This is a genomic window from Streptosporangium sp. NPDC000239, assembly GCF_040300765.1.
GTDB lineage: Bacteria > Actinomycetota > Actinomycetes > Streptosporangiales > Streptosporangiaceae > Streptosporangium.
This window is the reverse complement of sequence record NZ_JBEPEI010000003.1, coordinates 170,784-401,469: the sequence shown is the minus strand read 5'-3', so window position 1 is coordinate 401,469 and position 230,686 is coordinate 170,784. Positions and strand designations below refer to the sequence as shown.

General features: G+C 69.6%; 200 protein-coding genes, 4 tRNA genes, 5 pseudogenes and 1 riboswitch (1 of these 210 running past the window's edge). Of the genes and pseudogenes, 101 read left to right on the top strand and 108 right to left on the bottom strand.

All coding sequences use genetic code 11. The features are described 5' to 3' along the window. The first annotated feature begins 126 nt into the window (after positions 1–126). Positions 127–366, top strand: coding sequence for a helix-turn-helix domain-containing protein (locus tag ABT340_RS10980; RefSeq protein ID WP_352010516.1), 240 nt, complete (start codon positions 127–129; stop codon positions 364–366). 388 nt (positions 367–754) lie between these two features. Here ABT340_RS10980 and lat read toward each other — a convergent pair whose 3' ends face one another. Beyond that, on the bottom strand, positions 755–2,056 hold the full coding sequence (gene lat / locus ABT340_RS10975; RefSeq protein ID WP_352010515.1) for an L-lysine 6-transaminase: 1,302 nt from the start codon (positions 2,054–2,056) through the stop codon (positions 755–757). A 113-nt stretch (positions 2,057–2,169) separates the two neighbouring features. After that, the gene (locus tag ABT340_RS10970) at positions 2,170–2,736 is read right to left on the bottom strand and encodes an HdeD family acid-resistance protein (RefSeq protein WP_352010514.1); all 567 of its coding nucleotides are present in this window, start codon (positions 2,734–2,736) and stop codon (positions 2,170–2,172) included. A 116-nt stretch (positions 2,737–2,852) separates the two neighbouring features. Between ABT340_RS10970 and ABT340_RS10965 the strand changes: the two genes are divergently transcribed. Beyond that, positions 2,853–4,058 (top strand): M20 metallopeptidase family protein, encoded by a 1,206-nt coding sequence (locus ABT340_RS10965; RefSeq protein WP_352010513.1) that lies wholly within the window; start codon positions 2,853–2,855, stop codon positions 4,056–4,058. Positions 4,059–4,106: 48 nt separating this feature from the next. Here the strand turns inward: ABT340_RS10965 and ABT340_RS10960 are convergent, their stop codons facing one another. Genes ABT340_RS10960 through ABT340_RS10950 form a run of 3 tightly spaced genes read right to left on the bottom strand, consistent with a single transcriptional unit; the run spans position 4,107 to position 6,804 of the window. Next, complete coding sequence (locus ABT340_RS10960) at positions 4,107–4,487, bottom strand: PPOX class F420-dependent oxidoreductase (RefSeq protein ID WP_352010512.1); 381 nt, start codon at positions 4,485–4,487, stop codon at positions 4,107–4,109. Positions 4,488–4,497: 10 nt separating this feature from the next. Next, positions 4,498–5,172 carry a PAQR family membrane homeostasis protein TrhA gene (gene trhA / locus ABT340_RS10955; protein WP_352010511.1) on the bottom strand — a complete coding sequence of 225 codons (675 nt, stop codon included), beginning with the start codon at positions 5,170–5,172 and terminating at the stop codon, positions 4,498–4,500. A 54-nt stretch (positions 5,173–5,226) separates the two neighbouring features. Continuing rightward, positions 5,227–6,804, bottom strand: a complete 1,578-nt coding sequence (locus ABT340_RS10950) for a penicillin-binding transpeptidase domain-containing protein (protein WP_352010510.1) — start codon at positions 6,802–6,804, stop codon at positions 5,227–5,229. A gap of 89 nt (positions 6,805–6,893) precedes the next feature. On the opposite strand from ABT340_RS10950, the gene ABT340_RS10945 reads away from it, so the two are divergent. Then, the gene (locus tag ABT340_RS10945) at positions 6,894–7,715 is read left to right on the top strand and encodes a spermidine synthase (RefSeq protein ID WP_352010509.1); all 822 of its coding nucleotides are present in this window, start codon (positions 6,894–6,896) and stop codon (positions 7,713–7,715) included. Positions 7,716–7,746: 31 nt separating this feature from the next. Here the strand turns inward: ABT340_RS10945 and ABT340_RS10940 are convergent, their stop codons facing one another. Continuing rightward, entirely contained in the window at positions 7,747–9,510 is a 1,764-nt protein-coding gene (locus ABT340_RS10940) for a sensor histidine kinase (protein WP_352010508.1), read from the bottom strand. Positions 9,511–9,695: 185 nt separating this feature from the next. Between ABT340_RS10940 and ABT340_RS10935 the strand changes: the two genes are divergently transcribed. After that, complete coding sequence (locus ABT340_RS10935) at positions 9,696–11,078, top strand: serine hydrolase (RefSeq protein WP_352010507.1); 1,383 nt, start codon at positions 9,696–9,698, stop codon at positions 11,076–11,078. Between the two features lie 19 nt (positions 11,079–11,097). Here ABT340_RS10935 and ABT340_RS10930 read toward each other — a convergent pair whose 3' ends face one another. Then, positions 11,098–11,832: an SDR family NAD(P)-dependent oxidoreductase gene (locus ABT340_RS10930; RefSeq protein WP_352010506.1), complete on the bottom strand. Its 735-nt coding sequence runs from the start codon at positions 11,830–11,832 to the stop codon at positions 11,098–11,100. Positions 11,833–12,019: 187 nt separating this feature from the next. Between ABT340_RS10930 and ABT340_RS10925 the strand changes: the two genes are divergently transcribed. Further along, complete coding sequence (locus ABT340_RS10925; protein ID WP_352010505.1) at positions 12,020–12,604, top strand: TetR family transcriptional regulator; 585 nt, start codon at positions 12,020–12,022, stop codon at positions 12,602–12,604. Positions 12,605–12,613: 9 nt separating this feature from the next. On the opposite strand, the gene ABT340_RS10920 is transcribed toward ABT340_RS10925, so the two are convergent. From ABT340_RS10920 to ABT340_RS10880, 9 genes are all read right to left on the bottom strand, one after another. Continuing rightward, complete coding sequence (locus ABT340_RS10920; RefSeq protein WP_352010504.1) at positions 12,614–14,227, bottom strand: amylo-alpha-1,6-glucosidase; 1,614 nt, start codon at positions 14,225–14,227, stop codon at positions 12,614–12,616. Further along, the gene (locus tag ABT340_RS10915) at positions 14,227–15,081 is read right to left on the bottom strand and encodes a carbohydrate ABC transporter permease (protein ID WP_352010503.1); all 855 of its coding nucleotides are present in this window, start codon (positions 15,079–15,081) and stop codon (positions 14,227–14,229) included. The genes ABT340_RS10920 and ABT340_RS10915 overlap by 1 nt, the downstream gene beginning before the upstream one ends. 13 nt (positions 15,082–15,094) lie before the next feature. Next, complete coding sequence (locus ABT340_RS10910) at positions 15,095–16,036, bottom strand: carbohydrate ABC transporter permease (protein WP_352010502.1); 942 nt, start codon at positions 16,034–16,036, stop codon at positions 15,095–15,097. 2 nt (positions 16,037–16,038) lie between these two features. Continuing rightward, positions 16,039–17,355 carry an ABC transporter substrate-binding protein gene (locus tag ABT340_RS10905; protein WP_352010501.1) on the bottom strand — a complete coding sequence of 439 codons (1,317 nt, stop codon included), beginning with the start codon at positions 17,353–17,355 and terminating at the stop codon, positions 16,039–16,041. Positions 17,356–17,457: 102 nt separating this feature from the next. After that, complete coding sequence (locus ABT340_RS10900; protein WP_352010500.1) at positions 17,458–18,225, bottom strand: SDR family NAD(P)-dependent oxidoreductase; 768 nt, start codon at positions 18,223–18,225, stop codon at positions 17,458–17,460. Further along, the gene (locus tag ABT340_RS10895) at positions 18,222–19,370 is read right to left on the bottom strand and encodes an ATP-NAD kinase family protein (protein WP_352010499.1); all 1,149 of its coding nucleotides are present in this window, start codon (positions 19,368–19,370) and stop codon (positions 18,222–18,224) included. Before ABT340_RS10895 ends, ABT340_RS10900 begins: the two co-directional genes overlap by 4 nt. Further along, positions 19,367–20,926 (bottom strand): aminomethyl-transferring glycine dehydrogenase subunit GcvPB, encoded by a 1,560-nt coding sequence (gene gcvPB, locus ABT340_RS10890; protein WP_352010498.1) that lies wholly within the window; start codon positions 20,924–20,926, stop codon positions 19,367–19,369. The genes ABT340_RS10895 and gcvPB overlap by 4 nt, the downstream gene beginning before the upstream one ends. Beyond that, on the bottom strand, positions 20,923–22,254 hold the full coding sequence (gene gcvPA, locus ABT340_RS10885; protein WP_352010497.1) for an aminomethyl-transferring glycine dehydrogenase subunit GcvPA: 1,332 nt from the start codon (positions 22,252–22,254) through the stop codon (positions 20,923–20,925). The genes gcvPB and gcvPA overlap by 4 nt, the downstream gene beginning before the upstream one ends. Continuing rightward, positions 22,251–24,302 (bottom strand): beta-galactosidase, encoded by a 2,052-nt coding sequence (locus ABT340_RS10880; RefSeq protein WP_352010496.1) that lies wholly within the window; start codon positions 24,300–24,302, stop codon positions 22,251–22,253. The genes gcvPA and ABT340_RS10880 overlap by 4 nt, the downstream gene beginning before the upstream one ends. A 110-nt stretch (positions 24,303–24,412) precedes the next feature. Between ABT340_RS10880 and ABT340_RS10875 the strand changes: the two genes are divergently transcribed. Further along, a complete protein-coding gene (locus tag ABT340_RS10875) occupies positions 24,413–25,060 on the top strand; it encodes a GntR family transcriptional regulator (RefSeq protein ID WP_352010495.1) in 648 nt (215 codons plus the stop codon). 138 nt (positions 25,061–25,198) lie between these two features. Further along, positions 25,199–25,420, top strand: a complete 222-nt coding sequence (locus tag ABT340_RS10870) for a hypothetical protein (protein WP_352010494.1) — start codon at positions 25,199–25,201, stop codon at positions 25,418–25,420. A gap of 55 nt (positions 25,421–25,475) precedes the next feature. Here the strand turns inward: ABT340_RS10870 and ABT340_RS10865 are convergent, their stop codons facing one another. The 4 genes from ABT340_RS10865 to ngcE form a co-directional block, all read right to left on the bottom strand. Further along, positions 25,476–25,766, bottom strand: coding sequence for a 4a-hydroxytetrahydrobiopterin dehydratase (locus ABT340_RS10865; protein WP_352010493.1), 291 nt, complete (start codon positions 25,764–25,766; stop codon positions 25,476–25,478). Positions 25,767–25,883: 117 nt separating this feature from the next. After that, positions 25,884–26,762: a carbohydrate ABC transporter permease gene (locus ABT340_RS10860; protein ID WP_352010492.1), complete on the bottom strand. Its 879-nt coding sequence runs from the start codon at positions 26,760–26,762 to the stop codon at positions 25,884–25,886. Continuing rightward, a complete protein-coding gene (locus ABT340_RS10855; RefSeq protein ID WP_352010491.1) occupies positions 26,762–27,673 on the bottom strand; it encodes a carbohydrate ABC transporter permease in 912 nt (303 codons plus the stop codon). The genes ABT340_RS10860 and ABT340_RS10855 overlap by 1 nt, the downstream gene beginning before the upstream one ends. 6 nt (positions 27,674–27,679) lie before the next feature. Continuing rightward, positions 27,680–29,137 carry an N-acetylglucosamine/diacetylchitobiose ABC transporter substrate-binding protein gene (gene ngcE / locus ABT340_RS10850; RefSeq protein ID WP_352010490.1) on the bottom strand — a complete coding sequence of 486 codons (1,458 nt, stop codon included), beginning with the start codon at positions 29,135–29,137 and terminating at the stop codon, positions 27,680–27,682. Between the two features lie 330 nt (positions 29,138–29,467). Here ngcE and ABT340_RS10845 point away from each other — a divergent pair, with 330 nt between their 5' ends. From ABT340_RS10845 to ABT340_RS10830, 4 genes are all read left to right on the top strand, one after another. Then, positions 29,468–30,112: a class II aldolase/adducin family protein gene (locus tag ABT340_RS10845; protein ID WP_352010489.1), complete on the top strand. Its 645-nt coding sequence runs from the start codon at positions 29,468–29,470 to the stop codon at positions 30,110–30,112. Positions 30,113–30,170: 58 nt separating this feature from the next. Beyond that, entirely contained in the window at positions 30,171–31,397 is a 1,227-nt protein-coding gene (locus tag ABT340_RS10840) for a DUF4032 domain-containing protein (protein WP_352010488.1), read from the top strand. Between the two features lie 152 nt (positions 31,398–31,549). Next, positions 31,550–32,131: a hypothetical protein gene (locus ABT340_RS10835; RefSeq protein WP_352010487.1), complete on the top strand. Its 582-nt coding sequence runs from the start codon at positions 31,550–31,552 to the stop codon at positions 32,129–32,131. A 70-nt stretch (positions 32,132–32,201) separates the two neighbouring features. Next, positions 32,202–32,585 carry a roadblock/LC7 domain-containing protein gene (locus ABT340_RS10830; protein ID WP_352010486.1) on the top strand — a complete coding sequence of 128 codons (384 nt, stop codon included), beginning with the start codon at positions 32,202–32,204 and terminating at the stop codon, positions 32,583–32,585. Positions 32,586–32,879: 294 nt separating this feature from the next. On the opposite strand, the gene ABT340_RS10825 is transcribed toward ABT340_RS10830, so the two are convergent. Further along, positions 32,880–33,509 carry a hypothetical protein gene (locus ABT340_RS10825; protein WP_352010485.1) on the bottom strand — a complete coding sequence of 210 codons (630 nt, stop codon included), beginning with the start codon at positions 33,507–33,509 and terminating at the stop codon, positions 32,880–32,882. Positions 33,510–33,754: 245 nt separating this feature from the next. Then, positions 33,755–33,905, bottom strand: a riboswitch (cyclic di-AMP (ydaO/yuaA leader). A gap of 266 nt (positions 33,906–34,171) precedes the next feature. On the opposite strand from ABT340_RS10825, the gene ABT340_RS10820 reads away from it, so the two are divergent. The 4 genes from ABT340_RS10820 to ABT340_RS10805 all read left to right on the top strand — a co-directional run bounded on the left by ABT340_RS10820 (position 34,172) and on the right by ABT340_RS10805 (position 39,241). Next, positions 34,172–35,092, top strand: a complete 921-nt coding sequence (locus tag ABT340_RS10820; RefSeq protein WP_352010484.1) for a lytic polysaccharide monooxygenase — start codon at positions 34,172–34,174, stop codon at positions 35,090–35,092. 127 nt (positions 35,093–35,219) lie between these two features. Further along, positions 35,220–37,205: an ATP-binding protein gene (locus ABT340_RS10815; RefSeq protein ID WP_352010483.1), complete on the top strand. Its 1,986-nt coding sequence runs from the start codon at positions 35,220–35,222 to the stop codon at positions 37,203–37,205. After that, positions 37,202–37,855, top strand: a complete 654-nt coding sequence (locus tag ABT340_RS10810; protein ID WP_352010482.1) for a response regulator — start codon at positions 37,202–37,204, stop codon at positions 37,853–37,855. The genes ABT340_RS10815 and ABT340_RS10810 overlap by 4 nt, the downstream gene beginning before the upstream one ends. 78 nt (positions 37,856–37,933) lie before the next feature. Further along, positions 37,934–39,241 (top strand): alpha/beta fold hydrolase, encoded by a 1,308-nt coding sequence (locus ABT340_RS10805; protein ID WP_352010481.1) that lies wholly within the window; start codon positions 37,934–37,936, stop codon positions 39,239–39,241. 18 nt (positions 39,242–39,259) lie between these two features. Here ABT340_RS10805 and ABT340_RS10800 read toward each other — a convergent pair whose 3' ends face one another. The 5 genes from ABT340_RS10800 to ABT340_RS10780 form a co-directional block, all read right to left on the bottom strand. Continuing rightward, positions 39,260–40,087 carry a DUF4253 domain-containing protein gene (locus ABT340_RS10800; protein ID WP_352010735.1) on the bottom strand — a complete coding sequence of 276 codons (828 nt, stop codon included), beginning with the start codon at positions 40,085–40,087 and terminating at the stop codon, positions 39,260–39,262. A gap of 181 nt (positions 40,088–40,268) precedes the next feature. Beyond that, positions 40,269–41,843 (bottom strand): beta-N-acetylhexosaminidase, encoded by a 1,575-nt coding sequence (locus ABT340_RS10795; RefSeq protein WP_352010480.1) that lies wholly within the window; start codon positions 41,841–41,843, stop codon positions 40,269–40,271. Beyond that, a complete protein-coding gene (locus ABT340_RS10790) occupies positions 41,840–42,679 on the bottom strand; it encodes a carbohydrate ABC transporter permease (protein ID WP_352010479.1) in 840 nt (279 codons plus the stop codon). The genes ABT340_RS10795 and ABT340_RS10790 overlap by 4 nt, the downstream gene beginning before the upstream one ends. Beyond that, entirely contained in the window at positions 42,676–43,635 is a 960-nt protein-coding gene (locus tag ABT340_RS10785; RefSeq protein ID WP_352010478.1) for a carbohydrate ABC transporter permease, read from the bottom strand. The genes ABT340_RS10790 and ABT340_RS10785 overlap by 4 nt, the downstream gene beginning before the upstream one ends. Beyond that, positions 43,632–44,894: an extracellular solute-binding protein gene (locus ABT340_RS10780; RefSeq protein WP_352010477.1), complete on the bottom strand. Its 1,263-nt coding sequence runs from the start codon at positions 44,892–44,894 to the stop codon at positions 43,632–43,634. The genes ABT340_RS10785 and ABT340_RS10780 overlap by 4 nt, the downstream gene beginning before the upstream one ends. Before the next feature lie 156 nt (positions 44,895–45,050). On the opposite strand from ABT340_RS10780, the gene ABT340_RS10775 reads away from it, so the two are divergent. From ABT340_RS10775 to ABT340_RS10765, 3 genes are all read left to right on the top strand, one after another. Further along, positions 45,051–45,857, top strand: a complete 807-nt coding sequence (locus ABT340_RS10775) for an IclR family transcriptional regulator (protein WP_352010476.1) — start codon at positions 45,051–45,053, stop codon at positions 45,855–45,857. A gap of 103 nt (positions 45,858–45,960) precedes the next feature. Next, positions 45,961–46,905: a sugar kinase gene (locus ABT340_RS10770; protein ID WP_352010475.1), complete on the top strand. Its 945-nt coding sequence runs from the start codon at positions 45,961–45,963 to the stop codon at positions 46,903–46,905. A gap of 84 nt (positions 46,906–46,989) precedes the next feature. After that, the gene (locus ABT340_RS10765; protein WP_352010474.1) at positions 46,990–47,628 is read left to right on the top strand and encodes a maleylpyruvate isomerase N-terminal domain-containing protein; all 639 of its coding nucleotides are present in this window, start codon (positions 46,990–46,992) and stop codon (positions 47,626–47,628) included. 165 nt (positions 47,629–47,793) lie between these two features. On the opposite strand, the gene bla is transcribed toward ABT340_RS10765, so the two are convergent. Both bla and ABT340_RS10755 read right to left on the bottom strand, forming a co-directional pair. After that, a complete protein-coding gene (gene bla, locus ABT340_RS10760) occupies positions 47,794–48,771 on the bottom strand; it encodes a class A beta-lactamase (protein ID WP_352010473.1) in 978 nt (325 codons plus the stop codon). Between the two features lie 80 nt (positions 48,772–48,851). Next, on the bottom strand, positions 48,852–50,660 hold the full coding sequence (locus tag ABT340_RS10755) for a glycoside hydrolase family 15 protein (RefSeq protein ID WP_352010472.1): 1,809 nt from the start codon (positions 50,658–50,660) through the stop codon (positions 48,852–48,854). A 261-nt stretch (positions 50,661–50,921) separates the two neighbouring features. Between ABT340_RS10755 and ABT340_RS10750 the strand changes: the two genes are divergently transcribed. The 3 genes from ABT340_RS10750 to ABT340_RS10740 all read left to right on the top strand — a co-directional run bounded on the left by ABT340_RS10750 (position 50,922) and on the right by ABT340_RS10740 (position 54,400). Next, the gene (locus ABT340_RS10750) at positions 50,922–51,653 is read left to right on the top strand and encodes a hypothetical protein (RefSeq protein ID WP_352010471.1); all 732 of its coding nucleotides are present in this window, start codon (positions 50,922–50,924) and stop codon (positions 51,651–51,653) included. 2 nt (positions 51,654–51,655) lie between these two features. Further along, complete coding sequence (locus tag ABT340_RS10745; protein ID WP_352010470.1) at positions 51,656–53,803, top strand: hypothetical protein; 2,148 nt, start codon at positions 51,656–51,658, stop codon at positions 53,801–53,803. 144 nt (positions 53,804–53,947) lie between these two features. After that, the gene (locus ABT340_RS10740; RefSeq protein ID WP_352010469.1) at positions 53,948–54,400 is read left to right on the top strand and encodes a pyridoxamine 5'-phosphate oxidase family protein; all 453 of its coding nucleotides are present in this window, start codon (positions 53,948–53,950) and stop codon (positions 54,398–54,400) included. Positions 54,401–54,521: 121 nt separating this feature from the next. On the opposite strand, the gene ABT340_RS10735 is transcribed toward ABT340_RS10740, so the two are convergent. From ABT340_RS10735 to ABT340_RS10715, 5 genes are all read right to left on the bottom strand, one after another. Next, a complete protein-coding gene (locus ABT340_RS10735) occupies positions 54,522–54,974 on the bottom strand; it encodes a DUF5946 family protein (protein ID WP_352010468.1) in 453 nt (150 codons plus the stop codon). Continuing rightward, complete coding sequence (locus tag ABT340_RS10730; RefSeq protein WP_352010467.1) at positions 54,971–55,351, bottom strand: hypothetical protein; 381 nt, start codon at positions 55,349–55,351, stop codon at positions 54,971–54,973. Before ABT340_RS10730 ends, ABT340_RS10735 begins: the two co-directional genes overlap by 4 nt. A gap of 312 nt (positions 55,352–55,663) precedes the next feature. Beyond that, positions 55,664–55,737 (bottom strand) — tRNA-Lys (locus ABT340_RS10725). Between the two features lie 121 nt (positions 55,738–55,858). Next, positions 55,859–56,620, bottom strand: a complete 762-nt coding sequence (locus ABT340_RS10720; RefSeq protein ID WP_352010466.1) for a nuclease-related domain-containing protein — start codon at positions 56,618–56,620, stop codon at positions 55,859–55,861. A 158-nt stretch (positions 56,621–56,778) separates the two neighbouring features. After that, on the bottom strand, positions 56,779–57,588 hold the full coding sequence (locus tag ABT340_RS10715; RefSeq protein WP_352010465.1) for an SDR family NAD(P)-dependent oxidoreductase: 810 nt from the start codon (positions 57,586–57,588) through the stop codon (positions 56,779–56,781). A gap of 115 nt (positions 57,589–57,703) precedes the next feature. Here ABT340_RS10715 and ABT340_RS10710 point away from each other — a divergent pair, with 115 nt between their 5' ends. The 3 genes from ABT340_RS10710 to ABT340_RS10700 all read left to right on the top strand — a co-directional run bounded on the left by ABT340_RS10710 (position 57,704) and on the right by ABT340_RS10700 (position 59,271). Then, positions 57,704–58,357: a TetR/AcrR family transcriptional regulator gene (locus tag ABT340_RS10710; protein WP_352010464.1), complete on the top strand. Its 654-nt coding sequence runs from the start codon at positions 57,704–57,706 to the stop codon at positions 58,355–58,357. Positions 58,358–58,366: 9 nt separating this feature from the next. After that, entirely contained in the window at positions 58,367–58,957 is a 591-nt protein-coding gene (locus tag ABT340_RS10705) for a GNAT family N-acetyltransferase (RefSeq protein WP_352010463.1), read from the top strand. Positions 58,958–59,188: 231 nt separating this feature from the next. Then, positions 59,189–59,271: transfer RNA gene (locus ABT340_RS10700), tRNA-OTHER, on the top strand. A gap of 3 nt (positions 59,272–59,274) precedes the next feature. Here the strand turns inward: ABT340_RS10700 and ABT340_RS10695 are convergent. Next, positions 59,275–59,856 carry a TetR/AcrR family transcriptional regulator gene (locus ABT340_RS10695; protein ID WP_352010462.1) on the bottom strand — a complete coding sequence of 194 codons (582 nt, stop codon included), beginning with the start codon at positions 59,854–59,856 and terminating at the stop codon, positions 59,275–59,277. An 89-nt stretch (positions 59,857–59,945) separates the two neighbouring features. Between ABT340_RS10695 and ABT340_RS10690 the strand changes: the two genes are divergently transcribed. Further along, the gene (locus ABT340_RS10690) at positions 59,946–61,079 is read left to right on the top strand and encodes an FAD-dependent monooxygenase (protein ID WP_352010461.1); all 1,134 of its coding nucleotides are present in this window, start codon (positions 59,946–59,948) and stop codon (positions 61,077–61,079) included. Here ABT340_RS10690 and ABT340_RS10685 read toward each other — a convergent pair. Further along, a complete protein-coding gene (locus tag ABT340_RS10685) occupies positions 61,076–61,939 on the bottom strand; it encodes a DMT family transporter (RefSeq protein WP_352010460.1) in 864 nt (287 codons plus the stop codon). The two genes, ABT340_RS10690 and ABT340_RS10685, sit on opposite strands and share 4 nt — an antisense overlap. A 252-nt stretch (positions 61,940–62,191) precedes the next feature. Beyond that, a complete protein-coding gene (locus ABT340_RS10680) occupies positions 62,192–62,551 on the bottom strand; it encodes a VOC family protein (RefSeq protein ID WP_352010459.1) in 360 nt (119 codons plus the stop codon). A gap of 169 nt (positions 62,552–62,720) precedes the next feature. Between ABT340_RS10680 and secA2 the strand changes: the two genes are divergently transcribed. After that, positions 62,721–64,931: an accessory Sec system translocase SecA2 gene (gene secA2, locus ABT340_RS10675; protein WP_502992475.1), complete on the top strand. Its 2,211-nt coding sequence runs from the start codon at positions 62,721–62,723 to the stop codon at positions 64,929–64,931. A 65-nt stretch (positions 64,932–64,996) separates the two neighbouring features. Then, positions 64,997–65,800 (top strand): helix-turn-helix domain-containing protein, encoded by an 804-nt coding sequence (locus ABT340_RS10670; protein ID WP_352010458.1) that lies wholly within the window; start codon positions 64,997–64,999, stop codon positions 65,798–65,800. 62 nt (positions 65,801–65,862) lie between these two features. Here the strand turns inward: ABT340_RS10670 and ABT340_RS10665 are convergent, their stop codons facing one another. Continuing rightward, positions 65,863–66,345, bottom strand: coding sequence for a metallophosphoesterase family protein (locus ABT340_RS10665; RefSeq protein WP_352010457.1), 483 nt, complete (start codon positions 66,343–66,345; stop codon positions 65,863–65,865). An 82-nt stretch (positions 66,346–66,427) separates the two neighbouring features. Here ABT340_RS10665 and ABT340_RS10660 point away from each other — a divergent pair. Further along, positions 66,428–66,550, top strand: a pseudogene (locus tag ABT340_RS10660) (hypothetical protein); the annotation flags it as partial. On the opposite strand, the gene ABT340_RS10655 reads toward ABT340_RS10660, so the two are convergent. From ABT340_RS10655 to ABT340_RS10605, 11 genes are all read right to left on the bottom strand, one after another. Next, entirely contained in the window at positions 66,514–67,602 is a 1,089-nt protein-coding gene (locus tag ABT340_RS10655; protein ID WP_352010456.1) for a glycosyltransferase family 2 protein, read from the bottom strand. The pseudogene ABT340_RS10660 and the gene ABT340_RS10655 overlap by 37 nt on opposite strands. After that, entirely contained in the window at positions 67,599–68,591 is a 993-nt protein-coding gene (locus ABT340_RS10650; protein ID WP_352010455.1) for an iron-containing redox enzyme family protein, read from the bottom strand. Before ABT340_RS10650 ends, ABT340_RS10655 begins: the two co-directional genes overlap by 4 nt. Next, complete coding sequence (locus ABT340_RS10645) at positions 68,591–69,334, bottom strand: class I SAM-dependent DNA methyltransferase (RefSeq protein WP_352010454.1); 744 nt, start codon at positions 69,332–69,334, stop codon at positions 68,591–68,593. Before ABT340_RS10645 ends, ABT340_RS10650 begins: the two co-directional genes overlap by 1 nt. 111 nt (positions 69,335–69,445) lie before the next feature. Continuing rightward, complete coding sequence (locus ABT340_RS10640) at positions 69,446–71,722, bottom strand: catalase (RefSeq protein ID WP_352010453.1); 2,277 nt, start codon at positions 71,720–71,722, stop codon at positions 69,446–69,448. Positions 71,723–71,918: 196 nt separating this feature from the next. Further along, positions 71,919–72,821: an aliphatic sulfonate ABC transporter substrate-binding protein gene (locus ABT340_RS10635; RefSeq protein WP_352010452.1), complete on the bottom strand. Its 903-nt coding sequence runs from the start codon at positions 72,819–72,821 to the stop codon at positions 71,919–71,921. Further along, positions 72,818–73,969 (bottom strand): LLM class flavin-dependent oxidoreductase, encoded by a 1,152-nt coding sequence (locus ABT340_RS10630; RefSeq protein WP_352010451.1) that lies wholly within the window; start codon positions 73,967–73,969, stop codon positions 72,818–72,820. Before ABT340_RS10630 ends, ABT340_RS10635 begins: the two co-directional genes overlap by 4 nt. Then, a complete protein-coding gene (locus tag ABT340_RS10625; RefSeq protein WP_352010450.1) occupies positions 73,959–74,927 on the bottom strand; it encodes an LLM class flavin-dependent oxidoreductase in 969 nt (322 codons plus the stop codon). The genes ABT340_RS10630 and ABT340_RS10625 overlap by 11 nt, the downstream gene beginning before the upstream one ends. Further along, the gene (locus ABT340_RS10620) at positions 74,924–76,012 is read right to left on the bottom strand and encodes an ABC transporter substrate-binding protein (RefSeq protein ID WP_352010449.1); all 1,089 of its coding nucleotides are present in this window, start codon (positions 76,010–76,012) and stop codon (positions 74,924–74,926) included. Before ABT340_RS10620 ends, ABT340_RS10625 begins: the two co-directional genes overlap by 4 nt. Positions 76,013–76,041: 29 nt before the next feature. Next, positions 76,042–76,746, bottom strand: coding sequence for an ABC transporter ATP-binding protein (locus tag ABT340_RS10615; protein ID WP_352010448.1), 705 nt, complete (start codon positions 76,744–76,746; stop codon positions 76,042–76,044). Continuing rightward, complete coding sequence (locus ABT340_RS10610; RefSeq protein WP_352010447.1) at positions 76,743–77,585, bottom strand: ABC transporter permease; 843 nt, start codon at positions 77,583–77,585, stop codon at positions 76,743–76,745. The genes ABT340_RS10615 and ABT340_RS10610 overlap by 4 nt, the downstream gene beginning before the upstream one ends. Further along, positions 77,582–78,628 carry an ABC transporter substrate-binding protein gene (locus ABT340_RS10605; RefSeq protein WP_352010446.1) on the bottom strand — a complete coding sequence of 349 codons (1,047 nt, stop codon included), beginning with the start codon at positions 78,626–78,628 and terminating at the stop codon, positions 77,582–77,584. The genes ABT340_RS10610 and ABT340_RS10605 overlap by 4 nt, the downstream gene beginning before the upstream one ends. A gap of 450 nt (positions 78,629–79,078) precedes the next feature. Between ABT340_RS10605 and ABT340_RS10600 the strand changes: the two genes are divergently transcribed. From ABT340_RS10600 to ABT340_RS10565, 8 genes are all read left to right on the top strand, one after another. After that, positions 79,079–80,161 (top strand): ADP-ribosylglycohydrolase family protein, encoded by a 1,083-nt coding sequence (locus tag ABT340_RS10600; RefSeq protein ID WP_352010445.1) that lies wholly within the window; start codon positions 79,079–79,081, stop codon positions 80,159–80,161. A 151-nt stretch (positions 80,162–80,312) separates the two neighbouring features. Beyond that, positions 80,313–80,582: a hypothetical protein gene (locus ABT340_RS10595; RefSeq protein ID WP_352010444.1), complete on the top strand. Its 270-nt coding sequence runs from the start codon at positions 80,313–80,315 to the stop codon at positions 80,580–80,582. Next, the gene (locus tag ABT340_RS10590; RefSeq protein WP_352010443.1) at positions 80,575–81,186 is read left to right on the top strand and encodes a DUF6879 family protein; all 612 of its coding nucleotides are present in this window, start codon (positions 80,575–80,577) and stop codon (positions 81,184–81,186) included. Before ABT340_RS10595 ends, ABT340_RS10590 begins: the two co-directional genes overlap by 8 nt. Next, positions 81,186–81,974: a DUF6082 family protein gene (locus ABT340_RS10585; protein ID WP_352010442.1), complete on the top strand. Its 789-nt coding sequence runs from the start codon at positions 81,186–81,188 to the stop codon at positions 81,972–81,974. Before ABT340_RS10590 ends, ABT340_RS10585 begins: the two co-directional genes overlap by 1 nt. Before the next feature lie 180 nt (positions 81,975–82,154). Further along, the gene (locus tag ABT340_RS10580) at positions 82,155–83,588 is read left to right on the top strand and encodes a hypothetical protein (RefSeq protein WP_352010441.1); all 1,434 of its coding nucleotides are present in this window, start codon (positions 82,155–82,157) and stop codon (positions 83,586–83,588) included. Then, the gene (locus tag ABT340_RS10575; RefSeq protein WP_352010440.1) at positions 83,585–84,448 is read left to right on the top strand and encodes a hypothetical protein; all 864 of its coding nucleotides are present in this window, start codon (positions 83,585–83,587) and stop codon (positions 84,446–84,448) included. The genes ABT340_RS10580 and ABT340_RS10575 overlap by 4 nt, the downstream gene beginning before the upstream one ends. Then, positions 84,449–84,730 carry a hypothetical protein gene (locus ABT340_RS10570; RefSeq protein ID WP_352010439.1) on the top strand — a complete coding sequence of 94 codons (282 nt, stop codon included), beginning with the start codon at positions 84,449–84,451 and terminating at the stop codon, positions 84,728–84,730. A 45-nt stretch (positions 84,731–84,775) separates the two neighbouring features. Beyond that, positions 84,776–85,126 (top strand): hypothetical protein, encoded by a 351-nt coding sequence (locus tag ABT340_RS10565; RefSeq protein ID WP_352010438.1) that lies wholly within the window; start codon positions 84,776–84,778, stop codon positions 85,124–85,126. A gap of 114 nt (positions 85,127–85,240) precedes the next feature. Here ABT340_RS10565 and ABT340_RS10560 read toward each other — a convergent pair whose 3' ends face one another. Then, a complete protein-coding gene (locus tag ABT340_RS10560) occupies positions 85,241–86,005 on the bottom strand; it encodes an SDR family oxidoreductase (protein ID WP_352010437.1) in 765 nt (254 codons plus the stop codon). Positions 86,006–86,117: 112 nt separating this feature from the next. Here ABT340_RS10560 and ABT340_RS10555 point away from each other — a divergent pair, with 112 nt between their 5' ends. Continuing rightward, complete coding sequence (locus tag ABT340_RS10555; protein ID WP_352010436.1) at positions 86,118–86,978, top strand: helix-turn-helix transcriptional regulator; 861 nt, start codon at positions 86,118–86,120, stop codon at positions 86,976–86,978. Between the two features lie 74 nt (positions 86,979–87,052). Next, positions 87,053–87,469 carry a PPOX class F420-dependent oxidoreductase gene (locus ABT340_RS10550; protein WP_352010435.1) on the top strand — a complete coding sequence of 139 codons (417 nt, stop codon included), beginning with the start codon at positions 87,053–87,055 and terminating at the stop codon, positions 87,467–87,469. 195 nt (positions 87,470–87,664) lie between these two features. Here ABT340_RS10550 and ABT340_RS10545 read toward each other — a convergent pair whose 3' ends face one another. From ABT340_RS10545 to drmA, 6 genes are all read right to left on the bottom strand, one after another. Beyond that, positions 87,665–89,929 (bottom strand): GmrSD restriction endonuclease domain-containing protein, encoded by a 2,265-nt coding sequence (locus ABT340_RS10545; protein ID WP_352010434.1) that lies wholly within the window; start codon positions 89,927–89,929, stop codon positions 87,665–87,667. Between the two features lie 73 nt (positions 89,930–90,002). After that, on the bottom strand, positions 90,003–92,099 hold the full coding sequence (locus ABT340_RS10540; protein ID WP_352010433.1) for a UvrD-helicase domain-containing protein: 2,097 nt from the start codon (positions 92,097–92,099) through the stop codon (positions 90,003–90,005). Between the two features lie 128 nt (positions 92,100–92,227). Further along, positions 92,228–93,730 (bottom strand): serine/threonine-protein kinase, encoded by a 1,503-nt coding sequence (locus ABT340_RS10535; RefSeq protein ID WP_352010432.1) that lies wholly within the window; start codon positions 93,728–93,730, stop codon positions 92,228–92,230. 188 nt (positions 93,731–93,918) lie between these two features. Continuing rightward, positions 93,919–94,683, bottom strand: a complete 765-nt coding sequence (gene drmC / locus ABT340_RS10530; protein ID WP_352010431.1) for a DISARM system phospholipase D-like protein DrmC — start codon at positions 94,681–94,683, stop codon at positions 93,919–93,921. After that, on the bottom strand, positions 94,680–96,581 hold the full coding sequence (gene drmB / locus ABT340_RS10525) for a DrmB family protein (RefSeq protein WP_352010430.1): 1,902 nt from the start codon (positions 96,579–96,581) through the stop codon (positions 94,680–94,682). The genes drmC and drmB overlap by 4 nt, the downstream gene beginning before the upstream one ends. Then, entirely contained in the window at positions 96,581–100,489 is a 3,909-nt protein-coding gene (drmA, locus tag ABT340_RS10520; RefSeq protein ID WP_352010429.1) for a DISARM system helicase DrmA, read from the bottom strand. Before drmA ends, drmB begins: the two co-directional genes overlap by 1 nt. Before the next feature lie 335 nt (positions 100,490–100,824). Between drmA and ABT340_RS10515 the strand changes: the two genes are divergently transcribed. From ABT340_RS10515 to ABT340_RS10500, 4 genes are all read left to right on the top strand, one after another. After that, entirely contained in the window at positions 100,825–101,568 is a 744-nt protein-coding gene (locus tag ABT340_RS10515; protein WP_352010428.1) for a CBS domain-containing protein, read from the top strand. A gap of 183 nt (positions 101,569–101,751) precedes the next feature. Continuing rightward, a complete protein-coding gene (locus tag ABT340_RS10510; protein ID WP_352010427.1) occupies positions 101,752–103,644 on the top strand; it encodes a DNA/RNA helicase domain-containing protein in 1,893 nt (630 codons plus the stop codon). 639 nt (positions 103,645–104,283) lie between these two features. Further along, complete coding sequence (locus ABT340_RS10505; RefSeq protein WP_352010426.1) at positions 104,284–104,967, top strand: hypothetical protein; 684 nt, start codon at positions 104,284–104,286, stop codon at positions 104,965–104,967. Between the two features lie 154 nt (positions 104,968–105,121). Beyond that, positions 105,122–106,000: a serine/threonine-protein kinase gene (locus ABT340_RS10500; RefSeq protein WP_352010425.1), complete on the top strand. Its 879-nt coding sequence runs from the start codon at positions 105,122–105,124 to the stop codon at positions 105,998–106,000. Between the two features lie 19 nt (positions 106,001–106,019). On the opposite strand, the gene ABT340_RS10495 is transcribed toward ABT340_RS10500, so the two are convergent. The 3 genes from ABT340_RS10495 to ABT340_RS10485 form a co-directional block, all read right to left on the bottom strand. After that, a complete protein-coding gene (locus tag ABT340_RS10495) occupies positions 106,020–106,817 on the bottom strand; it encodes a serine/threonine-protein kinase (protein WP_352010424.1) in 798 nt (265 codons plus the stop codon). 724 nt (positions 106,818–107,541) lie between these two features. After that, complete coding sequence (locus ABT340_RS10490; RefSeq protein ID WP_352010423.1) at positions 107,542–107,991, bottom strand: PIN-like domain-containing protein; 450 nt, start codon at positions 107,989–107,991, stop codon at positions 107,542–107,544. Continuing rightward, complete coding sequence (locus tag ABT340_RS10485; protein ID WP_352010422.1) at positions 107,972–108,631, bottom strand: DUF433 domain-containing protein; 660 nt, start codon at positions 108,629–108,631, stop codon at positions 107,972–107,974. The genes ABT340_RS10490 and ABT340_RS10485 overlap by 20 nt, the downstream gene beginning before the upstream one ends. Before the next feature lie 740 nt (positions 108,632–109,371). Between ABT340_RS10485 and ABT340_RS10480 the strand changes: the two genes are divergently transcribed. The 6 genes and pseudogenes from ABT340_RS10480 (at position 109,372) to ABT340_RS10455 (ending at position 115,567) form a co-directional block, all read left to right on the top strand. Beyond that, a complete protein-coding gene (locus tag ABT340_RS10480) occupies positions 109,372–110,724 on the top strand; it encodes a hypothetical protein (protein WP_352010421.1) in 1,353 nt (450 codons plus the stop codon). Positions 110,725–110,832: 108 nt separating this feature from the next. Next, a pseudogene (locus ABT340_RS42440) lies at positions 110,833–110,967 on the top strand (IS630 family transposase); the annotation flags it as partial. Between the two features lie 622 nt (positions 110,968–111,589). Continuing rightward, a complete protein-coding gene (locus ABT340_RS10470; RefSeq protein ID WP_352010419.1) occupies positions 111,590–112,240 on the top strand; it encodes a hypothetical protein in 651 nt (216 codons plus the stop codon). 19 nt (positions 112,241–112,259) lie between these two features. Next, positions 112,260–113,003, top strand: coding sequence for a hypothetical protein (locus ABT340_RS10465; RefSeq protein WP_352010418.1), 744 nt, complete (start codon positions 112,260–112,262; stop codon positions 113,001–113,003). 252 nt (positions 113,004–113,255) lie between these two features. Further along, positions 113,256–113,459, top strand: a pseudogene (locus ABT340_RS10460) (IS5/IS1182 family transposase); the annotation flags it as partial. 122 nt (positions 113,460–113,581) lie between these two features. Then, positions 113,582–115,567, top strand: a complete 1,986-nt coding sequence (locus ABT340_RS10455) for a DUF6571 family protein (protein WP_352010417.1) — start codon at positions 113,582–113,584, stop codon at positions 115,565–115,567. Between the two features lies 1 nt (position 115,568). Here the strand turns inward: ABT340_RS10455 and ABT340_RS10450 are convergent, their stop codons facing one another. Further along, positions 115,569–116,012: a hypothetical protein gene (locus tag ABT340_RS10450; RefSeq protein WP_352010416.1), complete on the bottom strand. Its 444-nt coding sequence runs from the start codon at positions 116,010–116,012 to the stop codon at positions 115,569–115,571. A gap of 87 nt (positions 116,013–116,099) precedes the next feature. Between ABT340_RS10450 and ABT340_RS10445 the strand changes: the two genes are divergently transcribed. After that, positions 116,100–116,378, top strand: a complete 279-nt coding sequence (locus ABT340_RS10445; RefSeq protein ID WP_352010415.1) for a hypothetical protein — start codon at positions 116,100–116,102, stop codon at positions 116,376–116,378. A 318-nt stretch (positions 116,379–116,696) separates the two neighbouring features. On the opposite strand, the gene ABT340_RS10440 is transcribed toward ABT340_RS10445, so the two are convergent. Next, positions 116,697–117,011 carry a DUF397 domain-containing protein gene (locus ABT340_RS10440; protein ID WP_352010414.1) on the bottom strand — a complete coding sequence of 105 codons (315 nt, stop codon included), beginning with the start codon at positions 117,009–117,011 and terminating at the stop codon, positions 116,697–116,699. Between the two features lie 19 nt (positions 117,012–117,030). Further along, positions 117,031–117,888 carry a helix-turn-helix domain-containing protein gene (locus ABT340_RS10435; RefSeq protein WP_352010413.1) on the bottom strand — a complete coding sequence of 286 codons (858 nt, stop codon included), beginning with the start codon at positions 117,886–117,888 and terminating at the stop codon, positions 117,031–117,033. Between the two features lie 502 nt (positions 117,889–118,390). Between ABT340_RS10435 and ABT340_RS10430 the strand changes: the two genes are divergently transcribed. Both ABT340_RS10430 and ABT340_RS10425 read left to right on the top strand, forming a co-directional pair. Beyond that, entirely contained in the window at positions 118,391–118,834 is a 444-nt protein-coding gene (locus ABT340_RS10430) for an ATP-binding protein (protein WP_352010412.1), read from the top strand. Between the two features lie 6 nt (positions 118,835–118,840). Next, positions 118,841–119,134 (top strand): hypothetical protein, encoded by a 294-nt coding sequence (locus tag ABT340_RS10425; protein ID WP_352010411.1) that lies wholly within the window; start codon positions 118,841–118,843, stop codon positions 119,132–119,134. A 110-nt stretch (positions 119,135–119,244) separates the two neighbouring features. Here the strand turns inward: ABT340_RS10425 and ABT340_RS10420 are convergent, their stop codons facing one another. Both ABT340_RS10420 and drmD read right to left on the bottom strand, forming a co-directional pair. Continuing rightward, the gene (locus tag ABT340_RS10420; protein ID WP_352010410.1) at positions 119,245–123,366 is read right to left on the bottom strand and encodes an Eco57I restriction-modification methylase domain-containing protein; all 4,122 of its coding nucleotides are present in this window, start codon (positions 123,364–123,366) and stop codon (positions 119,245–119,247) included. After that, complete coding sequence (gene drmD / locus ABT340_RS10415) at positions 123,363–126,503, bottom strand: DISARM system SNF2-like helicase DrmD (RefSeq protein ID WP_352010409.1); 3,141 nt, start codon at positions 126,501–126,503, stop codon at positions 123,363–123,365. The genes ABT340_RS10420 and drmD overlap by 4 nt, the downstream gene beginning before the upstream one ends. Positions 126,504–126,878: 375 nt before the next feature. Between drmD and ABT340_RS10410 the strand changes: the two genes are divergently transcribed. Both ABT340_RS10410 and ABT340_RS10405 read left to right on the top strand, forming a co-directional pair. After that, on the top strand, positions 126,879–129,593 hold the full coding sequence (locus ABT340_RS10410) for a HelD family protein (RefSeq protein WP_352010408.1): 2,715 nt from the start codon (positions 126,879–126,881) through the stop codon (positions 129,591–129,593). Positions 129,594–129,709: 116 nt separating this feature from the next. Then, a complete protein-coding gene (locus ABT340_RS10405; protein WP_352010407.1) occupies positions 129,710–131,839 on the top strand; it encodes an N-6 DNA methylase in 2,130 nt (709 codons plus the stop codon). Positions 131,840–131,998: 159 nt separating this feature from the next. Here ABT340_RS10405 and ABT340_RS10400 read toward each other — a convergent pair whose 3' ends face one another. Further along, complete coding sequence (locus ABT340_RS10400) at positions 131,999–133,501, bottom strand: serine/threonine-protein kinase (protein WP_352010406.1); 1,503 nt, start codon at positions 133,499–133,501, stop codon at positions 131,999–132,001. A gap of 199 nt (positions 133,502–133,700) precedes the next feature. On the opposite strand from ABT340_RS10400, the gene ABT340_RS10395 reads away from it, so the two are divergent. The 11 genes from ABT340_RS10395 to ABT340_RS10345 all read left to right on the top strand — a co-directional run bounded on the left by ABT340_RS10395 (position 133,701) and on the right by ABT340_RS10345 (position 155,407). Beyond that, positions 133,701–135,401, top strand: coding sequence for a PD-(D/E)XK nuclease family protein (locus ABT340_RS10395; RefSeq protein ID WP_352010405.1), 1,701 nt, complete (start codon positions 133,701–133,703; stop codon positions 135,399–135,401). Between the two features lie 61 nt (positions 135,402–135,462). Next, complete coding sequence (locus tag ABT340_RS10390) at positions 135,463–136,647, top strand: pPIWI_RE_Y domain-containing protein (RefSeq protein ID WP_352010404.1); 1,185 nt, start codon at positions 135,463–135,465, stop codon at positions 136,645–136,647. Beyond that, positions 136,640–140,308 carry a pPIWI_RE_Z domain-containing protein gene (locus ABT340_RS10385; RefSeq protein WP_352010403.1) on the top strand — a complete coding sequence of 1,223 codons (3,669 nt, stop codon included), beginning with the start codon at positions 136,640–136,642 and terminating at the stop codon, positions 140,306–140,308. The genes ABT340_RS10390 and ABT340_RS10385 overlap by 8 nt, the downstream gene beginning before the upstream one ends. A 24-nt stretch (positions 140,309–140,332) precedes the next feature. After that, positions 140,333–143,389 carry a pPIWI_RE module domain-containing protein gene (locus ABT340_RS10380; protein WP_352010402.1) on the top strand — a complete coding sequence of 1,019 codons (3,057 nt, stop codon included), beginning with the start codon at positions 140,333–140,335 and terminating at the stop codon, positions 143,387–143,389. Between the two features lie 206 nt (positions 143,390–143,595). Continuing rightward, on the top strand, positions 143,596–148,092 hold the full coding sequence (locus ABT340_RS10375; RefSeq protein ID WP_352010401.1) for a PDDEXK-like endonuclease domain-containing protein: 4,497 nt from the start codon (positions 143,596–143,598) through the stop codon (positions 148,090–148,092). Between the two features lie 27 nt (positions 148,093–148,119). Further along, complete coding sequence (locus tag ABT340_RS10370; protein ID WP_352010400.1) at positions 148,120–148,263, top strand: Lsr2 family DNA-binding protein; 144 nt, start codon at positions 148,120–148,122, stop codon at positions 148,261–148,263. A 210-nt stretch (positions 148,264–148,473) separates the two neighbouring features. Next, entirely contained in the window at positions 148,474–149,241 is a 768-nt protein-coding gene (locus ABT340_RS10365; protein ID WP_352010399.1) for a DeoR/GlpR family DNA-binding transcription regulator, read from the top strand. A 538-nt stretch (positions 149,242–149,779) separates the two neighbouring features. Further along, positions 149,780–151,330: an amino acid permease gene (locus ABT340_RS10360; protein ID WP_352010398.1), complete on the top strand. Its 1,551-nt coding sequence runs from the start codon at positions 149,780–149,782 to the stop codon at positions 151,328–151,330. Further along, the gene (locus ABT340_RS10355; protein ID WP_352010397.1) at positions 151,327–152,769 is read left to right on the top strand and encodes an FGGY family carbohydrate kinase; all 1,443 of its coding nucleotides are present in this window, start codon (positions 151,327–151,329) and stop codon (positions 152,767–152,769) included. Before ABT340_RS10360 ends, ABT340_RS10355 begins: the two co-directional genes overlap by 4 nt. After that, complete coding sequence (locus ABT340_RS10350; RefSeq protein WP_352010396.1) at positions 152,766–154,151, top strand: NAD(P)/FAD-dependent oxidoreductase; 1,386 nt, start codon at positions 152,766–152,768, stop codon at positions 154,149–154,151. Before ABT340_RS10355 ends, ABT340_RS10350 begins: the two co-directional genes overlap by 4 nt. Continuing rightward, on the top strand, positions 154,148–155,407 hold the full coding sequence (locus ABT340_RS10345) for an NAD(P)/FAD-dependent oxidoreductase (RefSeq protein WP_352010395.1): 1,260 nt from the start codon (positions 154,148–154,150) through the stop codon (positions 155,405–155,407). Before ABT340_RS10350 ends, ABT340_RS10345 begins: the two co-directional genes overlap by 4 nt. On the opposite strand, the gene ABT340_RS10340 is transcribed toward ABT340_RS10345, so the two are convergent. Beyond that, complete coding sequence (locus tag ABT340_RS10340) at positions 155,391–156,578, bottom strand: amidohydrolase family protein (RefSeq protein WP_352010394.1); 1,188 nt, start codon at positions 156,576–156,578, stop codon at positions 155,391–155,393. The genes ABT340_RS10345 and ABT340_RS10340 overlap by 17 nt on opposite strands. A gap of 728 nt (positions 156,579–157,306) precedes the next feature. Here ABT340_RS10340 and ABT340_RS10335 point away from each other — a divergent pair. Further along, on the top strand, positions 157,307–157,960 hold the full coding sequence (locus tag ABT340_RS10335; RefSeq protein ID WP_352010393.1) for a hypothetical protein: 654 nt from the start codon (positions 157,307–157,309) through the stop codon (positions 157,958–157,960). Between the two features lie 34 nt (positions 157,961–157,994). Further along, on the top strand, positions 157,995–159,395 hold the full coding sequence (gene lpdA, locus ABT340_RS10330) for a dihydrolipoyl dehydrogenase (protein ID WP_352010392.1): 1,401 nt from the start codon (positions 157,995–157,997) through the stop codon (positions 159,393–159,395). 20 nt (positions 159,396–159,415) lie between these two features. On the opposite strand, the gene ABT340_RS10325 is transcribed toward lpdA, so the two are convergent. Further along, positions 159,416–160,510 (bottom strand): hypothetical protein, encoded by a 1,095-nt coding sequence (locus ABT340_RS10325; RefSeq protein WP_352010391.1) that lies wholly within the window; start codon positions 160,508–160,510, stop codon positions 159,416–159,418. A gap of 264 nt (positions 160,511–160,774) precedes the next feature. Next, the gene (locus ABT340_RS10320; RefSeq protein WP_352010390.1) at positions 160,775–161,152 is read right to left on the bottom strand and encodes an STAS domain-containing protein; all 378 of its coding nucleotides are present in this window, start codon (positions 161,150–161,152) and stop codon (positions 160,775–160,777) included. A gap of 258 nt (positions 161,153–161,410) precedes the next feature. Here ABT340_RS10320 and ABT340_RS10315 point away from each other — a divergent pair, with 258 nt between their 5' ends. Both ABT340_RS10315 and ABT340_RS10310 read left to right on the top strand, forming a co-directional pair. Then, positions 161,411–161,782 (top strand): hypothetical protein, encoded by a 372-nt coding sequence (locus ABT340_RS10315; protein ID WP_352010389.1) that lies wholly within the window; start codon positions 161,411–161,413, stop codon positions 161,780–161,782. A gap of 150 nt (positions 161,783–161,932) precedes the next feature. Next, complete coding sequence (locus ABT340_RS10310; protein WP_352010388.1) at positions 161,933–163,843, top strand: CASTOR/POLLUX-related putative ion channel; 1,911 nt, start codon at positions 161,933–161,935, stop codon at positions 163,841–163,843. A gap of 12 nt (positions 163,844–163,855) precedes the next feature. Here the strand turns inward: ABT340_RS10310 and ABT340_RS10305 are convergent, their stop codons facing one another. Next, positions 163,856–164,074 carry a DUF2277 domain-containing protein gene (locus ABT340_RS10305; protein ID WP_352010387.1) on the bottom strand — a complete coding sequence of 73 codons (219 nt, stop codon included), beginning with the start codon at positions 164,072–164,074 and terminating at the stop codon, positions 163,856–163,858. Positions 164,075–164,388: 314 nt separating this feature from the next. Further along, entirely contained in the window at positions 164,389–165,375 is a 987-nt protein-coding gene (locus tag ABT340_RS10300) for a hypothetical protein (RefSeq protein WP_352010386.1), read from the bottom strand. 925 nt (positions 165,376–166,300) lie between these two features. On the opposite strand from ABT340_RS10300, the gene ABT340_RS10295 reads away from it, so the two are divergent. From ABT340_RS10295 to ABT340_RS10280, 4 genes are all read left to right on the top strand, one after another. Then, positions 166,301–167,578, top strand: a complete 1,278-nt coding sequence (locus ABT340_RS10295; protein ID WP_352010385.1) for a glycosyltransferase family 2 protein — start codon at positions 166,301–166,303, stop codon at positions 167,576–167,578. Positions 167,579–167,613: 35 nt separating this feature from the next. Continuing rightward, positions 167,614–167,928 (top strand): hypothetical protein, encoded by a 315-nt coding sequence (locus ABT340_RS10290; RefSeq protein ID WP_352010384.1) that lies wholly within the window; start codon positions 167,614–167,616, stop codon positions 167,926–167,928. Between the two features lie 4 nt (positions 167,929–167,932). Continuing rightward, positions 167,933–168,535 carry a hypothetical protein gene (locus ABT340_RS10285; protein WP_352010383.1) on the top strand — a complete coding sequence of 201 codons (603 nt, stop codon included), beginning with the start codon at positions 167,933–167,935 and terminating at the stop codon, positions 168,533–168,535. A gap of 184 nt (positions 168,536–168,719) precedes the next feature. Next, complete coding sequence (locus ABT340_RS10280; protein ID WP_352010382.1) at positions 168,720–169,055, top strand: hypothetical protein; 336 nt, start codon at positions 168,720–168,722, stop codon at positions 169,053–169,055. A gap of 9 nt (positions 169,056–169,064) precedes the next feature. On the opposite strand, the gene ABT340_RS10275 is transcribed toward ABT340_RS10280, so the two are convergent. Further along, positions 169,065–169,589, bottom strand: a complete 525-nt coding sequence (locus ABT340_RS10275; RefSeq protein ID WP_352010381.1) for a GNAT family N-acetyltransferase — start codon at positions 169,587–169,589, stop codon at positions 169,065–169,067. Positions 169,590–169,664: 75 nt separating this feature from the next. Continuing rightward, a tRNA-Lys gene (locus ABT340_RS10270) sits at positions 169,665–169,738 on the bottom strand. A 222-nt stretch (positions 169,739–169,960) separates the two neighbouring features. Here ABT340_RS10270 and ABT340_RS10265 point away from each other — a divergent pair. Then, positions 169,961–170,329: a PRC-barrel domain-containing protein gene (locus ABT340_RS10265; RefSeq protein ID WP_352010380.1), complete on the top strand. Its 369-nt coding sequence runs from the start codon at positions 169,961–169,963 to the stop codon at positions 170,327–170,329. Positions 170,330–170,503: 174 nt separating this feature from the next. Here ABT340_RS10265 and ABT340_RS10260 read toward each other — a convergent pair whose 3' ends face one another. Beyond that, positions 170,504–171,100 carry a nucleotidyltransferase family protein gene (locus tag ABT340_RS10260; protein ID WP_352010379.1) on the bottom strand — a complete coding sequence of 199 codons (597 nt, stop codon included), beginning with the start codon at positions 171,098–171,100 and terminating at the stop codon, positions 170,504–170,506. A gap of 172 nt (positions 171,101–171,272) precedes the next feature. Here ABT340_RS10260 and ABT340_RS10255 point away from each other — a divergent pair, with 172 nt between their 5' ends. Together ABT340_RS10255 and ABT340_RS10250 are read left to right on the top strand one after the other, a co-directional pair. Further along, a complete protein-coding gene (locus tag ABT340_RS10255; protein ID WP_352010378.1) occupies positions 171,273–171,773 on the top strand; it encodes a DUF6328 family protein in 501 nt (166 codons plus the stop codon). A 25-nt stretch (positions 171,774–171,798) separates the two neighbouring features. Continuing rightward, a complete protein-coding gene (locus ABT340_RS10250; RefSeq protein WP_184719841.1) occupies positions 171,799–171,948 on the top strand; it encodes a GPGG-motif small membrane protein in 150 nt (49 codons plus the stop codon). A 104-nt stretch (positions 171,949–172,052) separates the two neighbouring features. On the opposite strand, the gene ABT340_RS10245 is transcribed toward ABT340_RS10250, so the two are convergent. Beyond that, on the bottom strand, positions 172,053–172,766 hold the full coding sequence (locus tag ABT340_RS10245) for a metallophosphoesterase family protein (protein WP_352010377.1): 714 nt from the start codon (positions 172,764–172,766) through the stop codon (positions 172,053–172,055). Further along, positions 172,763–173,008 carry a BON domain-containing protein gene (locus ABT340_RS10240; protein ID WP_352010376.1) on the bottom strand — a complete coding sequence of 82 codons (246 nt, stop codon included), beginning with the start codon at positions 173,006–173,008 and terminating at the stop codon, positions 172,763–172,765. The genes ABT340_RS10245 and ABT340_RS10240 overlap by 4 nt, the downstream gene beginning before the upstream one ends. Before the next feature lie 134 nt (positions 173,009–173,142). Between ABT340_RS10240 and ABT340_RS10235 the strand changes: the two genes are divergently transcribed. Further along, on the top strand, positions 173,143–174,150 hold the full coding sequence (locus ABT340_RS10235; protein WP_352010375.1) for an SDR family oxidoreductase: 1,008 nt from the start codon (positions 173,143–173,145) through the stop codon (positions 174,148–174,150). A gap of 34 nt (positions 174,151–174,184) precedes the next feature. Here ABT340_RS10235 and ABT340_RS10230 read toward each other — a convergent pair whose 3' ends face one another. Beyond that, positions 174,185–175,669 carry an alpha/beta hydrolase family protein gene (locus ABT340_RS10230; RefSeq protein WP_352010374.1) on the bottom strand — a complete coding sequence of 495 codons (1,485 nt, stop codon included), beginning with the start codon at positions 175,667–175,669 and terminating at the stop codon, positions 174,185–174,187. A gap of 78 nt (positions 175,670–175,747) precedes the next feature. Here ABT340_RS10230 and ABT340_RS10225 point away from each other — a divergent pair, with 78 nt between their 5' ends. Beyond that, positions 175,748–176,308 carry an ArsR/SmtB family transcription factor gene (locus ABT340_RS10225; RefSeq protein WP_352010373.1) on the top strand — a complete coding sequence of 187 codons (561 nt, stop codon included), beginning with the start codon at positions 175,748–175,750 and terminating at the stop codon, positions 176,306–176,308. A 7-nt stretch (positions 176,309–176,315) separates the two neighbouring features. Here the strand turns inward: ABT340_RS10225 and ABT340_RS10220 are convergent, their stop codons facing one another. The 11 genes from ABT340_RS10220 to ABT340_RS10170 form a co-directional block, all read right to left on the bottom strand. Further along, complete coding sequence (locus ABT340_RS10220; RefSeq protein WP_352010372.1) at positions 176,316–176,762, bottom strand: helix-turn-helix domain-containing protein; 447 nt, start codon at positions 176,760–176,762, stop codon at positions 176,316–176,318. 77 nt (positions 176,763–176,839) lie between these two features. Beyond that, complete coding sequence (locus ABT340_RS10215; protein WP_352010371.1) at positions 176,840–177,091, bottom strand: DUF4235 domain-containing protein; 252 nt, start codon at positions 177,089–177,091, stop codon at positions 176,840–176,842. Positions 177,092–177,161: 70 nt separating this feature from the next. Beyond that, entirely contained in the window at positions 177,162–177,425 is a 264-nt protein-coding gene (locus tag ABT340_RS10210; protein WP_352010370.1) for a DUF6458 family protein, read from the bottom strand. Positions 177,426–177,521: 96 nt separating this feature from the next. Beyond that, complete coding sequence (locus ABT340_RS10205) at positions 177,522–178,370, bottom strand: MetQ/NlpA family ABC transporter substrate-binding protein (RefSeq protein WP_352010369.1); 849 nt, start codon at positions 178,368–178,370, stop codon at positions 177,522–177,524. Between the two features lie 100 nt (positions 178,371–178,470). Next, complete coding sequence (locus ABT340_RS10200) at positions 178,471–179,070, bottom strand: DUF305 domain-containing protein (protein ID WP_352010368.1); 600 nt, start codon at positions 179,068–179,070, stop codon at positions 178,471–178,473. A gap of 81 nt (positions 179,071–179,151) precedes the next feature. Further along, positions 179,152–180,030: a lytic polysaccharide monooxygenase auxiliary activity family 9 protein gene (locus ABT340_RS10195; protein WP_352010367.1), complete on the bottom strand. Its 879-nt coding sequence runs from the start codon at positions 180,028–180,030 to the stop codon at positions 179,152–179,154. Positions 180,031–180,149: 119 nt separating this feature from the next. After that, positions 180,150–181,061, bottom strand: a complete 912-nt coding sequence (locus tag ABT340_RS10190) for an NADP-dependent oxidoreductase (RefSeq protein ID WP_352010366.1) — start codon at positions 181,059–181,061, stop codon at positions 180,150–180,152. Positions 181,062–181,137: 76 nt separating this feature from the next. Beyond that, positions 181,138–181,959, bottom strand: coding sequence for a PIG-L family deacetylase (locus tag ABT340_RS10185; protein WP_352010365.1), 822 nt, complete (start codon positions 181,957–181,959; stop codon positions 181,138–181,140). 113 nt (positions 181,960–182,072) lie between these two features. Further along, positions 182,073–183,836: an acetyl/propionyl/methylcrotonyl-CoA carboxylase subunit alpha gene (locus ABT340_RS10180; protein ID WP_352010364.1), complete on the bottom strand. Its 1,764-nt coding sequence runs from the start codon at positions 183,834–183,836 to the stop codon at positions 182,073–182,075. A gap of 4 nt (positions 183,837–183,840) precedes the next feature. Next, positions 183,841–184,089 carry an acyl-CoA carboxylase epsilon subunit gene (locus ABT340_RS10175; protein WP_352010363.1) on the bottom strand — a complete coding sequence of 83 codons (249 nt, stop codon included), beginning with the start codon at positions 184,087–184,089 and terminating at the stop codon, positions 183,841–183,843. 11 nt (positions 184,090–184,100) lie between these two features. Continuing rightward, positions 184,101–185,645, bottom strand: coding sequence for an acyl-CoA carboxylase subunit beta (locus tag ABT340_RS10170; protein ID WP_502992487.1), 1,545 nt, complete (start codon positions 185,643–185,645; stop codon positions 184,101–184,103). A gap of 245 nt (positions 185,646–185,890) precedes the next feature. On the opposite strand from ABT340_RS10170, the gene ABT340_RS10165 reads away from it, so the two are divergent. Next, the gene (locus tag ABT340_RS10165; RefSeq protein ID WP_352010361.1) at positions 185,891–186,895 is read left to right on the top strand and encodes a TIGR03617 family F420-dependent LLM class oxidoreductase; all 1,005 of its coding nucleotides are present in this window, start codon (positions 185,891–185,893) and stop codon (positions 186,893–186,895) included. A gap of 147 nt (positions 186,896–187,042) precedes the next feature. Here ABT340_RS10165 and ABT340_RS10160 read toward each other — a convergent pair whose 3' ends face one another. Genes ABT340_RS10160 through ABT340_RS10140 form a run of 5 tightly spaced genes read right to left on the bottom strand, consistent with a single transcriptional unit; the run spans position 187,043 to position 191,525 of the window. Next, positions 187,043–188,665: an outer membrane protein assembly factor BamB family protein gene (locus tag ABT340_RS10160; RefSeq protein WP_352010360.1), complete on the bottom strand. Its 1,623-nt coding sequence runs from the start codon at positions 188,663–188,665 to the stop codon at positions 187,043–187,045. Continuing rightward, positions 188,662–189,183 carry an ester cyclase gene (locus ABT340_RS10155; protein ID WP_352010359.1) on the bottom strand — a complete coding sequence of 174 codons (522 nt, stop codon included), beginning with the start codon at positions 189,181–189,183 and terminating at the stop codon, positions 188,662–188,664. The genes ABT340_RS10160 and ABT340_RS10155 overlap by 4 nt, the downstream gene beginning before the upstream one ends. Positions 189,184–189,222: 39 nt before the next feature. After that, positions 189,223–189,927, bottom strand: coding sequence for a 3-oxoacyl-ACP reductase FabG (gene fabG, locus ABT340_RS10150; protein WP_352010358.1), 705 nt, complete (start codon positions 189,925–189,927; stop codon positions 189,223–189,225). A gap of 6 nt (positions 189,928–189,933) precedes the next feature. Beyond that, positions 189,934–190,575 (bottom strand): HAD family hydrolase, encoded by a 642-nt coding sequence (locus ABT340_RS10145; RefSeq protein ID WP_352010357.1) that lies wholly within the window; start codon positions 190,573–190,575, stop codon positions 189,934–189,936. Further along, positions 190,572–191,525: an AfsA-related hotdog domain-containing protein gene (locus tag ABT340_RS10140; RefSeq protein ID WP_352010356.1), complete on the bottom strand. Its 954-nt coding sequence runs from the start codon at positions 191,523–191,525 to the stop codon at positions 190,572–190,574. Before ABT340_RS10140 ends, ABT340_RS10145 begins: the two co-directional genes overlap by 4 nt. Positions 191,526–191,710: 185 nt before the next feature. On the opposite strand from ABT340_RS10140, the gene ABT340_RS10135 reads away from it, so the two are divergent. From ABT340_RS10135 to ABT340_RS10115, 5 genes are read left to right on the top strand one after another with little or no spacing between them, the layout of a single operon-like run. Then, entirely contained in the window at positions 191,711–191,971 is a 261-nt protein-coding gene (locus tag ABT340_RS10135; protein WP_184719879.1) for an acyl carrier protein, read from the top strand. Then, positions 191,964–193,181 carry a beta-ketoacyl-[acyl-carrier-protein] synthase family protein gene (locus ABT340_RS10130; protein ID WP_352010355.1) on the top strand — a complete coding sequence of 406 codons (1,218 nt, stop codon included), beginning with the start codon at positions 191,964–191,966 and terminating at the stop codon, positions 193,179–193,181. The genes ABT340_RS10135 and ABT340_RS10130 overlap by 8 nt, the downstream gene beginning before the upstream one ends. Continuing rightward, the gene (locus tag ABT340_RS10125) at positions 193,178–194,302 is read left to right on the top strand and encodes a beta-ketoacyl synthase N-terminal-like domain-containing protein (protein ID WP_352010354.1); all 1,125 of its coding nucleotides are present in this window, start codon (positions 193,178–193,180) and stop codon (positions 194,300–194,302) included. The genes ABT340_RS10130 and ABT340_RS10125 overlap by 4 nt, the downstream gene beginning before the upstream one ends. Next, positions 194,293–194,757 (top strand): FAS1-like dehydratase domain-containing protein, encoded by a 465-nt coding sequence (locus ABT340_RS10120; protein ID WP_352010353.1) that lies wholly within the window; start codon positions 194,293–194,295, stop codon positions 194,755–194,757. Before ABT340_RS10125 ends, ABT340_RS10120 begins: the two co-directional genes overlap by 10 nt. Beyond that, complete coding sequence (locus tag ABT340_RS10115) at positions 194,754–195,203, top strand: MaoC/PaaZ C-terminal domain-containing protein (RefSeq protein WP_352010352.1); 450 nt, start codon at positions 194,754–194,756, stop codon at positions 195,201–195,203. The genes ABT340_RS10120 and ABT340_RS10115 overlap by 4 nt, the downstream gene beginning before the upstream one ends. A 45-nt stretch (positions 195,204–195,248) precedes the next feature. Here ABT340_RS10115 and ABT340_RS10110 read toward each other — a convergent pair whose 3' ends face one another. After that, a complete protein-coding gene (locus ABT340_RS10110) occupies positions 195,249–196,007 on the bottom strand; it encodes an AfsR/SARP family transcriptional regulator (RefSeq protein ID WP_352010351.1) in 759 nt (252 codons plus the stop codon). 199 nt (positions 196,008–196,206) lie between these two features. Here ABT340_RS10110 and ABT340_RS10105 point away from each other — a divergent pair, with 199 nt between their 5' ends. The 3 genes from ABT340_RS10105 to ABT340_RS10095 are packed head-to-tail and all read left to right on the top strand — an operon-like array spanning position 196,207 to position 198,084. Next, complete coding sequence (locus ABT340_RS10105) at positions 196,207–196,611, top strand: FAS1-like dehydratase domain-containing protein (RefSeq protein ID WP_352010350.1); 405 nt, start codon at positions 196,207–196,209, stop codon at positions 196,609–196,611. Next, positions 196,604–197,032 (top strand): MaoC/PaaZ C-terminal domain-containing protein, encoded by a 429-nt coding sequence (locus ABT340_RS10100; RefSeq protein WP_352010349.1) that lies wholly within the window; start codon positions 196,604–196,606, stop codon positions 197,030–197,032. The genes ABT340_RS10105 and ABT340_RS10100 overlap by 8 nt, the downstream gene beginning before the upstream one ends. Positions 197,033–197,058: 26 nt before the next feature. Beyond that, positions 197,059–198,084, top strand: coding sequence for a lactonase family protein (locus ABT340_RS10095; protein ID WP_352010348.1), 1,026 nt, complete (start codon positions 197,059–197,061; stop codon positions 198,082–198,084). A 79-nt stretch (positions 198,085–198,163) separates the two neighbouring features. Here the strand turns inward: ABT340_RS10095 and ABT340_RS10090 are convergent, their stop codons facing one another. Next, a complete protein-coding gene (locus ABT340_RS10090; protein WP_352010347.1) occupies positions 198,164–198,799 on the bottom strand; it encodes a MerR family transcriptional regulator in 636 nt (211 codons plus the stop codon). A 116-nt stretch (positions 198,800–198,915) separates the two neighbouring features. After that, entirely contained in the window at positions 198,916–200,337 is a 1,422-nt protein-coding gene (locus ABT340_RS10085; RefSeq protein WP_352010346.1) for an MFS transporter, read from the bottom strand. A gap of 122 nt (positions 200,338–200,459) precedes the next feature. On the opposite strand from ABT340_RS10085, the gene ABT340_RS10080 reads away from it, so the two are divergent. The 6 genes from ABT340_RS10080 (at position 200,460) to ABT340_RS10055 (ending at position 207,244) form a co-directional block, all read left to right on the top strand. Next, a complete protein-coding gene (locus tag ABT340_RS10080; RefSeq protein WP_352010345.1) occupies positions 200,460–202,619 on the top strand; it encodes an MMPL family transporter in 2,160 nt (719 codons plus the stop codon). 12 nt (positions 202,620–202,631) lie between these two features. After that, positions 202,632–203,660 (top strand): aldo/keto reductase, encoded by a 1,029-nt coding sequence (locus ABT340_RS10075; RefSeq protein WP_352010733.1) that lies wholly within the window; start codon positions 202,632–202,634, stop codon positions 203,658–203,660. Positions 203,661–204,182: 522 nt separating this feature from the next. Next, on the top strand, positions 204,183–205,160 hold the full coding sequence (locus tag ABT340_RS10070) for a sensor histidine kinase (RefSeq protein WP_352010344.1): 978 nt from the start codon (positions 204,183–204,185) through the stop codon (positions 205,158–205,160). Beyond that, complete coding sequence (locus ABT340_RS10065) at positions 205,079–205,798, top strand: response regulator (protein WP_352010343.1); 720 nt, start codon at positions 205,079–205,081, stop codon at positions 205,796–205,798. Before ABT340_RS10070 ends, ABT340_RS10065 begins: the two co-directional genes overlap by 82 nt. A 22-nt stretch (positions 205,799–205,820) precedes the next feature. Then, complete coding sequence (locus ABT340_RS10060) at positions 205,821–206,789, top strand: hypothetical protein (RefSeq protein WP_352010342.1); 969 nt, start codon at positions 205,821–205,823, stop codon at positions 206,787–206,789. Further along, entirely contained in the window at positions 206,786–207,244 is a 459-nt protein-coding gene (locus ABT340_RS10055; protein ID WP_352010341.1) for an ABA4-like family protein, read from the top strand. The genes ABT340_RS10060 and ABT340_RS10055 overlap by 4 nt, the downstream gene beginning before the upstream one ends. 64 nt (positions 207,245–207,308) lie before the next feature. Here ABT340_RS10055 and ABT340_RS10050 read toward each other — a convergent pair. From ABT340_RS10050 to ABT340_RS10025, 6 genes and pseudogenes are all read right to left on the bottom strand, one after another. Further along, positions 207,309–207,392 (bottom strand): annotated as a pseudogene (locus tag ABT340_RS10050). Positions 207,393–207,453: 61 nt separating this feature from the next. Continuing rightward, on the bottom strand, positions 207,454–210,087 hold the full coding sequence (locus tag ABT340_RS10045) for a hypothetical protein (RefSeq protein WP_352010340.1): 2,634 nt from the start codon (positions 210,085–210,087) through the stop codon (positions 207,454–207,456). Further along, the gene (locus ABT340_RS10040; RefSeq protein WP_352010339.1) at positions 210,084–211,610 is read right to left on the bottom strand and encodes a hypothetical protein; all 1,527 of its coding nucleotides are present in this window, start codon (positions 211,608–211,610) and stop codon (positions 210,084–210,086) included. The genes ABT340_RS10045 and ABT340_RS10040 overlap by 4 nt, the downstream gene beginning before the upstream one ends. Before the next feature lie 210 nt (positions 211,611–211,820). Continuing rightward, a tRNA-Lys gene (locus ABT340_RS10035) sits at positions 211,821–211,894 on the bottom strand. Positions 211,895–212,293: 399 nt separating this feature from the next. Further along, complete coding sequence (locus ABT340_RS10030) at positions 212,294–212,692, bottom strand: OsmC family protein (RefSeq protein ID WP_352010338.1); 399 nt, start codon at positions 212,690–212,692, stop codon at positions 212,294–212,296. A 76-nt stretch (positions 212,693–212,768) separates the two neighbouring features. Further along, positions 212,769–213,053 (bottom strand): hypothetical protein, encoded by a 285-nt coding sequence (locus ABT340_RS10025; RefSeq protein WP_352010337.1) that lies wholly within the window; start codon positions 213,051–213,053, stop codon positions 212,769–212,771. Positions 213,054–213,249: 196 nt separating this feature from the next. Here ABT340_RS10025 and ABT340_RS10020 point away from each other — a divergent pair, with 196 nt between their 5' ends. Further along, the gene (locus ABT340_RS10020) at positions 213,250–213,618 is read left to right on the top strand and encodes a phage holin family protein (RefSeq protein WP_352010336.1); all 369 of its coding nucleotides are present in this window, start codon (positions 213,250–213,252) and stop codon (positions 213,616–213,618) included. Between the two features lie 141 nt (positions 213,619–213,759). On the opposite strand, the pseudogene ABT340_RS10015 reads toward ABT340_RS10020, so the two are convergent. Further along, a pseudogene (locus tag ABT340_RS10015) lies at positions 213,760–214,356 on the bottom strand (RNA-guided endonuclease InsQ/TnpB family protein); the annotation flags it as partial. Between the two features lie 393 nt (positions 214,357–214,749). On the opposite strand from ABT340_RS10015, the gene ABT340_RS10010 reads away from it, so the two are divergent. Continuing rightward, positions 214,750–216,120 carry a carbohydrate-binding protein gene (locus ABT340_RS10010; protein WP_352010335.1) on the top strand — a complete coding sequence of 457 codons (1,371 nt, stop codon included), beginning with the start codon at positions 214,750–214,752 and terminating at the stop codon, positions 216,118–216,120. A 156-nt stretch (positions 216,121–216,276) separates the two neighbouring features. On the opposite strand, the gene ABT340_RS10005 is transcribed toward ABT340_RS10010, so the two are convergent. Continuing rightward, positions 216,277–217,257, bottom strand: a complete 981-nt coding sequence (locus ABT340_RS10005) for a LacI family DNA-binding transcriptional regulator (RefSeq protein ID WP_352010334.1) — start codon at positions 217,255–217,257, stop codon at positions 216,277–216,279. A 230-nt stretch (positions 217,258–217,487) separates the two neighbouring features. Here ABT340_RS10005 and ABT340_RS10000 point away from each other — a divergent pair, with 230 nt between their 5' ends. Both ABT340_RS10000 and ABT340_RS09995 read left to right on the top strand, forming a co-directional pair. Further along, positions 217,488–218,378 carry an amidohydrolase family protein gene (locus ABT340_RS10000; RefSeq protein ID WP_352010333.1) on the top strand — a complete coding sequence of 297 codons (891 nt, stop codon included), beginning with the start codon at positions 217,488–217,490 and terminating at the stop codon, positions 218,376–218,378. Positions 218,379–218,430: 52 nt separating this feature from the next. Then, entirely contained in the window at positions 218,431–218,955 is a 525-nt protein-coding gene (locus ABT340_RS09995; RefSeq protein WP_352010332.1) for a cysteine dioxygenase, read from the top strand. Positions 218,956–219,034: 79 nt separating this feature from the next. On the opposite strand, the gene ABT340_RS09990 is transcribed toward ABT340_RS09995, so the two are convergent. Together ABT340_RS09990 and ABT340_RS09985 are read right to left on the bottom strand one after the other, a co-directional pair. Continuing rightward, on the bottom strand, positions 219,035–220,132 hold the full coding sequence (locus ABT340_RS09990; protein ID WP_352010331.1) for a glycerophosphodiester phosphodiesterase: 1,098 nt from the start codon (positions 220,130–220,132) through the stop codon (positions 219,035–219,037). A gap of 495 nt (positions 220,133–220,627) precedes the next feature. Continuing rightward, a complete protein-coding gene (locus ABT340_RS09985) occupies positions 220,628–222,088 on the bottom strand; it encodes a benzaldehyde dehydrogenase (RefSeq protein WP_352010330.1) in 1,461 nt (486 codons plus the stop codon). A gap of 147 nt (positions 222,089–222,235) precedes the next feature. Between ABT340_RS09985 and ABT340_RS09980 the strand changes: the two genes are divergently transcribed. Next, the gene (locus ABT340_RS09980; protein ID WP_352010329.1) at positions 222,236–222,943 is read left to right on the top strand and encodes an HAD family hydrolase; all 708 of its coding nucleotides are present in this window, start codon (positions 222,236–222,238) and stop codon (positions 222,941–222,943) included. On the opposite strand, the gene ABT340_RS09975 is transcribed toward ABT340_RS09980, so the two are convergent. Beyond that, positions 222,935–223,057 carry a hypothetical protein gene (locus ABT340_RS09975; protein ID WP_352010328.1) on the bottom strand — a complete coding sequence of 41 codons (123 nt, stop codon included), beginning with the start codon at positions 223,055–223,057 and terminating at the stop codon, positions 222,935–222,937. The two genes, ABT340_RS09980 and ABT340_RS09975, sit on opposite strands and share 9 nt — an antisense overlap. Positions 223,058–223,200: 143 nt before the next feature. Here ABT340_RS09975 and pcaB point away from each other — a divergent pair, with 143 nt between their 5' ends. The 3 genes from pcaB to ABT340_RS09960 all read left to right on the top strand — a co-directional run bounded on the left by pcaB (position 223,201) and on the right by ABT340_RS09960 (position 226,350). Continuing rightward, positions 223,201–224,550: a 3-carboxy-cis,cis-muconate cycloisomerase gene (pcaB, locus tag ABT340_RS09970; protein WP_352010327.1), complete on the top strand. Its 1,350-nt coding sequence runs from the start codon at positions 223,201–223,203 to the stop codon at positions 224,548–224,550. A gap of 84 nt (positions 224,551–224,634) precedes the next feature. Then, positions 224,635–225,654 (top strand): LacI family DNA-binding transcriptional regulator, encoded by a 1,020-nt coding sequence (locus ABT340_RS09965; RefSeq protein WP_502992465.1) that lies wholly within the window; start codon positions 224,635–224,637, stop codon positions 225,652–225,654. A gap of 135 nt (positions 225,655–225,789) precedes the next feature. Then, positions 225,790–226,350, top strand: a complete 561-nt coding sequence (locus ABT340_RS09960; protein WP_352010326.1) for an RICIN domain-containing protein — start codon at positions 225,790–225,792, stop codon at positions 226,348–226,350. Positions 226,351–226,355: 5 nt separating this feature from the next. On the opposite strand, the gene ABT340_RS09955 is transcribed toward ABT340_RS09960, so the two are convergent. Then, positions 226,356–227,558, bottom strand: coding sequence for an MFS transporter (locus ABT340_RS09955; RefSeq protein ID WP_352010325.1), 1,203 nt, complete (start codon positions 227,556–227,558; stop codon positions 226,356–226,358). Positions 227,559–227,623: 65 nt separating this feature from the next. On the opposite strand from ABT340_RS09955, the gene ABT340_RS09950 reads away from it, so the two are divergent. Further along, on the top strand, positions 227,624–228,604 hold the full coding sequence (locus ABT340_RS09950; RefSeq protein WP_352010324.1) for an ArsR/SmtB family transcription factor: 981 nt from the start codon (positions 227,624–227,626) through the stop codon (positions 228,602–228,604). A 323-nt stretch (positions 228,605–228,927) separates the two neighbouring features. Here the strand turns inward: ABT340_RS09950 and ABT340_RS09945 are convergent, their stop codons facing one another. Both ABT340_RS09945 and ABT340_RS09940 read right to left on the bottom strand, forming a co-directional pair. After that, positions 228,928–229,704, bottom strand: a complete 777-nt coding sequence (locus tag ABT340_RS09945; protein WP_352010323.1) for an AMP-binding protein — start codon at positions 229,702–229,704, stop codon at positions 228,928–228,930. A 662-nt stretch (positions 229,705–230,366) separates the two neighbouring features. After that, positions 230,367–230,686 carry the 3' portion of an ATP-binding protein gene (locus ABT340_RS09940; RefSeq protein WP_352010322.1) on the bottom strand. 2,161 nt of this gene lie beyond the right edge of the window, so the window shows 320 of its 2,481 coding nt (coding positions 2,162–2,481); its start codon lies off the right edge, out of view; its stop codon occupies positions 230,367–230,369.

Genomic DNA, 230,686 nt, shown 5'->3' with positions numbered 1-230,686 from the left:
CTGCGTTTTTCATCACTCCGGACTTGTCCACCAAAGACGGATGTCGCGGGTTATGCTCGCTGCTATCGCTACGCCGTTAGACGGGGGGTTTCGGCGACCTGAACGTGTTGCTGCAACGGAGGCCGTATGAGAGTCGACGACGCACCGTTCGACGCCGAACCCACAGTCGCGGCGAGCTTGAGCAGGCGTGAGACCGAGGTCATGGAGCTGATCGCCACCGGCTGCTCCAACTCGCAGATCGCCCAGCACCTGTTCCTCAGCGAGAAGACGGTGAAGAACCACGTCAACCGGATCTACGCCAAACTCGGCGCCGACTCCCGGATGACGGCCATAGGACTGTGGCGCAGCCGTACCCCCCAGGACTAGACAGCGCTGTGTCTCTTTGCGACGCCTGGCGGCGTCGCGGGCTTGGGCGCCCTGAGCCGACGCTTTCCCTCGTCGCTCATCCGCTTCGCTCCTTCGCTCCTCAGTCCAAGCGTCGGCGCGCCCAAGCCGGACACTCCTCACGCACGGCACCGGTAAGGCCCAAGCCGAAACTCCTCACGCTTGGGGCCGAGGGGCCGGTCCGACCTTTTCGACGCCCGGAGTGAGGGTTTGATCTTGTGCTTTCCGGCGCCGTGCGTGAGGGGTTTCGGCTTGGGCGCGTCGGTGTCTGGACTGAGGAGTGAGGGAGCGCAGCGGACGAACGACGAGGGAAGACACCGACCCGGGGCGCCCAAGCCCGCGACGCCGAAGGCGTCGCAAAGAGACACCGTCACGCGGAGAGGCGAAGGTCCTGGGAGGCCTCCAGGGCTCTGGTGAGGGCGTTCGTGCCCTCGGCGAGTTCCTCGGCGGTCACCGAGAGGGCGGGGCGCAGCCGTACCGACTGGTCGCCGCAGGGCAGGACCAGCACGCCCTCCTCGCGCCTGAGCCTGGCGACCAGGCGGTCGCGGGCGGTGGTGTCCGGCAGGTCGAAGGCGCACATGAGGCCGCGACCCCTGGCGTTGCGGACCAGGCCGGGGAAGCGGGCCTGGATCTTCTGCAGCGAGGTGAGCAGGTCCTGACCGAGTTCGCCCGCGCGGGTGATCAGGTCGTCGCGTTCGATGATCTCCAGCATCCTGCGGGAACGGACCATGTCGACCAGGCCGCCACCCCAGGTCGAGTTGATCCGGCCGCTGACGCGGAACACGTTGTCGGGCACCTGGTCGACCCTGCGGCCGGCCATGATCCCGCCGACCTGGATCTTCTTGGCGAAGGCCACGATGTCGGGGCGCAGGCCGAGTTGCTGGTGCGCCCACGGGGTCCCGGTGACCCCGGCGCCCGTCTGTACCTCGTCCATGACGAACAGGGCGTCGTACTCGTGGCACATGCGTTCCATGGCCTGCAGGAACTCGGGGCGCATGTGGTTGTCGCCGCCCTCGCCCTGGATGGGCTCGGCGATGAAGCAGGCGATGTCGTGCGGGTGGCGTTCGAAGGCGGCCCGCGCCTGGGCCAGTGCCCGCGTCTCGGCCGCCTCGACGTTCCCGAAGTGGATGGCGGGCACCTCGATCCTGGGCCAGTCGAACATCGGGAAGCGGTCGGTCTTGACCGGGTCGGTGTTGGTCAGGGAGAGGGTGTAGCCGCTGCGGCCGTGGAAGGCGCGGGTGAGGTGGAGCACCCTGGTGCCGAGGCTCCTGGGACGGCCCGCCGCCTCGTTGCGCCGGCTCTTCCAGTCGAAGGCGCACTTCAGCGCGTTCTCCACGGCCAGGGCCCCGCCTTCGACGAAGAACAGGTGCGGGAGTTCCGGGTCGCCGAGCACGCGGTCGAACGTCTCGACGAAGTCGGCGAGGTGGCCGGTGTAGAGGTCGGAGTTGGCGGGTTTGTTGGCGGCGATCCTGCCGAGCAGGGCCAGGAACTCGGGGTCGTCGTCGAAGGGGTTCAGGCCCAGCGGCGCCGAGGCGAAGAAGGTGTAGAAGTCCAGGTAGCGGCGATCCGTCCGGGCGTCGACGAGCCGGGAGCCCTTGCTCCGGTCGAGGTCGAGGACCAGCCGGTAGCCGTCCACGAGCAGATGTCGAGCGAGGCGGTCGTGCACGTCCATGTCCCCTCCACAGGTCTCCCCCATAGCGATTCGAAGGGATTATTCCCCGTAAATGACACTTCTATATGGAGACATTACGCGGAGAAGCTGATTTTTCGGGAGATTGTCCTGGATCACACGACGCGAGGGGTGCCCGAAGGCCCTCGCCACCGGGAGGCGAGCCCCTTGATCCGGAAGGACAGCGCCACCAGGGCGATGCCGTACAGGATGGCCATGATGCCGATGAGCCAGACGAGGGCCAGCGCGCCAGGAGCCGGCCGGATGAACAGCAGGACGCCGAACAGCACCGAGAGCGCGCCGCTGATGACGAACATCCATTCGTTCGCCGCGGTCCCGCGCAGCCTGATCCCCGCCACGATCTCCAGGACGCCGGTGACGACGGCCCAGGCCGCGATGAAGAACAGCAGGACCAGGGCCGTGATGCCCGGCCAGACGAAGACCGCGACGCCCGTCAGGATGCTGACGACGCCGTAGAAGATCATCCATCCCCGGGAACCGAGGCCCGCTCCCCTGCCCGCGCCGAACAGGGCGAAGACACCGTCCACGATGGCGTAGGCGCCGAAGACGACGACCAGGGCGAGGACGGTGATGGCGGGCCAGATCAGCGCCAGCACGCCGAACAGGATCGCGCAGACACCACGGACCAGATACACCCACCAGGTGCGTGCCAGCTCTTCCATGTGACCTCCCCGTTCCTCGGGGATTCCTATCCGGCAACAGGACAAGACGAGACCACCGGCCGGTTAAATCGGGTTATCGTGCGATCAATTCGTCGAGCCGCCAGAAGGAATGATCGATGTCGTTTCGTGAATCCGCCGCCGACATGCGGGACGAGCTGGTCCGCCTCAGGCACTCCCTGCACCGGGAGCCCGAGCTGGGCCTCGACCTGCCGCGCACCCAGGAGAAGGTGCTGGAGGCGATCTCCGGTCTCCCTCTGGAGGTACGGCTCGGCGAACGGCTCAGCTCCGTCACCGCGGTGCTGCGCGGAGCCCTTCCCGGCCCGACCGTCCTGCTGCGGGGTGACATGGACGCCCTGCCGGTCTCCGAACGCCCCGGGGCGGGCGGGGTGACGGCCTCGCGGTTCGAGGGCAGGATGCACGCCTGCGGTCACGACCTGCACACCACCATGCTGGCCGGGGCCGCGCACCTGCTGTCCGCGGGGCGCGACCGGCTCGCCGGGAACGTGGTCTTCATGTTCCAGCCCGGCGAGGAGGGGCACGACGGGGCCAAACTCATGATCGAGGAGGGAACGCTCGACGCGGCGGGCGAACGTCCTGTCGCGGCCTACGCCCTGCACGTGACCAGCGCGATGCTTCCGCAGGGGACGTTCCTCACCAAGGGTGGCCCGATGATGTCGGCCATCGACGAGCTGACGGTGACCGTGCGCGGCGCGGGCGGTCACGGCTCGACGCCGCACCGCGCCAAGGACCCCGTCCCCGCCGCGTGCGAGATGGTCCTGGCGCTGCAGTCCATGGTGACGCGGAGCTTCGACGTCTTCGACCCGGTGGTGGTCACCGTCGGCAGCTTCCACGCGGGCACGGTCAGCAACGTGATTCCCGAGGAGGCCCGCTTCGCGGTGACGATCAGGTCGTTCTCCCCGTCCGCGCGGGAGCGGCTCCAGGAACGGACGGTCACCCTGGTCAGGGGCATCGCCGCGGCCCACGGGCTGGACGTCGAGGCCGACTACCAGGGGATCTATCCGGTCACGGTCAACGACGCCGGCGAGGCCCGCTTCGTCGCCGAGACCGTCAGGGAGGTCTACGGCGAGCAGCGCTTCCGGCAGGCGGCGAACCCGTTCACCGGCTCCGAGGACTTCTCCTACGTCTGCGACCAGATCCCCTCGGTGTTCGTCGCGCTCGGCGCGTGCCCGGCCGACCGTGATCCGGAGCGGGCCGCCTACAACCACGCCCCGGACGCGGAGTTCGACGACGCGGTGCTGCCCGACGGGGCCGCGCTCTACGCCGAACTCGCGGCGCGCCGCCTGGCCGGTGCCACGGCCTGAGCAGCGGCTCAAACAGTGGCCTGGACCGGTCGCCTTCTTGTGACCGGTTCAGGCCTCGCCGACGATCCGGACACCGACCGTGCCGTGCTCGCCCCTGCGGAACCTGCTGACGATCATCAGGACCCTGGCGAACAGGCCGTACTTCCGCAGGATCAGCCGGCGCACCCGCTCGGTCTCCTCCGCGGGCAGCACCGAGGCCCGTCCCTCGACCTGCTCGCCCCGCGTGTTGCCCCGCACGTCGCAGGCCGCCAGGACGACGCGCGGATCGGCGTTCAGGCGTCTGACCTTGCCCGAGGAGGCGACCGTCCAGACGACCAGCCCCTCGCCGTCCGGCGCGACCCACACGGGGGTGGGCACCGCGGCCCCGTTCCTCCTGAAGGTCGTCACGGAGACATAGCGCTCGGCCGCGAGCTCCTTGATCGTCGTCATGTACGGCACCCTACGCCGCCGTGTAGACCACCAGGAAGACCGCGGCGTACTGCACGAGGTAGGCGGCGACGGTGAGGGCGTGGAAGACCTCGTGGAAGCCGAACCAGCGGGGCGAGGGGTCGGGGCGGCGTGTGCCGTACACGACTCCGCCCGCGGTGTAGAGCAGGCCGCCGGTCAGGACGAGGGCGACCGCGACGGCCCCGGCGCCCGCGAGCAGCTGGGGGAGGACGAGGGCGGCCGTCCAGCCGAGGGCGATGTAGAGCGCCGTGGACAGCCAGCGGGGGGCCGAGGTCCACAGCACCTTGAACAGCACGCCCGCGAGGGCTCCCGTCCAGACCACGGCCAGGACCGCGGTCCTGGCCGGGCCGTCGAGGGCGAGCATCGCGAAGGGCGTGTGGGTGCCCGCGATGATCAGGAAGATGTTGGCGTGGTCGAGGCGGCGCAGCACCCCGGCCAGGCGCGGGGAGAGGGTGCTCCGGTGGTAGGTGGCCGAGACGCCGAAGAGCAGGCCGGAGGTGACGGCGTAGACGGCCGCCGCCAGCCGGGCCTGGAGGGTCGGCCCCAGGGCGACGAGAACGAATCCGGCGATGAGGGAGACGGGCAGGGCTCCGGCGTGCAACCAGCCCCGCAGGCGGGGCTTGGCGGCCCCGGGGAGAGCGAGGCCCTCGGCGGTGGTCGTGACCATGAACCTACGCTAGCGTAGGTTACGTCTCCGTAGGTTGTGATCTGCCCGACATCGTCACAGGGCTCTGAGGAACCTGGCCGCGACGGGGACCGCCGCCTCCCCGCCGTTCTCGACGAGGACGGCGAAGGCCAGGTCGCCCCGGTAGCCGACGAACCAGGCGTGTTCCCGCCCGTCCGCCGCCCGCGCGGTGCCCGCCTTGCCCGCCGTACCCGGAGGGAGGCCGCGGGTTCCGTCGGCGGACACGGCGCCGTCGGAGGTCCCGGTGGTGTCGGCGACGGCCGCCCGCATCATGGACCGCAGGGCGGTGACCGTGGCCTCCGGTAACGAGGCCCGCCGGGAGACCTGCCGCACCCGCGACGACCGGCTGGGGACCAGCACCGGCCCGTGCCAGGAACCGTCCTGTACGGCCGCCGCGACCAGCGCCATGCACAGCGGGCTCGCCACGACCGAGCCCTGCCCGATGGCGTCCGAGGCCAGTTCGTCGACGTCGCCGGGCGGCGTGATCCTGCCACAGGACTCGCCGAGGCCGGGCACCTCCGCGTTGAAGCCGAACAGCTCGGCCGCCCGCACCAGGCCCCGGCCGTTCGAGGGCAGGTGGGCCGCCGCCTGCTCGACGAAGGCCGTGTCGCACGACAGCGCGAAGGCCGTCGTCAGGGTGACCGCCTCCGAGGCCGGGTGGTCGGCGGCGTTGCGGAAGATCCTGCCCTTGGGGGGCGTGTAGGTCCGCGGGCAGCCGACCCGTGTCGCCGGGGTGAGCCCCTCGGAGAGCAGGGCGGTCGCGGTGACCACCTTGAACGCGGGGCCGGGGGGATACAGTCCGCGGAAGGCGCTCTGCCCGCCGTTGCCCTCGCCCAGCCGGTCGGCCACCGCCAGGACCTCCCCGGTGCCTGGCCGTACCGCGACGATGGCGGCGGGGTGGCCGACACCGTCGAGCGCCCGCGCCGCGGCGGCCTGGACGGGGCGGGACAGGCTCGTCCTGAGCTTTTTGACGTGCGGCGGCCGGAAGACGGCCAGTTCCCTCTTGCTCCCGTCCGCCGCCGTCGCCTCAAGGGCGTAGCCGGTGGTCTCCTCGGCTCCCGCGCCGAACAGCCCGCGGTAGCCCTCCGCCCCGCTGTCTTGCGGCAGCGGCGCCCCCGAACCGGTGACCGGTTCGGTCTCCGGCGCGGGGATCTCCTTGAAGGCGATCCTGCCGCCGCCCGCCAGCGCCGGGTGGAGCGTCTCCGGCAGCCACACCACCCTCCAGCGGCCCTCACGCAGGACCATCCGCAGCGTCGACTCGAACGGCCAGTCGCCGAGGTTCCTGACCTTCCTGACGCCGTGGAAGGGTAACTCCGCGTGCAGGCCGTCCCCGCGCACCAGCGTGCCCGGGACGAGTCTCACCGACTCGATGTCCAGGTCCTGGGCGAAGTCCAGATGCCGCTGGGCGAAGTCGGCGGGCGGCGAGACGACCATCCGGCCCATCTCGCTGAGGTCGCCGTCCTGCCAGGAGGCCAGGTAGGCGCGGCCCGTCTCCTCGGGCCCCGGGCCCACGGCGCGCACCTGCGCGCCGGTCGGCCGCAGCAGCACGTAGACGCCCGCGCCGATCATGATGAGCACGACGGCGACGAGCACGAGGACCGGTCGAGTACGCATACGGTTTCTCCCAGATGTGTCCTCTCGGTTGTACAGGAACAGAAGTGGAAAGTGGGGCAAAAGTGATCAGGCGGAAACCGGAGGGGCCGATGCCCGGCCGCTATCCGGTGAGCTTCGGCGAGGTCGACCTGCTGGAGGACCTGGACAGGCCCTCGGGGTGGGTCGTCTCCAAGGAGGGCGTGCCCCAGTCCTACGTCGACCTGGAGGACCCCACCTACCTCGACTTCGAGTACGTCCAGCTGATGGCCGTCGTGGTCGACCTGCTTCCCGAGGGACCTCTCGACGCCGTGCACGTGGGAGGTTGCGCGTGCACCCTGCCCCGCTACGTGGCGGCGACCAGGCCCGGGTCCCGGCAGATCGTCGTGGAGCCGGACGCCGGTCTGGTCCAGCTGGTCAGGGACCAGCTCAGGCTCAAGTCGGTGCCCCGGCTCAAGGTCAGGATCCTCGACGGCCGTACGGCCACCGCCGCCCTGCCCGACGCCTCGGCCGACCTGCTCGTGCTCGACGCGTTCAGCGGCGCCACGATGCCGCTCGACCTGGCGAGCGTCGAGTACATGGCCGAGGTCGCGCGCGTCCTGCGGCCCGCGGGGACGCTGGTCGTCAACGTCGCCGACGGCAAGGGGCTCGCCTTCGCGCGCAGGGTGCTGGCCACGATCGGCGGTTCCTTCGGCCATGTCGCCCTGCTCGGTGAGCCCGGCATCATGCGGGGGCGGCGTTTCGGCAACCTCATCGTCGCCGCCTCCCGCGTCGCGCTGCCGTACGCCGACCTGACCCGCAGGGCCGCGAGCGGCCTGACCGTGGCCCGCTGCCTGTCCGGGGAGGAGCTGACCAGGTTCGTCGCCGGGGCGAGGCCGTTGCGTGACGGCGACCCGGTGGTCGTGCCGGTGCCGCCGCCCGAGGTCTTCGGCTGAGACCGTCGGCCGGGGCCTTCGGCCGGAGAACTCAGGCGGGCACCCAGGCCCGTACCGCCGTGCCCTCCCCCGGGGCGCTGGCCAGCCTCAGCCCACCGCCGAGGGCGTTCATCCGGTCCGCGAGCGCGGCCAGTCCCCCGCGGTCCGCCGTGGCCGGTTCGAACCCTCTGCCGTCGTCGGAGACCACGGCCTGCAGCCTCCCCTCCTCCAGCGACAGCCGTACCTCGATCCTGGAGGCGGAGGCGTGTTTGAGCGCGTTGGCGATGGACTCGCTCACCGTGAAGTACAGCGCGCCCTCGACCTCGTCGGGGAAGCGGCGCGCGCGCAGCCCGGGGTCCGCGATCACCGTGGTGGTCGTCGGCAGCCGTGAGCAGCGCTCCTCGACCGCCTCGACCAGCCCGCCCTGGCTGAGCACGGACGGATGGATGCCCGCCGCCAGCTCCCGCAGGTCGGTCAGGGTCTGCCTGGCCTCCTCGCGCAGCAGGGTCATGGTCCGCGCGTCCCCACCCGTCGCCCGCGCCAGCTCCAGGCCCGCGATCAGCGCGACGAGCTGCTGCTGCACCCCGTCGTGGATGTTGCGCTCGATCCGCCGCCGCTCGGCCTCCTGGGCGTTGACCAGCCTGGCGGCCAGCCCCACGCTCTGGATCGCCAGGCCGACCGGCACCGCCAGCGCCCCGAGCAGCCTGCGGTCCTCCGAGGTCAGCCGCCCCACCGTCTTCGGGCCGCACACGATGCGCCCGAGCCCGGCGGGAACCGTGAGCGCGGCCTCGCCGTCCTCCTCGCCCGCGACGACCCGCGTGCCGTCCGCCAGCTCCACGGCCGCCCAGCTGGTCTCCAGCCCCGCCCGTACGGCCCCCGCCAGCCTGCCCAGTTGCTCGACCGGCTCGGTCTCCTCAAGCGACGGGCCGAGTTCGGTCAGCAGCTCGTCGACCGTCGGTCTGAGGTCGAAGACCAGGAAGATCCGGTGTCCCCTGATGCCGATCCTGATGTCGAGGAGCTGGTGCCTGAACACGGTCATGGTGATCACGATGGGCAGCGCGGCGATGGAGGTGAACAACCCCAGCCCCAGGCCGGCGCCGTAATCGCTGGGCCCGAAGAACGTGATCAGCAGGAACCCGCCCAGGGTGCCCGTGAGCCCGGCGATCATCCAGCGGAGCACGCGGCGCCCCGCGACGTCGGCACGCCACCAGCGCAGTACCAGGGAGACCAGCACGGCCAGCGCGACCAGGTAGACCACCCCCTGCCCCACCGCGCCCGCCAGGGCGGCGACCAGGCCGGGTGTGCCCTTGAGACCGATCGGGTTGCCCCTGGCGAAAATGGACTCGTAGACCGCGTCCGCGCCCAGCAGAAGACCCGCCCAGTGGACCGTGATCGCCACCGCCGCGATCCACGCCCCGACCCGCCAGCGGGGTGAGGGCAGGCGGCCGTCGGGGAAGAGCAGCGGGACGAAGACCCAGGTCAGCCCGTAGAAGACGGTGAAGAGCGAGCTCAGCACGACGGCGACGACGGCCAGTGGTCCCCGCAGCGTGGGGTCACTGATCAGCAGGCCCGCCCCGAACGCGCCGAGCCCCAGGCAGTCGGCGGCGACGAGCAGCAGCCAGCCGTAGACGTTGTCCGGCCGTCTGGCCGCGATGAGCCAGCCGACCGTGGGCGTGATCAGGCATACGGCGACGAACGCCCACACGCTCAGCGGCACGGGGAAGCCGGTCTCCAGCACCCCGCCGGCGACGATGCCGCCCGCGGCCACGGCGGCCATCGCCCCGGCGAGGGCGGCGGGCGGAATCACACGGGTCATGACCGCAGCCTGCCGCCCGGGACGGGGCGCCGTCCATGAGGTTGTCCACACATCCGATGCAGTCTGCCTCACCTCGGGAAACGGAGGACGGCCGGGTGTTCCCGCAGGTCCCGCCGTCCCTACCTTCGAATCGAGGCCGCCGAGGGTGCGGCCGGAAGAACCCGCCTCCCACCAAGGAGATCCTCGTGAGACCGCCGTTCAGATCGACGCGCATGCTCGCCCTCGCCCTCGCCGCGACCGTCGTTCCGGTGAGCACCGTGGCCGCCGGAGGGCAGAGCGTGGCCGCCACCTCTTCCGTAACCCTTTCCGAGACCGCTCTGACGGTCGCCGCCGCCCCCCGGATCCCGGACACCCCGGCGGGCAGGCAGCTGACCTGGCTCCTCGACGCGCTGTCCCGCACCCCCCTGCCCGAGAGCGAGCTGCGGGAGCACTTCGCGGCCGGCTTCCTGCAGGAGGTCCCCCCCGACGAGATCAACAAGTTCGTCGCCGCACTCAAGGGGCTGACGCTGCAGACCCTGAACGAGGCCGACCCCACGTCGCTGTACGGCACGGCGAAGCTCGGCGGCGAGGACTACGTCGTCACGCTCTCCGTGGACGACGACGGGAAGATCAACAGCCTGCGGGTCCAACAGCCGCAGCCCCTGCCGCCCGGCCCGAAGAACTGGCGGGAGCTGGACGCCCGGATGCGTTCGGTCGCACCGAACGTCGGCTTCCTCGCCGCCGAGATCGACTCCCGGGGACGGTGCCAGGTCGTGCACGGCGTGAACGTGGACAAGCCCAGGCCGCTCGGCTCGATCTTCAAGCTCTACGTGCTGGGCGCGGTGGCCGAGAAGGTCCGCGACGGCAAGCTCAGCTGGGACACCGAGCTCACGATCAAGCCGGAGTGGAAGAGCCCCAGCGAGGGCGGCCTGTGGGAGCGCCCGGACAACAGCAAGGTCACCGTGCGCGAGGCCGCCAAGCTGATGATCTCGATCAGCGACAACACCGCGGCCGACATCCTCATCCACACCGTCGGCCGCAGGGCCGTCGAGGCCAAGGTCCGCCAGTGGTCCGACCACCCCAAGCCGAACATCCCCTTCCTGACCACCAGGGAGCTCTTCCTGCTCAAGGGGATCGACCACCCCCGGCAGGCCAGGACCTACCTGGGCCTCAGCACCGCCAAGAAGCGGAAGTACCTGCGTGACGTCGTCGCCAAGCAGGACGGCTCCGGCATGAAGCCGTGGACCACGCCCCGCGAGGTCGACACGATCGAGTGGTTCGGCTCCCCGCGTGACATCTGCCGCGCCTACGTGGGCCTGAGCAGGCTGAACTCCAAGACCCTGAACGAGACGCTGTCCGGCTTCGACGGCCTGGGCCTCGACGCCAAGAAGTGGCCGACCGTCTGGTTCAAGGGCGGCTCGGAGCCCGGCCTGCTGGACCTGGCCTACCTCGGGCGTTCGGCCTCGGGGAAGACCTACGTCGTCACCGCGCTGGCCTACGACAAGAGGAAGGCCCTCCCCGAGGAGCGGGTCGCCCCCCAGATGGTCTCCCTCGTCAAGGGCTCCTTCTCCCTGGTCGGGTCCAGGTAGCCCGTCGCCGGGACCGCGGTCAGGCCGTGGTCCCGGCGTCCACGGTGACGGAGGTTCCGGTGATGTTGCGCGCGCCGGGCCCGGCCAGGTGCGCCACGGTCGCGGCGATGTCGTCGGGGTCGCAGTAGCGGCCGAGCGCCGTGTAGGAGCGCTCCTCCTCCGCGTCCGGCCCGTCCGCCGGGTTCATGTCGGTGTCGGTCGAGCCGGGGTGGACGAGGTTGACGGTGATGCCCCGGGGCCCGAGGTCACGGGCCAGTCCCTTGGTGAACCCGATGAGCGCGGACTTGCTCATCGAGTACAGCGTCCAGCCGGGCGAGGTCACCCGCTCGACCAGGCTGCTGCCGATGCTGATGATCCGCCCGCCGTCCCCCATGTGCCGGACCGCCGCCTGGGCCAGCAGGAACGACGCCCTCGCGTGGACGGCCAGCGTCCGGTCCACCTCCTCCAGGGTGAAGTCCTCGATCGGGCCGTAGGGGGCGATCCCGGCGTTGTTCACCAGGATGTCCAGCCCGCCCAGTGTGGAGACGGTGCGCTCGACCGCCTCCGCCAGCGCCGTCGCGTCGGTCGCCTCGGCGGGTACGGCGAGGCCCCGGCCACCGGCCGCCTCGATCTCCCGCACCACCTCCCGCGCCTTCTCCCCGGCGCGGGCGTAGGTGATCGCGACGTCCGCGCCCTCGGCCGCCAGCCTGCGTGCGATCGCCGCACCGATGCCGCGGCTGCCTCCGGTGACGAGCGCCACCCGTCCGTTGAGCATGACGTTGCCCCCTCAATACGGAATTGATTCCGTTTCAGACACTAGGCGGAATCGATTCCGGATCGCAAGTCGATAGGGTTGGGGGGTGCCTCGGAGCCGACGACCTCAAGCAGCGGACCCCCCAGCCGGGGATCCCCCGGCCGCGGATGCTTCAACCGCGGACACCCCGTCCGCGGGCGGCTCGGCCGTGGGCGAGCCGGTCACGGGTGACCGGCCGGGCGACAGGCGCGCGGACGCGGCGCGCAACCGTGCGAAGATCCTCGCCGCCGCGGAGGAGATCGTGGCGACCCGGGGCGTCGAGGCACTGGCGATGGCGGACGTGGCCGCCGCGGCGGGTGTCGGCGTCGGCACGCTCTACCGCCGCTTCGGCGACAGGTCCGGCCTCGCCCATGCGCTCATCGACCGGCGGGAGCGGGAGTTCCAGACGACCTATCTGAGCGGCCCGCCCCCGCTCGGTCCCGGCGCGCCCGCCGCCGAACGGATCCGCGCCTTCCTGCGCGCGCTGGCCCGCCGTACGGTCGACCAGCTCGACCTGCTGCTCGTGGCGGAGACCACCGGACCGTTCGCCCGCTTCGGCGGGGCCTACCACGCCTACCACCGCCACCTGGCGATCCTGATCGCCGACGCCCGGCCCGACCGCGACCCGTCCTTCCTGGCCGACGCCCTGCTCGCCCCGCTGGCCGCGAACCTGCTCGCCTACCGGCGAGACCTCACCCTTGACGGCGTCCAGGCTGGACTCGACGACCTCCTGACCGGCGTCCTGCCGGAGTAGCCGCGGCCTTCACGTCGCCGAGGTGCCGTGGGTGGTGGCCAGGTCGAGGAAGAGGGCGCTGGACCAGCCGAAGCCCTGGGTGGCCCGGCAGGCCCGGCCGCCGGTGAGGGGGTTCCAGTACTCGTACAGGCCGCCGCCGTCGTTCACCATCCGCAGCGTCCGTACGGCCAGCTCGTCGGCGGCCTCGGCGAAGCCGGAGCGGCGCAGCCCCTCGACGAGCAGGTGGTTGACGTTGAGCCACACCGGCCCGCGCCACATCGCGTCGGGGTCGAAGTCCGGGTCGTCGAAGGCGACCGTCGGCACCGGGCGTTCGGCCCAGAAGCTCGGCGAGAGCAGGTCGGCGAGGAGCCTCTCCGCGATCGCCTCGGGCAGGCGGCCGGTGAACAGCGGCATCAGCTCAAGCGGGGTACGGCAGGCCACCTCGACCTCCCGGGAGGTCTTGGCCAGGGTGGTGAAGCGCTCGCCGTTCCAGCGCCTGGCGACGAGCAGTTCGACGTGCCCGGCGGCCCGCTCCCGCCACCCGGCCGCCTCCGCCGTACGGCCGAGCGCCTCGGCGATGTCGCCGAGCCGGTCCGCCTGCAGGGCGAGGTAGGAGTTGAGGTCGGGGGGTTCGGCCCTGGGGCCGTGGTCCCAGATCGGGCTGTCGTCCAGGCCGGACGAGTAGGGGTGGAGATACTCGGCCAGCCCGTCCCCGTCGGGGTCGGAGACGGTCAGCCACCACTCGTGGGAGCGGGCGATCGGCTCGTAGACCTCGGCGAGGAAGCCCGGGTCAGGCGCCACCTCGTGGATCTTCCAGACGGCCCAGGCAAGCAGCGGTGGTTTGGTGACCGGCACGACGCCGCCGATCGGCTGCCCGGCCTCACCCGGCTCCGGCCCGCCGACCGCCGTACCGACGTGCTGGGCCAGGCGGGCGTGGTCGGAGCGGGGCAGGTCGGTGGTCTCGGCAAGCACGCCCAGGTCGTGCACCACGTCGGGGACGAGCCCGTCGGGGCGCTGGTGACCGAGCAGGATGCGGATCTGGTCACGGGCCAGTTCGGGGGCGCCGTGGCGCAGGCCGACCGCGTGGAAGCAGGCGTCCCAGTTCCAGACGCCGACGTAGCCGAACTTGGAGGGGACGACGCCCAGCCTGCCCCGCGCCTGAGCGATGGGCAGCAGGTTCACCCCGAGCGTCCACCACGCCTGTTCGGCCCGTTCCCGCAGGTCATCGGGTACGGCGGGCATCCGCCCGAACCACTCCCGCCACCGTGACGCGGCCCGTTCGAGCAGGGTGGGGCCGTCGAGTGTGGAGGCTCCGGTCAGGACCAGCGTCCCCTCGACCGCTCCCCCGCCGCCGTCCCAGACGGCCCGTGCGCCGGAGCCGGTCAGCACCAGCGTCTCCGCGTCGGCGAACACCAGCTCGACGCCGCCCTCGAAGGTGAGCCGGTCGGCGTGGGCCCCCCGTACGGGCAGTTCGACGGCGCCGGAGAACAGCCGCAGGCCGGTCAGCACGGTCGTGTCCGCCAGCCGGGTCTCGTACTCGGCGCGGGCGATCCACAGGGAGCCGTCGTCGGCGGGCATCACCAGCAGCCGGGAGCCCCGGTCGGTGAAGGGGGTCCGCCCCAGGTCGCGTAGCTCGAACGTCATCAGCGTCCTCCCAGGCCGGACATGGCCATGCTGTTGAGGATGCGCCGCTGGCCGATCAGGAAGGCGATCATCATCGGGACGACCGAGATGGCCGAGGCGGCGAGGGTGAGCCCGTACTCGGTCGCGCCGTGCTGTCCGGCGAACTGGCTGACCAGCAGCGGGACGGTGGCCAGCTCGGGCGAGTTCAGGAAGATGAGCGGGAAGAAGAAGCTGTTCCAGCTCGCGAGGAAGACGATGATGCCGAGCGCGCCCATGCCGGGCCTGACGTTGGGCAGCACGATCCGCCAGAAGATCGTCCAGCGGCCCGCCCCGTCGAGACGGGCGGCCTCCTCAAGCTCGATCGGGACCGCCCTGATGAACTGGCGCAGCAGGAAGACCGCGAACGGGTTGACGTAGCCGGGCACGATCAGCGCCAGGTGGGAGTCGATCCAGCCGAGCTTGGAGAGCATCAGGTACAGCGGCACGATCGTCACCTGCGCCGGCACCATCTGGGTCGCCAGGAAGAGCCCGAACAGCAGCCCCGAGCCCCTGAAGCGGATCCTGGCGAAGGCGTAGGCGGCCATCGCCGAGGTCAGCAGGGTCAGCGCCACGTTGAGGACCGCGATGTAGAAGCTGTTCCAGTAGGCCTGGGCGAAGGGCAGCGCGCCGAAGGCGTCGGGGTAGTTCTGCGCCCGCCAGGGGTTGGGCAGCCAGTCCAGGGGCGAGTTGAGCATCTGGTGCGTGCCCTTGAACGACGTCAGCAGCATCCAGACGAACGGGAACAGCATGACGAGCCCGCCGACGGCGAGTGCGACGTGCAGGGCGATCCCGCCCAGGCGGCGGGGCAGGGAGACACCCGTGGGGATCACGGACATGGACGTCCCCCTTTCACGAGTCGTAGTGGACGAAGCGCCGCTGCACTCCGAACTGGACGAGGGTGACCAGCAGCGTCAGCGCGAGCAGGATCAGCGCGGCGGCGCTGCTCATCCCGAACTCGAACCGTTTGAAGCCCAGGTCGTAGACCTGGTAGACGATCGTGCGGGCGCCGTCGTTGTGGTCGGGGTCGACCAGCACGTAGATCTGGTCGAACGCCTGGAAGGAGCTGATCACCGCGACCACGGTCGAGAAGAAGAGGGTCGGGGAGATCATGGGCAGGGTCACCGAGCGGAAGACCCTGATCGGCCCTGCCCCGTCGATGCGGGCGGCCTCGGTCAGCGAGGGCGGGATGGTCTGCAGCCCGGCCAGGAAGATCACCACGTTGAGGCCGAGTGAGGACCAGATGGTCACGACCGCGATGGCGACGATCACCCAGTTCGGGTCTTCGAGCCAGTCGGGCGGCGTGATCCCGAACCAGTCCTGGACGGTCCTGTTCAGCACGCCGTAGTCGCCTCCGGCCAGGATGATCTGCCACATCACCGCGACCGCCACCGAGCTGGTGACGACCGGCATGAAGTAGACGACCCGGTAGAGGGTCTTGCCCCTGACGTGGTTGAGCGCGACGGCGATGAGCAGCGCGAGGCCGAGACCGAACGGGACGGTCAGGAAGGCGAGTTCGACGGTGTTCCAGACGGCCGTGCCGAAGGCGGGGTCGGACAGCTGCGCGGCGAAGTTGTCGAAGCCGACCCAGGACTTCTCGCCGAGCCCGTCCCACTTCATGAAGGCGAGCACGACGGCGAAGCCGAGGGGAAGGACCAGGAAGGCGAGCAGGCCGACGACCTGCGGGGCGAGGAAGAACGCGGCCCACCAGCCGTCCCGGCTCCGCACGCGCGCCGCCGCGCGCGCGGAGCCGGGTTTCGCGGTGGAGCGCGTCTCGGTGACGACGCCTGCCACCGCTAGCCGATCTTGCCGTCGACGAGTGCCTGCAGCTCGGTCATGCCCTGCTCGAAGGGGACCTTGCCCGTCCAGACCTTCAGCAGGTGGTCGTTGATGTCCTTGGTGAGGCCGGGGATCGCCACCTCCTCCGGGTAGTTGGCGAAGCCGGTGTCGCGGACGTCGAGGAAGGTCTGGGCGTGCGCGGGGTAGTCGCCTTCGAGCACGACCTGCTCGGCCCCCTTCACGGACGGTACGGCGCCGCCGCCCTTGAGCCGCAGGAGCTGGCCCTCCTTGCTGACGAACTCGCTCAGGAAGGTGAAGGCCTCCTTGGGGTTGGCGGAGTCCTTGTTCAGCGACAGGTAGGAGGCGGCGACCGCGCCGGGCATCGGCTGGCCCGTCTCGGACGGGAACGGCACGATGTCGTAGTTGGGCAGGTCACCGCCCTTGCGCAGGGAGTCGATCATCCAGCGTCCGCCCGCGTAGAAGCCCGCGGTCCCCTTGAGGAACTGGGTGCTGGCGCCGTTGCTCGCGGGCAGCACGTCGGCCGAAAGGAAGGTCTTGTCGGCGTAGCCCTTGGCGAGGGTCTCCAGGGCCTGGCGGGACTTGGGGTCGGTGGTGGCGACGAACTTCCCGCCGTCCCAGACCTTGCCGCCGAAGCCGCCGATGACGCTGTAGGTGGAGCCGTACCAGTTCCAGAAGATGGACCCGGCCTTGCCCGCCGCCTTGAGCTTGGCGTTCATCTCCAGGTACTTGGCCATGGTCCACTTGCCCGCGGCGTTGAGCTCGGCGGGGTCCTCGGTGATGCCGGCGTCCTTGAGGGCCTTCTTGCCGTACCAGAGGACCTCGGGGTTGGTGTCGTTGGGGACGCCGTAGATCTGGCCGTCCTTCCTGGCGCCGCCGTAGATGCCCTCGAAGAAGTCCTCCGGCTTGCTCTTGCTGTCGGGGCCGGCGAGCTTGTCGTTGAGCGGGGCGAGCACCCCGGCGGCGACGAACTTGCCCACGTTGTCGTCGCCGACGAAGAAGACGTCGGGGGCGGTCTTCGAGGTGAGCTGGGTCAGCAGCTTGGGGTGGTAGTCCTCGTACTTGGGGACGGTCTCCATCTTCAGCACGATGTTCGGGTGGCGCTTCATGAAGTCGTCGTTGAAGCCCTTGAAGAGGGCGACGTCCTCGGCCGAGCCCCAGGTCGACCATCTGATGGTGACCTTCCCTCCCTCCGCGGCGCCGCCGGTCGCGGCCCCGCCGCCACCACCGCCGCCGCTGCCGCTGCACGCCGCGGTCGCGGCGGTCGCGACGAGGGCCGCCGCGGCCAGGAACTTCTTGGACGGGGAAAAGGACACGGTGTGCCTCCTGGAGCTTTCCTTGCGGGGGGTGGGGGTGCTTTTCTCACGAAAAATCAGGCTTTGTGGGCGATCAGGCCTCGCGAAGGGACCTGCGGAAGGTCACGCGAGGCCGCCACCGTCGACGACCAGCGCCGCGCCGGTGACGTAGCTGGCGGCGTCGCTCGCCAGGAACAGGACGGCCTGGGCGATCTCGTCGGGGGTTCCCGCGCGGCCCATCGGGCGGTCGGCGGCGTCGGCGGCGAAGGCCGTCCAGTCCTCGGACAGCTGCCTGGCCTCCTCACGGAGCATCGGGGTGTCGGTGTCGCCGGGGTTGACGGAGTTGACGCGGATTCCGGCCTTGGCGTGGTCGATGGCCAGGGCGCGGGTCATGTTGACCACGGCGGCCTTGGAGGCGCAGTAGGACAGGGCGTCGCCGCCGCCCTTGAGGCCCCAGCCCGAGCCGGTGTTGACGATCGAGCCGCCGTCCCTCATCGCGGGGATGGCGTGCTTGCACATGAGGAAGACCGAGCGGACGTTGACCGCCATGACGCGGTCCCACTCGTCGGCGGTCAGTTCGAGCGCGGTGGCGCGGCGGATGATCCCGGCGTTGTTGAACACCACGTGCAGCCCGCCGAAGGTCTCGACGGCGGTCCGTACGGCCCGCTCGCAGTCGGCCTCGGCGGCCACGTCCGTCTCGACGGCGACGGCCCTGCCACCCGCGGCCTCGATCTCGCGCGCGACCCGCTCCGCGCCCTGGCCGTCGATGTCGGCCACGACGACGGCCGCGCCCTGGCGGCCGAACAGCAGCGCGGTGGCCGCGCCGATGCCGGACGCGCCGCCGGTGACGATGGCGACCTTGCCGCTCAGCGCGTTGGTCATGATGGTCATCGGAACTCCTCGGTGGCGGATCGAATCCGGTACAGCGCGCTCTCGCGGTGCCCGGTGATGACGGGGACGTAGCCCTCGACGAGGGCGTCCGTCGCGGGGTCTCCGGTGTCGGCCAGCAGCGGTCGTCCGCCGAGCCCGGCGAGCTTGCGCTGGGTCGCCAGGACGACGAGCCCGCCGGAGGCCATGACCTTTCTCAGTACGGCCGGGCTGATCTGCTGGTTTCCCCGGCCGAGCACGAATCCCTGCCCCCCGATCACCGAGACGACGGCGTGGGTCTCCCGCCCGTCCACGAGGTCGAGGAGCTGCCCTTCTGTCACGTCGGCGGCGACCAGCGCGCCGTCCTGGACCACGTCCACGCCCAGCAGGGTGGTGGCCAGGCCGAGCCGCCCGCCGACGGCCATGGTGGTGGCGCCGGGGCCCAGGACGTAGCGGACGCCGGGCCGCATGCGGGCGACGACCTCGGCCGCGACGGCCTCCGTCGTACCCGGGGAGGCGGCCGATCCCAGCTTGCGGCCGGACAGACGTTCCCTGGCCGCGGGCACGCGCAGGACCCCGTACAGCCTGGGGCCGACCTCGCCCCGCCGGTAGGCGTCCTCGTCGAGGTCGACGACCTCGGCCTCGGCCGTTTCGCGGGCGTCGGCGAACTCGGCGGCCATGGCCCCCGCGGTGGCCGGGCTGAGGGCGAAGCAGCCGGAGTAGACCTTCACCCCGGCCGGGACGCCCAGCACCGGGCACGACGGCGCCCCGTCGAGCACGTCCCGCGCGGTGCCGTCTCCTCCGGCGAACAGCAGCAGGTCGACCGCCTCCCGCATGGCCTCGACGGCCGCCGTGGTGTCCCGGCCCCCGGAGGGGGCGCCGGGAACGAACCGCACCAGCCGGGGGTCGGCTCCCGCGGCCCGCGCGCTGTCCTCCCCCATCGGCCCCGCGACGGTCAGGATCGGCGTGCCGGGCCGCCTGGCCAGCAGCGCCCGTACGGCCTGCGCCGCCCGCTCCCCCGCCTTCGGGGAGGAGCCCCTGGCCAGCGCGAGCCGCTGGGCCCGCTCGCCGTCGCTGCCCTTGAGCCCGGCCGGGCCGCCGATCCCGGCGACCGGGTTGACGAGCAGGCCGACCGTGAAGCCGGGGGCGCCGGGCCGTACGGACGTCATGTCAGATGCTTGCGGGTGTAGGCGCGCCAGGTCGGCGACCACTGCTTGGGGTCGTCGAGCGAGGCGGGGTCGATCTTGTGGATCGTCTGGTTGTAGGGGGCTCCCTTGACGAACTCCGGGTCGCGGCGGGCCTCGTCGGCGACGTGGGCGAGGATCGCGGCGTACTCGTCGAGGTCCTCCTTGGAGTAGGACTCGGTGGGTTCGAGGGTGAAGGGCTCGGGGACCAGGAAGGGGTGGTGGCTGGTCCAGTAGTGCACGCCGAAGTCGGCGGCGCGCACGCCGATCTCCTCCGAGTGCACGCCCGTCTCCTCGAACAGCCCCTGCCAGGAGTAGCGGACCTGTTCGAGGCGGTTCCTGTCCCAGTGAGCGCCCGCGCCGGGAATGTCCAGCACCTTGCGCATGAGGTAGTTGTTGTTGAGCACCGCGGTCTCGGCGACCTCGCGCAGCCCGTCGGCGCCCAGCGCCATGATCCAGGCGTAGGCGCGCACCACGTTGGGGGTGACTCCCAGGAAGGGCCGCATCTTGCCGACGGACAGCGGCCGGTCGTCGTCGAGACGGTAGCCCTCGCCGTCGAACTCGACGGTCGGGGACGGCAGGAAGGGCGCCAGCGCCTCGGAGACGCAGCTGGCCCCCGCCGCCGGGCCACCGCAGGCGTGCGGGGTCGAGAAGGTCTTGTGCAGGTTGAAGTGGCACAGGTCGAACCCGGCGTCGGCCGCGCGGGTGACGCCCAGCAGCCCGTTGGCGTTGGCCTGGTCGTAGCAGGCCAGGCCACCGGCCTCGTGCACGATCCTGACGAACTCCTCGATACGCGGGTTGAAGATGCCCGTGTCCTCGGGGTTGGTGATCAGCAGGGCCGCGGTCCTGGGCCCGGCGGCGGCGCGCAGCGCCTCGATGTCCGGGTAGCCGTTCTCGTCGGGCAGCAGCGTGATGACCTCGTACCCGGCGGCCTTGGCGCAGGCGGCGTTCGACGGGTGGGAGAACATCGTGGTGATGACCTGGTCGCGCTGTTCCGCCTCGCCCCGGGAGGCATGGTAGGCGCGGATCATCGCGACGTTGGCGTAGATCGCGGCCGACCCTGAGGCGGGCTGGAGCGAGACCCGGTGCATGCCGGAGATCTCGGCGAGCATCCGTTCGAGGCGCCAGTAGATCTCCAGGACGCCCTGCACGGTGTCCTCCGGCTGGATGGGGTGCAGCTCGGCGATCCTGGGGTCGTTGACGAACCGGTCGTTGACCTTGGGGCTGTACTTCATCGTGCAGGTCCCCTGGCCCACGGCGATGGCCTGGTCGACGCCCAGGTTCTCCTGGGAGAGCCTGACGTAGTGCCGCAGCACGTGCAGCTGCGACATCTCCGGCAGCCTCGGCGGCTCGGCGCGCCGTACCGAGGCGGGCAGCTCGACCGCGGGCACCCCGGCGGCCGGTACGGCCACGCCCCTGCGTCCCGGCCGTGACTGCTCGAAGATGATCGGCTCGTCCCAGCGGGCCTGGTGGAAGCGGCGCAGCGGCGGCTTCGGCGCGACCGGCAGCTCGGCGAACGGCTCTCCCGCGTGCCCACTCATGCCAGCCCCTCCCGTACGGCTGCCGCCAGCCGGTCGATGTCGTCCTTCGAGTGCAGTTCGGTCACGCAGACCAGCAGCGTGTGGTCGTCCAGACGGACGCCGCCGAGGATGCCGTGCTCCCGGAGCACGGCCAGGAGCGCGTCGCAGGACGGCACCTCGATCGTGAACTCGCGGAAGTGCACGGAGCCGGAGTGCGGCACCGTGGCCCCGGCCTCCGCCAGGCGGTCCATGGCGTAGCGGGTGCGGGCCAGGATGGTCTCGCCGATCTCGCGCATGCCCTGCGGGCCCATCAGCGCGAGGTAGACGCCCGCGGTGATGCCCCACAGGGCGGCCGCGGTGCCCACCCACTCCTTGCCCTCCTCGCGCAGGGCGAAGGAGGTCCGGTCGTAGAAGACGTCGCCGAAGCCGTACTCGCCGGGGACCGTGGTCGGCGCGATGCCGAACAGGCGCGAGGGGAACTCCGCGACCAGGCGCTCCTCGTCGCGGGTCGCGATGTATCCCGCCTGGCCGCCGCCGTAGTTCTGGTGCATGCCGAGCGACTGGATGTCGCCGCAGGCGATGTCGGCGCCGTAGGAGGCGGGCGGGGCGAGCACGCCCAGCGAGATCGGGTCGGCGGAGACGACCAGGAGGGCGCCCGCCGCGTGCGCGAGGTCGGCCAGCTCCCGGCCCCTGGTCTCCACGACGCCGTAGACGTTGGGGGTCTCCAGGTAGATCGCGGCGTAGGTCTCGTCGATCTCGACCTCGCCGATCTCACCGTCCGGCCCGACGGGGGCGACGACCAGGTCGATGTCGTGGCCGAGGAAGTCGCGCAGCTTGCTCATCCTGTCGGCGGAGACGGCTCCGCTGACCAGCGCCCTGGACCGACCCGTGTAGCGGGCCGCCATCCTGATCGCGGTCCCGGCCGCCTGGTGGCCGTCGTAGGTGGGGACGTTGACGACGTCCATCTCCAGCAGCTCGGCCATCATGCTGACGTACTCGAAGATCGCCTGGAAACGCCCGTGGTCCTCGTACGGCTCGCCCGCGTAGGCGGTGAGGAACTCGCTCCTGCCGTTGACCTCGTCGCAGACGGCCGGCACGTGGTGCGGGTAGCAGCCGTGCCCCAGGAAGCTGAGCACCTGGGTGGTGTCGACGTTGCGCGCCAGCAGGGCGCGCATGTGGGCGACCAGCTCCTGTTCCGAGGCCAGCGGCGCGGGCAGGTCGAGCGGCCTGCGCAGGCGCAGCCCCTCCGGGATGTCCGCGTAGAGGTCCTCGACGCTCGCGGCGCCGACGGCGGCGAGCATCTCGGCCCGTACGCCGGGCTCGGCGTTCGGGATGTAGGGGTGTGTCACCGTTCTCCTTCGTTCGTCAGCGGGCTCTCCGTGTCCGTACGGCGGGCGCCGGAGTTCGCCAGGCGCAGCACGACGGCGTCGCGGCCCGGGATCTCGATCGGGCCCGCGAGGTCACGGCCGGTGAGCAGGTCGGTTCCCGGCTCGGCGAGGTCCACCTTCACCGGGTCTGTCGTGTGGTTGAGCAGGAAGAGGTGGTCGCCTCTGCGGGTGGCCTCGACGCCCTCGGGCACCACGGCCACCGGCTCGACTCCCGCGGCGGCCAGGACCTCCGTCAGGACCGGGGTGACGTCCTCAGGCAGGCAACCGAGGTAGACGGCCTTGCCGCGCCTGGTGATCGCGGCCTGTCCGTCCAGGTCGCCGCCCTCGTAGCGGGCGAGCACCTCGGTGCCCCCGAAGGCGTCCCCGAGGGTGTCCCCGGAGGCGTCCTCGACGCGCAGCCACTCGGCCCAGGTCCGCGCCGGTACGACCCGCCCGGCCAGCCGCAGGGGTTGGACCGTTCCCTCGGGCAGCGGCCAGAACTCGTCGACCGTCACACCGAGCAGGGCGCGCAGCGGGCCGGGGGCGCCGCCCTCGTGGACCTGGTCGTCGGAGTCGACGACGCCGCTGAACGGGCCGACGACGAGGTGGCCGGGGAAGGCTTCGAGCCAGGCGGCCTGTTCCCCGGTGCACATGTAGAGGTTGGGGGCGATCACCACGCGGTAGCCGGACAGGTCGCCCAGCGGCGGGACCAGGTCGACCGCGACGCCCGCGGCGTGCAGCGGTCCGTACCACGCCTGCAGGAGCTCCTTGAGCCTGAGCCGGTTGGACGGCATCGACTCCGGCGCCTCAAGACCCCACCAGCTGTCCCAGCCGAGGACCAGGGCGACGTGCGCCGTGGTCGGGGTTCCGGCGACCTCGGCGAGCCGTTTGAGGTCGGCGCCGAGGGCGAGGGTGTCCCGCCAGCCCCGGGAGGCGACGCCGCCGTGCGGCAGCAGCGCCGAGTGGAACTTCTCCGGCCCGTACTTCGCCTGCCGCCACTGGAAGAACATGGCGCCGTCGGCGCCGTGCGCCACGGCCTGCAGGCTGTGCAGGCGCATCATCCCCGGCGGCTTGGGCGCGTTGACCTCGCGCCAGCTCACCGCGCTCGCGGCCTGTTCGAGCAGGATCCACGGCTGCCGCCGCAGCGAGCGCATGAGGTCGTAGCTGAGCGCGACGGTCACGTGCGAGGTGGGGTCGGCGGGGTCGGGGTAGGCGTCGTCGCTGACGACGTCCTCGGCCCCGGCCCACTTCCAGTAGTCCAGGCCGTGCAGGACGCTCATGAAGTTGGTGGTCACCGGGATCTCCGGGGTGACCTCCCGCAGCACCTCCCGCTCCAGTTCGAAGCATTCGAGCAGCGCGTCGGAGCAGAAGCGGCGCCAGTCGAGCAGTTGCGCGGGGTTGACCGGCCCCGGCGCCTTCCTGGGCGGGTTGACCTGGTCGAACGCGGTGTAGTGCTGCCCCCAGCAGGAGGTGCCCCAGGCGGCGTTGAGGCCGTCGACCGATCCGTGGCGTTCGCGCAGCCAGCGGCGGAAGTGCCTGGCCGACTCCTCACAGAAGCATTCGAGCGTGTGGTCGGCGTACTCGTTGCTGATGTGCCACATGGCCAGCGCCGGGTGGTCGCCGTAGCGTTCGGCCATGGCGCGGGCCAGCCGTACGGTCGCGGTGCGGAAGACCGGGGAGCTCGGGCAGTAGCTCTGCCGGGAGCCGAAGTCGAGGCGGGTGCCGGTGGCGTCCACGGGGAGCACCTGCGGGTACTCGCGGACCAGCCAGGGCGGCGGGGTCGCGGTCGCGGTGGCCAGGTCGGCGGCGACGCCGTTGGCGTGGAGCAGGTCCATGACGCGGTCGAGCCAGCCGAAGTCGTACTCGCCGGGGCGGGGTTCCAAGCGTGACCAGGAGAAGACCGCGACGGTCGCCATGTTCACCCCCGCCTCGGCCATCAGCCGGACGTCCTCGTCCCAGACGTGCTCCGGCCACTGTTCGGGGTTGTAGTCCCCGCCGAACAGCAGACCGGAAACCCTGGTCAGGCCCACCCGAAACTCCAATCTGTGCCATGTACTATTTTGTATGCAGAATTCATAGTGCAGTATTTTGTACTGCGTCAAGTGGTAGGTTTCGGTCAAGATCAATCCCGAGGAGAGCCATGCCGATCGAGCGGCGCCCCCTCCGCGAACAGATCCGCGACGAGCTCATGCTCAGGCTCGACCGAGGGGACTTCGCGGCCGGAACGGACATCAACGAGGCCGCGCTGGCCGCCGAACTGGGCGTCAGCCGTACGCCGCTGCGCGAGGCGCTGATCACGCTCGCCGGCGAGGGCGTGCTGGAGAGCAACCAGGGCAGGGGTTTTCGGTTCGCCCCGGTGAGCCGTAAGGAGTTCCGCGAGCTGTGCGCCATCGTGGCGGCCCTTGAGGCGCTGGCGCTGGACAGCTCCGACCCCGCCTACCTCGGACGGACCGCCCCCGAACTGCTCAGGCTCGCCCAGGGGTTCTCCGACGACGTCGCCGAACAGCAGGACATCGAACGGCACGACGACGAGTGGCACGACCTGCTGCTCGGCGGCTGCGGCAACGAGCGGCTGCTCGACCTGATCACCAGCGTCAAGGCGGGGATGCGCCGCTACTCACACCTGGTCGCCGGGGAGAGCACCCCGATGGAACGCGCCGCCGAGGAGCACTGCCGGATCGCCGAGTGCCTGATCGCCGGCGACCTCGAAGGGGCCGCCACGGCCCTGCGGGACAACTGGGTCAACGGCATGGAGCGGATGATGTCCCGCATCCCCGAGACGCCCTGAGAGCCGCTCGCAGGAAAGCGCCTCTCAGTCTCCCGGAGAGCGCCTCTCACTACCGGCCCACCTGACGCGAACCCATCATGGGATGCGACAGGCAAGCACGAAGGTGGTGACAGAGTGCGGTCCTCTGTGGAAGAACCCGTGAAAGAGACGGACGTCGAGCGCGTCCTCGGACGCTACGCCGGAACGTGGTCCATCTGGCGCAGCGACACCGGCCGGTGGTACGCGACCCGGCTGACCAGGGCCCTTTCCAGGGTCCAGCTGGACGCGAACCTCTCCATGACCGTCCACGCGGACGACGCCGAGGCGCTGGACGAGCTTCTCACGGAGCAGGAACGGATGGCCTCCGCCGCCCCGTCATGAGCCGCCGCGGGGACGGCGCGGCCCCCGCGGCCCGACATCCCGCGCCCCCCGCGGCTCAGCTGTACGGCGTGGCGATCTCGTCGATCCGGGCGGCGAGGGTGAGGTCCAGGTCGGTCAGGCCGCCCGCGTCGTGGGTGGACAGCGCCAGGTGGAGAGTGCGCCAGCGGATGTCGATGTCGGGATGGTGGTTCATCCGCTCGGCCTCCACGGCGACCTCGTCCACGATGCGGATGGCCGAGGGGAAGTCCTTCGCGGTGATCGTCCGGCGGATCTCGTCACCCTCGCGCCGCCAGCCGGGCAGGTCGGCCAGTCTCCGGTCGATCGCGGAGTCGTCAAGCAGGTCCATCGGTCCAGGAGATCACGCCGGTCGTCACGACGCCAAGCCCGCACGGCGCCTCGGCGCGCCGGGAGAACGCCGAAGGCGTGTCCCGCGGAGAGGTCCGCGGGACACGCCTGTTGTTCGTTACTTGACGGCGCCCGAGGTCAGACCCGACTGGATCTGCCGCTGGAAGATGATGTAAACGATCATGACGGGGATGATCGCCATGCTCAGCGCGGCGAACAGGCCCGGCCAGTCGGCCTCGTAGCCCGCGTTCGTCGAGATGTTCGCCACGCCCTGGGTGATCAGCCACTTGTCCTCGACGTTGCCGGAAAGCAACACGATCGGCAGGAGGTACTGGTTCCACTGGCCCAGGATGTTGAAGATCGTGATGCTGATCAGGCCGGGCTTGGCCATCGGCACCATGATCTGGAAGAACGTCCTGGTGTGCGAACAGCCGTCCATCATCGCCGCCTCGGCCACCGAGGTGGGCAGCGTCTTGAAGAACGCCGACAGGAAGAACACCGTGAAGGGCAGCGAGTAGGCGACGTAGACCAGGATCACCCCGAAGTGGGTGTCGATCAGTCCGAGCTGGCGCACCACGAAGAACAGCGGCACCAGCGCGAGGAAGACCGGGAAGGTCATGCCCGAGACGAACAGGAAGTAGATCGCCCGGTTGCCGGGGAAGCTGTAGCGCGCCAGCACGTAGGCCGCCATCGAGCCGAGCAGCATGGTCAGCGCCGTACTGCAGGCCACCACGAAAATGGTGTTGATCATGTACTGGCCGATGTGGGCCTTCTGGAAGGCCCTTCCCCAGGCGTCCCAGTGGTAGGACGAGGGAAGCGTGATGGGGTCGCCGAAGATCTCGGTGTTGGTCTTGAAGGACCCCAGGAACGTCCACAGGATCGGGCCGATGATCAGGATCGCCCAGATGAGCAGCGCCACGTGGGACAGCGCGCCGAAGGCCCCGAGGGGGTTGCGCCTGCGCCGCGGCCTGCCGTGGGAGGCGGGCTTGGAAACCATCAGAACTCGATCCTCTCGCGCCTGGTCACGCGCAGGGTGAGCGCCGCGAACGTGATGGTCATGAAGAAGAGCACCACGCCCATCGCCGACGCGTAGCCGAACTTGAAGAAGTTGAACGCGTTCCGCCAGATCTCCAGCGGCAGGACCGTGGTCGAGTTGTCCGGACCACCCCGGTCGACCGAGAGCACCTGCACCAAGGCGAAGGCGTCGAAGGCCGCGATGCCCAGGTAGACCCAGGCGACCTGCATGGTGTCCCACAGCAGCGGAAGCGTGATCTTGAAGAAGAGCGTGGTGCGGTTCGCGCCGTCAAGCTCGGCGGCCTCGAAGACGTCCTTGGGGATGGAGGACATCCCCGCGGAGAACAGCACCACGTAGAAGCCGACCGCCTGCCAGACCATCACGCCGATGATCGACCACAGCGCCAGGTCGGGGGCGATCAGCCAGCCGACCGGGTCGATGCCGACCAGGTTGAGCAGGCCGTTGATGACACCGCTCTCGTCGGGACGGTAGATCGCCTGGAAGAGCACACCGACGATGGCCACCGCCAGGACCTGGGGCAGGAAGAAGATCACACGATAGACCTTCGAACCCCAGATCCCGCTCATCTTGCCGCCCCGCCGCCCTCCGCTCAGGTTGAGCAGGAAGGAGAAGAACAGGGCGATCACGATGGTGACCAGCGGCATGACAAGCAACAGAACACCATGGTGACGCACCGCGGCCCAGAAGGCGTCATCGTCCAGCAGCCGGGTGTAGTTCTCCAGGCCGATGAACTGAGGGGTCGCCGTGATGCCCTTCCAGTTGGTCAACGAGATGTAGAAAGCCTGTAGGTACGGGCTGATCACGAAGACCACGTAGAGGATCACCGGCGCGGCGAGAAAGCCGAAGATGAACCGGTACCTGCCATGCCGCATGGGGGACTACACCGTCCGCTTCTGCTTGGTGATCGAAGAGTCGGACTTCGACTTGTCGGCGGCCTTCTGCATCTTGTCGCAGAACTCGTCGGCGGAGATACGACCGAACATGAGGGCGTTGGTCTGCTTGCGCAGCTCGGTCTCCAGCTCCTTGTACCAGTTCTCGAAGGCGCTGAAGGTGACGATGTTCTGGCCCGCGGCGGTCTGCGCGGCGCTGAGGCTCGCGTTACCGGGCGACAGGTCCAGGCCGTCGGCGGCACCGGTCACGACGGTGATGTTGCCGGACTTCTCGGTGAAGCCGCGCGCGCCCTCCTTGGAGAGCATGATGCGCAGGTACTCAAGGCCGCCCTTGGGGTTCTTGGCCTTGGCTGGGACGATGTAGGCCTCGCCGGCGGCGGCGCGGATGGCCTCGAAGGGCATCTTGTCCGCGGCGGTGACGCTGGGGGTGGGCGTCAGGGCGTACTTGAACCCCTCGGGGGTCTGGCTCTTCTGCTCGTTCTCCAGCCAGGAGCCCGACGGGTAGAGGGCGACCTTGCCCTGGTTCTGGCGGGTCTGCACCTCGGTGTGGATCAGGCCCTCGAAGGACTTGTCCATGTACTTGCCGATCTCGGCCCAGGCGGCGGCGGCCTGCTTGACCGAGTCGCGCTTCCAGACGCCGTCCTCAAGGTTGTCGATGTCGATCAGGACCTGGTTGCCCTCGATCTTCGCGGCGGAGATGAGGATCATCCAGTACGCGTAGTAGGAGGCGTTCTTGCCCGCGTAGGCGAACGGGGTGATGCCCGCGGCCTTGATCTTCTCGCAGAGGGCCTTGAACTCGTCGAAGGTCTTCGGCGCGGTCCAGCCGTTCTTCTCGAACAGGGCCGAGTCGTACCACAGGCCGTAGGCCGAGAACACGTAGTTCATCAGGAACGGCTTGTTGTCGATGAGACCCGACTCGATGGTGCCCGGGGCGACGGTGTCGCGCACCTTCTTGGCGGGGTCGTCCATCGAGGGGGCGTCCCACAGCTCGGTGAGGTCCAGGAGCTGGCCCTCCTGCTGCAGGGCGCCGGTGTCCATGAGGTCGGTGCCGGAGTTGGCGATGACGTCGGGCACCTCGCCGCTGGCGAAGCGCGGCTGCAGGGTCTGCGCGATCTGCTGGGTGGCGACGTGCTTGACGGTGGCCTGCGGGAAGGCCTTCTTGTACATCGGCTCGTGGACGTCGGTGGCGTAGCTGTCGCCGAGACCGCCCTTGAAGATGACGACTTCGAGGGGGGCGTTGGCGGCGACACCGAACGGGTTGGCCGGGGAGACCGCACCGCCCGAGGAGGGGGCCGCGGAGGTGGTGGCGGCGGGAGCGTTGCTGCCCCCGGTCGCGCACGCGCTGAGCAGTCCTGCGGCGGGGCCTGCGACGAGGGCGGTCAGGCCGATCCGGCGGAGCATCTGCCGCCGGGTGATATCTCCGGGCGTACCGGCCGAGTAGGACATTGTAACCCTCCTGGGCGGGGGATCAATTAGGAAAGTTTCCTAAACGTTTGCCTGAAGGTACGTAGCCCCGGACTACAGCGTCAAGGGTTCGCAGCCGGTCTAGACCGAGCCGTGATGTCTCTGCGACAAATCCGGTAGCAACGAGACAGCAAAGCAATCCTGACCTTGGCAGATTTGCACACAGTACCCGATACTTCGCACATCGCCATTGACTCGCGACATGCGTGTGGGTAAAGAATCTAGGTCCTGAAGCAACCCTTTGGGAAGAGCCGGTCTAGACCAGATAATGACGGTTTGCCGCATACCGCCGCAAGACCCTACTTTTGGGGCATGTTGCTGGCGGAGCAGCGTCGGCTGCTGTGTGAACACGGTCGCCGGATCGTGGAGACCGGGCTCGTTCTCGGGACGTCGGGCAATCTCAGCGTCCGTCTCGGCGACCTGGTCGCGGTGACCCCGGGCGGTCTGGCCCTGGACCGGCTCGAACCCGAGGCCTGCCCGGTCGTCGGCGTCGGGGGCGACCTCGTCGAGGGAGACCTGTCGCCCTCCTCCGAGACCCCCATGCACCTGGCGATCTACGCGGCGACGGGGACGACGGCCGTGGTGCACACCCACTCGACCTTCGCCACCGTGGTCTCGGCGGTCATGACCGAGCTGCCTCCGGTCCACTACAACACGACACTGCTCGGTGGCGTGGTCAAGGTGGCGGACTACGCCACGTACGGCACCGCCGAGCTGGCCGGGAACGTCATGACCGCCCTCGGCGACCGGCAGGCGGTACTGCTGGCCAACCACGGCGGGGTGACCCTCGGCGACGACCTCCCGCAGGCCTTCGAGGCGGCCAGGCTGCTCGAATGGCTCTGCGAGGTCTACGTGCGGGCCAGGGCCCTCGGCGAGCCGAGGACGCTCACCGGGGACCAGCTCTCCGCCGTCGTACGGCGCCGCCGGGCTCCCGCCTTCCCCCTCGGCGAGGACTGACCCTCCCGCGAGCCTCCCACCAGGCCCCCCGCGGGGACGACGTCCCCGCCCTGTCGACGTGAGGATCGACGCGATGCCCCTGCAGCTCACCGGCACCCCGAGCGACCCGGACCTGATCCGGCTGCCCTGGGACATCCCTCTTGAGAACTGGCCCGACCACCATCTGGTCGCCCTGCCCCGGGGTATCTCCCGGCACGTGGTGCGCTTCGCCAGGCTCTCCGGGAAGGTCTACGCGATCAAGGAGATCAGCGAGCACTACGCCAAACGCGAGTACCGCCTGCTGTGGGACCTGAACCGGCTTGACGCCCCGGCGGTCGAGCCGGTCGCCGTGGTGACCGGCAGGACCGACGCCGACGGTGAGCCGCTCGACTCCGCGCTGGTCACCGAGCACCTGCAGTTCTCCCTGCCCTACCGCGCGGTCATGTCGGGCACCATCCGCCCCGAGACGCTCACCCGGCTGCTCGACGCGCTGGCCGTACTGCTGGTGCGGCTGCACTTGACCGGTTTCTACTGGGGTGACTGCTCGCTGTCGAACGTGCTGTTCCGCAGGGACGCCGACTCCTTCGCCGCCTACCTGGTCGACGCGGAGACCGGGGAGCTGCACCCCATGATCAGCGAGGGGCAGCGGCTGCACGACATCGACGTCGCGCACGTCAACCTGTTCGGCGAGATGCTCGACCTGCAGGCGGGCGAGCTGCTGCACTCCTCGATCGACCCCGAGGAGGTCGCCGACTCGGTCTGCGCGCGCTACCACAGGCTCTGGGGCGAGCTCACCTCCGACGAGATCATCGAGGAGGTGGACTGGCACCGGATCGACCAGCGGATCCGCAAGCTGAACGACCTCGGTTTCGACGTCGCCGAGATGATGGTCCGCCGCAAGGCGGGCACGGGACGGCTGGTCGTGCGCCCCAAGGTGGTCGACGCGGGACACCACCAGCACAGGCTGTTCAGGCTCACCGGTCTGGACGTCGAGGAGAACCAGGCCAGGCGGCTGCTCAACGACCTCGACGCCTTCCGGGTCGCGCGCGGCCTGCGCCACGAGGACGAGGCGGTCGTGGCCCACCGGTGGCTGGCCGAGGTGTTCCAGCCGACGATCGAGGCCGTACCGGCGAACATGCGGCGCAAACTGGAGCCGGCCCAGCTCTTCCACGAGGTGCTCGACCACCGCTGGTTCATCTCCGAGAAAGCCGGGCAGGACGTCGGACTGCCCGCCTCGACCGAGTCATATGTGAAGAATGTTCTTGTCCACAAACCCGACGAGAAAGCCCTCCTCCCCGACGAGTAGTAAACGTTCCCCCCGTCGGTTGACAAACCTTCTACCGCCCGGCGGAATTCTTTTCCTCGCCATATCTGACTTTTCATGAATAGCTCCGGGTTCGGAGAGGTTTCCCTACGCTGACCGGGCGGCGTTGTGGAGTCGTTGGCGAGGGGGACCCCGTGCTCGGAATCGAAGGCTGCCTGGCCGAGGCCATGGCCATCCCCGGTGCGCTGGACGCGGTGCTGATCGACCAGACCGGCGGGACGGCCGTGGCGGGCGGCGGCGCGGCCCGCGAAACCGGCGCGGGCAGGGCCGTCGCGGGGCTCGGCGAGACCTTACGGGCGATGCTCGACGGCCTCGCCGTGAGCCTCCCCGGCGAGCCCACTGGAATCCGTGAAGTGATCATAACCACCGACGACGGATACCATTTACTAAAACCATTGGAAACGGTGTTCGACGGCCTGCTCGTGATTTATGTCCGTCTTGATGTACATCACGCTGATCTGGCCCTGGCGCGGCATCGTCTCCAGTCCCTGTCGGGTCACCTGACCGCCCGTGCCGGGGGTCTCACCGCCCCGCCGTTCCCGCGTGAGGAACGGCACCGGTCCGGCCCGCGAGGGTGCTTCGACACGGCCGGGCCACCGTGCCCGCCCGCGACGGGACCTCCCGCCGGGGCTCCCGGGGGGACCGTGACGGCGGGCGACCCCGCCGACGTCGACCTGCTCATCCGGCTGAGGAACGCGCTGAGGGCACTTGCCTGAGCCCGGTCCGACGCCTTCGAGGACGCCCGTGAAACCGCGGACGCTGAAGCGGACCAGAAGGAGGGTGCCGGTGGAAATCCGCGACGAGGTACGCCAGGAGATGACCCGGCTACGTGAGCGGACACCCGATGTGGACGGAAGCGTCGTGTGCGGCGCGGACGGCCTGACGATAGCCAGTGACCTGGACGGCGGTTTCGCCGAGCAGACCGGCGCCCTCTCCTCGGCGCTGCTGGCCCTCAGCCGCCGGATGGCGGACATGACGGGCAGGGGAACCTTCGAGGAGACGCTGGTCTCCGCGGCCGGCGGCCACGCGCTCCTCTACACCGCGGGCCCGAAGATCGTCCTCACGATCCTCGCCCGCCCGGGGTCCAACCTCGGATTGCTGCGGCTTGAGGGACGCAGGACGGCGGAGAACCTGGCCGCCATCACCTCCCGCGCCCGGACGCCCCGGTGACCGGAGCGGCGAGGACGACCGCGAGGGACCACGCGACGCCGAGGAGAGACGGAGGGTCCGGCCCGCGGGCCGTACGGCACGGCCGGTGAACGCGGAACGAGGGCGGGCACCTGTGCGGGGTGCCCGCCCTCGTCCTTCCTGAGGGGGTCTCGGACTCCGAGGGGGATCGGAGGAGGGGTCCCGGGAGAGGAGCGGGACCTTCGGGGATCTCAGGAAGCGGGGATCCGAAGGGGGTCGGGGGTCTTCGGGGCCGGGGGATATTTCAGGGGGTTGGGGGATATTTCGCGATGAGGGTTACGGCCGCGGCGCGTCGGCCAGGGCGGTCTGCGGCGGCGTGGCCGGGTTGTGGTCCATGAGCTTCCAGGCTCCGCTGGAGAAGGCCACGGGGTAGTTCTTCTTGCCGACGCCGTCGCCCCACTTGGTGATGACGTACTCGACCTTGATGTGCCCCTGGCCGTCGACACCGTCCACGCCCAGCGTGTCGGAGTTGAAGCTGCCACCGGTCAGGTCGGCGAAGGTCTTGGCGTCGAGGTCGATCATGACGCCGCTGCTCGACGGCACGCCGGGGCCGCGGTCGCCGACGAAGAACTTGGCCTTCTTGCCGTTGTAGAGGACGTAGCCCTCGGTGAACAGCGGCCAGCTCGGGCTGGCGATCATGCCCTTCTGCATGGGCTTGCCGCTCGCGGGCAGACCGGTGTCACCGGCGCGGCCGGAGGAGTCGTCCCAGAAGTAGGAGGCCTTGGTCGAGCCCTTGAGCAGGACGGGCTCAGCGGCGGCCGGGGCGGTGGCGGAGGTGGCGGTGGTTCCGGTGCCGGTGTCGGCTGCGGCGGGCAGCGCGGAGACGACACCCGCGGAGGTCAGGACGCTCGCGCTCAGAAGGGTGGCGGCGAGCAGACGATGGCGCAGGGCAGCGGAGAAACGCATGAAGACAGGGCTCTTTCACGAGGGAACAGGACAGCCGCTCGTGCCGGGCCGAAGACGTTCGGCGATCAGTGGGGCACGGGGCGTGAGCGCTCACAGGGAAGAGAGGCCGCACCAGGAAACAGGCGGGCGTACACGGAGCGCGGTGCGGGGCGGGGGTGCCGCGGTCAGGCGCGGCGGAAGTCTCAGTCGATCCGCGCGAAGGCGGTGCGTGCCGGTGGGTAGGCGACGACGTGATCCATGAGGGGATCTCCTCTCCATCTCGTCTACCGGGTTAGCTGACGGGTTCGGGCGGTGGAGTTGCCCTACCGCCGCGTTGTCGCGGCGGATTCACCCCAAAAGGTGGGTCCCCGGCTCCCGTCGCCCTCGGGAGGCTTCGGGATTCGACGTCGACCGACCGCTCCTTCTCGTGAGGGGCAAGTCACCGGTCGAGAACAACTAGGACACTACCCACCACAAACGGACAAAGCAAAGCAAAAGCCATGAAAACCCCAGAAGATCTACCTTCAACCCCCAAGAAAGGGACATTGGCCAGGTCTTGACCCCACTCCGCCCATGGCGTTAAGTTCAGTGAAACTGTTAGGAAACTTACCTAATAATTAACCCGTAATCATGGGCCTGACCTGCACGTTCTCCGCCCTTATACCCCCCAGGAGAAGCCTTTCATGAACAATCGGAAGCTTGGTGCGATCGCCGCCGCGGCGGCCGTACCCGTCCTGCTCTCGACGGTCATGGCCGGTTCGGCGTCCGCCCATGGATCGATGGGAACACCCGTCAGCCGGGTCTACGCCTGCTATCTGGAGAACCCGGAGTCGCCCGACACCCCGGCCTGCAAGGCCGCCGTCGGCAAATGGGACACCCAGCCGCTCTACGACTGGGACGAGTTGAACATCGGCACCGCCAACGGAAAGCACAGGGAGATCATCCCTGACGGGCAGCTGTGCAGCGCCGGACGCGCCAAGTACCGGGCCTACGACGCGGCCCGCACCGACTGGCCCTCCACGGCCATGCCGACCGGCGGCGGCGCCTACACCTTCCGCTACCCCTACACCGCCGACCACCCCGGCACCTTCGAGATCTACATCACGAAGGACGGCTTCGACCCGCTCCAGCCGCTGAAGTGGTCGGACCTGGACTCCACCCTGCTGGCGAAGGTCAGGAACCCGTCCAAGGTCAACGGCGAGTACGTCATCCAGGGCCAGCTGCCCCCGAAGACCGGCCGCCACATCATCTACTCGATCTGGCAGCGCTCGGACAGCGCCGAGGCGTTCTACACCTGCTCCGACGTGACCTTCGGCAACGTGTCGACCCCATCCCCGACCCCGACCGCCACGGCGACCGCGACGGCGACGCCCACGGTGACGCCGACGCTCACCCCGACCCCCACCCCGACCGTCTCCCCCTCCTCGACGCCCACGCTGACGACGACCGCGACGCCGCCCGCGCAGCCCTGGGCCGCCGGTGTCTCCTACTACGCCGGGAGCGTGGTGACCTACGGCGGCTCCGCCTACCGGTGCCTGCAGGCGCACACCTCCCTGCCCGGCTGGGAGCCCGCCAACGTCCCCGCGCTCTGGCAGCGCGTGTGACCCGGTACCCGCCGTACGGGCCGTGAGGCCGTAGGGCACGCGAACCCCTCCCATCGGCTCCCGGGCGCGGGGCCGGTGGGAGGCTCGTTCTTCCGGACATCACGGGCGAACCCGGTAGCGTGAGCGCGTGTCACTGACCCTCGGCTGTTGCCTGGCCGCGCTGGTGACCGTCGCGGCGCTCTACGCGCTGGCCCTGTACGGCACGGCGGGAACCGCGGCGGCCGGGGCCGTCGCCGTCACCCTCGTGGTGGCGATCACGATCGGCGTCGTGAACGGAAGCCTCAGGGACGCCGCAGGCTTCGGCACGCTCGCCGCGGGCGCCGCCGCCGTCGTGTGGTCCCTCGGCCGCTCCCACCGGCGGCGCAGGACGGGCCGGGCCTCGCTCGCCGCCTACCGCGCCGCCTCGGCCGCCATCCCCAGACTCGCTGCGACCACCGAGCGCGACCGGCTGGCCGCCGAACTCCACGACGTGGCCGCGCACCGGCTGACCGGCATCGCGGTCGCCTCGGCCGCGGCCCTGCGGCTCGCCGACCCCGTCATGACCGCGGAGGCGACCGCCCACGCCGCCGAGGCGGGCCGTCTGGCCGTCGCCGAACTCGACCGCCTGGCCCGCATCGACCGGCGCGGCGGCGAGACGACGCTGGCCGACGTCGACGCCCTGGCGGGCCATCACCCCGGGGCCGACTACCGGCGCACGGCCGCCTCCGCGCCACCCGGGACCGCGGCGCTCGCCCTGCGCATCGTCAGGGAGAGCCTGACAAACGCGATGCGTTACGCCACCGGCGCCGCCGTACGCGTCCGGGTCGAGGAGAACGCGGGACACCTGGTGGTCACGGTCACCGACGGGGGCGGTCCCGCCGCCGGAGGGCTCGGCACCGGAACCGGCCTGGCCTCCCTCGGCAGGGCCGTACGCGCCGTGGGAGGGACGCTAAGCGCGGGCCCCGAGGGGGCCGGATGGGCCGTCAGAGCGGCGCTCCCGCTGCCCTCCCCGGCCACCGGGCCTGCTGCGCCCACCGCGTCTTCTACGTCCCCTGAGCCCCCGCGGCCCCTGTGGTCACGCCGTACGGCGGGCTGGCGGGGCGCCGCCGCGCTCGACTGGGCCCTCGTGGTGCTGGCGGTCGCACTGCCCGCGGGGTTCGGGCTGCTGGCCACGGAGGCGCCGCGGCCGTTCGTCTCCCCCGCCTCGGGCACGCTGCTGCTGGTCCTGCTCGTCCTGCACGCCCTACCGCTGCGCGGGCGCAGGCTGGCGCCGAAGCTGAGCCTGGCCGTGGCGCAGGGGACGTTGCTGGCCTGGCTGGCGTGCGACGCGGCGGGGCTGACCGTGCCGCACTCCGCCCAGCTGGTCCTCGTGTGCTGGTGGGTCGAGCTGACGCTGCTGTACACCGTCGGCGCGTACGGCTCCCGCGGCTGGCCCGCCCCGCTCGTGGTCGCCGGGCTCGCCGCCTTTCCCCTCGTCCCGGGCATGACGGGCCCTCCCCTGGCCGTCTGGGCCACGCTGAGCGCGGGGATGGCCGTACCGACGGGGCTGGCGTGGGGGTCGGGGCTGCTGGTCGGCGGGCGCAGGCGCAGGCGGTGGCGGGCCGAGGCCCTCGACCGGGAACGCCTCGACCGCCGCACGGCCGAGGCCGCGGGCGCCGAGCGGAACCGGATCGCCGCGGGGCTGCGCCGTACGGCGGGGGCACGGGCGCGGGCCGTGGTCGAGGCGTCGGAACAGGGACGGCTCGACCTGGTCCTCACCGAGTCCAGGGCCGGGCTCACCGCGCTCAGGGAGCTCCTCGACGAGCTTCGCGGCGGCTGCGACCCGGCGGACGACACGCCTCCCCCGGTCGTCGCCGGGATCGCGGCGCTGGCCGTCAGGCGCGGGGCCTTTGTCGAGCACGAGGGACGGCGCCGTCCCCTGCCCGCGACGGTCGAGGTGGCCGCCTACCGCCTGGCCGAGGCGCTGCTGGCCGACGGCGTGACGGTGACGGTGACCTACCGCGACGACGGCCTGGTGCTCTCCGGTCCCGGAGAGGCCAGGAAGGTGCGTGCCATGGTGGACGCGGCGGGCGGTACGGTCACCGAGACGAAGGACGGGATTCGGGTATGGCTGCCGGAGGTGTTCCCAGCGTGATCCGGGTGACGGTCGCCGACGACCAGGCGGTGGTCAGGATCGGCATCACCGCGGTGCTCGACGCCGAGCCGGACATGACGGTCGTCGGCCAGGCCGCCGACGGCGAGACCGCGGTCGCGCAGGCCACGGCCCTGCGCCCGGACGTGGCGGTGCTGGACATCCGGATGCCCGGGCTCGACGGGCTGGCCGCGACGGCCAGGATCACCGCCGAGGTCCCGGCGACGCGGGTGGTGGTCCTGACCACCTTCGGCCTGGACGAGTACGTGTTCGCGGCGCTGCGCGCGGGGGCGGCGGGGTTCATGCTGAAGGACGCCGACCCCGGGCGGATCATCGACGCGGTCCGGGTGGTCGCCGGGGGCGACGCGCTGCTCGACCCCGGGGTGACCCGCAGGTTGATCGACCGTTTCACCGGCAGGCCCGGCCCCGAGGAGGCCGCCAGGCTCTCCGGCCTGACCCCCCGTGAGACGGAGGTCCTCCTCCACGTGGCCCGCGGCCTGTCGAACGCCGAGATCGCGGCGGCGCTGGGCATCAGCCCGGCGACCGTCAAGGACCACGTCGCGCGGATCCTCGCCGAACTCGGGGTCCGCGACCGGGTACAGGCCACCATCGCGGCCTACGAGGCCGGTCTGGTCCGTCCCGGGGCGCGGTGACCCCCCGCCGCGCGGCGGGGTGGGAAACGGTTCTCCGGCAGGACGATCACCGGGAGTGACGTTCCTAGCGTGAGTTCCATGACAGAACCATCCCCTTCCCTGCCCGCCTCCAGGGCGCCGCTCGTACGGCGCCTGGCCGGGGGCCTGCTGCTCGTGGTCACCGCCCTGGCCGCCTCCGCCGCCGGTGTGGCCGCCTTCCTCGGCACGGCCGCCGCAACCGCGTCGGTCCCGGCGCTGTGCGCGGCGGGCCTGGTCACGCTCGTGATCGTCGCGTTCCTGCTCGGCCTGCCCTGCCTCGCCCTGTACGGCGCGCGCCGCCGTACGGTCGCCTCCGCCGTGTTCGCGGCCGTGGTCGCCGTCGTGGTCGCGGGGACGGCCACCGTCACGGTGTTCCGGCCGCTGCCGGTGATCGCCCACGGCCCCGCCCCCGCCGGTGTCGGGTTCTGGGACCTGCCGACCGGCTCCAGGATCGCCTACGTCTCCCTCAAGGCCGCCAAGCCCCGCCCCACCCCGGTGATCTTCCTGCACGGCGGTCCCGGCACCCCGGACGAGGGACTTCCCGACAGCGGCGCGGAGCTGGCCGCGCTGGGCTTCGACGTCTACTCCTACGACCAGCTCGGGGCGGGCAGGTCGACCCGGCTCGCCGACGTCTCCGGCTACACCGTCGCCCGGCACGTCGCCGACCTCGACGCGATCAGGAAGACCATCGGCGCGGAACGGGTGATCCTGGTCGGGGAGTCGTGGGGCGGCTCGCTCACCGCCCAGTACATGGCCGCCCACCCGGACAACGTGGCCAAGGCGGTCTTCGTCTCGCCGGGACCGATCTGGGAGGGCGCCTTCCCCGGCGGGAACTACGGCAGCCCCTGGGACCGGGTCGCCCCGCAGGACCGCGCCCGTTTCGACGAGCTGAACGAGGAGCCGAGGGTGCTGGCCCTGTTCACGCTGATGGGGATCAACCCTGAGGCGGCGCACGCGCTGGTCCCCGACGCCGAGGCCGACTCCCACCTGCACCGGCTCGCGCTCGCCGGCAAGGACGGGACCGGGTGCACGGCGGGCCCGCCGACCAAACCGCACGACAACCCGCAGGGCTTCTACGTCAACCAGGTCACCAACGCCGACTTCGCCGGGATCACCGACCCCAGGCCCGCCCTGCGCCAGGTGCGGGTGCCCTCGCTCATCATGCGGGGCGAGTGCGACTACGTCGCCTGGCCGGTGACCCGCGACTACCGGCGCACGCTGCCGGAGTCGAGGCTGGTCTACGTACGGGGCGCGGGTCACGCCGTCGAGCGGGGGCAGCCGAAGGTGTACCGCTCGCTGCTGCTGGACTTCCTGCTCGACCGGCCGCTCGCGCTGCCCGACCACTCCTCGGCGCAGCCTCCGAAGTGACCCGGGCGCCCCGGACGGTCAGTCCCACCAGAACGACCAGGCGTTCCTCCCCGTGATCCGCTCGGCGTAGTCGATCAGCGTGCCCGAGCTGTAGGTGACGCTGTCCGGGCAGAACGTCCAGTGCTCCGCGGCGACGTGCAGGGCGTGCTCGGGGGTGACGGGGGGCGCGGCGACGCTGAGGTCCAGGGTGTTGAACCCCAGGCCGACGACCCTGGCCCCGAACCTGTCCTCCCAGCTGCGCAGGACGGCGGCCAGCGGGACCATCCACTCGTTGTGGTTGAGCGCGCCCTGCCAGCCCATGACGGCCAGCACGTCCGCGCCCCGCTCCGCGGCCACCAGGCCGAGCGGGGCCCTGCGCTCGGCGACCAGCCCGGCGTACCAGTCGGCGACCACGTCGGGATCGGCGACGAGACTGCCCGCGGGGGCGGGTCCCGGGCACTGCGGGCCGTAGGGGGCCAGCAGGTCCAGCTGGTCGGCTCGAGCCCGTTCCACCCAGTCCGACCACACCTCGGCCATGAACGCGTCCGCGCGGTAGTTGTCGATCTCGGCCGCGGCGTCGGGGGCGATCTGCCCGGCCGACCACGGCTGTACGGAGTCCTCAAGGAGCACCGGCCACAGCCCCGAGTGCTCGTGTTCGGCCCGCAGCCTGGTCCACAGGTCGGCGGAGACCGCCTCGTCACTGAGCCAGAAGGCCGGGAGATGGTCCAGCGAGAACTGCGAGTAGTCGGGGTCGGGCCACACCAAGTCTCCCGGGGGCAACTCGGCCGCGATGCTGCGTCCCTGCCCGCCGTCGGCGAACAGCTGGCCCAGCAGCGGCGGAAGTTGCCCACGCTCGCAATCGCTCATCCCCACCGATCCGATCCTGACCACGGACCAATTTTGGCGCGTCAGGCGTGCCGAGCGACAGTTATCCCCCTCACCGACGGTAAACGCCCAGTACAGGGCTCATAGGACGGGCGCCCCGCCCCCTCGCGCAGGCGCCTGCGCGTGACGAAAGAGGGCGGGGCGCGTGACGGACAGGAAAGCGTTACGGGTGGGCGGGCCCCTCGCCGACGCCGAACCCGGCGATCACCGCCTCACGGTCGGCCCTGCTCATCGGCCAGCCGGGCGCGTCGGGGCGGCTCTGCCACGGTTTCGGCCCCTCCTTCGGCCGGTACTCGACCCCCAGCGCGTCGAGCCTGGCCGTGTGGACCTCCAGCCGCCCGGCGAACTCCTCGTACGGCGTGCGCTCCGCCGCCCACACGACCTCGGCGAACGCGCACAGCCTGGGGAAGACCATGTAGTCGACGGCCCTGGCGTCCTCCATGTGCTCGGTCCAGACGTTGCACTGGGCGCCGATCACCAGGGGGCGGTCCCGCTCGTCCATGCCGGCGGGGACGGGGTCGAAGGCGTGGACGTCCCGCAGGGTGAGCGGCGGCCCGATCGGGATGGGCTCGTCGGGCGACTCCGACTGCCGATAATCCAGATAGACCGACATGTCAGGACAGGCGACCACCCGGTGACCGGCCCGCGCCGCCACCGTCGTCGCCTTGGGCCCACGCCAGGCCGCCACCGTCGTCCCCGGCGTCGCACCGCCCTCCAGGATCTCGTCCCACGCGTACGGCGTGCGCCCGGCGGCGGCGACGTGCTCCGCGACGGCCCCGATGAAGACGGCGCGCGCGGCCGGGTCCCCCGGGCACTCGTCCCCGCCGATGCCGATGTGGGAGGAGGGGAAGAGCTCCATGACCTCGTCCAGGACGTCACGGCAGAACTCCAGGGCCGCCGGCGAGGTGAGGTCGAGGATGTCCTCGGAGACCCCCCATCCGGTACGGACCTCCGTGGGCCGCAGCCCCAGCTCCGGATAGGCCGCGACGACGGCCTGGGTGTGGCCGGGCAGGTCGATCTCGGGGACGACGGTGACGAACCTCTCGGCCGCATAGGCGACGATCTCCCGCACGTCGTCGGCGGTGTAGAAGCCGCCGTGCGGGCGTCCGACGACGGTCTCGTGCTGGCGGGAGCCGAGCATGCTCGCCGGGCGCCAGCCGCCGACCGAGGTCAGGCGGGGATACTTGGCGATCTCAAGACGCCATCCCTGGTCGTCGGTCAGGTGCAGGTGGAGCACGTTCAGCCGGTGCAGGGCCAGCAGGTCGACGAAGCGCAGCAGGTCGGCCTTGGGCATGAAGTGCCTGGCGACGTCCAGCATGCAGCCGCGCCAGCCGTACGCCGGACGGTCCTCGATCTCGACGGCGGGGGCGGTCATCGGCGCGCCCGCGACGGGGGCGCGCCGCAGCGCGGCGGGCGGCAGCAGCTGCCGGAACACCTGGGCGCCGTTGAAGACCCCCGCCGCGTCGCCCCCGGTGATCCACACGCCGGAGGAGGTGACCCGCAGCCGGTACGCCTCGGCCCCCAGGTCCGGGTCGAGGGCCAGGGTGAGGCGCCCCTGCTCGGGCCCCTGCGGCGGCAGCAGCGCGCAGCCGGTCGGCGGGCCGAGCGTGGCGCGCAGCCAGGCGGCGACCGACGCCAGCTCCCGAGGGGCGTCGAGCGCGGTCTCCGGGACCAGGGTGAAGACACCCGGGCCCGGCTTGACCGTGGACGGTCGCGGAAGCAGGCCGTGGGCGTTCAATCCTTCACCGCCCCGCCGAGCCCGGCCACCAGCCTGCGCTGGACGGCCACGAAGAAGATCAGCACGGGAATTGTCATCAGCGTCGAGGCCGCCATGATTCCCCCCCAGTCGTTCTCGTCGGGTTTGAAGAAGACCAGCAGGGCCGCGGGCAGGGTCTGGTTGCCCGTGGCCGAGATGATGAAGGTCCTGGCGAAGACGAAGTCGTTCCAGGCCGCGATGAAGGAGAACACACTGGTCGCCACCAGACCCGGCGCGACCAGCGGGAACAGGATGCGCCACAGCACGACGGGCCTGCTCGCCCCGTCGATCATCGCGGCCTCCTCAAGAGACTCGGGGACCGCGGCGACGAAGCCCCGCATCATCCAGACCGCGAACGGCAGGCTGAAGGCCAGGTGTACCAGGACGAGCGAGCCCAGTGTGTTGAGGCCGACACCGGGCACCGCCGTACCCAGGTCGCGGATCAGGAAGAACAGCGGGATGGTCAGCGCCTCGACGGGCACCATCTGCGCGATCAGGAACATGATCAGCACCGTGGTGCGGAACCTGAAGCGGAACCGGGTCACCGCGACGGCGGCCAGGAAGGCCACCACGCCGGAGAGCACGACGACGGACATGGCGACGACGAGACTGTTGAGGAAGTAGCGGCCGAAGTTCTCCCCGCCGAGCACCCGCTGGAAGTTCTCCAGGGTCGGCGCCAGGGTCCACGGACGCACCTGGAGCGACTGGATCTCCCCCGCCGGCTTCACCGCGGACAGGACCATCCAGTAGATCGGGAAGAAGGTGACGAACGCCGCGACCACCGCCACGACGTTGGCGACCAGGCGGGACCTGCTCACAGCTTCTCCCCGTTGCGGTGGATGGCGCGGATGTAGAACAGGGTGACCACCAGCAGGATCAGCGTCATGACCACGCCGATCGCCGAGCCGAGGCCGTACTCGGAGGAGCCGAAGGCCGTCTGGTAGGCGTAGACGTTGAGCACCGAGTTCTGGCCCGCGATGCCGCCCCCGTTGGTCATCACGTAGATCTGCGTGAAGATCTTGAAGTCCCAGATGATCGACTGGATGACGACGATCGTGATCAACGGCCGCAGCATCGGCACGATGATCCGCCAGAAGGACTGCCAGACCGAGGCTCCGTCGAGTGAGGCCGCTTCGAGCACCGAGCCGGGGATGGCCTGAATGCCCGCGTAGAGGGTCACCATGACGAAGGGGAAGGAGTGCCAGACCACGGTGACGCCGACGACGCCGAAGGTGATCCACCGGTCGTAGAACCAGTTGAAGCCCTCGATGCCGAGGACCTGGTTGACCAGCCCCAGGTCGGCGTCGAACAGGAACATCCAGACGGTCGAGCCGGTCATCGCGGGCGCCGCCCACGCGGCCATCGCGGCCAGCGAGAGCAGCAGCCGGGGCACCCTGCCCGCCCTGGTGAGCACCACGGCCAGCGCCGCGCCGACCGCGAGCGTCGAGACCACCAGCGCCGCGGCGAACACCAGCGTCTGCCCGAGCACCGACCAGAAACGGCCGTCGGCGGCCAGGAGGGCGTAGTTGCCCAGCCCCACGAACCGGGTCGGCTGCCCACCGCTGACCTGGGCCTGCCGGTAGTCGAAGACCGACAGCAGGCCGAGCATGTAGAGCGGGTAGCCGAACAGCGGCACCAGCACCGCGGCGGACGGCAGCAGGTAGAGCCACGGCCGCAGGCGGCCACCCCCGCGGGCCCGGAGTCCCGGGCCCGCGGGTACCTTCGGCGTCTTGGACGCCCCCGGTGCCACGGTCGCGGTGGTCGCCGAGGTCATGACCGGCCGAAGGCGGTCTTCACCGCCGCCGCGGCCTCGTCGGTCGCCTGCTCGACGGTGGCCTGCTTGGTGGCGATCTTCTGGAGCATGGTCGGGATGACCTTCTGGTTGTCGATCTTCACCCAGGCCGGGTCGATCGGCACGAAACGGGTGCCCGCGGCGACGGTGTCGAGGAACGGCTTGAGGAAGGAGTCCTTGGCCGCCAGTTCGTCACGCGCCGAGGTCAGGGTGGGCAGGTTGCCCATGGCCTCGTACATCTTGGTCTGGTAGGTCTTGCCGCCGAGCAGCTGCAGGAACTTCACCGCCAGCGTGCGGTGCCGGCTGTTCTTCATGACGCCGAGGTTGTTGCCGCCGGAGAAGGCCGGGGCGGGGGTGCCCGCCTTCGAGCCGGGCAGCGGGATCACGGCGTACTTGCCCGCCGCGGCGCCCGCGTCGACCGCGGCGCGGTTGAAGTTGCCGAGGATGCCCATGGCCGCCTTGCCGCTGGCGAACAGTTCGACGGTCTTGCCGCCGGTCAGGCTCGCGCAGGCCTGCGGCGGGCAGACGTCGTCGCTGAGCAGGTCGGTGTAGGCCTTGACGCCCGCGCGGGACTCGGGGCCTGCGAGGTTCTCGATGTCGCCGCCGGCGTCCCAGACGAACGGCATGGCGCCGAAGGTGTACTCGCCGCCGACGGCGATGCCGTACAGGTCCGGCTTCTTCTTGCGGATCTCGCGGGCGGTCTCGGTCAGCTCGCCCAGGGTGGCCGGGGGCTTGAGGCCCAGCTCCTCGAAGACGTCGGTGCGGTAGTAGAGGGCGCGGATGCCGATGTACCACGGCAGGCCGTAGACCTTGCCGTCCACGGTCGCGGACTTCAGCAGGTCGGCGCCGACGTCCTTGCCCTCGGACCAGGCCGACAGGTCGGGGCCCAGGTCGGAGAAGCCGCCGGCGGCGGCGTACTCGGCCAGGTCGGTGTTGCCGTACTCGGCGACGTCGGGCGCGCTCGCCGGGTCGTTGAAGGCGCCCTTGAACTTCTCGTGTCTGGCGGGGGTCGTCGGGATGTAGGCGACCTCGACCTTCACGCCCGCGTTGGCGGCGGTGAACTCCTTGATCGCCTCACCGACGACCTTCTCCTTGGGGGCGCGGTTGGGCTCGTCGAACAGCCACACCCTCAGGGTCCCGGACTTCTCGTCACCCCCGCTCGCGGCCGGGGCGGTCGACGGCGCGCACGCGGCCAGGGCCAGCAGGGCCACACCCGCGGCGGCCCAGTTCAGGATCTTCACAGGTCTCTCCTCCCGTTGGCGGCAGACCCTAAGAAGGGGGCGCCTGTCACCGGAAGGGGGGAATGTCCTTTGTTCTGCACTGCAGAACCTTGTGTCGCAAACTGGAAAGAAGACTTCCAATTCCCATAGTTTGTGGTTCGTGCCCGACTCAGCCTGATGACCACACGTGAGGGCGTGATGAACGAACCTGCGCCGGAACGCAACCAGTCAGCCTCGCTGCGGCGAGCCCTGGCGGTACTGGAACACGTCCGTGACCACGCGGGGGCGGGCCAGGGACTCTCACTCACCCGGCTCGCCGAGGCCACCGGCCTGTCCAAGAGCACCGTGCTCCGGCTGACCCTCCCGCTCATCGAGACCAGGCTGCTCGACCGGGACCGCAAGACCGGCGCCTACCGGCTCGGGCACGGCTCGCTCCACCTGGGCCAGGCCTACCTGTCCACGCTCGACCTGCGGACCGTCGCCGCCGAGGAGTCGCACCGGCTGATGACCGAGGTCAAGGAGACCGTCCACCTCGTGGTCTACGACCCTCCCGAGGTGGTCTACATCGACAAGGTCGAGAACGAGGCCACCGTGCGGATGGCCTCGCGGATCGGCAGCAGGGCTCCCGTCTACCGCACCGCCGTCGGCAAGGCCATCCTCGCCTGGCAGCAGGACGAGGACGTCGAACGGGTCGTGGCCGCCGGGATGCCGCGGATGACCCGCCACACCATCGTGGACGCCGACCGCCTGCGCACCGAACTCGGCCGCATCCGGCAGCGGGGCTACGCCGTCGACGACCGCGAGAACGAGCCCGAGGTGCGCTGCGTCGCGGCGCCGATCTTCAACCACGCCGACAGCGTGACCTCGGCCATCTCCATCTCCGGGCTCACCTCAAGGATCACCGCCGTCCGGGTTCGCGATCTGGGACCGTTGGTCGCGGAGACGGCGCTGCGCATCTCCAGGAAGCTGGGATCGACCCGCTGACCGTTCACAGACGGGGCCCGGCGTCGGGGGGGACGCCGGGCCCGTGGAGGCAGGGGACCGCCTCCACCCGCATGTCCGACGAGACCAAAAGGACCAACCTTTGATGATCGACCTGGTGACGCTCGGGGAGAGCATGGCGCTGTTCACCGCACGCCGTACCGGGCTGCTCCGGCACGCCCGCGACTTCGGCCTCGGTGTGGGTGGCGCCGAGTCGAACCTGGCGATCGGCGTCAGTCGCATGGGCCGCCGCGCGGCCTGGTTCGGCCGGGTGGGAGCCGACGAGTTCGGAGAGCTGCTGCGCTCGACACTGGCCGGCGAGGGGGTGGACGTCCGGGGAATGATCGTCGACCCCGAGGCGCCGACGGGCCTGATGGTCAAGAGCAGGCGGACCGCCGAACTGGTCGACGTGCGCTACTACCGCTCGGGCAGCGCCGGGTCCCGGCTCCGCCCTGGCGACCTCGACCTGCCGACGTTGCGCTCCGCCCGGGTGCTGCACGTCACCGGCATCACCCTCGCGATCTCCGCCTCCGCCGCCGAGACCGTGCGCGCCGCGGTCGCCGAGGCCCGCGCCGCCGGGGTGACGGTCTCGCTCGACGTCAACTACCGCCGCGCCCTGTGGAGCCCCGCCGAGGCCTCGGCCGCCCTGCGGGACGTCGTGGCCTCCACCGACGTCCTGTTCGCCACCGAGGCCGAGGGCGGCCTCCTCGCCGAGGGCGACGACCCGGTCCGCCTGGCCAAGTCCCTGTCCGCCCTCGGCCCCCGCCACGTGCTCGTCAAACGCGGCGCGCTCGGCGCCGTCGAACTGTCCGACGGGGTGCTGCGGCACGCCGAGCCGTACCGGGTGACCGAGCTCGACCCGGTCGGGGCGGGTGACGCCTTCGCCGCGGCCTGGCTCGCCGAGACCATGGAGGAGGCCGACCCGGAACGGCGCCTGGCCACCGCCTGCGCGGCCGGGGCGTTCGCGGTCACCTCGGAGGGCGACTGGGAGAGCCTCCCCCGCCGCCGCGACCTCTCCCTGCTCTCCCCCTCCGACGCCGTCAGCCGCTGACCGTCCGAGGCGCCCGCCCCCTGACCCGCCGACGGTTCCGTGGGACGCTTGGCACGCGAACAAGATCCGATCTGGAGGACGTGAATGAGCGGCATCAGAGACGACTTCCTGTCCGCGGCGCGTTCCGCCGCCGCCCTGCTGCGTGACCCCGCGGTCACCGCGGCGTGGGAGGAGCCGAGCGCGCTGCCGGAGTTCGGCGTCGGTGCCCTGGCCGGGCACATGGTCAACCAGATCCTGCTCGTCCCCCGGCTCCTTGAGGACCCCGTGCCCGAGGAGCCGGTCGTCTCCCTCGTCGATCACTACGGCCGCTCCCTGTGGGTGGACGCCGGCCTCGACGACGAGGTGAACGTCACCATCCGCCTGGGCGGTGAGCAGATCGCGGCCGAGGGCCCGCGGGCGCTGGCGGAACACGTCGACTCGGTCGTCGAGGAGCTGGCCGTACGGCTGCCCTCCGCACCGGAGCGGCCGGTGCGCTTCCCGTGGTGGGGGCCGTGGTCGCTGACGTTCGACGACGCCCTGGTCACCAGGACGGTCGAACTGGTCGTCCACTCCGACGACCTGGCGGTCAGCGTGGGCGTCCCGACGCCGCCGCTGCCGGAGAGCGTCGTGGACAGGGTGATCGTCCTGCTGTCCAAGGTGGCCGCGCGACGGCACGGCCCGACCGCCGTCCTGCGCGCCCTCAGCCGCGCCGAACGCGCCCCGTCGAACATCACCGCCTTCTGACACCTGTCCTGTCCAGGAGGGGCTTCCCAGGCCCTTCCCGGCGCCTTCTCAGGCCGCCTTCCCGGGCGTCTCCTGGCGCCTTCCGGGCTCTTCCCGGGCACCTGTCCGGGCGCCTCCCAGGTGCCCTGTCCGGGTGCCCTCACCGGTGCCCGGGTACGGCGCCGGTCACCGGGACGCGGGGAGCCTGCCGAGGGCGCGGGCGAGGACGGTGGCGGTCTCGGCGACGACCTTCTCCTCGTACGGCGCGCCGGAGGCACGCCGGGTGGTGTAGACGGCCATGACCAGGGGCGCGGCCGACCCGGAGGGGCGGACGACGGCGATGTCGTTGGCGGCGCCGTAGGCGGCGCCGGAGCCGGTCTTGTCCCCGACGACCCAGCTCTTGGGCAGCCCGGCGCGGATGCGTGCCCCACCGGTCCTGTTCGCCCGCAGCCAGCCCTCCAGCCTCGCCCTGTCCTCGGCGACGAGCGCGTCCCCGAGGACGACCGCCCGCAGGTCACCCGCCACGGCCGCCGGAGTGGTGGTGTCCCTTCTCTCGCCGGGGCTCCAGTCGTTGAGCTCGCTCTCCCAGCGGTCCAGGCGGGAGACCGGGTCTCCCAGCGCGCGGAGGTATCCCGTCAGCCCGGCCGGGCCGCCGATCCGCCTCAGCAGCAGGTTGCCCGCCGTGTTGTCGCTGCGGGTGACGGCCGCCTCGCACAGCTCCGCGACGGTCAGCCCGTCCCTCACGTGCTTCTCGGTGACCGGGGAGTTCGGCTTCAGGTCACCGCGCCGCCAGTGGACGACGCGCTCCATCAGCCCGGGACTCGTGGTGCGGGCCTTGTGCAGTACGGCCGCCGCCGCCAGCGCCTTGAAGGTGGACAGCAACGGGAAGCGTTCGCCGGCCCGGTAGGCGATCGTCCTTCCGGTGCCCGTGTCGAGGGCGTAGGCGCCGATACGGCCCCCGAAGGACCTCTCCAGCGCGCGCAGTCTCCGGTGGGCGTCGGCCTCGGCGGACGGGCGTGCCACCGAGGCACGCGTCAGGTGGCCGCCGGCGGTGACCTGGCCGTACGCGGCGCTCGGGCCGTACGGGAGGGTACCGGCCAGGAACGCGAGCACGGGGGCGGTCGTCCTCAGGGCCGCGGCGAGGCGGCGGGGGCGGTTGCGCATTCCTCATTCTCACCCCCACCCTGCCCCCGGGCCCGGCACGGGGCGGAGCCCCCCAGATGACGACGGCGTGTCGCCCCGGGTCATCCCTCCGCGCGTCGTACGGCCTCCGCGGCGTTGATCAGGCCGATGTGGCTGAAGGCCTGGGGGAAGTTGCCGATGGGCTCCCCGGTCACCGAGTCGACCTCCTCGGCGAGCAGACCGACGTCGTTGGCGTACGACGCAGCGGTCTCGAACGTCCGCCTGGCCGGGCCGCTCCTGCCCGCCATGGCCTGGGCGTGGGCCAGCCAGAACGTGCACAGCAGGAACGTGCCCTCGTCCCCGGGCAGCCCGTCGGCCGCCTGGTAGCGGCGCACCAGGCCGTGCCCGTCGGTCAGCCGTGTGGCGACGGCGTCGACGGTCGCGCACACCCTGGGGTCGTCACCGGGCAGGAAGCCGACCATGGGCAGCATGAGCGCGGCGGCGTCCAGGTCCCGTGAACCGAAGGCCTGGGTGAAGGCGCCCACCTCCGGGTTCCAGCCGTGCGTCAGGATCGCCTCACGGATGCGCTCCTCGGTCTCCTTCCAGGCGGCGACGCGTTCGTCCGCCCCCAGGAGCGGGGCCAGGGACACGGCCCTGTCCATGGCGACCCAGCACATCAGCTTGGAGTGCAGGTAGTGCCGCTCGGGGCCGCGCACCTCCCACAGTCCCTGGTCGGGCTCCTGCCAGCGGCGGGCCGCCGTCTCCGCGACGCCGACGAGGAAGGCACGGGTCAGCGGGTCGGGCCGGTGCGCGTTCCGGTGGAGCAGACCGGCCGCGTCGAGCAGTTCGCCGTAGACGTCGATCTGGCGCTGCCGCCAGGCGTCGTTGCCGACCCGCACCGGGGCGCTGCCGCGCCAGCCGGCCAGGTGGGGCAGCGACCGTTCGCTCAGGTCGCGTTCGCCGCCGACGCCGTACATGATCTGCAGGTCGGCGCCCTGGTCAAGCTGGGTGGCCGAGGCGCGGGCGAGGAAGGTGAAGAACTCCGCCTCCTCGACGTCGCACGTCGCGGTCGCCAGCGCCTGGAGGGTGAAGCTGGTGTCACGGACCCAGGTGTAGCGGTAGTCCCAGTTACGCTCCCCGCCGATGCTCTCCGGCAGGGAGGTGGTCGCCGCGGCGACGATGGCGCCGGTCGGGGCGAAGGTCAGGGCGCGCAGCACCCGCCCGCTCCGGTCCACCTCCCGCTCCCACGGCCCCCGGTAGCCCAGGTGCGTGTCCGACCAGGAGCGCCATCCGGCGACGGTGTCCGTGATACGGCGGTGGATCCGCTCCTGACTTCTGCGCGGCGGGTCCGGCGCCCAGCCCGAACTGGCCTGCAGCGCCATGCCCAGGCGCTCGCCCGCCTCAAGCGTCACGGTGCCGTGCGCGGTCGATCCGCTCACCCGCAGCGGCACCGGGACCGACAGCGTCAGGACGTTCGCGCCGCCCCGCGCGACCAGGCCGCCGGGCACGGACTCCATCAACGGCTGGACGAGCCCGAACTCGGGGCGGGGCGCGTACTCCACCTCAAGCGTCATCCGTCCCTCGACGCACGTCGCCTCGCGCAGCAGCAGGCCCGGCGACCCGGTGCCCAGCGCGTGCCCGCGCTCCCCCTGGCCGAGGGCGAGCGCGTCGCGCAGGACCACGGTCCCGTCCCGGCCGCGGAAGGTGGTCTCAAGCACCAGGCTGTGTTCCAGGTATCCCCGCTCGACCCCGACGGGGCAGGCGGGCCGTACGGACCAGTGTCCCGCGTCCTCGTCGAGGAGCCTGGCGAAGAGGGCCGGGCTGTCGAACCGGGGCAGGCACAGCCAGTCGATCGAGCCGTCCGAGGTGACGAGGGCCGCCGAACGGCAGTCGGACAGCATGGCGTGGTCACTGATCGGTCGTGTGCTCAAGGACGTGCACCTCGCCAACCGCCGGTGAGGATCATGGGTCACGCATCCCGGGCCCGGCACACCCCATTTGCCCCAAACTCCCCTTTTTCTGGATATACCCCCAGGTAGAGAGGCCAAGCCGTACCGGCGACCGGCCTGCCCCGTACGAACCAAGCCGGGTGCCCTGTCCGCTTCAGGACAGGAGGATGTCTGATTTACGACAACACACCTGGCGGTTCCCCTGCATCGTTGGCAGAGCCGAGGCCCCACAGGAGGTTCGCCATGGAGAAGTACGGCGCGCTGCTCACCGTCGACGCCGAGAAGTTCAGCAGACACCGGGACGTCGACCTGCCCCACCTCCACATGGAGATCCGCCGCGCCCTCTCCGCCGCCTGTACGGCCTGCGGCCTGGCCGAGACCTGGGAGTCCGCCCGGTTCAAGGAGAGCACCGGGGACGGAATCCTCGCCGTCCTGCCCGGTGAGGCGATCCCCACGCTCGTCGATCCCTTCCCCGCCCGGCTCCAGGAGGCCCTGGCCGCCGCCGCGCCGGAGCTGCGGGCCAGAGGGCTGAGGTTACGGCTGCGCGCCGCCCTGCACGCGGGCCTCGTGGACGACGAACGGGAGGAGGCCCCCGGCGTCTCGGCCGCCACCGTCACCGTCTGCCGTCTCTGCGACAGCGAACCCCTCCGGGACGCCATCGGGGGGAGCGACCCCGACGTCACCTTCGCCGCGTTCCTGCTGTCGGACCAGGTCTTCCGCGACTACGTCGCCGGAGGCCGTACGGCGTTGCGGGAGAGCCAGTTCACGGAGGTCCGGGTCCGGATGGACGACAAACAGTTCTCCGAGACCGCCTATCTGCGCGTTCCCGTACCGTCCGCCGTCGCCGCGCCGCTCCCCGAGACCGGTGTTCCCGCCCGGAACGACGGAACCTCGATCAGCGGGGTGACGATCAACGGGCGGGGATCAAGAAACGCCTTCGGCAACACGGTGAACGGCGACTTCAGGATGGGCTGAGCATGACCACGATCGAGGACGTCACGATCACCGGGGACGGCTCCCAGAACGTCTTCGGGAACACCGTCGCGCGGGACCTCATCCTCAACCAGCTCACCATCGTGCGGGGCCGTCCCGCGATGGTGCTGTCCGAGGACGAGGTCGCCGAACGGGTCAGGGCCTACATCCCCGCCTTCAACCACGGCCGGATCGTCGAGATCCTCGCGGCGGACCACGTCATCGCGCTGGCGGGCCCGGAGGGGGCGGGCGTGGTCACCACGGCCATCGCGGCGCTGCGGCGGTTGCACCCGGCCCTGCGCATCCGGTTCTTCTCCACCGGGGAGGACGACGTCGAGGAGGCCGCCGCGGCGTCCACTCCCTGCGGATACCTGATCCGCGCCCGCGACGAGGAGCCCTCGCGGCTGCGGTCCTTCCTGGCCGCGGTGCGCGCGTCGAACGCGTTCGCCGTCGTCGTCGGCACGGCGGCCGAACAGCGGCACCTCACCGAGTTCCTGACCTCGGTCACCGTCGAACCACCGCCCGCCAACGCCGTCTACCGCAGCCACCTCGCCCGCCGGGGTCTGTTCGACTCCCCCTGGCAGGACTGGTCCGGAGGGACACGGCTGCTGTGGGGCGCCTCCCCCGGCGACGCCGCCCGCCTGGCCAGGATCGTCTACGAGGTGAGCCGCAGGGGCGGCGACGAGCACGAGGTCGAACGCGCCTACCTCGGCTGGGCCGAGGAGCTGCGCAAGTGGTTCGGCTCCCACCCCGGCCTGCTGGACCAGACCCTGATGATCGCCGCGGCGACGATCACCCCCGCCGACGAGACCCAGGTGTACGGCGCCGCGTCGTCCCTGGCCAGGCACCTGGAGATCACCCTGGCGGGGGGCGGCCTCGCCTGGACCCCGACCACCGGCCTGAGCGAACTGCTCGACGCCGAACGCGACGAGGACCAGATCGTCTTCCGCCGATACGGCTACGCCGAGTCGCTCCTGCCCCACGTCTTCGCCGAGTACCCCCTGGCCAGGATGGAGCTGCTCTCCTGGCTTGCCAAGCTGCCGACCGACACCGTCCTCGCGCTGGAAAGAACGCTCGGCCACCGGCTCGTCAGGACGTTCGCCGACCTCGCGGCCAGATACAACAAGTACGAGAAGATCACCCAGATGGCGCGGGCCTGGGCCACCGGATCGGCCGCCGACCTGGCCTACATCGCGCTCACCCAGACCTGCCTGCACCCCCTCGTCGGCGGCCGGGTGCGGACCAAGCTCTACGAGTGGTCGCGGGAACGCCAGGCCCCCCAGAGCCTGAAGCTCACCGTCGTGCAGGTCTGCGAGGTCCTCGGCCAGACCCACCTGTCGATCGCCATGACCCGGCTCAAACACCTGGCGACCCACGGTGACGAGCGGGTCAGGCTTGAGGTCCTCGACGTGGCCCGCGCCCTGGCCGACCTCGACCCGGCGGCGGTCTTCTCCACGGCGCTGAAGTGGGCCGCGAGCACGGCCCAGGGCACCGGCGCGGACATGATCGGCAGGCTCGACGTCGCCATGCGTCTCCTGCTCGACCTGCTCCCCTCCTTCGGCGGCCCCGAACTCCGTCAGGTCCTGGAGACCGTCGACCACCTGGTCACGAACGGCACCCCCCAGCTCCGCTCCCGCCTGCTGGGATGGGCCAGGGAACTGGCCGCCGGCTACCCGGTCCACGTCCTCATCCTGGCGCTGTCCCTCACCAGGAACGACATCCCCTCCGTCCGGCAGCGGACGACCTTCGGCACCGATCTCTTCCTGACCCTGACCGTCTCCCTGGACTTCGAGGAGCACTCGTCGGTGCTGGAGACGTCCGGTCCCGTCGACCCGATGTCCTGCACCCTCGCCTGGCGGGCCGCCTTCGCCGCCACCCGGGAGTTCCCCCACTTCGGTGAGGCCCTGCGCGTCTGGCTGGACACCGCGGCCGCCCGCGAGGATCTGCGTACCGCTCTGGTCTCGGCTCTCACCGACGCCGCCCACCCCAGCCCGGCCTCCCGCCAGCTCCTGACGGACGTGGTCCGTTCCTGGGCCGCCGCGGGACCCGGCCGCCGTACGGTCAGGGAGGCGATCCTCACCCGCGTCCTGCTGCCCGAGTGGCGACGCTGGCTCCTGCTCGCCTGGGTACGGCTGCGCCCCACGATCCTCTGACCGTCCTGTGCGGGCTGTCCCGTCGAGACCGTTTCAACGGGACTCCCTGTTCGTCAGGACCACTTCACCGGGGCTGTGCCGTCGGGGCTTTCGTCGGGGCTTTCGTCGAGGCTTTTTGTCGGGGGCGGCTGCCACACTGCGGGGATGGCGACATGGCAACAGTTCGAGCGTGAGGCCGGTGAGCTGGCCTCGGTGGTGAGGGCCCGGTTCGAGGCGAGCAAGAGCCACGTGCTCGCGACCCTGCGCAGGGACGGCTCCCCCAGGGTGAGCGGCAGCGAGGTCGACTTCCAGGGGCCCGACCTGTCGTTCGGCTCGATGCTCGGCGCGGTCAAGGCCCTCGACCTGCGGCGCGACGGCCGGTGCGCGATCCACGCCCACCCGCACGACGACGGTGACGCCAAGGTCGCCGGGGTCGCGGTCGAGATCACCGATCCCGGCGAGAAGCTCGCCTACACCACGGGCGACGAGCCCCCCGGCGACTTCCACGCCTTCCGCCTCGACCTCCACGAGGCCGTCCTCACCTCGGTCGAAGGCGACGAACTCGTCATCCGCCTCTGGCGCCCCGGCCAACCGGTACGAACCATCCGCCGCAAATAGGGCCGTCAGGCGGCCAGGGCCTGTTTTATGGATCTTCACCACGGCGAGGATCCGCAAAGCAAGCCCTAAGGGGGATCGGAGGGGTCTCGGCCTTCATCGTTGGTGCAGGGCCGCCGCGTCATCAGGTGCTGAGAGAGCTCCAGCCGGTGATGCAGTCCTTTGCCCAGGCGGTGAGGCGTTCTGGAAAGCCTTCGGCGGGGAACGTGCCGTCCTGGGCAACGTCGTGGATGGTGACGCTGAAGGCTGTGGGCGGCGGGATGAGGGTGACCGGTGCACCGAAGGCGGCTTCAGAGGGTCGGGTGTCGCGGTGGCTGTTGGCGCGGCGGGTGTGTTCGGTGAGCCGGGTGACGGCGGTGAGCCCTCCGTCGAGGTAGGTGTGCAGGATCGTCCAGGGACGGGTTGGAGCGGCCCCGAGCAGGCGGCTGGGATGTTGGAGCAGGAAACAGGACACCGTGACACCGTGCAGAGAACCCCAGGGTGGGAGCCGAGAGTGGTCGAGTGCGAGCACGATCTCGAAGAGTTCCTGACACGGGTGAGGCCGAGTGGGTGCTCCGCATTCGGGGCAGCGGGTCACGGGTACCTCCTGTTCTCACCGGGTGAGCGTAGGTGTTCGGCACACCTCTTGCCGGTCCTGGCCGAGGTCTGATCGACGAACGGCCGCCGACATCGGGCACATTGTTTGACTCTTGCGAACCCGTCGTCCAGGATCACCAGCTTCGCCAAGGTGAAAGCGGCTTGCGCCGACACGCTGGAGGACTCGTAGCGCAGCCGCCAGCGGCCCTTTTCCGGGACCAGGACCGCGGACCCTTGGGCCAGGTGTTCGTTGAGAACCTCGGTCACGGCGTGCTCATCGGGGAGCAGGGCCACCAGTTCGCCAAGCGACGAGACGGCCAGCGCCCGCTCAGCGTTGATCAGGACGTGGCTCCAGGCTTCACCTCGTCTGGCAGACATGCCCCTCCTGTATGACGAAGTCATCGATGTCAAGCAATGCGCTGCGAGGCTAGGGGCTCCCCTCGCCGGAAGGTCAAGCGAGCCGTCGGCGAGCAGCCGATCTCAGCCGACCTCGGGGATGTCGAGCAGGAGTCCGTGTCCAGACGAGAGCGGCCATAGGGCTGACGCGCGCCCCGAACAGGGGGCTGGGACATGAACGGGATCAGCGATGAGCGGTCATTCGCATGGAGCCGATGTGGGGGACTAACCACCCTGTAAAACGACACCGGCACGCCCACGATCGGAATCGTGAACGTGCCGGTGATCTCGCTGTGCGCCGCCAGGGACTCGAACCCCGGACCCGCTGATTAAGAGTCAGCTGCTCTAACCAACTGAGCTAGCGGCGCTTGAAGCCCTTGAAGGATAGCGCACTTCGGCCACAGGCCCGTAATCCGGCGGGAGTCAGTTCATCCCGCGCGACAAGCCGGGAAGTGCCGTCCGCGCTCTCACGGCTGACGGGGTGAGGCGTCAGTTCATCCTGCGCAGGACGCGGGCCGCGGTCCTGGCGAGCACCTCGACCTGCTCCGCGTCGAGATCCATGCGTGGCCCGGCCAGGATCCAGCGGGCGACCAGGCGCGGCTTGAGCAGGGTGAGCCCCTCGGCGCTGACCGTCCGCCTGAGTTCGCCGCCGTGTACGGCCAGCAGCGGCTCGATCGTCACGGGGATGTTCGTCTCGCGGGAGAGAACCTCGGCCAGGGAGTCGGCGGCCTTGACGAGCGCCTTGGCGACCGACGTGCCGTACTTCTCGCCGAGGAACAGCCGCTCGCCGTACTTGGCGATCTCGGTGTCCGGGGACCAGGCCTCGTTGTCGACCACCCAGACGCCGCCGGGCCCGATGACCAGGTGGTCGATCGAGGCCTCTCCGGGTACGGCCCGGCCGTCGAGGACGCGGTAACCGCGCCTGCGGAGGCTGCGGCGCAGCCGCCTTCCCGTGATGGTCTCGCCCCGGCGCCTGCCCCGCCAGACCGCGGTCGCCTCGTAGGAGCGCCAGGCCCAGAACAGGTCGCCCGCGCCGACCAGCAGTCCGCACACGAGCCCGAAGAAAGCGGGCGAGGGGATGGCGAACCGGTAGGCGATGACCAGCCCCACGGCCAGCCCTCCGGCGGCCTTGAGCCCGCGCATTTTCCAGCGCTGGTCCGCCTCCTTGCGCCAGAACTGCTCGTACATGACCTGGGGGGACAACCCGTGGACCGGGTCGTCGCTCGTCACGTAGATCGATCCGCCGGGCACAGCGAACTCCCGAGAGTCGAACGGTCAGGAAGACACGTGGATCTGCGGCGTTGAAGATCCTTGGTCATCAAATACCCGGCGGAGGGTTGGGGGCACCCCGGACCGTCCAAAGGTGATGGAACTAACACAAGCCGGATAGCCTTCGGGCCCCACCGGGGTCACGCCGTCTTCGCGGCGACGGGCGAGGAGGTCTCCACGACCTTCCTGGTGACCAGCCGTCCGATCAGGGCGGAGAGCCTGCGCGGACGGTCGGGCACGATGTGGGCCATGAAGAGGTTGCCCACCCCCGGCACGACGTAGCCCCGGTCTCGGTCGAGCGCGCGCAGCGCGCCGCGGACCACCCGGTCCGGCGTCATCATGCGCGCTCCGATCGCCGCGGCCCTGGTGCCGATCACGTCGAAGAACGCGGTCTCCACCGGCCCCGGGGTGACGGCGAGCACCTTGACCCCCCGGCCCCTGTACTCACTCCACAGCGCCAGGCTGAAGTTGAGCACGAACGACTTGGACGCGCCATAGGTCGCGAAGTAGGGCGCGACGTGGAAGCCCGCGGTCGATCCCACGTTGACGACGGCACCGCCACCGCGGGCGACCATGCCGGGGACGAACGCGTGGGTCAGGCCGACCAGGGACACGACGTTGACCATGAGTTCCTCGTGCTCGCGCTCTGCCGGGATCTCCTCGAAGCGGCCCGCGGTGCCGAAGCCCGCGTTGTTGACCAGCAGGTCGACGGTCATCCCCCTGGCGGCGACCTCCTCGGCCACCCGTGAGGCGGCGTCGGGTGCGGCGAGGTCCTGGACGACGACCTCGGCCCGCACGCCGTGCGCCCCGCGCAGTTCCCCGGCCAGGCTCTCCAGCTTCTCCACCGAACGGGCGACGAGCACGAGGTCGTGTCCGCGCGCGGCGAGCTGACGGGCGAACTCGGCGCCGATCCCCGAGGAGGCGCCGGTCACGAGAGCGGTGCTGTTCATCGCGAAACTCCCTCAACTTGGTTTCCTGGGTCATCAAGGTAGCAGCTATGGAGTTATCCGCAACATCGATGTTGCAGTTAACTTTCGAAATGGTGCGGTGCTGTAGCCTCTGAGCATGGCAACGACAGGTCGACGGCTACGGGCTGACGCGGAGCGCAGCATCAGGACGATCCTGGAGGCGGCCGAGCGACTGCTCAGCGAGAACCCCGGCGCCACCATGGAACAGATCGCCGAGGCCGCCGGAGTCGCCAGGACCACCGTCCACCGGCGCTTCTCCAGCCGCGAGGCCCTCGTCGAGACCATGGCGACCTCCGCCTGGCAGGAGATCAGCGACGCCGTCGACGCGGCCAGGCCGTACACCGCGCCGCCGCTGGTCGCCATGCACCAGGCGACCGCCAACGTGGTCCAGATCAAGTCCGGCTGGCGCTTCGCCCTCGGCACCCTGCCCCCGCCCGGCGAGGAGGCCGCCCGCATCCACAACGAGGTGATGGCCAAGTGCGACGCGGTGTTCGCGCGCGCGCTCGAAGCCGGGCTGCTGCGCCCCGGCACCGACCCGCTCTGGGCCCGGCAGGTCTACCTCGCGCTGATCAGCGAGGCGGTGCACCACTCCCCCGCCGGCATGCGGGCTCAGGCCCCCGACGACCCCGACGCCCTCGCCACCCTGATCATCGACACCCTCCTGTACGGCCTGGCACCCCGCAGGCCCGGTCCACCCGTCGCCCAGGACACGCAGGAAGTGGACCTTCCCGCAGGTCACGACCGGCCATAAGGTCGTCTCATGACCGCGACCATGCCGTCCCCCGTGACCCTCGAAGGTGAAGCCGTACGGCTCGAACCGCTGAGCGAGGCCCACGTCCCCGACCTGTTCCTCGCCGGAGGGGGCGACGACGAGGTGTGGCGCTGGCTCCCGGCCATCACCCCGCGCACCGAGATGGAACTGGCCGCGATCGTGACGCAGCTCGTCCACGACCGGCGCCACGTGCCGTTCGCGGTGATCCTCAAGGCGACCGGCCGCGCGGTCGGCTGGACCTCCTACATCGACACCCAGGGCTTCGACGAGAGCATCGAGATCGGCTGGACCTGGTATGGCAGGGCCGTGTGGCGCTCCGAGGTGAACACCGCCTGCAAGGTCCTGCTGCTCGACCACGCCTTCGGAGAGCTCGGCCTGAACCGCGTCCAGCTCAAGACCGACATCCTCAACCTCCGTTCGCAGGCGGCGATCCGCAGGCTCGGCGGCGTCCAGGAGGGGGTTCTGCGCCGCCACCGCCGCAGGCCCGACGGCTCCTGGCGTGACACCGCCTACTTCAGCATCCTGGACGACGAGTGGCCCGCGCACCGCAGCAGGTTGTGCTCCTTCGCGGTGAGGTGACCCGAAGACCGCACGGCCGGTCACTCGACGCGGCCCGGCCGCGACGCGTCACCGCGCGCGTACACACGGGCCGATCACGCCTTCCACAGCGTTGACGTGGAGCCGCATCTCACCGCGCGTACGCACGGGCCGATCGTCCCGGCGGGGGAGGAATCCCACGTCCCGGTACGCCGGGAAAAACCGGGTGAATCCCCGCCTGGGCCCTCGCTACCCTCCTTGTACGGCACACACGCCTGCATGGCTCAGTCGGTGAGAGCGCCGCACTCATAACGCGCCCCTTTGACGGGTCCCAGGTTCGAGTCCTGGTGCAGGTACCTTCACCCGCCGCCCTCGCCGGGCAGCATTCCCCGTAGCAGTTCGGCGAGGCCGAGGCGGAGGTCGTCGAGGGTCGGCTCGCTTCCCGCTCCGGCGACGGTGTCGAACATCAGGCCCTCCCCGAACGCGACGACCTGGCGGCCGTGCCGTACCGGGTCGGGGGATCCGGCGGCGGCGAGGACCGCGACGGCGGGGTCGCGGAAGCGGCTGCCCGCCCGGTCGTAGACCTCACGCAGTTCGGGACGCCGGGTGGCCTCCAGGGCGAGTTCGTATCGGGCGATCGTCCGGTGGCGGCCCGCGGTGAGCTGCTCCCACAGCGTCCTGGCGGCCAGCTCGACGAGCGTCTCGGGCGAGCCGGGACCGGCGGCGTCGAGGAGGGCGGCGAAGGTGGCGGCCTCCAGCTCGGTGAGCCGTTCCAGGGTCAGTTCGAGCAGCGCGAGGCGGGTGCGGGCGAGGTTGGAGGTCGACCCCGGCGGCAACCCCGCCTCCTCGTCGACCGCCCGGTGGGTCAGGCCGCGCATCCCACGTTCGGCCAGCAGGGCGATGGCGGTCTCCGCGATCAACTCGGCGCGTTGGGACTTCACCGTCCAATACTACGGTTGTAGTTACCCCGGGAAGAGGAGTAACCTTCACTACGCCTGTAGTGACTACATCTGTAGTGAAGGAGTGCGACGTGGCGCGCGCTGTGGTGATCGGAGCGGGGATCGGCGGCCTGACGGCGGCGGCGGCGCTCCAGGGGCGGGGCTGGGACGTGACGGTGTGCGAGCGCGCGCCCGCCCTCGAACCGGTCGGTTCCGGGCTCGCGGTCGCGGCGAACGCCCTGCGCTCGCTGGACACGATCGGCGTCGGCGACACGGTCCGCGGCCTGTCGGCGGTCAGGGGTGAGCTGGGCCTGCGGCGCCCCGACGGAAGCTGGCTGGCGCGCACGACCGAGGAGGAGGCCTCGGCGCGCTACGGCGACTCCGTGGTGCTGCTGCGCCGCGCTGATCTCGTCGGCGCGCTGCACGCCGCCCTCGCCCCCGGCACCCTACGGCTGGGCACCACGGTCCTGGCGGCCGATCCCGGCGGGGAGGTGCGCACCGAGGCGGAGACCCTGCGCGCGGACCTGGTGGTCGCCGCGGACGGCGTCTCCTCCCCCGTCAGGGCCACGCTGTTCCCCGGCCACCCGGCACCGCGCTACGCCGGGGTCACCAGCTGGCGGGTACTGGTGCCGGGCGGCGGGGCCGTCCAGGCCTCGGAGACCTGGGGCGCGGGCAGGGTCTTCGGGGTGATGCCGCTGGCGGGCGGACTGACCTACTGCTACGCGACCGACACGGTCCCCGCCGGCACCGGCGACGGCGACCAGCGCGCCGAGCTGCTGCGCCTGTTCGGCCGCTGGCACTCCCCGATCCCCGGACTGCTCGCCGCCGCCGAGCCCGGGGACGTGCTCAGGAACGACGTGTACCACCTGACGGCCCCGCTGCCCGCGATGCACCGGGGCAGGATCGCGCTGATCGGCGACGCCGCCCACCCGATGACCCCCAACCTCGGCCAGGGGGCCTGCCAGGCGATCGAGGACGCCGTCGTGCTGGCCCACGTCGTGAGCACGGGCGGGGATCTGGCCGCCTACACCTCGGCGAGGCTGGCGCGGACCGCGCGCATCACCGCCAGGTCCGCCTCGATCTGCCGGGCAACCCGGCTGCGCGGGCCGCTGGCCGTACGGCTGCGCGACACCGCGACGGCGCTCACCTGGCGGTTCGCCTCCGGGCGGATGACCGCCGCGATGGACGACGTCCTCGGCTGGCGGCCCCCGCACGACCAGGGCTAGGAGGAGACCGTCGCGGGTTCGCGCACGGCCGTACGGCTGCCGCCGTGGTCGGGGGAGAGCCGCCCCAGGGTGACGGTCCCCCAGATGAGCACCGCGGCGGCCAGCAGGGCGGGGATCACGTTGGCCGCCCCGGTCGGCATGGGCTCCTTCAGCAGGATGGCCCCGGCGAGGATCGAGGTGATCGGGTCGACGACCTGGACCGCGGCGTAGGCGATGCCGAAGTAACCCACCTCGTAGGACTTCTGCAGTAGCACCACGGCGCAGACGAGCAGCACCGGGATCGCCACGGTGAACCAGGTCAGCAACCTGCTCAGATCACCTTCGAGACCGCCGCCGACCACCCGCACGAAGGTGGAGACGCTGGCGGTGACCGCCCCCGCCCCGACCGAGAGCAACAGCGCCTTGAGCGATCCGTTGGCCTTGCGCGCGGTCAGGTGGGTGACCAGCACGATCAGCCCGACGCAGGCGAGGAAGCCGAACGCCTGGCCGTTGGTCATGTGGGGTGTCCCGGCGTGCGCGGGGACCAGCAGCATCAGGCCGAGCAGTCCGACGGCGACCGCGATCGACCCGAGGATCTCCTGCCTGCGCGGGCGCCTGCCGTGCAGCACCGCCGCCAGCGGCACCGCGAAGACCAGCGTCGCCACGCTGATCGGCTGCACCACGACCAGCGGCGCGAGGCTCAGCGCGACCGCGTGCAGACAGGCGCCGGTGAAACCGATCACTCCGCCGAGCCACCAGCGGGGCCGTCTCATCAGCTTGAGCGAGGCCCCTTCCGAGACCGCCTCGAACTGCTGGAGCGCCGCTCCGAGGGCGTAGCCGAGCGCGCCGATCAGAGCGATCGACATACCGACCCAGGTCATCGCCACCCACCGGAAGCGACCAGACATGAGTAAAGAAGCGATTCTTGGGTCATCCCGCAAGCTTAAAGCGCGCCAAGGACGGGTAAGGGGCCTCTCTCGTGCGCCAAGAGCGATTTTGGCCACAAAAATCCGCCCTAGTCAGCTTTTCTGCGGATTTTTTCGGTCCTGCACCGCCTTGTCCCCGCCCCTCCGGTACGGCGCCCGCTCCGGCCCCTCCCCTGCGAAGGCTCCGGAGCGGACTGCCCACCGGACCTACTGCTGGGGCGGGCAGACGCAGAACAGGTGGCCCTCCGGGTCGGCCAGGACGACCCAGTGCCCTCCCGGCTGGAAGTCCGGCCTGGTCGCCCCGAGCTCCAGGTAGTCCTTGACGGCCTGTTCCACGTCGGGGACCCGTACGTCCAGATGGAACTGCTTGTCCGGACCCGGCCAGACGGCGGGCGTGCGGTCGGGGTTGCGCTGGAAGTAGATGGTCATCGTGCCGTCGCCGACGGCGGCGTAGTCGTCCTCGGCGTACTGGACCTCGCAACCGAAGACCGCCGCGTAGAACTCCGCGAGCTTCCTGGGCTCCGCGCAGTCGATGTTCACGGCGATGAGCTGAGCGATCGTTGTCATGCAGCCCATCGTCACGCCCATACCTGTCAGCTCATGTCAGGATTGCGAAATCCTTTCCCGAACGCGCCGTTCCGCCCTCGGGCTACACGATGATCCGTTCGGTCGGTACGGTGAGGCTCGTTGTGAACCTCGTTGGAACGTGAACCCGGGGACGGGCGTTGGAGGAGACGTGGCCTCGATAACTCAGCGCATCAGACGGCTCCTCGAACGTCCCGGGTCGATCGACCTGGCCCCCTTCGAGCGGATCGTCGCCGCGGCGGGAAAAAGGGAGGATCGGGTTCGCGAACTCGACGAGCTGCCCGAGCCCTCGCTCGACGACCTGACCGAGTTCTGCGCCATCGTCCGGGAGGCCGCGCGGCGGACCCTGGGGCTGCGGCCGTACGACGTGCAGCTGGTCGGCATGCTCGCCATGCTCTCCGGCAACGTCGCCGAGATGGCCACCGGCGAGGGCAAGACCCTGTCGGGGGCGATGGCCGCCGCCGGATACGCCCTGCAGGGCAAGCGCGTCCACGTGATCTCGGTCAACGACTACCTGGCCCAGCGCGACGCCGAGTGGATGGGCCCGCTGTACGAGACGCTGGGCGTCTCGGTCGGCTGGATCGGCCAGACCTCGACGCACGAGGAGCGCAGGGACGCCTACGCCAAGGACGTGACCTACGGCCCGGTCAGTGAGATCGGCTTCGACGTGCTGCGCGACCGCACCCGCGTCGACGCGGCCGACCTGATCATGCCCGACCCCGAGGTCGCGCTGGTCGACGAGGCCGACTCGGTGCTGGTCGACGAGGCCAGGGTGCCGCTGGTTCTCGCCGGGGCCACCGACCCGGGCAACGCGGTCCCGGAGATGGCGGCGCTGGTCCGCCAGCTCGTCAGGGGTTACCACTACGAGCTCGACGACCAGGCGCGCAACGTGCACCTGACGAGCAAGGGCATCGACACCGTCGAGCAGGCGCTCGGGATCGACCTCTACGACACCCCGGCCACGCTGACCGAGGTCAACCTCGCCCTGCACGCGCACGCCCTGCTGGCCAAGGACGTCGACTACATCATCCGCGACGGCAAGGTGCACCTGATCAACCCGTCCCGAGGCCGGGTCGCGCTGCTGCAGCGCTGGCCGGACGGCCTGCAGGCGGCGGTCGAGGCCAAGGAGGCGCTGCCGCCCTCGGCGACCGGCGAGATCCTCGACTCGATCACCGTGCAGGGCCTGATCACCCGCTACCCGCAGCGGTGCGGCATGACCGGGACCGCGGTCGCGGTCGGCGACCAGCTCCGTGAGTTCTACGACCTCAAGGTCGCCGTGGTTCCCCCCAACCGGCCCTGCGTGCGGACCGACGCCCCCGACCGGCTCTTCGAGTACCGGATGGACAAGGACCGCGCCCTGGTCGAGGAGATCGTCGAGGTGCACGCGACCGGGCGGCCGATCCTGATCGGCACCCTGGACGTCGCCGAGTCCGAGCGCCTCTCGCTGACCCTGAGCGGCCGTGGCCTGGAGTGCGTGGTCCTCAACGCGAAGAACGACGCCGAGGAGGCCTCGATCATCGCGAAGGCCGGTGAGCGCGGCTCCATCACGGTCTCCACCCAGATGGCCGGGCGCGGCACCGACATCCGCCTCGGTGAGGGCGTCGAGGAGCTCGGCGGGCTGTACGTCATCGGTTCCGGGCGGCAGACCAGCAGCCGCCTGGACGACCAGCTCCGCGGCCGGGCCGGGCGGCAGGGCGACCCCGGCGGCTCGGTCTTCTTCGTCAGCGGCGAGGACGAACTGATCACCCACTACGTGGCCGACGAGTACGCCAGGGGCGTGCCCGACCACAGTCTCGTCGGCCACGCCCAGCGGGTCGCCGAGGGGGTGGACATGGAGATCCACCGCAACACCTGGCGCTACACCCGGCTGCTCGAACAGCACCGGGGCCAGGTGCTCGAACTCCGCGGCAAGGTCCTGCACGGCGACTCCGCGGCCCAGGCGCTGGCCTCCGCCGCCGCCGAGCGATGGTCCTCCCTTGAGGAGACGGTCGGGGAGGAGGTGCTGAAGGAGGCCGCCAGGCAGATCGTCCTCTTCCACCTCGACCGTTCGTGGGCCGACCACCTGGCCTACCTCGCCGAGCTGCGCGAGGGCATCCACCTGCGCGCGCTCGGCCGCCTCAGCCCGATCGACGAGTTCAACAAGGAGGCCAAGCCCGCCTACGAGCGGATGCTCGCCGAGGTCGAGTCGCGTTCGATCGAGACGTTCGAGGCGGCCACGATCACCGCCGACGGTCTCGACCACGAGGAGGCGGGCATCAAACGGCCGACCGCCACCTGGACCTACCTCGTCCAGGAGAACCCCTTCGGCACCGAGTGGGAGCGCATCCTCAACCGTCTGGTCACCAAGGTCCGCCGCCGCTGACACGCTTCTCCCCCGGGGGCAGTGGGTAATGGTTTTGCCAACATGCCCCCGATATCGTGTTAATTGTGACCACCACCAGCGTGTCCCGCCCAGTCGGTGAACTGCTGCGCCAGTGGCGGGAACGACGGCGGATGAGCCAGATGGACCTCGCCCTCCAGGCCGAGATCTCCACCAGGCACCTGAGCTTCGTGGAGACCGGCCGCTCGAAACCGAGCCGGGAGATGATCCTGCGCCTGGCCGAGGAGCTCGACCTGCCGCTGCGCGAGCGCAACCACCTGCTGCTGTCCGGGGGGTTCGCGCCGGTCTACTCGGAGACACCGCTCAGCTCTCCGGAGATGGCCTCGGTGCGCGAGGCCCTCGGCCAGGTGCTGAGCGGGCACGAGCCGTACCCCGCGGTGGTCGTCGACCAGCGCTGGAACGTGGTCGACCGCAACTCCGCGACCGGGCTGCTGCTGCGCGGCGTGGCCCCGGAGCTGCTCGTCCCGCCGGTCAACGTGCTGCGGCTGAGCCTGCATCCCAAGGGGATGTCCCAGCGGATCATCAACCTGGGCGAGTGGCGGGCCCACCTGCTGCACCGGTTACGCCGTCAGATCAGCCTCACCGCCGACCCGGAGCTCGGCGCCCTCTGGCGGGAGCTGGACGACTACCCCTGTGACCAGCCGGTGCCCGAGATCGACCGGCCGGGCCCCGGCCACATCGTGATCCCGCTCAGGATCCGCAGGGGCTACCGCGAACTCGCCTTCTTCAGCACGATGGCCACCTTCGGCACGCCGCTCGACATCACGGTCGCCGAGCTGGCCATCGAGGCCTACTTCCCCGCCAACCCGGAGACGGCCGCCTACCTGCAACATCAGCACCACCCGGACTGACTCCGGGGTCACGGCCCGCGACCCCGCAGGCCGGGTGCCGCGGCCCCCGGGGACCGTGGCTCTCAGGTGACGGGGGCGATCTCGGCCTCGACGAGACGGCCGTCCTCGATCCGCAGGAGGCCCACGGTGCCGTGGGGCTGGCGCCGCCGGTCGGTGGGCGAGCCGGGGTTGAAGACGCGGAAGCCGCCCTCGCTCTCGTCGAACGGGATGTGGGAGTGACCGAAGACGACGAGGTCGGCGGTGGGAAACCGGCGGCGCATCCGGGCGATCCGCCCCTTGGCCGCGCCGCTGTCGTGGATCATCGCGACCCGCAGTCCGCCGAGGTCGAGTTCGAGCGTCTCCGGCGCCCGTACGTCCGGCCCGTCGTTGTTGCCCTTGACCACGTGGACCGGGGCGTAGGCGGCCAGCTCGTCCAGGACCCCGGGGACACAGACGTCTCCCGCGTGCAGGATCAGGTCCGCGCCGCGCAAGTGCTCCGCCACCCGTGGCGGGCAGGACTTCCAGCGCCGGGGCGCGTGCGTGTCAGCGAGGACGACCACCTTCACGCCACACCCCTTCCCCCCTCTCACCCGCTTCCACCGCCGGAGGGCGGCGTTTTCCGCCCGCCTCGCCGGGCACAAACCCACCATGAGTCACAAAACGGACTATCCCGCCATAATCACTCCATGTGAGGACGGGCCACTGCTGCTCCGGGGGACGTTCACCCTGACGACTCAGGATGGAGAGGTCATCGACCCCGGCCGGGCGACGGTGGCGCTGTGCCGCTGCGGGCGTTCCTCGGCCAAACCGTTCTGCGACGGCTCGCACAAGTCCACCGGGTTCCGGGCCACGAGCGAACCCGACCTCTGAGCGCGTTCCCCGAGCCCGCGAACCGGATGCGCGGCGGTCAGCATCCGGTGCCCCGCGTAGGGGATCCCGCCGCAGAGGAACCGGGCCACCAGAGCGGGCCAGCTGCAGACGGCCCGCTCCAGCACCCACACCGGGGCGAACAACGAGGCGGTGAAGGGGAAGACCCGCCGGCCACCCGCCCGGCGGCGGCCGATCTCCGCCACCCCCACGCAGACGGCGGCTCCTGTCAGCACCGCCCCGTACCTGCGTCGCAGCAGGGCGACGGCCGACACCGGCAGCACGGCCAGGAAGAACAGCATCCGGGGCGGCTGCGCCAGGTCGTCGTAGGCCTGCCGTACGCGCTGGGACCAGAACCTCCCGGCGGAGGGCGGCAGACGGCGGACGTAGAGATCGTGCGCGCGGTGTTCGCGCCCGCCGTTGGCGCGGACCGTGCGGATGAGTTCCAGGTTCTCGAACAGCACGTCCCCGTCGTAGCCGCCCATCTTCAGGAAGGCCGACCGGCGCACCCCGAAGGTGCCCGGGTAGTCGGCGCCGAAGCCACGGTTGAGCAGCATGCGGGCGGTGTCCCAGCGGGCGTGCCAGGGCAGCGGGTCGAAGTGGTTCTGCGGCCTGACCAGGTCGCCCGTCTCCAGCAGGGTGTCCATCCTGGCCAGTTCCGCCGCGCCGTAACGGACGTCGTCGTCGGCGATGACCACGTGCTCGGCGCGGGCCAGGCGCATCCCGGTGATCACCCCGTTGACCTTGCCGTTGGCGAAGCGGAGGTCGGCGTCGGGCCGCACGTGCAGGACGAGGCCGTTCCAGCGGGCGGCGTGCCGGTCGAAGAGCGCGGGCGGGGAGCCGTCGACGACGATGACGCGGACCCGGCTCCCCAGCCACCGCAGGTAGCCGGTCAGCTCCGTCAGGCCCGAGTCATCCTCCCAGCGCAGCGGCAGCACGTAGTCCAGGTCCGTCACGGGCTCCCCACCGCCAGGCTCGCCTCGCGCAGCGACGTGGTCCCCCGGGTCCAGCGGTCCAGGACGTGCTCGGCGAAGAGGCGGTCGAGGGTCAGGGCGCAGGCGGCGCCGTACAGTATGTCGCCGGTCAGGGCGGGTTCGGTGGCGGCCAGCCCGCCGCACATGTCGTGCGCGGCGATCTGCTCGTGTACGGCGTCGGCCAGCACGTGCTCGTCGTAGAAGCGGCAGGCCGTCGCGTCGCCGCCCAGTCTCCGCAGGCCCCGGCCGTACCTGAGGTTGGGCAGCGAGGAGGTCATCTCGAAGACCGCCAGGTGCCCGAGCAGGGCACCCCGGCGCGCGCGGTGCAGGCCGAACAGCGACATGAGGTTGACGGTCGCCAGCGTGATCGCCGGCACCCGGTCGAGGTAGGCGCCGTAGGAGTCGTCCAGGTCCAGCCCGCGCATCGTGGCCCGGAACAGCTCCGAGTGCATCCGCTCCCGGCGGCCTCCGCCGTACTCGTCGGCCTGGATCTCCGCCAGGGCCGCCTTGGCGCGGCCGCACAGCCGGGGCAACGCCCAGGTGTGCGGGTCGGCCTCCTTCAGGTGGTAGATCGAGCGGTGGACGACGAACTCCCTGAACTGGTCCGGACCGGCCTTCCTCTCCAGGAACGCCGCGAGCGGCGGCCCCTCCGCCTCGGCGACCAGATCGGTCAGGGCACGGCAGACCCGCTCCGGCTCCCCGGCCGTGGGGGGCGGTACGGCCCGCGCGAGCCATTTCTCGAAGCGCCGTTCCAGCGTCCGCCTGACCGCCAGCAGCGACGGCTCCCACTCCCAGGCGTCGTCGACCTCCTCGAACCCCTGGTAGTGCAGCTCGTAACAGGTGAAGAGCGCGAGTTGCAGGTCCTCGTCGTCCTCCACGCCGAGGGACGGCGGGTCGAACGGGTGGGGCGGGCGGGTGAGCCGTTCGAAGAGCACCGTGGTGACGGGGCCTCGCGGCGCGGGCAGCCGCATCACGGCCTCCCCGGGGACGAGCGGTAGACCGAGACGTGCGAGCGGCTGTCGTCGGTGTAGGGAGAGCCGTCCCAGCCGGCCCAGCGGTGCTCACGTTCCAGGCCGGCGAGCAGCCCCATCAGGTCGAGCTCTGCGGGCCAGGCGTAGCGGTGGTTGGCGGGCAGCAACCTCAGTCCGTCGGAGGTCAGGTTGACCTTCGTCGTGTACATCATCTGGTCGGCGGCCGACAGCCGCGCCGCCTCGACCAGCACCCTCTCCTCGCTCAGCGACAGCAGACGCAACGCCGTGCCGTCCCTGAACGCCCCGGGATCGGGGACCCACGCCTCGACCACGAACCGGCCCCCCGGGCGCAGGTGGGCGGCCGCGTTGCGGAAGCAGGCGACCTGCGCCTCCTGCGAGGGCAACGCGAAGATCGTGTTGATCGCCAGGACGACCAGGCCGAACTCGCCCTCGACCCGGGTCGTGGCGAAGTCTCCCAGCGTCACCGGGACACGGTCACCGCCGGGCTTGGCACGTAACCGCCGCACCATCTCCGCCGAGCCGTCCACGCCCGCGACGACCAGTCCCCGCGCCGCGAGCGGCAGCGCCAGCCGTCCCGTGCCGACGCCGAACTCCAGGACCGGCCCCCCGTCGGCGAGTTCCGCCAGCCGGTTCACCGCGGACTCGGTGTCGGGAATGGTCGTCCCGTAGACGCCGTCGTAGACGTCGGCGACGGCACGGCCGTACGCGGACGGATCGAACATCTGCGCCATGGGACCCCCGTTCCCTCGCCTAGAGGCTGCCCCCTCTTTGACCTGGGAAAACGACAGGCCGGACCTCGGGGTCCCCAAGGTCCGGCCTCGTGGCGTGGCGGATCAGACGGGTTCGACCGGGACGGGGAAGCGTTCCCAGACCCGGTGCCCGCCCAGCAGGCGGACGACCTCCGCCAGCACCGCCTCGCCGCCGTCCCCGACGACAACGCCGGGCGCCGCCGGATCGATCCCGGCGGCGGTGAGCGCCTGTACGGCGTCCGCCCAGCCGCCGATCGGCTTGGCGTGCCGGAACGCCTCACCGAGCATGAGCAGCACCCGCGGGTCGGTGGGCGCCCCCGCGGTGCCGTTCCCGGCCTTGGCGTCCCTGGCGCCGTCCGCGTCCTTGCCCCGCGCCGGGGTTCCGGCCAGCAGCAGGGCGTCGAACTCGACGGACCTGGCGGTGACGAACGTGCGCTGCACCGTTACGGGGCCGTCGCCGTCCGCGCCGAACACGCCACCGGCCGGGGCGATGACCAGCGGCACCATGCCGCCGTCCAGGACCGCCTGGCGGACGGCCTCGACCGTCGCCAGGTCGCCGTGGCCGTCGGCGACGATGCCGATGATCCGGCCGGTGGTCGGCCAGGTCCTGCCCACCTGGGACAGGGCCGGGCTCGGATCGACGGCCGGCAGGGAGTTGACCGGTTTCGGAACGGGCAGGCCGAGGCCCTGCGCCACCTGCTCGCACAGGTAGGGGTCGATCTCGGCGAGAACACGCAGGTTGCGCTCCTTGATCGCCTGCTCGTAGACCTTGCCGAGCTCGAAGGTGTAGGCGGCGATGACGTGCTCGCGTTCGACCGGGCTCAGGCTCAGCCAGAACAGGCGAGGCTGGCTGAAGTGGTCGGCGAACGACGCCGGAGCCTCACGCACCTTCCGTGCCGCGGCCACCCGAACGGGCGTCTCCACGTATCCCCCCTCGTGCGCCCCCGCGAAGAAGGGGCAGCCGCCGTCCAGCGAGTTCGGCTTGTACGGCGCCACGCCCGCGTGCACGGCGTCCTGGTGGAAGCCGTCGCGCAGCATGTCGTTGACGGGGGCGTGCGTGCGGTTGATCGGGATCTGCCCGAAGTTGGGACCGCCCAGCCGGGTGATCTGCGTGTCCAGGTAGGAGAACAGCCGCCCGGCGAGCAGCGGGTCGTCGGTGACGTCGATGCCGGGCACCAGGTGACCGACGTGGAAGGCGACCTGTTCGGTCTCGGCGAAGTAGTTCACCGGGTTGGCGTTGAGGGTGAGCAGGCCGATCGGCTGGACCGGCGCCAGTTCCTCAGGGACGATCTTCGTCGGGTCCAGCAGGTCGATGCCCTCGAACGTCTGCTCCGGGGTGTCGGGGAGGACCTGGATGCCCAGCTCCCACTGCGGGTGGGCACCGGCCTCGATCGCGTCGGCGAGGTCACGCCGGTGGAAGTCCGGGTCGGCGCCGCCGATCAGCTGCGCCTCCTCCCACACCAGGGAGTGCACTCCGGCCTTGGGCTTCCAGTGGAACTTCACCAGCGTCGTCGCCCCCTCCTCGTCGACCAGCCGGAAGGTGTGGACGCCGAAACCCTCCATGGTCCGGTAGGAGCGGGGGATGCCACGGTCGGACATGTTCCACAGCGTGTGGTGGGTGGCCTCGGTGTGCAGGGAGACGAAGTCCCAGAACGTGTCGTGCGCGCTCTGCGCCTGGGGGATCTCCCGGTCCGGATGCGGCTTGGCCGCGTGGATGACGTCGGGGAACTTGATCGCGTCCTGGATGAAGAACACCGGGATGTTGTTGCCGACCAGGTCGAAGACGCCCTCGTCGGTGTAGAACTTCGTGGCGAAGCCCCGGGTGTCGCGCACCGTGTCGGCCGAGCCCCTCGATCCGAGGACCGTGGAGAACCGCACGAAGACCGGCGTCTCGACGTCCTTGGCGAGGAAGGCGGCCCTGGTCACCGAGGCCGCGGTGCCGTACGACCGGAAGACGCCGTGCGCGGCGGCGCCGCGGGCGTGCACGACGCGCTCGGGGATGCGCTCGTGGTCGAATTGCATGACCTTCTCGCGCAGGTGGTGGTCCTGCAGCAGCACCGGCCCTCGGGGACCGGCCTTGAGCGAGTGGTCGGTGTCGGCCAGGCGCAGCCCCTGGGCCGTGGTGAGGCGGTCACCGCCCTGTGCCCGCTCCTCGGGCGTCACGTCCTCTTCCTGTCCGGTGGGGCTGTACGGGTCGGGGCCGCGCTGGTCGGGCTTGGGCCTGAGCGGCCCCCTGGGCTCGGTCGGCTCGTCGACCGACGGCGGCTCGCTTCCCGGGCGGCCGGGAATCTCCGCTGAATGGTCTGACAGTTTGTCAGTGATCTTGTCAATGACACCCTTGACCGGGTTGGACTTCTCCATCGTTCTCTCCTTGAGCTGCGGTGGCGGTTCCTCGGGTGAGGACCAGGCGCCGGTCGGGCCGCGGAGACCCGGTGGCGGTACGCCATACCCCTGTTCGGGTGCTCAAAGCGACGACACTCGGGAAGACGGAAAAATCCTGACAGAACCATTCAGGGAAAGGCCCCTCCGAGTTCTCGGAGGGGCCTTTCCCCTGCTGTCACCGGAGCAGCTTGGCGATCTCCGGGTCGACGGCGTCCGCGACGGTGATCTTCCGGTCGATGAGGCCGTTGGCGTGGAAGAGGTCGGCGGCGCGCTGCTGCTCGGCGACGAACTCCTCGGTCACCGGGTGCAGCCCGAAGGGACGCTTGCGCAGGGCGTTCTCCCAGTGGTCGAGGTCACCGCCGTCGTCGGCGGCGAACAGCCCGGCCGCCTCACGATGGTTCTCGGTGATCCAGGCGTCGGACTCCTGCAGGGCCGCGACGATCGCGGCGAGCTGCTCGGGGTGCTTCTCGGCGAAGTCACGCCGGGTGAACCAGAGCGAACGGTGGCTGAACAGCCCGTCGGTGGCGACCAGCTCACGGACCGGCGCCTGCGCCTCGACCTTGCTGAGCGAGGGGTAGGAGCCGACCCAGGCGTCGACCTCCCCGTTGAGGAACAACTCGCCCGCGTCCACCCCGGCGTCGACGGGGACGATGTCCTTCCAGGTCAGCCCGGCCTTGTCGAGGGCGAACAGCAGCAACGTCGTCTGCCAGGAGCCGTGCCCGAGCGCGACCCTCCTACCCTTCAGGTCCGCAAGGGAGGTGATCGGGGAGTCCTCCTTCACCACCAGCCTGCCGTTCTCGTGACGGGAGCCGGAGACGGCCACGTAGACCACGTCGTGGCCCTTGCCCTGGGCGGTGACCGGCGGCGTCGAACCGGTGCCGATGAAGTCGTAGCCGCCGTCGAAGAGGTGGTCGCCGTGGACCGAGGGCAGGCCCTTGGTCGGGTCCGTCCTGTCACCGGCCGGGAGGTCGCGCAGGTCGACCCACTCGACGTCGGGGATCGCGCGCTCCAGAATGCCCCGGTGACGCAGGACCCACAGCGAGTTGTTGTGCGGGAAGTAGCCGACGCGGACGCTCATGAGGGTGTTCCTTCCAGTAGGGGTGATGCGACGCGGAGGTCACGGCCACGCAGCAGCGGCAGAACGTTCTCGCCGACGCGGTAGGCCTCCTCCAGATGGGGCACGCCGGCGAGGATGAACGCGCCGACGCCAAGATTGACCAGTTCGTCGAGCCGTTCCGCGACCTGCTCGTAGCTGCCGACGAGCCCGAAGGCGGGCCCGCCCCGCAGCAGGTGGAAGCCGCCCCACACGTTGGGGGTGACCTCAAGGTCGCGGTGGCCGTTGACCGCGCCGGTGACGAACGACTGGCTGCGCTGCCAGCCGATGGAGTCGCCGGTCGCGCCGCGGAGCACCGACGGGTCGATGTTGTCCCAGCCTCTGCGGATCTCCTCCCAGGCCTCCTCCTCGGTCTCGCGGGCGAGCACGTCGATGCGGACGGCGAACTTGGGTGTGCGGTCGCTGTTGGCCCTGACCTGGTCGAACTTCTCGCTCAACGCGTGGAAGGGCTCCAGCCACGACAGGTAGTAGTCCGCGTGCCGCCCGGCGGCGTCGATGGCCGCCTTCGACGACCCGGAGAAGTAGATCTCGGGGAACGGCTGCCCGGTCAGCTCCTCGGGCAGCCCGGCGCCCCTGACCCGGTAGAAACGTCCCTCGAAGTCGTACGGCCCGCCGTCCCAGACGCCCCTGAGCACGTCGAGGAACTCCGAGGTCCGCGCGTAGCGGTCGTCGTGGGCGACCTTGTCGCCCCACCAGAGCTGGTCGGGGCCGCCGCCACCGGAGATGACGTTGTAGACGACCCGCCCGCCCGTCGCGCGCTGGAGGCTCGCCGACATGCGCGCGGCCTGCACCGGGTGGAGGAAGCCCGGCTGGAAGGCGATCATGAACCGGTAGGTCGTCGTCTCCCTGGCCAGCGTCGCCGCCGTCGCCCACGGGTCGTCGGTGTTGGGGAAGGAGGGCAGCAGCCCGCCGACGAAGCCGGAGACCTCGGAGGCCCTGGCGACGTCCCCCATGTGCTCGACGTAGCTGTAGCCGTCACGCCGCCCGTCCCGCACTCCCGGGGCCAGGCTGCCCGGCACGACCGGGGCCCACTCCCCCCGGCTGGCGACCCTCCTGCGCAGCGAGGGCTGGTCGCCGTGCGTGCCGATCCGCCAGTAGATGTCAACGGACATGGCTGTTCTCCTTGACCAGCAGCGGCAGCAGCCGCTCCCCGAGCCGATAGGTCTCCTCGACGTACGGCGTCGCCTCAAGGACGAAGGCGCCGATCCCCCGGTCCGCGTAGTCCCTGATCCCGGCCGCCACGCTCTCGTAGGAGCCGACGAGGCCGGGGCCGGGGAAGCCGTTCCACAGCCGGGTCTCCGGGTCGGGTTCGGGCAGGGTGTCCTCGGTGCCGCCGCCGCGCAGCCACAGGCGGCGTGCCGCCCGCCAGGCCTCGGCGTCGTCGTCGCGGGCCAGCACCGGGAGGCGCAGGCCGTAGGTGACGCCCTGGAGGCCGGAGGCCTCGAAGTCGTCGCCGGGGTCGAAGACGTGCACGTCGGCGTGGCGCGCGGACAGTTCGAGGGCCTGCGGAGAGGTCCCCGACAGGTGGACCCTGGGGAAGGCCCTGCCGGCGAGCGGCGACAGGAAGCCTCCGGCGAGCACCTGGTAGAAACGTCCCTCGTAGCCGTAGCCCTCCTGCGTCCAGACCCCCTTGGCGACGGTGAGGAACTCCTCGGCCCGCGCGTAGCGGTCCGCCCCTTCGAGGAAGTCGCCCTGCGCCCTGGCGACCTCGGGGTCGAGGTCGACGACGACCCGCCAGTCGAGCCGGTCGCCGGAGAAGCGCTGCAGCGAGGCCGAGACCTTGGCGGCGTAGACGGGGGTCGCGACGCCGGGGTGGAACCCGGCGGCGACCCGCAGCCAGCGGCTCTGCCTGAGCAGGCTCCCCGCGGCGACCAGCGACTCCTCGCCTCGGGGGTCGAAGGGCAGCAGCGCGCCGTCGAAGGCCGCCAGCTCCGCGGCCCTGCCCGCCTGCAGCAGGTGGTCGAACGGGCCGAAGGGCGCCCTGGGGTCGGTGACGAAGCCCGGCAGGTCGGCCCTGGCCCCGCGCCCGCCGTTGTCGCGGGTCGGCAGTGTGATCAGGAACGTGGTCATCGGACCGCCAGCCGTTCCCCGATGAACGCGCCGCCGAACCGGGCCGTCACCTCGCCGGGCGCGTCCGTCCAAAGGCCGTCGGAGCGCCGCCCGGCGAGCAGTTCCCGCGCCGCGGCCAGTGGCTCGTGGGCCGTCCAGGCGTCGAGGTCGACGTCGGCGGCGAGGAAGCCGTGCAGCAGCAGGAAGTCCTTCTGCCGCCCCAGCAGCGTGAGCCGCTCCGGCGACAGGTCCGGGTGGAGGCCACGGTGGAAGTCGCCCCGGTAGGCGGTGGCGACGCCGTCCGCCTCCGAGCGGGTCTCCGCGGCCAGGATGCCGCGTACGGCCTCCAGGTTGTCCGCCGCCCAGTCCGCGGCCCGCAGCGTCTGGGCCAGGAAGGCGACGACCAGGTCCGGGTGCTCGGCGAGCAGGTCCTCGTGCACGGTGATGGGCCTGGGGGTGCCGTTGTTGACGCGGGTACGGCGGTCCTCCGCGGCGTCCAGGTCGACGGCGACGACGGCGCCGATCTCCCTGGCCTGGTCGGCGGAGCGGGCGCCCTTGACGTAGATCGCGTCGACCTCGCCCGCGGCCAGTTCCTCGATGCCCGGCCAGGACCAGGCCCGTTCCGCGGCGCCCCGCCCGACGTCGGACCTCGGCTGGCCGACCTCGACGAACGTCACGTCGTCGAAGCCGAGCCCGGCCTGGGACAGCGCCCCCTTGAACCCGTGCAGCGCCATCGCCCTGGGGAAGCTCCTGGCGCGCGTCTCGGCCCACCTCGGCAGCGCGACGCGGGCACCGCGCAGCCCGGCCGCGTCGGTGATCCCCGAGTCGGGGCGGACCAGGATCGACTGCCACTCCTCGATCCAGGTCAGCCCGATCAGGCGGGTCGGGGCCCCCTCCGAGCGGGCGGCCAGCGCGGGGACGTTCCCGCCCTCCCGGAACAGCCCGAGGAGCCGGTGGTCGAAGTGGTGTTCCGACAGCTCGGGGCCCGCGTCCTGCAGGACGCCGACCTCGCCGAACTCCTCGTCGAGCCAGCCCAGGTTGTAGGCCAGCCCGCTCGCGGTGGGAACCGGGCAACGGGTGAACCAGATCTTGTCGATCGCGGACATGCGAGTCCTCCGTACTGTTCTTCGGGTGGTCAGTGCGCGGCGGCGGCGACGCCGAGATGGGACAGGAACAGCCGCCGGTGGGCGAGGAACGCCGGGTCGTTGCGGTCACGCGGATGGGGCAGGTCGATCGGCTGCTCGACCGCGAAGGCGCCGTCCCGCAGCACCACGACCCGGTCCGCCAGCCGTACGGCCTCGTCGACGTCGTGGGTGACGAGCACGACGGCGGGCCGGTGCCGTTCGCACAGCTCGGCGACCAGTTCCTGCATCTGCAGGCGGGTCAGCGCGTCGAGCGCGGCGAACGGCTCGTCGAGCAGCAGCAGCTCCGGGTCGCGGACCAGGGCCCTGGCCAGGGCGACCCGCTGCGCCTCCCCGCCGGACAGGGTCGCGGGCCACGCCCCGCCGTACCCGGCGAGGCCGACCTCCTCAAGCGCGGCGAGCCCGGCCTCGCGCGCCGACCTGGGCAGCCCGAGGACGACGTTGGCGAGCACCCTGCGGGCCTGGACCAGGCGCGGCTCCTGGTAGACGGTCGTACGGCGCCGCGGCGCCAGGACGGTTCCCGAGTCGGGGAGTTCGAGACCGGCCAGGATGCGCAGCAGCGTGGTCTTTCCCGTGCCGCTCGGCCCGAGCAGGACGAAGAACTCCCCCCGCCCGATCTCCAGGTCGATCCCGTCCAGGACGGTCTTGGCGCCGAAGGCCTTGCGCAGCCCCCTGATGTCCACGGCGGTGGTGCTCATCGGGCCGTCACCTGCCCGCGCCAGGGCATGGCGACCCGTTCGACGGCCCGGATGACCAGGTCGATCAGCAGGCCCAGCACGGCGTAGATCACGACGCACAGGACCATGTAGTCGGTGCGGTAGTACTGCTGGGCGAGCGTGACGAGGTAGCCGATCCCCTCGGTCGCGCCGATCTGCTCGGCCGCGATCAGGCCGGTGAGCGAGACCGAGAGGCACACGCGCAGGGCCATCAGGACGCTGGGCAGCGCGGTCGGGATGATCACGCCGAAGGCGAGTCCCGCCCCGGTGAGCCCGAAGCCCCTGGCGGCCTCGACGACCTTCCGGTCCACGCCGCGGACGCCGAGATAGGTGTAGGCGTACATGGGGCCGGCCGCGGCGACCGCGATCAGGACCACCTTGAACGTCTCCTCGACGCCGAACCAGGAGATGAACAGCGGGACCAGGGCCAGGAACGGCACGGCCCGCTTCATCTGCATGGTCGGATCGACCAGTTCCTCCCCCAGGACGGACAGTCCGGCGACCACGCCGAGCAGGAGGCCGACGCCCCCACCGGCCAGCACGCCGAGCCCGGCCCGCCGTGCGGAGGCGAGCAGGTAGTCGCCGAGCTGCCCGGTGGCGGCCAGCTCGCCGAGCGCCCCGACGACGGCTCCCGGTCCGGCGAGGATCTCCGGGGAGATGAGGCCACCGGCCGTGCCGTACCACCAGGCGGCCAGCAGTACCAGCGGGACCAGCAGGCGCAGCGGGACGGACAGCCCGGGGGCGCGTCTGCGGGAGCCCAGGTAGCGGGGCGGTTCGAGCGGGGACAGCCGTGTGGCCGTGGGGATCTTCTCCAGCGTCATGACGCGGGCTTGAGGTCGAAGATCACGGCTTTGGGGTCGATCGCGCCCGGCAGCACGCCGTACCTCTGGAAGACCGAGGCCACGTCGGCCACGTAGGAGGCGTCGGCGGGGGTGGCGAAGCGCGGCACGTTGGCGTACCGGGACTTGGCGTTCTCCTCCTCAAGACGGGCGCCGGACAGGGCGGTCGGTCCCTGGGTGAGGAAGACGTTCTGGAATTTACCCGGGTCGCGCCTGGCCTCCTCGGTGAGCTCCTGCAGGACCTTGAGGTAGACCCGGACGACCTCGGGGTGCTCGGTGAGCAGTTCGGTCCTGGCGGCCTGCATGTTCAGGTCCTTGTCCGGCAGGTCACGGCCGTGCACGACGACCCGCGCCCCCTTGGCGACCGCCTCGGGGTAGGCCCGCACGATCGCCCACCAGGCGTCGACCTTGCCGGTGGCGAAGGCGGAGGCGCCCTGGTCGGGGTTGAGGTAGACCCGTTTGACCTGGTCGGCGGGGATCCCGGCCTCCTGGAGGGCGAGCAGCAGGAGGTACTCCCCACGTCCGCCCTTGTTGACGGCGACCTGCTTGCCGACCAGGTCCTTGACGGTCCTGATGGGGCTGTCCGGCCTGACGACGAGGCCGTCGGTCTGCGGCGCGGCGGCGTCGGTCTCCGGGTCGGTGAAGGCGAAGATCTTGATGTCCTTGCTGCTGACGAGGTAGCCGAGGACCGGGGAGATCGCCCCTTCGAGCACGTTGATCGAGCCGGAGCGGACGGCGTCCACGGTGGCCGTGAAGGAGGCGTAGGAGCCGCCCCACTCCACCTTCGCCCCGACCTCGGCCAGCCGCCTCTCCAGGATTCCCTCCTTCTTGGCCACCGCCAGCGGTCCCGCGTTGCCCGGGTCCTTGATCCTGAGTACGGCTCCGCCGTCCTTGCCCGCCGGGTTCCCGGCGGCCGCGACCGCCGTACCTCCCGAGCCGGTTCCCCCGCAGGCGGCGGTGAGGGCGGTGAGTGACAGCGCCGCGAGCACGAGCGCGGCGCGCGTCCGTGGAGGAGATGTCCGCATGATGACTGGCCCCTTTGGAAGGTCGAGAAGACGAGAAAGGTCGGGATATGGGGAGACACACGTGTCCGGCGCACGGGAACGGCGGCCCTCGGACATACGGGCGTGGGCGCACGGAGACGGGAGGAGGAGAGGTCGACAGGCTCAACGTGGAGGACGGAGCGCGTCACGGACAGAGGCTGCTGTCCAGGCGCATGAGATCGACGACCCGCCGGAGGGTCAGGGGTACTCGCGACACATTTCCTATATTTCAGGTAGGTTTAATCCACGTCAACCCGTATCCCACATCATGGGATCGGAAATGTCATGACTTCCAGCCTCCTGATGCCAGGATCTCGATCATCAAGGCGCGGAGGCCACATCATGGGAAGCCAAGCTCCCGCCGGGCCGGAGGCATCGGCCGAGGTCAGCGGAGAGCCCGTAGAGTTACGGGCCCATGGGAGCAGGAGGATCATGACCGTGCGACGTTCCACCGACGACCTCGCCGACCACCGCAGCCGCGTGCGGGGCAGCCTGCTCGGCGGTGCCCTGGGTGACGCGCTCGGCGCGCCCGTCGAGTTCGACTCGATCACCGACATCCGGGGCCGGTACGGCTTCGCGGGGGTGACCGGCCTGGTCCCCGACCACCGCGGCAGGATCGGCCTGGTCACCGACGACACGCAGATGACGCTGTTCACCGTCGAGGGCCTGATCCGCGGCGGAGACGTCCCCGCCGTACGGCACGCCTACCTGCGCTGGCTGGACACCCAGCGGTACCCGGCGCCCCAGCGGGACCGGCCGCACGGAACGGGCCGGCTGCGGGAGCAGGGCTGGCTCTACGCGCGGCGGGCCCCGGGCAACGCGTGCCTGTCCGGCCTCACGTACGGCCCCGCGGCCCCGGCGCCCTTCGGCGAGCCGGGACCGGTCAACCCCGGCTCGAAGGGCTGCGGCACGGTCATGCGCTCGGCCCCCTTCGGGTACGGCGCGCCGGACGCCCGGCACGCCTTCGAACTCGCGGCCCGGTGCGCGCAGATCACCCACGGCCATCCGACCGGCTATCTCGCGGCGGGCGCCTTCGCCGCCATGATCCATCTCGCGCTGGCCGGTGAGCCGCTGGCCCAGGCCGTACGGGGGGCCGCCGACCTGCTGACGGACTACCCCTCCCACGAGGAGACGAGCCTGGCCCTGCGCGCCGCCGTCCGCCTCGCCGCCCAGGGTGACCCGAGCCCGGAACGAGTCGAGTCGCTCGGCGGGGCCTGGGTCGCCGAGGAGGCGCTGGCCATCGCGGTCTACTGCGCGCTGGCCCACCCCTGGCCGGGCGAACTGCGGCAGGCGCTGCTGCTCGCGGTCAACCACTCCGGCGACAGCGACTCGACCGGCGCCGTCTGCGGAAACCTCCTGGGCGCCCTGCACGGGCAGCGGGCCCTGCCCGCCGACTGGCTCGCCGACCTCGAAGGCCGCGAGACCATCACCGAAATCGCCGACGACTTCGCGGCCTGGACGGCCGGGGAGCCCCCGGTGAACGACTCCTGGGCGGAGCGGTATCCCCTCGACTGACACGGTCGCCTGAAAAAAGCCATCCATCTTACCCATCCGGCGGGATTTCTGCCGGGCCGTCAGGAAAAGCCATCGGCGAGGTCCATTGCGAGTCCGAATGGATCATGTGAAACTCGGGGGACGTTGGGGAGATCGACGAATCGAGGGCATCATGTCTCGTCCTTGGGAGGCCGATCCGCGCGCCGAGCTACGCAGGCGCCTCGGCAGTTCACCACTGGAACTCGGCAACACGACCGCGAGCCCGGACTGCCCGGACATCTGGGAACTCTCCAACGGGGACATCGCCGTGATCGGCCGCGACCTCACCGAGGCCTACCTGAACCGGCTCCCCGAAGGGGTGAGCCTCTCGCGTGACGAGCGCCTCGTGGTGATTCCCCGGAACCAGCTCATCTCCGCAAAACGGGATATACCAGATGATTGATGATATAAGCACATATAAAGCGGAGACCCTGAGCGCAGAAGAGTATATTTCGGATTTCTGGCCATATTTTCAGGAGATCGAAGGGGTTTTCTGGAAGCTCGAATACCGCCAGTCGTTCCGGGAGCCACGCAACCCCAGCTGGCAGGCCCTGGACCGGGGAGACTGGGACGAGGCGCTGCGCATCATCGACGAGACCCGTGACGAGATCCAGGGTCCCGTCCTCGACGCCCCCGGGTTCCCGATGCGCCGCCTGCGTGTCGTGCGGCGGCCGTACACGCCCTATCTGCGCTGGGAGCTGTACTTCATCCGGCTGAGGGCACAGGCGGGAGAACTCATCCGCGTCCTGGACGCCGGGGAGCTGGGCGAGAGCCGCGACCTGCCCGAGCTGGTCATCCTGGGATCCTCGGTCATGTACGAGGTCGTCTACGACGAGGGCGGTACGCTCAGCGGCGCCCGTAAGATCGCCGACCCCGGTCTGATCGAGGCCTGCACGCGCGAACTTGAGGACCTCTACGCGCGCGGCGAGGACCTGCTGCCCTTCCTCGACCGGGAGCGTCAGGCGCTTCCTCCCCTGTTACCGACCACGGGCAGAAAGCTCGGGTAGTGCGCGGCGGCCCCCTGTTCAACCGACTCGCCGGAGGCGGGCGCCGCTTCCTTCTCGTCGCACTGCTCTTCCTTCTGGTTCTGGCGGTACCCGGTTTCGTGGTGATATCTCCCTTCTTCCTCACCCTGCTCAACGACCAGGGCGCCGACTGGAGCAGGCTGAGCGACATCGGCCAGACCTACGGGGCGGCCTCGGCCGTCCTGGCCGTCTTCGCCCTCATGGGGGTGACGGCCTCGCTGATCCTGCAGGCCCGCGAGGCCAAGGCGGGCCGCGAGCAGACGCTGCGCGCCCTGCACACCGACCTCATGCGGATGGCCATGGACGACCCGCTCTACCGGGCCTGCTGGGGGACGTTCTTCACCTCCCAGGACGCGGACGAGCAGCGCGCCCACATGTACGTCAACATGATCGTCAACCACTGGCTGATGATGTGGGAACTGCGCGCCATCACCGAGGCGCACCTGCGGTCGGTCGCGGCGGTCGTGCTGGCCGGCCCCATGGGGTGGCGGTTCTGGACCGACGCCAGGAGACGCCGCCTGGTGAGCGCGGGCACCCGCAGGGAACGACGTTTCAACCGCATCCTCGACGAGGTCTACCGTACGGTCCCCGCCCCGGCCGCCCGCCGCCCCGAGCCTCCCAGACGGCCTTCCCGGTTCCCCCGGCTTCCCCGGCGTCACCCGGACGCCCGTGCCGTACGGGGCGGGCTGCTGTTCCTCGCGCTGCTGGCCGCCGTGGCCTCCGCCGTACGGCGTCTCAGGGCGCCCCGCGCGCGACCGGATGACGTCTGAACATCCGGCACGAAGGACACAACCCGTCATTACGGCGATTCTCCGTGTCACCGTAACGATCACGCCTTTCTTCCTTTGACAGATCCGCCGTATGCCGAAATGATCACGCTTTTCGGCGGCGTGCACCGGGTCCATCGGACCGGCGGGCGGCGCCCAGCGTCATCGAGGAGGGGACGTCGAGTGTCCGTGACGGACCAGGAGCTTGCCGCCGAGCTTCGCGAGCTTGCCGATCACCCCCACCTGGCGGCCCGCCAGGACCAGCTGTACGACCTCGCCGAGGCGGTCGTCGACCCCGGCGAGGCGGAACGCTGGTGTGAGATCGACCTGTTCGCCGCCTTCTCCCCCGAAGACACCATCCTCACCGACGCCGGGCAGGAGCGCGGACGGCGGTTCGGGCTGGGCGCCGCGGTCGGCCCCGCCCTGGTCTTCGTGCCGATCTTCATCACCTGGCTCGGACTGATGATGGCCACGGGCGCCTACGGCGACGTCCTCGACGAGGGAGGCCCGGAGGCGGCCCGCCGCCCCTTCCTTGAGATGTGGCAGCAGGGCTTCGACGGCAGGCTGCCCGAGTTCTTCAAGTTCGACAACATCGCGCTGTGCACCCTCGCGGCGATCTTCTGCCTCATCCTCTGGACGGTCCTGGAGAACGTCACGAAGAACAGGAAGGAGGAGAACGCGGAACGCGACCTGGCCGCCCTGCGCGTACGGCTGCGCGCCGCGCTGACCCGGGCGAGCCTCCTGCTCGGCGCCGTACGGCTGTCCTCCCCCGCCCGCTTCGGCACCGAACTGAGCAAGACGGCGGCCGACATCGGCTCCGTCGGCACGATGGCGCGCAAGGTGCACACCGAACTGGTCGAGGCGCTCACCCTGACCCTGGAGGCCACCAGGAAGACCACCGACGCGCTGACCGCGAGCGCGCTCGACGTGCGCGACGGCGTCGAACTCCTCGGCAGGCAGCTGGCGGCCGTCAACAGCACCTGCGACGACCTCACCACGGTCGTCGCGCGGGCCTCGGCCATGATCGACAGCGCGGGCACCAAGACCGGCCAGGCCGTGGCCAAGGCGGGCAACCAGCTCTCGACGACCATCTCGCAGACCACCCTCGACATGCGGCGCTCGTTCAACGACGAGCTCGTCCGCTCCATGCGTTCGGTGCAGGGAACCGTCTCGGGCCTGGACAGCCGGATCGACAAGCTGGTCGACGCCACCAAGAGCATCGGCTACGCGGTCGACCGCGCCGCCCTGTCGATCGACGCGGTCGGCTCCTCGACGGAGAAGGCCGTCGACCTCCTCGGGGAGCGGGTCAACGACACCCTCCTCGGCACGACCGAGGAGTTCCGCCGCACCTTCGGCGGCACCGGCGCCGAGATCAGGGAGGCCCTCGAAGGCTGGTCGGCCACCACCGAGACCCGTCTGTCCCGCGTCGAACGCCTGGCCGCCCGCGCGGGCGCTCGTTCGGACGCTCGTTCGGACGACGACTACCGCGACGGCTCTCGTGTCGGCGGTACCGACGGCTCCCGGGTGAGCGGTGCCGAGGGCTCCCGGGTGGGCGGTGCCGACGGCTCTCGTGTGAGCGGTACCGAGGGCGACCAGGACGTCCGGCGGGTCCGGTGACCCCCCGCCGCAGGACCTCGACCTCGACTCTGCTGGCGGGCTGGCTCTTCGCCGACCTGCTGCTCGGCGTCACGATCATCATGCTGGGCGCCCAGTCCCCCGCCGCTCCGTCCCAGGCCGCCGCGGAGACCCGCCCCACGGCAGGGGCTCAGGCGTCGGCGGACACTCGGGCTTCGGCCGCCTCCCAGAGCGCGGGGAAGCCCGAGACCGCCGGACCCCAGGACACCGGCACCGGTTCTCAGGACGACGAGAAGCCTCGGGCCACCACGGAGCCCCAGCCCACCACGGAATCACAGCCCTCCACGGAGGCTCCGTCCTCCACGGCCCCCCGGCCTTCCGAGGGGGCGAGTCCCACGGTCACGGGCACCGCCCGTCCACTGCGGGACACCGTCCGGGCCCTGCCGACCCCCACCCCCACGCCCGACCGGCCCTCACCGGACGCCACCGTGCCCACCACTGTGCCCACCACCAAGCCTCGCTCCCCCCGCAAACCCACTCCGTCCCCCTGTGTCAGCCGCCTCGGGGACGTCCAGGCGAAGCCGATCACGATCTCCTTCCAGCTCTCCCCGGGCATGCGTGACGAGGCGCTCGCCGTACAGGTCAGGCAGGAGTTGCTGCGGCACCGCGACCAGCTGGCCGGACGGCACGCCGGCATGGTGCTGACCTTCGGCGCCGACGGCGGCGCGGACAACGGCGTCCGGCTGGCCACCCGGGTCAACACGGCCATCCGCGAGACCTACCCGCGCATCTTCGGCGCCGCCGTGACCCGCAACTTCCACGACCTCGCCGCCCCTCCCGGCTCGATCTCCATGGAGATCTACCTCATGACCTACAGCTGCTCCCCGGTGTCCGGCTCCTAGATGGACCGGGACGAGCTGGAGCTGCTGTCGGTGAGCCTGATCGAACAAGGCGCCGGAGAAAGAGGACCGGCCGCTCTGATCGCCGCCCTCAAGAGAGACGGCCGCTCGATGGTGGAGTCCATATACCTCGTCTCCAAAGTGCTCTCCCTTTCCCTCGCGGACGCCAAAACGTCAGTGGTGACCAGCCCGTCCTGGTCGAGGGAGAACAGGGAACACGAGAGGTTCCACGAAAAGCTGATCGAGGTGTTCGAGGGTGAGGAACAGCCTCATGCCGACCGCTGATCCCCTAGCGTCTAGACCGTGACGACCTCTGGGATCATGCGAGGCGTGGAAAAGGGAGCCCCTGACGTGGACGACGTCCTGGAGCGAGGGCCGATCGGTCGCTGGCGTACGGCCTGCGGTACGGCGGCCGTGCTGGTCGGCGAGGAGGTGGTGTTCGCCCCGGACGGCACGGGCGTGCTCCACACCCGTTCGGTGGCCTTCGGCGCGGAGACCCTGGAGTTCCGCTGGCGCATGCTGGGCCGGGCACGCCTGTGGATCGAGTCCGAGGACACGCCGATCCCTCTGGAGTTCCGCTCTCACGAGACGGACACCGGCCGGCGGACGGTCCTGGCGGAAGCCGGTCAGGACGGCTTCTGGATTCTCCTCGACCCTCTGGAGTGGGTCGGCGACGCCTGAGGCGGCCCGTCCACCGTACGGGCCCTACGCGCGTTCGACCGCTCGCCGTACGGATCTGATGCGCGTCCGGCTGTTCACCACCTGCCGTACGGGCCTGACACGTTCGGCTGTCAGTTACCTGCCGTGTGGGTCGGAGGCGTTGAGCGTCTCGACGACCTGGTCGTAGTCGCCGCGCGCCTCGCCGTAGCGCAGGAACTTCACCCGCTCGACCTGGATCTCCCTGGCGTCCGGCTGGTCCCTGAACAGGGTGACGACCTCCGTCACGAACTCGTCGAGCGGCATCGCGAAGTCGCTGTCCTCCTGGCCGGGCAGCAGGGCCGTACGGACGGCCGGCGGTTCGAGCTCCACGACCTTCACGTTCGTGTCGGCCAGCTGCAGCCTGATCGACTCGCTGAGCATGTGGATCGCGGCCTTTGAGGCGTTGTAGCTGGGTGTGGCCCGAAGCGGCGCGAACGCCAGGCCCGAGGAGACGGTGACGATGGTGGCGTCCGGCTGCTCCCTCAGGTGCTCGACGAAGGCGGCGATGAGACGGATCGGGCCGAGCACGTTGGTGGTGATGATCTCCTCCGCCGAGGCGAGGAACGTCTCCGGCCGGTGCCAGTCCTCGACGCGCATGATCCCGGCCATGGTGATCAGGACGTTGAGATCCGGGTGCCCGGCCAGCACCTCCTTGGCGGCGGACTCGATGCTCGCGGGGTCTGCCGTGTCGATCCGTACGGTGTCGACGCCCGGATGCTCGGCGGCGATCCGTTCGAGCAGCTCCACGCGCCTGCCACCGACGATGACCTTGTTCCCCCTGGCCTCCAGTTCGAGGGCGAGAGCCAGGCCGATGCCACTCGTCGAGCCCGGGATGAAGACGGTGTTCCCTGAGATGTTCATACGTCCAGCCTGCTCCGGCGCCTCCCTCGTGTGCAGGGAACCCCCCATCGGGGGATCGGCGATCCCTGGTTCACGGCCCTCGGCACGGGAGTGTGGAGCGGATACTGAACCCATGGATCGCAGCGCACTCGCCGACTTCCTGCGCCGCCGTCGTGAGGCGCTCCAGCCGCAGGACGTGGGCCTGCCGACCGGCGCGCGCCGCCGGGCCCCGGGGCTACGGCGTGAGGAGGTGGCGGCCCTCGCCGCGATGTCGGCCGACTACTACACGCGACTCGAACAGCGTCGCGGCCCGCAGCCGAGTGAGCAGATGCTCGCCTCGCTCGCCCGCGCGCTGCGGCTGACGGCCGACGAACGTGACTACCTGTTCCAGATGGCGGGGCACAACCCTCCGGCGCCGGTCTCGGTCGCGGCGCACGTGGCTCCGGCCCTGCTGCGGGTGCTCGACCGTCTCGACGACACCCCGGCGCTCATCATGTCCAACCTGGCCGAACCGCTGGTGCAGAACCGGATGGCCGACGCCCTGCTCGGCGACAGGTCCCACCACACGGGCCTGGCCCGCAGCGAGACCTACCGCTGGTTCACCGACCCCTCGGCGCGGTCGCGCTACCCCGAGGAGGACCACGACAGGCACAGCCGCACCCAGGTGGCGAACCTGCGGGCCGCCTACGGATCGATGGGCCCCCGCTCCAGGGCGGGCGAGCTGGTCCGGGCGCTGCGGAAGACGAGTGCCGAGTTCGCCGAACTGTGGGACCGGCACGAGGTCGCCAGGCGCTTCGAGGATCACAAGACCTTGATCCACCCCGAACTCGGCCCGATCGAGCTGGACTGTCAGGTCCTGTTCACCGAGGACCAGTCCCAGGCCCTGCTCGTGCTCACCGCTCCCCCGCACACCGAGGCCCACGAGAAGCTCCGCCTTCTGGCGGTCCTGGGTCACCAACACTTCCCCATCTCCGAGAAAACGTCCTTCGCATAGGGCCGCGAAACCGCCCCCACGGGGGATGTGGCACCGTGGACGCACACACCGGATGATCAAGGACTGGAGAGATCATGTCGAAGCCGCCACTTCCCGAAGAGGCCGTCGCCGTACTCAGGAAGGCGAACCCCGCCGTCATCGCCACGCTCCAGCCCGACGGCCAGCCGGTCTCCACGGCCACCTGGTACCTCTGGGACGAAGGCCGGATCCTGGTCAACATGGACGAGGGCCGCAAACGTCTCGACCATCTCCGCAACGACCCCCGCGTCACCCTCACCGTGCTCGACGAGGGCGACTGGTACACCCACATCAGCGTCATCGGCCGCGTCACCGAGATCCGCGACGACAAGGACCTGACCGACATCGACCGGGTCTCCGAGCACTACACCGGAGGGAAGTACCCCCGCCGGGACCGCGGCCGGGTGAGCGCCTTGATAGAGATAGACCGCTGGCACGGCTGGGGCACCCTGAAGGACAACGCCCAGGCCTGACCTCCAACGCGACCGCCCCCTGACCTCGAACAGCAGGTCAGGGGCGGGTAACGCCCCAGGCCGCCGCATTTCCCGTCTTCAGGAAAACGCCCCGCTCAGGACGCCATCTGGTGAACGGCGGTCAGGAAAATCCCAACCGCCGGCTTCCGGACCTCCCATCGCCGATCAGCTCGCTACCCGGAGGATGAGGGGCCTTCACCGATCAGCGTGATAACCGAACTGCCCGAGACGGTGCCAGGCGATCTCCACTTCGGCCGGAGTGAAAAGATCTACGAATCTCGGCTGAACGACCAACGCCTCAACGGTCAGATCGAGCCTGCCGCGCTCCCAGAGGGCGGCGAAACCGTCGGAGACGGTCGGCGCGTGCAGAAGCCTGCGGGCGGTCACGAGGCTGCCGTGTTCGGCGAGCATGCTGAGGAAATACGCCGCATGGTAGTTCGCCTCGCCACGCGCCCGGTCGTAGATCGAGCGCATCGCCTGGTCGAACTCACCGGCTCCGGCGGTGACCGGTCTTCCCCGCTCGACGGGCTCGTCGACGGCGGTTCCCGCAGCGTTCTCATTGCGGCGGGTCACGTAGCCGAGAAGGGCGTCGACCGAGGTGAAGACCTCGTATCCCAGCTCTTCGAGCCTCGGCAGGTCCGCGACGTCGGGATCGAGCTCCAGCACCACGGGCTTGCCCTGTCCCGCCTGAAGACCATCCGGCCAGAAGGCCTCGGCGACGGCCAGCGCGCGTCCCGTAATGGGGTCGGCGATCTCGCTGTCGAGCGCGGGTTCGGTGTATCCCAGCCGTACGATTTCCTCGGCCATGGCCTTGACCTGGGCGGCACGCACGTCATCCTGCTCGACCGTGACCACCGCCACGGGCTGGAGGTCGGCGGGCACCTCGGCCGAGGTGCCGTTCCTGAGCTCGGTGAGGAAGGACTGCACGGCCTGGGCCAGCAGCTCTCGCCGCGCGGCCAGGAAATCCGGATACCGCTCGACCCGCCACAGGTCGGGGTCGGCCGGAATCCACTGTGAGGCGAGCACCCCTGGGTGCTTCTCCTCGGCCTCGGTGAAATACTCCTGAGGGTCACGCTTGCCGATCTCGAGGTTGGTGTCCTGGGTCAGGAAGCAGAAGTTCGCGATGGCGTTGACCTGGTCCCGCTCGTACTTCGCCTTGTACAGCAGCGCCTTGGGAAAGATGTGGTGCACCTGGAGCGAGGCGTGCTTACCGAGCATCTCGGCACGCAGCTCAAGCCCGCTACCGAGGTCCCTGGCCCCATTGACCCTGGTGAGCATGTACAGCAGCGGGTAGAACCGGGATCCACGGGTCGAGGCCTCGAAGTCGTGCGGCCGGATTTCCAGGTTTCCGCCGCGCCATCGTTCCAGTGACGCGATGAGGCCGTCGATGCCTGACTCCTTCGCCACCTCGTAGTCCTGGGCGAGCACGGTCTCCGTCGAACCGGCGAAGCGTCCCCACAACGCCGACTGGACGTACCAGAACAGCACCCTGTCCCGGTGCACCGAGTCGGTGAACTTACCTCCCGGGCTGAGGTGAAGCAGCCGCGAGATGACGGGGATCGCATACCGGCCCATCAGCACCTGGTCGTGGTCCAGGCCGAGACGCCCCGACACCGCGTCGAGGAAGTTGCCGACGTATCCCGTGGACTTGGCCAGTGCGGTTTCGAACTCCTGGGCCGACACGGTGTCCAGCGCCGTGAACACGGCCCTGCCCGTCGCCACCGCGGTGGCGTTGCGCAGCAGCCAGTCGAGGGAGAAGTCGAACCCCGCGTTCTTCCAGCGCTTGAGGTGATCGCGCATCACCTGACGGGCCGGGGACCAGTGCGCGCAGATCTTCGCCAGCGCGAGGTCGCCCTTGGACAGAGCGGTGCCGCCGGAGTTCACCCGGTTGAAGATGTCGACGACGACCTCGACATCCTTGTCCGGGCCGGCGATCTTCTCCTCGTGGAATTCCAGGTCGAGGAGCTGCGTCAGCCGGTTCAGCCGCTTGATGTAGACGACCAGCTTGTCGGGGACCGCGCTGAAGTCCTGGATGAACGAGTCCAGCCCTTCGGTGAACAGGAGAGTCACATCCACCCACCGGGGATCGTCGCGCATCTTCGCCGGGGCGTAGAACTCGAAGTTTTCGTCCTCGACGTTGAACCGGAGACCGGTGAACGCGGAGGCGTCCCCCTCGAAGAAGGCCGGTGCGTGACCGCGGATCACCCCGTAGAGCGAGGTGATGCGCTGTTGACCGTCGAGCAGCAGCCGCCGTACGCCTCCGTCGGTCGCACCGCCGCGTATCGACGCCTGGTCCGGTTCGGTCTCCCACAGCAACAGTCCGCCGACCGGATACCCGCGATACAGGGAACGCATGAGACCGCGAACCTGGTCGCGGTTCCAGACGTATCCTCGCTGGAACTCCGGCAGGAGGATCGTCCCGTTGTCGATCTCGTGGAGGAGTACCGAGAGCTTGGCCATGTCCCGCCTTCGTCACGCCGAATGATGTTCTTATCTGTTGTCGTACGGTCCGCGCCGGGTGTTTCACGGACAGTCAACGGCCGGTGAGGCCCGCCAGGAAGGAGCTGGCCGTACCGTGCCAGGAGACGTGGAGCTGTTCCCGCGCGCGGGTGCACGCGACGAACAGCAGGCAGCGCTCACGTTGCAGGTCCTGGGCGTGGGTCAGGGGGTCCTCCTCGACCGGAGTGACGGCGCTCGGCGGCGGCACCTGACGTTCGGAGACCCCGATGACCGCCATACAGCGGAACTCCAGGCCCTTCATACGATGCATGGTGCCGATCCGCACGCTGTCGTCCGTCTCCTGCCCCTTGGCCAGGGAGCGCACAGGGACATCGGCTCGTTCCAGTACGGCGACCGCCGCGTCGGCCAGCATGTTCGACCTCGCCGCGACCCCGATCTCTCCGGGTTCGACGCCGGCGTCCAGCCACTGCCGGACCCTGTCGGTCAGTGCCTCCAGTTCGCCCTTCTGGACGGTGAACCCACGAAGCTCCGGGAGGCGACCGTGCACCTGTGACCGGTAGCCAGCCACGGTGTCCAGACCGTCATCCAGGTCGTCGACACTTTCTCCGTTGAGCATGCCGAGACTCCAGGCAAGGATCTCCGCGGTTGTGCGGTAGTTGACGGTCAGGCGTGATGAGCGTCCGGCCACGTTGATACCGACCTCCCGCAAAGAGACACGGCTGTTGTAGATCCGCTGGTGGGCGTCCCCGGAGATGAACAGGTCGTCGGACCCCTCGGGCACGGCGGCACGCAGAAACCGCCACTGAACCGGATGCAGGTCCTGTGCCTCGTCAACGACGATGTGCCGATACGGCCTGTCCGCCCGTTCCCCCAGCAGCCGGGTCGCCTCAACGCAGATCGTCTCGTGCGTCCAGACTTTCCGCCGTCCGAGCTCCTCCTGGAACTCCCAGATTGCCTGCCACACTTGAGCCTTCTGCCGGACACCCAGTCCTCGTCCTCGTCCCTGACGCTTGGCCTGCAGATATCCGGCAGCGTCGGTCACCTGCTGGGCGAGCACCACATGCCGCCATTCCTCGGCCAGGAACGTCTCCGTGAAGGGCACCTCAAGCTTCTTGACGACGCGCCGCCAGATCTCCTTCTCCTCCTTGTCCCGGAGGATCGCGGCACGACCGTGCCGCTCGGCGAAGATCTGATAGGACAGCTGATCCACATGGCGCACCTCGACACGGTCAGGCACCTCCGGCGAATCGGCCAGCAGCCGCAGTCCCGCCTCCAGTGAGGCGGACAGGGTCGAGGTGAAGGTGGTGACCAGCACAGACCCCCTGCCGTGCTTCGCCAGGTGATGGGCACGGTGCAGTGCGACGACCGTCTTTCCGGTGCCGGGGCCGCCCGTGATACGAGCCGATCCCGTGAACGAAGCCCGCGCCAGCCGGTGTTGTGCGGGGTGCAGATAGATCCTCCACAACGCGAAGGGATGCCGGAACACCTCCATGAGTTCATCCGGCCCTTCGACCAGCACGACCCGCTCGGGGGTGCGTTCCACAGCCGCTGTGATGTCCTCGGCGTCGTACGGCACCTGCCCGGGGACGGCACCGAGTTCGGCCCAGACCTCCTCGGGGGTCATACCGGCGGCCAACCCGTAGAGCACGTTCCACTGGCTCTGGGGCAGGAAGGCTCCGGCCGCCTCCAGCTGCACGACGTCGGTGAGCACCCTGGCGAACGCTAGGGTCTGCTCGTCGACGCCGAGCTGCTTGAGGTCGATGTCGGCGACGTCGTCGAACAGCCTTCGAGGTGCCCGGTCCGCCATTTTGGTCAGCTCGGGCAAGGTGGCGTCGATCGCTGCACCGTCCCGGATCTCGATCTGCCCGGTCGCGGAGTTCACCGACGCCCGCCGCCGTTCCGCCCACGTGTAGGCGTCGTCGTGCGGAAGGACCTTCAGCAGGGTGTAGGAGTCTCCGGTCTCAGGGGCCAGCACAACCCCACGCCAGAACTTGTCGATGCGGATGGTACGGAACCGGGGGTCGCGTGCGTTGTTCGGTTTCTCCAGATGCAGACCGGCATGCGTGGCCTCCTCGAACTTGGCGAACACCTCCGCGACGCGTGCCTGCACGGAGCGTTCCAGCTTTCCGAAGTCCCGAAGGAAATCCTTGTCGATTCCGAGTCTTGCCACGCGATGTCCTCCGAAGTGCTCTCACTGCGGGAGCATCCCAGCGGAAACAAATCCACCGGAATGTGTCGATCAAAACAAACCAGCCGGAATGAACCGGCGGAAACGGGCTACAAGAATGCTCGTCCTCTTCATGAACCGTCGAGGTTTTTGAGAATCTCCTGGACTTGGCCGACCGTGGGGTGGCCGGGGCCGTACCTCCTTTCAAGGTCCGGCAGCAGTCCGCTCAGGGCGATCCGCGCCCCAGCCCGGTCGCCCGCGCCCAGTACCAGTAGCCCGATCTGGCGCCGGAGTTCCAGGATCCGCTCCTCGTCGACGCCGAGTCTCCGTTCATCCCGGAGTAGATCGCCCAGCTGGGCGAGGGCGCGCCTCGTCTCACCGACCGCCGCGTGGCAGTTCGCCTCCATCAGGCGGCAACGCAACACGAGGTCGTGCCCGGGTCCCTCACGTTCGGCGAGGTCGGCCGCCAGCCTGCGGAACTCGGGGGCGGCCCTGCGGTAGTCCCCGCCGAGGAACAGCGCGTCGGCCAGCTCGATCCGCAGGTCCACCACGTAGGGGTCCTTCGCCCCGAAGGCGCGGCCCGCGGGGGCGACCGCCTCCGCCAGCACGTCGGCGGCCTGGGCGAACCGTGACTGGACCTTGAGGGCTTCGGCGTCCCGGCGGGCGAGCTCCACATCCTCGCGGTCGATCCCCGCCGGGTCCGCGCGGTGCCGGTCCTCCGCCTGTCGGGCGGGAAGGGGCCACGCCGATTGGGTCTGCCGCCGTCCGGCGCCCGGCACGGCGGAGGTGATCCGCCCGACGACGGCCGCGTACATGCGCGTCGGGTGAGGTGAGCCGAGGTCGACGTATCCGGGGAACGGCGGCAGGTCACGGCAGAAGTCCATCAACCGCTCGTAGACCACGCCCGCCGTGGCCGGCCGTTCGTCGGACGACTTGGCCAGCAGCCACAGGACAAGGCGCTCCAGCCCCTCCGGAACCTCCCGCCTCCTGGTGCGCAACGGCCTGGGCGCCACCTCGACGTGGTTACGCATCGAGGCCAGGGCCGTGGCCCCGGCGAACTGGTTGTCACCGGCGAGCAACTCGTCCAGCACCACACCCAGGGAGTACAGATCACTCTGCGCGGTGGTCGTTCCGTTCACGGCCTGTTCAGGCGCCATGTAGTCAGGTGTGCCGACCACCACTCCCGTTCTTGTGAGCCTGGTGGCGAGGTTGGGAGCGAACGCGGCGGCGATCCCGAAGTCCAGTACCTTCACCGTGCCGTCCGGGCAGAGCATCAGGTTGGCGGGCTTGAGGTCCCGGTGGACCAGTGACCTGGCGTGGGCGACGGCGAGGACCGAACACGCCTGGGCCGCGATCGCCACGGCCCAGGCGACGGGAACCTCGGTCTCGTCGAGGACTGAGGAGACCGGACATCCGTCGACGAGTTGCATGACCAGGTAGAGGTCGTCACCGTGCGATCCACAGTCGTAGACGGCGGGTACGCCGGGGTGCTCAAGGCGAGCGGTTATCCGTGACTCGCGCACGAAGCGCTTGGTGAGTTCGTCGGCGGCGTCCGACTGTCTGTCGATGCGGACGAACTTAACGGCGACCGGCCGGTCCAGCTTGTTGTCATAACCGAACCAGACCTCTCCCATCCCTCCCGAACGACGGGACAGAGGGTCCAATTCGTACCGTTCCGCGATGACCGTCCGCCTGCCCACAGCAGCCGCCTTTCGCAAGGGCTTCGACACCGGGAGAGGTTCTGGGAAAGACACGACCAACTTCCCGAAAACCAGGGCTTGATCACAAAAACATACATGTTCGCGCTTCACGTCGAAGGCGTTCAGCGCAGCCTTTCCAGCACACCCGCGACGCGCAGCTCGGCGACGTGCTCAGCGGCCCGTACAGGCGCTGTGCCACCATGCACGAGCAGACCCGCCTCGATGTTCCTGGAGACGCCGGACTGTGTGAGGTTGGCGCTGGAGACCAGCAGCACCCGCCGGTCGGCGACGGCCAGCTTGGCGTGCATCTTCGCCCCCTGCTCGGCTCGTCCTCCGCTCGGCCAGTGCCACAACTGGAGCCCCTTGACGGATGCAAACGCCGCCGCGGGTTCCAGGCCGCCCAGCGCCGACCCCGCTCCCTGCAACGTCTCGACCACCACCGTCACCGCGACCCCGCGTTTCACCGCCCCGTTCAGGGCGTCGAGCACGGGCGCGTACGGCCTCGCGGAGTAGGTCATCATCAACAGCTCGTGCGAGGCCTCCTCCACGACCTCCACCAGAACCTGCGCGGTGGCCCTGACCGGCACGGGATGCGAGCTCGGCCCACTCCAGACCGATTCGACGTGAACCTTCTCCGCGTGTTGCGCGTACCCGTCGGCGACGCCCCTGAGATAGGCCGCCGCCTCACCGTTGGGGATCGCCGCCGCCTGCTGCGCGGCGAGCACGGCCCGTGCCGCATCGGCGAACCCAGGAACCGGCACCGACTCGGGGATCGCCGGGCGAGGCCATCCCTTGGCGATCCGCTGGGCCAGTGTGCGGAGGCGAACCGGGCCGAGACGGGCGACGAACTCGGCCGCCACCCGCTCGAAGCCCAACCCCGGCGTCACGGCATCTCGGGGTAGAGGGCCAGTGCGATGTCGTCGACGGGCACGACGAGTCTACGGTCCAGGAAGCGGTTGCCGCGCTCACAGGTCGTCTCGGAGACGAACAGGCAGACGTGACAGGCGGCGCCGTGCAGGAAGTCCTCAGGTTTGCGGGGCAGGCGTTCGGCGCACAGCGGGTCGGAGGAGCAGTGCCGGGCCTCCGACAGGGCGCGGCGTGTCAGCCGTACCAGCTCGTCGGGCTCGCCGAGGGAGACCAGGCCACCCAGGGTGCCCTCGGCATCGGGCACGGCGGTGTAAATGAGGATTCCGCTGCGCGGGTCGTCGTCCACCTCCGTGCTGGAGTAGATCCGCTCGGACAGGCTCGCCGAGCTGTAGCCACACTCCAGGGCGATCGTGCGGATCATCAGATGAGACAGGGTGTGCAGGGCGTAGTAGCGGGGCCCCGGCCATCCCCTGTACTTGTCGAACCCCAGCGGGAGCCGGTCGGAGTAGCGGTGCTCGCGGAAACGCCCGTACGCCTCGCGATGCCGCCTCATCACCTCGGAGTCGACGACCCGCTCCTCCCAGTCGGCCAGTGCCTCCTCCGGCACCCTCAGGAAGACGCCTTCGCCGCGCACCTCGCTGGCGGGCACCCAGGCGGGCTTGGACCGGCCGAGGGGTGCCCGGGTGACCAGTTCGGGGTCCTCGAAGTCGGGGGCGTCCAGCCGGGTGAAGCCGATCATGGCGCGGACCTCGCGCAGCCGTTCGGCCTGGACGACATCGGCGTAGAACTCCTTCAAGGCTGCGGGCACGCCGTCCGGGTCTCTGCGCAGGGCGAAGTCGGCGCTCGGCTCGGGAAGTGTGGGCCCGGAGAAGACCTGCCACTCGGGGGTGAGCAGGTCCGGGTGGCCTTCCGCCACCGCGCTCACGCCGTCGAGCTTCGCCCGGTGGCGTTCGATGGCCGCCCAGACCTCCTCGTCGTCGGGCCACTTCTCGAACTCGTGCGACAGGTGCGGCATGGACCGCATGAACGGCAGGAAGTTCGGTCCGGCGACATGCTGAAGGCTTTCCCAGTGCTGCTCGACCTTCGCGTCGAGCGCGTCCGTCCCGGCCTCGGGGACGGCCAGCGCCGACAGGGTCTGCGCGAACCACAGGTTGGAGGCACCGACGACGAGGAGATGTGGCTGTCTGTCGCACCCCTGCTCGGCGAACGTTCCGAGGTGGGGGTGGCGGCCCCGGCAGCGTGGGAGCCGGTCCCGGCCGCGCCGCCCCATGGCCTCGCGGATGTTGCGGTCCTCCCCGCAGCGCTGGCAGACGATGCGCACGTTGGCGCCGATGTTGCCCCCGTAATCCTCCATCAAAAGGTTGGGCTTGGCCGCCTTCGGGCACGTCCCGCCCCGGTGCACGAACTCCTGGTAGGGGAAGTCGTCCAAGTGCCCCGCCGCGCAGGACAAGACGAAACGGGCGCCGACCACGAGGCGCTGCTTGTTGCCCTTCCCGCACTGGTGGAAGAACCTCGCCTCGTGCGGCTTGCGAGGGGTATCGTTGCGGAACTCGAAGGCCCGCGTCTCGATCGGTGCCAGCAGGTTGCAGGCGGTGCAGCGCATCCAGCTCGGGAACGGTGTGACCGGCACCCCGACCCGGGAGGCGTCGCCGTTGGGGTTGCTGTCGAGCCCCGGTATCCACGGAGCGGGCCTGAGCTCCTTGACCGTTTTGAGGACCCGCTGGACGGCGGCGAGCAGCCTGGGCTCGACGATACTCTGCCGGTTGTCGCCGAGCTTGTCGAAACGCCACTCGTCGACCCCGCTGACCAGCACGGAGAAGTTCGGCAGGTCCACCAGGGAGCCAACACCCGAGGTGAACATCAGGTGGCTCGGGCGGATCGCGCCCACCCTGCGCCGGTACGGTGCGACGTCCGCCATCACCGGCCTCCCTTCTCGTCCAGCGTGGACACGCCCATCTCGTCTCCCGATGCGAACTCCACGTCCGGACCGTCCTCTGTCGTCGTCTGGAACGCCCACTCCGTGGCCCCGTAGGCGGGGTTGAAGAACTCCCCGCTGGGCGGCAGCAGCAGGTTGATCTCGTTCTCCGTCTCGCGCATCGAGTTGCCGACCGTCAGGTCACCCCACCGGCCGTTGCCCGCCCGCTCCAGGAGGTTGACCACGATCTCTCCCCCACCGCTCTTGCGCCGTTCGTAGCCGAGACGGGCGGCGTTGGTCTTGGCCTGCTCCCACCGATCGATCACGACCTTGATCCGCTCGTGGAGGTAGTCGCGGCCACGCTCGTCCCCCGCCGCCTCGGCACGGATGAGGAAACGGTCGACGATCCGGTCGACGACCTCGCCGGACAGTGGCACATCCTCGGCGTCCCGGTTGCGGGAGTGGGACTCCTCGGCGTTGCGCACCGCGGCGACAAACGTCCCGGTGGCTCCGCGGTCCAGCGCCCTACGGGTGTACGGCGTAACCGACAGGGCCTCGACCTGGCGGTAGAAGGTGGCGTGGTAGTGCTCGAAGTCCTCATAGTGGGCCAGGTCCCGGGGGCGCGACCAGTTGTAGAGGGTAACGACGAGGCCGGGGCGTTCACTGTCTCGGCCGACACGGGAGGACGCCTGGATGTACTCGGCGGTATTCTTCGGCTGCCCGGTGACCACCATGAGGCCGAACCTGGAGACATCGACGCCGACCTGAAGCATCGAGGTGGCCAGCACGACGTCCACCGGCTGGCGGTCGGTGCCCCGCCGGTAGTACCGCTCGGCGAGCGGGTGGACTTTCGGATGCTTCTCCTTCCGCGCTTTGGCGTACTCCTCGCGTACCTCAGTCCTGCGGCGCGAGGTGTCGACGTCCTGGTCGAAGCCGATCTCCAGCCGCTTGAGCACCTCGCTGATGTCGCCGGAGGAGATGCGGGAGGTCAGCTCGACGACGGTGAGCAGGTCGAACTTGCTCGCGAGCCGGTTGGACAGCCCCTTCTTCCTGCCATGGGTCCGGATCCGGGTGGTCACGTCGTCGTCGAGGTAGCGGCGCATGCCGGCCAGCTCGCGGGTGGCGTTGAAGTAGCCGACCAGGGTCATGTAGGGGTCGGCCGCCTCGCCGTACCGGTCGAACATGGTCTGCCCGGCGAGGAAGAGGATCTCGGCGAGCCTGATCTCGGCGGACTTGAGCCGGGTTCCGTGCGCGCACACACCGAGGTAGCGCCGCCCCGGGGTCTTCGGGGTAACCGGCACTTGCCGGGAGAAAAAGGTGTCGGAGACGTCGACGACCTGGGGCGGAAAGACCGCGAGTTCCCGCCCGAAGATCCGGATCACCTGAAGCCTGGCCCGTTTGGTGGTCGCGGTCGAGGCGACGATCTTCGGTCCGGTGAGCTTCCCTGGTGACGGGCTCCACGTGCACAGTTCGTCGACGGCGGCCTCGAATAGACCGACCGCGGTGCCGAGGGCACCGGAGATCAGGTGCAGCTCGTCCTGGATGATCAGGTCAGGCGGGCGGAGCCGGACCACCGGCTGGCTGACGACCTTGGGCAGTTTGCCCTTGGCGTGGTGCTTGGTGCTGCATTTCACCTGGTCGTCTAGGTCGCCGTGGCGGTAGCCGTGCCGGGGGCAGCGCTGCCCGACCCGGCCGAACAGGTGTCCGGCCTGTCCCCGCCAGGGGAGTTGGGCCAGCTTGTCGACGGTGGCGATGACGAGGCTGGGCACCAGCCGGTAGATCTCCTCGTCGACGGTGAGGATCGGCAGTCCCTCCCTGTGGGAGGCGATATCCCCGGGGTCGTCGAAGCGGGAGGTGAGCAGGCGGTCCTCACCGAGCCGGGAGAACGGGCACGGGTCGGGGTCGCCCTCCATGCCCCTGCCGCAGTACAACAGCACCCGCTGACGGTCCTCGTCGAGGTGGAGGTTGCGGTCGCCGGTGAGCTTCTCGCCGCACCACGGGCAGGTGAGCGTCTGCAGCACGTTGGTCCTGCGGTCGTTGCCCTTCTGCCGGGCGTCATCGACCTGCTCGGCCGCCTCCCTGTAACTGTTCGGCGAGACGGAGCCGCCAACCCACAGGCCGATGCGGAACGGCTCCTCGCCCCACGTCGCCGGATCCCGGCGGCGCTGCGCCTCGGCGGCGCACACCAGGGCGGCGGCCCGCTGGAACTGCTGGGCGGTCAGCAGCCGCAGGGTGTAGCGCATCAGCACCGCCACCCCGTACCCGCCGTCGCGGGCGTCTGCCCCCGAGCCGACCACCCCCTGGAGCCTGCGGATCGCGAAGGTGTAGGCGGTCAGGCCGAGATAGGCCTCGGTCTTGCCGCCTCCGGTCGGGAAGAACAGCAGGTCGACGACCGCTGAGGCGTCCGCGGCCCGCTCAGTGTGCTCGGGGTCGGTCAGCGCGGGCAGGTTGAGCAGCACGAACGCGAGCTGGAAGGGTCGCCAGGAGGCGGCTTTGCTTCCCCGCTCCTCCACCTCGGCCATGGCCTGCTCGAAGGTCATCTCCGGCTCGTCGCGGAGTCTTCCCACCTCGGTACGGCGGCGCTGCGCCGCCATGGCCTCGTTGGCGAACCTGAAGGCCGCCAGCGCGTCGGCGTGACGAGGGCGGTTCGGGTCGCTGAGCAGGGCGACGCCCTCGCGGATGCGAGCCGCGGCCTTCTCAGCCTCGAACACGGCGGCCGCCGCGGTGTCGCGAAGCGGCCCGGGCAGCCCGGGAATCCGATCCCGCTGCCGTCCCAGCCAGGCGGCGTACCCGTCAGCGAGGGGAAGCAGCCCGGCCGCGAGCTCCTCGGGGGAGGCCGCCGCAAGGGCGTCCATGGACAACTCGGCACCGGCCAGGTCGGTGCCCTCACCGACCGGAGCGACGGTGGCCGGCACGTTGTAGGCGGGCAACCAGGTCGTCCGCAGTTCGCGGGCGCACCGCTCCCCAGCGTCCACCGTCGCGTGCACGGCGACATTGCGCCCGGAAGCGTAGCGGCGCTCGTCGCGGTAGAGCAGCCGCAGGTGCAACTCCTCGGCGTCGTCGCCGACGGCCTCCAGGTCGTCCAAGGGGTCGTCGATCGGCAGGAAGAGGCAGGCGGCTCCGTCCAGGGCGGTCACGCGCAACTCGGTCTGGAACAGCCATGCGGTGTCGGCGCCGCCGCTCTCGGGCTCGGCCTGCTGGTTGACCAGCGTCAGCTCGACCACGCGCCGCCCGTCACGCTGTGGCCGTACAGCGGCGACCAGCAGGACGCCCGGCTCTTCGGCACGTTCCATCGTGAGCGGGAGACGCTGCGTCGCCTCGCCGTCGAGCCGGATCTCCAGGGGATGGCTGACCGGCTCCCGCGACCAAGCCCGGGCGGTCCGCTCCCGCCCCCTGGCGTCCTCGACCACGACCTCGGTCTTGTGGTAGCGCCCCCAGGAAGCCTTGACGGAGATCGCGTCAACGTCGCCGGGCACCGCGAACGACAACCCCATGGAGGATGCCCAGATGCGGCCGAGGTTCTGCGGGGTGAGCACCTCCGGCAGCTCTCCCTCCGAGCCGTCGCCTTCGACTCCGATCTCTGTTTCCGGCACCTCCCCGGCGTCCTCGTCGGGTGACCGGCGCGACGGCTTGGGCCCGAGCATGCCGACCAGGTACCGCTCCCGCGGCCCGCCCGCCTTGGGGGGAAACTCCTCGGTGTCACCGCCCCACGGCCCGAGCAGGTCACGCCGGACGATCTCCTCGAAGGCATCACGGACCCCGAAGGATGTGGCGGGTACGAACCTCTGCGGCACGTCCAGGGCGTGGGACACCTGCTTTTTCATCGACTCCGGTACGGCCCCGGCCGTCAGGTCGAGCCCTTGCTGCCTGTCCCCTAGCTCGGGAAACAGGTCTTCCTGGTCATCCGCCACGCCCGCCGACACCTCTCGCTGACGCCTACGTTATGACCGTCCATTAGAGCAGAGTTGGGGCGAACTTGACCGCATCTACAACCACAGAACAACCGAAGAGCAGCGATGTCTCCCTATGAAGAGAAGACCGAAATAATTTCCGCTTCTCTCAAAACCATTCACCATTTGACGTCAAACGACATGGTGTTCACACCTTCCGCGTTCTTCGGAACGCACGGGAGGGATACTTGTCGCGAATGTCACAGGGGACCGCTACGGTGTTCCGTGACACGTACGGCCCGTCGGGCTCCCGCCGCGCAAGCGGTTGAGGGAAGCCCCTACCCGTGGAGTGATTCATGCTGCCCGCAAACGGTGAGCGCGGCATTACGCTGCGCATCGAGCACCTTCCCACCGCACGTCTGCCCAGACTCGTCAGTGTCACTCCGGACGACACTCTGAAACGCGTCAAGACTCTCTTCACCAGACACAGGTACGCCCAGTTTCCCGTGCTGACCGACTCCTCAACTCCTGCCGGGGCCGTGACGCGAAAGAGCATCATGTCTGCGGACATGACAGGCCGCCTGCTCACCTTGACCTCCGTTACCGAGCCGGTCAAATTGGCGTCGATCGACGAGGAGGTCAGGAAGGTCTTCCCCACCGTTGGCGCGCCTCGCTTCGTCCTCGTTCGCGATGAAGGCGGGCTGATCAGTGGAATCGTCACACTGTCCGATGTCAACAAGGCCCACCAGAAGCTGAGCGGTCCCTATATTCTCATCGGAGAGATCGAATCTCGGCTTCGTAAAATCCTCAACCGCGCCTGCGCCACAATTGACGAGCTGCGAAGCGCTACTGGCAGACGGGCTGTCAAGGCTCCCCATGAGCTGACCATGGGCGACCTAGAGCGCGCCTTCAGCGGCGAGGAGTGCTGGACCAGGCTCGACTGGGACATTGATCAGGATGTCTTCACAGGAGAACTCAGGGTCGTGCGAAAAATTCGCAACAAGTTTGCACATTATCAATCCGGTCAGCTCTCCGAAGCCGAGGAGAACCAGCTCATCGAATTTCTCGGCTGGCTGGAGGAGTTGACTGCGGAGCGTTGACGATCGCGAAACGCCTCGGAACGGCGCCGTGGGCATTGCCAGGCTCTCTCGTCTGCCCAGGACGGTCTTCGGGCGAGGTCGCTCGTGGTGTGTAGTCTCGTCTTCAGCCGGGAGGGTGTCGTCTCTGGCGGATGGGCATCTGGCGCCCGCCGATACCGGCACCCAACCGTAGGAGCACTCAGCATGTCCAACCACAGTTCGGCCGCGGCCCGTCTTCCGGCACGAGTCCTTGCCGCGCTGGAGCCGACCGACGACAGCGCGGTCGGTAAGCTGGTCACAGCCGCGCTGAGTGGCTCCTCGAACCCACGACCGTCCTTGGCGGAGATCAGGTCCCGACAGAGCGGCCTGGCGGTCCTCTCCCGCGATCTGGCCGAAGCCGGACTGGGTGATGTGGAGATGCTGGTCGAGTTCAAGCTGCCGTTCACCAGCAAGCGGGTCGACGTCATCCTGGCGGGAAGCGATCCGAGCACTGGCCAAGACACCTACGTCATCGTCGAGCTGAAGCAGTGGAGACGGGCCGAGCTCTACGAAGACGACCCGAACCTCGTAGTGGTCCCCACGGAGAACAACCAGCCCAAGCTGCACCCGGCTGTTCAGGTGCTCGGCTACCGTGACTATCTCACCGACTTCATCAGCACGTTGGAACATCACCGTGAGAGGGTCCACGGCGTCGTTTACCTATATAAAGCGTGTGACGAAGACATCAAGGATCTGTACGGCAATGTTCAGAACGAGCGAGTCAGGCTGTTCAGCAAGACGCGTCGGGAGGCCTTCCTCAACTATCTCCAGAAACGGTTCGCTCCCCTGCACGGCACCGAATCAGCTGATCGGCTGCTGAGCAGCGCCGTTCGCCCCTCCAAGCAGCTCATTAAAACCTCCACCGAGGAAATCCGGCACCGCGAGCAGTTCGTTCTTATAGCAGAGCAGCGGCTCCCCTATGAGATCGTCTTGAATGCCCTGGACAAATCTCACGCAGCGGGCTCCAAAGAGGTCGTCATCGTCACCGGTGGTCCAGGAAGTGGTAAGAGCGCTATCGCACTGTCCCTGCTGGGTGAACTTTTACGGCGGGGACATCACGTCGTGCACGCCACAGGTTCCCGCTCGCTCACCGAGACTATGCGCCGAGTCCCGGGCAAGGGCTCCAGCAAGGTAAAGAACCTTTTCAAGTACTTCAACAGCTTCGCGCATGCCGAGCCGAATGGCCTTGATGTACTCATATGCGATGAGGCCCACCGGATCCGCGAGACCTCGCAGAACCGATACACCCCGGCTCGCCTACGTAGCGATCGGCTCCAGATAGATGAGTTAATCGACGCCGCGCGAGTCCCCGTCTTCTTCCTTGACGAACACCAGGTGATACGCCCCGGCGAGATGGGCACCACGGCCGCGATCAGAGGCCGCGCGGCAGCGCGTGGATTCCGTGTTCATGAGGTCTCTCTTGATGAACAGTTTCGCTACGGTGGTAGTCGTGCCTACGACGAGTGGGTGCTGCGGCTCCTCGGCCTTCACGACGACCCTCCCAAGCCGTGGATGGGCGACGACCACTTCGACGTCTCTCTCGCCGCGTCGCCGCATGAGCTCGAAGCACTTCTACGGGTCAAACACGACCAGGGTTACTCAGCACGCGTGACGGCCGGATTCTGCTGGCCGTGGAGCGATCCCCGCGAGGACGATACTCTCGTGCGCGATGTTCGGATAGGAGACTGGTCCCGCCCATGGACCGTCAAGGGTGATCGAGCCGTCGGTGAAGCGCCTGCGAGTGCCCTGTGGGCAACTCAGGAAGGCGGCTTCGGGCAGGTAGGAAGCGTTTACACTGCTCAAGGATTCGAATACGACTGGAACGGCGTCATCATCGGCCCCGATCTGGTCTATCGCGACGGCAGGCTGGTCACCGTGCGTTCCGCCAGCAAAGACCCGGCCCTGACAAAAGGAACGACCGCCGAACAGGCGGACCGGTTCGTCCGTAACACCTACAAAGTTCTCCTCACCCGCGGTCTGACGGGTACGGTTCTGTACTCGACCGATTCGGAGACACAGGGCTTCCTAGCCAAGCTCCTTCCTCCCGCGTCCGGGTGACCCGAAAGGATCATCTTGGATGGTGGTGCGTCGACGGTTACGGCCTGCTCATGAGCCACCGACGTTGGGGAAGGCGTCGGAGAGGTTGTTTCCACGAACACCGAGGAAGCGGACGGTGCCGGTGCCTCTCGCGCCTCGGCTACGAGTCGTTCCTGGGGCCGCTCCCGCTGGGAGAGGTAAACCGAAACCCCGGCAAGCGTCGCGGCCAACCCTGCTGCGAGCAGAATGGAGACCGCTGCAGCCCTGCGGCCTCGAAATGTCAGCCCTTTCGGCTCATCGGGTTCCGGAATCGCCGGAGGCGCCGCAGGGCCACCGTCCGCCCGAACCCACCAGCGCCAGTACGGCGGCACCGAGGGCCAGTCGTCTTCCGGCCCTCCCCAGGCCACGCTGGGAACCCAACCTTCTGGAGGAGTCGGCCAACCGGGAGGGGCGTTGAACCGCCAGTTCTCACCAGGACATGGGGGGATGTTCAAAGGTGCTCACTTCAAGCGTACGCGGATGATCTGGAGGAGGTCGTTCACATCTTGAACGGTCAGCACCGGATGACAGGGATACGGATCTCCGCCCGGTGGCCATGCATCCGATGGACAGGGATTGTCGTCATGAGGATAATCGCGTCCTGATTGATCTCCCGACTTCTTGATCGGCAGGGTTTTCGTGCGCATTCCCCCTCGTCCCGGCCCCGCGTGGCAGTTCAATCCCCCACCGGGCTGGCCGCCTGTCCTGGACGACTGGGAGCCGACGGAAGCCTGGGGAGGTCCTGAAGAGGACTGGCCGCCGGCTCCGCCGTATTGGAACTGGTGGATCGTTCCAGAAAGTGTCCCACGAGTCGCGGAATCCGCAACCAGCCCTGCCATTCCCCCTGAAGGTCGAGAAGACCAGGCGAAAAAGACTGAGAAGGTCTCACTGCGCGGCGCGGTACTGGCCGGAGCGGCAACCGGAGCAGCGATCCTTGCGATCGGGCTGTTCCTTTTTCGACCTCTCATATGGAGCAGCGAGGACAGCCCAGCCATCACTAAAAACTCCGCGGTCACCGACGATTCGGACACCGCCACCGGCGGCGGCGCCACCGGCGCCGACATCGCCTACGAGACCGAGTGGACCACGATCCGGACAAGACAGGTCCACATCAACAGCCCGGCGTGCTCCGCCATCGGCTACAGCGAAGCCGCCTGTTTGGCGAACCCGGGGCGTTGGGTGTCGGAGCCATACTCCACCACACGCCGAGGATTCGTGTGCGCCGCCGACTTCGACGAGGCCTCCCGTCTGGCCGCCACGAACAATGCGCGGCTCACCGGAAACATCCTCGAAAAACCATGCTAGCCGCAAGCAGCTTTGCTTTCACTTTGCACGGCCAATACATCTGAACATATGTTCTTGATCGCCGCGCCCCTTTGTGAGGCATAGATCAGCATACTTCGAATGGAGAACCCCGCAGGGGAGCCGGGTTCCATGGTGAAAAGAGGCCGAGGATTCCATGGTGGTCGCACAGCGTTATGAACTGCGTCGGCTGATAGGTCGTGGGGGCATGGGAGAGCTGTGGGAGGGCGTCGACGTCCGCCTGAACCGCCAGGTGGCCCTCAAGCGTGTCCGACAGGACAGGATCACCGAGGAGTTCGTCCGGCGTTTCAAGCGTGAAGCGCGGATCATGGCGTTGCTCCGCCATCCCGGCGTGCCTGTCGTCTACGACTTCGGGGAGGACGAGCATGGGCTCTTCCTCGTCATGGAGTTCATCGACGGCTGGACCCTCACGGATGTGCTCGACGCGCACGACAGGCTTCCCGTGGCATGGACGGCCCTGATCGGCGCGCAGCTCTGCGCCGCGCTGGCGGCGGCGCACGACCATTCACTCGTTCATCGTGATCTGAAGCCGGGCAACCTCATGCTCCGCCGCGACGCGACCCTCGTCCTGCTGGACTTCGGCGTCGCGGCCGTACCGGGCTCACCCGAATTCTCAGTGATCACCGGAACACTCGGGGCCCCTGGAACCGACCGGTACATGGCTCCCGAGCAGGCCTATGGCGGCAAAACCAACGCGCTGACCGACCTGTACTCCGTTGGCTGCATCCTGTACGAGATGCTCACCGGACAGGTCTTCCACACGACGACCGGCGGACATCTCTTCCCTACCCCATATCCCGCGGCGCTGCTGGAGACCTCGGCGCCTCGGGAACTCGACGCCCTAGTGACGGCCCTGCTCGATGAGGATCCTGGCCGGCGTCCACAACGAGCCAACGAGGTCTTCCACCGGCTGCTGCCGTTCGTCCAAAAGCTGCCACCGCTGCCCGGCGTGATCGACCGCGCGCCGAGACCGATCCATCTGTACGCCGGGGCGGTGTCCCGGATCGGCTGGTGACCGTGTCGGGGAGAGCCCCTCAGCCGGTGATCCCCAGCATCACCTCGGCGGCCGTCGGCCGTTCCCGGGGGTCCTTGGCCAGACAGTCGGCCACCAGCGCTCGGAGCGCCACAGGCAGCACGGACAGATCTGGGTGATGATTGACGATCATCTTGTAGACCGCAGGCAGGGAGGAGGCGTCGAAGACGTGCTTACCCGTTGCGCCGAAAAGCATGGTCGCACCCCAACTGAATAGGTCGGACGCCGGCCCGACCGGCTCACCGGAGATCTGCTCGGGAGACATGTAGGCCGGAGTGCCCTTGAGAACGCCGGAGGTCATCGTGATCTGGTCCAGCGCCCTGGCGATCCCGAAGTCGATCACGCGAGGACCGTCCGGGCCAAGCAGGACGTTGGCCGGTTTGAAATCCCGATGCACGATTCCTGCGGTGTGGATGCCCTTGAGCGCCGCCGCCGTCCCGACGGCCAGCCGGGTCAGACTGTCGCCGTCCCGTGGCCCCTTCTCCCTGACCAGTCGGTCCAGGGAGGGGCCGGGGACGTACTCGCTGACGATGTAGGCCAGGTCTCCGGCGACGTCGGCGTCGATCACTCTCGCCGTGGCGAAGGGACGCACCCGCCGGGCCATCGCGGCCTCCCTGACGAAGTTCTCGCGCTCGGCCGCGCCGCCCACGATCCGATTGTGCATCACCTTGATCACCACCTGCTGCCCGTCCAGCCCCTGCGCGAGGTAGACCGTCCCCTGGCCTCCCTCACCGAGCTTCCTAATCAGGGGGTACGGCCCAACCATGCCGAGGGAGCGGAAGATGGCCCCATCCACCATGCCGTTCTCCGAGGGTGAGGAAGGCGTCGGAGGAACTGACGGTGCTTGGTAGGGGCTGGTGGGAGACCGGTACGACGGAGAAGCCCGCGGAGTCTGATACGAAACGGTGGGAGGCCGGTACGGCGGCGCGGCAGGCGGAGCCTGGTACGAACTTGCAGCGGGCGGAGCCTGGTATACCGGTGGCATGGGGTGGTGCCGCCGCACCACCGAGGGCGCATGCCTTGGCGGTCGAGGCCCGAAGACCGCCGACCGGAGCACAAGCGTGTGTATCGTGCCGCCTAGCCAGCCTGTGAGCATCCAGATCGTCGCGGCCGTGTTGACGTGAGGATCCTGGGTCGCCGGATTATTGTCACTGAAAGTGATGGCGATCGTGCAATAGGCCATCAGCAGTAGGCCGTAGGCACCGGTCGCGAAGCTCAGGTTCCGGTTTTTCAGACGAAGTGCGGCGTGCCCGACGATGAAGGGCGTCGCGAATCCGCAGGTGTACAGCGGCGCCAGCGCCCAGACCAGGCTGAGGGGAAAACCCCGCCAGGAAGGCCGGTCGGGAATACGCCCGCCGGTGTCGCGGTGATGATAGGAGGCGGAACCACCGGCGGGATGCACGCTGAAAATAATACGAACCTCTCGGGTCCCGGCGGGAAAATCGCACAAAAGAACCGACGGCGTCGCGGATCGTCGTTCCGGAAGCCGAACTCGGACCCGCCCACGGCCAGAGCACGTCAGGTCACGCCGAGTCCGGCCAGTATTTGGGCGGAGAGACGGCCGGGTCCACGACGCGTAGACGGCTGGCAGGCATCGGATCGATGCCTCGCAGGATTACCAGACGCTGCCCCTCCGCTTCGGTGAGAAGCTCCAAGGTGACGGGAAGACCGGCGGCGACCGTGGCAATCGCGAGCCCTACTCCGGCCAGCCCTGGATGCCGGTGGGGATACTCGATCCGGTGCAGCCCGGAAGCCGCGATCGCCGCGACCTCCCTGGAACGCTGCATCTGCCGGGCGTCGTTCGTCAGAACGGCGTGAAATCCCTCATCCGCCGCACGAGGGTAGAGGCTCTCGTCCTTGGTCCCAGACCAGCGGTCGAGGTCGAGCAGGTGAACGATCTCATGATTCAGGATGAAGGCCTTGATGGCCTGGTGGAGAGGTCTGGAGACGTTCTCATCCAGCAGCAGCCTCACGCGACTCCCTGGGGGGATCGGGATCGTAACTGTCGACGTATTCAGCGAAGTCAGCGGCGTCCAGGGCCGCGGTGGCCGTGACACTCGGGTAGTAATCGGAGATCCGTTCCGCTGGAACCCCGTCTCGGAGCAGGGCGGCAACCTCGTCGTAAGGCACGCGAGTGCCTTCGATCACCGGCACTCCCCCGCGAACCGCCGGATCCACCGTCACATGGGGGCGAGGCTGTAGCAACGACGGGATGTGTCTGCCGTCTCGGTAGAAGGGCTGCAGAACGTCCACCATCTGGTGGATGACCACGTTGGCCTTCCTCCGCACCAGATCGACGGCCTGGTCAGAGGCCGCCAGGTAGATGGTTCCCGCGTCGGCGACCAGTTTGTAGCTCGACAGGTGCTCCCGCTCCTTCAGGTCGTCGCGGAGCGTGTCGAGCGCTCGCCTGATCTTCTGTAGCGACGCGTCGTTCCGCAGCTTGACGCAGGTCCGCAACGCGACCACATCACGGAAGGAGTACAGGACAGGACGCCTGCTGGAGACTTCGGGAATCAGCACCGCTCCACGCCTGGCACCGGTATTGCGCCAATGTGAGAGCTGGCGAAGCGTGGCCCCGGAGAGTGCCGCGGCCAGTTTCGGATCGTAGACCACTGCTTCTCCTTCCCGCATTCCGTATGCCGCTCTCTCGTGCCCCCATCATCACAAATCTCTCTCGCCCTGTCAGGCGTTACACGATCTTCGCCTCACCGATTCGATTCTTTGTCGAACGCGATGAACGTCACCGTCTCGCCCACCTGTCCGGTTGGAAAGTCAAATCTTTCGTTCCGGATGGTGAAGGCCATGACCTGGAGATGAAAGAGCAAAACACGATACGGCCTGAACCTGTCGACGGCCCCTCCTGATGGCACGGGCGCCCAGGACCACCCTTTGCACGTTCGAACAGTTCGGTAAATTCATTAAATAAAACACCAAAAACTATCAAACGAGACACCGAAGCAGGGATCGCCGAGCTCCTCGCATCAGCCGAACCCAGCCTCCCGGGTAGGTCACAGGAATCACGAACCACGTCGAAGAGCGGGGAAGTGGAGCAGGAGAATGCCGGGCTCGCCGCTGACGCGAATTCCATGGTTGTGACCGTGCGGAGAGATCGAAGTCATTATCCGATCCCCCAGAGCCTGGGCCCGTGGCGAATCGACGAGAGATCATGAATCCATGATCAGCTTTACATGGGACCTTAGGATGCCTCCAGAACAATCGATGTCAAGGTAAAATAACACTCCCCATCCGGTTAGAGGATCTTTCGCCCTTCGGTGGCAAGCTCATGGTGGTGCGCACCGGCCGCACCTACGGAAGGGGTGAGGTTGAAGCCGACAAGAAAGTCCACGCAGGACGTGCTCAAGGAGTTGGCGAAGCCATCGAACATAGCGGTTCACTCAAGTGCGGCACTGGTCGGCAGCGTGGAAAAGACCGCGGCAAAAGAAGACCGGAAACGGAAAGAGAAAGGAGGGCGGCAACTACGTCGGAAGGGCGGTCTTTCTGCCCTTCCGGGTTCTGAGGTCGGGAAGTCACTTCGACTGACTCCGTGGCATCTGCTACACAATCTCGCCCAGGCTCTCTCCTTGTCACGTCAAGGCGCCGGTCGCGGCCTTGCGGAACACTGGGGAAGCCTTAAATACTGCCAGGCGCTGACCGCAGCCCCCAATTCATACATACGATTGTCCAGCGAAGGCAAGGGCATAGCCCGGAACTACAAGAAGCTCCAGTCACACGAGCTGGCGCAGGGGCTCGCCCTGGCGCTGGCCAGGAATATCCTCGGAAAGCGCTACCCGGATCATTTCGTATCGATCATCGGCGCAGACGTCGTCATTCGTGCGGGATGGCCAAAAAGATCATCTGGCTATCCGTACCAGCCTGACTTCTTCGCAGAGGTCTGGAAGCCAGGTGAACCGTCGCGAGTCTTTCCGATGGCGGTCAAGGGGAACCACGGGCGAGGGCCTAATTCTTCCTATAGGCAGCTCGCGGCGTGCTCGGCCTATGCGGAGGCCGTGCACATCGGAACATGGGGCCGGACCCCCTGTCTCGTCTTCAGTATGGAGTTCTCAGCGGAGGGTCCCGTCACGACCCACTGCCTCCACGCCTCTGGAGAGGGTGGCTGGTTGTCTCCTTCACCCAAGCACCCGCTGGAGAACCTGGACGACGTCGCCAGGGACTTGAACCTCATGCCGGGAATCCAGCCTCCCCTCACAGGGAGCAAGGTCCCGGATTCCGAACCTGGGTTTCACGTCCAGCTCCAGCACTACCCCTGGTTCCATCACGTCCTGGCACGGACGGCCACGGCCGGAGTGGCGGCATTCGCCGGCGACGGTGGCACCACCGCCCAGTATCTGACCAAACGCCAGGGGCGTGATCGCTATGCCACCGGTTTCGCGCACCCTACGACAGGAAGTGTCAAGGACGCGGGTCATGTACTGTTCGACATCCCGTTCGTCGGCACGGACCACGTCTTCCGGTTGAACGACAAGCGTGTGGAGGCGTTCTCCGGAGTAGCGGAGGATCTGTTCACTCTCCTCTCCCCCAGAGGCAGGAACGACAAGCCGTTGCCGGGAGGAGTCGAGCAGTACCGCAGAGAGATATACGACAGACGTGGGACCTGGCCCGAGCAGGTATGGGACGAGGAATGGGGAGGTCCCGTCTCTGTCCACGAGGACGGAACCGTCCTGGCGATTCGCCTATTACGCCTCTGACCACTGACGACCTGGTGGCCGGAGCACACGTACTGATCCAGAAATGTGAACGTGATCGAGAGCGGGTGCCCAACAGCGGCTGTTTGCCCTCGATAGCGGCCTGGAAGCCTGCGGTACTTCGACAGAAGCGGAGGACTGTCCGCGCCGGAACAAGATCGGCGTGAAGCGCTGCGGCTCCAGGCCGCGAACATGTTCGCCGGAAAGATCTCACCGCCGCAGGTCGCCCGTCTGCCGGGCGTTACCCCGGCTCATCGAGCCGCCCACCGCGACGGCAACGAGGTCACCACCTGGATCAAGCGGACCTGGCCCGCGTAAAGCACCCGAGCCGCCTCACGATCTCCAGTTCGGAGCAACCTCCAGCTTCACTCTCAGTACTGTGTGGAGCACCACTTCTGCGGATGCTGATCCGCCGTCCTCTGGAGGACTGCCGTACTCGATGCGCCTCGCGCACGCCGGTTATCAAAGCACGTCAGGGCCACGACGCCACGCGCCCGACTTCTACAGCCCTGACCGGTCAAGCCTTCAAGTCGTTATGACTTCGCGCTTCAGGGGACGGTCAGGCTGCCGCCCGAAGCGTCCGTCGAACACCGATACCTTCTCGCTGACGATCGACGACCGGCATGAAAAGTCACCTGGACGTCATTTCTCAGAGACTTCCGGATGGAAGTCTCCACCCTCAGTCGAAAGTCGCTCGAAAATAACTCCGAGTAGCCGTCCAACTTCGAACCATCCGTATGATAGATGACAAGAAATGTCAACACTTGAATGTCATGCCATCCGTGCAGATGATCTTCTCAAGGAGATCACGAGGGCCAAAGCCAAAGGAGGGTAAGGGCCTCTCTCAGTCATCACCAGAAAGGCGAAAATGATTACCGGTAAGTGGCGCTTCATTGTCGTCTCAGCACTCTCCGCGATGGCTGTCACGGTGGCATCGGTCGTGACGCCTACGTCGCTTCTTGCCAACACCTGGCCATTCGATGGAATGTATCCCGACAAGAGCACGCACAGCTGGTGCTATCACTCATCGGTCAGCTCGACACTCAAGTCCTACATCCCGGGGGCGATGGACAATCTCTACACCTCGACCACCATTCCCGGAGTCCCTCAACACGCCACATGCGACTCACAGAATTCAAATCAAGACGGCGACCCGGCGACCGACGTCATGTGGATCCAGGGAAACCTGAACGGGGCGTTCGGAACCGCCCCCTGCTTCGTGGAGACGGCGTCCAACAGTACTCACTGCGACCAGCGAAAGGTGACCATAGCAGCCAGCACCATCGAGGCCTCACAGTACCCGCATCATCAGTATATTAAGACGGTGTGTCACGAGTTGGGACACACAGCCGGATTCGATCATTATTCGGCCCTTGCCAGCCCCCCGGCCATCCCGCCCGGAGGCGTGCTGGACTGCATGACCAGCGGAGATGTCAAATACGCCAGCAATCCTACCGGATCATGGATATGGCAATACAACAGTCACCACATCAATCACGCGAACTCATGGTGGCCCTGATTTGGAAAGGACTCAGTCAGTGAAGCGGTCTGTCGCTGTCCTCGCCATTGTTTCGGCCCTTGGCCTGAGCGGCTGTGCGGAGAAGGAGGCCACCGGTGGCATCTCCGCAGCCCAGGCTTCCCAGGAGAGGCGCGAAGCTCTTGACGTATCAGCCCTTCGGATCATGGAAGCCGACTTCCAGGCCTTACCCTCGCCGGAGGCGCTGGCCGGGGTTCAGTCGATTGTCGCTGCGGGTGTCGTGGACGGCTGGCAGGAAGGCCCCGCTCTGGCCTCCTATCCCAACGGACCTCTCGAACACCGGATTTTCCTCAGAATAAAGGTCACTCAGCCCCTGAAGGGGCTCAGGGAAGGGAAAATCAAAAACGATTCGGTGATCCTTGTTGACCTGTACCGAGGCGCTGTCGTCCGGGACGAGTCGAAAAAACCGGAGGAGTGGCTGCCCAGGAAGTCTCCAGAGGACTTCGAGAAGTCCATTCCCTCCGGCACCAGGGCTACGGTTTTCGTGAACGAGCACCTCCCGTACGACGGAGCCGTCGTGAAGCCGGGGGCACCCCTCCCCGAGAACGCCATTCTCACCAGCCCCCCTCCTCAGGGCCTCGTGTTCGAGGAGCAGGGACTTGCGCAGCAGAACAAGGCCGGTGTCCAGACACTCGTCGGCGGAATCGAACCGCTGGACGTCGCGGGAGCGCGATCGGGATGGCTGGAGCCCAAGAACATGGACGAACTGATCGACCGTCTCAAGCTTCATGGTTTCTCCGGATGAGATCTCAACAACCAGGCTAGAGACAACGTGCCCGCCGAACCGGCTCGCCGGGTGAATCCTTCACGAATCTAAGAACCCGCTTCCAGGGGCCGCCATGGTGATCGCATGCTTCAATCACCATGGCGGACAGGTTTTAAGAGGATTTGATGCTGAACTCTCGATTGGTATTGAGCGGCGAGTACCTTTCACGATGGAATGCCGCGGTTACGGCCCCGAGCAGCATGAGTGCTGAGGCACGACCGAGGTTGAAGACTGCGCAGCCGCGGCATCGTCGCGCGCATCGCCCGCCGGGGCGTCGAGTCCGCCCACCGACTCGGCCGGCACCGCCGGATCGTCGAGCGAACCGTCTCCTGGCTGTCCAACTGCCGTCGCTGCTACAAATGCCGAGTAGACCGCTCCGCAGCCTTCGTTGCCATCGCCGCAGCGCTTATTTACTATCGCCACCTCACCAAATAAGTCACGGTCTGGTCGACGATCGCCACCGTGTTGCACATAACCTCGCATTCAGCACTCGGCACCTCTATTGCGTGGCTAGAGTGAAATAACTACATATAGGACGAAAGGATGCGGTGGAGCCGATGACGTCGGGAGCGGGGCCTCTGTCACCGGACTTCAGCGGGATCGATCCCGAGCTGATGCAGGGCTTCATCGGCGCGTTGGAACGTGGCCGCGACGTGATCGGCGAGCAGTCCGAGCGGATCCGGCAGTTGCTGGCGAGGGCCGAGGTGTCGGCGGTGGGACTGCGGCCGATCAAGGAGATCGAGGGCTGGGTCGACGGCGAGCTGCCAGGGCTACGTAAGCGCCTGGAGACGATCCAGGCCGCCGACAAGCTGTCATGGCTGCCGGGTTCCCGGCTCGCCTCCTATGACGAGGGGAAGCTCCTCTCCCCCGCGGAGGCCCGCAAACAGGGAACGGACCTGGCCAAACAGCTACTGGCCGCCGAACCGGTCGACGTCCCCTGGTTCGGGCGCACCTCGTCCGAGGAGTACGAGAAGATCATCAAACAGCTGGAGGCCCACAAGAACGACTCCGATTACACCGCCGCCTTCTTCGCCGCCCTCGGCGTGAAGGGGACTCTGGGACTCCCTGTCCTGCTGCGCAAGAACATCGACACTCCCCACTTCCAGGCGACCCTCGGCCCACCCCGTTCCGACGACGAGGTCCTCCGTACGGTGAGCCAAGCCTTCGGCACCGCCGTCTCAGGAGGCTCACAGGTCCCCGGGTTCGCGAAGATCAAGGACACGGTACGGAATCCAGGCCAGTCAGGCGAGGACCGATTCGGGGCGAGCCTCCTGCTGAGCTCGGGCAAGTTTCCCGCCGAATGGCTGTCCGGCACGGTACTGGCCCACGGCCTGTCGGCGACCGGCAAGGCGAACCCCGGGCTTCTCTACGCTCTGGGAAACAACCCTGCCGCCGCACGTCAGACGATCACAGCGCTGGTCGGGCCGTACGCCAAGGACCAGTCGAAGCTGAAGACGCTCCTGAAGAACCTCAACGACCACGCCGGAGGCAAGTACGTCTCTTCGGCGGCCGACTCCGACGCCTTCGGCCGGATGCTCGCCGCGGCCGCCGGGGTCTATGACGAGGAGGACGGTAAGCACAGCGAGGAGTCAGCGGCGCTCGCCTTCACCGTGATGACGACCTTCGACGACCTCAAACTCGGCGAGGGGGTCCGTAAGCACCTGGCCGAGATCGCCGGCGCGTACGCCACGGAGATCACCGAGGGCGCGAACATCGGTGACGCGAACATGACCGAGGACAGCACGCTGAAGCCCTCGACCTCGACGTTCGGCACGACGTCGACGTTCACCCTGAGCCCGAAGGACACCTACCGTTTCCTGAAAACCTTCGCCGACTCGACCGAGAACCTCGCTCCGTTCGACGAGGGGATGGGACGGTTCTCCGAGAAGGTGATCGCCGACGCCTCGGCGAAGACGCGGCGGACCGGGGACGTCGAGCACATGGACCGGGTGTTCACCGCCCTGGGTAACGTCCGCGGTTTCGAGTTGGCGGCCGTCGAGAAGGTGCAGGGCAACCTGGACAAGCTCGACAAGCAGCAGGCCGACGCGCTCAAGTATCTGCGTGACACGGCTGTTGGAGCGGCGGGCCTCTACCTCTCTCCGACCGTCGCGGCTTCGTACTTCTGGACCCTGGTGGGCTTCTCCCTCTCCACCTACGACACCGCCAACGACATCTTCGGCGAAGAGGAGACCCGGGTGGACCGGGCCGACAAGAAAGACGCTATCGAGACCCTCGGCCGCCAGCACGCCTACGCCCAGATCCTCATGGCCAACGGTTTCAAGCCGAAGGTGACACCCACCGAGTTTCAGGCCTCCTGCCCGCCGGGCGTGGCCGTCGCCGACGCGAACGGCGACCTCAAACCGTTCTCCGAACTGATCAAACAGGGGAACAAGGGGCTTGAGGCCTTCGAGAGGTGGATAGCCGCCAATGGGATGGGGAGCAAGGACGAGCTCTCTCTAGGAGACCTGTCCGGCGCCATGGCAGACCGATTCGAGAGCCGCAACAAACGAGGGAGAGAACGAGGCTTAGCTTTCGACAGTTAACTCAGGAATTGGGGAGACACTCGGTTTCGCCCCGGACACCGTACTGTCCGTTTCTCGGCGACTCCAAGATGATCACTGTCTTGTATTTATCGCTGGCGAGCCGGATAGGACCTCTTCCGGGATCCTCGGCGATCCGATAGTTTGCCACCCGGGAGAGCGCCCCAAGCAGGAGATCATTGAGGCTGTCCGGCTCACGTTGCTCCGCCGAATCCTTACCGATGGCTGCGAAGGTCCGCTTCGCCTTGCCCTCACCGCAAGGGATGTCACGTCCACCCGGATCGGTGATCTGGACATCCAAAGCGTGACGTTCCTTCATCAGCTCGGTGATGTGCGCTTTGAGGGTCTCGCCTGCTTCAGCCGCCGTGGGGCCGCTGTCGCCGCAGCCGGCCACCGTCAGCAACGTCACCGCGCAAGCCGCGACGCCGAGCCGTACAGAACGTCCCATGAAATTCCTCCGGGGCTGGCCGATGTGTTGTAGATCCAATAATGTCCAATAGATCCGTCCGGTGTATCGGCATCCGAAGAGGGATACATGACAGATCTGGTGCCCAACCCGCGGCGTCAGGTGTTGGAACAGACATTGGTTGAGGTCAGGGCACGGATCGCCATTCTGGAGGCCGCACTCGACCCCGCCCATGGGCAGTTCACCGGTCAGCCGGTGTGGACGGGGCCGAAGGCCCGGACGTTCGCCGAGGATCTCACCGCCCGCCGCGCACGGCTCCGCCAGGCCGCCAGGGCACTCCTCGACACACTTGAGGACGAGCTCCGCGCCGTCCCGGAGAAGGTCCCACCTTCCGCCGCCCAACACTGACGCTCAGGACCGGCAGGCCGGGCACCGCCTGTCCGACCGGCGTGACAGGTGGGGAGATGAAGGATCATGGCTTTCGCCGTACCGACGCGACGACCGCCTGTCGGCGCCATGTCCGGATCCACCGGGTGTTCGCCCTCGCCCGACGCTTGTCCTCACCCTCTCCACAGGCATCCGGCACCGTCTTCATGGGCGCCTGGCGCCCGCCCTCACCACATGCGGGGTCATCCAGGCGCCGGTACGGCGGGCGGCGAGGCGAAAGGGGGCCGGCGCTGAGGAACGGCCTCCAGCCCGATGAGCCCTCTCTGTCACCGCACCGGATCAGACCTCAGGAGGCACAACCAGATCGTCGAGGCCGCCGCCCTTGATGACATCGAGGAACCCGGCCCACTCAGGAGGGGTGAAGGCCAGCACCGGACTGTCGGAGTCCTTGGAGTCACGGACCAGGAAGAGCCGGTCAGCGGCTGCCTCAAGTTCGGCTTGGGCGTTGTGGACAGCCCCAACCTCAACGCAGTTCTGTCCAGCGCCGCTCCGGGAACCCTTGCGCCAGACAGCGACCTCAACACAACTGCCGCCGTTTCCTCCGCTAAGGGTGCTCTTGCGCCAGACAGGTTCAGATAGCTCTTCGCGAGACACTCGAATCCCCTCTTGACACCTAGAAGTCCTCTTTGACGAGCTTCGCGATCATGTCAATGGATCCTCTTGGATCAAGCGCCGAAGCACGCAGATGGTCATATGCCAACGTATACGCCCTAAGCTCTTCAGGCTTCTCCAGATAAAGACTGCCAGTCATGTACTCCAGGTAGGTGACTTCGCCCACCCCTTCGGAGAAGGCCAGGATGGCGAAAGACCCAAGCATGGCTGTGTGTGCACCGATCGCGTAGGGCAAGACCTGAATAGTCACATTGGGCTGGGCCGAAACCTCTGCCAGATATCGAAGCTGTTCTTTCATGACGCGGGCGCCACCGACACGACGACGCAGAGATGCTTCGTTCATGATCGCCCAAAGGTGCATGGGACGTTCCGAGCGATTGAGCACGTCTTGGCGAGCCATACGCAGACTGACATACCGTTCTATCTCGTCAGGCGCATCGGTCGTCCGAGCAGCTTGGTAAACGGCACGAGCGTAGTCCTCGGTCTGCAGAAGACCGTGGACGAGCTCAGGTTCGTAGTTGCGGAGGGATGACGCCTCCGCCTCCAAACCTACGTAAACCTGGAACCACTGCGGGATGACATCGCTGTAGGCATGCCACCAACCTCGCTCTTTCGCCTGCTTTGCCAGCTGGATGAGCGCTTCGTACTCGGCTCCCTCACGAAGCCCGTAGAGCTGGAGCATGGCACGGACATCGTTGACGGATATTCGAAGAGTGCCACTCTCCACCTTGGTCATCCTGGACGTCGACCAGTCGAGGTGGTCGGCCACCTCCTCCTGTTTGAGGCCTGCCGCGCCACGAAGCTTTCGCAGCTCTTGCAGCAAGCGACGATGGCGAACGGTCGGCGAGAAGTCAGCCACGAGCCCTCCCTGAGCCATACGAACATCACGCATCGTAGTGATTTTTTGACTCTGTGCACCAAAGTACTTGCACCTGCAGTTCTGCAGGTGCAGATTGGCTATGCACTCCCCGAGCATATGCCGCTACTGAAGGTAACCATCTGTCTTCCGTGAGATGGCGGCACGGGCACGCGAAGGGCAGCCAGCAGCGATCAGAGCAACGCCTCCGTGAGGCGCAGAGAGGTGGTCAGATGCAAGAGCCCGATCATCAGAGTTGGAGATGGAAGGTCCAGCTTGTGGAGCTGGCGTGGGAGTTGGGCGAACTGGGGCTTGACGCCACGGTCAGGCTTCCGCCTGGGCGGCGGGCGAGTCTGGAGATCTTCGTGCCGTCGGGACCCGAGGGCATGGCACCTCGCCGAGGCCGCGTCTCGATGTTCGCCTGGCGTCGGCGTGACAACCAGGCGCCCCAGGTTGTCGATCACATTCGGACTGCCCTCGGGAAGATCGGGAAAGGTGTCACACCATGAAGACGCTGGGGATGCTCGGACAGGTCGCTCTCCCGGGGGAGATCTCCTCCGTCCCCGCCGCGCGGCGCCACGTCCGCGAGCTGCTGGACTCCGTCGGCCACACGGACAACGACGACGCACTCCTTCTGGTCACCGAAATCGTCTCCAACGCCGTACGGCACTCGCGCTCGGGCCGCCCCGGCGGGCGGGTGACGGTGTCCGTCGCCGCCCACGATGGAACGATCCACATCGACGTCACCGACGGCGGATCAGCCGATCGCCACCCCCGTCTCTGCTCGAAGGTGGACACTGACAGCGGCGGCGGACGTGGTCTGTGGCTGGTCCAGGAGATCGCCTCCGCCTGGGGCTGGCACGAGATCCCGGCCGGTCGGGTGGTCTGGTTCCGACTGGTTCCGGCCGGGTCGGCGGCTTCCTGCGGGTTTCGGCCGACGGGCGGGTGAGACACGATGATCCAGTGGGAGTACACACCCCGTTGCCTGAGCCCCCACGTCGCCTCCCCGCGCTCCCACTACGAGCCACTGATCTGGAACGCTCCAAGAACACGAGAGAAGGCCAGGGCCGTCCAGTGGACCTGTGATTGCGAAACGGTCTTCTACGAACTGTGCCAGGCGGGCGGCCTGCGCTTCATCCGCCGCACGAGACGTACGGCGGGCGGCCCGTCCATCGCGGAGAGCGACCGCTGGCCGACCGCCGAGGCCGACGCCATATGGACCGCCCTCCTGTTCGGCCTGGTCCGGTAACCGCCTTCCACTCCACCGGCGGGTCCTTCCGACCGCCCCCACGAACCCCATGGTGGGCTGGCCTTCCCCAATCCCGGCTCACCATGGCTCATTCCGGTACGGCGCGGCCCTCAGAAGAGCGGGTTCGTGGAGTCGTCCCCGTCCTTGGCCTGAGTGCTCCTCTTCGAGGCGGCACGAGCCCCCTTCTTCGCCCCCTTGTCGTGAAGCCCCTTGGCGACCTCCTCGGCGTACCGAGCGTGGTTGAGCTCCAGCAGCCGGTCCACCAACTCCCGCTGCACACCGGGCCCGACCGTGTAACGAGTCTCCCGGCCCACGGGGTGGTGACCGTGGTCGAGCTTGTCGACCAGATCGTCCCAGCCATACGCCCGGCAGACCGCCTCATCAATGGCCTTGTGAATCCGCCGCAGCTCGACGATGTCCTCATCCTTGCACTTGAGGTCGTTAACAAGGTTGTAGGTCGCGGTTAGGCCAGCTTGACGGGAGAGCATGAGGTCCCGCCGGAAGACGTCGAGCTGGTCGCCGAGACCGCGCATCTCCTGGGTGAGCTCAGGAAGGGGCAGGGTCTCAAAAACATCCGACGGCGTATAGCGAAGATCCGCTTTCATAGACGATGCCCGCGAACGCGCCCACCAGTAATGCGGTGCACTGGAAAGCAACGCAAGCATTGCCGTATCATCCGAGGCAAAGACACCAAGCATGTGTGAGAAAATTTGCCCAGTTGGCAACATAACTGGCATCGCAGTCTTACTGACTAATGTGATCACAATTACACGATTCAGCTTCGCGATGGCTGCCTGCATAGCTGGCGCGGGCCGCTTATATCTCCACCAGAACTTACGCAGCTGCGGATTGTTATTGGCCGCAAGAACGGGCTTTACCCGCTCCCGCAACTGAGCATAGCAATCAATATAACGACTCGCCCGCTCCTCAGGCCAGTCATAAAAATTAATTATCCACCTACGCCCCGAAGAGTCGACTCGAGAGTTAACATCCTCCCCATTGACGAAAGGGAACAGAATTTCTTCATTAGCGCTATCTAAATTAATTAGCTCACGCGCCCGTTCGGCGGACATCGTAAATCCGTCAATGACGGTAACTTCAATTCCCTTAAATGCCGCCCCCTGGCTGGCGCTCAGCCTACATGGGTCCCCGACCACTCGAGTTTCAGGGTCGAGAGATGAAGTTATTCCCGAAACGACCACATCATCTGCGACTCGCTCGGATTCTTCGCTAAGTGAAATAACGCTAGTCCAGACGGCACAGTATTCCAGTACCGCACTCCTAGACGGCCACGGCCTGCTCTTAACAGCCCGCCGAATCATTATACCGGCTTTCGTAAGCTGATCGAGCCCCACATCACGTGTGTCCCCTTGCGCTAGGGTATTAGTTGCGATTAGCCCGGTCTGCCCGCCACGATTCAGTAGATCATGAGCGCGAAGAACAAAATAAGCAACGAGGTCGGCACTGCCCCTGGCTCCCCGCCCAATGGCTCCTACCATGTACTCACGGTAGGAGATTCCCATGGCCCCGGTGAGTTTCTGCCCTCCCAGAAATGGCGGGTTGCCGATGACGGCGTCAAACCCGTGCCTCTGGAGAACTTCAGGAAAGATAAGAGGCCAGTGAATCGGCTGCCGGTCGAAGCTACCCTCCACCTTGTCAGTGGCAAACCAATCTCTCCGAGTATCCCGAGCCTCCACCTCCCCCCTGCCCTCATACACATCATTCGCCAGCTTCGCCGCCCGTTCCGAGCCCGCCCGAAGCCCCCGTTCCCCCTTCCCCGCAAACGCCAGTGCCGCCCCCACCGCCAAATCAGCGAACAGCCTCAACTGCCCCGACGCCACCTCCGCGTCCGCCAGCAGCGCCCGCTTCTTCGCCAGCGCCGCCAGAGGGTCGTCCCCCAGCTCGATCTCGGCGATTCTCCGGCGGCTCTCGGCCAGTTCGGCGACCTTGGAGCGGACCCCGGCCGTCCAGTCGAAGATGCCCTCGTGGATCTGGCGGCCCTTCGCCGGGTCCATGTGCATGTACTCAAGCTGCTCAAGCGAGGTGATCCCCAGCAGCGAGTCCCCCGCCACCAGCCGGTCGTCCACGAAGGTGAACGGCCTGGCCGGGTCCATGGAGACCAGCCAGAGGGACAGCTTGGCCATCTCGACGGCCATGGGGTTGATGTCGGCGCCGTACAGGCAGTGTTCGATGATCTGCCGCCGCGCCTCGATGACCAGCGGGTCCGCGTCGGCGTCGGCCGTACGCTCCTGGGCGGCCTCAAGGTAGGCGACCGCGCGCTCGTCGCCTTCGCGCGACCAGGCCTCGACCAGGGCGTCGCCCAGGTAACGCGCGGCGGCGACCAGGAAGGCGGCTGAGCCCATCGCGATGTCGGCGACCTTGAGCGCCAGGATCTCTCGCGACGCCTTCGGCTTCCACTCGGCCCGGTCGGCGGTCTGGAGCGGGCCGACCGTGTAGATCAACGGCTCCAGCGCTCCGGCGACGACCTCCTCGGCGAGTTTCCTCGGCGTGTAGTGGGTGCCGGTGTTCTTGCGCAGCGCCGACTCGGTGACATACAGCGTGCCGGACAGGATGACCACCGGCAGGCCGCGCAGGTCCTCCCGGAGGATCCCGAAGAACGGCAGCAACTTGCGGGTCAGCTCGGCGTCACCGTCGGTGGCCGCCAGCAGCCTGCGGGTCGCCTCCAGCTCGGCCGCCTCGTCCAGCGGGGCCAGCCGCCGGGCCAGGGCACCCGCCGTGCCGATGCCTGAGTCCTTGTACTTCTCGGCGAGCTTGGCGGCGAACCCGGCGTCGGCCGTACCGCCGAAACCGGCGGCGAGGTGTTCGAGGTCGACGAGGTCGACCTCCTCCTCCCGGCCCGGCTTGCCGACGAGACCCACGACGGTGTCGGCGGCGCGGCGGCCGTCGAACGACAACAGGCCCTCGTAGACGTAGCCGATCTGCTCGACGTCCAGGGAGCGGAAGCTGAGTTTCCGCCGCTCACGGTTCTTCCCGGTGCCGACCTCGACGTACTGCACGGCCCTGAGCATGTGCAGGACGGTCCGGTCGTCGATGGTCAACGGCATCCACGCGCAGGTGTCGGGGTCGAACAGCGAACCGTCGTGCGGGTGCATGGTCAGGCGGGGGTGGTCGACGCCCCGGTAGACGGCCTCGAAGACGGCCAGCAGGCGGTGCCAGGCGCCGTAGCCGTGGGTCAGCTCCTCCTCGGTACCCTCGATCGCGCGCTGTTCCAGCTCGGCGCAGAGCCGTCCGGCGGAGTAGGAGGCGGCGTAGACCTCGTTGTCGGCGGGCAGCAGCCTGCGTTCCTCGGCGAACAGCAGGAAGACGACGCGCATCATCACGGCCACCGCGCCGCGGTAGACCTCGTGCGCCGTGACGTCGTCGCGCACGCCGGCCCGGCCGATCGCGGTGACGAGCAGCTCGACGGCCTGACGCACCTGGACGCCGAGGGCCTCGGTGATCTCCTCCTGGCTGTCGAGGCTGGCGGCCAGCAACGCGGGCAGCCGCTCGCCCTCGGGGACGGCGAAGAACCGGTCGACGTCGAGCAGCGAGACGAACGCGCGCAGGACGTCGCGCTCGGCGGCCTCCGGCCAGGGGATCGCGTCGAAGACGGCGGTGGTGGTGACGCCGCCCTTGGGCGCCCAGACGAGGGTCCACCAGCGGCCGTCGGTGACCAGGCCGAGCTCGACGCCGTGGTGGCGGCAGAGCTGGGCCATCCGGTCGGCGGGGGTGGCGGCCCAGCCGGAGGTGCGCATCCTCGCCGTGGGGTGCCCCTTGCTGACCATCCCCAGCAGCCGGACGTTCCCCATTGCGCCCGAGTCCGACGCCTTCCCCGTCGCGCCCGAGTCCGACGCCTTCCCCGTCGCGCCCGAGTCCGACGCGATGTCGGGCTTGGGCTCCTGCCCGGGTACGGCCAGCGCGAACGACGGGGTGATGGAGGTGTCGTGCTCGGGCACCTGGACCGTGAGCGCGTCGAGGCCGCCGATGTGCACGGCGTCGTCCCAGCGCAGCAGCTCGCGCAGGACGTAGCCGATCCAGGCGCGGCGGTCGCCGCCCGCCTGCCAGGTGGCGTGCTCGACCCGGAGTCGTTCGCGCCGCCGTTTGTCGAGCGAGTCAAGTGAGGGCCAGGCGGAGCGGAGCACGGGCAGGCTGAGGAACGGGCCCGACACCTCGACGAGGCTCAGCCACTCCTGGTGGCCGGCGTCGCGGCTCTGGGGGAAACGGCGGTTCATCGGACGGCCTCCCGCTTCGGCACGACGAAGACCACGGCGACCGGGAAGCGGTGCGGCTTCGGGTCGTGGTAGCGGGCCGCGATCGTGTCAAGCTCGCGGTCGCGTTCCTCTGCGAGGCGGGACAAGCGTTCCTCCCATGATCTGCGGTCCTTGCGGTACTGGTCGAGTTCTTCCTTGCTTCTGGCCGCCTCGACGCGGCTGAACAGGGCGTCCTCGTCGTCTCCCTCGGCGAGCTTGGCGCGGAGCGTGGCCTCGAACCGCTCCAGGTTGGCCCTGATCCTGGCCTGCTCGGACTCCAGGCGCTGGGTGAGCTTGCGCGCGAGCTGTTCGCGCTTCTGCTCCTTCCCGTTGACGCGCCAGTCGATCGACTGCACGACGGCGTCGACGGCCCTCGGCCAGAGTCCGGCCAGGCGATGCCGTACCGGGGTGGAGGCGGGGGTGCCGTGGGCGAGCCCCCGGCCCAGCAGTCCGCTGAGCGTGGTGAGGTTCTCCAGGCGCTTGAACCGGCCGTTCTCGGGGATCCAGCCTCCGGCGTGCAGGACCTCCTCGTGCAGCCGGACACCGTCGCCGCCGACCAGGACGAAGCGGAAGAACGCCCCAACGAGCGTGGTCTCCAGCTCGGGGTCGTCGCTGACGACGGCGGTCACCCGGTGCAGGCCGATCTCGGGGTTGGAGACGGCGGCCCGCAGCAGCCGGGTGGACATGGCCACGAGCGGGTGACCCAGGTGGGCGAGGACCACGTCGTCGCGGATCCGGCCGTCCGGGGCGAGGGTCGCCTTCGCGTCGAAGGTGACCGGACGCTGCCGGGGCGGCTCGTCCTTCTTCCTGAGTTTGGTGGCGAGCCCGGCCGTCGCGCGCTCCCAGGAGCCGGTGAGCGGCGGCACGTCGTACAGGTCCTCGGCGAGGTGCTTGTCGTCGAGGTGGTCGCGCAGCGGCTGCTGGCGGGCCAGGCCGAGCGCGGTGTCGACGACCCTTCTCACCCCGGCCGGGGTGATGCCCAGCTCGCGCACGGTGTCGTCGAGGTTGGCGCGAAGCCTGCGCACCTGCTCGCCGACGTTCATCTCGGCGGGAACCGTGCCCCTGCCGCCCGCCCGTTCGACGTCGTAGTCGGGGATGTCGTTGAGCATCCGCCTCTGCACGGCCTCGGCCAGCACGGCGTTGACCGAGCCGAGGTCGTCCTCCATCTGGGCGACCTTCCTGGCCACCCGGGCCAGGAACTCAAGGTCGGCCTCGTAGGAGTCGACGGCGCCGTCCCAGCCGGTGCCGACGAAGTGGCGGATGTCCGGGGTGTTCTTCTGCCCCCACCGGTCGACGCGGCCGATGCGCTGCTCCAGCTTGTTGGGGTTGAACGGAATGTCGTAGTTGACCAGGCGGTGGCAGTGGTTCTGCAGGTCGATACCCTCGCTGGCGGCGTCGGTGGCCAGCAGGACGCGGACGGGGTGCTCGGCGGGGTCGGTCTGGAAGGCCACCCTGAGCTGCTCGCGCTCCTCTGCGGCGATTCCGCCGTGCAGGATGGCGAGCCGGTCCCCGGCGAGGTCCTCCTGGCGGAGCAGCTCGGCCAGCCACTTCTGGGTGTCGCGGTACTCGGTGAAGACGACGACCCGCTCGTTGGTCCAGTCCCTGTCGGGGCGGCAGACGGCCCGAAGGTAGGTGATCAGCTCGCGGGCCTTGGCGTCGGGGGCGGCGGCGTAGTCAAGGGCCCAGCCGCGCATATGGGTGAGCAGCGCGACCTCTTCCTCCGTCGCGGCGCCCTGCAGCGGGGCGGCCATGCCGACGGCGTCGTCCTCCGCCTCGGCGAGCGGCTCGTCGTCGAGGGTGGCCGTCTCCTCCCAGAAGTCCTCCATCCAGTCCGGAGTCTCATCGTCGTCCGCCACGGTCTGCGAGGCGGAGGTGACGTTGCTCAGGTAGACGCCGACGGTGTGGGCGAAGGCGGCGGGGCTGGAGAACAACCGCTTCTTCAGCAGCAGCGTGACCAGGTCGGCGGCCTTGCGTCCCTTCACGCTCCGGTTGAGCCGGGAACGGCGAATCTCGGCGAACTCCTTGAGCAGGGCGTGGATCTCCCGCTCGTCGTCCGGGTAACGCACCGGGATGGCGTGGGCGGCGCGGTCCAGGAAGCGCTTGGTGCCGTCGGCGCCGACGATGTGCCGCTTGAGACGGCGCACCACGGTCTCCCCGACGGCGGCCTGGTCGGGCTCGACGCCCCTGGCGAAACGCTGGTCGTCGAGGATCTCCAGCAGCGCGGTGAAGCTGGCCTGGTAGCCGTTGTGCGGGGTGGCCGACAGGAAGAGCCGGTGGGTGAAGTGCGGGGCGAGACGGCGGATCAGCTTGGTCTGCTGGGAGTCGACCGCGTAGACCTGCTTGGGCGCGGCGGGGGCGACGTGGTGGGCCTCGTCGAGGATGAGCAGGTCGAAGCGGCGTTCCAGACCCGACGGGTCGAGCACCTCGTCGAGGAGGCGCTGTGCCTTCTGGCCGCGCAGCCACGGCAGGCTGACGATGGTCAGCGGGTGGATCCGGAAGGGATTGGCGGCGCTGCCGTACGTACGACGCACGATCGCGCAGCGCTCGGTGTCGACGATCGTGAAGTCCAGACCGAACTTCTCGGCCATCTCGTCGCGCCACTTGAGGGTGAGCCCCGCCGGACAGACGATCATGATGCGGTGGGCGCGCTGACGCAGCAGCAGCTCCTGGGCGACAAGCCCGGCCTCGATGGTTTTGCCGAGTCCGACGTCGTCGGCGAGCAGCAGGTTCACGCGGGGCGCGTCGAGGGCACGGGCGACCGGTTCGAGCTGGTAGTCCTCAATGGCCACGCCGGAGCGGAACGGCGCTTGGAGCGTCTTGACGTCGGCGCTGGTCACGGCGGACCAGCGGATCGCGTCGAGGAAGGCGGCCAGCCGCTCGGGCGGGTCGAAGCCCTCGGGGGTGACGTCGGGCAGCGAGCCGCTCGGCAGGACGCGACGGCCCGGCTCGATCTCCCAGATGACGTCGAGCCTGTCGTCGTAGCGGCCGTCCTCGACGCTCTGCAGGCTCACCAGGGTGCCGGTGCCTCCGGTGTGAACCTCACCGACCACCCAGCTCTGCCCGCGGACCGAGACCAGGTCTCCGATGGCCGGTCCCACGGACGTCGCACTCGTCACCATTCGCTCCTCGTCAACGGCTTCCCACCGGCACCCGCCCACGCCCCACTCCCCGGCGATCGCACGGACAGCGAAGGGCGGTCGAACCAGTCTGGCAGGAGTCGGGAGGCCAGAAAGTCAATCGTCCCGGGAACGTTCCCCGAGGACGCGGAGGGAACTGTACGCCACTTCCTGTTTCATGTCCACGCAAAAAATCATCTGTGCGCTTAGTTCACATTTTCAAAGAGATGCTCTACTGTCCATTCGTGTGACGCGGGCCGCCTCCGCTCGGGTTACGGCCGGAGCGCCCCTTCTCCGTGACGTCGCATGAGGCACGCCCCCGCCTGAAGAAGTCCCGCTCCAACCGCAGCACCGCCAGGCCCCGACCCCGGAGGAAACATGGGCAGCGCCGAGCGTGCCACCGTGATCGCCCAGGAACAGCACGCCGTCGACCACGCGTACGACTGTGTCGAGCGAAGACGGCTGGAGGCCGAGCGGGTCAGGAGCACGCGCGGCGCGGAGCATCCCGACACGGGCCTCCCCTTCCTGCCGGACGTTCCCCCTGAGTTCGGCGTGTACGAGGATCTCGGAGACCAGCCCCTGGTCTTCATGCGCGTCGACGTCGCCGACGACACGGAGGGACCGGAAACGTGGCGCATCGGACGCCGTGCGGTCCGCGATCCCGAGGGCGACCTCGTCGTGATCGGCTGGACCAACGATCTGGCGGTCAAATGGATGAAGGCACACCCCTCCCGCCCCGGCGAGATCCGGCTCCGCCGCAGACTGCGCCTCGACGGACGCACCGTGACCGACTACCTCGACGACATCCAGCCGGCCACGGCGAAACGGAAGGCGGCGACGCCTCGTCCGGGAGGCCTGGCCGCCACCGCCTTCGAGAACCTGGCCATCCCCAGCCCCCGCCAGGCTCCCGGAGGACACGCGGACGCTTTCCTGCTCGCGGACCTCAACCGGGCGCGCGACGGACTGATGCGCGACATCGTGGAGACCATCCAGCGCGACCAGCTGGAGCTGGTCTCCGACGGGCGGCCCGGAGTGCTTGTCGTCCAGGGCGGACCGGGGACCGGCAAGACCGCGGTCGGCCTGCACCGTGTCGTCTGGCTTCTGGACCCGACGAACAGAGGGCTCTCCCCGGACGACGTCCTCGTGGTGGGACCACACCGGGGCTTCCTGCGCTACGTCGGCCAGGTACTGCCGAGGCTCGGCAGCCGCGGGGTGGCGACCGTGGAGGTGTCGAAGCTCTGGGACGGGGAGGTCCGCGCCCAGGACACTCCGCAGGCGCACCTGGTCAAGTCCGACGAGCGCATGGCCGAGGTGCTGCGCCGCGTCGTCGAGAGCGGCATCCGTCCCGAGGCCGTGACAGCCCACCTCGGGGAGGACGTCTTCAGCACGCCGTACAAAGGCGCGGCTCTGACGCTTCCCGCCGCCGAGATCGAGGCGCTCGCCGTGGAGGCGCGTGACTCCAGCGGCCCCTACCTGGTCCGCCGCCGTAAGTTCGTCGACACCTTCGTCGACCGCCTGCTGCACAGATACGCCAAGGCCCTTCCCGGCCGCCGCCCGGACGGCGCCCTCCGCTCCGGCATCGAGAAGCACGGCCGGGTGGCCTCCCTGATCAACGCCGTATGGCCCGCGCTCAACGCCGAGACCATCCTCCGTAAGACGCTGAACGACCCGGAGGCGATCGGTGTAGCCGCTCCGGGCCTGCTGACCGCAGAGGAGCGGGCGGCCGTCGTGCGGCCCCGGGTGACCCGAGCCTCCGAGGAGCCCTGGACGCTCGACGACCTGGTCTGCCTGGAGGAACTGCGCCATCTGCTGTCCGGAGACGGCCCTCGGCGCTACCGTCACATCGTCGTGGACGAGGCCCAGGACCTCACCCCCATGCAGGCGCGCTCCCTCGCCCGTCGCTGCCCCGGCGGCTCCATGACCGTGCTTGGCGATCTCGCCCAGACGACCGGGGCCCGGCAGTACGACGTGTGGGAGCGGCTGGCCGTGATCCTGAGCGGCGACGACGGCTGGCACATGGCCGAACTCACCGTCGGCTACCGGGTCCCGCACGAGGTCATGCGGTTCGCGGCGCCGCTGGCCGAGGCCGTGTCCTCCTCGACCGTCGTTCCGACATCCGTGCGTGCCGCCGACGAGACGTCCCTGCGGATCGTGCCGACCGACGCCGACCGGCTGGTTGACGAGGCCGTCGAGCGGGCGCTGGACCTCGCCACGGCGACCGTGGGGCGGGGACGGACGGCCGCGCTCCCCGAACGGGGACGGTCGGTCGCTTTGATCGTCCCGGACGGCACCGCGCTGCTCGACGAGATAGCCGGAAAGATGACGGCGGCTCAGGGAGGGGTGCCGGAGGACGCCATCCCACCTGTGGTGGTGCTGCCCGCGACCCTGGCGAAGGGACTGGAGTTCGACCACGTCGTGGTGGTCGAGCCCGCCGCCATCGCGAGTCAGGGAGCGGCGGGACCGCGCAGGCTCTACGTCGCGATCACCCGGTGCACCCAGTCGCTCACCGTCGTACACGCGGCCCCGCTCCCCGTCGAGCTGGGCGGACCGGCCGACACGACGCCTGCCAACATGTCCGAGCTTTCCGAAACCCTCACCGAGGAGAACATGAACATGGGGCTCGGCACGCCTTCCGAGGACGAACAGCGGGATGACTTCCAGGACTTCGTCTCCTCCCTGGAGGAACGGGCCCGCGCCGACCGGCGGTGTCACGTCCACGAGCAGCTGCGTTACGGCCTCATCGCCGAACTTCACGGGGCCAGGGTCGTCTCCCGGGGCACCGATCTCATCGACGTCATCTGTGAGGGCCCCGAGGGGACGATGATCTACGAGGTGCTAGGAGAGGATGAGTACACCTACCGGCACATGCGCGAGGCCGTGATGCGCCTCCTGGAGGTGGAGTACGCGGCAGGAGAGAGCGCGAAACGTCTGTTCCTCGTGCTCCCCCAAGCTCCCGAACCCGCCTGGGCGGCCAAGGCCGTGAACGAGATGTCCGCCGTCACGACGATCTGGAGGAACGGCACCGACTGGGACGGCGAGGACGTCTCGACGGCGCTCGGACGGTCCTCCGCCGCCGAGCCGACCACCGGGTGAACTGAGTCAACGGATAAGCTGCCCAGGGAGACCTCCCCAGGGAGGCGCGGTGGCACCACCCCGCCACCGCGACGCGACAGCGGGACGCCACCGTCCCGTCCCTACCCGGAGACGCCATGCCCGACTCTGCTGACCTGTCCGTCTCGGTGACCCTGGCGGAAATAGCCAGGATCGCCGGTGTCGGCCGCGCGGCCGTGAGCAACTGGCGGCGCCGCCACGAGAGCTTCCCCGCTCCCGTCGGCGGTACGGACACCAGTCCGCAATTCGCGCTGTCACAGGTGGAAGGGTGGCTGCGGGACCACAACAAGATCGGGGAGGTCGGCAGCCGGGAACGGCTGTGGCCGGAGTTCGAGGCACTCGGGAACCGCGACGCGATGGGGGCGGCGATCGCCGTGGCCGGCGCGCGACTCGCCACCGCGGAGAAGCCCGCGACCGGGACGAAACCGCCGGACGCGGGGCCGCTGGAGGCGGAGCTGTCGCGGACGCAGCGCGACCTCGTCGACCGGGCGGTGGGGCTGGCGCGTAAGCACGGCGCCTACGACGTCTTCGACTTCCTGCTCGGCCGCTGGCTCGACACCCACGTACGGCAGATCAGTGCCACCCCGCAACCGCTGGCGGACCTGATGGCCGAGCTCGCCGAGGTGTCGTGCGAAGGCTGGTGCGACGACGGCGCCAGGACCGTGCTCGACCCGGCGTGCGGTACGGGCGGCATCCTCCTGGCCGCCGCCCGCCGGTGGGCGGATCCGGCCGACACGCGTGACCCCGGCAGTCGGCTGAGACTGCTGGGTCAGGACTCCGACCCGATTCAGGCGGCCCTCGCCGACGTGCGGCTGCTGCTCGCGGGGCAGGCCGCAGGGCAGGACACCCCCCGGAAGGCCGCCTGGGAGAGCGACGTGCGGCCGGGGAACACCCTGCGCGTCGACCCGCACCCGGACGTGCGCGCCGACGTGGTGCTGTGCAACCCGCCGTTCAACGAGCGCGACTGGGGATACGAGGAGCTCGCCACCGACCCGCGCTGGACGTACGGCCTGCCGCCCCGCACCGAGTCCGAGCTGGCCTGGGTGCAGCACGCCCTGGCCCGCCTGACACCCGGCGGAACCGCCGTGGTGCTGCTGCCCCCGGCGGTGGCCTCACGCAAGGCCGGGCGCCGCATCAGGGCCGCGCTGCTGCGCGCGGGTGTGCTGCGCGCGGTCGTCGCGTTGCCCCCTGGCTGCGCTCCCCCGCACAGTGTCGCCCTGCACCTGTGGGTGCTGCGAGCCCCCGAGACGGGCGGTGTGGATCCCGGGGTGGAAGTCCTCATGGTGGACGCGGCCAATGTGCAGCCGGAAGCGGGTGACGGTACGCAACGCGGCGGCAGGGCGGGCATCGACTGGTCCCTGCTGCGCAGGAGCGTGATCTCAACCGTCCTGGCCGGGGGCGAAGGTGAGGGCGGACCGTGCGGCTACGCCTCCGTGCCGGTGATCGACCTGCTGGACGATGAAGTGGACCTCACTCCGGCGCGGCATGTCCCGAAGGCGAGCACGTCGGCGGGGCCGGGCCTGCGACGTTCATGGGACCGGTTCGACGCTCTGCTCGACGAGTTGCGTGACCTGACCACGACGCTGTCCAAACTCGAAGTGAGCACGGAGGCCGGGGCGGCCCAGGGCACGGTGACCGTGGGTGACCTGGTCAGGGCGGGTGCGGTGACCCTGCGTGCGGGACAGCAACCCGCCGACGACACCATGCGCACCGGCGACGCGCCGGCGGACGCCGTGGCCGTGCTGACCGTCCCGGACGTGGCGGCGGGTGGCAGGGCGGCAGGCTGGCTGTCACAACGTGAGGCCTCCGCAGGAGAGGAGTCGGGCGGTCTCACGGTGACGACGCCGGACGAGGTGGTGGTCGTCGGGTCGTACCGGGCCTTCACCGCCTGGGTGGACGTCGAGGCGCCCACCGTGCTGGGCCCGCAGCTGTTCGCGCTACGGGTGGACCCCGCACTGCTCGACCCCTGGTTCCTGGCCGGCTGCCTGCGCGCCCCGGCCAATGCGAGGCGGGCGGGAACCCACGCCTCCACCTCCTCCCGCGTCGATGTCCGCAGGCTCCAGGTCCTGCGGTTGCCCCTGCGGGAGCAGCGCGTCTACGGGGAGGTCTTCCGGCGCCTGTCCGTCTTCGAACGTTCGCTGCGGGAGGCGGGAGCGGTGGGCAGGGAGCTGGTGAACGGGCTGACCGACGGCCTGTCGGCGGGAAGGCTGCCCCACGCACCCGTCTGAGCGACGTCCCTGCCGGCCCAGGCCGTTTCGCGGTGCCGGTCTCGGAGGTCTCCGGTCGTCGTACCCCTACCGGGCGAGGCCTCGCCCGGTAGGGGTACGGGCGAGCGTCAGCGGCTGGGACCCGGGCGCCGGCCACCCGGGTGAGACCTCGCCCGGCGGTTACGGGGCGCGGCGCCGGAGCGGTGCGAGGATCTCGTTCACCTCCGCGTCGAATCCCAGCTCGTCCAGTTCGACGCCGAGTTCCTCGCAGTGCACGACGATCGGGTCCGCGAGGCCGGCGGGCAGCGTGCCGACCACGCCGACCACGGTACGTAGTCCTTCCAGGGCCGCGGCGATCTCTCCAGACGGGATGCGGCACTCGGCCACCCTTAGCAGGGCGGTCAATCTCCCGGCCTGATCCCGCGGATCCGCCGATCGGCCGAGGTCGTCGACCTGCTGCCGGTAGATGTCTTCCGCCCTGAGGCACTCCCCCGCGACGCGCAGGCTGTCGGCGCACACCGTTCTCGCGTCCATGACCAGCGGATCGGTGCCGAACTGGCGCCGCGCGGCGGGAAGGATGCCGGCCAGGCGCTCCGTCGCAGGACCCGCCTGCCCCTCCGCCAGTTCCCCGACGACCTCGGCCAGAGCGTCCTCAATGCTCCGGCGGCTGATCCAGGCACCTCCCCGACGTGACCGGGCGACCTGCGCGACCGTGATGGGGAGACGCACGGCCTTGGCGGCCGTGGCGGAGGGTCCGTCCGGTTCTCTGAACCTGAGTGTCGGGTCGGGGTCGGCCCGGGGATCCGGGGCCGGATCTCCGGGAGCCGGGAGGTGAGCCGTCAACACCTCCAAGACGGTTCGAATGTCGGGCCGATCATCCGGTTTCTTGGCGAGAAGCCCCGCGACGAGGTCCGCGATGTCGTCCGGAACCCAGGGGGCGAACTCCTGTGCCGACGGCGGGACGCTCTCCAGGTGCTGGCGGACGATGCTCAGCTCCGTCTCCGCCTCGAACGGCCGCCGGCCGGTCAACAGCTCGAAGGCCACGCACCCGTAGGCGTAGCCGTCGGTCGCCGGGCCGAGCGGCTCCTCCCTGATCTGTTCGGGCGCCATGTATCCCCTGCTGCCGAGCGTCGCCCCCTGCTCCGTGTAGCGGGTGACGCCGGGCCGCAGGGGGAGAGCGATACCGAAGTCGATGAGGACGGCGGTGCCGTCCCGGTCGATGAGGACGTTGTGCGGTTTGAGATCGCGGTGAACGAGGTCGGCCGCGTGCGCGCAGGCGAGAGCGTCGGCGATCTGCCAGGCGATCGCGACCACCACGGGCCGTGTGAGCGGCCGCTGGGTCAGCAGGAAGCGGTGCAGTGACTTCCCGTCCACCAGCCGCATCGCGATGTAGGGGCGGTCTCCGTGGGTGCCCCTGCCATACAGTTCCGGAATGCCGGGGTGACTCAGGCCGGCCAGGATCTCCCCCTCCCGCCGGAAGCGGCCGTGCAGTTCCCGGCGCCCCTGGTTCATGTTCTCGGTGTCAATCCACTGGCCGACGAGGTCGCGAGCCGGGCAGACCACCTTGATCGCGACCTCACGGGCCGCCTCGTCCTCCCATGCCTTCCAGACCTCGGCCATGCCGCCCTTGCCGACAGGTTCCACCAATCGGTACCGGCCGCCCAGCATGTCTCCAGGCTTCATGTTCACCTTCCGGCGATGTTCACACATGTCCCGTGTATCACTCATGTCGCCGTGCGTAACGACACGAGAAGTGTATCGTGAACTCGAAGCTCGAAAATACATCGCTTGACTTAGTTCACAGAGGATGCTCTTCTAAGAGCGCTCGTCGTCGTCTCGTCACGCGAGCCTCAACCGCATCTCCGACCGAACAGGGGGTCCGATGTCCGACTGGGTTCCGCCGCCCGGCACCGCCGGTGACGGCTCGCTCGTGCGTACCGGCCTGCCCGCGACCCGGGAGGACGTCCGTGACTGTCCCATCGCGATCGCGGTCAGGACACGCCCGCTGGTCCGGGCGGAGCCCGAGCCGGCGCGTCGTTACGAGAGGCTGCAGGGCTTCACCCTGAAGCCGCTGATGGACACACTCGATTTGATTGAACACCGAAAATGGCCGGTCGCGCAGGCGTTGGAGGAACTCCGCCGGACCCGGGGCGCCTTCCGGTTGAAGGGCCGCCCTCCGGCCCACCCCGGGCTGGTCGAGTGGACCGCCGCCGCGGTGTCCCACTATCTGGCCGCCCGTGCGGCCGGAGACGCCGAGGGGGTGGTGCGAACCCTGCCCGTGGAAGACGAGTGGGTGGTGATCAGGCGTCTGGGGAAGCCCGACCGGCGCGGCGCGACGCGCTACGAGCAGACCGCGTGGGGACGCCGGTACGCCTCCGCCGACGGGAGCGTCCGGGAGCTGTGGCTGCTGTCCTTCGGCCCGGCCAGGGAGGAACGTTCCAGCGCGGAGGTGGCGGCCGCGGCACACACGGTCGCGTTCGGCGTGCCCGGCGCGGCCGGGTACGGCAAGCCGTACCAGCCGGTGGAGGGACTGTCCGCGGCCCGCACGGCTTTCCCCCGGCGGATCCGGGTGGTGGGAGTCGGGTGCGGCGACGGCGGCAGCGTCGTCCTGTTCGACGGGGAACCGCAGGAGATCCGCCGGGACTACGCCGAGCACACCGTACCGGCCCTGGGCCGAGCGGTGGACGGCACCGAGCGCCGTCCCGGCTCCGGCTGTGTCGGCTGCAGGGCCCTGGGCGGGTGCGCGGCGCTGCCCAGGGCACCCGGTCTGCTGGGCCCGCTCCCCGGCGGGCGGCGCCCCCGCCGCAGCGTGTCGGCCAGCGACCTGCGGTCCTACGGGGAGTGTCCCGCCCACTTCCATCTCACCCGGCAGCTGAAGCTGAGGTCGCCGCGTCCGGAGAACGGCGCGATCCTGCGGGGCCGTGCCGTCGACGCGTGGCTCAACGAGCGGCACTCCGCCGTTCCCCGCCGGGCGTGCCGGCACACGAGGGGCCCCGGGAACCCGGACGAGTGGTCCGCCGGAGGTCACGTCCTCACCGGGGAGGAGGCCCGGCTCGGAGCCCGCATGATCGCCGAGCACGCGGCGCTGTGCCCGCTGGACGGCCTTGCCCCCGCCGAGCAGGTACGTGTGCAACCCCAGTTGGTCTGCTACGACCCCGCGCTCGACCTCGTCGTCGTCGCCACCCCGGATCTGGTCCACTCCCGCGCGGGCGGGTGGATCTGGCGGGAGGTGAAGACCAAGGCCACCCCCCTGTGGGAGGGCAGGTCGCTGATGCGCACCTACCCCCAGCTTGCCGTCGCCGTCCTCATGATGGCCTCGGGGGTGCTCGGCGGGGACCTCCGCCGCTCCCGGATCGAGCTGGAGATGCTGTACCCGGACGGCTGTGGTCTGGAAGAGCTGGACCCCGGCCTTCCCGCCGTCGTCGACGAGGCCCGCGCCGTGATCTCCGAGCTGGCCGCCCCCTGGCAGCGGGACGGCTCCTATGAGCCGGCCCCCGGCAGGCATTGCGAAGGCTGCGAGGCCCTCGACTGGTGCCGACCGGGTCGCGAGCACCTCGCCGCGTCACCGCCTCCGTCCCGCTGATCCCCTCCTTCCTGGCCTGATCCCGCGCAACCCCCACCAAAGGAAGTCCCAGGAGAGCGTCATGTCCTCATCCCAGCCTCCCCCGTCCCTCGCGGACTGGTCCGCGCACAGCGGGGTCACGCTGCTGCACACGATCGCCACCGCCGTCGTCCGGCTCTCCGAGATCACCGACCTGGAGTCCTTCACCCTGCCCTATCCCGCCGAGGCGCAACGCGCCCTGGACCGCACGGTGCTCGCCTGCCTGCTGCGGGGCGCCCAGCCCCCCGCGAGCCTGCCCGAGCTGCTCGCTTGGTGCCGCACCCGGCCGATCGAGGACTGGCCCCTGGACCTGCCGCAGGACGCCTTCGGCCCGGACGACTTCCTCGTCGACCCCGACTCGGCCACGCCGACCCAGCTGTGCCACGAGTGGTGGGTCCGCGCCCGTGACAGCGCGGCGGAGCAGTACGACCGCACCGTGATCCGCTGGGCGATGCGGCTGTGCCGGGAGAACGAGGCCCCCGAGTCCTACACCGCCTTCCGCCGCCTGCTGGTGGAAAGACCCGTCCTGACCGGCAACGACATGTTCGAGGTCGCCACGGACCTGGCCCTCGAACCGGTCCGCGAGCTCATCGGGCAGATCTACGACCGCGTCCCGGCCGGCTTTTGCCGCGACGGCGTGTATGTCACCTGTGCCCGCTGCCTGACGCTGCTCGTCCCCCTCACCGACGGCGGCTGGTGGTGCGAGCGTGACCGCTGCCGCCGCCAGGGGCAGCCGCCCGCGGGATGGAGACTGCACATCGACGAGGTCGGCGCCCTGTCGCAGCTCAGGCGTCCGCTCCGGGAGTTCGTCACCGGCCCGGGGCGGGCGGAGGTCGACTTGGAGAGAGAGCTCAGGGCGCTGCGGCTACCCGTCGAGATGTGGCCCGGCTTCGACGCCTACGACCTGCGGATCACCTTCCCCGACGGCTGGGTGTGGGCGGTCGACGTCAAGGACTGGGCCCATCCGGGCCTCCTCAGCCGGGCCGCCACCGCCGTACGGCGCGAGCCGCCCTACGACGAGGCCTGCTGGGTGGTCCCCCGGCACCGCGTCGAGGCCCGTCCTGACTACCTGGAGATCTACACCCGCAACCGCACGCCCGCCGCGGACGGCCTTCCCCTGCTCACCGACCGGCAACTGGTCGCCGCCGCGCGTGCCCGGCTGCGCGGGGACACCGGTCCCGCCACCCGCCTCTCCACCATCTTCACGAACGGAGCCTTCGATGCGTGACGCGGAAAGCTGGTACCGGCCCCTCGTCGCCGGGCTCGCCGGAGTCTGGCCCCCGGAGGAGCGCGAGATCAGGCCGTCCCTGCTGTTCCAGGTCGAACTCGGGCTGCGCCTGATGGAGCGCCTCTCCCCCGAGCACCCCGCCGACGGGGTGTGGACACTGCTCGGCGGCTACCCCTTCGCCCGTGCCCGCGGGCTCGTCGGAGGACCGGAGCAGGAGAGACTCCTGGTCTCGGCCAGGCACCTGCTGTGGCCCCTGCGGCGGCGCCGGATGTGGTTGCAGTGCCTGGAGGCATACCGGGAGGTCCCCGACCGGTTGCGCGGTTACCGGCTGCGCTCGGCGGACAGCCCGGCCCTTCCGGCGAACCCGGTCGTCGTGGTCGACCGTTTCGCGGTGTACGACACCGCGCTCGACGGCCTTCCCGACCTGGTGCGTCGTGAGCTGCCCCTGGCGGATCCCGGCCCCGCCCGGTTCGTCGAACGTCGCCGGATCACCTCCGTCACCCTCCCCGAGACCCCGCGTCCCGCCCCCGTGCCGGGGCACGACCTGGCCGGAGCCTCTGTACGGGGGAACCGGCCGCTGCGCGTGTCGCTCGCGGAGCTCTCCGACACCGCCCGTTGGATGGACGAGACCGAGCGGCGACACGACCTGCGGCCCGGCGGCTGGGAGCGGCGCCTGGCCAACCTGGAGCTGGACGTCCGCACCCCCGACGGTCATGGCTTCACCCGCGCCGAGGCACTCGACCTCGGCGGGCTGTTCCATCTGGTCGGCATGGTCGGGGCGGGTAAGAGCACCCTGATGTCGCTGATCGCGGTCTGGTCCGCCCGGCAGGGCAGGCGCACCACTCTGGTGGTCGGCGACGTCGCCGAGCAGCTCACGCTCACCGCGCTCTTCCGAGACCTCGGACTGGCCGCGGCCCCGGTGCTGGGCCCGACCACCAGGGAGACTCACGTGCAGCGGCTGCACCGCCGCCTCGCCGCCCGTGTTCCCGGCTCCCTGCTGACCCACGACGATCCGGGGTTCGACGATCTGAGCACGGCCTGTGTGGTAGACGCCCTGCGCGGCAACGAGGCCGCCGAACCGCTGCGCTACGCCGACGCGCCGTGCACCGCCCTGTATCCAGCCCCGAAGACGACCGAACGTGACTCCGGCACCACCTTGCCACCCGATCCTTACCAGGCCCGCCCTCCTGTCCAGGACGATGACCGTCCGGAACGTCTCGGCCGCGAGCACGGCTGCCCGATCTGGAGCGCCTGCCCTCGGCACGGCGCCGCCCGGGACTTGGTCGACGCCCTGATCTGGGTCGCGAACCCGGCCAGCCTCGTACAGACCTCCGTGCCGCGGCACCTCAACGAGGAACGGCTGCGCTACCTGGAGCTGGCCTGCCTGCGCAGCGACATCGTGATCGTGGACGAGGCCGACCGGGTGCAGATGCAGCTGGACACCATGTTCGCCCCGTCGGCGACCCTGGTGACCAGGGGGCCGGAGTCATGGCTGGACAGGCTCCACACTCACAAGATCGACGAACTGGCCAGGCAGGGACGCCTTCCCCTGTCCGAACGCGACGTCGAACGCTGGGCGGTCTCGCTCACCGTGGTGAGCGCCGCCACCGACCGGCTGTACGCGATGCTGATGAACGACGGGGACCTGCGCGGCTGGGCCCAGATCGAGTACTTCAGCGCCTGGACGCTGCAGGACAAACTGGTCTCCACCTGGTATCCGCTCCCCGGCACGGCCTCAGGAGTCGCGGAGAACGCACCGGACGAGGTGGATCTCTACGAGGACGACGAGCGCCTCCTCCCTCCGGAGACCACGTCACCGCCCGCGTCCCGGGAGACCGTCCCGTGGGCCGACCGCCGGCAGCAGGTGACCACCGTCCTCGACCGGTTCCGTGACGATCCGCTCGGGGACCGCGGGCCGTACGGAACGGACGCCGACCGGCTCGTCCAGGCCACTCACGACCTGATGCACACCCTGAACGAGAAGGGCACCCGGCAGCGGGTCCGCGCGGTCCTGGACCTGCTTCTGGAGGGCTCACCACTCCTGGACGGCTCCCTGCCGCCTCCGGCTCCCCGGGACGCCGACGTCCCTGATCCGGCCGACACGCCCGGAACGCCGGCCTGGTATGAACGCACCGCCAAACGGCTCGAATTCACGCTCCTGCTCGCCGCGCTACACCAGCGGCTCGACCGGCTCACCTTCCTGTGGCCGCAGGTCGAGGCCGCGCTCAACCTCGACTCGACCGACAACGAACTCTCCAGACGCCCGCCGCTCGACTACGTGCCGGTCGTTCCCGAGGCCCCCATGGGCAACGTCATCGGCTTCCAGTACCTCCCGGAGGAGGGGGAGCGCGACCCCGAGGGCCGCTACAGCGGCACGCTGCGGTTCTTCCGCTGCGCCGGGGTCGGACGGGAACTGCTGCTGTCCCTGCCCGGCCTGGGCGCCGACCCCACCGTCGGGCGTCACGGGCCCCACGTGCTGTTGATGTCGGGCACGAGCTGGGCAGGAACCTCCACCCGCGCTCATGTCCTGGCACCTGTCAGAGCGATCCTCAAGCCTGACGCCCGTGCTCTGACCGCCGTCAGGGACACCGTCTTCCGCACGCACTTCCTCTATGACGACGACAACACCCCGCTGAGCCTGTCGGGTCAGGACCCGAGCGTGCGCCCGGCGGTGCTGCGCCGGATGATCGCACGTCTGGGCCGTCCCGGCCGAGGCGGGCTCCCCAGCCCGCTCGAACAGGAGCTCACCCAGATCGGCGACGACAACCGGCGCCGGGCCCTGCTTCTGGTGGGCAGTTACCGGGAGGCGGGCGCCGCGGCGGACATGCTGCAAGAGATGGAGCGCTGGCGCGGCCGGGTCCGGGTGCTCGCCGCGGACGACGCCGACCTGGAGCAGGCCGTGCGGGGTGGCGGCCTCGGCTCGGACGGCCGCGGCCACGCCGCCGCCGTACGCCGGGGGGACCTGGCCTCCTTCGCCGAGGATCCGGACGCCGAGTTGCTCGTCGCCCCGCTGATGGCGATCGAACGCGGGCACAACATCCTCAACACGCGGCGCGAGGCGGCGTTCGGTACCGTGCTGTTCCTCGCTCGCCCGCATCCCCGGCCCGACGACCTGTCGCTGGCGGTCTTCGCGATCAACGACTGGACGGCCAGGTTCGTCCGCGACCATCCCGGCCTGGGCCGTGCCACCTTCGGCGAACTGGTCACCAAGGCCGGTGACCTCGACGCGGCGGGACTCGCCTTCCGGCACGAGGCCCGAGGCGCGTGGCGCAGGCTGCTGTCGCGCCGTTACGTCTACTCCCGGCTGAGTCCCGAGGAGAAACGATCCTTCGCGTGGGACCAGCTGGTGACGATCTGGCAGGTCATCGGGCGCCTGGTGCGCGGGGGCGTCCCGGCCAGGGTGGTCTTCGTCGACGCCAGATTCGCCCCCAAACACGCGGCGGCCACCGCGCCCGGTGTCGTCGCTGCGTCCTCCGCCCGCCCCGGCGGTCCCGGAGACGGTCTGCTGGCCGGGTTGCGGGCCGTCCTCGCCCCCTACTTCGACGAGACGACCGATCCAGCGCTCTTCGCCGACCCGGCCGACCCCGCCCTTGTCCGGATGCTGTACCAGCCGCTGTACGACGCGCTGTGCGGCATGTCCACCGGTCTCACCCGCCCCTGACCCCGCCCTCATCCTGGAGCCCTCATGGGATTCACCTATGACAAGATCCGCCGCGCCGCCTATGTCCTCGCTTCCGACGCGGCGCTCCTGACCGGTCGTTACCGCGCGCTTCCCTTTCCCGAGCACTGGCGCGACAGCCTGCTCGCGCTGTGCAACGCTGGGCGGGGGCCGGAGGCGGAGCCGTACCGCACCGTTCCCACCTACCGTATGGACGGAGTCCTGCAGAGCCTCGCGCCCGATCTCGTGGTCCGCGGGAGGGGGGCGGACAGGCAGGGCTCCGCCGAGGACTTCTGGCTGTACGCTCCGGCCGACCGTCCCCACCCGCTGCCGGAACCGGCCTTCGAGCGGCTCGTCACCGCCTGGGTGCGAAACCTGCGCCCGGGAACGGTTCCCGTCCGGCAGATCGCCGAGACCGTGGCCGAGCTGCGCGCCGATCCACCGCGCTGGCGGGAGGTCGAGGTGGACCTGCTGGGCTGTGCCCGCACCGACGGAGGCACCGCGATCCCGGCCGGCAGACAGTTTCAGCTCGCCACCGACCACCTGGCGCGGCGTGTCCTGGACCTGGACCCCTACGACACGGGGGCCGGCCTGCTGCGGTTCCGAGCCGTACCGCGCGGTCCACGCCAGCAGGGGGCGGAGCTGATGTCCCAGCCCCTCCCGCACATCGCCAAGAACGGCGGCGTCTGGTGGTTCTCCGTGGTCCTCGCCATCTCCCTGCACACCGTTCCCTTCTCCGCGCGGTCCAGGCTGCACCTCCACACCGGGGTACGGCGCTGGGCGACCCACCCGGGTGGCGACGGCCAGCTGCGCATGCCCTTCCGCCGCGACACCTCGGTCTATCTGCTGCCACCCGTGCCGTGGCTTCCCGGTGCCCCCGCCAGTGACCGTTACGCGGTGGCCCGGCTCACCCGGGACCGCGGCACGAAGGCTCATGGCTGGAGGGAGAACGGCCCCGCGGGAATCCTCAGAGATCTCGCCCTCGGCCTTACCTTCCCCGATCCCGCGGACCTGCTCACCACGCCAGAACGGTGGATCGGTGAAGGGCCCGGGGTGCGGGCCGCCGTGGTCCACAGCACGCACATGGGCGCGCACGAAGTCGGGGCGGGCCTGATGCCGAACCAGCGCTCACAGCTCGTCGAATGGGCCGAGCAGGCCCTGCCCGAGGAGCTGGTACGCGTTCCCGACCTCAGACGCAGCAGACTCTCCTCGCACACCCCCGCCAACCCCCGGCCCAAGCTCCAGGGAGAGGCCAAGAAAGCCGAGGAGGTCCGGGCCGCGCACGCCCGCCGGGCCTCCCTGGCGGTCGCCGTACGGGCGATCACCGGTGAGACGGACTCCGGCGGCATCCCGGTCGTGGAGATCCGCCTGCTGTGGCAGAGCGCCCTCATGCGAGACACCGCCATCGCGGCCCTCGCCGGAGTCCTCGCCTTACCGGGCGACGGCGGCCGTCCCGGACCGGAGGTCTTCGACACGGCCACGCCCGGCAGTCCCGTGATTCTGCGGTGGGACACCCACGAACTCTCCGTCCGGCTCCGCTGCCTGCCCCTGACGGGTGGGCTCGCCGACTCCCTCGGCATCGACCCGGCGATCCGGCGTAAGAGGGAGGCCCTGGCCGAGGCCATCGCCGTCCGCCGGGCCACCGTCGCCGCCTTCCTGACCGCCGACGGCGCCGATCCGGACGGCCCCGCCCTCGCTCTGGTCGAGATCGACCGCCGCACCGACTTCACGACACCTCTCCACGACCCCAAGTTCGCCCTGCGGCTGGGCTGTGCCGACGCCGGAGTGGTCACTCAGTTCACCGCCGTTCCCAGGAAGGCCAGAGGCTACAACTCCGAAAAGGACGTGGAGCACAGGGCGCGCTCCGGCTGGCTGGACGGGCTCCGCCAGCTCGGCGTGCGGGTCGTCCCCGAACACACTCTGGACGGCCTGCTGCCCGCGGGGCTCCGCTACGCGGCAGTGTGGATGGTCAAGCGCCGGGCCGACGGCCCCACCCGGTTGCCACGGCACGTTCCGGTCGCCGTCCTGGTCAGTCCCGGAAGGCCGGGATCGGGCCAGGCCGTGATCAGCGGCTGGGACCCGAACCTGGGTGCCTGGGTTCCGTACCCCACGTTCCTGATCCGGCTGACCGAGCTCGCCGAGCTCCGTGACGCCGGAGTCGGGGACGGTCCCACGCCTGACGTCAAGGACGTCGAGCCGGAGGAGGAGGGAACTCCGCACCGGGTCACCCACCGGGTCCGGCGGGAGAGCATGGAGGAACAGCGCAGGAAGACGGCTCGTTACCTCCAGCGGATGATCCGTTCGCTGCGCGGACACCCCACCCTGCTTCTCACGCATTCCCAGAACAGCCGGTCGCACTGGCCGTGGCTCCAGGACGGCCAGGCCGTAGCGGACCTGATCAGAACCGGTCACGCGCCCGCCGGTCGACTCGATCCGGATCTGCGGCTGGTGCGGGTACGCGGCGCGGCCGGACGCGAGACCCCTCAGTGGTGGGGGATCGACAACCCGTCGGGGGTCAACGGGCTCGCCGCCGGCCTGTGGGCCGAGTCCGTCACCCCTGTCGCGGCCTCCGAGCGGGTCTTCTACAGCACCACCGACAAGGCGGCCACCTTCCGCGCCTCCGCGGTCGAAGCCGACAAGCTCGCTCCTCGCCCACTGCGCCAGGGAAAACGCAAAGGCGAGCTGACCATCGACACCGGCGTACCGGCCTGGAACCCGGCCCTCATGGAGATCACCGTCATGGGGTGCCATCCGGAGCCCTTCGAAGCGGACGAGGGCGACCGCCCAGAGGCACTGGCCCTCGCGGTGCACCAGCTGCGTCAGGCCCCCGACTATCTGGACTCGCTCTCTCTGCCGTTGCCGCTCCACTTGGCGGCCCTGGCGCAGCAGTACGTGCTGCCCACCGTCGCCGACGAGGACGACGCGTCCACCGCTTCGTCGCCCGCCGACGACCTCGAAGGACTGCTGGGAGAGGAGACGGCGTCCGTCACGGACGAGTCCTCGGATCCTGATCCCGAACTGGTCGCCGCCTCGGACTTCGTGAAGGCGCCGGATCTTGAGCGGCAACTTGCGCTTTTCGGCTGATCCTCGATGGCACACCGGGCGGGGAGAGTGACCGAACTTCTCCCCGCTTAGCGGTGAAACCGGAAATGGATCTCATTACGGGAACGTTCCAACTCCGCAGATCTTGTGGCCACTAGCATCTCGCCTGTCACAGGCAGGGACCTTCGGAGTTCGCCGTCGAACGGCTTCCGCCCCGTGTGGACGACCAGAAGGAGAAAGAGAGCCGCGTGAGCATACAGCAGTCCCGGGCCCGCGATCCCCGTCTCGTCGACTCCACCACGCGACTGGTGGAGTTCCTTCGCGATCTTGCGGCTGCCCGCCGCGTCCCGGTCCGGGACCTGCGCGACCACGACCAGACCCTCTGGCTGGTGAACCTGCCGGACACGATCGAGCCGAACCGCTCCGCCGGGCACGGGGAGGTCCTCTTCTCCGTCGACCCCGTCCGGATCACCGCGCATCCGGCTCCCCCGGAGGTGCTGCACGGCTGGCTGCGGCAGGACGACCTCCCGGATCCGGAACGGGACGTCCCCGCGCTCTCGGAGAACGGTCCTCGACGCATCCAGGAGACCGACGAGCACGGCCATCCGGTCTCCCGCTGGGAGAACCAGGCGGATCGGCCCGACGTGGTGGAGGCGTACGGCGACTGGCTTCCCCTGTGGCGGGCCTGGGCCGACCGGGAACGGGAGCCCGCACGGCGGCAATGCTGGCATCGCGACCTCTACTCGATCTCCATCCAGCTCGGCCAGGCCGACGACGAGTGGGAGCTGGTGCTGGCGACCGGCCTGCTGTCCTGGACGGCCCCCGGTGGCGTCCGCGTCCGCAACCACCTGATCGCGACCCGCCTCCACCTGAGGGTCGACCCGCACACCGAGCGGGTGGAGGTCGTGCTGGGCGAGACGGCCTCCGCCCTGCAGGACCGTGAGCTGCTGGCCGACCTCGCGGGGTTCGCTCCGCAGCGGACCGACCACCTCCGCAGGCGCGTCAGGGAGGGAGAGGGCGTCGGTCTGCACGACGGCGTGACCGAACTGCTGGAGTCATGGTGTGACCGCGGCCTGGAGATCGAGCCCCGGCCCAGATACCTGCCCGACTGGGCTCCCGGCGACGCGGCCGTCAAGCTCGCGGAGGTACGGCCCGCGCCGGCACTGGTGCTACGCAGGCGGGACCAGGGCTCGCTGATCTCCTACTACGACAAGATGATCTCCTCGCTGACCGGATCCGACGCCCGGGCGCCCCTGGGCCTGGCGCAGCTCGTCGACTCCCTCGAACCGGCGGAACGCGCGGCCTTCCTGCGGGAGGGGGATGTCGTGGCGGGTGACGTCCTCGGACGAAACCCGCTGTTCCCGCTCCCCGCCAACCCCGAACAGCGCACGATCATGACGCGCCTGGGCGCGGACAACGGCGTCATCGTCCAGGGCCCTCCGGGAACGGGCAAGACCCACAGCATCGCCAACCTGGTGTCGGCGCTGCTCGCCCAAGGGCAGCGGGTGCTGGTCACCAGCCAGAAGGCGCAGGCGCTGCGTGTCCTGCGCGACAAACTGCCCCCGGAGATCGCCAAACTGTGCGTGTCCATGACCGACCTCGGCCGCGGCGGCTCCGCGGAGCTCGAAGGCGGCGTGAAGGCGCTGTCGAACCGCTTCTCCTCCTTCGACCCGGCCAGGCAGGCGAGAGACATCACCGAGAAGCGCCACCGGCTCGACTCCGCCCGCCGCGCGACCGTCACGCTGACCGAGCGCATCCGGGCGCTGCGGGAGTCGGAGACCTACCGCCATCCCGAGATCTCGGCCGGTTACTCGGGCACCCTCTCCGAGGTGGCCCGGCGGCTGACGCGGGAGGAGGCCGACTGCGCCTGGATGCCGGTGCCGCTCCCGGCCTCGGCGCCCTTCACACCCCCGATCACCGTGGGCGAGGCCGCGGAGCTCATCACCCTGCTCTCCGGGCAGACTCCGGAGCGCCGGGCGCGGCTCTCCCAGAGCGTCCCCGACGTCTCCGGGCTGCCCGGCACAGAGAAGATCAAGGATCTGATCGCGGTCGAGTCCGCCGCGCAGAACATGGCTCAGCGGGCCCAGACAGAGACATCCAGGCGCCTTGAGCACCTCCCGCTCCCCGCGATCGCCCGTCTGGAGGCGGTCGCTGCCGACGTCGATCTCCTCCTTCACCAGCTCGGCCTGTCCGAGGACACCTCCGCGGACTCGCCCGAGTGGATTGTCCGAGCCCTGGCGGACGGCCTGAGCGGCCGTGAGTCCGCCGTCTGGGAACAGCTCTCCGCCTACACCGACCGTCTCACCCTGGCCCAGGAGACGGTCCGCTCGGTCGGTTTCCGCTCGGTCGACCACCCGCCCCTGGACTCGCCGGGCGCGAAGGGTGCCTACATCCAGTCCATGCGGGCGCTGCGCGACCATCTCGCCGCGGGCAACCAGCTCAAACGCGGTCTGTTCAGGCCCGCCGTACAGAAGCAGGCCGAGCCGTGGCTGGTGGGCACGGCGGTGGACGGGATCACGCCCTCCAATGCCGAACTCCTGTCGCTGGTCATCACCGACTTCGAGAGCCGGGCCGTGGTCGAGGAGTTGCTGCGTGGCTGGCGGCTGGTGGGGGTGGAGTTCCCGCACGACCAGCCCCTCCAACGCACCGTGGCCCAGCTCGGCGACGCCTTCGACCGGCTGTACCGGATACGTCAGGTCATGTCCGCGGTGGCGGAGACGACCCGGCTGCTCGTCGAGGCAGGGGCGCGTATCGGACTGCGGAACCACGCGGAGTGGCTGTCGTATGTGACGGCTCTGCGTGCCGTACGGCTGAGCGTCGAGGCCGAGCAGGCCACCGTGGCGCTGAACGAACTGTGCGCGGCACTCCAGCAGGCGGCCCGGCTCGGCACCCCCGCTCCCGAGCTGACCGAGGCGGTCCGGGCGGTGGCCGTACGGGACAGCGCCCTGTACGAACGGTGTCTCGCCGCCCTGGTGGACGCCCGGCGCCAGCAGGCCGAGCAGCGGCGCTGCGACGAGCTCTCCGGCCGGGTCCGCGATGCCCATCCGGCGCTGCTCAGGCTTCTGGTGGAGGCGGGCGCGCGGCAGTCCTGTTTCTCCACCTGGGACCGGGCCTGGGCCTGGGCCAGGGCGAAGACGTTCTTCACCGGGCAGCGTCAGCCCGGCCTCGAACAGCGGTTGGAGGGCGAGCTGGAGTCCGCGACCGCGCGGGAGATGCGGCTGACCGCCGAACTCGCCGCCGAACAGGCCTGGCAGGCCGCGCTGGGCAGGATTACCTCCCGTCAGACGACGGCGCTGCGCGCCTACCAGGACCACATCGGCAAGCTGGGCAAGGGCACCGGACGGTACGCCGGCAAGTTCCAGGCACTCGCCCGTGAGGCGATGGCGCACGCCCGCGGAGCCGTCCCCGCCTGGATCATGCCGCTCCAGCAGGTGCTGGAGACGATCCCGCCCGTCCGCGACTCCTTCGACGTCGTGATCGTCGACGAGGCCAGCCAGGCGAGCATCGAGGCGCTCTTCCTGCTCTGGCTGGCGCCCCGCGTCATCGTCGTCGGCGACGACAAGCAGTGCGCGCCCTCCACCGTGAGCCACGGCGAACTGGAGCCGATCTTCGCGAAGTTGCTGACCTATCTCCCGGACATGCCCGCCTACCTGCGGGACGCCTTCACCCCGAAGTCGAGCCTGTTCGACCTGCTGGCGACGAGGTTCGGTTCGGTCCTGCGGCTCAAGGAGCACTTCCGCTGCATGCCGGAGATCATCGACTTCTCCTCGCGGCAGTTCTACGCCGACGAGCCGCTGGTTCCGCTGCGGCAGTTCGGCGCCGACCGTCTGCCTCCCCTGCGGGTGGTCCGCGTCCAGGGCGCGTGGAACGAGGGGACCACGAACCGGCTGCGCAACAAGGTGGAGGCCGAGGCGATCGTGGAGCGGATCCTGGCCTGCGAGGAGGATCCCGCCTATCAGGGCAGGACCTTCGGCGTGGTGGTGCTGCAGGGTTCGGCGCAGGTTCAGCTCATCCACGATCTGCTGCTGGACCGGATGGATCCGAAGGACTGGGAGAGACGACGGCTGCGGGTCGGCACGCCCCCCGACTTCCAGGGCGACGAGCGCGACGTGGTGTTCCTGTCGATGGTGATCGCCGAGAGGCGTTCGGCGGTGACGAGCACCGAGTGGCAGCGCAGGTTCAACGTGGCCGCCTCACGGGCCAGGGACCAGATGTGGCTGTTCCACTCCGTCAGTCCCGACCTGCTGTCCCCGATGTGCCTTCGCAGGTCGTTGCTCACCTACATGCTGAACCCGCCCACGACACCGCTCACGGCCCAGTTGGGCGATGTCACCGCCGACGATTCCCACCCGGACTTCGACTCGCTCTTCGAACAGCGGGTCTTCCTGCGCATCCGCGAGCGCGGCTACCACGTCGTCCCGCAAGTGGAGGTCAACGGCCGCCGCATCGACCTCGTGGTGAGCGGCGCCAGGGGGCGTCTCGCCGTCGAGTGCGACGGGGACTTCTGGCACGGCACTCCCGAGCAGCGGGAGGCGGATCTCGATCGAGAACGCGAGCTCAAACGTGCGGGCTGGCGCTTCTGGCGCGTCCGTGAAAGCGAGTTCTACTTCGATCCGGCGGCGGCGATGGAATCGCTCTGGGCCGAACTCGACCGCAGGGGAATCCTCCCCGGTGAGGTGACCGTTGGGGAGGACAACACGCTCTCGTCGTGGAGCGCCATGCCTCTGCCGGACGGTGAGGGCTGAGGCGGGCTCGACGACGGCTCCGACGACGTGGACGAACCACTGACCGAGGTGACGGGGGCGCAGGTCCGCACCTGGGCCCGCGCCCACGGTCACGACGTCAGCGGCCGAGGGCGTCTTCCCGAGCACGGGATCATGGCGTACCGGGACGCGCACGCACCGGGAGGACAGTAGTCCGCCGTCGGCGTGACGGCGCTCCGACCACCATGACCATGAACACGGCCACCACCGGTCACGCATCTCCCCACAGCCTGCAAACCACCCCACATTGGTGAAGATTTGGACAAAAAGTTCTTTTGTCTCAATCTTCTGCATTGACCTTTAAACCACAGCGAACCATACTTCCCGTCATGGAGGCACAGAAATCCACAGAAGCGGGCAGCCATGCTGCCCGCTGAGCGGCACTCGCGGATCGGAGAGGCGTTGCGGGCCTCCCGGGTCGTCAGCACCGAGGAGCTGGCGCGTGAGCTGAAGGTCTCCGTGGAGACGATCCGACGCGACCTCGTCCTGCTGGAACGTCAGGGCAGGCTGGCGCGGGTGCACGGCGGGGCGACGGTCGCCTCGGGGCGCTCCTCCGGGGAGGAGGCGCCCTTCACCGAGCGGACCGGGACCGCCGCCGAGGCAAAGCGGCACATCGGCCAGGCCGCGGCTGCGCTCGTACGGCCGGGCCAGACGATCGTGATCGACGTGGGGACCACCGCCGTGGACGTGGCCCGTGCCCTGCCGCTCGACTTCACCGGGACCGTGGCCACGTGTTCCCTCCTGGTCGCCGCCGAGCTCTCCGAGCGCCCCGGCGTCGAGGTCCTCGTCTCCGGGGGCCGGCTCAGGAGTGGTGACCTCGCACTGTCGAACTCCCTGGCGCAGGCCTTCTTCGCCGACCTGAACCCGGATGTCGCCTTCCTCGGCTCGGGAGGCGTGGACGCCGTCGCCGGGCTGACCGACTACTACCTGGACGAGATCGCCGTGCGCCGGACGATCCACGGCAACGCCGCCCGCTCCTTCGTGCTGGCCGATTCGAGCAAGTTCGGCAGGATCGCCCGGCATCGTGTCGCGGGTATCGAGGAGTTCGCCGGACTTGTCACGGAGACCGAGCCACCACCGAGCATTCGAGACGCCGTCACCCGCGGAGGCGGGGTGGTCGTCCTGCCGTGAGAGCCACAAGACCCGCGGGACCTTCGAGAGCCCCGAGAACCGCGAGACCGCGAACCGAGAAGGCCTGAGGCCGTACGGCAAGACGCCAAAACGGCCCAGACGCCAGGTCCCGCGACCTGAGACCCAGAAAGACCTGAAAGACCCAAAAAAGCCTGAAACCCAGAAAAACCTGAGACCCGGAAAGCCTGAGACCCAGGAAAGTCCGAGTCCCGGAGAGCCCTGGGCCTGCTTGCGGGCCTTCGCCGTAGCACGGATCGTCCAGGTGGACGCGCCGCGAGGCGGAGAAGGAGCCCATAACGAAGTATGGGCGACCACAGCAGGCATAGAGATCCACAAAACGGGTCCCATGTCGAAGGAGCTCAAGACCGAAAAGGCCAGACCCAGAAAGCCGGGCCCCAGAACGAAGGCCCCAAAGGGCCCGAAGCCTCAAAAAACCAAGGAGCCGGAGAGTTCGAGGAGCCGGGAGGCGCGGCAACGCCACCCGGCTCGGATCCCCAGCCGATGCACCATCTGACAGGAAACACAGGAGTTGGGACCCATGCCCCAGTATTCACCACACGAGTCCCCGGATCAGGCCACGGCGAGCGTCGAGGAGTTCGGCTACAAGCAGGCGATGAAGCGAGGAACCGGGCGTTTCGCGTCGTTCGCGGTCGCCTTCGCCTTCGTCTCGATCGCCACGGGAATCTTCACCACCTACGGCTCCGTGCTGAACAGTTCAGGGCCCGCGGGCATCTGGACCTGGCCGATCGTGATCGTCGGTCAGCTCGCGGTCGCGTTCATCTTCGGTTCCCTGGCCGCGCGCATCCCGGTGACCGGCTACTCCTACCAGTGGACCTCCCGCCTGGCCAATCCCGTCCTGGGCTGGATCATCGGCTGGATCTCGTTCACGTTCCTGGCGATCGTGGTGGTCGCGGTCGACTACACCATCGCCTCGACCGTGCTTCCGGCGCTGCTGAACTACCAGGGGACGGCGCTGAACGCGTGGGTGATCACCGGGGTGGTCATCCTCGCCCAGGCGTTCCTGGTCGGGTTGTCCACGAAGTGGACCGAACGGGTCAACAACTTCGCCGTCTCCGCCGAGCTGGCCGGCATGATCGCCCTGGTCCTGCTGCTGCTCGGGGTGGGGTTCGTCGCCAAGGAGGCCAACTTCGCGAACCTCTTCAGCACCGGCGCCGTCCCCGCCGAGGGCTACCTGTCCTTCGGCACGCTCACCTCGGCGGGCCCGTGGATGCTGGGCTTCCTGCTTGGCGCGTTCACGATCGTCGGCTTCGAGTCGGCGGCCAACCTGGCCGAGGAGACCAAGGACCCGGCCCGCGTCGTGCCCCGCGCCATGTGGCAGGCGGTCCTCGCCTCCGGTGTGCTGGGCTTCCTGTTCCTCATCGCCGTCACCCTGCTCGCCGGGGACCCGGTCGAGCTGGCGAAGTCGGACACGCCGATCGCGGACGTGATCACCCGGACCCTCGGCCCCGTCGTGGGTACGGCCCTGCTGGTGCTGGTGGTCATCGCGATCTTCGCCTGTGGCATGGTGATCCTCATGAGCGGGGTGCGCCTGGTCTGGGCGATGTCCCGTGACGAGCGCTTCCCCGGCTGGCAGGCCTGGCAGAAGATCTCGCCGAGGTTCGGCACGCCGCTGAACGCGACCGTGCTCATGTGCGTCATCGGCCAGCTGATCCTGGCGATCTTCTCGACCAGGACGGACGCGCTGTTCGGGCTGTTCGCCGCGGCGACGCTGCTGCCCGCGATCATCTACGCCTCGACCGTCGCCCTGTACGTGGTCAAGCGTCGTTCGCTGCCGCCCAGCAGGGGCTTCGACCTGGGCCGCTGGGAGATCCCGGTGGTCACGGTCGCGGTGGTCTGGCTGGTGTTCGAGCTGCTGCTGTTCCGCGACGCCTCGTTCGCCGACCCGTGGACCTATGTGCTGATCATGCTGGTGATCGGCGCCGCCTACCTGGTCTACCTGCTCGCCACCAGGGGCGGGGCGCGTGGCCTGGCCATGCCGGAGATGCGCTCCATCGACGCCGAGCTGGACGCCGACGCCGCCGCCGGGCACGACGTCTCCCAGGATCGGGGGGACGTGAACCGGCGATGACGACCGTACTGGCGATAGACCAGGGCACCTCGGGGACCAAGGCGGTCGTGACCGACGGTGAGGGGAGGGTGCTCGGCCTGGCCGAGCACCCGGTGCGCCCCGTCTACCTGCCGGGTGGCGGGGTCGAGCAGGACCCGAGGGAACTGCTCGACTCGGTCCTTGAGGCCGGGCGGCGGGCCGTCGCGCAGGCCGGTGTCCCCGTCGACGCCGTGGCGCTGGCCAACCAGGGTGAGACCGTACTGGCCTGGGACCCCACGACGGGTGAGCCGCTGTCCACCGCGATCGTGTGGCAGGACCGCCGTTCCGAGGAGATCTGCGTACGGCTGCGCGAACACGCCGACCGGGTCGCGCAGGCCACCGGGCTGGTCCTGGACCCGTACTTCTCCGCGCCCAAGATGGCCTGGCTGCGGGAGAACGTGACCGGGGAGGGTGTGGTCACCACCTCGGACTCGTGGCTGGTGCACCGGCTGACCGGGGAGTTCGTCACCGACGTCTCGACGGCAAGCCGGTCGCTGGTCACCCGGCTCGACGACGCGGACTGGGACGACGGGCTGCTCGAACTGTTCGGGCTCGGCGGGGAGCGGCTGCCCCGGGTCGCCGCCAACGACGAGGTGGTCGGCTCGACCTCCGCGTTCGGCGGGGACCTGCCGGTGTGCGGGCTGGTCGTCGACCAGCAGGCGGCGTTGCTCGCCGAGAACTGCCTCACCGCGGGCGAGGCGAAGTGCACCTTCGGCACCGGGGCGTTCCTGCTGGCCAACACCGGCACCTCGGCCACGCGTTCGACGGCGGGCCTGGCCGCCTCCGTCGCCTGGCGGGTCAGGGGGGAGACGTCCTACTGCTTCGACGGGCAGGTCTACACGGCGGCCTCGGCCGTACGGTGGCTGCAGGACCTGGGCATGATCGGCTCGGCGGCCGACCTCGACGTCGTGGCGGCCGACGACAGCGAGGGCGTGCTGTGCGTCCCCGCGCTGGCCGGGCTCGCCGCCCCGTGGTGGCGGCCGGACGCCAGGGCCTCCTTCACCGGGATGACGCTTTCCACCGGCCGGGGGCACCTGGTGCTGGCCGTACTGCAGGGCGTCGCGGCGCAGGTCGCCGAGCTGGGCGACCTCGTCGTCGCCGATCTCGGGCGGCCGCTGAGCGCGCTCAGGGTGGACGGCGGGCTCACCCGCAGCCGGGTGCTCATGCAGGCGGTCGCCGATCTGGCACAGGTCACGATCGAGGTCTACCCGTCGGAGCACGCGACCCCGCTGGGCGCCGCCGCGCTGGCCCGCGCGGCGCTCGACCCCGCCCTGCCGCTGCGGGAGGCGGTCGGCGGGTGGAAACCGGCCACGACGTACGAGCCGCACTGGCCGGCGGAGCGGGCGGCCGAGTTCCGCGCCCGCTGGCACGAGGCCGTACGGACGACCACAACGAGACAGGAGCAGGAGGGGGAACGGTGAGCACCACGGGGGTGGGCACGTTCGACGTGGCGGTGATCGGAGCGGGCATCGTCGGCTCCGCCATCGCCAGGGAGCTGGCGGGGCACGAGCTGAGTGTGGCGCTGCTCGAAGCGCGTGACGACGTCGGCGACGGCACCAGTAAGGCGAACACCGCGATCCTGCACACCGGTTTCGACGCCAAACCCGGCACCCTCGAATCCCGTCTGGTGCGCGAGGGCTATCACCTCCTGTCCGGCTACGCGGCCCGTACGGGCATCCCGGTCGAGCACACCGGGGCCCTGCTGGTCGCCTGGACCGCCGAGGAGCTCGACGCGCTGCCGGGCCTGAAGGAGAAGGCCGAGCTCAACGGCTACGACAAGACGGAGATCGTCGGCGCGGAGGAGGTCTACCGGCTGGCGCCGCACCTGGGTGAGGGGGCCCTCGGCGGGCTGACCGTGCCCGACGAGTCCATCGTCTGCACCTGGACGACCAATCTGGCGCTGGCCACCGAGGCGGTCCTGCGCGGGGTGACGCTGCTGCTGAACCACCGGGTCCTGACCGTCGAGGAGCACTGGGAGTCGACGACGCTGCGCACCTCGGGCGGGGACGTCACCGCCCGCTGGGTCGTCAACGCGGCCGGGCTCGGCGCCGACGTCGTGGACCGGCTGTTCGGCTACGACCGTTTCACCGTCACGCCGCGCCGCGGTGAGCTGCTGGTCTACGACAAGCTCGCCCGCCCGCTGGCCGACCGGATCATCCTGCCGGTGCCGTCCTCACGCGGCAAGGGCGTGCTGGTCAGCCCGACCGTCTACGGGAACGTCCTGCTCGGGCCGACCGCCGAGGACCTCCTCGACCGGACCGACACCGGGACCTCGGAGCGGGGCCTTGAGTTCCTGCTGGAGAAGGGGCGCAAGATCATGCCCGAGCTGCTGCGGGAGGAGGTCACCGCGACCTACGCGGGCCTGCGCGCGGCGAGCGACCGCCAGGACTATCTGATCGAGGCAGACGCGGAGCACCGTTACGTCCTCGTCGGCGGTATCCGCTCGACCGGGCTCACCGCGGGCATGGCCATCGCCCGGTACGTCACCGAACTGGCGGGCAAGGCCGGGCTGCCGCTCGTGCCGAGGACCGATCTGCCCGAACCTCCCCGGATGCCCAACCTCGGGGAGGCCTTCCTGCGTCCCTACCAGGACGCCGAGCGGATCGCCGCCGACCCCGCCTACGGCAAGGTGGTCTGTTTCTGCGAGCGGGTGACCGAGGGGGAGATCCGTGACGCCCTCACCTCACCGATCCCGCCCGCCGGGCTTGAGGGGTTGCGGCGCCGTACGAGGGCGATGAACGGGCGCTGCCAGGGGTTCTTCTGCGGCGCCGAGATCGGAAACCTGCTGGAGGCCGACCGATGAGCGACACCGTCACCACCCTCACCCCGGACGTGGTCGTCGTCGGCGCGGGGCCGTCCGGGCTGAGCGCCGCGCGGGTGCTCGCCCCCCGGGTCGGCGGTGAGGTCCTGGTCCTCGACCGCGAGAGTACGGCCGGCGGCATCCCCCGCCACAGCGACCACCCCGGCTACGGCGTCAGGGACATGGGGCGTTTCATGGGCGGCCCCGCCTACGCCCGCAAGCTCGTCCGGCAGGCGGAGGAGGCCGGGGCGACGATCCGGACGAACGCCACCGTGACCGGGTGGGCCGGGGAGCGCGCGATCGAGGTGACCAGCCCCGAGGGTCGTCTCCTCGTCGAGGCCGGGGCGGTGATCCTGGCCACCGGCGCCCGGGAACGTCCCCGTCCGGCCCGGCTCATCCCCGGGGACCGGCCCCGTGGCGTCTACACGACCGGGCACCTGCAGAACCTCGTCCATCTCAGGCACGGCAGGGTCGGTGAGCGGGCCGTCGTCGTGGGCGCGGAGCTGGTCAGCTGGTCGGCGGCACTGACGCTGCGGGAGGCGGGCTGCCGTACGGTGCTGATGACCACCGAGTATCCGAGGCCGGACTCCTACGCCGTGTTCAGCGGCCCGGGAAAGGTGCTGTTCGGGACGGAGGTCGCCACCCGCACCCGGGTGAGCCGGATCATCGGCAGGCCTGACCTGCGCGCGGTCGAGATCGAGAACCTCGACACGGGACGCAGGCGGGTCGTCGAGTGCGACACGCTCATCCTCACCGGTGACTGGATTCCCGACCACGAGCTGGCACGCGCCGCCGGGATCGCCATCGACCCCGGCACCCGGGGGCCGCTGGTCGACAGCGCGCTGCGCACGGACCGGCCGGGTGTGTTCGCCGTGGGCAACCTGCTCCACCCGGTGGACACCGCCGACGTCGCGGCGATCGACGGCGCCCATGTGGCGCGTCCCGTCACGACCTGGCTGGACGGCGGGTCGTGGCCGGTCGGCGAGGGGGTACGGCTGCTGGCCGGGGAGCCCTTCCGGTGGGTCGCGCCGGAGATCCTGCGTCCCGGTGACCCGGTGCCCGCCCGGCGCCGGCTGTTGCTGTGGGGTGATCGCCACATCCGCCTCCCGCACGTGGTGCTGTGGCAGGGCGACCGGGTCGTGGCGCGCAGGCGGGTGTGGTGGCCGGTGGCCCCGGGCCGGGTGTTCCGCGTCCCTACGGACATGCTGTCCGCCGTGGACCCGCGGGGCGGCCCGGTGCTGGTCACCGCGGAACCGTGACCCCCGGCTCCCCCTCCAGCCGGTAGACGCGGCGGGCGTTCTCCGCGCCGATCATCGTGGCCACCCGTACGGCCTGCGTCCTGCTCCACTCCCCGTCGGCGACGAAGCCGGACAGGACGCGGGTCATCGCGCTCCGCCACAGCAGGGCGCCCAGGTGGTGCAGTTCGGCGGGTCCCCAGGCGTCGGAGGAGAAGAGGATCTTGGCGAAGGGGGCGAGTTCCAGGCTCTCCGCGACGACGGCCGCGCTGCGCGCCCCGGTGTGGTTCACGGCGAGCCCCACGTCGAAGTAGACGTTCGGGTAGACCTGGGCGAGGAAGCCCGCGTTGCGGTGGAACGGGTAGCAGTGCAGCAGCATCAGCGGGACGCCGCTCGGTTGCGCCCGTTCGATGAGGCCGCGCAGCAGCAGCGGGTCGCAGCGGCGCAGGTCCAGGTCGGGGTCGCCGTAGCCGGTGTGGAACTGCAGCGGCAGGCCGCGCTCGACCCCCTTCCAGATCAGGTGGCGCAGCAGCACCGGGTCGTCGACACGGACTCTTCCCGTCCGCTCGGCCTCCCGCAGCCACCTGCCCGCCGCGGCCGTCACCTCGCCGAGGGTCGGCGGCTCCGGGTCCACGTCGAGACCGTGCCGGTAGGCGACGACCGTCTTCACCCCGCGTGCCGTACGGCTGCGCTCCCACAGGGCCGCCTCGAAGCGGGCGGAGAAGCCGGCCGCGTCGGTCCCCTCGGTCACGACGTGTTCGGCGACCGTCTCCAGGCGGACGATCTCTTCGGCGGGGCGTCCGGTGGCCTCGGTCATCCCGGCCGGGCCGAGGAGTTCCTCGCCCCGGTAGCCGGTCTCCACCAGGAAGTGGCCCACCCCGCTCGCGGTCAGCAGCCGCCGGTTGACCTCCTCGACGCCCAGTTCGGTACGGCGGGCGAGGTAGGTCTCCGGGTCGGTGTGCGCTTCGAGACCGAGGACGGGCGCGCAGTGCCGCAGGACGGCGAAGCCGAGCTGGGAGTCGAACTGGGTCATCCAGGACGGCGTCGGCCGGTCGGACTCGGTGATCAGCTCCTCGAACCCCCGCCTGGACAGGTCCGTGGCCAGGGCTCCGTGCACGTGGTGGTCCACCAGCGCGACCGCCCCGACGTCCCGTCCCAGGGACTCGGCGGAGAGGACGGTGGATGCTCCGGTCATGACGTGCTCCCGTGGCGGTTCGCGGCTTTCGGTCGTGTCCGTGGTCTCCCCACCGACCCCGTCGTCATACCAGAACCCGCCCCGGCGACCTGCGGGCACAGGGGTGCGCCGTACCAGGAAAGGCGTCGGCCCGCGAGTGGCGACTCCATGTGTTTCCCTTTGTGGAGGGCCCACCGTGAAGAAGCCCCGCCGGTTATCCGGAAAGCGTCCTTGCCTTAAGTGGCCGAGGACGTCGCCGCCTCATCCGTTACGGGAAAACGGCGCCGAAGCGGTTGTCACGGGCCCGCCTGAGGAACCACCCGCATTCCGGGACGCCCATCCCGGTGAAAGACCCGGTGATTCGCGGCGGGGAATGTCCCCTGCCTGGCCGGGACGAAAGCGTGGCCGGGCGAAAGGCGGGCCGGGGCGTAGGCCCGTGACCGGACGAAAGGCGAGACCGGGGTGTAGGCGTAGGTGGCCGGGTGAACCGGCCCGCGCCCGGCGGCTCCCGTCCAGGCCCATCCGTGGCCGCGCGATATGTCACGACATCCGAACAAGGGTGTCCTTGTGTGATGAAGGGAGGCGGGGACTACAATCCGGAAAAGCATAATGGCCGGGGAAAGCACGGGGCGTGCTTGAGTAATCGCCTGACCATAGTGCGAGCACGTGAATCTGACGCTTAAGTGACTGTCCGGAAAGCCAGTCATCGAAGCGTTCGCGATCCTCGCGAACGCCGGAGGGAAGCTCCGATGCTCCAGACCATTCTGCTCGTGCTCGGTCTGTTCGTCGCTCTCGTGAGCATGGTGATCCTCGTCGAGGGCACGTCGCTGTCCGAACTGGTCTCGGACATCCGTACCAGGAACGCCCGTAACCGCCGCCTGCGCCGTTGCCGTCGCGACAACGCCGTCTACCCCTACTTCTACGACGTCGGCCTGAAGAACAGGGCCGAGGCGCAGCCGCCCGCCCCCGTCGGGGGCCGGGTCGGCGTGAGCCGCTGCGGTCTTGAGGGCGCCCCCATGCCGCCCGGCATGTCCTCCCTCTACACGTTGCACCACCGCGGCACCGGCCACCTGGTGCCGTGCACCGGCGAGGAGGTCCGGCGGTGGCGGCAGGCCGCGGTCGAGTACGTGACGACCCTGCGCGAGGCGGGCGCCGCGCTGCGCACCGAGCACGAACGGGCCAGGCTGCGCCCCGTACGGCTGCTGCCCGGTGGGCGCCGCAGGATCGCCGCCGAGTTGCGGGAGGCCCGAGGGCGTTTCCAGTCCGCCGCCCTGACCGCCGCCGCGGCCTACCGGCCGGTACACGACGAGATCGCGAACCGCCTGAAAAGCGAACCCGCGCGCGGAATCCGGCGAGGGTGGCGACCGGCCCCCCTCACCTCACGGGAACGCCACCCCCTGTGAGCGGAGCGGCCCGCCGTTCAATAGTGTCCGATCCATGAGCACTCACTATGACGTCGTGGTCCTCGGCGCGGGCCCCGGAGGGTACGTGGCGGCGATCCGCGCCGCCCAGCTGGGCCTGAGCACGGCGATCGTCGAAGAACGTTACTGGGGCGGGGTGTGCCTCAACGTGGGGTGCATCCCGTCGAAGGCGCTGCTGCGCAACGCGGAACTCGCCCACCTGTTCAACCACGAGGCCAAGACCTTCGGCATCCGGGTCGAGGGCACGGTCACCTTCGACTACGGCGAGGCGTTCAGGCGCAGCCGCAGGGTCGCCGACCGGCACGTCAAGGGCGTGCACTACCTGATGAAGAAGAACGGCATCACCGAGTACGAGGGCCGGGGCGAGTTCACCGACGCGAACACGCTGCGGGTGACCGGGGCCGACGGCGGCGAGCAGACGGTGACGTTCGACCACTGCATCATCGCGGCGGGCGCCACCACGAGGCTGCTGCCGGGGACGTCGGTCACCGACCGGGTCGTCACCTACGAGGAGCAGATCCTCAGCGAGGAACTTCCCGGCAGCGTGGTCATCGCCGGGGCGGGCGCCATCGGCGTCGAGTTCGCCTACGTCCTGCACAACTACGGCGTCAAGGTGACGATCGTCGAGTTCCTCGACCGGCTCGTCCCGCTTGAGGACGAGGAGGTCTCCGCCGAGCTGGCACGTCACTACCGGCGGCTCGGCATCGAGGTGCTGACCTCGACGCGGGTGGAGTCCATCGACGAGTCCGGCGACAAGGTGCGGGTGACCGTCTCGCGTGACGGGCGGCAGGAGGTCCTCGAAGCCGACAAGGTGCTGCAGGCCATCGGCTTCAAGGCCCGCGTCGAGGGCTACGGCCTCGAACGCACCGGGGTCGCCCTGACCGACAGGGGCGCCATCGCCGTGGACGGGCGCTGCCGCACGAACGTGCCGCACATCTTCGCCATCGGCGACGTGACCGCCAAGCTGATGCTCGCGCACGCGGCCGAGTCCATGGGGATCATCGCGGCCGAGACCATCGCGGACGCCGAGACCATGGAGCTCGACTACGTCATGATCCCCAGGGCGACGTACTGTCAGCCGCAGATCGCCAGCTTCGGCTACACCGAGGCACAGGCCCATGACCTCGGCTACGACGTCCAGGTGGCCAAGTTCCCCTTCAGCGCCAACGGCAAGGCCCACGGCCTCGGGGACGCGGTCGGCTTCGTGAAGATCATCAGCGACGGTGAGCACGGCGAGCTGATCGGCGCCCACCTGATCGGCCCCGAGGTCACCGAGTTGCTTCCCGAGCTGACGCTGGCCCAGAAGTGGGACCTGACCGTCACCGAGGTCGCCCGCAACGTGCACGCCCACCCCACACTCGGCGAGGCGGTCAAGGAGGCGATCCACGGCCTGGCCGGACACATGATCAACATGTGAGGGGCACCGGGGACCGGTCCCTACCCGGCGGAGGCGTAGGTGACCATGAAGGCCTGGGCCGTCCTGACGAGACCGTTGTAGCAGGCCACGCCCCGGACGGTCACCGCGAGCGCGCCGGTGTTCCACGGTGCCGGCAGGTTGCAGTATTCGGGGCCGGGTCCGTACGCGGTGACCTGCACGTGGTCGAGGAGCCCGCCGACCTGCGGGAACGTCACCAGACGCAGCCCCGCTCCCGCGGAGCGCACGGTGTTGACGGCCCCGCGGGAGTTGTGGCTGATCCCGCCGGGCCGCGGGGAGTACGGCCCGGCGTCGTCCGGGAGGTTGTCGAAGGTGTAGGCGAAGTTCTCCGACGGGAGCGCCGCCCCGGTGATGGCCCGCTCACGCTGGTAGGTGAGCGTCCAGCCGGTGCCGACGGGGGTGTCGGCCGCGTCGTGACAGCGCACCCGGACGCTCTGCCCTGCCACCGTGGACGTCCAGGCGGCGACCTTGCAGCGCGCGGGCCGCTCGGGATCGACCGCGGTCACCTGCAGGCCGCCCGTCCTCCGCGCCGTGCCGAGGCCGGGCATGAGGACGTCCCAGGTGCCCGCAGGCCCGGCGGTGACGGTGTTCTCACCCGCCGCGGAGTTGGCGCGTGAGACGACCGCCACGCCGTCGTGGTGGACGTAGCCGAAAGCCTTCCCGTCCACGACCTCCACCTGCGGGACGCTCTCCTCGAACAGGACGGTGAACGGGACGGTCACCGGGGCGCCGCCGTACCGGTGGCACCGTACGGCCACGAGCAGGTCGGCGCCCGAGGGGCCCCACCACAGGACCTGGCACCACTCGGGGCGGGGGGAGACGGCCGTGACGTGCGCGACGCCGCCCGTGGTCGCCAGCCGAGGGAACCTGACGTACGTCGGGCCTCCGGCCGGAGTGAGGATCGAGACGACCGGGCCGGGCAGCCAGCTTCCCGCCTGGCGGGCGAGGGTGGGGACGCCGTTCGGCGTGTCGACGAAGGCGAACCCCCAGCGGTCGGGAACAGCCGTTCCCGCTCCCGCCGCGGGGACGGTGAGGTCACCTGTGAGCACGCCGAGGACGCAGAGGATCGACGTGACGACCTTTCGCAACCGACGCATACCGCTCTCCATCGGCCGAGGGGGACGTACGGCCAGGCATGACCGCGGCCGTGACATGGGGCGGCGTGAGGCGGCATGGCAGAGCCGGGGAGACACCTGGTTGAGCGTTCTTCGGGCTCTCGACGACCCGCGAGCGGAGCGGCCTCTCATCCCGGAGACCGGCGAAACGCCATGGACGACCGGAGGCGCCCACATCCGGAAACGGTGCGTCAATCGACGATTACCCTACGTCATAGTACGGCTCGCGCCGGCCCCGTCAACCCCTCACTCCGGGTTCGGGGCGCTCCCCTCGGATGCCTGCCGCAGCGCGCCGACCACGTCGGAGTCGACGGCGAAGAAGCCGTAGAGGTCGGTCATCCGCAGCAGCCGCTCGAAGGGGCCGCGCACACCCGCCAGGCGCATCCACCCGCCCGCCTCGCAGGTCATGGCCATCCCGCCGAGAAGGGTGCGCAGGCCGTTCGAGTCACAGAAGGTGATGCCTCCCGCGTCGAGGACGATCCTGGGACGACTCTCCTGGACCAGCCCCCTGATGGCCTCTCGCAGCAGCGGGCTCGACGTCCGGTCGATGTCGCCCTCGACGGTGAGCACGGCGCAGCGCGCCTCCTCGTGGTGGGTGACACGGACGACCAGCTGCCTGCTCACACCCACCCCTGCCCCTCCCGGCACCGGTGACGCGGCCCGGCCCGATCACACGGTATACCCCCACCCTCGCACAGCCGGGCGGCCCATGGGAGACATGTACGTAACGCCCAGAGACGACGTGGTATGACGTGGCACGACGTGGAGCCCAGGAAGGCGACACATGTGGCCCCCGAGCCACAAAACCCAGGCTGGACACCATACGTAGCGGATTGTTTACTTCTCGTGACCGCAGTAGCACCATCCGTCACAGGAGAAAGCATGCGACTCAACACGCTCACGACCGTCGCCCTCGCCGCCCTCGTCGGCTGCGCGGGCCTGACGGCGGCGACCGCCCTCCCGGCCACGGCGGGCACCACGCCCGTCACGGCCTCCTCCACGGCCGCCGACTTCACCGGCTACCAGATCGTCAAGCTGCCCAACGCCAACGTGCCCAACTTCACCCGGCGCGCGGTCAGGTGCCCGGCGGGCAAGCACGCCATCGGCGGCGGCGCGGAGGCCCAGGGCAACCGCGCGATCCTCGTCGGCTCCTTCCCGACCGAGGACGGCGCCGGCTGGTACGGCATCGGCCGTCAGGACGGCTACAGCGACGTCGGCATCAGCGTCTACGTGATCTGCGCCAACGTCAGCTGATCGCCCTCCCGCCGGACCGCCGGCCCCGAAGCACCGGCGGTCCGGCGGGAGCCCCAGGCTCTTCCCCGCCTTCCCCCTCCACCGACGACAGGCCATAATCACTTTCGGTGTCTGCCAAGTAACTTAACGTCAGACAACGGAGGGTTCGTCGTGAGGCGTCTGCGCTACCGCTTCGACAACCTCGTCATCCGGGGAGGCTGGGCCGTGCTCGGCCTGCTCGTCCTCGTGGCGCTCGCCGTCTCGGTCGCCGGGGCGACGGCCCTCGTCGTCCTGGTCCCGGACGCCACCGACCTGCCCCTCGCGCTCTGGTCGGGGTTGACACGCACACTGTCCCCGGTGACGGCGACACCCGAGGAGGGGCCGCCACCACTCCCCCGAGGCACCCCGGTGGTCGCTTTGACCGGAATCGTGATCTTCAGCGCGCTCGTCGGCCTCGTCAAGACGGGGCTCGACCGCAGGCTGGCCGGACTCCGCAAGGGCCGCTCGCCGGTGGTCGAGCGCGGCCACACCGTGGTGCTCGGCTGGTCGGAGCAGGTCTTCCTGATCCTGTCCGAGCTGGCCGCCGCGGGCGAGGGCAGAGGCGGGACGACCTGCGTGGCGATCCTCGCCGACATGGACCGGACCGCCATGGAGGAGGCCATCGGGGGCAGGGCCGCGCTGCGCAACCTGCGTGTCGTGTGCCGTACGGGCAACCCGACGGATCCGGCGGACGTGGCCATCGTCAGCCCGGAGCGGGCACGGGCGGTCATCGTGCTCGGTTCCGAGGACACCGACTCCGACGCCAGGACCATCAAGAGCCTGCTCGCGCTCGACGCCGCCGGGGTCCGGCCGAGGGTGCAGCTGGTCGCCGGCGTCCGTGACCCGGACAACCTGGTCGCCGCCCGGCTGGCGGGCGGGAGCGGCGCCCTGATCGTCGACGTCGACGAGATCTCCGCCCGCGTCGTGGTCCAGAGCTGCCTGAACCCCGGCCTGTCGGTGGTCTACGGCGACCTGCTCGGGTCGGGAGGAAGCGAGATCTGCTTCCGGCAGCCCTGCGACCTCGTCGGAGAGAACTTCGGTGACGCCCTGCCCGCCCTGGAGAACGGCTCCCTCATCGGCCTGGAGCGCCGGGGCCGGATCATGCTCAACCCCTCCGGGGAGACCCGGATCGACGCGAACGACCGGCTTGTCCTGATCATGGGCGACGGCGGCGCCAAGCAGTTCCGCACCTCGGCCGAGCCCGACAGCCACGAGATCATCGCCTCCGGGGAGCACACCCCAACGGCGCACCGCGTCCTGATCCTCGGCTGGAACGGCCGCGGCGCCGCGATCGTGACCGAGTTCGACCGCCGCATGCCGCCGGGGTCACAGGTGAGGGTCGTCGCGCACGACTCCCGGATGGCCTCGCGGATGGACGCCCTCGCGGGATCCCTGGCCAACGTGACCCTCGCCCACGAGAGTGGTGACATCACCCGTTACGGCACCCTTGAGGCGCTGGGCGTCGGGACCTACGACCACGTCCTGATCCTGGCCGACGACCGGCTCGGCGCACACGTCGCCGACTCGCGCACGCTCCTGACCCTTCTGCACGTCAGGGAGATGACCAGGAGCAACGGCTGGCGGCACAGCCTGGTGACGGAGATGGCCAGGGAGTGCGACCGGCGTCTGGCCGAGGTCACCGAGGTCGACGACCTGATCGTTCCCACCCGGGTGACCGGCCTGCTGATGATCCAGATCGCCGAGCATCCCCGGCGCCACGACGTGTTCACCGACCTGTTCGCCGCCGGGGGCCAGGAGGTCTCTCTCAGGCCCGCGGGTGACTACGTGCGGCTGTCGGTCCCGGTCGACTACGCCACCGTGGTCGCCGCCGCCCGTGCGTACGGCGAGATCGCGATCGGCTACCGAGGAGACCGTACGGCTCGCGGCGACGGCGGCGTCGTCCTGAACCCGCCGAAGAGCAGGAAGGTCGTCTTCGAAGCCGACGACGCGGTGATCGTGCTCTCCGGGCGCGCCTCCGCGAGGAAGGACGACCTGCGCACGGACGTGGAACACCTGGAGACGCTGAACCACGAGATCACCTGACGCACGACGGAGTCAGGTTCGAGGAAGACGCCCCAGTTGCAGGTCTTCGAGAAGGGCCTGCGTCGCGGCGGCGACGGCCTCGACCGCCCTGTCGAAGGCCTCGGCGTTACGGGCGGACGGGGATCGGAACCCGGAGACCTTGCGGACGTACTGGAGCGCGGCTGCCCGCACGTCCTCGTCGGTCACGTCACTGGCGTAGGGCTCCCGAAGGGTTTTGATGCTCCGGCACATGCCATGGACCATATTCCACCGCACCGACAGAACCGGGGAGCCCAAGCGGCCCCGCCGCTCCCCGTCCCGAACCCGTCCCCTGGCGAGAGACCGGCAGGGTGGATCGCGAACGGTTCGGTCCGCCGCTGCCTCCGGTTCCCCCCGTCAGGAAAGCACCGAGCATATGTCGAACGGTTCTTCGTCCAGCACATCGGGCGGCCGGACCTCGCTGATCCTCTCCCAGAACCCGGGAGGCGACGCAGGCGTCTCTTATGAAGCCGGAACGCGGCTTGGGCGGCGAAAGGCCGGTGAGGCGCTGATCCGGGCTTCGAGCCCTAGGCTCGCCTGAGCAGGCGTAGCCGGGGGAGGTTGCCGGTCAGGACCCGGGCGTAGGCGATGAGCAGGTGGGGAAGCTCGTCGGCCTGTCTCCACAGCAGCACCGCCTCGGCGTCGAGTTCGGCGACGCTGTCGGCCAGCCCCTCCCCCAGGGGCACGGACTCCATCCGCGCGTTCAGTTCGTGGGCGCGCATCCTGGCGCCGAGGGCCGCGTCCACGGCCTGGGAGGCCTGCCTGATCTCCCCGACCGTGCCGGGGGCGGCTCCGGCCCTGTCCAGGGCGTGGACGAGCTCGCCGGTGGGCGGCAGGAGGGGCATCTGGTGGTCGAGCCACATCCGGCCCCACAGACGCCGCCGTCGTGCCTCCGTCCACCCGTCCTGGACGAGCACGGGCCTGCCGTCGGGGGTTCGCCGGACGACCATGCCCAGCTCCGCGGCGAAGTCACGACCGCCGACCGGTGCCGGACCGCGGTCGCCCGGCCGTACGTCGGTCAGGCCCTCGTCCATCCACACGGCCAGTTCGGCGAGCTCACGGTCCGTCTCGGAGATGGCGGGCAGCAGCGCCAGCTGCCGTTCGTCCATGTGGGTGTAGGGGTCGGCCGCCGCGACGCGGACGGGGGTCAGGCCCGTCCCGACCAGCTGGGCGACCACGGCGCAGGCGGCCACGTCGGCGTACCACGCGGCGAAGACGGTCACCGCGTCCTCCAGTTTCTCCGCCGTCTCCTCGGCGAGGAGCGTCCGCCGGGCGCCCAGTGACTCAAGCGGGTCGATCCTGAGACCCGCCGGGGGCCACGTCTGGGTGGCGCGCAGCCGCGAACCACGCTCGTCGCTCTCGTACAGCTCCTGCCTGAGCCGCACGGCCGCCACGTAGTCGGCCTCGACCTGACAGGCCGCCTCGGTCAGGGCGTGCAGGACGTGGTCGATCGCCTCGTCGCTCAGCGCCTCTCCCGGCGTGGTGGTGAGCACCGCGGAGCCTTCGATTCTCACGCGCAGCCTCCCTCGGCTGGGCCCGACGGCCTGCTTGGCCGTTTCCTGCGACGGGTCGGCGCACCGCCGCACAATGGACACGGAGAGTACGCGAATGGTCACGGACAGACTACTCGTGGGCCGCAGGTGACGGGTGGGAACCAGGGGATCTCCGGCCGGAGCGCGGTCTCCCCTGGGCTTTCTCCGCGCAAAGCGGTGACGACGCGTCGCGAGAATGCCCGCGACCGCGTCCGGTCACGGTCCTCCGAAATGCCCTGCGGCCGCTTCGTTTGAACACCGGTCCAGACCCGGCCGTACGGCGTCGGCGGTTGTCGGGAAGTTCCCCCGCCCAGGCGGAGAAAGGCGGGAAAAGGCCGGGCGAAATTCATACGGGAAGCACCGTACGGCACCGGTGAGAACTTTCCACCATTCCTGCTTTCTCTCGGTGACAGGACGTGCCCTGTCCGCTTCCGCTCCGGGAAGCGGCTTTGGATGCCCGGAGAATTCCCAGTTCACAGCGTTGCCGCTCGGTGAATACGCCGAATGGCGAGATCCGCGAGGGGTGCCCGGCCCCGCCCGCCGGATGCCTGGAGCGCCGAAGATGAAAGGCCTGACACCGAACACTTCCGCTTTGGCGAGCGTGCTGCAAGACTGCGTTCGACTGTGCTTCGGGGCTTCATTCCCTTAGACGACCAGGCGTGGGAGGCCGGTGTGGGGGAAACTCGGTTCAGCCGAGACGACAAAGGCACTGGAAGAAGGCCGGGGCCGCCGGGAAAACAGGTTTCTCGCGGGACGAGTCGCTCCCCGGAGGTTCGGGGACGTTCCTTGGAGTTTCCTGAGCGTTTTCCGGGCGGAGGCGGTCGCCGGGGGGCGGCCGTGTCCATCGGCGACACGGGGCCGGAGAACGACCGGTCGCGTCCTGCGGGGAGCGCACCGGGGAGGCGTCATGCCCGGCGGTGAACCTCTCCAGGTCATCGTGTGCTCGACCGGCGCCGCCGGGCTGTCCGGCGTGCGCAGGGCCGTACGGCTGGCCAACCGGCGGGCGGCGGCGGGCAGACGGCTCCGCCTGCTGCTCGACCCGTGGCTGATTCCGGACACCGTCGGGATCGACCCCGGGGTGCGGATCGCCGAGCTTGTCGACCCCAACCCCGGCCACCGTTACCTGTGCCGGGAGCAGGCCGACGCCGACCGCGTCTTCGAGACCCTGCTCGCCCACGACTGGCAGTCGCAACCCGTCACGCTGACCTTCGTCGGCTGCGCCGCGCTGGCCCTGACGGTCGTGCGGGCCCGCAGGCTCCTGGGGCTGTTCCAGGACGCCACGATCGAGACGGTCGACCTGGAGCCGCTCACCGGGACCGTCGCGGGGACGCCCTCGGAGGTCTTCGCCCGCTGGGCCGCCGGATACGTACGCCGGTACGCCGGGACCGTCCTGCGAACCGGGGACGCTCCCCGGGGACGTGTCTCCGTGGTCATCCCACTGTTCGACCACGAACAGCGGGTTCACGAGGCCGTCGCCTCGGTCCGCCGCGACCTGCCGGAGGCCGAGATCGTGGTGGTGAACGACGGTTCTGCGGACCTGGCGACGAACAGGTTGTTCGACGGGCTGAACGGCGTGGTCAAGGTCAGCCAGGAGGGTCAGGGACTCAGCGCCGCCCGCAACGCCGGGATCCGGCACGGCCGCGGCGACTACGTGGTGCCGCTCGACGCCGACGACACGATCAGGCCTGGTTTCCTCGACGCGGCGCGCAGGGCGCTCGACGGCAATCCCGACCTGGCCTACGTCGTCGGTTACACCCAGTACACCGGCCTGCTCCACAGCACCTACGCCCCCGCCGGGTTCATCCCTGAGCTGAGCCTGTTCATGCACACGCACGGCAGGGCGACGGGCATGTACCGCAAGGAGGTGTTACAGGGGGTCGGCGGATACGACCGGCGCTTCCCCGCGTCCGAGGACTGGGAGATCCAGATCGCGCTGTACCGGGCGGGGCACCTGACCGACGTCCTGCCGATCGTCGCCCACCGCTCCCAGGGGGACGCCGAGCAGTTCCACTCCTCCCTGGAGGAACAGGTTCGTCACCGGCCGGTCCAGCAGATCATGCGCAAGCATCTGCCGATGCTGGACGCGGGTGACCTGCAGGTCGGGATGCTGGTGCTCGCGCACCTGTGGGACGCCGAGTACGAGCCCAGCCTGCCCACCCCACCCTGGCGAAGCCTGCCGGTCTGAGGAACTCTCGGTGTCCGGACGCTATCGTGACCGCTGTGGCCTCGCATTCGGACGACGACCGTCTTGACGAGCTGATCGCCGAGGCGACCGTGGACGCCTACGGTGAGAACGAGCAGCTCTCCGGGTTCCACGTGATGATCGAGGACAACCTCGCGCTGCCGTTCGAGACAGACGTCCTGGGCGCCCCCGTCACCGTCACAAGGATCACCCTGCTGGTCGGGACCGGTATCGCCGCCGTCTGCGAGCGTGGGAGACACCGCCAGGCGATCGGCGTCCTTGACCTGCCGCTACCCGATCCGCCTCCGGCCGGAGCCGAGTGGATCGAGGCGTTCCGCCGCTGGGCGGGGTGAACGGGTGAGCGAGTACCAGTACTACGAGTTCGTCGCCATCGACCGGCCGCTCACCGCCGGGCAACAGGCGGAGATCCGCGCCCTGTCCACCCGGGCCAGGATCACCGCGACCGGCTTCGTCAACGAGTACGAGTGGGGAGACTTCAAGGGCAGCCCGCGGACGATGATGGAGCGCTACTTCGACGCCCACCTGTATCTGTCCAACTGGGGGACCCACCGTTTGATGCTCCGCCTCCCCCTGAGGCTGCTGGATCCCGTCGTGGCCGGGCGTTACTCCGTCGAGGACCGGGTCGACTCCTGGACTTCGGGAGAGCACGTGATCCTGGAACTGGCCAGCGAGGAGGAAGAGGAGGACTGGGAGGATGACATCGAGAGCTCATTGCCGGCGATCGTCGGGGTCCGCGCGGAACTGGCCGCCGGCGACCTTCGTCCGCTCTACCTCGCCTGGCTGTCGGCTGTGAGGGACGGGGAGAAGGGGTCCGCGCCGCCCGTGCCGCCAGGGTTGGGATCGTTGACCGCCGCCCAGCGGGCGCTGGCCGACTTCCTGCGAGTGGACGACGACCTGCTGGCCGTCGCGGCCGAGGTGGGGCGGGGCCGTACAGCTTGATCGGGCCGCCCTTGCCTCCTGGATCGGCGCCATCTCTGGGCGCCGCAAGGACGCGCTGTTACTGAGGGTCGTCACCGGTGAGGCCGTCCATGTCCGTGCGGAGCTGCTGCGGGACTTCCACAGCCAGGTGACGGTCGCCGAACAACCGGTGCTTACGGCCGGCGAGCTGGAGGACGCCGCCTCCGTGCGCAGAGATGAGCGGCTGCGGAAGGAGCGGCTCCGCCGGGAACGGGAACGCGCCCGACGGGAGCGGCAGGAGGCACTGGATCGGGAACGCCGTCTGAACGAACTCGCCGGAGATCCGGACGGGGCGTGGACACGGGTGGAGTCGCTCGTCAGCACCGGAAAGTCCCGCGAGTACGGCCAGGCCGTCGCGCTGCTGCGTGACCTGTGGGCCCTGGCCGACCGCGAGGGCGACCTCAACGCCTTCGGTGAATGTCTCGCCCTGCTCAGGCAGCGGCATCGAGGTAAGTCGAGCCTGCTCAGGCGAATTGACGAGGCCGGGCTTTCCTCCGCGTGATCTGGTGTCTCAGGTGTCGGCGGCCTGGGAGAACTCCTCGCGGAGGAGGGAGAAGAGGAGTTGGTCGTGCCAGCGGCCGCCTCGCCACTGGGCTCGCCGTACGCGGCCCTCCTGCTGGAAGCCGATCTTCTCCAGGCAGCGGATCTCGGCCAGGTTCTCCGGGTCGGTCGTCGCCTGGACGCGCTCGACCCTGGTGTGGGTGAACAGGTAGCGGACGAGCTCGCGCTGGGCCAGGGTCCCGATGCCGCGCCCCCGCCAGGACGGCAGCAGGCCGATGGCGATCTCCCAGCACAGCGAGGTGTCGCGGCGCCCCCAGCGGCGCTCCAGCCACTCGACCCGCCCGGCCAGCTCGCCGTTCACGGTGACGGCGAGCATGTTGTCCGCCCCGGCCAGGAGTCCGCGGGTGCGCAGGGCCTCCCGCAGTGCGACCGTCGGGGTGAACCCGAACCACTGGTACGGCGTCGCCCCCTCCTCGCTCTGGAAGGCCAGGTCGAAGGCGTCCAGATCGGCCTCGACGACGGGCCGGAGCTCCACGGGCGGTCCCCCCTCGGTGGTCACCGGACGAGAAAACCCCAGGCCGGGCGTGCCGACCTGGGGTTTCCTCCGCTGTGCGCCGCCAGGGACTCGAACCCCGGACCCGCTGATTAAGAGTCAGCTGCTCTAACCAACTGAGCTAGCGGCGCTTGGCTTCGACAAGACTACCGGACGAGAGACCGTGCTTGGGACACGGAGCGACACAACCCAACTGTCATCCCATGCCATGAGATGACAGCCATTTCATAATTTTTCGTCGCTCAGCCCCAGGCCATGGCCTTGATCGTGGAATGCGTGGGGGTCGTGACCGTTTGGAGATCTCAGCCGGGGTAGCGGGAGGAGGCCGACGAACCACACCAAAGGAGAGAAACATGCAGCCTGAACTGTGGAGCTATCGCGCTGACGCCTACGACGTCAACCAGAGTCTCGACATCGCGGGCTATCACGTGGAGGCCACCGACGGGAAGATCGGCTCGGTCGACGAGGCGACCTACGAGGTCGGTGAGAGCTACATCGTCGTCGACACCGGACCGTGGATCTTCGGGAAGAAGGTCCTGCTTCCCGCCGGTACGGTGACCCGGATCGACCCTCAGGAGCGCCGGGTCCACGTCTCGCGCACCAAGGAAGAGATCAAGAACGCTCCCGAGTTCGACGAGGCGAACTTCAAGGAGCCGGTCTACCGCGACACGGTCGGTGAGTACTACGGCCGCTTCCCCTACGGCGGGACGGGCGTCTACTGACCCCTTCCGCGACGTCACGCACGGCGAGGGCCCCGCTTCGAGGCGGGGCCCTCGCCGCGTTCCGGGGGCGGTGACCGATCCCGGCCTTCTGAGAACGCCTCGGGAGCCGTCCTCAGAAAGAGCCGTCCCCAGAAAGAGCCGTCCTCAGAAACCGGTCTCCAGGAACCCCGAAGGTCAGGGCCAGGAGGGGTCTCCCGCCGGGCTGACGGGACCCTCCAGTACGCCGAGCCGTTCCAGGAGGGTCAGGAAGGTGAGCGCGTACGGCGAGTCTCCTGTGACGGCCGCCACACGTCCCCAGTCGACCTGCTCGCGCAACGCCCTGACCTGGGGCAGCAGCGAACCGTAGTCACAGCCGTGCTCCGACAGCGGAAGCAGCCAGGTGATGACCAGGTCGGTCGCCTCAAGGACGGGCACGATCACGGCGGAGGCCTTCATCGGCTCCGCGCGCTCCAGCAGCCGGGAGGTGACGGGGTGGTCGCAGACGCTGAAGATCAGATCCACCAGCCTGCCCTCGTCATAGGCCTTGACCAGCCAGTCCTCCGGGGGCTTGGCCGTCTCGAACCCCAGGCCTCCCAGGGCCTCCAGAGCGGCGGGCACATCCTGCTGGGGCAGGACGAAATCCACGTCGTGCAACGAGGGAGCGGCGCCACGCGCGTAGGCGGCGCATCCCCCCGCCAGCGCGAACCTGACGCCCGCGTCCTTGAGACCGCTGCTGGCTCGCTTCAGCGTTTCCAGGATGGCGTCGGTCACCTCGTGGCCGTGACTTCCCATATCCCCCGGGTACCCCATGAATCCCCAGATAGGCATAGCAAACCTGGTCCAGGGTAAAGCGCCCTCTTAAGCCTTACCCCTACGAACCGCTTCGCCGCCGGCCGTCCGCCGAGGAGGTCGGCGGCCGGCTGGGAATCGTCCGTATAGGGGTTCCACGCTCAAGGAGTCCTGAATGAACGACCCCGGACAAGACCACGTCGAGGAACCGGAGACCGACGAGACGCGCAAGGAGCGGGTGGACCGGGAGCTGGGCGAGCTGCTTCAGGGCCTCAGGGTCGCCGTGACCGGAGTGCAGGTCCTGTTCGCCTTCCTGCTGACGCTTCCGTTCGCCGCCGGTTTCCACAAGCTTGAGGACGAGGGGCGCTGGCTGTTCTTCATCTCGCTGCTGAGCGCCGCGCTGGCCTCCGTACTGTTCATCACCCCCGCCGCGCAGCACCGCCTGCTGTTCCGCACCCCGCTGAAGGAGAAGATGCTGCACCGGGCCAACAAGCTGGGCATCGCCGGGGCCGTCGGGCTGGCGATCGCGATGACCAGTTCGGTCGCCCTGGTGGCCGAGACCGTGATCAACGCCTGGCCCGCCGTACTGTTCGGCGGCGCCGTGGCGCTGTCCAGTGCGTGGTTCTGGATTCTCCAGCCGATCATCGATCTTCACAGGACCAGGGATGTTATGTGATGAATCGTGAGGGCAGGGGCCCGTTATGGCTACCTTGCTTTGGATCATCGCAGTCGTTCTCGTCATCTCCGGGATCTATGTGATCCTGGCCCGCCGCGACCTCCTGTGGGGGATCGTGCTCATCGTCCTCGGATTCCTCGTCGGCCCCGGAGGTGTGAGCATCTTCAACGTTTGATGCGGGCCTCGCCCGCACCATCTTCGACGCCGCACGCCGAACGCCGTGCAGGCGCCTGGAAGCCCTGGCGGGCCGGATCCGTCCGGCCCGCCGCTTCTCGGGCCCTACAGGCAGTAGACCCCGTAGGCCCGGCCGAGCACCGGCAGCGCGACGTTGCGCACTCTGATGCCGCCGGGGGTCACACCCTTCTCCGTGCCCGCGTGCGCGTGCCCGTGGACGATCAGGTCGGCGCCCTCGGCGTCCACGGCCTCGGCCAGCAGGTAGCTGCCGAGGAAGGGGTAGATCTCCAGGGGTTCCCCGGCGAGGGTGTCCTTGACCGGGGAGTAGTGGGACAGCACGACCCTGCGGTCGGCCTGCAGTTCCTTGAGCGCCACCCGCCAGCGTTCCGCGATCCGCTTGGTGTGTCCCACGAAGGCCTTGATCTCGGGCTCTCCGAAGTCGCTGGCGCACTTGCCCGCGTATCCTCCGCCGAAGCCCTTGCCACCGGCGACGCCCAGCCGTACGCCGTCGATGTCGAGCACGGTCGCGTCGTCGTGCAGGACCGTGATCCCCGCGTCGGACAGCATGGCCGCGATCTCGGCGGGGCGGTCGGAGTGGTGGTCGTGGTTGCCGAGCACGGCGACCACCGGGACCGGCAGGTCACGGAACTCGTCGGTGACCACGGCCGCCTCCTCCAGAGTGCCGTGCCGGGTCAGGTCACCGGCGAGCAGCAGCACGTCCGCGTGTTGCTCGACGTCGTCAAGGCGCTTGCGGTAACTCCCCCTGAGCCTTTCGTCCAGGTGGACGTCTCCCACAGCCGCGATGCGCAGTTGCCTCACAGCCGTTCCTCCTCCCCCGGGCCCCTGACGTCGAGGACGGTGATCTCGTTGCGGAGCGTCAGCTCCGGGGCCGCCTCGTGGGCCACGTCGGCGATGAGCGTTCGGCGTTCGTCGCCGGAGACCTGCCCGCGCAGGAAGAGCTGTCCGCCCCGGACGTCAACCCGGATGCCGAGCTCGTTGGTCCTGTCGTCCTCGGCCAGTGCGCGTTGCACACGCGCTGCGACGTACTGCGGAGCCTCCATCGTCGAACTCCTTTCCTCCGAAAAACCTCGCGTTCCCGGGAAAGCCTCCGCGAAACGTGTGGTGATCCAGGACGAGGGCATGGTCGGTGGCCGTTCGGGTACGGGAGGCGCCTGAACCGGCGAAGGAGGCAACCATGGAGGACACCGTGAAGAACAAGGTCGTGGTCGTGACCGGTGCGAGTGGCGGGGTCGGCAGGGCGGTGGCCCAGGAGTACGGCGCGCGGGGCGCGTCCGTCGCGCTGATCGCCAGGGGGACGGCCGGCCTGGGCTCCGCGGCGGCCGACGTGGGCGCCGCGGGAGGCACCGGGCTGGTCTACGAGGCGGACGTCGCCGACCACCGGCAGGTCAGGCAGGCCGCCGAACGCGTCGAGCAGGAGATGGGGCCGATCGACGTCTGGATCAACGTGGCCTTCTCCTCGGTCTTCGCCCCCTTCACCGAGATCACGCCCGAGGAGTACGAGCGGACGACCGCGGTCACCTACCTCGGTTACGTCTGGGGGACGCGGGTGGCGCTCGACCTGATGCGCCCCAGGAACCGGGGGGTGATCGTCCAGGCCGGGTCCGCGCTCGCCTACCGGGGCATTCCCCTGCAGTCCGCCTACTGCGGGGCAAAGCACGCGATCAAAGGGTTCACCGAGTCGGTCAGGACCGAACTGATGGGCGAGGGAAGCGGCGTCCAGATCACCATGGTGCAGCTTCCCGCGCTGAACACCCCGCAGTTCTCCTGGGTGCTGTCCAGGCTCAGGCATCATCCGCAGCCCGTTCCCCCGATCTACCAGCCCGAGGTCGCCGCCAAGGCGCTCGTCTTCGCCGCCGAGCACCCACGGCGGCGGGAGTACTGGGTCGGCGCCTCGACGGCGATGACCCTGCTCGGAGAGCGCCTGGCCCCCGGGCTGATAGACCGTTTCCTGGCCCGCAACGGACGGAGAAGCCAGCAGACCGAGTCGCTGTTCCCCACCGACGTGGCCAACCTGTGGGAGCCCGCGGACGAGGAACGGGACTACGGCGCCCACGGTGTCTTCGACAAGCGCGCCCATCCGCACAGCGTCCAGGCCTGGCTGTCCCGGCATCGCGGGCTGGCCGCCCTCGCCCTGGCCGGTGGGGCCGCCGCCGCGACGGCCGTGCACCGGGCCAGGCGCTGAGCCGTACCGCCTGTGCCGCCGCCCGTGCCGGCCGTCAGGGCAGCAGCAGGCCCCAGTAGAGGGCCCACGGGACGAACACCGCGCCGCCGGCCAGCAGCAGGCCGAGCTGCCCTCCGCCGAGGGAGTCCCGGGTACGGCGCCAGGCCACGGCGAGGCGGACCGTCGCGACGGCCGAGACGACCGCGACGGCCTGCAGCGCCAGCCAGACCAGCGGGCGGCCGAGCAGTACGGGGCCGGGGGCGGCCAGTTTCCCGCCGGTCATCATCAGATAGACCAGGTAGCAGAACGAGCCGATGACCGAGACGAGACCGCCCGCGCTGAGCAGCCACACCGCCCTGGTCACCGGGGCCCTCGACCGGCCGCGCAGGCGCCGTACCAGCGCGGCCACCGGGTAGGAGACGAAGGCGACCAGGAACAGCGCCAGCGCCACGAGCTGCGCGGGCGCCGACTCCCACCAGGCGGGAGGGTCGACCGGCACGGTCAGTGAGGCCTGGACGGGGGCCGGGCCCGAGGAACTCGTCGCCGGTGGCCTGCCCGCCGTGACCTCCCCGACCCAGGAGCCGACCAGGTCGGCGTAGCCGGGGGCGAGTTCGGGCAGCCGGGTGACGCCCCCGTCGGGGGTCAGGTGGGCGGCGTGGTCGGCGTCGGGGAAGAACCGGGCCGTGTAGTACCGGTTGCCGCCCTCCCCGAGCGCCCGGGAGAACACCGGCGGGCTCTCCTGCGGTGGGGTCAGCAGGTCGTGGGTGCCCCAGATGGCGAGCACCGGCTGGCGGACCGCGGCCAGGGTCGGCGCGGGGTCGTAGTAGGGCTCGGGGAACATGCCGCCGTCGGCGATCGTCCGGTAGAGGTTCAGCTCGGCCCGGTCGATCAGTGAGCCCGTGACCCCGGCCTTGCGCAGTCCGGCGGCCACCGCCCAGGTCTGCTGCCGCAGCGGCGGCAGCCCGTTGGCGCCGACGAGCACGACGAAGGCGATGTCCTTGGACCGGGAGGCGGCGATCGGGGCGACCCAGCCGCCTTCGCTGAGCCCCCAGATGCCGACCTTCGCCGGATCGACGCCCGGCTGGGAGCGCAACGTCGCCAAGGCGCCGAGCGCGTCATCGGCGAGCTGCGGATAGGACCGGTGGACGAGCGAGTAGCCCGTCGACCGCTTGTCGTAGATCAGCACGGCCATGCCCCGGCGGGCGAACTCGACGGCCTCGCCCAGCAGCTTCGTGCGCGGCGTCCCCGTGCCCGCGCCGTGCACCAGGACGACGCCGGGGCGTCCGGCTCCCGCCGTACCACCGGTGAGCCCAGCCCCCGCGGCGGGCTCATCGGTGGTCTTGTCGTTGGGCTCGGTGGGTTTGGCGGGTTTGGTGATGATCGTGCCGTGCATGGCGAGTCCCCCGGCGCCACGGAAGCTCACCTCGACGGATGTCAGGTCGGAGGGTACGGCGGGCGGGGACGCGGCCGTCGCCACGGGGGCGGTCGCGGGGACGGCGAGCAGGCTGAGGACCGCCGCCGTCAGGAGGATTCTTCGCATATGCCGAACATACTTTGCAGAGAAGTCTCTGCAAACAGTTCTCTGCAGATTTCCTTCTGCAGGAGTAGACTGATCATCATGAAGGATGAGAAGCCGCCGATGCTCGACCCGGTGAGGCTCAAGGCCCTGGCCCACCCCATGCGGCGACTCATGCTGCGGCACCTCAGCGTGCACGGCCCCGCGACCTCGACCACGCTCGGCGAGCTGCTCGACGCCAAGACCGGCACGACCAGCTACCACCTGCGCCAGCTGGAGAAAGCGGGGTTCATCGAGGAGATCCCGGAACGCTCGACCGGCAGGGAGCGCTGGTGGCGCAGGACCCAGGCGCTCAGGGACATCCGGCTGCCGGCGCCCGGGGAGCTCGCCCCGGAGGACCGGCTCGTGCTGAACGAGTTCCACCGGGCCAACCTCGCGGAGGACCGCGAGCTGTTCGAGCGTTTCCCCGCCGCCTACCTGCGCGACCCCCGGTGGGCCAAGCTCTCACGCGGCCTCGGGCGGATGACTCTGGAGGAGTTCGAGGAGTTCTTCGAGGCCTACATCGCGCTGCTGATGAAGTACAACCGCCCGGCCGAGGACGCCCCGCCGGACGCGCGCCCCATGTTCGTCAGGCTGTTCGCCCTGCCCGCCGACGAGGAGTGACCCACGGTCACACCCGCTCCCCCGCCAGCGTGGTGATCACCCTGAGGATCTCGGCGCCGCTCTCCGCCCCGCCCAGAATGATGATCTTCAGGCTGGCCCGTTCCTCGTCGTAGATCGTCTCGACGCGCAGCCGCCCGTCGTCGTGGGTGCCCCCGGTGGCCAGGGCGATGAGGGTGTTGCTCAGCCGCATCGTCTCCTCGACGCCGATCGCGTCGACCTGTACGACACAGGACACCTCGACGCGGCGGGAGCGCGTGGCGGTCCCGGCGGTCTCAGCGGCCGGCGGCTCGACCGGCTGCCCGGTGAACGCCTCAAGGTCCTCCCGCGCGACGCGGTACCGCCTGCCGATGCGCGTCGCCCTCAGCCGGCCGTCCCGCACGTAGCCACGCACCGTCTTGACGTGCAGACCGAGCAGGTCGGCCACCTGCTCAACCGTGTACGGCTGCCGCGACACCACGCCACCCCTTCCCTGTCGTTCCTCAAACTACTCAACACACGACGCGACAGGAAACGAAAGGGAAGGCCGTACGGCTATCCGCCGATGGCCCTGTGCACGCTCCTGGTCGCCGAGCGGTCGATGGCGGCCTTGACCACACCGAAGATGGCCCCCTGGATGGCCGCCGCGGCCAGGACCTCGCCCCAGCCGTACTCGTCCGAGGTCGCCTGGGGCGCCTCATCCGTGCCCGCGAGGAGCTTCCAGACCTGCTTGAAGACGACCCCCGCGACGGCGCCGCCGAGCATTCCGCTCACGACGCCCGCCCCTCGGGAAACGATCCTGCTCATCGTTCACCCTCTCCTTGAGAAAGACATTCGGGCGCCCCCGCCATGACCTGACGGGGGCGTGGAAGCGCCGTCACACGACCGGCGGGTCGTCGTAGGGACGCTCCTGGTAGACGCGACGGTGGGTCACCGGGTCCTCCTCGACCACGGTGGTGGTCGGCGCGACCGCCCTGCGGGCGATCCTGACCCGGTAGATCGCGAACAGCAGCCACACGAGGCCGCCGATCATCAGGACGGCCCCGACGACGTTGATGTCGAGCCCCGCGATGTCGAACTCGACCGCCCAGGTGAGGATGGCGCCGAGCATGATGAGGATGATGCCACCTGCGATGGTCATGGGGGTTCCCTCCTTTGAACCAACGCCCCATCCCCTATCCCCCGTACGGATCTCAAACGTCCCCGCGTCGTGCGGCCGTACCCGGGGAGGTGAGCGTTACGGTACGGCCGGCAGGACGGCGCCCTTGTAGGTGTCCTGGATGTACTTCTTCACCTCGGGGCCCTGGAGCAGTTCGGCGAGCTTCCTGACGCGGGGGTCGCCGACCTTGGCGGGGACGGTGACCAGGCCGTTGGCGTAGGGGTTGCCCTCGCCCTTCTCCAGGATCAGCGAGTCGGTCGCGGGCTGGAGCCCGGCTTCGAGGGCGTAGTTGCCGTTGACGACCGCGGCGTCCACGTCCTGGAGCGAGCGGGGCAGCTGGGCGGCCTCAAGCGGCCTGAACCGCAGCTCCTTGGGGTTCGCCGCCACGTCGCGTTCGGTGGCCTTGACGCCCACGCCCTCCTTGAGGGTGATCACGCCGTTGTCGGCGAGGAGTTTGAGCGAGCGGCCCAGGTTGCTCGCGTCGTTGGGCAGCGCGACCTGGGCCCCCTTGGCCAGCTTGGCGATGTCGTCGATCTTCTTGGAGTACAGCCCGAGCGGCTCGATGTGGACCGGGGCGACCCAGCTCAGGGTGACGCCCTTGCCCTTGGAGAACTCCTCAAGGTAGGGGACGTGCTGGAAGTAGTTGGCGTCGAGCCGTCCCTCGTCGAGTTGGACGTTCGGCTGCACGTAGTCGGTGAACTCGACGATCTCCAGGTTCAGCCCGGCCTTGGCGGCGAGGGTGTCCTTGACGAACTTCAGGATCTGACCGTGGGGCACGGGGTTCACGCCGACCTTGAGCGGCGTGTCGGCCTTCGGCGACGATCCTCCGCCGGTCGAGGCCGCGGACGTGGTCGTCTGTGATCCGCCGCACGCGGTGAGGGTCCCGGCCAGGATCAGCCCGGTCACGACTCCCAGCAGTCTGCGCATACTTCCCCCAAATTCCAGTAGATTTAGTAGGAAATATGGCACAGCGAAGGTCCGCCGACAACCCGATCATCTGCCGACGGACAACGCGGTCACCCGCCGGTCACGTGCCGACGATCGCCTTCATCTGGTCGATCTGCGCGGTACGCGAGGCCTCGATCCGGTCCGCCAGCGCCTTGGTCTCGGCGTTCTGACCGGCCATCTTCTCCACCTTGGCCATCTGGATGGCGTCGTCCTGCTGGGAGATCAGCGCGTTGAGGAACCGCTTCTCGAACTCGGAGTCCGGGGACTTCGAGATCATCCGGATCTGGGCGTCGCTCAGCCCGTGGCCTCCGTGACCGGAGTGCGCGCCCGCCGGAGCGGCCGTGGGACGCTTCCAGCCCTTCAGCCAGCCGGTCATCATCGTCACCTCCGCGTCCTGGGTGGTGGCGATCGCCGCGGCCAGGACCTTGGCGTTCTCGCTGATGTTCCGGCCTGCGGCGAGCTTCGCCAGCTTCGCCCCCTGGGCGTCGTGCGGCAGCATCATCTGCAGGAACATCACATCGGCCGGGTTGAAGTCAGGGCCCGCGACGAGCCCGGGTGCCGCGCTGGCGGCGGCCCCGACCGTCAGCTGGCCACCGCCCTGCAGTTCCTGGAGGCTGCGTGAGCCGCAGCCCGCGAGGAGAACGGCGCTCAGCACGAGCGGGACGACGCGTTTCAACATGGGGAACTCCTGTTGGGGGGGGTGCCCGGGCGGGGCGGCGAGACCGCCCCACCCGGCAGGGTCAGGCCCGGTCCGACGAGGTCAGACCCGCTGCCACAGAGAGGGGACGTTCGGCGGCTCCCAGCCGGGCAGCGCGGTGTGCGACTGCAGGCAACGGTAGGTCGAACCGTTGTAGGTCACGGTCGCGCCCGCGGTGTAGGAGGTGCCCGAGGTCCAGGCGCCCTCCTGCTTCGTCGGAGTCACCGTAGGGGTGACGGTCGGCGTCACCGTCGGCGTCACAGTGGGAGTCACCGTCGGCGTCACGGTCGGGGTGGGTGAGGGGTTGGTCCCACCACCGAAGTCCACGTCGGAGCAGGTGTAGAAGGCCTCGTTGCTGTACAGGACGCGCTGCCAGATCGAGTAGATGAGCTGGCGGCCCGTACGCTGCGGGAGGTTGAGCGTCCACTTGGTGAACGTGACAGGGTTCTGGTTGTTGAACGTCTTGAGGGGCTCCAGGTCCGACCACTTCAGCGGCTTGGTGGGGTCCCAGCTCTGCTTGGTGATGTAGAACTCGAAGTTGCTCCCGCCGTGGGGAGCCGTGGCGTGGTAGGTGATCTCCAGCGGCCCCGGTGAGACCTGCGTCGCGGGCCAGTCGGCCCTGGGGAGGTCGAGGCCGCGATACTTCTCGCGGCCCGCGCTGCAGAGCTTGCCGTCCGGGATGAGCGCGCGGTGGTTACCGCCGGCCTCCAGCAGGGAGACCTCGTTCCAGTCGTACATGGCCTGGGTCCCACCGGCCGCGACAGCCGCCTTGCAGGCCTCGGACTTGGGTGTCTCCGGCCCCTCGTTCTTGCAGAGGTAGACGCGGCTCGGTGGGTTCGACATGCTGCCGTGGGCGTCGGCCGCGGTCGCCGGGACCAGCGCGAGCACGGTTCCCAAAGTGAGCGCGGCGGCACCGGCCACCGCCTTGTTTCGCAGATGCACGTGGACTCCTCCTGAATGGGGGGATGGAGGCAGGACATGTCCAACGGCCGACGGATAGCACGTTATTAACAAGAAACCTTACTAAAAACACCTTCCGTGCGGCTACATCGCGCGGGTATTCACCCTGTCACCAGGACGACCTTGCCCTGACCGTGGCGTCCCTCGACCTCGCGGTGGGCGTCCGCCGCCCGGTCGAGCGGGTAGGTCACGCGCACCGGGAAGGCCAGCTCCCCCTTGGCGTACAGCTCGGCGAGCTCGGCGAGCCTGGAGGCCAGGCGCACCCCCTTGGTCAGCTGGACGCCGAGGCTCTCCGCCTTTTCGTGCTCGACCAGCGTGATGATCCGCTCCCCCGGCACCAGGCTCAGTGAGACGTCGAGGGCGTCGCCGCCCGCGCCGTCCAGGACGAGGTCGACCCCGCCGGGGGCCAGTTCGCGCACCCGGTCGAGCAGGCCCTCGCCGTAGACGACCGGGACGGCGCCGAGGGCGCGCAGGTAGTCGTGGTTCTCCTGCCGCGCGGTGCCGATCACCGTCGTGGCGCCCCACAGCCTGGCGAGCTGTACCGCGGCGGTGCCGACCGCGCCCGCCGCGGCGTGGACCAGGACGGTGTCCCCCTGTCCGACCCCGAGCTGCCTGAGGGCGATGTAGGCGGTCTGCGTCCCGGCGGTGAAGCCGCCCGCCACCTCCCAGGGCATGTTCTCCGGCTTCGCCGTGACGTTCTCTGCGGGGACGACGACGTACTCGGCGTAGCAGTTCAGCAGGCTGAACCCCAGCACCTCGTCGCCGACGGCCACCCCGTCGGCCCCCGGTCCCACCTGGTCCACGACGCCGGAGAACTCGTTGCCGGGCACCCTGGGCAGGTCGGCCGTGGCCCCGGCGGGCAGCCAGCCCTGCCGTACGGCCACGTCGAACGGCTGCACGCCCGCCGCCTTCACCCTGACCCTGACCTGGCCGGGCCCGGCCTGCGGGGTCGGCAGGTCGACCACCTTGAGCACCTCGGGCCCGCCGAACTCGGTGACGGCCACAACCCTCATCGCACACTCCTTCACTCAGTCACTCGCCGGTGCGGATCTCCAATCTGCAATCTCAACCAATGTTGAGGTCAACTGCTCACGCCTCGCGGAGACCGTCGAAGAGGTCGTCCTCACGCTCGGCGGCGGCGGTCACCCGGCTGAAGTGACGGACGAAGGCCTCGTAGGACAGCGCCCTGTGCTGGACCTCCTCCGGCATGCGCAGCAGGAAGATGCTGTCCCCCTGGCTCGCGTGCGCCTGCAGGGCCTTGCGCTTGCGTTCGACGTACGGCGCGACGTCCACGACGGTGGTGATGAGTTCCTCGGGGGTGCCGAAGTCCTCGGGCAGGTCCTGTATCTCGGCGGCACCGGCCGCGCGCAGGGCGGCGAACATCTCGGCGATCCGCTCCCTGGGCACGGCGGTGTAGTAGAGCTTGTCCGGGATGCCGGTCGCCTCGGCCGCGGCCAGGGCGATGCGGTTGGCCTGGATGTGGTCGGGATGACCGTAGTTGCCGTTCTCGTCATAGGTGACCACGACCTGCGGCCGGTAGCGCTCCATCAACGCGGCGAGCCTGCCGACCGCCTCCTCGAAGGACACGTTGGCGAAGGCGTCCTTCGCCTGGTTGCCCTCCCAGCCGTCCATGCCCGAGTCGCGGTAGCCGAGCAACTCGACGTGCTCGATCCCGAGGTGGGCCACCGAGTCGTTCAGTTCCTCAAGCCGCCGCGCCCTGACGGCCGCCTCGTCGTGCCCGGGCTCCCCGGGCTTCACCCCGCCGGGCCCGTCGCCCTGCTCACCGTTGGTGCAGGTGACCAGGACGGTACGGATGCCCTCCTCGGCGTATCTGGCGAAGACGCCACCCGTCCCGAGCACCTCGTCGTCGGGGTGCGCGTGGACGGCCATCAGCGTCAGTTCACGTTCCATGGATGCAGACCTCTCCGTAGGGGAGGGCCGAAGGGCCCCGCCCACTCTACGGCGGCACCTGTGGCGGCGCGGCGAGAGACGGAACCGGCACACACCCGTCCTGATCGGACCGTTCAGTCGTGCAGGAGACACAGGACGTGCCCACCGGTGACAGCGTCCCCCACCCCCATGTCGAGCTGGGCGACGGTGCCCGCCTTGTGGGCGAAGAGCGGCTGCTCCATCTTCATCGCCTCAAGCACCACGATGAGGTCCCCGGTCGCGACCCGGTCGCCGTTGCCGACCGCGACCTTGACGATCGTGCCCTGCATCGGGCTGGTCACGGCGTCCGCCCCGCCCGCCGTACCGCCGCCCTTCGCCGCCTGCCTGCGGGGGCGCCTGGCCGTGGCGGGGGCGGTCGCGGGGTGGGCGGCGGGGGCGGCGAACCCGGCCGGGATCACGATCTCGACCCGGCGCCCGTCCACCTCGACGACGACGGGCTCTCCCTTTGCGTGCGGCGTCGCGGCGGCGGGGATCTCCGGGTACGGCTCGATGCCGCCGCGGAACTCCGTCTCGATCCACTGGGTGTGGACCGTGAAGGCCCCGTCCTCGCCCTGGAAGGCCGGTTCCTCGACCACGACCCGGTGGAAGGACAGCGTGGTCGGCAGCCCCTCGACCGTGAACTCGGCCAGCGCGCGCCGGGCCCGTTCGAGCGCCTGGGCGCGGTCGGCGCCGGTGACGACGAGCTTGGCCAGCAGCGAGTCGAAGGCCCGCCAGAGCACCGTCCCGTTCTCCGCCCCCGAGTCCAGGCGCACGCCGGGTCCCGAGGGGGGACGCCAGCCGGTGATGGTTCCCGGGCTCGGCAGGAAGTTGCGGCCCGGGTCCTCCCCGTTGAGGCGGAACTCGATGGAGTGCCCGCGCACCGGCGGGTCGTCGTAGCCGAGCGCCTCCCCCCTGGCGATGCGGAACTGCTCACGCACCAGGTCGAGGCCGGTGACCTCCTCGCTGACCGGGTGCTCGACCTGCAGCCGGGTGTTGACCTCAAGGAAGGAGATCATGCCGTCGCTGCCGATCAGGAACTCGCAGGTGCCCGCCCCGACGTAGCCTGCCTCCCGCAGGATGGCCTTGGACGCCTCGTACAGCACGCGGTTCTGCTCCTCGGTGAGGAACGGCGCCGGGGCCTCCTCGACAAGCTTCTGGTGCCTGCGCTGCAACGAGCAGTCACGGGTGGAGACCACCACCACGTTGCCGTGCGTGTCGGCCAGGCACTGCGTCTCCACGTGCCGGGGCCGGTCGAGATAGCGTTCGGCGAAGCACTCGCCCCGGCCGAAGGCCGCGACCGCCTCCCGCACCGCCGACTCGTAAAGCTCCGGGATGTCCTCAAGGGTCCTGGCGACCTTCAGGCCCCGGCCTCCACCGCCGAAGGCTGCCTTGATGGCGACCGGCAGGCCGTACCGCCCGGCGAACTCGGCCAGTTCCTCGGGGCCGCTGACCGGCCCGTCGGTGCCGGGGGCGAGCGGGGCTCCGGCGGCCATGGCGATCCTGCGGGCCGAGACCTTGTCCCCGAGGTCGTCGATCACCTTGGGCGGCGGCCCGATCCAGGTCAGTCCGGCGTCGATCACGGCCTGGGCGAAGGCGGAGTTCTCCGCGAGGAAGCCCCACCCGGGGTGTACGGCGTCCGCCCCCGACCTGATGGCTGCCTCGACCACCTTCCCGATGTCCAGGTAGCTCTCCGCGGCGGTCTCCCCGCCCAGCGCGAACGCCTCGTCGGCGAGCGCGACGTGGAGCGCGTCCCGGTCGGGCTCGGCGTAGACGGCCACGCTGCCGATCCCCTCGTCGCGGCAGGCCCGCGCGACCCGGACCGCGACCTCCCCACGGTTGGCTATCAGAACCTTGCGCACTGGCTCAGCCTCTCCGCGCCGTCTGTGACGGCACTGTCTGGGACGGCACTGTCTGTGGGGATTGCGTCTGCGGGGAAACCGGGCGCGACGGCACCCGGTAGGCGGGGCCTGCCACCCAGAACGGTCTCCTGGCGGGCGGACGGCCACCGTCCCGCGCCTGCCGCCGGGACACCAGGAACGCGACGACCACGGCGGCGAGTTCCTCCTCGGAGGGCTTGCCACGCATGACCAGCAGCGGGTCTTCCGAACTCATCTCGGCGCCCATCACATCGGGGGGTTGCCGTGCTTGCGCTGCGGCAGGGTCGCGCTCTTGCCCCTGAGCATGGCCAGCGACCTGGCCAGGACCATCCGGGTCTCGCGGGGGTCGATGATGTCGTCGACCAGGCCGCGCTCGACCGCGTAGTAGGGGTGCATGAGCTGTTCGCGGTACTCGGCGATGCGTTCGGCGCGCCTGGCCGCGGGGTCGGGCGCGGCGGCGATGTCCCTGCGGAAGATCACGTTGGCCGCCCCGTCCGCGCCCATGACCGCGATCTCGTTGCTCGGCCAGGCGAAGGACAGGTCGGCGCCGATGGAACGGGAGTCCATCACGATGTAGGCGCCGCCGTACGCCTTGCGCACGATGACCTGGACACGGGGGACCGTGGCGTTGCAGTAGGCGTAGAGCAGCTTGGCGCCGTGCCTGATGACGCCGCCGTGTTCCTGGTCGGTGCCGGGCAGGAAGCCGGGCACGTCGACGAAGGTCACGATCGGGATGTTGAAGGCATCGCAGAACTGGACGAACCTGGCGGCCTTCTCCGAGGCGGAGATGTCCAGCACACCCGCGAACGACATCGGCTGGTTGGCGACGACGCCGACGACGTGACCTCCGATGCGGCCGAGGCCGCAGACGATGTTCGCCGCCCAGCCCTCGTGGATCTCGACCAGCTCACCGTGGTCGATCACCTCGGCGATGACGTCGCGCATGTCGTAGGGGCGGTTCGGGTCGGCGGGGACGATGTCCAGCAGCGCCTCGCACAGCCGCTCCTCGGGGTCGTCCGCCAGGGCCTCCGGCGGGAACTCCTGGTTGTTCGCCGGCAGCATCGAGACCAGGTGACGCACGTCCTCCAGGCAGGAGATCTCGTCGTCGCTGACGAAGGTGGCGACCCCGGTCATCGTGCCGTGGACCCCCGCGCCGCCCAGTTCCTCGTGGGTGACCTTCTCCCCGGTGACCGCCTCGACGACGTCGGGGCCGGTGATGAACATCTGGGCGGTGTCGCGGACCATGAAGATGAAGTCGGTGAGCGCCGGGGAGTAGGTGGCCCCGCCCGCGCACGGCCCCATGATCACGCTGATCTGCGGGATCACGCCCGAGGCGCGGACACTGCGCTGGAAGATCCCCCCGTAGCCCGCCAGGCCCGTGACCCCCTCCTGGATGCGGGCCCCCGCGCCGTCGTTGAGCCCGATCAGCGGGGCGCCCGCGGCGTAGGCCATGTCCATGATCTTGTGGATCTTCTGGGCGTGGGCCTCGCCGAGCGACCCGCCGAAGATGCGGAAGTCGTGCGCGTAGACGAACACGGTCCGGCCCTCGATGGTCCCCCACCCGGTGACCACGCCGTCGCCGTACGGCCGCTTGGCCTCCATGCCGAAGCCGCTCGCCCGATGCCTGCGCAGACCCTCGACCTCGGTGAAGGAGCCGTCGTCCAGGAGCAGCCCCAGGCGCTCCCTGACCGTCATCTTGCCCCGGGCGTGCTGCCGCCTGGTCGCCTCGTCCCCCGGGCCGACCCGGACGCTCTCCTGGATCCTGGCGAGCTCCTCGGCGTACGCGCGCATGGATCGCGTCGCGGTCTCGACCTTTCGTTCTTCGACCGCCGTCATATCCGTTTACCCTTCCTATGGGATTCAGATCTGTAAATTCTGTCCATTCATCGGGGGCCATAGGAAGGCTTCTTCCCCCTAGGTGGTATCCGCCTATTCCTTAGGAGGCATGGCCGGGCGGCACGGTCGGTGGTCTGATCGTGGCATATGCCTTTTACGAGGGGACAGCACCTGTGAAGATTGACTTTCACGGAATCACCGTGCCACCGGACGCATACGGGGACAGGGCGGCACGGGCCGAGGAACTCGGATACGACTCGGTGTGGATGTCCGAGACGCAGCACGACCCGTTCATCGGGCTGACCGCCGCGGCGCTGAAGACCGAACGGGTCGCCGTCCGCACCGGCCTGGCCGTCGTGTTCGCCAGGAACCCGATGACCACCGCGATGCTCGCCAACGACCTGCAGCTGGTCTCCAAGGGGCGTTTCGCCCTCGGTATCGGCTCCCAGCTCCAGACGCACATCACCAAGCGGTTCAGCATGCCGTGGTCGAAGCCCGCGCCCCGCATGCGGGAGTACATCCTGGCGCTGCGCGCCATCTGGAAGTGCTTCGCCACCGACGGCAGGATCAGGTTCCGCGGCGAGTTCTACCGCCACACGGTGATGAGCCCCTTCTTCAACCCGGGTCCCAACCCCTACGGCGAGCCGCCCATCCTCGTGGCCGGCGTCGGCCCGATGATGACGCAGCTCGCGGGCGAGCTGGCCGACGGCTTCCTGGCCCACATCATCTCCACCCGGCGGCTGCTCGAGGACGTGACGATCCCGGCGCTGCGTGAGGCCCGGGAGGGCGCGGGCAAGTCGATGGACGGCTTCGAGCTGCACGCGACGCCGATCGTGGCCACCGGCAACACCGAGGAGGAGCTGGGCGCGGCCGTACGGCAGGCCAAGGAGTCCATCGCCTACTACGCCTCCATCCCCAGCTACGCCCCGGTCCTGGAACTGGAGGGGCTCGGCGGCCTGAAGGACGAGCTGTACCGCCTGGCGGGCGCGGGCCGAGCGGCGGAGATGGTCGACGCGATCGACGACCACATCCTGGAGACGTTCGCGATCGTGGGCGAGCCCAAGGAGGCTGCGGCCAAGATCTGGGAGCGGTTCGGCGGCCTGGCCACCAGCATCGCCTTCTTCCAGGCGGGCGACCTGCCGCCCGAGGCACTGCAGCCGCTGCACGAGGAGCTGCGCCACCTCGTACGGCAGCCGCCGCTCTGACCTTCCCGAGCACGCGAACGGGCCGGGCCACCTTGGAGAAGGTGGCCCGGCCCGTTTCACGTCCGGAGACGCTCCTGACGCGGCACGCGGAAAGCGGCGCCGGGTGGGGATGAGGACCCGGCGCCGCTTGTCCGAGGTTCAGCCGCGTCAGCGGCCGTTCACGGAGAAGGCGTAGAAGGTGGTGCTGCCCTTGCCCTGGATGAAGCGGTTGTTGTAACCGTTGCCCCAGAAGACCGTGCCGCCGACGATGGCGGGCCCGGCGTTGGAGGAACCCTCACCGAGGTAGTCCCAGAGGATCTCGCCGGTGGCGCCGTTGATGGCGTACATGTGGCCGCTCATCGAGCCGGCGTACATGACCCCGTTGGCGGTCGTGACCGCGCCCATGGTCTCGGCGTTCGACGGGTCGGCGATCTGCCAGAGGATCTTGCCGGTGCGGGCGTCGAGCGCGGCGAAGATGCCGTTGGTCGTGGTCTGCCCGTTGGGCAGGGTGTAGGCGACGTGGCTGGTGTTGGCGTTGCTGACGTAGAAGCGCTTGCCGTCGGTGGCGCTGCCCCACTCGATGCCGCCGTGCACGCCGCCGGGGCCGACCTGGGTCTTCCAGATGGTCTTGCCGGTGCGGGCGTCGAGCAGCCAGTAGGCGCCGCTCTTCTGCCCGGCGCCGATGACCATGCGCGGCAGGCCGAACCGGCCGGGGATGGTCAGCAGGTGGCCGCCCTCGGCGAAGTCGTAGTCACCGCCGTGGTTGGGCGGGCAGTTCTCCGGCGGGAAGTTGGGCTCGCAGGCCACCGTCCAGGCGTCGAACACGATGTCGCCGGCCTGCCACTTGATGTCGCCGGTGCGCAGGTCGAGGGCGAGCAGCTGGTCGATGTGGTTGTCCGGCGGCTGGCACTCGGAGGCGGGCTTGCCCGAGCTCTGGCAGTCGCTCACGCTCTTGGGGACCGAGAGATTCTGCCCGGTGCCGACGACGACCGTGTGGTTGGTCGGGTTGATCATGGGGCTGGTGCTCCACACGCCACCGCCGCTGAAGCCGCCGGGCTGTCCGCCGTTGTCGGGGACGGTGTACTTCTTCCACAGCACCTTGCCGGTCTTGGCGTCGACCGCGTTCACGCTGCCGCGGAAGGTGCAGCACTTGTAGCCGGGCAGGCCCGCGACGGCCGCCTCCTTGGAGGAGACACCCTGGTAGAGGACGCCGTTGTAGAGCGTGGGCGAACCGGTGAGGACGGCCGCGAAGTGCTCGTCGAGCGTGGTCTTCCAGATCAGGTCGCCGGTGGTGGCGTCGACGGCGAGCAGGTGCGCGCCCTGGCCGCCCTGCGGGCCGTTCTGGTCGCCGACGTAGATGCGTCCGCCGACCACCGTCGGGCTGGCCCTGACGATGCCGCCGGCGATGCCGTTCCAGTCCGAGACCTTGCGCGACCAGATGACCGCGCCGGTCTTGGCGTCGAGCTTGGAGAAGTAGCCGCCCCAGTCGGGGATGTAGACCGCGCCGTCCACCACGGCCGGGATGGCCGAGGTGTCACCGTGCGCGGTGTAGGTCCACTTGACGGCGAGCTTGTCGGCGTTCGAGGTGCCGATCCTGCGCTCGAAGGGGTTGGACTTCGAGTTGAAGTTGTCGTGGCCGCCCATCGACCAGTCGGCGGGCGAGGGCAGGTTCGGGAAGGTCTTCTGCGCGGCGCTCTGCGCCTGGGCGCCGGGCACCAGGCCGCCCATCGCCAGCAGGAGCGCGCCCACACCGACGGCGGCGCGCGTCAACATCTTGCCCGGCAGTTTCATGACGAGACCTCCTGACGGCCGATCGCCGCGCCCGCGTCCGCGGGGGTGGCGTACTCGGGGGTGAACTGTCCGATCTGACGCAGCAGGGTGAGCTCGTCACGGGCTCCCCAGTGCTCGGCCGCCTTACCGTCGGCGATCCGGTAGAAGTGCAGGTGCTGGACCTTGACCTCGGCGCCGGTCGGCGCCACGCCAAGGAAGTCGCCGGTGTGCTTGCCGCTGAAGGTCACCCGGCAGGCGAACTTGTCGCCCTCGGAGATGAAGTCGTCGACCTGCCAGGTCGCCTCGGAGAACGCGTTGCGCATGTAGCGGGCCGTCGACAGGTAGCCCTCGGGGCCGCCCGCGACGCCCGGCGAGGCCTCGTGGTCGACGAAGTCGGGGGCGATGTAACGGTGAGCCGCCTCCTCGTCGAGTTCACCGAACACCTTGGCGATGCCGATGGCGATCTCGATGATCTCCTCGGTTGCGGTCGGTGGCGCCTCCGCCAGAGGGGCCAGCATCTTCTCAACCTCGTCCGGCATGATCCGCCTTTCTCAGATGTGCGAGGTGCATGTGGGGGGTCAGTAACCGAGCCCGGAGCCGCCACTGACGGGCAGCAGGGCGCCGGTGATGAAGCTGGCCTCGTCGCTGGCCAGGAACCGCACCGCGGGGGCGACCTCCTCGGGCCTGCCCGAGCGGCGCAGCGCCGTGATGCTGTGCAGGTACGCGCGGTGCTGCTCGGAGAGCCCCGCCACCATGTCGGTCTCGACGAGACCGGGCATCACCACGTTCACGGTGATCTTCCTGGGGCCGAGTTCCCAGGCCAGGGAGCGGGCGAAGCCCGCCATGGCCGCCTTGGAGGCCGAGTAGTTGGTCACTCCCGGCGAGCCCCAGAAGGCGGTGGTCGAGCCGACGAGGATGATCCGTCCCCACCGGGCCTTGACCATGTCGGTCACCGCGCACCGGGCGGCGCGGACGGCGCCCATCAGGTTGGTGTCGATGACGTCGGCGAAGTCCTTCTCCGACATGGCCATGAACAGGTTGTCGCGGGTGGTCCCGGCGTTGGCGACCAGGACCTGGACGGCGCCCTGCTGGGCCTTGACCTCCTCGAAGGCCGCCTCGACCGACGCGCTGTCGGTCACGTCGCACCGCACGCCGAACAGTCCCTCCGGCGGCTCTCCCGAGCGGTAGGTGACGGCGACCTTGTCACCGGCCTCCTCGAAGGCCCGCGCGATGGCCAGGCCGATGCCCCGGTTGCCACCCGTGACCAGTACGGAACGGCTCATTTGAGCTCACACTCCCAACTGCTCGTTCAGAGCCTTGATTGCGGTTTGCGCGTCGGTGAAGTGGATGGCGCGCCACCCGGCCGCCTCGGCTCCCTCGCAGTTCTTGGCGAGGTCGTCGACGAACAGGGACTGCGCGGCGGGGATGCCGGAGCGCTCGACCGCCAGGTCGAAGATCTCCCTGGCCGGCTTGCGGTGGCCCACCTCGAAGGACAGGACGACGTCGTCGAAGAGGCCGTCGGGGCTGAGCATGCGGCGCCAGTGCGCGTCCCAGGCCGGGACCATGTTGGACAGCAGCCCGACGAACAATCCCTCGGCCCTGACCTCCCGCAGCCGGTCGGCCCACTCCTTGTTCAGCTCCCTGCCGTCGAACCAGGCGTCGGCGAGGGTCGTCATGTGCAGGTCGATGCCGTGGTCGGCGCGCAGCAGCTCCCCGATCTGGGCGAGCCACTCCTGCTCGGTGACCAGCGGGGTGTCGATGGGCAGCATCACGTCGTCCGTGCCGTACGACGCGGTGACCTTGAGGATCGCGTCGATCAGCGGCTCCTGACGGATGCCCTGCCTCTCGCAGAAGACGGCCAGGGTGTGACTGATGGGCGGCGTCAGCACGCCGCCGAAGTCGGTCCACACGGCCAGGACGGGTTGGGTCATCGGGGCACCATCACCATGGTCGATTCGGCGATCGTGATCGCCTCCTGAATGAAGGCGACGTTCACCGTTGCGGTGCCGTCACCCGAGTCCGTACGGGTCGCCGCGGCCAGCACCGGCTGGTCGAGCTCCGCGAACCGCCCGAAGGATCCGGAGACCGTGGCCGGCCAGGCGGTGACGTCGCCCATCACGACGAGGGCGAGCTGACGGGCCGCCTCGGTCAGGGTCATGGCGGGCAGGTGGTCGTAGTCGTGGTCGAAGATCGCGCGGTTGCCGTACCTCGGCGTCACCCTGGCGCTCACCGCCGATGGACCCCGCTCGACCTGCGAGATCACCACGTTCATCGGGCTGACCCTGCCGACCGTGTACGGCTCGGCCTGGTCGGGGGCGGGCACGTCCTCCAGGTCCCCGGTCAGGGGGGCGGGGGTGCCGCGCAGCACGTTGCGCAGCGCCTCGTGCTCGGTGTGCGTGACGATCTGCACTTCCATGGTGTGCGTGCCGATCGGGACGTCGCCGATGGAGAGGTCCTGGCGGACGGCGCCCTTGCGCACCTTGCCCGCCCTGACGCGGATGGTCTCGAAGTGGTTGTCGATCCGCAGCTCACCCGGCCTGCGCCCGGTCCGCAGCGCGGACGGGTCCGGCAGGTCCAGCGAGAAGGTGTTGACCATCATCGTGGTGTCCGGGGGGAGCCCGAGAAGGTGGGCGCCCGCGATGCCTGCCTGCCTGCCCGCCTCAAGGATGAGCAGCGGGTCGAAGTGGGCCGGTCGCGACAGATGGTCGCTGTAGTAGCCGTGACTGAGCGGAAGCTGTGCCGCGGCCAGGAAGCGGGACTCCCCCGCCGGGACCAGGTCGGTTACGAAGACCTCCGCGACGGAGGCCCTGTGGACCAGGCGGCGTTCCACCGTACGGCCGAAGCTGAGCTCCCGTGGGGAGATCAGGTCCCCGGTCGTCATCCGTACCTCCACAAAATGCCGGAATAAGTCGGAGATCACTGTGGCACGGCGCGATGAAATTCAAATAAAAGTGCCATAAAAATGCGCCCGCATACCACTTTCGATCCGCCGCCTTGCCCCTTATATCCACATCCCCCTAATGTCGTTTTCCAGCGGTGATCCGCATTCACGAAAGGAATCCGATAATGACTCTGGACGTTCTGCAGGAAAAGATCCGCGGCATCATCTCCCAGGAGCTCGAACTGGAGGACGGCGAGCTCACCGCAGAGGGACACTTCATCGACGAATACGACGCCGACTCCCTCTCGCTCATCACGATCCTCGCCAGGATCGAGAAGGAGCTCGGGATCGTGGTGCCGCAGGACGAGCTGCCGAACATGCCCAACCTCCAGGGCGTCTTCGACGTCGTGGGGACCATCAACAGCCGGGAGTCCCAGGGTGTCTGAACACCACCGGGTGGTCATCACCGGCCTCGGGGCGGTGAGCAGCATAGGCATCGGGGTCGAGAACTTCATCGAGGGCATCCGAGAGGGACGCAACGGCGCCTCGAAGATCGCCAGCTTCGACGCCGGCAACTTCCCGTACACGACGGCCGGTGAGGTCCACGACTTCCAGCCCGAGGCGATCCTGGAAAGGCTCGACGTCGAGCGCTGGGGGCGCAGCAGCCTGTTCTCGGCGGCCGCGGCGCGGCTGGCCGTACAGGACGCGAAGCTCGACCCGGAGCTGCTGTCCGCCTCGCGGGCCGGCTCCATCATGGGGACCACCGCGGGCGAGGCCCAGGTCCTGCAGGCCGCGGTCGAGCAGTGGGTCACGGACGGGCTCGGCGAGGTGGACGGGCGGCTCGCCGCCATGACACCGGTCAGCCAGATCGCCAACTCCGTCAACCACGAGCTGCGGCTCACCGGTGACGCCCAGACCATCCCCACGGCGTGCTCGGCGAGCAACATGGCGCTCGGCTACGCCTACGACCTGGTGCGCACCGGCGAGGCCGACTTCATGCTGGCCGGCGGGGCGGACGCGGTCAACCGGGCCTGCCACGCCGGGTTCTACCGGCTGGGCGCGCTGGCCGAGGACCTGTCCCGGCCGTTCGACCTCAACCGCTCCGGCATCCTCACCGGTGAGGGCGGCGCGGTCCTGCTGCTCGAACCGCTGGACCACGCCGTGGCCCGGGGGGCCACGATCTACGCCGAGGTGCTGGGCTACGGCGTGAACTGCGACGCCCGGCACATGGTCAACCCGGACGCGCCGAGCATCGCCGAGTGCATCCGCATCGCCCACCGCTACGCGGGGGTCAAGCCCGAGCAGATCGACTACATCTGCGCGCACGGCACCGGAACGCCGACCAACGACTACACCGAGGTCAGCGCGGTCCGCGAGGTGTTCGGTGAGCGCATCCCGCCGATCAGCTCCATCAAGTCGATGATCGGGCACACGATGGGCGCCGCCAGCGCCTTCGGCGCGATCGTCTGCGGCAAGGCTCTGCAGGACGGGTTCCTGCCGCCGACCGCGAACCTGGACAAGCTCGACCCGGCGCTGGGCGACGGGCTCGACGTGGTCCCGGGCAAGGCCCGTACGGCCACGCCGAACATCGTGCAGAACCAGGGTCTCGCGTTCGGCGGGAACAACGTCGTTACGATCTTCGGGAGGGTGGCGTGACGACGACCGTCGCCGTCAGACCTTTGACGATCACGGCCTGCGGGGTCGTCTCACCCGCGGGCCTGGGCCTGGACGTCCTGGGTGGCGCGCTGCGCTCCGGCGTCGAGGCGCACACCGCGCCGGTGAGCGGCTTCGAGGACGTGACCGACGGCTACCCGCCGCGGCCCGTGTGGGCGGTGCCCGACCTCAAGGTCGCCGAGCACCTGGGCCGCAAGGGGCTGCGTCACATCGACCGCTTCACCCTGCTCGGCCTGATCGCCTGCAAGCTGGCCCTGGACGAGTACGGCAGGCCCCTCACCGACGAGGAGCGCGCCGACACCGGGGTGGTCATGGCGACCAACACCGGCAGTCTGGTCAGCATGCTCGAGGTGGGCCGTGACACCCTCCTCCAGGAGAAGCCCTACCTCGTCAACCCCGCCAGGTTCCCCAACGTCGTCACCAACGCCTGCACCGGCCAGATCGCGATCCGCAACTCCCTCACCGGGGTGAACGTGGTCATGTCGGGCGGTCAGGCGGCGGGGCTGGCCGCGGTGCGCTTCGCCCGCACCACGATCGGCGACGGGCGTTCGAGCAGGCTGCTGATCGGCGGCATCGAGGAGCTGTCGGAGGTGGCGGCCTGGGGCTGGCACAAGTCCGGCGCGCTCCGCGAGGACGCGGCCGTCGGTGAGGGGGCCGCGGCCTTCCTCGTCGAGGACGGCGAGACCGTCGCCGCCGAGGGCCGTACCGGCCTGGCCGACCTGCTGGCCTGCGAGGTCGGCTACTACGGCGCCAGGGACGCCGAGGGCCGCCTTGAGGGGCTGCGCTCGGGCATCGAGCGGGCGCTTGAGCGCAGCGGGGTCTCCCCCGGCGAGGTGGACGTCGTCGCGGTCGGCGCGGCCGGCCAGATCGGCGTCGAGGAGACCGAGGAGCGGGCGCTGCGCGAGGTGCTGGGCCGTTCCGTGCCCACGGTCCGGGTGTCCGAGACGCTCGGCGAGCTGTACAGCGCCAGCGTCCCCCTGCAGATCGCCGCGGTCCTGGCGCTGTGGCGCGCCGAGCCCGCCGAGCACGCCCGTGTCGCGCTGGTGACCTCCATCGGCGGTGACGGCAACGCGGGCTGCCTGGTGGTGCGCGAATGCCGATGAACGAGGGGTGTGTCGGCAAGGTCTACCCGCCGACCGCGCCCTACGAGGTCGGCAGGGAGAAGATCAGGGAGTTCGCCGCCGCCGTCCGGGAGGGCAACGCCGCCTGCTGGGACACCGAGGCGGCGCGGGCCCTCGGCTATCCGGACATCATCGCCCCGCCCAGCTTCCCCATGGTGCTGACCCTGGAGGCCGAGCACGACGCGGTGCACGACCCCGAGCTGGGCGCGGCCAACCAGAACCGCTTCGTCCACCGCGAGCAGCGCTTCGCCTACAACCGGCCCATCCACGCCGGGGACGTGCTGACCGTGACGGTACGGCTCGCGGGCGTGGACTCGGTGGCGGGCAACGACGTCGTCACCTACGAGAGCACGCTCACCGCGGCCGACGGTGAGCACGTGTGCACCGGCCGGTCGACGTTCGTCATCTTCGGCCAGGAGGGGGGTGACGTCCGGTGACGGTCGAAACGGCCGCACGGCCTCGCTACGAGGACATCGAGCCGGGTTTCCGGCTGCCGGGCCGTACGTTCCGGGTGGAGCGCAAGGACCTCGTCAGGTACGGCGGCGCCGCCTGCGACTACAACGTCATCCACTGGGACGACAGGACGGCGGTGGCGATGGGGCTGCCGAGTCCCATCGCGCACGGCATGTTCACCATGGGCCTGGCGCTGGGCGTGCTGACGGACTGGGCGGGCGACGCGGGAGCGGTCGTCGACTTCGGCGGCCGGTTCCCCCGGCTCGTCCCGGTGCCCAACGACGGTGTCGGCGTCGAGCTGACGGTCGAGGCCACGGTCATGGAGAAGCTGGAGCCGCCCAGGCTCAGGCTCAGCGTGGCCGTACGGCTCGGCGGGAGCGACGGCGGCAAGGTTCTCACCATGCCCAGGACCATCGTGGCGCTGCGGTAGCGCCCGCCTCCTTCCCGGGTCGTCGCCGGGACAGGAGGCGGGGGCTCACCCGGCTTCGGCCAGGATCTCGTGGTGGAGCCGCTGCAGCTCGGCGGACGGTTCCAGGCCCAGTTCCTCGTGCAGGACCCTGCGCAGGTCGCGGAAGGCCAGCAGGGCCTCGCCCCGGCGGCCCGACAGGTGCAGCGCCTCGATGAGGCGGGCGTGGAACCACTCGTTGAGCAGGTTGCTCGCCACCAGGCCGCGCAGGTCGGGGATCAGCTCGCGGTGCAGGCCCAGGCGCATGTCGGCCTCGACGGACAGCTCCATGGCCCTCATCCGCTTCTCCTCCAGGTGGGCGACGTGACGGGTGAGGACCGGGCCGAGCGGAACGTTGGTCAGCGGCGCCCCCCGCCACATGCCCAGCGCCTCGCGCAGCAACCGCGCGGCCTCCGCCGTACGGCCCGCCACCAGGGCGGTCCTGCCGTCGGCGACCAGCCGCTGGAAGTGACGGATGTCCACCTGGTCCTCCGTCACCCGGAGCTGGTAGCCGGTCGGCTCGGTGATCAGCAGATCGGCGAGCCCCGGTTCGCCGCTCTCCTTGGCCAGCATCTGGCGCAGGTGGTAGACGTGCGTGCGGATCGTCGCGACCACGGTCTTCGGTGGCGCCCCGTCCCACAGCTCCTCGGCCAGGGTGTCGATGTCGACCACCTGACCGGGCCTGAGCAGCAGCAACGCGAGCAGCCTGCGGACCTTGGGACCGCGCGGGACCCAGACCCCCTGTTCGGTCCGCAGTTCGAAGGAGCCGAGGATGGAAAAGTTGATCATGTTCTCTCCCCCCCAGGGAAATGACCTGACGGAGGAGAGTCTGCATATGCCACCTCAAATAGTGATACTGCGCTAAAGACACATCGGATGTCTCCAAAGAGACATAGCACCACCAATGAGAAGCAGGTCGGGACGTGTCCAGACCGTGCGGCGTGATTTACGTCTCCCCCGCAACCGCCCTCAAGCCGAGGAGGTCGAGGTGCCGCTGAATCCGGCCTTCGCCGGCCGGGTCTACCCGGCCACCGTTCCCTATCTGGTCGGCCGTGAGAAGATCCGCGAGTTCGCCGCAGCGATCGGCGACACGAGCGACGACCCGGCCGCCCCACCGACGTTCGCCATCGCGCTCACCCTGCGCGCCGAGGTCGAGGTCGTCAGCGACCCCGATCTCGGGCTCGACCTGACGCGCCTGCTCCACCGCGACCAGCGCTTCGAGCACAGGCGCCCCATCAGGGACGGCGACGAGCTGACCGTGACGGTCACGATCAGCGAGGTCGGCCGCGTCGGCTCGACCGACACGGTCACCCTCACCAGCGACCTGCGCACCGTCGCGGGCGAGCACGTGTGCACCACCACCTCGACACTGATTGCGCAGAGCGATGACTGAACCGCTGCCTCGATACGACGACGTCACCCCGGGGACCGCGCTGCCCCGGCTGACGCACGTGATCCGCCGGGGCGACCTGGTGCGCTACGCGGGGGCCTCCGGCGACCTCAACCCCATCCACTGGAGCGAGCGCGCCGCGACGGAGGCGGGCCTGCCCACGATCATCGCGCACGGCATGCTCACCATGGGCGTGGCCATGCGGCTGGTCAGCGACTGGGCGGGGCGGCAGGCCGTCCTCGAATGCGGAGGCCGCTTCGCCAGGCCCGTCGTCGTCCCGGACGACGAGGCGGGCGTCGAACTCGTCGTCGACGGCGTGGTCGCCGAGAAGCTGGACGGCTCCCGGGTCCGCGTCGACCTGACCGTCCGCTGCGGCGGGGAGAAGGTCCTGGCCCGCCCCAGGGCCGTCGTCGCACTCAACTGACCCAGACAACAGAGAGGAACTCCACGATGCCGACCTTCGTGGGCGCCTACTCCTGGACCGAGGTCCCCGCGACGGGGATCACGGTCATCGAGGCGGGCGCGGTAACCGGTACGTTCACCGACATCGTCAACCCGTTCCACCTGGCCCTGTCCCCGTCGGGACGGACCCTGTACGCCGCGAGCAACGCCCCCGAGGGACGGGTGTTCGCGCTGACGGTCGGGGACGACGGGTCGCTGACCCCGCTGAACGACCAGCCGACCGAGGGCGCGGGGACGATCCACGTCCTCGTCCACGCGGGCCACGTCTACGCGACCAACCACGACTCGGGAGAGGTCGTGGTCTTCCCGGTCAACGACGACGGGAGCCTCGGCCCGGTGCGGCAGTCCGTCAAGCACCTCGGCTCCGGCCCCAACGAGCTGAGCCAGCTCGGCCCGCACCCGCACGTGACGGTCCCCGACCCGACCGGCAACCGCGTGCTCGTGCCGGACAAGGGCAACGACCAGCTGTACGTCTACCGCCTCGACGAGGGGCTGCTGGTCCCGCACAGCCAGGTGCACCTCGGCGCGGGCACCGGCCCCCGTCACCTGGTCTTCCACCCGGACGGCCGCCACCTCTACGTGGTCAACGAGCTGGTCTCCACGGTCACGGTCTGCGGCTACGACCCCTCGACGGGCGCCCTGTGGACGGCCGGTTCCGCCCCCACGCTCCCCGACGGGGAGGACGGCTGGAACGCCCCGTCCGCGCTCGTCCTGTCGGCGGACGCCCGGTTCGTCTACGTCGCCAACCGGGGCCACGAGAGCCTCACCGTGCTGCGGGTCGACAAGGAGGGCGCGCACCTGGAGCCGGTGCAGAACCTCAGGCTCTCCGAGGAGCCGCTCAGCACGATGCCCTGGGACCTCGTGTTCGACGCGTCGGGCACGACGCTGCGCCTGGCCAACCAGTCGGCGGGGACGGTCGTCGCCCTGACCGTCGACCCCGAGACCGGCCTGCTCTCGCTGGACGGCGCCCCGGCGGTCGAGGTCCCCGGCGCGGCCTGCCTGCTGCCCTTCTGACCCCGGAGCCCGAACGACGACAGGCGCCGGACCCCGTCGGGGTCCGGCGCCTGTTCGTCTCTCGTGGGGGGAGGGCGCCTCAGTCGTCCACGTAGCCGCCGAAGCGCCGGGCGGTCTCCGCCTCCTGGGCGATGCGCCTGAGGGAGGAGACCACGGCGTCGCCGATCGCGGTCCAGATCACCACGGCCTCCGCCATGCTGTCGAGGTCGGGCCTGCCCATGATCGCGGTGATCTCCAGCTCGGCCAGGTGGCCGACCGTCTCGGCGTACTCCCCGAGCAGGGCGAAGTAGTCATCCTGCCGCAGGCGGTGCATGGTGGCCAGCGCCTCGGTCAGGCTCAGCCTGGCCGGGTTGCGGGGACCGACCCGCCACTCCCGTTTGGCGATGAGCTCCTCGACCTGGCGGGACGCCTCGGTCCAGGCCTCGTCCTCGACGTGGTCGCGACGGGTCGTCAGGGCGTACTGGGCCTTGCCGAGCGCGCTGAGGCTGTTCATCTGCGAGTCCATCAGGGTGAGGACGTCGCGCGCCGCGGCGATGCTCAGGCCACCGACCTCCACCAGCGCCCTGGCCAGCTTGAGCCTGCGCAGGTGGGTCTCCTCGTACTGCGCCTGGTTGGGGCTGGTCCGCTCACCCGGCGGCAGCAGCCCTTCCCGCATGTAGTACTTGATCGTCGGGATCGGCACTCCGCTGCGACGGCTCAGCTCCGCGATCCGCATACCTCTCCTCCCCTCCCCCTGCCACGTCCCCCGGCCGTCTTCCCAGTGGGCGGAGACGACCGGAGGAACGGCCTTGACCGCATCGAATCGATTCAGGATAGACAGCGAACCCTCCGCTATCCACTTTCCACGGTTCTGAGCGGCTTGATTTCCTCGATCCGGGCGACCGGAGCGGGGGGACGGGCCGGGGTGAGCAGTGCGGCGAGGGCTCCCAGGGCGAGGATGACGGTGCCCGCCCACAGCGCGGGCCGCAGGCCGGAGACGAACTCCTCAGGCCCCGAGTAGCCGCCCGTGGCGGCGAAGAGCCCGGACAGTACGGCGATGCCCATGACCACGCCGACCTGCCGCATGGAGCTGTTGACGCCGGAGGCGACCCCCTCCTCCTCGACGGAGACGAAGTCCAGCGTCTGCCTGGCGCTGAGCGCGAAGAACAGGCCCATGCCCAGTCCCGCGACCACCATTCCGGGCAGCAGCACGAGGTAGGAGACCTCGGAGGAGACGACCAGCGCGAACCAGGCCAGCGCCCCGCCCTGAAGGACCGCGCCGGCCACCATGAGCCGCCTGACGCCGAGCCGCTCGCCGAACATGCCCGCGAGCGGGGCGACGAGGACGGGCATCATCGTCCACGGCAGCGTGCGCAGCCCGGCCCCCATGGGCGAGAAGTTCAGCACGTGCTGCAGGAACTGCGTCAGCAGGAAGACCGCGCCGAACATGCCGCCCTGGACGAGCAGCGCGACCAGGTTGGACAGGGTGAACCCCCTGCTGCGGAACAGCCTGGGCGGCACGACCGGGTTGGGGACCCGGCCCTCGAAGAGGACGAACCAGACCAGCAGCGCGGCTCCGGCCGCGACGGGGGCGATCACCTGCGGGCTTCCCCAGCCGAGGGTGGTGCTGCGCACCATGCCGAAGACGACGCCGAGCAGGCCGAGCGTGACCAGCAGGGTTCCCCGGACGTCGAGACGGCTGTAGGGGCCGTGGCTCTCGGTCAGCATGCGCAGCGCGAGCGGCACCAGGATCACCCCGATGGGGACGTTGATCCAGAACACCCAGTGCCAGTCGCCGAGTTCGACGATCATGCCGCCGATCCAGGGGCCGACGGCGATGGCCAGGCCGCTCATGCCGCTGAGCCCGGCGATGGACATGCCCCTGCGCTCCTGTGGCACGGACTGCACCACCAGGGTCAGCGCGAGGGGGAAGATCACCGAGGCTCCGACGCCCTGCACGGCCCGCGCCAGGACGAGCCACTCCGCGGAGGTGGCCATGGCCGCGGCCGCCGAGGCCAGGGTGAACAGGGTGACGCCGCCGACGAAGACCCTGCGCCGCCCGAAGCGATCCCCGAGGATCGCCGCGGTGAGCAGGAAGATCGCGTATGTCAGCGTGTAGGCGTTCACCGTCCACTCAAGGCTCTCAAGTGAGGCGTTGAAGCGGTCACGAATAGTCGGTAACGCGGTGGTGACGACGAGGTTGTCCATCGACGCCATGAAGGCCGCAACCCCGGTGATCAGGAACGTGGACAGGCCGCCGCCTCGCACATTCACAAGACGCCTCCATCTCAAAGGACCTTGCGAAGACTCGCACAGATAGTAGATATTATCACTATCGGGTTTTTATCGATAGTAGTGATATCCACTATCCACTGGCGTCCAATGGGAGGGGACTGATGTTCTCCGCACTTGGCAGGTTCGCCGCGAGACGCCGACTATGGGTCGTCATCGGCACCCTGCTCTTCACCGTCGTGGCAGGCGGATGGGGATCGGGCGTGCTGAGCAGGCTCGGTGGCGGCGCGGGCTTCGACGACCCGGGCAGCGAGTCGGTGCACGCGGACGAGATCGTCGCGGGCCCCCTCGGCCGGTACGCGAACGACCTCGTGGTGCTCTACGAGAGCCCGGACAAGACAGTCGACGATCCCGCCTTCTCCGGCCCCCTCCAGAGCGCCCTGGCCGCGGTTCCCCGTGACAACGTCTTGCGCCTGGAGACCTACTGGACGACCAAGTCCCCGGACTTCGTCTCCAAGGACAAGCACGCGACCTACGTCGCGATCCAGCTCAACTCCAGCAACGACCAGCAACGCGTGCTGCAGCTGCGCGCGATCCAGGACAAACTCAAGGTCGACGGCCTGACCGTCCGCTTCGGCGGCCTGACCTCGATGACCGACCAGGTGAACCGGCAGACGCTGCGTGACCTGATCTTCGCCGAGTCGCTGTCGGTCCCCCTCCTGCTCATCCTGCTGGTGCTGATCTTCCGCAGCTTCATAGCGGCGGCGCTGCCACTGCTCATCGGCTTCACCGCGGCCTTCGGCTCGTTCGCCGTGCTGCGCTTCGTCACCTTCTTCGCCGACATCTCGACGTTCGCGATCCAGGTGATCAGCATCCTGGGCCTCGGTCTGGCCATCGACTACGCCCTGCTCATGGTCAACCGGTTCCGTGAGGAGATGCGCAACGGCCACTCCGTCGACGAGGCGGTACGGCGCACCATGGTCACCTCGGGCCGCACCATCGCCTTCTCCGGCCTGATCGTCGCCATGTCCTTCGCCGGCCTGACGGTCTTCCCGTCCAGGTTCCTGCTCTCGATGGGCTTCGCGGGGGCGGGCGTCACGCTGCTGGCCGTACTGGCGACGCTCACCGTGCTGCCCGCGGTGCTGCGCTACGCCGGACCCCGGGTGAACGGCCGCAAGGAGCGCCGCGGCCAGGTCACGACCGTCCCGGCGACCGAGGGCCGCTGGTACCGGCTCACCCAGTCCGTCATGCGACGCCCGCTGGCCTTCACCGCCGTCATCGTGGTCGTGCTGGTCGGCCTGGGCCTGCCCTTCCTCGGCGTCAACTGGGCGCGTCCCGGTGACTGGGTGCTGCCCATGCAGGCCGACGCCCGCCTGGTGACCCAGAAGCTGGCCACCGACTTCTCACACGACCCGGCCAAGCTGGTGACCTCGGTCGTCGAGGGCAAGGCCGACACCGCCGCCCTCGACGCCTACGCCCGCAGGCTCGACGCGGTCGCCAACGTGGACAGCGCGCGGGTGACCGGCACCGCGGCCGACCAGGCCAGGCTCGCCATGGGCTACTCGATCGACCCGATGTCCCCCGAGGCCCGCACGATGGTCGAGAACCTGCGCGCGGTGGCCCCGCCGCCCGGCACCAAGGCCTCCTTCACCGGAATGCCCGCCTCCCGGGTGGACATCGTCGACATGGTCATCTCCCGGATGCCGTGGATGGCGTTGTTCGTGGCGGTGGTCTCCTTCGTGGTGCTGTTCCTCGCCTTCGGCTCGGTGGTGCTGCCGCTGAAGTCGATCGTGCTCAACCTCCTGTCGCTCTCGGCCTCCTTCGGCGCCATCAAGCTGATCTTCCAGGACGGCTGGCTGTCCGGATTGCTGGGCTTCGTCCCGGTCGGCGCGATCGACGTCAACTTCCCGGTGCTGATCGTGGCGATCGCCTTCGGCCTGGCCATGGACTACGAGGTCTTCCTGCTGTCGCGCATCCGCGAGGAGATGGAGCGCACCGGCGACCCGGTCGAGTCCATCGCCCTGGGCGTCCAGCACACGGCGAGGATCATCACCAGCGCCGCCCTGCTGCTCGTCGTGGTCGTCGGCGGCTTCGTGATCTCCGGCATCACGTTCATGAAGATGGCCGGCGTCGGCCTGCTCATCGCGGTCGTCGTCGACGTGACGATCGTCCGCGGCCTGCTCGTCCCCGCCACGATGCGCCTGCTCGGCCACGCCGCGTGGTGGGCACCCGCCCCGCTCAAGCGGGTGTGGGAGAGGTTCGGCGTGCGCGAGGCCAGCGACGCCGACGACATCGACCTGGCGCCCCGCCCCGCAGGAGTGTGACCCGTGACCACCATGGAATACCGCGTGCTCGGCCGTACCGGGCTGAAGGTGAGCAAGATCTGCCTGGGCGCCATGATGTTCGGCTCCTGGGGCACCTCGGAGCAGAGCGAGGTGACCAAGATCATCGGTACGGCGCTCGACGCGGGCGTGAACTTCGTCGACACCTCGGACAACTACTCCGGGGGCGAGTCGGAGCAGCTCGTCGGCGGCGCCCTGGCCGACCTGGGCGCGCGGGACAAGGTGGTGCTCGCCACCAAGTGCCACATGCCGATGGGTGACGACCCGAACTCGCGCGGCAACTCCCGGCGGTGGATCTTCCAGGAGGTCGAGAACAGCCTGCGCCGGCTCGGCACGGACTGGATCGACCTCTACCAGATCCACCGTCCCGACCTCACCACCGACATCGACGAGACCCTCGGCGCGCTCACCGACCTGGTCCGCGCCGGGAAGATCCGCTACTTCGGCACCTCGACCTTCCCGGCCCACCTGCTCGTCGAGGCGCACTGGACCTCGCAGTTCCGGGCCAGGGAGCGCTTCGTCTGCGAGCAGGCGCCGTACTCACTGCTGGTACGCGGGATCGAGGGCGACGTGCTCCCGGTGTGCGAGGACCTCGGCACCGGCGTCATCACCTGGAGCCCGCTGGCGGGCGGCTGGCTGAGCGGGACCTACCGCAAGGACAGGGAACTGCCGTTCACCATCCGCAGCTTCGTGCTGCCGGAGCGCTACGACATGCAGCTGCCCGAGAACCAGCGCAAACTGGAGGCGGTCGAGGCGCTGGCCGGGCTCGCCGAGCGGACGGGCGTCAGCCTGATCGAGCTGTCGCTCGCCTTCGTGCTCCAGCACCCGGCCGTCACCTCGGTGATCATCGGCCCCCGTACGGCGGAGCACCTCGACAGCCAGCTCCCGGCGGCGGAGGTGACCCTCACCGCGGAGGTGCTCGACGAGATCGACAAGATCGTTCCGCCCGGCGTCACGCTCAACCCGCACGACGCCGGTTGGCGTCATCCGGCACTGGAGGACCAGGCCAGACGACGTCGTTGAAACTTCATGAAATATGATTCGGCCTTAATGACATAGCACACAAGCGCACAATCCCAGCTGGGAGCGGTCGTCGGCAATTGAAATGTGAGCCTTCCTATATGTTTGCCGACGGCCGCACCCCCAGTCAGTGCGGACCGTGGTGCCTCGAATACAGTCATATTTTGTTTTTGGAGTGTCATTAACGTTGCACGGGATACGCCTTGCCTAGATAATGTTAGGAGCAGGACCGGCTACGCTGGCGTTCGGGGGAACGAGTCCAGCAATGCATTCCATGGTTCGCTTACTTCATTGCAGCCAGACCAGCCGTAGCGGATCGGTCCGTACATGCTCGAAGTTCGTCCATTGAAATGCACGGGGATGACGATGCAAGGGACCAGTATCGGCGCACTGCTCACACCTCACCAGCGATTCACGTTAAACAGTTCAGCAATACTTGAAGTGTACGAAGCCCGCCTGCGGGAGCTGTCCAGCCCGCTGGTCAGAAGCCCTGAGATCTGGGAGGAATGTCGGTTACAGGCCGAATTGGTACTTACGGAGTGCGCTGAGACGCTCAAGAGCGGGGAGCGGAGAACCCCCCCGCGGTTCACCGAGCTGCCCGCCCACGCCACCAGCCAGATCGACCCCCTGGAGGCCGCACTCGGCTGGACGGAGCTGTTCGACGCGGCGTGCGACCGCCTGCCCTCCATCCTGGACGGCCATCCGGACGAGGCGGAGCTGCGCAGGGCGTTCCTGACGACCCTCAACCGGGGCATTCTCGCCCTCACCCAGGTCCTGGCCGCCAAGCGGGACGCCATGACGCTCGACCGCATCCACGAGACCCAGATCGACGACCGTCACCGGCTCGCGCGGGACATCCACGACTGGATCGGCAGCGGCGTCAGCATGGCCCTTCTCCACCTCGACCTGTTCGAGAGCCAGCGGCAGGCCGAGGGCATGGAGGCGGACATCAGAAACATCCGCCAGGCGCTCTTCGAGATCTCCCAGGGTGCGAGGAGGCTGGTCTCCGGGCTCCGGCTGCGCGTGGCCGAACCTCCTCTCGCGGTCGCCCTGAAGGAGTTCGCCCGGGACGCCGCACCGGCGGAGACCGAGGTGAGCGTCGCCGTCCACGGGGACGAGCGCCTGCTGCCCGACCACTACAGGAGCGAGATCTTCGCGGTGCTCCGCGAGGGCATGCGCAACGCCTTCGCGCACTCCAAGGCCGGCAAGGTCGTCACCCGTGTGGACATCGTCTCAGGAGACCTTCTCGCGACGGTCGACGACGACGGCACGGGGCTGATCGTCAAGGACAAGGAGAACAGCGCGGGGCTCTCCTCCATGAGAGAGCGCATCGAGCTACTACACGGGGTTTTCCACCTCGCCAGCCGCCTGTCCGCAGGCACGCGGCTCCGGATATGGGTCCCGCTTCCAGGAGCTTTGTCATGCCGGAATCAAATGATCGGATTCGGATTCTCGTCGCCGACGACCACACCCTGTTCCGAGACGCCCTCTGTCAGGTACTGAGGGCCGAGGACGACTTCCACGTCGTGGGGGACGCCTCTGACGGCCCCGGGGTGATCTCGCTCGCCGCCCGTACCAGGCCGGACATCGTGTTGCTCGACGTGGAGATGCCCAACCACCATCCCGCGCGGACCATGCCTCGCCTCCTGGAGATATCGCCGCCGCCCAAAGTGATCATCCTGAGCATGCACGACGACCCCCAGCTGGTCCAGGACCTGCTGGCCGCCGGCGCTCACGGATACCTGCACAAGGCCATCCGCAGCCAGGAGCTGCTGGTGGCCATCCGCAGCGTGCACGCCGGGCGCCACGGGGTGACGGTGCTGGTCTCCCAGGCGATCGCCCCGGCTCCGCGCGCCGCTCCGCAGGGCGTCCTCACCGAACGCGAGCAGGAGGTCCTGGCGCTGGTCGCCAAGGCGCTCAGCAACCGGCAGATCGCCGTTCAGCTGGCGATCACCGAGGGGACCGTCAAACGGCACCTGCGCAACATCTTCGGCAAGCTGTCGGCCGTCTCCCGCATCGACGCGGTCAACAAGGCGATCGGGACGGCTCCCACCCATCCGCTCCTGCGGTCGGCGCACGCCGCACCGCCCCCTCTCACCAGCCTGAAGCAAATTATGGATCGCGCTACTATCGATACATGATTATCCATTGCTGGGAGGTGCCGTGACACGCACCCTCCGCCTCGTTTCCGGCTGGCATCGCCCGCTCGTCGTGTTCAGCGCCGTGCTGACCGGCCTCGCCGTGTTCAGCGCGGCCGGCATGCTCGTCGACGAGCGCACCCTCGACGGCGCCTCCGTCTGGCTCAAGCCGTTCAAGTTCGCCCTGTCGTTCATGGTCTACAGCCTGACGCTCGCCTGGCTGCTGCCGATGCTCGGCCGTACGCCCGAACTGGCCAGGAAGACCGGGACCGCGATCGTCGGGCTCACCACGGTCGGGGTCGGGCTCATCGTCGTGCAGGCCGCGCGGGGCAGGCACAGTCACTTCAACATCAGCACCCCCCAGGACGCCGCCGTCTTCGGCGTCATGGGCATGCTCGTCACGATGCTCGCGGTCGTCACCATGGTCGTCGCGGTGCTCGCGCTGCGTCAGCAGACCGGTGACCGGGTGACCACGGCCGGGCTGCGCTTCGGGCTGCTGGTCTGCCTGCTGGGCATGATGGTCGCCTACTACATGGTGGGCGGTACCGGGCGCGCCGAGGCCGCCGCCGCGGGAACCCTGGCCGCGGGCGCGCACAGCGTCGGCGTCCCCGACGGCGGCCCCGGCATGCCGATCCTCGGCTGGAGCACCACGGGAGGCGACATGCGCGTCCCCCACGCCATCGGCCTGCACGCGCTGCAGGTCATGCCGGTGCTCGCGTTCCTGCTCACCGCGCTCTCCCGCCGCCTGCCCGCGCTCGCCCCCGAGCGTGTACGGCTCGGCCTGGTGTGGACCGCCGGGCTCGGCTACGCCGGGCTCGTGGTGCTGCTGACCTGGCAGGCGCGCCGGGCCCAGCCGCTGATCCACCCCGACGCCCTCACCCTGACCGCCCTGGCCGCCCTGGCCGGCGCGGTCGTCGTGGCCGCGGGGCTGGTCGTGACGTTCGGACGCAGGCAACCTCTCGTGCGTGCGGCCGTGGGGAAGGGGCTGTCATGACGGTCGACACCCTCTTCACCATCACCTTCCCGCTGACCGTGCCGTTCTGGGCGTTGATGGTCTTCGCCCCGACCTGGTCGATCACCCACCGGATCATCTCCTCGCCGCTGATCATCCTGCCGCAGCTGGCGATCTACCTGACGCTGGCCATCCCGCGCTTCCCCGACCTGTGGGAGGTGGTCAGCAGGCCCGACCTGGACCTGATCACCGCCTTCTTCGGGCGAAGGGACGGCGCCGCCATCCTGTGGGCGCACGTCATCGCCTTCGACGTGTTCATCGCCCGCTGGATGTATCTCGACTCCAGGGAGCGCCGGGTCCACCCGCTGCTGATGGGACCGCTGCTGGTCTTCACGCTTCTGCTCTCCCCCATGGGACTGCTGATCTACCTGGCGATCCGCACCGTCGTGGGACCGCCGAGGAACACGCCGTCCACCGAACGCCTGGCGCCGGGGTGAGACCCCTTCCGCCGGGAAACACGAACGAGGCCCAGGTCAAGATGACCTGAGCCTCGTTCGTGTGTGGTGCGCCGCCAGGGACTCGAACCCCGATCCGATCGCCCGGTAGACATCTCATCCGGGCCCTCACTCCCAAGGTGACGGCCGCTAACGGGAGTCGCCCATCACCTGCCGAGAAGCTCCACCGTTCGATCTCCGGTTCAGCGACTTCAGGACACGTTTCCGCCCTCGGGCGCGTCACCGTGTGTTCTACCCCGGAGGACCAGGTCACGCAGCGCGACAGTCTCGAAGCCGCAGCTACTGATCACACGATCCACCTCGGCGGACGGCGCGAGATAGACACTCCGCGGTTTACCGATGAGGCCGGGAACAGAACCGATGTCCGCCGAGGCGAAGCGGGACTCGGGTGAGAACGATGCCGTAATGTTGTAGACCCGCCACGTTCGTCCAGGATCAGACAGAAGTACCAACTCAGGTGACCGCCACACGATCAGAGTCTGTTTCGTCCCGGCCCTTGCCAGAACCACAGCTGGTTTTCCTGACTTGCCGATCTCTGTGGCCAAGCGTGCCGCGACCAGGGTGGGATTGCTGAAACTCCCGGTGATCTCCCACACCCCGCCTTCTTCGGTGACTTCCCAGCCGGCCGCGTCGATCTCGGCTCTCATCTCGGCGAGAGGGTCGTCGGTGGCGGCCAGCTCGATGAGACGACGGAGGCTCCCGGCCGAGACCACGCGAGCGCGGGGCTGAACAGGCGGGAGAAGCATGTCTTCCGCCAGCTCAGGGTCCGCCTCGGCGATCAAGGGTTTGACGGTGGCCCAGACACGAGCGGCGAGAAGATCGTTCGGTCTCCCACCGGTGAGGAAGACGTCCTGACACAGCAGGGCCGCACAGGTGGCAATCACCGCACACAGCCGACCGCGGGATTCGACAGGCACGTTGTCACCATCGTGGGGTACGAGGGCCTGGGCGAGCCGACCGAGAGGTTCTCGCCAGGAGTCGTCCGAAAGACGCCACAAACCGGCGGCCAGCAGCTTGATGTAGATGCCGGCTATCAGCATGCGCGTCAGCAGCGGCGGAAGCTCGGCGTCCTTGCGGGTCACCGCATCGACCCAGCGCATAGCCCATTGCCGGTAGAGATGGCGATCCGCGGATTCCACCTCCCCCGGAGGGTCGGCACCCTCCTGGGGGTCGTCCTCCTCCTCTCCTTCATCTTTGACGCTTGAGACGTGATTCCAGAGGGACAGCCGTGAGGAGTCCGGCAGTCCAGAGGCTCCGAGCCCATATATCAACCTGGTGAACGAGGTTCCGAGGATCCTTCTGCATTCCTCCAGATGAGCGGTCCACCTGTCCTCGATCGAGGATCCGACGGCGACACCGTCACCGCTGCCCGCCGCCGACCGGACGCGGACACCCCGCGGCAGGACCTCCACCAGCTGGACGAGATCCGCGGTGAACCGCCGTGCGAGCACGGGGTCGGTGAAGAGTTCCTCGACGGTGTACTCCCGGCGAAGGCGGGGCTCCTGCTCTCCCACGACGCGGGGTGCGCACCGTGCCGGACTGACCGCGAAAACTGGTGGAGACTCCACCACACCGATGCCGACCCGGTGCATGACCGCACGGATAACCGAGCCCGGAGCCTCGGGCACCGTCAGTAACAGAGCCACCTCCCCAGCCGGTATGACGCCGACTGCCCGCCACGACTGGGGGGAGCCGTCCGGCGAACTGTCGATTCTGACATCCACCGATTGCGGCCTCGCCAGCGTCACTTCCAGTCCGTTGCTGTGCACCAACGCGCCAAGCAACACCAGGGACGGCGATGACCGTGACGGCCTGATCGTGGAGCGGCCCGTCATAGTCTCACGGCTCGCGGACTCCCCCGAGGGCATCAGGTCTTTGGAAAGAGGCGAGAGTACGGCCAGCTCGCAGTTGCCGCCCTCAGCGGTCGAGCGCATCAGGGCGCCACGGCTGAGGTTGGGGCTGCCCACGAGCCCGAGCCGCCTGTCCCCGACACGCCATTGGATCAGCTTGCCGTGCCGCAGATGGGTCTCGGGCAACAGGCGTAACCGGACCGCGTGACCGGCGAGGGCGTTGAGCAGAGCGCTGCCGTCATAGCTGGTCCATCGGGGCTGCACTGCGAGGATCGTCTCCCGAGGTTCGAAACGCTCGATCAGACGCCTGACAGCCTCCCCCGTAGGGTCGATGAAGGGGGCGTACAAGCACAGTTCGTCCACAGGCCCCCGGGGAAGCTGATCGAAGAACGCCAGATCAAGGTTGTCCAGAAGTCTGACCTCTGTCATACCGTCTGTGATCGGGCGACCGGTGAGGTCCGTGGCGATGTGCCACAGAAGCTCGGCGCACCACGGCGCCATCTTCACCTCGGGCGTGGTGGCCAGCCGGTAAAGCCACTCCCCGGCCTGAGCGATCGCAGGGTGTACGCCACCGTCATCGGAGGCGACGACGGTCCACAGCTCGTCGTTCGCCCCCCATCCGGACAGGGTGGGGTTACCGGAGCCGACGGCCATCCACACGTCTTCCTCGCCGATGAGCAGAGCGAGCTTCGGGTGGAACGCCCCGGTGCAGGAGACCAGGCTGTGCAGGTAGGAACTGCCCGCCAGGCGAACGTCTATCGGGTCGTACATCCCCTGGCCCGCGTCGCCCAGAACTGTGATCCGTGCGCCCAGCACACGGGCGGTGGAGACGACGACCTGCTCAAGAAAGGGCAGATCGACGGTGAAACCGAACAACACCAGCTCACGCAGGGACGCCTGGTCGGCACGGTCGCGCCAGTCGTTGACCAGCGATAGGGGGGAGGCGAAACGCCAGCTCGACGTCTCCTCGGTCATACCAGCTCCAGCGCGGTGCGGGCCTCGGAGGTGACGGTCCATCCACCCCCAATGGTGTCGAAAAGGCTCAACTGCAGAGAGAAGTCGCCGAGTTGCTGAACGCGCAGGCCGATGTCACCGTCGCCTTCGTTGCTCGTTTTGAAGAAGCGGTCGTTGCGCTCGTGGACACGGGAGAACAGCAGCAGCCTGCCGGTCACCGGGTCACGGCGCATCTTTGCCCGTGCGATCCGGGCTGCTTGGGCGAGCATGTCATCCACCAACCGAGCGCCCAGGTCCTTAAAGGAGCGGGCACGGTAATCCTCCGCCAGGAAACGCACCCATGTTGGATCAAGGATCTCGCCCATTCCACGTCGTCTGGGGCCGAGAAACGTCTTCTGAGCTATGCCCGTCAACTCCTGCGCTCGCAGCGCGCCTGCCAGGAGCAGTTTGACGTTGGTGAGCGGCTCGCGCCGGTCCCCTGCCGCCAGCAGCTGACGTTCCCGGGGCAGCGGGTGTCCTGAGCTGTCCTGCAGGGGACCCAGCTCATCCAGAACGACGCCGACGGGCGTGTCATCGAGCTGGTCAGCCAGCCACGCGCGCAGTTCATCCCGGGTTCGATCCGCGTCGCCGTCCTCTCCTCCTATCGAGGCGACCAGAGCAGCCCACAGGCGCCGCCAGGCGCCGATCGAGTAATGACGCAGGAGGACGCCACGCCATCCCTGGCTCTGTTCGATCGACGACAGCACTGGATCCACGTCGATCTGGTCGCCGAACGCCACGGCCGAGCGCAACACCTCCTCGAAGGAACCGCCTTCCGCGCCGTAGAGTTCAACGGCTCGGGCGAGAACACGAAGGCTGGCCCGTCGAATCAGGTCATCGGGTTCCCACTCGGCGGGATCGTGCCTTCCCGCCCGTGAGGCGGTGAATAGATCAACCATCCACGGCGCCTCGGGCCTTCGTTCCGACTGCAGGGTCACGTCCTTGAGAGCCGCCAGTTCCTCGGAAGACACCGAATCGGCCTCGGCCAGGGAGAAGACCGGTTGGAACAGCAGCCGCACGTCGTGAGGGCAGGAGTGTCGTCCGGGCCGCAGTGCCCCCTCGTCAAGCGTTGTGGTGCCAAGGACCGCGCTAGGTCCCCCGTACTGTTCCCAGAAGCCTCGGGAACGTGGTGAATACGAGTCCTTGCCCTCGGCCGCGGCCCGGGCGAGATCCAGCCGATCCCCGTAGAAGGCACGAACGCGGTCGATACCGTGAGCGGGGCCGGGGGGCGTCTCCGCCGGTACCTCGTGATGGGCTGCCGCGAAGACCACCTCACCACACCGCAATAGCCGCCGACACCCCTCGTCATCCAGGTTCTTCTCAGCGCAGTGAGCCGCCAGCGCGGCGTAGAAGGCGTAGTAGCGGATGTAGCGCGTCAGTGTCGACACCCCGGGCACGAGCGCTTCGACAGCCCGTAGTACCGGCGCCTCAACCGACAGCGGATAGCGACCGGCCCGCTGGTTGAGCCCCCTGATGGCCCAGTCCGGTCCGAGCGTGCTGTGCATGGCGTCATCACAACACAATCAGCAGTTTTCAATCCTCCAGATCCGAAAACAATGCTGATCAGTTGCTCTGGTGCCGTAGTCGTCCATCCAGAAACCGACCGGTCCTGAGCCGCCCAAGCGAGGCACAGAGGTGCGTTCCGGACATGAGGCACGCGTGATGCCAAAATCAAAAGCCTCAGATCAGTGTCACTGATCTGAGGCCTTGTGCGGTGCGCCGCCAGGGACTCGAACCCCGGACCCGCTGATTAAGAGTCAGCTGCTCTAACCAACTGAGCTAGCGGCGCCTGCGACGGAGGTAACTCTAGCAGTCCTCCGCACGGCGGCGCACATCGGCTACATCCGGAGAAGACAGACGAGGACCGGGCGGCCCCCCAACCGCCCGGCCCTCGCCTGGAAAGAGGTCCCGGGGCCGAATGGTCCCCCAACCATCCAGCCCCGGCCTCATCGCGGGCCCGCCTTCGCCTCCCCCAAGACTCCGGCGGCTCCGCTCTAGGACGCGATCCCCCTCGCGTCCGTTTCCGGTGAAAAGTCTCCTGCTGCAGCTCCCCCGGGCTTCGCAGAACCCCTTGACCTGCTTCAACAGTACAGAAGCGAACGTAACGAGCACGTCATCCGAGGGTTGATTTTGGGCCTACACCCGGAGATGACCCGGTATCACCGGACGTCCTCCTCAGGGAGGAGCCTCACTCGGGCAGTTCGAGCCTGACCTCGGTCTGCTCCCTCAGCGCCCGGCTCACCGTGCAGTATCGCTCCTCGACCCGCTTGGCCACGGCACGGAAGACCTCGTCGGCCGCGTCGTCCCCCTCGGGGAGCTCGACGTCGTAGGTGACGGTGATCGGGCCGAGCAGCGTCGGCTCGACCTTCTCCGCCTGGACGGTCATCGCCAGGCGCACGAGCCGGTGCCCGCGCTTGGCGGTGAGGGGCTCGACGGTGACGATGTTGCAGCCGCCGAGCGCGGCGAGCAGCAACTCGACCGGGGTGAAGACCCCCTGCTCGTCGCCGCCGCCCATGACGACCTCGGCCCCGCGGTCGTTGCGGGCCACGAAGCCGTTCTCGGTCCGTTCGACGTTCACCCGAGCCATGACGCTCCTCCCCGTGTTCCCCGGCCAACCCTACCCAGGCGGCCGGTACGGCGGGTGCCCGGCACGAGCGGGCGTCTCAGGCGTCGGGGTGCTGCGACAGGTACTCGATGTAGAAGGGACGGAGCGCGTCGCCGAGCTCCCCCTCACCGGACGCCATGGCGTCGCTGAGCAGCGCCGAGACCCGGCTCAGATCATTGGCCGTCTCGTCCTCGTTCCCGGTTGACGCCTCCGCGGCGGGAATCACCTTGAGCAGTTCCCACAGGAAGGCGAAGTCTCCGTGGTGCACGGCGTAGCGGACCGCCCGATCATGCAGTTCCTGGGCCGACAGCGCCTCAAGCTGGTCCGTCTCCAACTTCCTCACCCCCTCACGCGCCCTTCTGCCCCCAGATCGCGTCGATCATTCATGTTCTGCCCGCGTACGGCATCGCCCATGCATGTGCGCCACCACGCCGCGACGGTGTGACCCCGAATCCGTGACCGAACAGCCGCGCCGACGCGTCCCAGACTGTTTAGTGTCCAGGTATGCCCGTCCGACCCCCATGCGAGGATGCCCGAACGTGAGAATCATCATCAAGATCCTGGTTGTGGCGGCCGCCCTGTGGGCGGCGACACAGCTCGTGAGCGGCATCACGGTGTCCGCGACGTCCACCAGCAGTCAGATCGTCACCCTGATCGCGGTCGCCCTGGTCTTCGGTGTCGTCAACGCGGTACTCAAGCCGATCATCAAGGTCCTCGGCTGCGCCTTCTACGTGCTCACGCTGGGCCTGTTCGCCCTGGTGGTGAACGCCGGCCTGCTGCTGCTCACGAGCTGGATCGCCGAGCAGCTCCGCCTGTCGTTCCACGTGGAGGGCTTCGGCGCCGCCTTCTGGGGCGCGATCATCGTCGGTCTGGTGAGCTGGCTGCTCGACCTGGTCCTCGGCGACTGACGACCCGCGCCGGAAGGCCGCGACCAGGCCGGGGGAACGGCGGACGGCCGTTCCCCCGCTGGGAACGACCCGGGTAACGCACCATGACGTGACTCCTCCGCTCCCTGCGGGCCGCTCGACCGTGCCCGCGGCCGAACGGGTCATGTTCGCGATCCGCAGATCCTCGTGCACGGTCACGTCATAGGCGCGGACCAGGGCGAGCGCGGCCTTGTGCCCGTGGTCAAGACGCTGACGGCGGACCTTGCCGTGCAGGGCGGCGACCCGTGCCGCGGCCTTACGGCGCCGCCGCGAGCCGCGCTTCTTATGGGCCAGGGCCCGCTGCGCCGCTGCGAGACGATCAGCGGTCACAGCGAAATAGCGCGGGTTGGCGACGTGCTCACCGCCGGAGGTGGTCACCAGCGAGGCGACCCCCATGTCGATACCCGCCACCGCGCCCGTGGCGGGAAGTGGTTCGGCGGGCACGTCGTCGCACGACAGGATCACGTACCAGCGGGAGCCCTCCCGCTTGACGCCGATCGTCTTCACTCGGCCCTTGACCGGCCGGTGCCGGTGCGCCCGGATGTGCTTCAGGTCGGCCGACTGCTCGCCGTAGCGGATCGTGACGCCCGCCTTGCGGTAAGCCGTGCGGCGGCGCTCCAACGCGGCGTTGTACAGGACCCGGTGATCGTCCAGGCACGCCGCCAGCGCGATCTCCTGGTGACGGGTAGGGCGCCACAGGAACGTGAACGATCTGCGCACACCCCACCCACCTCACGTTCGGCAACGACACTGTCACGGTATCGGCCGGCACCGACAAAACCAGGAAGGACATCCGCGATGCGCGGACCAGGCGGGTCAATGCACGCTCGGGTCTCGGCGGCCCTCCCGCTCCCGATTCTCCCGTCACCTAAAGGCGACCGTCCCCTCGAAAGAATCTGATGGGGCGCCCACAATGGACGCGGCCCCGTTGAACCGACGTCCTCCGCCCTACGTACCAGATAGGGATGACGGAGTTGACTAACAGTGTCACCCTTTAACAAGTCATGTCGGTTAAATCTTCATAGCACAGTGATAGGGCCGTTCTGAGAGAGCCGCTCCTTGTGTCCTAACCGTTACGTTGACGGCGCACCCCCCGACACGAGGAGAGATCACATGCTCCGCAGAAATGCCGTGGCAGTGGGCGTCACGCTCGCCGCCGCGTTGGTAGCGACCCCCGCCCTCGCCTCCGTAACCACCGGCGCAGCCTCCGCCGATCCCCTTTATGTTCAGGCGAAGGCCCAGGCCGCCGCCGTCGTCAAGCCCGCGCCCGAACTGGTCTCCGCGCTCACCCGCGACCTCGGCATCACCGGTGAGCAGGCCTCGACCCGCCTGGTCAACGAGAGCGCGGCCTCCAAGGTCGAGCCCGTCGTCGCCAAGCAGCTCGGCGTCGCCTACGGCGGCACCTGGGTCACCGGCCCGACCTCCGACCTTGTGGTCGCCACCAGCGACTCCAAGCAGCTGACCGCCATCCTCAAGACCGGCGCCCAGGCCAAGCTGGTCAAGCACTCGCTGGCCGCGCTCACCGCGGCCCAGGAGGGCCTCAACCGGCAGGCCAAGGAGTCCTCCCCCTCCTCGGTGAACGCCTGGTACCTCGACGTCCGCAACAACTCGGTGGTCGTGCTGGCCTCCGACGTCGCCGCGGGCCAGTCCTTCGTCGCGGCCAGCGGCGTGGACAAGGCGCTGGTCAAGGTCGAGCAGTCGAGCGAGAAGGCCAGGACGTTCTACGACCTGCGCGGCGGCGACGCCTACTACATCGGCAGCGGCAGCCGCTGTTCGATCGGCTTCTCCGCCACCCGTGGCGGCCAGAGCGGCTTCGTCTCCGCGGGTCACTGCGGCAGCACCGGCAGCTCCACCAGCGGCTCCAACCGGGTCGCGCAGGGCACCTTCCAGAACTCCGTCTTCCCGGGCAGCGACTACTCCTGGATCGCCACCAACTCCAACTGGACCCCGCGTGGCGTCGTGGTCCAGAACGGTGCCACGATCCCGGTGAACGGCTCGACCGTCGCCCAGGTCGGTTCCTCGGTCTGCCGTTCCGGCTCGACCACCGGCTGGCACTGCGGCACCGTCCAGCAGCTCAACAGCAGTGTCGCCTACCAGGAGGGCACCGTCTACGAGGTGACCCGGACCAGCGTCTGCGCCGAGCCCGGCGACTCCGGTGGTTCGTTCATCTCCGGCGACCAGGCCCAGGGCGTCACCTCCGGCGGAACGGGTAACTGCTCCTCCGGCGGCACGACCTACTTCCAGCCGGTCGGCGAGATCCTGCAGGCGAACGGCCTCACCCTGGTCACCAGCAACGGCGGCCCGAACCCGACGCCGACCTCGACCTCGACCCAGAACCCCGGTGGCACCTGGGCCGCCGGCACCGCCTACAGCGCGGGCGCGACCGTGACCTACGGCGGCTCGACCTACCGTTGCCTCCAGGGCCACACCGCGATGCCCGGCTGGGAGCCGCCGAACGTCCCGGCCCTCTGGCAGCGCGTCTGACACCGGGCCATCCCGGGTCCCCTCGACGGCGCCTGCCCGCGTGAGGACCCACGGACCGGCCAATGAGCGGACGGCCTCCCGACAGGGCCGTCCGCTCGGCAGGAAGGTCCGGCACCGAACCACGGTGCCGGGCCTTTCGCGTGTCGGACGCCGCGTTCAGAAGGCGCCGGGCGCGGCCGTCCCCCTGCCGACCGAGCCGCGCTCGCGCAGCTCGGGGGCCTGGACGATACGCCGGCGGCGGGTGTTGCCGTCGGCCGCGGCCACCACCGTGCGCACGGCGGCGCGGATGATGCCGTCGATGTCCCAGTCGACCGTGGTGAGCCCCGGGGTGAGCAGCCCCGACATCGGGTGGTCGTCGTAGCCCATCACCGACACGTCGGCGGGGATGCGCAGCCCCCGTTCCGTCGAGGCGGCGTAGACGCCGTAGGCGATCGAGTCCGCGAAGCAGAAGAACGCCCGGTGCCCGTCCGCGAGCATCGCGTCGGCCACCCCGGTCGCCGCGGTGAGCGCCTGCGGCGCGGTGACCACCTCGATGTCCAGGCCCAGCCGTCCCGCCTCCGCGAGCACGTGCACGTCCGCCGGGCGGTCCGGGGTGCTCGCCCTGGTCGGGGTGAGTACGGCGATGCGCCCGTGTCCCCGGTCCCGCATGTGTTCGAGCGCCAGCGTGACCCCCGCCCGGTTGTCGAAGACGACCTCCCCGGCGGTCCGCGCGCCCGCCAGGCCGTCGCCGATCGAGACGACCGGCAGGCTCTCACACAGTTCCGGCCACACCTCGGCCGCCGGGTCGACCGGCTGCACGATCAGGGCGTCCACCCGCTGGTCGCGCAGCTGCCTGGCCAGGGTCCGTTCCCGGTAGGGATCGCCCGCGGCGTCCAGGATCAGCGCGTACCGGTCGTTGTCCTTCAGCGACCTGCCGATGCCGACCGCCAGGGCCTGCTGCCAGAGGTCCTCAAGCGAGCCGCAGAGCAGTCCGATCGTCCCTGTCCTGCCGCTGGCCAGCGCGCGGGCGATCGGATCGGCCTCGTAGCCGAGTTCGGCGGCCACGCGCCGGACCCGCTCGATGGTCTCCTCCGACACCTGCAGGCCGCGCAGGGCGTAGGAGACCGACGCCGGGGAGAGACCGGTGGCCTTCGCCACCTCACGTATAGTCGCTCGTTTCCGTGGCTGGGGCACTTGTCCACCCTATGCCGGAACCCCCGTCTGAACAGGGGTATGCCGTACATCCGGATGGTTCGGGGCATCGCCCCTCATAAGGTGAACCGATTCACTGAATCGGTTCACTGAACCGTGTCACCCGGAGACGTAGTAAGGTCAGAGCTGTTACCTATATTCTAGGTAGGGAATACCACGAAAGGAAGGGGAGAAAAATGGCCGTCGACGTGCACCAGCACCTGTGGGCGCCCGCGTTCGTGGACGCGCTGCGCCGCCGTACGGCTCCTCCCCGCCTGGACGGCTGGACCCTGCACCTGGACGGCGAGCCCCCCTACGAGGTCGACCCGGCCGACCACGACCTCGCCGTACGGCTGGCGCGCAACGAGGACCTGGAGCTGGCGCTGGTCTCACTGTCCAGCCCGCTCGGCATCGAGACGCTGCCGCCCGAGGAGGCCTGGCCCCTCATCGACGCCTACCACGAGGACGCCCTGGCGCTGCCCGCCCCCTTCGGCGCGTGGGCGGCGGCCTGCCTCTCCGACGTCGACCCGGCCAGGCTCGCCAAGGCCCTCGACCAGGGGCTCGCCGGGCTCCAGCTGCCCGCGACGGCCATCGGCGACGAGGCGGGGCTGGCCGGGGTCGCGCCCCTGCTCGACGTGCTCGCCGAACGCGACCTGCCGCTCTTCGTGCACCCCGGCCCCGCCGGGACGCCCACCGGCCCCGGCTGGTGGCCCGCCGTCGTGCCGTACGTCCAGCAGATGCACGCCTCCTGGTACGCCTTCGCCGCCTTCGGCCGTGCCCGCCACCCCGACCTGCGGGTCTGCTTCGCCCTGCTGGCCGGGCTCGCGCCGCTGCACTCCGAGCGCCTGATCAGCCGGGGCGGCCAGAGCCGGGGCCAGGTGGACCCCGGCGCCTTCCTTGAGACCTCCTCCTACGGTCCCCGGGCCATCGACGCCGTCATCCGCGAACTCGGCATCGACGTCGTGGTCAACGGCTCCGACCAGCCGTACGCGACCGCACCCGACCCCGCGCTCGGCGAGGCCGCCGGGCACGCCATCGCGGTCACCAACCCCAGCCGTCTGTTGAACCGAAAGGAGTCGCGCAAGTGAACGTGAATCAGTCCCAGGGCAGCGGGCGCTGCCGTCTCCTGGGAGGCATCCGATGAGCTTCGACGCCCTGCCGGAGCGCGCCCTCGACCGGCGTGAGCTCCGCGACCTGGTCGACGCGCTGGCGGCGGACCCGTCACGCTGGGAGGACCAGGTGGCCTTCCCCGAGGAGGGGGGCCGCCACTACGCCTCCCTCTACCGGGACGCCTACGTGGACGTCTGGCTGCTGTGCTGGCGCCCCGAGGACGACACCGGCTGGCACGACCACGACATCTCCTCCGGCGCGGTCCGCGTGGTGACCGGCACGCTGCTTGAGTGCAATCCCCGTATCGGCGGCGAGCACCTGGAGACGGTGGTCTCGGCGGGTGAGTCGTTCTCCTTCGGGCCCGACCACATCCACCGGCTGACCGGGGCCGTGAACGGCAGCGTCTCGATCCACGCCTACTCGCCGCCGCTGTGGCGCCTGGGCCAGTACTCGATCAGCGACACCGGGGTGATGCGCCGTGTCTCGGTGAGCTACGCCGACGAGCTGCGCCCGATGGACGACCTCGTGGAGAACGGCGAGGTCGCCGTCGCGTAGGAGGCGCCGGGATCACTCCAGGATCGCTCCAGGACCACCGCCGGTCACCCAAGGGGCGGGTGGCCGGCGGTTCCCGTTCTCACCGGACCCGGTCCCTGACCGCCCTGGCCACGCCGGGGTCGTCGGAGAAGACGCCGTCGAGCCCGAGCCGGTAGAGCCGCTCAAGCCACCCGGCCACGTCACCCGTCGCGCGCGGGTAGACGGGACTGGCCGGGTTTCCCGCCCGGAAGTCCACCGGGAGCTGGGAGTTCTCCGGCCTGACCGTCCAGGCGTGCACCTGCAGCCCGGCCCGGTGCGCGTCCTGGACGAGCGTCGTGGGCTGCCGGGTTCGCCCCTCCGCGTCGAGGGGGACGACCCGCCGGGTGTCCACGCCGACGCCGTCCGCGTAGCCCGCCACCTCCCGCAGCCCCGCCGGGGTGAGCATGGTGTCGTAGGTGCGCGGGTCCCCCGCCGCCGTCCAGTCGTACGGCGCACCGGTGGCGTTGACCAGCTGGACCAGCCGCAGCCTGGTCCGTCCGCGCAGCTCCCGCAGGTTCGCGGTCTCGAACGACTGGACGAACACCGGGTCACGCCGCCCGCGCCAGCCGTACCGGCCGAGCACCTCGAGCAGCGGCTCCTCAAGCGACAGGCCGATGGAGTCGAAGTAGGTGGGGTGCTTGGTCTCCGGGTAGACCCCGACGCCGCTGCGGCGCGCCAGCCGTACGACCTCCTCGAAGGTCGGGATCTCGGCGAGCCCGTCGAAGGCGGTGTTCTCCGGGCGCAGGTCGGGGATGCGCTCCTTGGCCCTGAGCGTCTTCAGCTCGGCCAGGGTGAAGTCCTCGGTGAACCATCCCGTGACGACCCGCCCGTCGACGGTCTTGGTCGTACGGCGTCCGGCGAACTCGGGATGGCTCTCCACGTCGGTGGTCCCGGAGATCTCGTTCTCGTGCCTGGCGACCAGCACGTGGTCCTTGGTGGAGACCAGGTCGGGCTCGATGTAGTCGGCGCCGAGCGCGATCGCGGTCTCGTAGGAGAGCAGGGTGTGCTCCGGCCGGTGGGCGCTGGCGCCGCGGTGGCCGATGACGACGGGATTCCGGTCCCGGTGTTCCGCCGCCGCGGGCCTGGGCTGCTGCAGCAGGGCCACGGCGGTACCGGTGACGAGGACGGCCAGCGTGGCGGCCGAGAGCCTGCGGATCATGATCTGAACGGTAGGACGGAAAGGTGGCCGCCGGGTGCCGGGGACACGACCGGGACCACACGCACAGGTGTCCGCACGGGACTCCGGCCGATGGCCGAGACGTGGTCCGAGGCCGGTCGACGGCTGTTCGATCGACCGCCTTCTCCCTTGTCCGAGAGCAGGCGAGGCGCTGTTCTGCCGGGGGGGGCGTGACCCGTCCACTCCCCGATCACCCGAATGGACGGACCATGTCCCCGCGCGAGGCGGCGCCGGTGCCCCCATAGCCCTGTCCGCCGCCTTGAGGGACGCCCGCGCGGGTCCCGTACCCCCGGCGCCCAGAAGAACCCGGAAGACGGCCCTCGGCGCTCAGGAGGCGTGCGGTCCGTACGGCCCCTCCACAAGGATCACCCTGCTGCCGGGCAACCGGCCACGCGACGCCGCCGACACCTCAACCGTCACCGCGGCGGCCGCCCGCGCCTTTTGCGACTGAACGCGCCGGCGGCCGCTCGGTCACGTTCAGAAGGGGTAGCCCGCGATCTCGCCCTGCACCGTCACCCAGCGGGTCTCGGTGAACGCCTCGGCGTTGGCCCTGCCCCCGCCGAAGCGTGAGCCGGTGCCCGAGGCGCCCAGCCCGCCGAACGGCGCGACGGCCTCGTCGTCGACCGTCTGGTCGTTGATGTGGACGATCCCGGTGGGGATGAGGTCGGCCAGCGCCAGGCCCCGCATCGCGTCCCCGGTGAGGATGCCCAGGGACAGGCCGTACTCGCTGTCGGCGGCCAGCGCGGCGGCCTCCTCGGCCGTGGAGAACGGCACGACCGGCGCGACCGGGCCGAAGACCTCCTGGGCGTAGGCGGGGGCGCCCTCGGGAAGGTCGGCGAGGACCGTCGGCCGGTAGAACAGTCCCTCGTAGGTGCCTCCGGCCGCCAGCCTCGCTCCGGCCTCGACGCTACCGGTGACCAGGGCGTGGACCTTGTCGCGCTGCCCGGCGTCGATCAGCGGGCCGAGCGCGACCCGTCCGCCCGCCGGGTCGCCGACCGTCAGGCGCTCGGCCTTCTCCGCCAGTCGCGCGACGTACTCCTCCGCGATCGAGGAGTGCACGATGTGACGACCGGTCGTCATGCAGATCTGCCCCTGGTGCAGGAAGGAGCCCCACGCCGCCGCGGAGACGGCCCGGTCGAGGTCGGCGTCCTCAAGCACGATCAGCGCGGAGTTGCCGCCGAGTTCCAGGTGGGCGCGCTTGAGCAGCCGCCCGCACTCCTCGCCGATCCTGCGTCCTGCCGCGGTCGATCCGGTGAAGGAGATCACCGGTACCAGCGGGTGGCCGACCAGTGCCTGGCCCGCCTCGACGCCGCCGGGAAGCACGTGGAGCAGGCCCTTGGGCAGCCCCGCCTCCTCGAAGACGCGGGCGATCGAGAAGCCGCCGGAGACCGCGGTGCGCGGGTCCGGCTTGAGGATCACCGCGTTGCCCAGCGCGAGCGCGGGGGCGACCGAGCGGATGGCGAGGATCAGCGGGAAGTTGAACGGTGAGATCACTCCGACGACCCCGACGGGGACGCGGCGGGCCATGCTGAGCCGCTTCTTCGCGGTCGGCAGGATCTCTCCCAGCGGCTGGGAGGCCAGCGCGGCGGCCTCGTAGCACTCCTGGGCCGCGATGTGCGTCTCGACGCCCGTCTTCGGGCGGACGGACCCGGCCTCACGGACCAGCCAGTCCTGGATCTCCCGCTCGTGCTCCTCGAACAGCCGCCCGGCCCGCCGCAGCACCGCCGCCCGCTCCTCGAAGGAGGTGGCCGCCCACTCCCGCTGAGCCCGTACGGCCAGCGCGGCCGCCTCCGCCACGTCCTGCGCGTTCGCCATGCCGACCCGCCCCAGTTCGGCACCGGTCGCGGGTTCCACCACCGCGGCGTCTCCGCCGCGCGGGGTGGTCCAGCCGTCCCCGTAGACCAGTCCCGTCCATGTTTTTGCGTCCATCAGCGTCATGGGGTCGTCTCCCTGTCGTCGCGACATGGTGGTGGGCGGGATGTTCAAAAATGAACATTCGTCCGCAGAACGAACTTACACATACAGGACGCATGCTGACCACGGTCTTCTCTTCAATGGGGCATAGCACCTCATACGATGTGATTCGTGCGCACTCTCGTTCTGTGGGACATCGATCACACACTGCTCGCCGTCGGACCGTTGACCAGAACGATCTACGAGAACGCGTTCACCACCGTGACGGGCCGGGTCCTGGCCGCGCACGGACTGCCCTCCTTCGCCGGGAGGACCGACCGGGCCATCATCACCGCGACACTGCTGACACACGGCATCGAGACGTCGGAGCCGCTGCTCCAGCGCCTGTGCCACGAGTTCGCCACCGGCTTCGACGCACGCATCCACGAGATCCGCGAACACGGCCGTGTCCTGCCCGGCGCCAGGGAGGCGCTCAAGGCCCTGGCCTGCCGTACCGACGTGGTGCAGTCGGTGCTCACCGGGAACATGCGGCCCATCGCGGTCAGCAAGCTCGCGGCGTTCTCCCTGGACGAGTACGTGGACTTCGAGGTCGGCGCCTACGGCCTCGACCACGGCGACCGCCCGCCCCTGGTACGGCTCGCGCAACTACGGGCGGCCGAGAAGTACGGCGAGCGGTTCGACGAGCACAGCACCGTCCTGGTCGGCGACACCCCGCACGACGTCCTGGCCGGGCACCACGGCGGCGCCAGGGTCGTTGCGGTCGCCACGGGGGCGAGCGACGAGGCCGCGCTGCGCGAGGTGGGAGCCGAACTGGTCCTCACCGACCTGTCCGACACCCCGGCCGTGATCGCCTCCATCCTCGGCACCGCCTCAGCGTGACCCGAGCAGGGCGGCCCGCGCCACGTCGTGACCGGGGAACGCCCGGCCGGGGACCCGGATCAGTACATGGTCGAGACGCTCGGCCCTGCCGATAAGGATCTCCAGGCAATCCATGCCGACATCCTTCCTGAACCACCCGAAAGCAACAGCCCGAAACCACACCGGGTGCCGACATCCGGGAAGGAAGGCACTTCCCCGTCAAAGAGGTCTTTTCTATTTGTCCCTACGCCTCCTCCGGAGCGTGACAGGCTGTCGCCATGACATTTCTAGAGGTGACCATGACCTCGTCAGCGCGCCATGGACTGTTCTCGGGGATGTTCTCCAGGGGCGGCGCGGCGCCCGAGGTGTCGGACGCGGCGTGGCTGGCCGCGATGCTGGACGTCGAGGCGGCGCTGGCCGCCGCGCAGGCGAAGGCGGGGCTGGTGCCGTGGGAGGCGGCCTCCGCCGTACGGGAGGCCTGCGAGCCCGAGCGGTTCGACCTGGCCGAGCTCGGCCGCGCGGCCGTACCGACGGGGAATCCGGTGATCCCCATGGTCGCGGCCCTGCGCGAACGGGTCGAGCCGGAGGTCCGGCGGTTCGTGCACTACGGCGCGACCAGCCAGGACATCAACGACACGGCCTCGATGCTGGTCGCCTCGCGTGCCCTGGCACCGCTCACCGCCGACCTGTCGGCGTGCGCGAGCGCGTGCGCCCGGCTGGCCGTCGAGCACCGGGACACCGTGATGGCCGGACGCACGATCCTGCAGCACGCCGTGCCGATCACCTTCGGGCTGAAGGCGGCGGGCTGGCTGAACGCGCTGAACCAGGGCCTGGCCGCGCTGACCGACCTGCGCCTGCCCGTCCAGTACGGCGGAGCCGCCGGAACCCTGGCCGTGCTGCGTGGACGCGGTCACGAGGTGCTGCCGTACCTCGCGGCGGAGCTCGGGCTGGCCGAGCCGGTCCTGCCCTGGCACACAGACCGCACCCCGATCGCCCGGCTGGCCTGCGCCCTCGGCACCGTGGCCGGGACGCTGGGGAAGATCGCCACCGATGTGAAACTACTGTCCCAGCCGGAGGTCGCCGAGGCGGCCGAGCCGTCGTCGCCGGGCCGGGGCGGTTCGAGCGCGATGCCGCACAAGCGCAACCCGGTCGCCGCGATGTCGGTTCTGGCCTGCGCGCAACGCGTCCCCGGGCTGGTCGCCACCGCGCTCGGCGGCATGCTCCACGAGCACGAGCGGGCGGCCGGGCCGTGGCAGGCCGAGTGGGAGACGCTGAGCGACCTGCTCAGGCTGACCGGGAGCGCCGCGGCCTGGCTGCGTGAGGCGCTTGAGGGGATGACCGTGGACACCGGGCGGATGCGGGCCAACCTGGGCGCGACGCGGGGGCTGATGATGGCCGAGCACGTCGTCGTCAGGCTCGGCGGCACCCCGAGGGCCAGGACGCTGGTCGACGCCGCGTGCGCCAGGGCCTCCGACGGAGGCGGCACGCTGCGCGAGACGCTGCTGGCCGATCCGGAGATCGCCCTGACCCCCGGCGAGGTGGACGCAGCCCTCGACCCGACCGGCTATCTCGGATCGGCCGAGGCGTTCGTCAACCGGGCGCTACGCGCCCACACGGACAGGCCATAACAGCCATAATCTAGACACAGGGGGCGGGGGTGTCCGTTGCGGGACGACATTGTCGAAAAAATGGGTCTGGGCGATGATCGGGCCGTGACCGACCGCCCCCATCGCCGTCCCGCCACGGGCGGTTCCCGAGGCCGTCCCACCATGAAGGACGTCGCCGCGTCCGCCGGGGTGGCGCTCAAGACCGTCTCCCGTGTCGTCAACGGCGAACGCGGGGTCAACGCGGTGACCGCCGAACGGGTGCGCTCGGCCATCGAACGGCTGGGCTACCGTCGCGACGAGAGCGCCAGAGGGCTGCGCGGCGGCCGTACGTCGAGTGTCGGCCTGGTGATCGAGGACGTGGCCGACCCGTTCTACTCCGGTGTCAGCCGGGCGGTCGAGGACGTCGCCCTCGGGTACGGCTCGCTGCTGCTCAGCGGTTCCTCGGGGGAGGACCCCCGGCGGGAGCGCGAGCTCGTCCTCACCTTCTGCTCCCGGCGGGTCGACGGACTGATCATCGTGCCCGCCGGGGCCGACCACGAGTACCTCAGGCCGGAGTTGGAGGCGGGCACGCCCGCCGTCTTCGCCGACCGGCCGGGAGGCCTGGAGGCCGACACCGTCATCTGCGACAACGCGGGCGGCGCGTGCTCCGGCGTGGCCCACCTGATCAGGTACGGTCACCGCCGCGTCGCCTTCATCGGCGACAGCGCGTCCATCTTCACCGCCGCGGAGCGCCTGCGCGGTTACCGGCGGGCCCTGGCCGAGGCCGGTCTGCCCGCCGACGACTCCCTCATCGCGACGGGTCCCCCCGAGCGAGCGGGGGCGGCACTGGCCAGGATGCTCTCGGAGCGGACCCCGCCGACGGCGCTGTTCACCGGCAACGGCCGGGTGACGCTGGCCGTGCTGCGCACCGGGCACCGGTTGCCCATGGTGGGCTTCGACGACTTCGAACTGGCCGACCTGCTGGTGCCGGGGGTGAGCGTGGTCGCCCAGGACCCGGCCGGGCTCGGCAGGACCGCGGCCGAGCTGCTCTTCCGCCGCATCCAGGGCGACCCCGGTCCCGCCGAGCACGTCGAGCTGCCGACCAGGCTCATCCCCAGGGGGTCGGGAGAACTGCCTCCCTCCTGACCCCGCGGGGGTGTTCTGGGCCGGATGTCGGCCTGAGAACACGACACAGAGCCGTCACACGACGTGACTCACCGAAACGCTCCGTCATCCGTGCTAATAAGTGCAGGTCGATCTTTCAGAGCACCGGGAGACGTGATGGGGCCCATCCGCGCAGGTCGTGCCGTCGCCCTGGCGGCCGCCTTGATCACCGTCCCCCTTCTCGGCCCGTCCACGGCCGTCGCGACGGGTGGTGCGGCGAGAACGGGTGAAACAGGAACGAAGGCGGGGTTCCGGTTCAGGGCGAGCCTGGTGGCCCGGCACAGCGACAAGTGCCTGGACGTCGAGAGGGTCAGCACCAGGAACGGCGCCGACCTCCACCAGTGGACCTGCCTCGACGACCAGCCCAACCAGGAGTGGAACCTGGTCGCCACCAGCGACGGCTACTACACCCTGAGGGCGACCCACAGCGGCAAGTGCCTGGACGTCGAGGGCGTCAGCACCAGGAACGGCGCCAACGTCCACCAGTGGACCTGCCTCGACGACCAGCCCAACCAGGAGTGGAAGCTCCTGCAGCGCGACAGCGGCTACTTCATCCTGGTGGCCCGGCACAGCGGCAAATGCCTGGACGTCGAGAACGCGGGCACCGACGACGGCTCCGGCATCGACCAGTGGACCTGTGTCTACGGCCGGCCCAACCAGGAGTGGCGCCTCGCCTGAGCGGGTCACGACGCCCCGGCCACGGACCCGGGCCGCAGGTGCCTCCAGAGGACGAGGGCGGAGACGATCACGGCGACACCCGCCCCGGCGACCGCCAGGCTCGGCGCGACGACCTCGGAGACTCCCCCCACCAGGGCGGCGCCGACCGCCTGACCGGTCATCAGGCCCGCCCCCGCCAGCCCGAACGACTGCCCCCTGACCCGTTCGGGAACCGCCTCGACGAACCTGCGCTGCAGGCCGAGCTGACAGGCGCCGCTCGCCGCGGTGGCCAGCAGGAGCGCCAGCCCGGAGACGGCGAGTCCCGGCGTGAGCGCGAAGGCGAGCAGCGGCAACCCCGACAGCACCGCCAGCGGCGCCGCCAGCCGCTCCCGGGTGTACGGCGCGGCGAACCGCCCCATCAGGAGGTTGCCGACCGCCAGCCCGACACACGCCGCGGCCAGCGCGACCCCGGCCGTCTCCCCCAGGTAGGGGACGAGCATCGCCTCCGCCCCGGACAGGAACGAGGTGGGCAGCCACTGGGCCAACAGCAGCCCACGCACCCCGGGGTCGGCGAGCAGGTCCCGGTTGACCCGCAGCGTCTCCGCGACCGCGCCGCCCCGCTGTACACCGCGGGCGGGCAGGTCGGACAGCCCGGTGCGCAGCACCAGGGCGGAGAGCACGGACAGTACGGCGGTCGCGGTGAGCGCCCCCGCCGGCCCCGCGACGGCCAGGACACCGCCGCCCAGCCCCAGCCCGGCGATCTGCGCCCCCGCGGACGTCATGGACAGCACGGACCTGGCCAGCACGAACGTGTCCCCCGGCAGCAGTTCGGGAAGCAGGGCACTGCGGGCCGCCCCGAAGACGGGTGAGAACAGGCCCGTCACCAGGACGAGCACCAGCATCATCCAGACCGGCATCCCGGTGAGGGCCAGCAGCAGGCATGTCACCACCCGGACCAGCTCCCCGACGATCATCAGGGCGCGCGGCCGTATCCGGTCGGCGAGGGAGAGCAGGAACGTCCCGCCGACCGCGTACGGCAGGAAGGCCAGCATGTAGGCCATCGCCGACAGACCCGGCGAGCCGGTCCTGGCGTAGACCAGCGCCGCCAAGGCGAGCATCTTGACCTGGTCTCCGACGACAAGGAACGTGAAACTGCCGAACAGCACCCGGAACTGCCCGTTGGCGAAGACCTCGGAATAGGTCGCGCCGTCTTTCCCCGTGAAGAGCATGGGCACGATGCTGGGAGACACCGGAGCGGCAGGCTAACCTTTCGACCATTCCCGAAAGGTGCCGAATGGGATATCTCATCAAGGTCAGTCCGCAGGACATCGTGACCAGCAGGTTCGCGATCTCCCCGCTCATGGTGACCAAGCAGGCCCTCTGGCTGCTGTCGGGCAAATGGGAGGCCGGGGTGTGGCTCTCCTGGATACGCCAGGCGCGCGAGCCGTACGGCCGGCTGCTGGCGGAGCGGCCGGGACTCGGCCCGATGGTCTCGCTGTTCCGCGAGCGGCACTACAACGCCGACTTCCCCGCGCCGCCGCCCGACGGGGTGAACACCTCCTTCGAGACGGAGCTCTCCGCCGTACGGGCGACGCCCGCCGCCCAGGCGCACCAGGAGATCGCCAGGAACCTGGAGGGCATGCCCCGGCCCCCGGAGGCCGTCCTTGACGTGTTGTTCTCGCCGGATGTCGTCGAACTGTTCGCCGACGCCCTCGAAGCGGTCTGGGCCCGGATCGTCTCCCCCATCTGGCCGCGCGTCCACGCGATCCTGGAACGGGACGTGGTCCAGCGGGCGGGCCGGCTGGCCACCTACGGCTGGGCGGCCGCACTGGACGACCTCAACCCCCGGGTGCGCTGGCGCCCCGAGGGGGTCATCGAGGTCGCTCCGGGCGGGCAGGAGGTGGCCCTTGAGGGGCGGGGGCTTCTTTTCGTGCCGTCCCCCTTCGTTTCCGGGGTCAGCTCCTACCTCGAACAGGCCTGGCCGTACGCGATCGGATATCCGGCGCGGGGCACGGGGATCACGCATGAGACGCCGGACGGCCTGGCCACGCTGATCGGCAGGACCAGGGCCCGGGTCCTGCTTGAGCTGGCGGTTCCCGCTACGACCAGCCAGCTCGTCCGCCTGCTCGGCCTGAGCCTCGGCACCGTCGGCGGCCACCTGGCCGCCCTGCGTGGGGCGGGCCTGGTGACGGGCAACCGCACGGGGCGCGGAGTGCTGTATCACCGCACCGCCCTGGGCGACTCGCTGGTGAGCCCCTCGACTCCCCTGCCGTGACCGACCGCCGACCCTCCCCGGCCCCGTCCACCGGGGGAGGACCTCGGCCTGTCCGCGGCCCCGTCGTGCCCCCTGTCCGCCCCCGCTGTAGGAGGTCAGGTGGGCAGGGCCCGCCACAGCCGTCCAACCGTCGTCACATGGTCTTGCCGCCCCTTCGGGGTCGAGGCTCCGAAGGGCCCATGGAGAAGATGACAACGTTGTCAGAGGCTGTACACCAATCAACGCATCCGTCAGCGCGAGACGTCAAGGCATAGTCGGATAACAACACGTGCCCGTCCCTCCGCAGCCGCCGCCCGGGAGCGGCGGCGGCCGGCACGGCCCGGTCACACACGCTGGACCGTCCCGTCGAGCAACGTCAGCACGGTGACACCGAAGTCATGGATCGTCGCCGACAACTCCTGCGCGGCCAGGCCCGGAGCGACCACGACCAGGGAGCCGCGCATCAGCGCCAGCCCGATCAGGGTCGCCAGAGCCAGGGTCGAGACCAGCGGCCAGGTCACCAGCAGGACGTCGGACTTCTCCAGCGCGACGAGCTTGTCCAGCTCGCACATCCGCCAGATCAGATCTTCATGGGTGAGCACGCTTCCGTCCTCGACCCGCAACGCGGGCTGCACGGACGGATCGAGGGACGGCAACGGAGCCGGGGCGAGCAGCAGCAGGTCGGCGAAGTCGACGGTGTCACGCGCCTGACCGAACGCGATCACCTGCCGCACCCGGGAGTCGTCGGCCGCCTGTAACGAGCTCTCCGCCAACCCCGGGGTGGTGATCAGGAAGCGGGCGTCAAGGCGGATCAGCAGGTCGCCCATCCGTCCGTTGCCGGACGCGATGGGCGCCGCGACGAGACCCGCCGCGATGACGGTGTGCACCGCCAGGACATGGGCGGCCACGTTGTCCACGTGGATCCCGGCCACCTGCCGTCCCCTTGCGCCCCTCCTGACCAGCCCCGAGGCTCCTCGCGTCACCTCCTCGGCCAGGCGGCGGTGGCTGTAGACCACCCCCGCACCGAGATCGATCAACGCGGGCCGGTCACCTCGCTCGTGCGCGCAGCCGAACACCGCCTCGGTAACGGTGCCCCTTATGGACGAGGAGGTCGGTCTCATGCCGACGACCGTACGGGCGGCGGCTCCGGCCCTGCATCGACAGATATATGTAAATGAGTGTGTATCCGGGCCGGCCACGTCCGATGCCCCTTTCCCCGACCAGGCGTTTCCGTGATTCACCGAAAGACGGGTGGCCTGCGGAAACATCGCCGATCCGGGATGGGTTCCGTGATTTGCGGCGTCTTCCGTGGCGCCTTCTGCGGCGCTGACGGGGAATTCGAACCGGCTGTCGGCCGGTGGGAAATCGCAGAGGAAGACATCGGGCCTCTCACAGGCGCGGGAGCCTTCACGCGCGGGCCTCTCACACGGACGGGGCCCTTCGACGTGGGGCCCTTCACGCGTGCGGGTCCGAGCCCTGCGCGGCTCGGACCCGCTGCCGCATGTCCCGTGGCCTTCGGTCCCCACCCCTCCGAGGAGACCTCGACCGTCGAGAGGGACACGCGACGTTCGCGATGTGCCCGACCGAGACGCCTGGGATGGTGTGGGCCTGCCGTACCTGACCGCTGTGGCGGGTGTGGCGCGGAAGGCGGGGCGTCATCGGTCGAACACGAGGAAAACGTACGGCTACCTGCTGCTTCTCCGCATGCGCCGGAGTGCGTATCCCGAGGTGTATCTACGTGGCCGTCGATGTGTAGTTCCTGTGTGTAGGCGGAACGTCACCCTCAGACGCGATTGTGCTCCACGACCCATGTGGCGACCTGGGTGCGGGAGGAGAAGCCGAGTTTGGCCAGGATGTTGGCCACATGCCTGGCCGCGGTCGCGGGGCTTATCACCAGTTCGTCGGCGATGGCCTTGTTGCTCAGCCCCCTGGCGATCAGCTCGGCGATCTCCCACTCACGCCCGGTGAGCGTGGTCAGCGGGGCGGCCACCGGCATCCTTCCCGTCGGCAGCGGCGTCTCGGCCCGGTCCTCACCCTCCAGGGCGTAGCGGACCGCCTGCTCCTGGGTCATCTCCTTGCCGAGCGCCCACAGCTGGGCGACCA

Coding starts and splice junctions, on each gene's coding strand:
- ABT340_RS10980 (WP_352010516.1), top strand. CDS start 127: ATGAGAGTCGACGACGCACCGTTCGACGCCGAACCCACAGTCGCGGCG.
- lat (WP_352010515.1), bottom strand. CDS start 2,056: ATGGACGTGCACGACCGCCTCGCTCGACATCTGCTCGTGGACGGCTAC.
- ABT340_RS10970 (WP_352010514.1), bottom strand. CDS start 2,736: ATGGAAGAGCTGGCACGCACCTGGTGGGTGTATCTGGTCCGTGGTGTC.
- ABT340_RS10965 (WP_352010513.1), top strand. CDS start 2,853: ATGTCGTTTCGTGAATCCGCCGCCGACATGCGGGACGAGCTGGTCCGC.
- ABT340_RS10960 (WP_352010512.1), bottom strand. CDS start 4,487: ATGACGACGATCAAGGAGCTCGCGGCCGAGCGCTATGTCTCCGTGACG.
- trhA (WP_352010511.1), bottom strand. CDS start 5,172: ATGGTCACGACCACCGCCGAGGGCCTCGCTCTCCCCGGGGCCGCCAAG.
- ABT340_RS10950 (WP_352010510.1), bottom strand. CDS start 6,804: ATGCGTACTCGACCGGTCCTCGTGCTCGTCGCCGTCGTGCTCATCATG.
- ABT340_RS10945 (WP_352010509.1), top strand. CDS start 6,894: ATGCCCGGCCGCTATCCGGTGAGCTTCGGCGAGGTCGACCTGCTGGAG.
- ABT340_RS10940 (WP_352010508.1), bottom strand. CDS start 9,510: ATGACCCGTGTGATTCCGCCCGCCGCCCTCGCCGGGGCGATGGCCGCC.
- ABT340_RS10930 (WP_352010506.1), bottom strand. CDS start 11,832: ATGCTCAACGGACGGGTGGCGCTCGTCACCGGAGGCAGCCGCGGCATC.
- ABT340_RS10920 (WP_352010504.1), bottom strand. CDS start 14,227: ATGACGTTCGAGCTACGCGACCTGGGGCGGACCCCCTTCACCGACCGG.
- ABT340_RS10915 (WP_352010503.1), bottom strand. CDS start 15,081: ATGTCCGTGATCCCCACGGGTGTCTCCCTGCCCCGCCGCCTGGGCGGG.
- ABT340_RS10900 (WP_352010500.1), bottom strand. CDS start 18,225: ATGACCATCATGACCAACGCGCTGAGCGGCAAGGTCGCCATCGTCACC.
- ABT340_RS10895 (WP_352010499.1), bottom strand. CDS start 19,370: ATGACGTCCGTACGGCCCGGCGCCCCCGGCTTCACGGTCGGCCTGCTC.
- gcvPB (WP_352010498.1), bottom strand. CDS start 20,926: ATGAGTGGGCACGCGGGAGAGCCGTTCGCCGAGCTGCCGGTCGCGCCG.
- ABT340_RS10875 (WP_352010495.1), top strand. CDS start 24,413: ATGCCGATCGAGCGGCGCCCCCTCCGCGAACAGATCCGCGACGAGCTC.
- ABT340_RS10865 (WP_352010493.1), bottom strand. CDS start 25,766: ATGGACCTGCTTGACGACTCCGCGATCGACCGGAGACTGGCCGACCTG.
- ABT340_RS10860 (WP_352010492.1), bottom strand. CDS start 26,762: ATGGTTTCCAAGCCCGCCTCCCACGGCAGGCCGCGGCGCAGGCGCAAC.
- ABT340_RS10855 (WP_352010491.1), bottom strand. CDS start 27,673: ATGCGGCATGGCAGGTACCGGTTCATCTTCGGCTTTCTCGCCGCGCCG.
- ngcE (WP_352010490.1), bottom strand. CDS start 29,137: ATGTCCTACTCGGCCGGTACGCCCGGAGATATCACCCGGCGGCAGATG.
- ABT340_RS10845 (WP_352010489.1), top strand. CDS start 29,468: ATGTTGCTGGCGGAGCAGCGTCGGCTGCTGTGTGAACACGGTCGCCGG.
- ABT340_RS10825 (WP_352010485.1), bottom strand. CDS start 33,509: ATGCGTTTCTCCGCTGCCCTGCGCCATCGTCTGCTCGCCGCCACCCTT.
- ABT340_RS10820 (WP_352010484.1), top strand. CDS start 34,172: ATGAACAATCGGAAGCTTGGTGCGATCGCCGCCGCGGCGGCCGTACCC.
- ABT340_RS10805 (WP_352010481.1), top strand. CDS start 37,934: ATGACAGAACCATCCCCTTCCCTGCCCGCCTCCAGGGCGCCGCTCGTA.
- ABT340_RS10800 (WP_352010735.1), bottom strand. CDS start 40,087: ATGAGCGATTGCGAGCGTGGGCAACTTCCGCCGCTGCTGGGCCAGCTG.
- ABT340_RS10785 (WP_352010478.1), bottom strand. CDS start 43,635: ATGACCTCGGCGACCACCGCGACCGTGGCACCGGGGGCGTCCAAGACG.
- ABT340_RS10775 (WP_352010476.1), top strand. CDS start 45,051: ATGACCACACGTGAGGGCGTGATGAACGAACCTGCGCCGGAACGCAAC.
- ABT340_RS10770 (WP_352010475.1), top strand. CDS start 45,961: ATGATCGACCTGGTGACGCTCGGGGAGAGCATGGCGCTGTTCACCGCA.
- ABT340_RS10765 (WP_352010474.1), top strand. CDS start 46,990: ATGAGCGGCATCAGAGACGACTTCCTGTCCGCGGCGCGTTCCGCCGCC.
- bla (WP_352010473.1), bottom strand. CDS start 48,771: ATGCGCAACCGCCCCCGCCGCCTCGCCGCGGCCCTGAGGACGACCGCC.
- ABT340_RS10750 (WP_352010471.1), top strand. CDS start 50,922: ATGGAGAAGTACGGCGCGCTGCTCACCGTCGACGCCGAGAAGTTCAGC.
- ABT340_RS10745 (WP_352010470.1), top strand. CDS start 51,656: ATGACCACGATCGAGGACGTCACGATCACCGGGGACGGCTCCCAGAAC.
- ABT340_RS10740 (WP_352010469.1), top strand. CDS start 53,948: ATGGCGACATGGCAACAGTTCGAGCGTGAGGCCGGTGAGCTGGCCTCG.
- ABT340_RS10730 (WP_352010467.1), bottom strand. CDS start 55,351: ATGTCTGCCAGACGAGGTGAAGCCTGGAGCCACGTCCTGATCAACGCT.
- ABT340_RS10715 (WP_352010465.1), bottom strand. CDS start 57,588: ATGAACAGCACCGCTCTCGTGACCGGCGCCTCCTCGGGGATCGGCGCC.
- ABT340_RS10710 (WP_352010464.1), top strand. CDS start 57,704: ATGGCAACGACAGGTCGACGGCTACGGGCTGACGCGGAGCGCAGCATC.
- ABT340_RS10705 (WP_352010463.1), top strand. CDS start 58,367: ATGACCGCGACCATGCCGTCCCCCGTGACCCTCGAAGGTGAAGCCGTA.
- ABT340_RS10685 (WP_352010460.1), bottom strand. CDS start 61,939: ATGACCTGGGTCGGTATGTCGATCGCTCTGATCGGCGCGCTCGGCTAC.
- ABT340_RS10680 (WP_352010459.1), bottom strand. CDS start 62,551: ATGACAACGATCGCTCAGCTCATCGCCGTGAACATCGACTGCGCGGAG.
- ABT340_RS10650 (WP_352010455.1), bottom strand. CDS start 68,591: ATGCGGCTGCCCGCGCCGCGAGGCCCCGTCACCACGGTGCTCTTCGAA.
- ABT340_RS10645 (WP_352010454.1), bottom strand. CDS start 69,334: ATGTTCGATCCGTCCGCGTACGGCCGTGCCGTCGCCGACGTCTACGAC.
- ABT340_RS10640 (WP_352010453.1), bottom strand. CDS start 71,722: ATGGAGAAGTCCAACCCGGTCAAGGGTGTCATTGACAAGATCACTGAC.
- ABT340_RS10635 (WP_352010452.1), bottom strand. CDS start 72,821: ATGAGCGTCCGCGTCGGCTACTTCCCGCACAACAACTCGCTGTGGGTC.
- ABT340_RS10630 (WP_352010451.1), bottom strand. CDS start 73,969: ATGTCCGTTGACATCTACTGGCGGATCGGCACGCACGGCGACCAGCCC.
- ABT340_RS10625 (WP_352010450.1), bottom strand. CDS start 74,927: ATGACCACGTTCCTGATCACACTGCCGACCCGCGACAACGGCGGGCGC.
- ABT340_RS10620 (WP_352010449.1), bottom strand. CDS start 76,012: ATGTCCGCGATCGACAAGATCTGGTTCACCCGTTGCCCGGTTCCCACC.
- ABT340_RS10615 (WP_352010448.1), bottom strand. CDS start 76,746: ATGAGCACCACCGCCGTGGACATCAGGGGGCTGCGCAAGGCCTTCGGC.
- ABT340_RS10610 (WP_352010447.1), bottom strand. CDS start 77,585: ATGACGCTGGAGAAGATCCCCACGGCCACACGGCTGTCCCCGCTCGAA.
- ABT340_RS10605 (WP_352010446.1), bottom strand. CDS start 78,628: ATGCGGACATCTCCTCCACGGACGCGCGCCGCGCTCGTGCTCGCGGCG.
- ABT340_RS10600 (WP_352010445.1), top strand. CDS start 79,079: ATGACCGTGCGACGTTCCACCGACGACCTCGCCGACCACCGCAGCCGC.
- ABT340_RS10595 (WP_352010444.1), top strand. CDS start 80,313: ATGTCTCGTCCTTGGGAGGCCGATCCGCGCGCCGAGCTACGCAGGCGC.
- ABT340_RS10590 (WP_352010443.1), top strand. CDS start 80,575: ATGATTGATGATATAAGCACATATAAAGCGGAGACCCTGAGCGCAGAA.
- ABT340_RS10570 (WP_352010439.1), top strand. CDS start 84,449: ATGGACCGGGACGAGCTGGAGCTGCTGTCGGTGAGCCTGATCGAACAA.
- ABT340_RS10560 (WP_352010437.1), bottom strand. CDS start 86,005: ATGAACATCTCAGGGAACACCGTCTTCATCCCGGGCTCGACGAGTGGC.
- ABT340_RS10555 (WP_352010436.1), top strand. CDS start 86,118: ATGGATCGCAGCGCACTCGCCGACTTCCTGCGCCGCCGTCGTGAGGCG.
- ABT340_RS10550 (WP_352010435.1), top strand. CDS start 87,053: ATGTCGAAGCCGCCACTTCCCGAAGAGGCCGTCGCCGTACTCAGGAAG.
- ABT340_RS10545 (WP_352010434.1), bottom strand. CDS start 89,929: ATGGCCAAGCTCTCGGTACTCCTCCACGAGATCGACAACGGGACGATC.
- ABT340_RS10535 (WP_352010432.1), bottom strand. CDS start 93,730: ATGGGAGAGGTCTGGTTCGGTTATGACAACAAGCTGGACCGGCCGGTC.
- drmB (WP_352010430.1), bottom strand. CDS start 96,581: ATGGCGGACGTCGCACCGTACCGGCGCAGGGTGGGCGCGATCCGCCCG.
- ABT340_RS10515 (WP_352010428.1), top strand. CDS start 100,825: ATGCTGCCCGCAAACGGTGAGCGCGGCATTACGCTGCGCATCGAGCAC.
- ABT340_RS10510 (WP_352010427.1), top strand. CDS start 101,752: ATGTCCAACCACAGTTCGGCCGCGGCCCGTCTTCCGGCACGAGTCCTT.
- ABT340_RS10500 (WP_352010425.1), top strand. CDS start 105,122: ATGGTGGTCGCACAGCGTTATGAACTGCGTCGGCTGATAGGTCGTGGG.
- ABT340_RS10495 (WP_352010424.1), bottom strand. CDS start 106,817: ATGGTGGATGGGGCCATCTTCCGCTCCCTCGGCATGGTTGGGCCGTAC.
- ABT340_RS10470 (WP_352010419.1), top strand. CDS start 111,590: ATGATTACCGGTAAGTGGCGCTTCATTGTCGTCTCAGCACTCTCCGCG.
- ABT340_RS10455 (WP_352010417.1), top strand. CDS start 113,582: ATGACGTCGGGAGCGGGGCCTCTGTCACCGGACTTCAGCGGGATCGAT.
- ABT340_RS10450 (WP_352010416.1), bottom strand. CDS start 116,012: ATGGGACGTTCTGTACGGCTCGGCGTCGCGGCTTGCGCGGTGACGTTG.
- ABT340_RS10445 (WP_352010415.1), top strand. CDS start 116,100: ATGACAGATCTGGTGCCCAACCCGCGGCGTCAGGTGTTGGAACAGACA.
- ABT340_RS10430 (WP_352010412.1), top strand. CDS start 118,391: ATGAAGACGCTGGGGATGCTCGGACAGGTCGCTCTCCCGGGGGAGATC.
- ABT340_RS10425 (WP_352010411.1), top strand. CDS start 118,841: ATGATCCAGTGGGAGTACACACCCCGTTGCCTGAGCCCCCACGTCGCC.
- ABT340_RS10420 (WP_352010410.1), bottom strand. CDS start 123,366: ATGAACCGCCGTTTCCCCCAGAGCCGCGACGCCGGCCACCAGGAGTGG.
- drmD (WP_352010409.1), bottom strand. CDS start 126,503: ATGGTGACGAGTGCGACGTCCGTGGGACCGGCCATCGGAGACCTGGTC.
- ABT340_RS10410 (WP_352010408.1), top strand. CDS start 126,879: ATGGGCAGCGCCGAGCGTGCCACCGTGATCGCCCAGGAACAGCACGCC.
- ABT340_RS10405 (WP_352010407.1), top strand. CDS start 129,710: ATGCCCGACTCTGCTGACCTGTCCGTCTCGGTGACCCTGGCGGAAATA.
- ABT340_RS10400 (WP_352010406.1), bottom strand. CDS start 133,501: ATGAAGCCTGGAGACATGCTGGGCGGCCGGTACCGATTGGTGGAACCT.
- ABT340_RS10395 (WP_352010405.1), top strand. CDS start 133,701: ATGTCCGACTGGGTTCCGCCGCCCGGCACCGCCGGTGACGGCTCGCTC.
- ABT340_RS10390 (WP_352010404.1), top strand. CDS start 135,463: ATGTCCTCATCCCAGCCTCCCCCGTCCCTCGCGGACTGGTCCGCGCAC.
- ABT340_RS10385 (WP_352010403.1), top strand. CDS start 136,640: ATGCGTGACGCGGAAAGCTGGTACCGGCCCCTCGTCGCCGGGCTCGCC.
- ABT340_RS10380 (WP_352010402.1), top strand. CDS start 140,333: ATGGGATTCACCTATGACAAGATCCGCCGCGCCGCCTATGTCCTCGCT.
- ABT340_RS10365 (WP_352010399.1), top strand. CDS start 148,474: ATGCTGCCCGCTGAGCGGCACTCGCGGATCGGAGAGGCGTTGCGGGCC.
- ABT340_RS10360 (WP_352010398.1), top strand. CDS start 149,780: ATGCCCCAGTATTCACCACACGAGTCCCCGGATCAGGCCACGGCGAGC.
- ABT340_RS10355 (WP_352010397.1), top strand. CDS start 151,327: ATGACGACCGTACTGGCGATAGACCAGGGCACCTCGGGGACCAAGGCG.
- ABT340_RS10345 (WP_352010395.1), top strand. CDS start 154,148: ATGAGCGACACCGTCACCACCCTCACCCCGGACGTGGTCGTCGTCGGC.
- ABT340_RS10340 (WP_352010394.1), bottom strand. CDS start 156,578: ATGACCGGAGCATCCACCGTCCTCTCCGCCGAGTCCCTGGGACGGGAC.
- ABT340_RS10335 (WP_352010393.1), top strand. CDS start 157,307: ATGCTCCAGACCATTCTGCTCGTGCTCGGTCTGTTCGTCGCTCTCGTG.
- lpdA (WP_352010392.1), top strand. CDS start 157,995: ATGAGCACTCACTATGACGTCGTGGTCCTCGGCGCGGGCCCCGGAGGG.
- ABT340_RS10325 (WP_352010391.1), bottom strand. CDS start 160,510: ATGCGTCGGTTGCGAAAGGTCGTCACGTCGATCCTCTGCGTCCTCGGC.
- ABT340_RS10315 (WP_352010389.1), top strand. CDS start 161,411: ATGCGACTCAACACGCTCACGACCGTCGCCCTCGCCGCCCTCGTCGGC.
- ABT340_RS10305 (WP_352010387.1), bottom strand. CDS start 164,074: ATGTGCCGGAGCATCAAAACCCTTCGGGAGCCCTACGCCAGTGACGTG.
- ABT340_RS10295 (WP_352010385.1), top strand. CDS start 166,301: ATGCCCGGCGGTGAACCTCTCCAGGTCATCGTGTGCTCGACCGGCGCC.
- ABT340_RS10265 (WP_352010380.1), top strand. CDS start 169,961: ATGCAGCCTGAACTGTGGAGCTATCGCGCTGACGCCTACGACGTCAAC.
- ABT340_RS10260 (WP_352010379.1), bottom strand. CDS start 171,100: ATGGGAAGTCACGGCCACGAGGTGACCGACGCCATCCTGGAAACGCTG.
- ABT340_RS10255 (WP_352010378.1), top strand. CDS start 171,273: ATGAACGACCCCGGACAAGACCACGTCGAGGAACCGGAGACCGACGAG.
- ABT340_RS10250 (WP_184719841.1), top strand. CDS start 171,799: ATGGCTACCTTGCTTTGGATCATCGCAGTCGTTCTCGTCATCTCCGGG.
- ABT340_RS10240 (WP_352010376.1), bottom strand. CDS start 173,008: ATGGAGGCTCCGCAGTACGTCGCAGCGCGTGTGCAACGCGCACTGGCC.
- ABT340_RS10235 (WP_352010375.1), top strand. CDS start 173,143: ATGGAGGACACCGTGAAGAACAAGGTCGTGGTCGTGACCGGTGCGAGT.
- ABT340_RS10230 (WP_352010374.1), bottom strand. CDS start 175,669: ATGCGAAGAATCCTCCTGACGGCGGCGGTCCTCAGCCTGCTCGCCGTC.
- ABT340_RS10225 (WP_352010373.1), top strand. CDS start 175,748: ATGAAGGATGAGAAGCCGCCGATGCTCGACCCGGTGAGGCTCAAGGCC.
- ABT340_RS10215 (WP_352010371.1), bottom strand. CDS start 177,091: ATGAGCAGGATCGTTTCCCGAGGGGCGGGCGTCGTGAGCGGAATGCTC.
- ABT340_RS10210 (WP_352010370.1), bottom strand. CDS start 177,425: ATGACCATCGCAGGTGGCATCATCCTCATCATGCTCGGCGCCATCCTC.
- ABT340_RS10205 (WP_352010369.1), bottom strand. CDS start 178,370: ATGCGCAGACTGCTGGGAGTCGTGACCGGGCTGATCCTGGCCGGGACC.
- ABT340_RS10200 (WP_352010368.1), bottom strand. CDS start 179,070: ATGTTGAAACGCGTCGTCCCGCTCGTGCTGAGCGCCGTTCTCCTCGCG.
- ABT340_RS10190 (WP_352010366.1), bottom strand. CDS start 181,061: ATGAGGGTTGTGGCCGTCACCGAGTTCGGCGGGCCCGAGGTGCTCAAG.
- ABT340_RS10185 (WP_352010365.1), bottom strand. CDS start 181,959: ATGGAACGTGAACTGACGCTGATGGCCGTCCACGCGCACCCCGACGAC.
- ABT340_RS10175 (WP_352010363.1), bottom strand. CDS start 184,089: ATGAGTTCGGAAGACCCGCTGCTGGTCATGCGTGGCAAGCCCTCCGAG.
- ABT340_RS10170 (WP_502992487.1), bottom strand. CDS start 185,645: ATGCGCGCGTACGCCGAGGAGCTCGCCAGGATCCAGGAGAGCGTCCGG.
- ABT340_RS10160 (WP_352010360.1), bottom strand. CDS start 188,665: ATGAAACTGCCGGGCAAGATGTTGACGCGCGCCGCCGTCGGTGTGGGC.
- ABT340_RS10155 (WP_352010359.1), bottom strand. CDS start 189,183: ATGCCGGACGAGGTTGAGAAGATGCTGGCCCCTCTGGCGGAGGCGCCA.
- fabG (WP_352010358.1), bottom strand. CDS start 189,927: ATGAGCCGTTCCGTACTGGTCACGGGTGGCAACCGGGGCATCGGCCTG.
- ABT340_RS10145 (WP_352010357.1), bottom strand. CDS start 190,575: ATGACCCAACCCGTCCTGGCCGTGTGGACCGACTTCGGCGGCGTGCTG.
- ABT340_RS10140 (WP_352010356.1), bottom strand. CDS start 191,525: ATGACGACCGGGGACCTGATCTCCCCACGGGAGCTCAGCTTCGGCCGT.
- ABT340_RS10135 (WP_184719879.1), top strand. CDS start 191,711: ATGACTCTGGACGTTCTGCAGGAAAAGATCCGCGGCATCATCTCCCAG.
- ABT340_RS10120 (WP_352010353.1), top strand. CDS start 194,293: ATGCCGATGAACGAGGGGTGTGTCGGCAAGGTCTACCCGCCGACCGCG.
- ABT340_RS10110 (WP_352010351.1), bottom strand. CDS start 196,007: ATGATCAACTTTTCCATCCTCGGCTCCTTCGAACTGCGGACCGAACAG.
- ABT340_RS10100 (WP_352010349.1), top strand. CDS start 196,604: ATGACTGAACCGCTGCCTCGATACGACGACGTCACCCCGGGGACCGCG.
- ABT340_RS10095 (WP_352010348.1), top strand. CDS start 197,059: ATGCCGACCTTCGTGGGCGCCTACTCCTGGACCGAGGTCCCCGCGACG.
- ABT340_RS10090 (WP_352010347.1), bottom strand. CDS start 198,799: ATGCGGATCGCGGAGCTGAGCCGTCGCAGCGGAGTGCCGATCCCGACG.
- ABT340_RS10080 (WP_352010345.1), top strand. CDS start 200,460: ATGTTCTCCGCACTTGGCAGGTTCGCCGCGAGACGCCGACTATGGGTC.
- ABT340_RS10075 (WP_352010733.1), top strand. CDS start 202,632: ATGGAATACCGCGTGCTCGGCCGTACCGGGCTGAAGGTGAGCAAGATC.
- ABT340_RS10065 (WP_352010343.1), top strand. CDS start 205,079: ATGCCGGAATCAAATGATCGGATTCGGATTCTCGTCGCCGACGACCAC.
- ABT340_RS10055 (WP_352010341.1), top strand. CDS start 206,786: ATGACGGTCGACACCCTCTTCACCATCACCTTCCCGCTGACCGTGCCG.
- ABT340_RS10045 (WP_352010340.1), bottom strand. CDS start 210,087: ATGACCGAGGAGACGTCGAGCTGGCGTTTCGCCTCCCCCCTATCGCTG.
- ABT340_RS10040 (WP_352010339.1), bottom strand. CDS start 211,610: ATGCACAGCACGCTCGGACCGGACTGGGCCATCAGGGGGCTCAACCAG.
- ABT340_RS10030 (WP_352010338.1), bottom strand. CDS start 212,692: ATGGCTCGGGTGAACGTCGAACGGACCGAGAACGGCTTCGTGGCCCGC.
- ABT340_RS10010 (WP_352010335.1), top strand. CDS start 214,750: ATGCTCCGCAGAAATGCCGTGGCAGTGGGCGTCACGCTCGCCGCCGCG.
- ABT340_RS10000 (WP_352010333.1), top strand. CDS start 217,488: ATGGCCGTCGACGTGCACCAGCACCTGTGGGCGCCCGCGTTCGTGGAC.
- ABT340_RS09995 (WP_352010332.1), top strand. CDS start 218,431: ATGAGCTTCGACGCCCTGCCGGAGCGCGCCCTCGACCGGCGTGAGCTC.
- ABT340_RS09990 (WP_352010331.1), bottom strand. CDS start 220,132: ATGATCCGCAGGCTCTCGGCCGCCACGCTGGCCGTCCTCGTCACCGGT.
- ABT340_RS09985 (WP_352010330.1), bottom strand. CDS start 222,088: ATGACGCTGATGGACGCAAAAACATGGACGGGACTGGTCTACGGGGAC.
- ABT340_RS09975 (WP_352010328.1), bottom strand. CDS start 223,057: ATGGATTGCCTGGAGATCCTTATCGGCAGGGCCGAGCGTCTCGACCAT.
- pcaB (WP_352010327.1), top strand. CDS start 223,201: ATGACATTTCTAGAGGTGACCATGACCTCGTCAGCGCGCCATGGACTG.
- ABT340_RS09960 (WP_352010326.1), top strand. CDS start 225,790: ATGGGGCCCATCCGCGCAGGTCGTGCCGTCGCCCTGGCGGCCGCCTTG.
- ABT340_RS09955 (WP_352010325.1), bottom strand. CDS start 227,558: ATGCTCTTCACGGGGAAAGACGGCGCGACCTATTCCGAGGTCTTCGCC.
- ABT340_RS09950 (WP_352010324.1), top strand. CDS start 227,624: ATGGGATATCTCATCAAGGTCAGTCCGCAGGACATCGTGACCAGCAGG.
- ABT340_RS09945 (WP_352010323.1), bottom strand. CDS start 229,704: ATGAGACCGACCTCCTCGTCCATAAGGGGCACCGTTACCGAGGCGGTG.